The organism is Spirillospora sp. NPDC052269, from assembly GCF_040679435.1.
Classification (GTDB): domain Bacteria; phylum Actinomycetota; class Actinomycetes; order Streptosporangiales; family Streptosporangiaceae; genus Spirillospora.
In genome coordinates this window covers 114401-345086 of record NZ_JBFAUU010000010.1, presented here as the reverse complement: position 1 = coordinate 345086, position 230686 = coordinate 114401, and the positions used below count along the sequence as shown (strand labels likewise).

The following is a 230686-nucleotide window of genomic DNA, read 5'->3' as shown; positions in this document are numbered from 1 at the left end:
ATCGCCATGCACAGGCCGGAGAAGCCCGTCCCGATGATGACGACCTTGTACGCGCCGCCGGGGCCGGCCGCCGGCGTGACCGTCCGGTGCGGGGCGCCGGAGGTGTGCGTCCGGTGCTGGTCGCCGGGGGTGGGCTGGTCGATCGGCACGGTCAGGACGCCTTCGCGGCGCGGCGGGACGGCTGCTCGTCCGGCAGTGGACGGCGGTGGCCCGGCTCGTCCCAGATGCCGAACGCCTTCCAGATCAGCTTGTTCACCGGGGTGACGACGTTCAGCTCGGACATCAGGTCCCGGATCTTGCCGACCGAGTTGGAGATCTCCGCCTTCGCGATCGGGCTCTGGTACGCCTCGCGGACGACGTCCTTCGGGATGCCGAAGTGCCGCACCATCGGGCCGGGCGGGGACAGCATGATCCGCGCCATCACGCCCAGCACGATCGGGGTCGCGACGCCGAGGACGCGGCGGCGCGCCTTCGGCATCGACGGGATCCGGTGCTTGAGGTAGTGCCGGGCGAACGAGATGTGCCGGGCCTCCTCGGCGATGTGGATCCGCATGATCGTCTCTTCGAGCGGGTGCTTGATGTGCCCGCCCTTGAGCGACTTGCGCTGCACGTAGTCGATCGGGTCCTCGCCGCCGAGGACGAAGATGAAGAACATCTCGGTGCTGATCAGCGGGATCCAGGGCGCCGCCTGCGCGACGACCGTGAGCGACTTCGGCATGCCCTTGATCGGGAGCTTCGTCCGGTTCACGAACTCCTGGAACATCATCCCGTGATGACATTCCTCGGTCGTCTCGTGGTAGACGTACCGGAATTCCGGGCGGCCGTTCGGCAGCCAGTAGGCGAAGTTCAGCAGGCCGCGCTTCAGCAGGTTCTCGAACTGCAGGCCGATCTTCATCGCGGTCGCGACACGCCAGAGCCCGATCTGCGCCTGGATCTCCGGCGGCTGCGACCGGTACCACCCGGTCCGGCCGAGGCGGTCGAAGTCCGGCAGCACGAACCTCGGGTCGTTCCGGTCGAGTCGGAATTCCGGGTCGTCCCAGGGGATGTCCCGGTACGCCTCCCAGTGCTTGTCCACCGACGCCTTGTTCAGGCGGTCGATGACGCCCAGGTAGGACTTGCGGTCCTTGACCTGCTCGCGGACTTCCTCGGCCAGGTCGGTGGGGGCCTTGGTCATGGTCGTGCTCCCTCGGGGGTCAGGGGGTTTCGGCGGTTCCCGAGTCGTCGTCAGGCGCGGGTGGGACGTCCGCGGCGGACGGGGTGTTCGGTGGGAAGGGGGCGTCCGGTGCGGACGGGGCGCCGGGCGCGGGCGGGGCACTCGTGGGGGACGGGGCGGGGATGATCAGGCTGGCGACGCTCTTGACCTGCGCCAGGACGGCCTTCTGGTGGCCCTCGGCGTCGCCGTCCAGCGCGTGCTGGACGGACAGGCCGACGAACATGGCGAACACGGCGCGCAGCATGGTCGGGACGGCGTCGTCCGGCACGTTGGTCGTCGGGAAGAGGCGTCCGAACGTGTCCAGGATGACCTGCAGGATGCGCTCGTTCAGGTCTTGGCAGAGCGGGCGCAGCACGTCGTCGGTGCGCGCGGCGACCGAGAGTTCGAGTAGTGCCCGAGCGGGACGGCCGCGGAACACCTCCCAGAGCAGGTCGAGCGCGCCCTCCACGTTGCGCCGCTCGGGCGGCAGCACCGCGAACGCGGTCTCGTAGGCGAGTCGCTGCCGCTCCAGCAGATGCTCGAGCGCGGCCGCCACCAGGACCATCTTGGTCGGGTAGTGGTGCTGCTGGGCGCCCCGGGACACGCCCGCCCGGCGCGCCACCTCGGTCGTGGACGTGCCCGACCAGCCGAGGTCGGCCAGGCATTCCATGGTGGCGTCGAGCAGGCGCGCCTGCGTCCGGGAGCGCCGTTCCTCCTGGGTTCGACGATCTCCGGACCTGCGGCGGGAGCGATGTCGGCGACTGCTTACTGACACATCCTCGACGGTACGGACGCACTTACAAGCAATCAAGCCTGCTTGTATGTTGCCCGCATCACAATTGGACACCGTGTTCAATTGATCAACGTGCGCCCGTCCGGCGGCCAGGTGGCACAGGGGGCGCCTTCGAGCCACCATTGCCGCGAGGTCGTCGGGTTCGGCGCCTTCCCGGCCCCACTCGACGAGGTATGACGATGGGCATGGACCTGTGGAGTGTTCCCGTTCGGCTGGACTCGGAGCCGGTCCAGGTGATCCGCCGCGATGCGGCGGTGTGGGAGACCGCCTGGTGGCGGCCGCCCTTCACCACCGACGTCGACAACTACGGCGAGCCCTTGCCCGAGGTCAATCAGGCGATGCTGGCGGACCGTCCAAGCGCCCTCGACACGCTCGAGGGCCCCTGGCACTCGGGTGCGCGCGGTTATGAGAGAGCCGAGTATGCGCTCGACCCGGCCGCCTACCGCCGGTTGGACGGCCACGAAGAGCGGGAGCGTTCACTGCCGTATCGCATCATCCACGGTGACCGGCACTTCGCCGACCACACGGCCGACGGACAGGGCATGCCGTGGCGCTGCTCCACCCGGGTCTTCCTTGTCGAGGCCGCCGACGCGATCGAGGCTCTTGACGAGGCGGTCGTCCGCCGCGAGTTCTCGATCCAAGAGATGGTGGGCCTCGGCGTCTACAAGACGCGACCGGACGATGACGAGGACGAGACCTTCGCGCGCGCGATGGACGACCTGCGATGGCTCGCGCGCTACTACCGCGACGTCGCCGCCCACGGCCACGACCTGATCGTGATCCAGGACTGACCCGGCTCACGGCCTTGAGGAACTGACCGGTCGGGGGCAGGGGCTTTCAGATCACCCCCGCGCACAGCACAGTCCGCCGTGGTACGCGCACACGTACGCCCTGTGCGGTATGCGGACGCTCGGCCTGCTGCGTCGGGCGCACTCCGAAAGCCGCTCCCAGCCGGACGACGTGGGGACCGTCCGCGCGGAGCATCTACGCCATGACGAAAAGCAGAGAAAAGCATTTGGACGTGCCGGGTGGCGCGATGGCCGGTGAGCGTGGTGCGCGGACCGGCGAGGGCGGTGCGCGGACCGGTGAGGGCGGTGCGCGGACCGAGCGACTGACCAAGGTGTACGGGACGGGTTCGACCGCCGTCCGCGCGTTGGAGGACGTGAGTGTGACCCTGCCCGGCGGCCGGTTCACCGCGATCATGGGGCCGTCCGGCGCGGGCAAGTCCACCTTGATGCACTGCGTGGCGGGCCTGGACGCGCCCACGTCCGGCCGGGTGTTCGTCGCCGGTGTCGACCTCGGCGCGCTGTCGGACGCGAAGTTGACCCGGATGCGCCGGGAACGTGTCGGGTTCGTTTTCCAGGCGTTCAACCTGCTGCCGACGCTGACCGCGTGGGACAACATCCTGTTGCCGACCACGCTCGCCGGGACGCGGCCGGACAGCGAGTGGTTCGACACCGTCGTCCGGACGCTCGGCCTCGGCGAACGGCTCGGGCACCGGCCCGCGCAGTTGTCCGGCGGGCAGCAGCAGCGGGTCGCGCTGGCCCGCGCGCTGATCACCCGCCCGGAGATCGTGTTCGCCGACGAGCCGACCGGCAACCTCGACTCGCACACCGGCACGGAGGTCCTGACGCTGCTCCGCCGTTCCGTGGACGACCTGGGCCAGACCGTCGCGATGGTCACCCACGACCCGGCCGCCGCCGCGCACGCCGACTCGGTCATCTACCTCGCGGACGGCCGGATCGTGGACGTCATGGACGCCCCGACCACCGACCGCGTCCTGGACCGCATGCGCGACCTGGGCGGTGCGGCATGATCGGGATGGCCGTCCGGGAGCTGTGGGGACGGCGCCGCCGCCTCGCGTCGTCCCTGGTCGCGGTGTTCCTCGGCGTCGCGTTCCTCACCGGGACGCTCGCGCTCGGCGACACGCTCTCGCGTTCGATCGACCGGTACTTCGCGAACTCCTACGGCGACACCGACGTGATGGTCCGGAACGCGACGCAGGTCAGCAAGTCGCCGGGGCAGCTGCCGGGCGAGATCGACGGGTCGGTCCTGGCCCGGGTGAAGGGCGTGCCGGGCGCGGCGGACGCGCAGCCGGTGATCCAGGGGTCGGGGCAGACGCTCGGCCGGGACGGGAAGGTCATCGACGCGCGCGGGCCGCGCGTCGCCGGGAACTGGATCGAGGACCCGAAGCTCAACGCCTACCGGATCGCCCAGGGGCGTGCGCCGCGTGCGCCCGACGAGGTCGTGGTCAACAAGCTGGCCGCGGACGAGGGGCACCTGCGCGTCGGTGACCGGACCTTCGTCCTGACCCCCGAACGGGTGCCGGTGACCGTCGTCGGGATCAGCATGTTCGGCAAGGACCCCGGATTCGGCGAGGCCGAGTTCACCGGGTTCAGCCTGGAAGGCGCGCAGAAGTACGTGGCGCACGGCACCGGCCGCCTGACCGGGGTGGCCATGGGCGCGGCGCCCGGTGTCGGACAGGGCGAACTCGCGGCGCGCGTGTCCCGCGCGCTGCCCGCCGGGACCGAGGCGGTCACAGGGAAGGCACTGGTCAAGGAAGGGGTCGGGCAGGTCCGGGACGGCTTCCTGAGGATCTTCCAGTTGGCGCTCGGGGCGTTCGGCGCGGTCGCGCTGCTGGTCGCCGCGTTCTCCATCCACAACACGTTCGCGATCACGCTGGCCCAGCGGACGCGCGAGTCCGCGCTGCTGCGCGCGGTCGGCGCCAGCCGCCGCCAGCTCGCCGGGCTCGTCGGCGCGGAGGCCCTGGCCGTCGGCGTGCTCGCCACCGCCGCCGGGGTCGGAGGCGGCATCGGCTGCGCGGTCCTGCTGAAACTGCTGTTCAGCGGGTTCGGCATGGGACTGGACGCGCAGGGCGTCGTGGTCACCGCACGGACCCTGCTGATCGCCGCTCCGGTCGGGCTGGCCGCCACGCTGGTAGCGGTGCTCGGACCGGCCGTCCGCGCCGCGCGGATCCCGCCGATCGCCGCGATGCGGGAGTCGGCGGCCGAGCCCGCCGGAATGTCGGAGGCGCGTGTCATCGTGGGCGCGGTGGTGATGGCCGTCGGGATGGGGGCGGCGACCTTCGGTGCGGTCGTCGGGCGCGGGTCGTGGACCGGCGTCGGCGCGCTGATGACGCTGGTCGCGATGGTGGTGCTGGGGCCGGTCATGGCCCGTCCGGCCGCGGCTCTCATCGGCATGCCCGCGGCCAGGCTGCGCGGTGTGCCCGGACGGCTCGCCCGCGAGAACGCCGTCCGCTCCCCGCGCCGCACCGCGGGCGCAGCGACCGCGCTGATGATCGGTGTCGGTGTGGTGACGCTGCTCACCGTCTTCGCCGGGTCGCTCCGCGCGTCCCTGGAGGACGGTGTCGCGGGCTCCTTCCGCTCCGGGCTGGTCGTGAACGGCGGCACCAGCCCCACCAGCGGGTTCGAGCCGTCCTTGGCGACGCGTGCCGCGTCCCTGCCCCAGATCTCGGCCGCAGTGGGCCTCGGCAAGGGCGCCGCCCGCGTGGACGGCCATGCCACCACGGTCGGCGTCACCGATCCGGCCCGGCTCGCCCGCGTCCTGAGCCTGGACGTGACGTCGGGCACCCTCCCCTCCGATCCCGTGGCCGGAGGTGCGCCGGCCGCCGGTTCGGCGGGGACCGGGGCGTCCGGTAGCGGCGGCGCGTCCGGTAGCGGCGGCGCGTCGGGCAGCGGCGGGGCGTCGGGCAGCGGCGGCGCGTCCGGTTCTGGTTCGGCGGGCGGTGGTGCTTCCGGGCGCGGGCCGGCAGTGCTGGCGGTGGGGAAGAAGGTCGCCGACCAGCGGAAATGGCGGGTCGGATCGGTGGTGACGGTCACGTTCTCGGACGGGGCGCGCGTGCCGATGACGGTCGGCGCGATCTTCAAGCGGACCGACCTGGCCGGGGACTACATCGTCCCGCGGACGGTGTGGGCGCGGCACGACCGGCGTCCGCTGGACATCGCGGCATTCGCCACGCCGAAGCAGGGCGTGTCCGAGAAGGACGCGCGGGCGGCGCTCACCTCGCTCGCCCGGTCCTACGGCGCGCCGGATGTCCAGAACCGGTCGGAGTACGTCAAGGCCCAGACCAAGCAGATGAACGCGTTCCTCTCGATCGTGTACGTGATGCTGGCCCTCGCGATCGTGATCGCCCTGCTGGGGATCGCGAACACGCTCGCCCTGTCGGTCCACGAGCGGACGCGCGAGCTGGGACTGCTCCGCGCGGTCGGCGCGACCCGGCGGCAGGTGCGGGCGATGATCCGCTGGGAGTCGCTGATCGTGTCGCTGTTCGGCACGGTGGGCGGCGCTGGCCTCGGCCTCTTCCTCGGATGGGCCCTGGTCAGCGCGCTGTCGAACCCGTTCACCGTTCCGGCCGTCCCGCTGGTGGTGATCTTGCTGGTCGGTGGGGTCGCGGGTGTCCTGGCGGCGCTCCGTCCCGCGCGGCGCGCGGCCAAGCTGCCCGCGCTCACCGCTGTGGCCTCCGCCTGAGGCCGGCGGCGCCGGCCGCCCTGTAGATCGCCCAGGGCGGACGGCGCCAGGTCCTCGTGCGCGCAGGGGGAATGGCCCGCGCCGGAGGCGGCGGACCGCGTAAGGGGCCGGTGCAGCGTGGGATGCACGATTTGCCTGGATAGGCTGTTGCAATGCAGGTCAACCAGTCGGCCAAGCTCGCGAACGTCTGCTACGACATCCGGGGTCCCGTCCTGAAGCGCGCCAAGGAACTCGAGGCACAGGGGAACCGGATCCTCAAGCTGCACATCGGAAACCCCGCCCCGTTCGGCTTCGAGGCTCCGCCCGAGCTGTTGCAGGACATGATCCGCAACCTGCCGGAGGCGCACGGGTACAGCGACTCCAAGGGCATCCTGCCCGCGCGCCGCGCCGTGGTCCAGCGGTGCCAGGAGGCCGGCATCGAGGGCGTGGACGTCGAGGACGTCTACCTGGGCAACGGCGTCTCCGAGCTGATCGTGATGACGCTCCAGGCGCTGCTCGACGACGGCGACCAGGTGCTCATCCCCACCCCCGACTACCCGCTGTGGACGGCCGCGACGTCGCTGTCCGGCGGCGTCCCCGTGCACTACCGGTGCGACGAGGCGGCGGGCTGGGCGCCGGACCTGGCGGACATGGAAGCCAAGATCACCGACCGCACCCGCGCGATCGTGATCATCAACCCGAACAACCCGACCGGTGCGGTCTACCCGCGCGAGGTGCTGCTGGAGATCACCGAGCTGGCCCGGCGGCACGGCCTGCTGATCTTCGCCGACGAGATCTACGACCGGATCCTGTACGACGGCGCGAAGCACACCTCGATCGCCTCGCTGGCCCCCGACCTGCTGTGCCTGACCTTCGGCGGGCTGTCGAAGAACTACCGGGTGGCCGGGTTCCGGTGCGGCTGGCTGATCCTCTCCGGCCCGAAGGAGCACGCCGAGTCCTACATCGAGGGCCTGGACATCCTCGCGAACATGCGGCTGTGCCCGAACGTCCCGGCGCAGTACGCCGTGCAGGCGGCGCTTGGCGGGTACCAGAGCATCGACGAGCTCGTCCTGCCGACCGGCCGCCTCGGCGAGCAGCGCGAGCGCGCCGCCGGGATGCTGAACGAGATCCCGGGCGTGAGCTGCGTCCGGCCGGAGGGCGCGCTCTACGTGTTCCCGCGCCTCGACCCCGAGATGTACCCGATCAAGGACGACGTGCGGTTCGCGTTCGACCTGCTGGAGCAGCAGAACATCCTGGTCGTGCAGGGCACCGGCTTCAACTGGCCGACGACCGACCACTTCCGGATCGTCACGCTCCAGTACGCGGACGACCTGGAAGAGGCGATCGGACGGATCGGCGACTTCCTCACCACCTACCGTCCCTGACCTTCAGGCGCGACTTCCGTGGCGGGCGGGAGGCCGAGATCTCACTCGGCTTCCTGCCCGTTCTCCTTTGCCGCCCCTGCGGTCCCCGCGGCCTCGTCGAGGCGGCGGAGCGCGCCCCGGACGGTCTCCGGGTCGGTCGTGGCCCAGAACGGCGGCAGCGACGTCTTCAGGAAGCCGCCGTAGCGCGCGGTCGCGAGCCGCGGGTCGAGGACGGCCACGACGCCCCGGTCGTCCATCGCGCGCAGGAGGCGGCCCGCGCCCTGCGCCAGGAGCAGGGCGGCGTGCGTCGCCGCGACCGCCATGAAGCCGTTGCCCCCGCGCGCGGCGACCGCCCGCTGCCGGGCCGACGCCACCGGGTCGTCCGGGCGCGGGAACGGGATGCGGTCCATGATGACGAGCTGGAGGGACGGCCCGGGCACGTCCACGCCCTGCCAGAGCGACAGGGTGCCGAACAGGCAGGTCCGCTCGTCCTCGGCGAACTGCTTGACCAGCAGGGACGTCGAGTCCTCGCCCTGGCAGAGCAGCGGGTGCGACAGGTGGTCCTTCAGCTCGTCGGCGGCCTGGCGGGCGGCCCGCATCGACGAGAACAGCCCGAGCGTGCGGCCTCCGGCGGCCTCGATCAGCTCGGTGATCTCGGTCAGGTAGGCATCGGGGAGGCCGTCGCGTCCGGGCTGCGGCAGATGCCGCGCCACGTAGAGGATGCCCGAACGCGGGTGATCGAACGGCGACCCCACGTCGATGCCCGTCCAGGTCAGTTCCTGCTTGGGTTTCGCCTTGTCCTCGGCGGGCTGGGTCTTGTCCTCGGCCGGGTCGGCATCGGCATCGCGCGCGGCCGGGACCTCAAGCGGAGGCAGACCCCATTGGCGGGCCAGCGGTTCGAAGGATCCGCCAAGCGTGAGCGTCGCGGACGTGAGAACGGCCGTGCGCTGCTCGAAAAGCGTCGTGCGCAGGAGCCCGCCCACGCCGATCGGAGCCACATGCAACGTCGGGGGGCGCTTCGGACGTCCGTCCTGGACGAACGGCTTCTCCAGCCAGACGACCTCGTTCCGCGCGGCGATCTCGACCTGGTACGACTCCAACAGCCGGACGGACGTGTCGTGCAGATCCTCGAGCGCCGAACGGGCCGCTTTACGAGCGCCCGCGAGCGCGGGGTCCAGATCCTTCTTCTCTGGACCGATCGCGGTAAGGCACGCGTGCGCGGCGTCCCGGACGACGGCGAGCGCGTGGCCGAGGGACTCGGGCAGGACGTCCATGCGTCCGGCGGGGAGTTCCTCTAGGAGAAGGGTCAAGTCTTCGGCTGAACCCTTGAGGCGGTCGGCGACGCCTTCCTCGATGAGGCGTCCACAGCGGCGGGCGGCGGTGTCCACGGCGGTGGCCGAGATGTCGCCGGTCGCCACGGCGGTCACGCGGTCGACGAGTTCGTGCGCCTCGTCCACGATCACGACGTCATGCTCGGGGAGGACCTGGAACTCCTCCAGGGCGTCGATCGCGAGCAGCGCGTGGTTGGTGACGACGATGTGGGCCTCGCCCGCCTGCGCGCGCGCGAGCTCCGCGAAGCACTCGGTGCCCTGCGGGCAGCGCGTGGCCCCCAGGCACTCCTTCGCCGTGACCGCGACCTGCCGCCACGCCTGCTCGGTCACGCCGGGGACGAGCTCGTCGCGGTCGCCCGTCGTCGTCTCGTCCGCCCACTCGTTCAGGCGCTTGACCTGGCGGCCGAGCACCGAGAGCTGCTGCGGGTCGAAGAGGCTGTGGTCCTCTTCCTCGTCTTCCGGGAAGCCGGTCTGGACGCGGTTCAGGCACAGGTAGTTGCGGCGGCCCTTGAGGATCGCGTACTTCAGCTCGGTGCCGAGGTGCGGCCGCAGGGCCTCGGCGAGGCGCGGGAGGTCGCGGTCGACGAGCTGGCGCTGGAGCGCGATCGTCGCGGTCGAGACCACGACCGTCCGGCCCTTGGAGACCGCGTGCCGGATCGCCGGGATCAGGTACGCCAGCGACTTTCCGGTGCCCGTCCCCGCCTGCGCGGCCAGATGCTCGCCGGCGTCGAGCGCCTTCTCGACGGCCTCCGCCATGGTGACCTGGCCGGGCCGCTCGGCCCCGCCGATGGCCTGGACGGCGGTGGCGAGCAGCGTCGCCGTGTCGGGCACGCGTCCGGCCGAGGCGGGACGCTTTGAACCGGTGGCGGAACGCGCGGAACCGGCCGAATCCTGGGCGTCGGAGTCGGCGGAAGCGGAGAGGAGATCAGGGGCGGGCACGTCGGCCAACGCTACCCTTCCGCCCGACGTGCTCGCGGCCAAGCCGGCGGGCTTCGCCGCTCGTTCCGTATCCGTGACCTGGATCACTTTTTGCAGGGACGGGTCGTTGGCAGTTACCTGGATCACATGCTCCGAGTCGGTCGCGGGCGTGTCGGAGCCCACGCTGATGCGCGCTTCAGCCCATCCGGTGCCCCCTGGGACGGAGCGGTCCGGTGCGTCCGCGAAGATACTTCTGTGTCTGATGCTGAAAGAGAAGTCCTGACCTGGGAACTGTTCGGCACCGCCAGCCGTGACCTGGCCACCATGGTCGCCGAGAGCGGTTACCGGCCGGACCTGATCCTGTCGATCGCGCGCGGGGGCCTGTTCGTCGCCGGAGCCCTCGGTTACGCCCTGGACGTCAAGAACCTGCACGTCATGAACGTCGAGTTCTACACGGGCGTGGACCAGCGCCTCGACATGCCGGTCATGCTCCCGCCCGTCCCCGCCCCGGTGGACCTCTCGGGCGCGCGCGTGCTGGTGGCCGACGACGTCGCCGACACCGGCGCGACCCTCAAGCTCGTCCGGGACTTCTGCGCCGACCACGTCGCCGACGTCCGCTGCGCCGTCGTCTACGAGAAGCCCCACTCCACCGTGAAGTGCGAGTACGTGTGGCGGCACACCGACCGCTGGATCAACTTCCCCTGGTCCACGCTGCCTCCGGTCGTGCAACGGGACGATCAGGTCTTGGACGCCTGACGGCAAGGTCCGGCGCGGTCCGGAACGGTCCTTGGTTGGCTGGATCCCTCTGCTGGATCCGGCCCGCCAGGAGCGTCTTTGAAGTCCTTCCGCCCTTTGCTCGTCGTCCTGGCGTACGGCATCGCGGCCATCCCGGCCACGCTGGCCTCGACGACACCGCACGCGGGCACGAGCGCCGCAAGGGGCGACGCCGGGGGCAGCCTTGGGAAACGGCGTCCGAACATCATCCTGGTGCTCGCGGACGACCTGGCCACCGCGGACATGGGCAATTTCCCGAATCTCGGCAGGCTGGCCCGAGAAGGTCTCACCCTTCGCAACTTCATCGTTTCGGACTCCTGGTGCTGTCCATCCCGGGCGACGATTCTGCGTTCGCAGTACGTGCACAGTCACGACGTCCGTACCAACACCCCGCCGGACGGCGGCTACGGCCGTTTCCATACCGCGGGCGAGGACGCGGAGACGCTCGGCACCTGGATGCATGGCGCCGGCTACCGGACGTCCCTCATCGGCAAATACCTGAACGGCTATCCAGCCAGCGTGCCCACGGGCTATGTGCCTCCAGGCTGGGACGACTGGCACGTCCCGGTGCCGCACCACATGTACCAGCAGAGCGACTTCCACCTGGTCGAGAACGGACGCGTCAACGCGTACCCCCAAGGCCACTTGGACGACGTCCTAGCGGATAAGGGAACGTCCTTCATCAGGACGGCACCGCGCAACAAGCCGTTCTTCCTTTACCTGGCGCCTATCGCACCGCATCTGCCGGCCGCGTTCGCCGCACGCCACGCATCGGCCTTCCCAGATGCGAAGATCCCTCGCTCTGCGTCCTTCAACCGTGCCGGTAGCGGCCCCCAACCCCGGTGGCTACGTCAGATGGGCCCAATTGGCGCAGATGCGCTCAGCGGGAGCAATCGGATCAACCGCGACCGCCTCCGCTCCATGCTCTCTGTGGACGACATGGTCGGCGCCCTGTTGCGCACCCTCCGCGAGACCGGACGCCTGAACGACACCTACCTGTTCTTCACGTCCGACAATGGCTTCCACATGGGACAGCACCAGCTTTGGCCGGGTAAGACGACGCCCTATGAGGAAGACATCCGCGTGCCCACACTGGTTCGCGGCCCCGGGATCCGGCCCGGAACGAGCACGTCCGCCTTGGCCGGGACGGTCGACTTGGCCCCGACCTTCACGAACCTCGCCGGATCGCCGCTTCCCTCGTGCGCGGAGGGACGCTCACTATTCCCGATCCTCAAGGGACACCGCCCGGCCGACTGGCGAAAAGCGCTCCTGGTCGAGTTCTTCGCCGGACACCCCAGCACACACCCGGAAGGCCCGGACTGCGACAGTCGGCCGTCCCACGTCCGGACGTGCCCGCTCCCGCCCACCTACGCCGCCCTGCGCACCGAACGCAACACCTATGTCGAGTACAAGACGGGGGAGCGTCAGCTCTTCGACCTAGCGAAGGACCCGGACGAGCTCCACAACGCGATAGCTGACGCCAAACCGACCTTCGTCCACCAGATGTCGTCCTGGCTGACGCGTTTTCGGGCTTGCAGGGGTGCGACCTGCCGGCTCATGGACCGCGGCTAACGAACCCCACGAGTTATCCCCAGTTCGGCGGTGAGTGGAGAACCTCGGACCCGGTCGGCGAAGGTCGAACCATGACCAACGAAACGACCCGCCTGGTGATCCGGACCCCCGACGACGCCCTCGCCGCCGTCCCGTACCTGCTCGGCTTCCACCCGGCCGACAGCCTCGTCGTCCTGGGCTTCGACGGCCCTGAGAACACCTGCGCCGTCCGGGTCGACTTACCGCCGGACCCGTCCTGCGTCCCCCGGATGGCCGAGCAGATCACCATGGTGGTCGGCCGCAACGGCTTCCGCAGCGCCCTCATCGTCGGCTACGGCCCGTCCGCTCCGGTGACCGCCGCCGCGTCCGCCGTCTGGGAGGCACTGGTGTCCTCCGGCGTCCGCATTGTTGAGGCCATGCGCGTGTCGGACGGCCGCTGGTGGTCCCTCACCTGCCTGGAGGAGTGCTGCCCGCCCGAAGGTCGTACCTTCGACACGTCCAGCTCCCAGCTCGCCGCCACCGCCGCCTACGCCGGCCACACCGCCCTCCCCGCCCGCGAAGACCTGCGCGGCTCGGTCGCACCCCCGACCGGCAAGGCCCAGGCCGCCGTCCGCCGTGCCACCCTCCAGGCCGAGGCCCGCATCCATGGGTGGGCTCAGGAGGAGGCGAGCTCCGAAGCCCTGACCGCCCGCATGGCCACGGAGGCCGTCGAACTCCTGGAAGCCCTCCGCGCCTCCGAGAACCCGCCCACGACCGACGAGGCGGCCCTGCTGTCCGTCCTGCTGACCGATCTCCGCGTCCGCGACGAGATCTGGGTCCGCCTCACCCAGGACACCCCTCGTCAGGACCTTGAGCTCTGGAGCGCCGTCCTCCGCAACACCGACCCCCGCCACGCCGCCGCCCCGGCCTCCCTCCTGGCCTTCCTCGCCTACACCACCGGCGAGGGCGGCCTCGCCAACGTCGCCCTCGACCGAGCCGAAGAAGCCGACCCCCACTACTCCATGGCCGCCCTGATCCGCACGATCATCGCCCTCGGCGTCCCACCCAAGAAGGCCCGCCTCAAACTGACCCCCGAAGAGCTCGCCGCCCTCTACAAAGCCCGCACCCCGTCCCACCCGCCGCCCTCCGCCACATCCCCACCGACCCCCGACTCACCCCCGCGGCTCCCGCCTTCCCCCACCCGATCACCACCCCCATAACCCACCCGCCCGGCACGGCCACCACTCGGATGCACCTCCCACCCCGTCCAGCGGCAACCACCCCGCCCCCGCTCCCGAACCGCGAGAAGCCACGTCCAGCCCATGCCAGAGAGGACCAACCCCGGACCACCCACCACCGCATTGAGAACGAGCAGCCACCACACCCCGGGTGCCCCCTCAGTCGCCCACCCCACGGACCGCCTCCAGCGACGCGCCGGTCGATGGAATCCCGCCCAACAGAGCGTCCACCCGTGGCCGGACCCCCAGCAGGGCACCCATCCGCGGAGACCGCCCGTGGAGAGGGCACGCCTCTGGCGCTTGCGCCAGTAGAAGGGCGGTCACAGCGGATGGGCGAAGGGGCGAAGGGGCGGACGGGCGAGTGGGGCATTTGGGCATGAGTCCCCCGGAGGGCGGCGGGGCTGGTGTTACGGGAATGGCCGTACGTGGCCAGAACGCATCAAGGGATGGGGGTGCTGCCTCCTTTTCACGTCAGCGAATTCTTGTGGGAGGCAGACATGGGTGGACGCGACGTCCGGTGCGGCAGCAGTGGGGCTTCGGCGACGGCGGGGAACCTGGCGTTGGACGTGGCGGCGGCGCCGAGCCGGGTGCCGCTGCGGGTCCTGCCCGGCGGCGAGCCGTCCGGGGTCGGGGCACGGCAGGTGGCGGCCCAGGCCGTCCACCTGCTGCTGGACGCCCTGGCGGGGAAGGAGGTTCTCGGGCATCAGGAGGCGGCCGTCACGGGCCCGGTCGCGGTGCCGCAGGTCCTTTCGTGCTGGGTGCAGCAGCCGGGCGAGCGGGCCGCCGAGGGCGGTGCGGTGGTCCTGTTCCGGGGGCGGGTGCATGCCCTCGCCATCCGCATGGAGCTTCGGCACGGCCGTTGGAGATGCACCGAGCTTGAGACCACGGCGCTCGACCACAAGGCGGCCGCCACATCCACATCCGACCGACGGTCCAGCAGGCGCAAGCCGGCCAAGGCACGCGAGTATCGGAGGTAACCCCAAGACAGTCCAACAAGAGCAACCCCAAGGTGACCGCCTGGGCGGCCCCAGGACCGACGAGTGAAGCTGGCAATCGACCCCGCCCAGCTTTACCCACGGGACGTAGGCGGAGGACGCCCTGGCCTCGTTCCAACCACCCGCCAGCCGCGTCCCCAACCTCACGGGCCAGTGCACCTGGACGTCCGTTCTCAACCTCCCGTTCCCAGCCCCTCCCGGCGTCCGTCTCAAGGCCGTGGACGCAGGCGGCCGAAGGAACAAGGGGGCGCGACGTTTCCTGAGCCCGGTCGGTGGAGCGCGGGTGTGCTCAGATGTCCAACCTGTGCCGGCTGCTGGAGCCCCGGCGCGCGCCGCGCACGCTGGCCCGGCTGGCTCGCTCACTCACCCGTCCGCCGTGGACAACGCCGTCGACAACCGCGACGCACGATCCCTGCCCTGCTGCGGGCGACATGCGCAGCGCATCGAGGCTGGGGCGCTGGCATCCGTCGCCGAGCCGCGTCCCACGTGGCCCGCGTGACTCGCGCGCGGTGGGCTCCCGGTCCCGTATTCCCCGTACGTCGCAGATGTTCGCCGTTGCGTGATCTGTAGTGCTCACAGCGTCCGGGGAGAGCGGTGTCGGCGCGGTTGTCAGACGCGACGCTCACGTTCGGACTGCATCGGAGGCCATCGTGGCGTGTGTCGGCCAATGCTCACCGGGCCGACTCGACCGGCGGTGCCAGCTGACCTTCGCCGCGCCAACCTGGCCTTCACCTGGCACATCAAGAAGGTGGCCAGGTCGCGCCGTGCCGTCACGTGCACCGTTGTCTCACGCGCGCCGTGTGTCATGCGCGCCGTGTGTCATGCGCGCCGTGTGTCATGCGCGCCGTGTGGCACGCGTTCACGCGCCCCCGTGACTCAGGTGCCCCGTGCGTCGTGTGGCACGGGTTCATGTGCCCCGGTGACTCAGGTGCCCCGCGCGTTCGCGTGCTCCGTCGCCCGTGGCTCGCGTACCCATGTGGCCCAGATGTTCACGTGGCCTGTGGCTCGCGTGCCCACGTGGCTTGGACTTTCACGTGCCTTGTGCCCCCCATGCGTCCTGCGTGCCTCGCGCGCGGTGTGCTCACGTGCCCGCGCGTTCGTGTGCCCGTCCCTCCGTGGCTCGCGTGCCCCGGCGGTGATCTGGGTCGACGGCCGCTGGGCCGGGAGCGGCATGAACACCGGAGTGGGACGCGCGGTGTTGGTGCCGTCCCCGAGCTGCCCGGCGTTGTTGGTCCCCCAGCCAAGGACGCGGCCGTCGGTGGTCAGCGCGAGGCTTTTGCGTGCCCCTTGTGCTCATGCGCATTTGTGCGTTGCCTTCCACGTGGGTCTTGGTGTTGGGCGCTCATCGCTCTTTGCTCACGAGTTCATGACACTTGTGCTGCATGCGCGTGTGTGTTCGTGCGGATGTGGACCTCGGGGTCACGCGGGAGCTTGTGTTTGCGTGCGTTGTTCACGCCACGTGTTGCACGCTGCGGGTTGTGTGTTTTGTGGGTGTCATGTGCGCTTGTGGATCACGTGTTTGGGCGTGCTTCTGTGTCGCGGGTTTGCTCTGTCACGCGTGCTTTGTGGCGCGGGTTCGCTCTGTCATGCGTGCCTTGCGCAGCACTTGGACTTGGCCCTGGGGGCCTTCTGGGCGTTAGGCGTGTGGTGGTGGCGTGAAGGGGGGCTTGTCGGCTCGTGCTTATTCGCGCCCTGTGCGGCACTCTTGGGGTGAGGGATCGCGGTGTTTGCGGGTGGGGATCGGATGGGTCGCCAGGGGAGGTGGGCGGCTTTGGTGCGACCTTTTCCGGGGCGGAGTTGAGGGCGAGTGGGTTAGGGGCGGCGGACGGCTTCGCCGGGGGTGCCGGGGTCGATTCGGCGGGCGCGGTTGCGTTCGTTCCAGGCGCGCATGCGGGGCGGGTAGCCGACGATCTGGACGTCGTAGATGGGGAGGCCGAGGTCGCGGGCGACCTTGCCGATGACCTTGGGGGAGCCTACGCGGCGGCGGGTCCATTCGCCGTCGGTGGCGACGGCGACGGCGGTGGTGTCGGTGGCGAAGGTCTCGGGTTCCACAAAGAACTCGACGCCCAGGCGTGAGCGGGCGAAGGCGATCAATGCCTCGATGTCGCTGTCGGTGGCCTCGCGGTCCAGCTTGGCGACCGTTGTTCCGCGGTTCTTGCGGATTCCGAAACGATCTCGGAATCTCATCGTGTCCCGTCCGTTCCCTCTTGTGAGTGGTCGATTAAGGCGTCAACGATCGCCGGGGGGACAACGGTTCCCCGACATTCGGCGCGTCCCGGGCGGACGGCGTCAGGTGGGCCTAGACTGGCGGACTCCGATGATCAATGCAACGGGCACGCCGGGAGGCGTCATGATGGGGCAGGCGTTGGTCCGACGAGGAGCCGTGGCGATGACCGTCGCCGCGGCCTGCGGGTGGGTGACATTCGCGACCCCCGCGAACGCGGCCGGACACGCCGGTCTGGCCGCCACGCGGCAGACGGTGAACCAAGCGCAGCCGATGAGCGCGCGGCGGCCGGTGGCCGCACCCCCTCGGAAGATCGATTGTCGCAAGGTCAAGTGCATCGCGCTGACGTTCGACGACGGGCCGGTGTCAGGGACCGGCAAACTCTTGAAGTATCTGGCGGCCCGGCACGTCCGGGCGACGTTCTTCCTGGTGGGGCAGAACGTCAAGTCCCATCCGGAGATGGTGCGGAAGGAGCTCGCGGCCGGGCACGAGGTCGGCGACCACAGTTACACCCACGCCCAGCTGACGCGGCTGTCGAGCGCGGGGATCAAGAGCGAGATCACCAAGACGCAGAAGGCGATCCACGCGGCGAGCGGGTTCACGCCGAAGCTGATGCGTCCGCCCTACGGGGCGACCAACTCGCGGGTGGCGACGGTGACCAAGCGGCTCGGGATGCCGCAGATCATCTGGGCGGTCGACCCGCTGGACTGGCGTGACCGGAACAGCAAGACGGTCGAGAGCCGCGTGGTGAGCCACGCGCGGCCGGGATACATCGTGCTCATGCACGACATTCACCCGACGACGGTCGCCGCGGTTCCGAAGATCATCAGTCGGCTGGCGGCGAAGGGATACGTCTTCGTGACCGTTTCCGAGCTGTTCGCCAATCACCTCACCCCCGGGAAGACGTACGCGAGGCGGTAGTCCTCCGTCCGGTCTCTTGGCGGCCGCCCTCGGCTCGAAGTTTCGGGTCGGGGGCGGCCGTTTCTCGTCGGCCGGCCTTGAATCTCGAATTCCGGCTCCGGGACGAATCCACGTGGTCCATGTGGATGGGGGCGTCTCAGGGGCGGGTCAGGGACTTCCCTGATGGTGGGACGGGCGCGGGCGGGAGCACCATGGGGATATGGACAGCGGGTATGCGGACCTGAGGGTTTCGGACGCGGAGCGTGAGCAGGTCGTCGAGCGGCTTCAGAATGCCTACGCCGAGGGGCGCCTCGACCATGACGAGTTCGACATGCGGACGCATCTGGCGATGACGTCCAAGACGCGACGGGACCTGGACGCGGTCCTGATCGATCTTCAGCCGGTCCCGGCGGCGGCGGGGCGGACGCCGGTCGCGGTCGCGGGTCCGTCGACGTCCGAGGAGCGGATGCTGGCGGCGGTGTCGCACGGGCTCGGGTACTTCACCCTGTTCGTCGGGCCGCTGATCATGATGCTGACGGCGGGGAAGCGGTCGGCGTACGTGCGGCAGCACGCTGTGGAGGCGCTCAACTTCCAGCTGACCGTCCTGCTGGTGACGCTCGTGACGTTCGGGCTCGGGTCCATCCTCTACGCGGTGACGTGGCTCATCGCGGGGGTGGCGGCGGCGTTCGCGCTCACCGGGCAGTCGTTCCGCACGCCGTTCATCGCCCGCCTCGTCAAGTAGCGGCTCCGTGCGGCGAGGCGCGGCCGGAGGTCGTGTCGCCACCGTCACGCGCTGTCACGGATCGGGTCGCCCGGACGCGTTCGGGCGACCCTCCGGCTGGTCGGTGGCCTGTCCCGGCCACGAGTGAAACGATCGTCCCTGACGGCGGTGAGGGCCGTATCGCCTGCGGAAACGTGGGCGCATCAGGGGGCAGGATGGGGTGGTTTATTCCCGTCCGGGCCTGTGACGACCCTCTCGCCAATTTTGTATGGAACATACATGGGATGATCTGTTTACTGTGTGCGGGAGGGGCTAGATGACGGAGCTTGCGGTCAACGACGATCATCAGCGCGCGGTCGAGGCGCTGCGCCGGTCCTACGAGGCGATCCCCCAGGGGGCGCCGGTACGGCTGGCGAAGAGGACCTCGAACCTGTTCCGCTGGCGGGATCCGGCACAGGGGCCGGGCCTGGACGTCTCGGGCTTCGGCCGGGTGCTGAGCGTCGACCCGGAGAGCCGGACCGCGCAGGTCCAGGGCATGACCACCTACGAGGACCTGGTGGACGCGACCCTGCCGCACGGCCTGATGCCCACGGTCGTCCCGCAGCTCAAGACGATCACGCTCGGCGGCGCGGTGACCGGGCTCGGCGTCGAGTCGACGTCGTTCCGCCAGGGGCTGCCGCACGAGGGCGTCCGGGAGCTGGACATCCTCACCGGCGCCGGTGAGATCGTCACCGCGACCCGCGACAACGAGCACTCGGACCTGTTCTACGGGTTCCCGAACTCCTACGGGACGCTCGGCTACTCGCTCCGCATCGTGATCGACCTGATCCCGGTCAAGCGGTTCGTCCGGCTGCGGCACCTGCGGTTCGACACCGCCGAGGAGCTCGCCCGCGCGATGGGCGCGATCAGCGGCTCGGGCGAGCACGAGGGCGAGGCCGTCGACTTCATGGACGGCACGGTCTTCTCGGCGGCCGAGCAGTACATCACGCTCGGGTTCTTCACCGACGACGCGCCCTACACCTCCGACTACACGGGCCAGCGGATCTACTACCGCAGCATCCAGCAGCGGTCGGTCGACTTCCTGACCGTCCGCGACTACATCTGGCGCTGGGACACCGACTGGTTCTGGTGCTCGGGCGCGTTCGGCGTGCAGAACCCGACCGTCCGCCGGCTGTGGCCGGACAAGTACAAGCGGTCGGACGTGTACCGCAAGCTCGTCGCCTACGACCGCCGCTACCAGCTCGTCGCGCGCGCGGACCGGTGGAGCGGCAAGCGTCCGCGCGAGGACGTCATCCAGGACATCGAGGTGCCGGTCGAGAACCTCCCGGCGTTCCTCGACTTCTTCCACGAGAAGGTCGGGATGAAGCCGGTCTGGCTGTGCCCGATCAGGGCCCGCGAGAACTGGCCGCTGTACCCGCTGGAGGCGGGCCGCACCTACGTCAACGCCGGCTTCTGGGGGACGGTCCGGATCCCGCCGGGCCAGATCCCCGAGTACCACAACCGGCTGATCGAGCGGACGGTCGCGGGGCTTGACGGTCACAAGTCCCTCTATTCGACGGCTTTTTACAGCCGCGACGAGTTCTGGAAGCACTACGACGGGCAGACCTATCGGCGGTTGAAGGGGACCTACGACCCGGACGCCCGGCTTCTGGATCTCTACGACAAGTGCGTGCGCGGACGCTGATCGTCCGCGGCATCGGGGGGAGGCCCCGGGCCCGGGGCCGGTGGTGAGTGACACCGTCGTCCCGCGGGCGCGGGGCGAAGAGACAGGAGGGATCACATGACGCTGGCCAGGGTCTTCGAAGAACTCATCGGGCCTGACGCGCCAGTGGAGTTCGTCGCCTACGACGGGTCGCGCGCGGGGCGCCCCGGGTCCGACATCCGGATCGAGGTGACCTCGCCGTACGCGCTGTCGCACATGGTGCACGCGCCGGGGTCGCTGGGAATCGCCCGGGCCTATGTCAGCGGCTTTCTCGACGTGCACGGGGACATGTACGAGACGCTGTCGACGCTGCAGAGGGTCATGGGGGACCTGAGCGGGCGGGACAAGGCGGGGCTGATGCGCGCGGTGCTGCGGGATCCGCTGCTCCGCGCGGCCGTCTCGCGTCGTCTCGACCCGCCGCCGCAGGAGGCGCCGTTCAGCCGCGTCCCGTCGTGGTTGCGGCACTCCAAGAAGCGGGACGCCAAGGCCATCTCGCATCACTACGACGTGTCCAACACGTTCTACGAATGGGTGCTCGGCCCGTCCATGGCCTACACCTGCGCGTGCTACCCGACGGAGACGGCCTCTCTGGAGGAGGCGCAGTTCAACAAGCACGACCTGGTCGCGAAGAAGCTCGGGCTCCAGCCCGGGATGCGGCTGCTGGACGTGGGCTGCGGCTGGGGCGGCATGGTCATGCACGCGGCCAAGGAGTACGGCGTCAAGGCGCTCGGGGTGACGCTGTCCAAGGAGCAGGCCGAGTGGGCGCAGAAGGCGATCGCCGAGCGCGGCCTCTCCGACCTGGCCGAGGTCCGGCACATGGACTACCGGGACGTGACCGAGACCGGGTTCGACGCGGTGAGCTCGATCGGCCTGACCGAGCACATCGGCAAGGACAACCTGCCGTCGTACTTCGGCTTCCTGTACGGCAAGCTCAAGCCGTACGGCCGGATGCTGAACCACACCATCACCCGTCCGGACAACCTCGCGCCCGCGATGAGGCCCGGCGGGTTCATCAACCGCTACGTCTTCCCGGACGGTGAGCTGGAGGGCCCCGGCTTCATCCAGCAGCAGATGAACGACGCGGGCTTCGAGATCCGGCACCAGGAGAACCTGCGCGAGCACTACGCGCGGACCCTGATGGGCTGGGGCCGCAACCTCGACGCCCACTGGGACGAGGCCGTCGCCGAGGTCGGCGAGGGCACGGCCCGGGTGTGGCGCGTCTACATGGCGGGCTGCGTCGTCGGGTTCGAGCAGAACTGGATCCAGCTGCACCAGACGCTCGGCGTGAAGCTGGACGAGGCGGGCGCGGCGCACATGCCGCTGCGTCCGACCTGGGCCTCCTGACCAGGCAAGGCGTCCGAAACCGAATAACGGACACCTGACGATAAGGGACGAAGCCCGGCGCGCGGGTCGAACGCGCGCCGGGCTTCGTGCCGTTTCCAGGATGGCTCGGGTGCGGATGCGGATCCGAGGGCGGCTCAGGTGAAGCGGAGGGTGGACGCGATGGCGTCGGCCTCGCTCGGCATGTGGCCCTGGCGGGCGGTGACGGTGACGACGCAGAGCCGGTCGGACCCGATGACCTCGTACTGGCGGCCCTCCAGGTTGCCTGTGGCGGTGCGCAGCGTGTAGTCGGCGCGCACACCCGGCTGCCCGGCCATCGGCATGTCGGTGGTGGTCACCTTGGTCGCGCCACCGCGGCTGAGGGCGGAGCCGATGGCGGACTTGAGCGTGTCGGGGGTGATTCCGGTGACGGTCTGGCACAGGCCGTTGACGTTGGTGGCGTATCCGTCCACGACCGACTTGGTGTCGACGGCGTAGATCGCGTGCCGGTCCCGGAGGCCGGCGAGATTCTGCTTGAGCGAGGCCTTGTCGGCGTCCTTGAGGCCGAGGCGGTCGAGGCCGTCCTCCATGTCGCCGGGGGTGAGCGAGATCGACGCCCAGGTCGGCGGGACGGCCAGGGCGAGCTTGTTCTCGGGGCCGCCGATGGTCTTCCAGCCGTTCGGGGTCGGCGCGGACGCCGGGTCGGCGGTGTCGGAGACGGAGGACGTGCTGGGTGACGCGGTTCCCGGGGGGATCGGGTCCGACCCCGAGACGGACCCGGCGTCGCCGAGGCAGGCGGACAGGGTCAGGGCCGCTCCCAGGGCGACGGCTGCGGATGCGAGCGCGCGGCGGGCCATCGGCAGGATCCTCTCGCCGGAAAGTTCTGCTTTGTTCCAGACGTGATCGTGGTACGGACGGTTCGGAAGGTGCACTGTGGCGTGCGTCACAGCACCTCAATCGGTCAGACCGAAAAGTGGTTGTCTCCAATCAACAGACAGTGCTGGTGGTATCTCTAAGGGTGTGGAATACGACTACGTGATCGTCGGCGCGGGATCCGCCGGAGCGGCGCTGGCGGCCCGGTTGTCCGAGGACTCCTCGGCCCGGGTCGCGCTGCTGGAGGCCGGCGGACCGGACCGGAGGCAGGAGATCCGCGTCCCGGCCGCCTTCACCAGGCTGTTCAAGACCACGCTCGACTGGGACTTCCAGACCGCCCGGCAGCCGGGGCTGGACGACCGCGAGATCTACTGGCCGCGCGGCCGGATGCTCGGCGGGTCGTCCTCGATGAACGCCATGATGTGGGCCCGCGGCACCCGCGCCGACTACGACGGCTGGAACGTCCCGGGCTGGACCTACGACGACGTCCTGCCGTACTTCCGCCGCGCCGAGGGCCGTGTCGGCAGCAACGCCGGCGACGTCTACGGGACGGACGGCCCGGTCACGATCTCCGAGCAGCGCGATCCGAACATCACGACCCGCGCGTTCCTGCGGACCTGCGAGGCGGCCGGGCTGACCCGCCTGGCCGAGCTGAACGGTCCCGACAACGAGGGCTACTCGATCGTCCCGGTGAGCCAGCGGCGCGGCCGCCGCTGGTCGACCGCCGACGCGTACCTGCGTCCGGCCCGGCGGCGCCGGAACCTGCGCGTCCTGACGAACGCGCACGTCTCACGCGTCCTGGTCGAGGACGGACGGGCCGTCGGCGTCCGGCTCGCGCGCGGCGGGGTCGTCACCGCGCGGCGCGAGGTCGTGCTCAGCGCGGGCGCGGTCGGCTCCCCGCACCTGCTCCTGCTGTCCGGCATCGGCGACCCCGACCACCTGCGTGAACACGGCGTCGAGCCGCTCGTTGAGCGGCCCGAGGTGGGACGCCACCTGCAGGACCACTTAACGATCATGATGCTCCGGCACTGCCCGGAGCCGGTCACCCTGGTCGGCGCGGGCCGCGGCGACGTCGCCCGGTACCTGCTGCTGCGACGCGGGCCGTTCACCTCGAACGTCGGGGAGGGCGTGGTGTACGCCCGCAGCGGTCCGGAGCAGGCCGCGCCCGACCTGGAACTCGTCTTCGGGCCCGTCCCGCTCATCAGCGCGGGGCTCGTCGAGCCGACCGAGCACGGCGTGACGCTGGGGGTCGTCCTGCTGCGTCCCGAGTCGTCCGGGCGGATCGCGCTCGGCTCGGACGACCCGTTCGCCAAGCCGCTGATCGACCCGGGGTACCTGTCCGCGCCCGGCGACCTTCCGCGCCTGGTCAAGGGCCTGCGGATGGGGGAGGCGCTGCTCGACACCGAGCCCGTGTCCCGGTACGCGACGCGTCCGATGACGCCGCTGCGGGACGGCGACGACGACGCGGCGCTGGAGGCGTACGTCCGGGCGCACGCCGAGACGCTCTTCCACCCGACCGGGACGTGCCGGATGGGCGCCGACGAGGACTCCGTCGTGGACCCCGGCCTACGCGTTCGCGGCGTCGACGGGCTGCGGGTCGCGGACGCGTCGATCCTGCCGGAGATCATCCGCGGGCACACGCACGCGCCGTCCGTCATGATCGGCGAGCACGCGGCCGACCTCATCCGCCGCGCATAGGTGAGGCGGGGCCGCGCGGGCCCCGCCTTCACGTTCTTTCCCTACAGCTTCGTCCAGGCCTCCGTGAGGACGGACCGCAGGATCTGCTCCATCTCGTCGAACTGCGCCTGGTCGCAGATCAGCGGCGGCGCGAGCTGGACGACCGGGTCGCCGCGGTCGTCGGCGCGGCAGTACAGGCCGTTCTCGAACAGGGCCTTGTCGAGGAAGCCGCGCAGCAGCCGCTCGGACTCGTCGTCGCTGAAGGTCTCCCGGGTGGCCTTGTCCTTGACCAGTTCGATCCCGTAGAAGTAGCCGTCGCCGCGGACGTCGCCGACGATCGGCAGGTCGAGCAGCTTCTCCAGGGTGGCGCGGAACGCGGCCTCGTTGCGGGACACGTGGCCGAGCAGGTCCTCGCGCTCGAACAGGTCGAGGTTGGCGAGCGCGACGGCCGACGACACCGGGTGCCCGCCGAAGGTGTAGCCGTGCGCGAACATGTTCGTGCCCTGCGCGAACGGCTCGAACAGCCGGTCCGACACGAGCATGCCGCCGAGCGGGGAGTACCCGGAGGTCAGGCCCTTGGCGAAGGTGATGATGTCCGGCTGGAAGTCGAACTTCTGCGCGCCGAACATCGTGCCGAGCCGTCCGAACGCGCAGATCACCTCGTCCGAGACGAGCAGGACGTCGTGCTTGTCGCAGATCTCGCGGACGCGCTGGAAGTAGCCGGGCGGCGGCGGGAAGCAGCCGCCGGCGTTCTGCACCGGCTCGAGGAAGACGGCGGCGACGGTGTCGGCGCCCTCGAACTCGATGGCCTCCTCGATCCGGTCGGCGGCCCAGCGGCCGAACGCCTCGGGGTCGTCGGCGTGCGCGGACGCGCGGTAGATGTTGGTGTTCGGGACGCGGAACCCGGACGGCACGAGCGGCTCGTACGGGGCCTTGATCCCGGGCAGTCCGGTCAGCGACAGCGCGCCGTGCGGGGTGCCGTGGTAGGCGACCGCGCGGCTGATCACCTTGTGCTTGGTGGGCTTGCCGACCAGCTTGAAGTAGTGCTTGGCGAGCTTCCAGGCGCTCTCCACCGCCTCGCCGCCGCCGGTGGTGAAGAAGACGCGGTTGAGGTCGCCGGGGGCGAGGTCGGCGAGCCGCGCGGCGAGCTCGACGGCCTTCGGGTGGCCGTAGGACCAGATCGGGAAGAACGCCAGCTCGGCGGCCTGCTTGGCGGCGGCCTGGGCCAGCTCCTCGCGGCCGTGCCCGGCCTGCACGGTGAACAGCCCGGCGAGGCCGTCCAGGTAGCGGCGGCCCTGGTCGTCGAAGACGTACGCGCCCTCGCCCCGGACGATCATCGGGATCTCGGCCCCGGCCGCGACCGGGGAGTGCCGGGCGAAGTGCATCCACAGGTGGTCGCGGGCGGCCGACTGAAGCGACTCGGACGGGTGTGTCATCACTCTTCCTCGCAAAGCCGAAGAATCCTCGCTGTCTGCGAGCGATCCAGTTGTCTAGATGCTAGCTAAGTACGGATTCCGATGTAAACAGGGCGTTGGGGTAACGGGATTCGCACATCTCGTGAGTCATCTCACGGTTCGATAGGCTCGTGGTGCCGAACGAGCGCTTGGGAGGTTCCGTGACGGATTCCGTGATCGGGGCGGGTGCGGTCGAGGCGAACGGGATGGAGTTCGGGTACCTGACGTCCGGGCCCGCGTCCGGGCCGCTGGCGCTGTGCCTGCACGGCTTCCCCGACTCGGCGCACACATGGCGGCGCCTGATGCCCGAGCTGGCCGCCGCCGGGTATCGGGCGGTCGCGCCGTTCATGCGGGGGTACGCGCCCACCGCGATCCCGGAGGACGGCGCGTATCAGACGGGCGCGCTCGCCGCCGACGCGAATGCGCTGCACGAGGTGTTCGGCGGGGACGACGACGCCGTCCTGATCGGGCATGACTGGGGAGCGTCGGCCGCCTACGCGGCGGGGGCGTCCGCACCGGAACGGTGGCGTCGGGTCGTCACCCTGGCCGTCCCGCCGATGGGCGCGATCCTCCAGACCTTCTTCTCCTATGAGCAGCTCAAGCGTTCCTTCTATGTCTTTCTCATGCAGACACCGCTGGCGGCGATGGCGATGACCGAGGACTTCGTCGCCGGGCTCTGGCGCGACTGGTCGCCCGGCTATGTCGCGGCGGACGACGTCGCGCGCTTCATGCGCTGCATGGCCACGCCCGCGCACATGGAGGCCGCGATCGGTTACTACCGGGCGATGCTCGACTCGTCCTCGCACCTGCCGCGATATGCCACCGAGCAGGACGCGACGTCGCGTCCGGGGAAGAGGCCCACGCTCTACCTGCACGGCGCGTCCGACGGGTGCTTCGGCGCGGACGGCGTGTTCGGCGACCGTGCCGCGCTCATGGCCGCGCTTCCGCCGGACTCGCGCGCCGAACTCGTCCCGGACGCGGGTCACTTCCTCCATCTGGAACGTCCGGACGAGGTGAACCGCCACATCCTCGACTGGATCACTGCCCGCTGAAGCCGGGGGTTGACGCAAGCGCTTGCTTTGCCACGATGGAGGGACGTGCGCGAGAGGCGGTGACCATGTCCGGCCCGGACGACCTCCACCATCACACGAATCCCGACGGATCGAACATCGACCTGGCGGACGTCAACCCCGGGGAGCTGGCGTTCTGGGCGAAGTCCTGGGAGGACCGCATCGCGGCGTTCGCGGCGATGCGGCGGGCGGACCGTCCGGTGCTGTTCCCCGAACCCGAGATGCCGTGGATGGAGGCGTTCGGGTTCGAGCGCGGGAACGGGCACTACGCGCTGGTCAGGCACGCGGACGTGGTCGAGGCGAGCCGGCGTCCGGAGGTGTTCTGCTCCTCACGCGGCACGATCGCCGGGACGCTCGACCCGCCGCCGGAGTTCATGGAGTACTTCGGATCCATGATCACGATGGACGACCCGCGGCACGCCCGCCTGCGCCGGATCGTGTCGCGCGCCTTCACCGCCCGTGTGATCGCCCGCATCACGGGCGCGATCGACGCCGCGGCCGTCCGGGTCATCGAGGACTTCCGGCCCGAGGGCGGCGGCGACTTCGTCACCGAGGTCGCCGGACGGCTCCCACTAAAGATCATCTGTGACCTGATGGGCGTCCCGCCGGAGTGGCACGACCGCGTCTTCGAGCTGTCCAACATGATCATCGGGACGTTCGACCCCGAGTACATGCCCGACCTCGCCGAGTTCGGGCCGAACGTGATGGCGGCGGGCGAGGAGCTGCGGCAGATGGTCCACGCCATCGCCGCCGAGCGCGCGGACCGTCCCGAGGACGACCTGACCTCCGTCCTCACGCACGCGAACGTCGAGGGCGAGTCGCTCACGGACGCCGAGATCGGCTCGTTCTTCATCCTGCTGATCGTCGCGGGCAACGAGACGACGCGGAACGCGATCGCGCACGGCCTCGACCTCCTCACCCGGCATCCCGAGCAGCGCGCGCTCTGGACGTCCGACTTCGAACGGCTCGCGCCGACCGCCGTCGAGGAGATCGTCCGGTACGCGAGCCCGGTGAACCTCATGCGCCGGACGGTCACCCGCGACCACGAGCTGCGCGGACAGCGGTTCAAGGACGGCGACAAGGTCCTGATGTACTACTGCTCGGCCAACCGCGACGAGTCGGTGTTCGACGACCCCGACACGTTCGACATCACCCGCGCCCCGAACCCGCACCTCGGCTTCGGCGCCCCCGGCCCGCACTTCTGCCTCGGCGCGCACCTCGCCCGGCAGGAGATCACCGTGATGTTCCGCGAGCTGTTCCGCCGCCTGCCCGACATCCACACCACGGCGCCCCCCGAACGCCTCGAGTCCAACTTCATCAACGGCATCAAGCACCTGGAGTGCGCCTTCTGACCGTCACCCGGACAGCTCGGTAAGGAACTCCTCCGGCTTCACGAGCTCCTCCAGATGGGCGACGCCGTGCCGGAACGACGGCCCAGCCGCGCGATGGTCATCGCCGTCGAGTTCGCCCAGGCCGTCCAGCGTCCAGGTGAGGGCGGCGGGGCCGTGGTGGTCGCCCGAACCGAGGAGGACGCCGATCCGGATGTCCGCCGCGTCGGACGCGTGTTCGGCGACATGCCTGGCCAGCAGGTTCGAGACGCCGGGGACGCCCGTCCCGTCCCGACGCTGGAACGGGACTGGGTGCGCGCCGCCCTGGCCGAGGAGACCCTGCTGCGCGAGGACCTCTGGGCCGCGACCAGCCTGATGCGCATGCTCACCGACCTCTGACCGCCGGCGGCGTCACCAGGCGAGCGGCTCGGTTCCCGTGAAGAAGCCGCCGGACGGGCCGTCCTCGGGCAGCAGCGCGAGCGGCACGACGTAGCCCGCGCCCTGCTCGGTCGTCTGCCAGCCGGTGTGCCCGTTCAGGTCGGTGGCCGTGTAGCCGGGGTTGGCCGCGTTCACCTTGATGCCGGTGTCGGCCAGCTCCTTCGAGTACGCCAGGGTGATCCCGTTCAGGGCGGTCTTGGACGAGTTGTAGGCCAGCAGGTTGAAACCGTAGTAGCGGCTGTCCGGGTCGCTGAGCAGGGAGATCGAGCCCAGCTCGCTCGACACGTTCACGATGCGCGCGGCGTCCGCGCGGCGCAGCAGCGGCAGCATCGCGTTCGTGACGGCCACGACGCCGAACACGTTGGTCTCGTACGTCGTCCGCAGCGCCGCGACGGTCAGCTCGCTCGGCGAGACGCCCGCCTCGTCCGGAGCGATCGCGGCGTTGTTGATGAGGACGTCGAGCCGTCCGAACTCGGCCTCGATCCACTTCGCGGCGTCCTGGACGGTCTCGTCGTCGGTCACGTCCAGTCGGACGAACCGCGCGTCGAAACCCTCGCCGGTGAGTTCGGCCGCCGCCTTCTCGCCGCGCTCCCGCGACCTCGCCCCGATGAGGACGGTCATCCCCTCGCGGCCCAGCATCCGTGCGGTCTCGAACCCGATTCCCTTGTTGGCCCCGGTGATCAGGGCAATGCGCTTCTCGCTCATGCCGAACAGCTTGGCCGCAGCGGTCCGCGTGGAGGAGAGACTGTACGAAGCTGGGATCGGCGGTACCACCCTTGGAGTCTGAAACCCAGACAGAATGGACGGGTGGAGAAGGCCGAGCTCGCACAGTTCCTGCGCACCCGCCGCGCCCGCATCAGCCCGCGGGACGTGGGCCTGCCATCCGGTTCGCGACGCCGCACGCCCGGCCTGCGCCGCGAGGAGGTCGCGCGCCTGGCGGACATGTCGGTGGACTACTACATCCGGCTGGAGCAGGCGCGCGGGCCCAACCCGTCTAGGCAGATTCTCGCCGCGTTGGCGCGCGCCCTACGGCTCAGCGACGACGAGCGGACGCACCTGTTCCATCTGGCGGGCGAGCCGCCGGTCCCTGCCCAGGGGCCGCCGCAGGACGTCCCGCCCGGCATCGTCCACCTGCTGGAACGCCTGGACGACACGCCCGCGTACGTGCTGGACGCGGCGTACAACGTCCTGGCGTGGAACGCGATGGCGGCGGCGCTCCTCACCGACTTCTCGGAGAAGCCGCCCCGCGACCGCAATCCGCTCCGCTGGTTCTTCCTGGCCGCGGGGGCCGAGCGGATCGCCGTGGACGACGAGTACTACCAGTTCGCCCGCTCTTCCGCCGCCGACCTCCGCGCCGCCCGCGGTCGCTACCCGAACGACCCCGGCATCCGGGATCTGATAGCGGAGCTGACGGAGAACAGCGAACTGTTCCGTCGCGTATGGGCGGAGCACGAGGTGGACATCCAGCGGACCACCATGAAGACGACGGTTCACCCGGTGGTCGGTCCCATGCGGTTGCACTGCGATGTACTGGTCGTCCCAGAGAAGGACCAGAAGGTCATCCTCTACACGGCGACCCCGGGAACGGACTCACACGAGGCGATGAAGTTGCTCCGCGTCATCGGCACTCAGAAGTTCGCGACGGAGCAGTCTCAGCTCCCATGACGGATTCCCGTCCGTTCCCATAGGCGAGGGGCACGGACAGCGCCGCCCACACGATTTTGATCCCGCCGCACGTGAACCGGTGGCCGTACCGGTTGGCGAGGGCGCGCACCATGAAAAGGCCGCGTCCGGATTCGGCGAGAAGGTCGAGCTCCTGCGCGGGCGCGGGCCAGAGAGGCTCGTCCGGCGAATGGTCGTACACCTCGATGACGACCTGCTTCTGATCGAGGATGAGTCGCAGCCCGAAAAGCGTCCCCTGTGACTGGACGGCCGCCACGTTCGCGACGAACTCACCCACGATCGTCTCCGCGTCGTCCCGCAACTCAGGCAGCCCCCACTTGTCGAGAACCTGCCTGGTCAGAAGCCGTGCCGTGTCGGACGCGTCCGCGTTGACGAACAACGCCCGCCGAAACATCCCCCCGCCGTCCCCTACCTGATCGTCCACGCTGGCCACCCGCCTTCCGCTGAGAACTTGTGGTGCGAGTCACACAGTTCCCCTGACGCAACGTGATGTCGCGTGTACCGTCGGCATCCGGGAAACGTTGGGAAAGTGAGGTGCTGCATGGCCACACGTGAATCGTTGCTTCGGCTTCCGGACCCCAAGAGCAGCATGTGGAATCTCACCGCTCACTACCTGCGGCAGACGCGGAAACGGAAGGGTTTGTCCGGGGAGGCGCTTGGTCGGGCTCTCCAGATCAGCAAGTCGAAGGTCTCCCGCATCGAGCGAGGTGAGGAGCGTCTCGACCTCGACCTAGCCAAGAAGGCCGACAAAGCCTTGGGCACCGCTGACCTGTTCATGCTGCTGGTCTGGTATGCCAGCTTTGGGCATGACCCGGAGTGGTTCCCGCAGTACCGGAGGTTCGAGCAGCAGGCGACATGGCTTCGCCTCTATGAGGCGGAGGTCGTCTCCGGGCTCTTCCAGACCGAGGACTACGCGCGGGCCCTGTTGGTCTCGTCCATTGAGACCGACATCGAGGGCCTTGTGATGGAGAGGGTCCAGCGTCAGGAGGTGCTCGCGCGCGAGGGCGACCTCCCCAATGTCTCGATGATCCTCAGTCAGAATGCCCTGGAGTGGCCGGTCGGATCCCCGCGCATCATGCGCGAACAGCTCGGACGGCTGCTCGAGGTCGCCGAACTGCCGAACGTCATGGTCAGAGTGGTTCCCCGTACGTGGGAATGTGGTGCGCACGCCGGGCTTGTGGGCTCATTCCACCTCCTGACAGGAGACACGTGGGGAGAGGTCGCGTATACGGAGGCACCGGGCACGGGACGTTTGATCTCGTCACCGGCCGAGGTGCTGAAGTACGCTCTGAGGTACGAGCGGATCAGCGGATCGGCCCTGAGTGTGGAGCGCTCGATCGAGCTGATCCGGCGAGTTATGGAGGCGTTCCGTGACTGATCAGCCCGTATGGCGCAAGGCCAAGGCCAGTGGCCCCGAGCAAGGGGCCTGCATCGAACTCGCTGACCTGACGACTGCCGTCGGTCTTCGCGACAGCAAAGCTCCCGGCGTGGGACATTTGAGTCTGTCCCGCTCTGCACTCGCCGACTTGATCGGACGTGTGCGCGGGGCTTCCAATGAATGATCAAGCTGTCTGGCGAAAGTCGAGCCACAGCGGCACGGAACAGAGCACCTGCGTCGAGCTGGCCGACCTGTCCAGTGCCGTCGGCGTCCGCGACAGTGAGGCTCCGGAAATGGGTCGCCTGATCCTGACGCGTTCTACGCTCGCTGACCTCCTGGGACGAGTCAGGGATGCGTCCGATGAGTGACCCGGCCGGCCATCTGGCGCAAGTCGAGCCGTAGTGGGACGGAGCAGGGTGAGTGCGTCGAGCTGGCAAGCTTGGCCCACGGCATCGGCCTTCGTGACAGCAAGGCACCCGAAGCGGGCTACCTGAGCTTGTCTCGTTCGGGGCTGGCTGAGCTGCTCGGGCGTGTGAGTGAGGTGTCCCATGGGTGATCCGTCGGTGTGGCGTAAGTCGAGTCACAGCGGTACCGAGCAGAGTGAGTGCGTCGAGTTGGCTGATCTGGTCGGTGGTGTTGGCCTTCGGGACAGTAATGCTCCCGAGGCTGGTCATCTGACTCTCTCGCGTTCGGCGCTGGCTGAGCTGCTTGAGCGTGTGAGCGAGGTGTTCCATGAGTGATCGGGTGGTGTGGCGTAAGTCGAGCCACAGTGGCACTGAGCAGAGTCACTGCGTTGAGGTCGCTGACCTGGTCGATGTTGTTGGAGTTCGTGACAGCAAGGATCCAGGTGGCGGGCATCTGAGGGTGTCGCGCGCGGGGCTGGCCGAGTTGTTCGGGCGGATTGGGGTTGACAGCGACTGAGGCGCTGCGACTGTCGAAGGAGCGTGTCCCGATATGGGGCACGCTTCTTCGGTTTGTGGGGGCTTGGCCGGGAGGTTGTGTTGCGCTCGGGGCGGCTTTCGGCGGCGACGGCGGTTCTGCTTGCGGGGAGTCTCCTGACCGGATGCGGTGGTCAGAAGCACAGCACGCACGCCGACTTATCCGTGGACGCGCCGGACGCGCTCGTGGACCGGGCCGTCCACATCTCGGTCAGTGGGTTGCGTGCGGGCGATCGGGTCAGCGTGACCTCCGCCGCGTCCGATGCTCAGGGGAAGACCTGGCACGGGAACGCGACGTTCCGCGCGGACGCCCAGGGGCGCGTTGACCTGGTTCGCGATCGTCCGACGTCCGGCACCTACACGGGCGTGGACGGCATGGGGCTGTTCTGGTCGATGAACCCGCCTAGCGGCGACCCCGACGATCAGGGCTTCCGCGGGCCGGTGCCGTCCTTCCAGGTGACGATCGGTGTCACCGCGCACGGGAAGAGGTTGGCGCAGCGGACGCTGACGCGTCGATGGCTCGCGTCGGGAGTCACCCAGAAGACGTTCACTCCCGCCGCTGACAAGGTTTCGGGGGTTCTGTTCTCGCCTCCGCCCGGGACACCGCGCCGCCCGGCCGTCCTGGTGTTCGGCGGGTCCGAGGGCGGCAACTCCGGGGTGACGGACGTGGCTCTCCTCGCCTCGCACGGCTTTCCGGCTCTCAGCATCGCCTACTTCGCGGAACCAGGGCTGCCCAGGTACCTCAACAGCATCCCCATCGAGTACTTCGCGCGTGCCGCGCGTCTGTTGGCCGCTCAGCCGGGCGCCGATCCGGCCCATCTGATCGTCCAGGGGTACTCCCGGGGCAGCGAGGCGGCGCTTCTGGTCGCCCAGCTCTACCCCGGCGTCGTTCACGGCGTCATCGACTACGCGCCTTCGGCCACTGCCAACGGGGGCTTTCCCAATGGCCCCGCATGGACCAATGGAGGACAGCAGATCCCGCTGGCGCCGCTTGCGGTCGACCACATCAACGGGCCCGTCCTGGCCATCGCCGGAAGCGCGGACGCATTGTGGGGATCGGAGCCGGCGGCCCGGCAGATCATGAAGGAACTCGACCAGGCTCCCGACCGCTTCCAGCACCGGATGCTCGTGTACCCGGGGGCCGGGCACGGCGTCGGCACCTTTCCCTACATTCCCGGGGGCACGAAGATCCGGCATCCGGTCACCGGACAACTGTTCGACCTGGGCGGTAGCCGTCCGGCGAACGACCTCGCCCGGCGGCAGGGCTGGGATCAGGTCCTCGGCTGGCTGGCCGCCCTCGGCCACTGACGAGGACGTGCACGGCGGCGTTCGTGAGCGTTGAACGGGTGCGGGCTTCAGCCGAGGTGGAGGGGGAGTTTTGGCTGGCAGTCGGCCAGGATCGCCTTCTCCTCGTGGGTGGGGGCGCGGCGGCCGGTGGCGAGGAGAAGGGCGTCCTTGTCGGAGAGGGACGCGGGGAACGGGGCTCCGGCGATGCGTTCCAGGAGGGCTCGGGCGGCGGACGTCGACTCGGACGGAGGCTCGGGAGCGTCGGGGAAGTCCGCGATCAGGTCGAGGTGGTGCAGCGTCCATTCGAGGACGTAGGCGGACAGGTAGTCCGCGACCGTGAGGACCTTGTCCTGCGTGCTGACGTGGGCGGACGGGTCGGCGAGGGCGGCGGCGCGTCCGGCGGCGGTGCCGACGTCGTCGAGGTGGAACTTGAGCCAGCGGGGTTCGCCGTAGGCGGCGGCGAGGCGGGGGATCAGGGCGTCCAGGGGATCGTCGCCGGTCGGGGGCTCGTCCTGGACGTCCCAGTAGGTGGCCGCGTCGGCGGTCGGCTCGGTGTCGGCGGGCGTGACCAGCGTGATCAGGACGTCCTGCGCGTCGATGACCAGATGGCAGGCCAGATCGCGGACCGACCATCCGGCGCATCCGGACGGACGCTCGAAATCCTCGTCCGGAGTTTCCGCCACCGCTGCGAGCAACGCCGTCCAGGAGCGCGAGAAGTAGTCCACGCGCGGCACGCTAGCCGCGCCCCGCGGGACCTACAACCACATTCCCGCCCGCTCTGACATGAGTGTTCCGGCGGGACGGAACGTGTAGCTGCGCGGGATCAGGCGGTCAGGCCGAGGGACGTGACGAGGGCGCGCATCTCGTCGTGGTGAATGGTGGCCGGGTCGTGGATCAGCGGGCGGAGGTGGCCGTAGATCTCGAGGGCGACGAGGCCGTGCATGCGGCCCCAGACGCGCATGGTGAGGGCGAGCGCTTCCGGCGGCAGGTCGGGGAACTCCTCGCGGACGTGGGCGACGAGGTTGGAGTCGAACTCGTCCCACGTGTAGGCGCGGCCGTCCTTCTGGAGCGGCGCGGCGGTCGGCCAGGCGGCGGCGACGAGATCGGTCAGCGAGGTGCAGGCGCGCAGCTCGGCCGCCTTGCCGGGACCGTCGGGCGGCGCCTGGTAGCCGGGGACGGGGTCGCCGTAGATCAGCCGGAACCCGGCGGGCTCGTTGATCGCCCACTCGCGCATGGCCTGGGCCCAGGCCATGAGCCGGCCGCCCGGATCGGACGCGGGGACGGTGTCGCGGGCGGCCTGGGCGGCGTCCACGAGCTCCGAGTAGACGTCGCCGATCAGCGTCGTGACCAGGTCGTCCCGGGTGCGGAAGTAGCTGTAGATCGCGCCCGCCGTCATGCCCATCTCGCGGGCGATGGCACGCAGCGAGATCGCGTCCGGCCCGCCCTCGGACATGAGCCGCAGGGCGATGTCCTTGATCTCGCCGGTGGTCTGTTCCCGCAGGCGGGCTCGGCGGTTCGCTCTCGGCTTCGGCGTCGTGTCCTCGGTCACGCTTGACACTCTACAGCGTTGGGCTACTGTACGCCGTACCGCATTTTGAACGGCGTGTAGTAAATCTACGGCATGCAGGTGAAAGATGGATCAGCAACGACTACGGCTTGGGCTGCTGGCGTTGACGCAGCTCATCGTGGCTTTGGACTACAACATCGTGTACGTCGCGCTGCCCGACATCGGGAAGGCGCTCGGATTCGGGCCGTCGTCCGTCCAGTGGGTGGTCAGCGCCTACGCGGTCGGGCTCGGCGGGTTGCTGCTGTTCGGCGGACGCGCCGTGGACCGCATCGGCCCGCGCCGGATGTTCATGACCGGGCTCGCGCTGTACGGCATCGCGTCGCTCGCGGGCGGACTGGCCACGGGCGCCGGGACGCTCATCGTGGCCCGCGCCGTCCAGGGGGCGGGCGGCGCGCTGCTGACCCCGGCGACGCTCACACTGATCTTCCGGGGCTTCGCCGAAGGATCCGAGCGGAACAAGGCGCTCGGCGCGTGGGGCATGGCGGGTTGCGCCGGACTCGCCGCCGGCTCGCTGCTCGGCGGGGTGCTGACGAACTATCTGGGCTGGTCGTGGGTGTTCTACGTGAACGTCCCGCTGGCGCTCGTCAGTGCCCTGGCGGCGCCGAAGCTGCTGCCCGCCGACCCGGCCCGCACCTCCGGCTCGTTCGACGTGCCCGGCGCGGTGCTCGCCACCGCCGGTTCGGCGCTGCTGGTGTTCGGACTCGCCAGTGGCGCGGACACCGGATGGCTCACGCTGCGCGGGGCCGGATCCCTGGCGGTCGGCGCCGTCCTGCTCGTCGCGCTGCTCGTCCTGGAGTCCCGCACCCGGAACCCGCTGATCCCACTGCGGCTGGCCCGCAGCCGCGGCCTGGCCACCACCATGATCGTGATCGCGCTGTACCAGAGCACGCTCGGCGGCGGTTACTACATCCTCGTCTCCTACCTGCAGCCCGTGCGCGGCTACAGCTCGCTGGAGGCGGGGCTGACGTTCCTGCCGTTGACGCTGGTCAGCATGTACGGCGCGCTCAAGGCCGCCCCGATGGCGATGGGCCGCTGGGGCATCCGCACCACGCTCGCGCTCTCGATGGTCGGCACCGGTGCGGGCATCGCGGTGACGGCCGCGGGCGCCACGTCCGGCGGCGGGTTCTGGACGCTGCTGCCCGGGTCCGTGATCTGGGGCCTGTTCGGCGGCGTCGGCTTCGTCACCCTGTTCGCCTCCGCCGGGGCGGGGGTGGCGCCGGACGAGCAGGGCGTCGCGTCCGGCCTGACCAGCACGGCCAAGGAGGTCGGCGGCGCGATGGGCCTCGCGATCTTCGTCGCGATCGCCACCGGCACACGGAACCAGCTCGACGGGCTGCACGCCGCCGGGTGGACGGCCGCGATCGTCACCGTCGCCGGCGGACTGATCGCCCTCGTCCTCAAGTCCCCTCGTTCCCTTTCCGGTTCAGAGAAGTCAGAGCAGTCACCCACCCTTGAAGGAGTCACCCAGTGAACGCCAACGAACTGATCGCCCAGTACTTCGACCTCTGGAACGAGCGGGACGCCGCCGCCCGTGAGGTGCTGATGAAGTCCGTCGTCACCGAGGACTCGACCTACACCGACCACGACTACGCGGGCCTGCGCGGATACGACGAGCTGACGGAGGCGATCGGCGTCGCCCACGGCAAGTTCGGTGACCTGCGGTTCAGCGTCGGTTCGGTGATCGACGTCCACCACGACCGGGCGCTGTGCTCCTGGGAGCTGGGCACGGTCGCCACCGGCTACAACGTGGTCGAGTTCGAGGGCGACCGCATCCGGAGCGTCGTCGCGTTCATCGCCTGAGCCCGGAAGAACAGGGACGGCGTCCCGGTCTGCACATGGGCCGGGACGCCGTTTCGGGTTCGGTCAGCGGACGCCGTAGGCGCGAATCAGGGTCTGGTCGACGACGCCGTCGACCTGCGTGCGGAGCGAGACGTAACCCTGGGACGGGTTGCGGAAGACGGTCTTCCAGCCGGTGCCCTCCTGGACGACCCGGACGGACTCCCAGGTCGCGCCCTCATCCGCGGACGTCCAGACCTTCGGGGTGCTGGACGTGGTCAGGCCGTCCGGGACGAGCGAGACCGTCTGGAGCGAGCCCGCGACGGCGCGGTTCGAGGCGTCCAGGCCCGGGACCCTGGACCGGACGACGCCGAGCTTGAACGCGGCCTTCGGGTCGGTGACCTGGACGTTCCAGGCGATGTGCTGCCGGGACGAGAGGTCCGACCAGGACGCGGAGCGCTTGGCGTCGACGGCGAGGGTGTACCGGCCCGGCTTCGCCGGAGTCCAGCCGTCGAGGTGGCCGGGGACGCCGCTGTACGCCACGATCACGCCCGAGGCGTCGGTCAGTTTCGTCGTCCCCTGGGTGGACGCGCCGGGGCCGGGGACGGCATCGGCGTCCGCGCTGCTCAGCAAGGGCACCTCGACGAGGTTCTGGCCGTCGCTGTCCGGGGTGTAGGTGCCCTGGCCCGGCCCGAACGGAGCCTGGCCCCACGTGCGCGCGTACTTGCCGGGGCCCGCGAACCGCTCGTGCCGCATCAGGAAGTCGTGGTCGGTGAAGGCGCAGGTCGGGTCGCTGATCGCCTGCGTTTCGGACCAGTCCTCGCCGGGCGTGAAGTACTCGGTGCGCTCGGTGGGCAGCGCACCGAGCGGGCTGTAGGAGAAGAGCTCCACATCGGTCGTCCAGAGGGGCGAGGACTGCCGGGCGGAGCAGCCCCGTCCGCCCGAACTCACGTAACGGGTGCGGACCTCGGCGAGGTCGGCGGTGCGCACGCGCACGCTCGGGTCGTCCGGGATCCCCTTGAACGACGAGCTGATGTTGTAGACGTACGGGCTGCCCTCGGGCGCGCCGCCCCTGGTCAGCTGCCCGAGCACGTCGAGTTGCAGGTCGCCGCCGGGCGCGGCGGGCGTCGCGTAGAGCTCGTCGGCCCACATGATGGTGACCGACCGGTAGCGGTCGTCGACCCGCTGGGAGACGGACGCGGCGGTGAAGGCGGACGCGGCGTCCGCCCTGTCGGCCGTCGCCCGGATGGGACGGGCCTTGCGCCCGTCCAACGTCACGGTGGTGTCGGCCTTGACCTCGACCTTCGGGGCGTACAGCAGGACGGTGGAGGTCCGGCCGTCCGGCGCGGTGTCGTGGATCTTGGTGTCGACGATGAGGTCGCCGTCCGGGACGGGGCCCTCGGCGTGACCGTTCACCACGTCCAGGAAGACGGGCGTGTCCCCGTTCACCGGCCACACGTAGAGGGCGCGGGCGCGGTCGGTGGAGGGGGCCTTGCCATCGCGGTCCAGGACGTCCACCTTGAGGACGTGCTCACCCGCGGCCGCGACCTTGTGCGGACGGCGCGCCTTCGCCTCGGGGTCCGAGCCGGCCCTGATCGGGCCGCGCTGGTGGGCTCCCTTGGCCTTGGGCGGGATCGGTATCCAGGCCGGGTGTGTCGGAACCGTTCTCACGGGAACCGACTCCGCGGGGAACGCGTATGCGGGGAGCGCCATGCCCGCGCACATCGCCGCGGTTGAGACCGCCACCGCCGCCTTGAGCGCGCTTGCTGCCTTGAACGCCATGCGAATCCTCCCGTGGTGACGGCGGCGCTCGGTGCGCCGCCGTCACGAGAGGTTCGCCGGAACGTCCGGTCGCTTTCCCTAGCGGAGTTCGCGCTTGAGGATCTTGCCGGTCGCGGTCATCGGGAGCTCCTCGCGGAACTCGATGAGGCGCGGGTACTTGTAGTTGGCGAACTGCTCCTTGCCCCACGCGATCAGCTCGTCCTCGGTGAGGGACGATCCGGGCACGCGGATCACGTACGCCTTGATCTCCTCGCCGTGCGAGTCGTGCGGGACGCCGACGACGGCCACCAGCGACACGTCCGGGTGGCTCATCAGGACCTCTTCGAGCTCCCGCGGGTACACGTTGTACCCACCGCGGATGATCATGTCCTTGGAGCGGTCGACGATGTAGTAGTAGCCTTCGTCGTCGCGGCGGGCGATGTCGCCGGTGCGGAACCAGCCGTCCCGGATCGCGGCCTCGGTCGCCTCGGGGCGGCCGTGGTAGCCCTTCATGATGTTGTGCCCGCGGACGGCCACCTCGCCGGGGCCCTCGCCCTCGACGTCCTTCCAGTCGTCGGTGATGAGCTTCATCTCGACGCCCCAGATCGGCAGGCCGATCGAGCCCGGCTTGGTCGGACGGTCCGGACGGTTGAACGAGGCGACCGGCGAGGTCTCCGACAGCCCGTAGCCCTCGAGGATCTGGATGCCGAACTTCTCCCGGAAGCCGTTCAGCACCTCCATCGGGAGCGCCGCGCCGCCGGACACCGAGACCCTCAGGTTCTCCTTGATCGTCGCGATGTCCTCGGCGGACGTCTCGTGCGTCAGCAGGCCCCAGTACATCGTCGGGACGCCCGCGAAGAAGTTCACCTTCTGCTCGACCATCAGCCTGATCGCCTCGTCGGCGTCGAACCGCGCCTGCATGACCATCGTCGCGCGGCGGTAGAGGCTGACGTTCATCACGCAGCTCTGCCCGAAGATGTGGAAGAGCGGCAGCGTGACGAGGGTGGTGTCGTGCGCGGTCCGGACGAACAGCGTGTCGTCGACCATCGCGTTGGTCAGCAGGTTGCTGTGCGACAGCATGGCGCCCTTGGGCTGGCCGGTCGTCCCACTGGTGTAGATGATCACGGCGGTGTCGGTCGGCTCGGTCGCGACCGGCTCGAACTCGCCGGACTTGCCCGCGAGGGCCGCCCAGAACAGCTCGGCGCCCTCGATCGGGGACTCGGACGCGGCCGGGTTCGCGGGCAGGAGGAAGAAGTGCTCGCAGTTCTCGGCCCGCTCGAACCCGGCGAAGCCGGTCTCGCCGAGCGGCAGCTGCGGGGTGCCCTCGAAGCAGAAGAACGCCTTGGCGTCCGAGTCGGTGAGGTGGTAGGCGATCTCGCGCGGCTTGAGCAGCACGTTCAGCGGGACGACGACCGCGCCCGCCTTGAGCGCCCCGAAGTACACCATCGGGAAGTACGGCAGGTTCGGCGAGGAGAGCGCGATCTTGTCGCCCGGCCCGATCCCGCGTTCGCGCAGCAGGTTGGCGACCTGGTTCGCGACCGTGTTGAGGAACGCGTAGGACAGCCGTAGATCACCGAAGACCAGGGCGTCGCGGTCGGGGGTCTCGCGGGCGGCGTCCTCCAGCAGGACGGACAGGTTGTACATGGCACTCCTCGCACCGAAGTCACCAGGCGGTTATTACCGACGAGTTTATGTAGTTTTGCCCACATCCTGGACCATGGGTGCCCGAGCACGCCAGCCCCTGACGTGGGCTTTCTTGTTTCGAGGGATATGTGGTGGTTCGTCGCTACCATGGCGGCGACGCGTCCGACGGGCCGCGACAGAGGGGGACGCGCACGTGCTGATCATCTTCGGCTTCCGGGTCGTGTACTTCACGCTCGACCGGGGCGTGTTCCACTGCCCGGACTGCGGCGGCGACCGCGAGTACCGGCGCCGTCAGGGCCGCAACTTCTTCACCCTGTTCTTCATCCCGGTTCTCCCGCTGAACAAGACCGGGCCCGAGATCGTCCAGTGCGACACCTGCCGGGGGCGCTGGACGACCGGCGTCCTGGCCGTCCCGACCAGCGCCCAGCTCTCCACGATGCCGGGCACGCTGCTGCGGATGGCCGTCGTCCAGGTGCTCCGCTCCGGGGACGTCACCTTCCCCGGGGCCCGGGAGCGCGCGGTCGAGGTCGTCCGGCAGGCCGGCGGCGAGTACGACACCGCCGCCCTGGACGCCGACCTCGGACGCTCCTTCGACGACATCCGGGTCGAGATGGCCCGCTCCGCGGACACCCTCGCCCCCGAGGCCCGCGAGAACATCCTCCGCGCCGCCGCCGAGATCGCCCTCCTGGACGGCCCGCTCACCTTCTCCGAAGAGGAGACCCTGAACGCCGTCGGCGCCGACCTGGCCCTGACCCGCGTCCAGATCACCGGCGTCCTCTCCCTCGCCCGCGACTCGTCCGGCCACTGATCCGGTCCCTCGAACGGGAGGATCCGCCCGCCGTCCCTCCCAGGGGCGGCGGGCGGATCCGGTTGTGCGATGGTCAGCCGAAGTCGACGTCAGAACACTGGTAGAAGGCGTTGGCGGTGTCGGCGATGGTCCATACGGCGAGGATCATGTGGCGTCCGTGCTTGTTCGGCAGCGTCCCAGTGTGCGCGACGCTGTACGGCGGGATCCTGCCGCCGTAGTCGACCTCCAGGAACGGCGTCAGGTCGAGCTGGGCGCGGGTGAGCGGCTGCGTCGGGTCCCAGCCGTCCCTGGTGGCGAAGTAGCGGAACGAGGTCGTGGCGTGCGCGGCGGTCAGCGTCCAGGTGAAGGTGAAGGACGCGCCGGGCGTGAGGGACGCGGCGGGCCAGGCGCCGCCGCGCGGGTCGTCCAGCGGGGCCCAGCGGGAGTCCCCGGCGGCGCAGATCGTGCCGTCGGCGGGCCCTGCGGACGGGAATCCCTTGGGCCCCTCGGTGCTCTGCGGCTCCCACTGGATCGGGCCGCAGTTCTTGACGACGTTCTGATGGCAGAGCAGCGCCCGGCTGGGCGGCGCCGTGGTGTAGCCGTGCGCGAGGGCGGGCGCGGCGCTGAGCAGCGGCAGGCCGAGTCCCGCGACGGCGGCGAGCAGGAGCGTGGTCCTGCGGGGAGCGAACGAGCGCTTTCCGGGCATACGCGTCTCCTTGGCGGGGGAGCCCCTCGGGGACGGGGCTCCGGAGCGGTGCGTGGCCAGGGCCGGGAGTCGGCCCTTACTGACAAGAAACCTTCCTGTCGGATCCCCGTCAACCCCCTCCGCCCGGACGGCATGGAGCGTGTGGGGTCCGCCCCCGCCGCGGCGGGGGTTCGGGTATCGGGGAGGCCGGTGACCTTGCCTCTGCGCTACTCTTGGGGTATGCGAGCCAGGCTGCTCCTTGGACCGCCGTGTTGACGCGATAGAGACGCGTCGGCGCGGCGACCCCTCCTGTGCGAGGGGTCTTCGTATGTTCCGGGGCCCTTTTCGGTACGGGCCAGGGCACGGAACTCCACCCCAGAGCAGTCGGACCATCCCGTTTCAGAAGGACCGGAGTAGCGACCGTGAGCAGCGACGAGCAGTACGACCCCCGGGCGGTTCAGGACACGTGGCAGGCCCGGTGGGCCGAGCTCCTGCCGTTCGCCGCCGCCGAGGACGACGGCCGCGAGCGTCGCTACGCCCTGGACATGTTCGCCTACCCGTCCGGCGACCTGCACATGGGGCACGCCGAGGCGTTCGCCATCGGGGACGTCCCGGCGCGCTTCTGGTTCCAGCGGGGCTTCAACGTCCTGCATCCGGTCGGCTGGGACTCCTTCGGCCTGCCCGCCGAGAACGCCGCGATCAAGCGCGACGCGCACCCCGCCGAGTGGACCTACGCCAACATCGAGACCCAGGCCGGGTCGTTCCGCCGGTACGCGCCGTCCTTCGACTGGTCGCGCCGCCTGCACACCTCCGACCCCGAGTACTACCGCTGGACGCAGTGGCTGTTCCTGCGCCTGTTCGAGCGCGGCCTGGCCTACCGCAAGGGCGGCCAGGTCAACTGGTGCCCGAACGACCAGACCGTGCTGGCCAACGAGCAGGTCGTCGGCGGGCACTGCGAGCGCTGCGGCGCGCTGGTCGAGAAGCGCGTCCTGACCCAGTGGTACTTCAAGATCACCGACTACGCCGACCGGCTGCTGGACGACATGGACCAGCTGGAGGGCAACTGGCCCGAGCGCGTCCTGCTGATGCAGCGCAACTGGATCGGCCGCTCCACCGGCGCCGACGTCGACTTCGTCGTCGAGGGCCGGGACGAGCCGGTCACCGTCTACACCACCCGTCCGGACACGTTGTACGGCGCGACCTTCATGGTCGTCGCCGCCGACGCCGCGCTGGCCGAGGAGATCGTCGCCCCTGAGCAGCGCGCCGCGTTCGAGGCCTACCGCGACGAGGTCTCGCGGGAGAGCGAGATCGAGCGGCTGTCCACCGAGCGCGAGAAGACCGGCGTGTTCCTGGGCCGGCACGCGGTCAACCCGGTGAACGGCGAGCGCATCCCGGTGTGGGCCGCCGACTACGTCCTGGCCGACTACGGGCACGGCGCGATCATGGCCGTCCCGGCGCACGACCAGCGCGACCTGGACTTCGCGATGAAGTTCGACCTGCCCGTGCGCGTCGTGGTCGAGACCGGCGAGGCCGACCCGGCCGAGACCGGCGTCGCCACCTCGGGCGACGGCCGCATCGTCAACTCCGGCCCCATCGACGGGCTGGCCAAGGCCGACGGCATCGCCAAGATCATCGAAGTGCTGGCCGAGCGCGGCACCGGCAAGGCGTCGGTCAACTTCCGGCTGCGCGACTGGCTGGTGTCCCGGCAGCGGTTCTGGGGCTGCCCGATCCCGATCATCCACTGCGGGTCGTGCGGCGAGGTCCCCGTCCCGGACGACCAGCTGCCCGTCGTCCTGCCGGACAACCTGCGCGGCGCCGACCTGGCGCCCAAGGGCGAGTCCCCGCTGGCGTCCGCGCACGACTGGGTGAACGTGCCCTGCCCCAAGTGCGGCGGCGCGGCCCGGCGCGACACCGACACCATGGACACCTTCGTCGACTCGTCCTGGTACTACTTCCGCTACTGCTCGCCGCGCTACACCGAGGGCCCGTTCGACGTCGAGGCCGTCCGCAAGTGGATGCCGGTCGACCAGTACACCGGCGGCGTCGAGCACGCGATCCTGCACCTGCTGTACAGCCGGTTCTTCACCAAGGTCCTGTACGACATGGGCATGGTGGACTTCACCGAGCCGTTCCGCCGCCTGATGAACCAGGGCCAGGTCATCCTGAACGGCGCGGGCATGTCCAAGTCCACCGGGAACCTGGTCGACCTGGGCGAGCAGATCGACGAGTTCGGCGTGGACGTCGTCCGGCTGGCGATGCTGTTCTCCGGCCCGCCGGAGGACGACATCGACTGGGCGGACGTCTCCCAGCACGGCATGCTGAAGTTCCTGGGCCGTGTCCACCGGATCGCGTCCGAGGTCGCGTCCGAGCCGGGCGCCGACCCGGCCGAGGGCGACGCCGCGCTGCGCCGCGTCACCCACCGCACCATCGACGAGGTCACCTCGCTGGTCGAGTCGGGCCGGTTCAACGTCGCGATCGCGCGGATCATGGAGCTGGTGTCCGCCGCGCGGCGCGCCATCGACTCCGGTCCGGGCGCCGCCGACCCGGCCGTCCGGGAGGCCGCGGAGACGATCGCGATCGCGCTGTCGCTGTTCGCGCCCTACACCTCCGAGGAGGCGTGGTCGCTGCTGCGCCGCCAGGCCCCGGTGATCAAGGCGGGCTGGCCGTCGGCCGACCCGGCGCTGCTGGTCGAGGAGTCGGTGACCTGCGTCGTCCAGGTCGCGGGCAAGGTCCGCGACCGCCTGGACGTCCCGCCGGCCATCAGCGCCGATGACCTGGAGCGGCTGGCCCTGGCGTCCCCGAAGGTCCAGGACGCCCTGGCCGGCGCCGACATCGCCAAGGTCATCGTCCGCGCGCCGAAGATCGTCAACATCGTTCCGAAGCGCTGACCCCGTAGCGGGCGCAGCGGCCCGCACCGCCGCTCGAGCCGCCGGGACGCCCACGGGTGTTCCGGCGGCTCGAGCGTGCCCGCCGACTCCGGCGGGCGTAGCCGACGCACACGTGAAAGGGCCGTCCTGCTCGGGGAGCGGGACGGCCCTTTCAGCGCGCGCGGAACGCCGGAGGAGTGTGCGTCACATCTTGCGGAGGACGGCGACGACGCGCCCGAGGACGCTGGCCTCGTCGCCCGGGATGGGCTCGTAGGCGGCGTTGGCGGGCATCAGCCAGATGTGCCCGTCGCGGCGCTTGAAGGTCTTCACCGTGGCCTCGCCGTCGATCATGGCGGCCACGATGTCGCCCTGCTCGGCGACCGGCTGCTGCCGGACGACGACCCAGTCGCCGTCGGCGATCGCGGCCTCGATCATCGAGTCGCCGGAGACCTTGAGCAGGAAGTGCGTGCCCTCGCCGACGAGCTGCTTGGGCAGCGCGAAGACGTCCTCGACGGCCTCCTCGGCGAGGATCGGGCCACCGGCGGCGATCCGTCCGACCAGGGGGACGTAGGCGGGCGCGGTGCGGCCGTGGGAGTCGACGACGCCGTTCGGGGCCTCGAAGTTCTCGTCCTCGGTGCGGACCGGGGTGGCGCCCGGCACGCGGACCTCCACGGCGCGCGGGCGGTTCGGGTCGCGGCGCAGGTAGCCCTTGCGCTGCAGCGCGCGGAGCTGGTGCGAGACGCTGGAGGTGCTGGTCAGCCCGACCGCCTCGCCGATCTCGCGCATCGAGGGCGGATAGCCGCGCCTGGTCACCGAGTCGCGGATGACCTCCAGCACCATGCGCTGCCGCTGGGTCAGGCCGCTCTCGTCGCTGGGACCGTCGGGCAGCTCCCGGACCTTGCTGCTCATCGCTCGTTCGCCTCCCGGCGCGTCGCTCCGTCACTCCTCGTCACGGCACGATATCGCGGATCCGCTTAATGATCAAACAATTGTTCGAAGATGGTCCTCGATTTTCACCCTCGCGTGCGCTACAACATCGTACATGCGTTCGATCGAAAATGCTTTCGATCAAGAACGGCGGGCACGTGCGGTGAAGGGGGCCGACATGGCGGTGCAAATGCCCCGCGGGGGACGTGTGACGGTGGACGATCCGTCCGGCGGGCCTCGGCGACGACCGGAACTCCGTCGAGGCCACCTCCGTCTCGTCCCGCCGCTACAGGAGCCCGAAAAACCGGCTGAGCCGGGCGCTTCGGACGCCTATTCGCGCGGTGACGCGCCTAGCGACATGGCGCGTCCTGTACGTCCTGCAAAGCGTCGCCCGGCGCGTTCGGCGGTGTCCGCGCGTCCGCAGAGTCAAGGTTCGGCGCGTCCGGTGCGTCCGGCGGCGTCTGTGCGTCCGCAGGGCCAGAGTTCGTCGCGTCCGGTGCGTCCTGCAAGGCGTCGCCCAGTGCGTCCGGCGGCGTCTGTGCTTTCGCAGGGCCGGGGTTTGGCGCGTTCTGGCGAAGGGGTGTGGCGGCGCTCGGGTGGAGCACATTCGGGCGAGCAGGCGGTGCGGGGGCGGCCTCGCGCGGGCGCGCGGGGGAAGAGCGGTGTCGGCGGGGTTCGGCTGACGCGGCGAGGACGTGCCGCGGTGGTCGTGTTCGGGGCGATGGTCGCGCTGCTCGCGCTGTGGGGGGCGGGTGCGTTGTCGGCATCCGCGGGCGGACAAGATCATCGGGATCGTCCGCTGCCGGACGGCCTTAAGGTAGTCCGGGTCGTGGTGCGGCCGGGGGACACGCTGTGGGGGATCGCCGGGCGTGTCGAGCCCGGGGCGGACCCGCGACGCACGGTCACGAGGATCCTGGAGCTGAACGGGTTGCCGGACGACACGCTCGTCCAGCCCGAGCAGCGCCTGCGCGCGCCCGCTCACTGACACCCGGACGGGCGAGCCGCGGCCACGCGGAGCACTCTGGGGCACACGTCTCGCGACGCTGTCGAGGCGGCCGCCCCAGGGGTGTCCCGCGGCGGCTCGTGGGCGTCGGACGAGGCGCTGCGCGACGGCGTGGAGACTGCCCGCGAGGGACGTCCGGCGTCGCTGCGAAGCGTGTCGCGCCGTGACCTCGGCGGACTGGTGTTCGTGCAGGTCAAGGCGGGTTTTCTCGGTGACGGAAGGTGACCGGCCGGACGCGACACGCCGACGGTGACGCCGGGACGCTCGGTGTGACCAGGGTCTACGCGTGAGGCGTCCGATCCAGGTTGCGCAGCCGTCCGCCGCGCTCTACGGTTGACCACAACATCTAGTAGTTACACGGACGTCATTAACCACAAGTTGTGTCTTGTGCGGGCGGTTCCGTGGACATGGCTTGACCGTCGGGAGAGGGAGGGACGCGCGTGCACTGCCCGTTCTGCCGCAACCCCGACACCAAGGTGATCGACAGCCGTTCCACCGACGACGGGGGCGCCATCCGGCGTCGCCGGTCGTGCCCGGAGTGCGGCAAGCGGTTCACCACCCAGGAGAACGTCCTGCTCATGGTGGCCAAGCGCAGCGGGGTCACCGAGCCGTTCTCCCGTGACAAGATCGTCGCCGGGGTGCGCCGGGCCTGCCAGGGCCGCCCGGTCGACGAGGACGCGCTGGCCAAGCTCGGCCAGCGGGTCGAGGAGGCGCTGCGCGCGACCGGATCGGCCGAGATCCCCTCGCACGAGGTGGGCCTGGCGATCCTGGGGCCGCTCGGCGAGCTGGACGAGGTCGCCTACCTGCGATTCGCCTCGGTGTACCGGGGTTTCGAGTCGCTGGACGACTTCGCGCGCGAGATCGAGGTGCTGCGCCGGGTGGCCGGCGGGACGGAGACCGGCGAGGCCGGGCCGGATGGATCCGGCGGACCGGACGGGCCGGGCGGCGCCGCGGGGGGACGTTCCCCCGGTGGCGGAGCGGCGGCGGACGCGTCCGCCCCGCGTGACGTGGGGGCGCGACCTCCCACGGCCGCCGACGCGTCCCGATAGGACACGGCTCGGCGGGTTCCAGCGTTACGTTTCAGCAGTTCAAAAGACTTCCAGCAGTACTTTTTCAGCGCCCGGGGCGGGATGAGGCGGCCCCTGGGCGGGGTTTTACCTGGACAGGGCCCTTGCGGGAGGGCCCGGAGGGGGATGTGGTCATGACGGAGACGGTGAGCAGCGGCTCGGCGGCCCGGCGCGGCAAGGGGGGCCGCAAGGGGCTGAAGGTCGAGCGGATCTTCACCACGCCGGGCGTGCATCCGTACGACGAGATCACCTGGGAACGCCGCGACGTCGTCATGACCAACTGGCGCGACGGCTCGGTGAACTTCGAGCAGCGCGGCGTCGAGTTCCCCGACTTCTGGTCGGTGAACGCCGTCAACATCGTGACGTCCAAGTACTTCCGCGGCGCCGTCGGCACGCCGCAGCGCGAGAGCAGCCTGCGGCAGCTGATCGACCGGGTCGTCCGGATGTACGTGACGACCGGCGTCGAGAACGGCTACTTCGCGTCGGACGCCGACGCCGAGGTCTTCGAGCACGAGCTCACCTACGCGCTCGCGCACCAGATGTTCAGCTTCAACTCGCCGGTCTGGTTCAACGTCGGGACCAAGTCGCCGCAGCAGGTCTCGGCGTGCTTCATCCTCTCGGTGGACGACACGATGGAGTCCATCCTCGACTGGTACAAGGAAGAGGGGATCATCTTCAAGGGCGGTTCGGGCGCGGGCCTGAACCTGTCCCGGATCCGCTCGTCCAAGGAGCTGCTGTCGTCCGGCGGCACCGCGTCCGGCCCGGTGTCGTTCATGCGCGGCGCGGACGCGTCGGCGGGGACGATCAAGTCCGGCGGCGCGACCCGGCGGGCCGCCAAGATGGTCGTCCTCGACGTCGACCACCCGGACATCGCCGAGTTCATCGACACCAAGGCGCGCGAGGAGGACAAGATCCGCGCGCTGCGGGACGCCGGGTTCGACATGGACCTCGGCGGCAAGGACATCAACTCGGTCCAGTACCAGAACGCCAACAACTCGGTCCGCGTGTCGGACGAGTTCATGCGCGCGGTCGAGAGCGACGGCGAGTTCGGCCTGCGGGGCCGCCTGTCCGGCGAGGTCATCGAGACCATCAGGGCCAAGGACCTGTTCCGCCGGATGGCCAAGGCCGCCTGGGAGTGCGCCGACCCGGGCATCCAGTACGACGACATCATCAACGACTGGCACACCAACCCCGAGACCGGCCGGATCACCGCGTCCAACCCGTGCTCGGAGTACATGTCGCTGGACAACTCGTCCTGCAACCTGGCGTCCATCAACCTGCTGAAGTTCCTGCGCGCCGACGACTCGTTCGACGTCGAGAACTTCGTCAAGATGACCGAGCTGATCATCACCGCGATGGACATCTCGATCACCTTCGCCGACTTCCCGACCGAGAAGATCGGCGAGACCACCCGGGACTACCGCCAGCTCGGCATCGGCTACGCCAACCTCGGCGCGCTGCTGATGGCGACCGGCCACGCCTACGACTCCGAGGGCGGCCGCTCGCTCGCCGCGACCATCACCTCGCTGATGACCGGCGTCGCCTACCGCCGCTCGGCCGAGATGGCCGGGGTCGTCGGCCCGTACGCCGGGTACGCCCGCAACGCCGACGCGCACAAGCGCGTCATGCGCAAGCACGCCGCGGCGAACGACGAGATCCGCACCCTGGACGACATCGACAAGTCGATCCACACCGCCGCGACCAAGCAGTGGCAGGAGTGCCTCAAGGTCGGCGAGAGGAACGGGTACCGCAACGCGCAGGCGTCGCTGCTCGCGCCGACCGGCACCATCGGCCTGATGATGGACTGCGACACCACCGGCATCGAGCCGGACCTCGCGCTGATGAAGTTCAAGAAGCTCGTCGGCGGCGGGTCCATGCAGATCGTCAACCTGACGGTGCCGCGCGCCCTGACCCGGCTCGGCTACCAGCAGGAGCAGATCGAGGCGATCGTCGAGTACATCGCCGAGAACGGCCACGTCGTGGACGCGCCGGGCCTGCGCCCGGAGCACTACGAGGTGTTCGACTGCGCGATGGGCGAGCGCGCGATCTCCCCGATGGGGCACGTCCGGATGATGGCGGCCGTCCAGCCGTTCCTGTCCGGCGCGATCTCCAAGACGGTCAACATGCCCGAGCAGGCCGCCATCGAGGACATCGAGAAGGTGTACTTCGAGGGCTGGAAGCTCGGCCTGAAGGCCCTGGCGATCTACCGCGACAACTGCAAGGTCGGCCAGCCGCTGTCGGCGGCCGGCAAGAAGGAGGAGCCGAAGGCCGAGCCCGCCGCCGTCGCGGCGCCGGTCGAGGTGCGGCCCGTCCGCAAGCGGCTGCCGAAGCAGCGTCCGGCGATGGTCACCCGGTTCTCCGTCGCGGGCGCCGAGGGCTACATGACCGCCTCGTCCTACCCGGACGACGGTCTCGGCGAGGTCTTCCTCAAGCTCGGCAAGCAGGGTTCCACCCTGGCCGGCGTGATGGACGCCTTCTCCATGGCGATCTCCATCAGCCTCCAGTACGGCGTGCCGCTGGAGACCTGGGTGGAGAAGTTCACCAACATGCGGTTCGAGCCGGCGGGCATGACCGACGACCCGGACATTCGCATGGCGACCTCGGTGATGGACTACATCTTCCGTCGCCTGGCCCTGGACCACCTGGACTTCGAGACCCGCTCCGAGCTGGGCATCCTGTCCGCCGCCGAGCGCGCGATGCAGGCCAACGGCGAGGACCCGGCGTCCCTGCACTCCTCGGACGCCGAGACCGAGCGGGAGATCCTGGCCCAGTCCGCCGAGATCACCCGGACCCCGGCCCCGTCCGCCGCCGCGGACCCGGCCCCCGCGCCGGCTCCGGCCGCGCCGCACTCGTCGGTCGAGGTCATCGAGAGCCGCCAGGGCCGCACGGCCGACGCGCCGCTCTGCCTGACCTGCGGCACGAAGATGCGTCCGGCGGGCAGCTGCTACGTCTGCGAGGGCTGCGGCTCCACCAGCGGCTGCAGCTGACCGTCCGCGCCCATGCGGCGCTGAGGTACCGAACGGCGGGAGCCGGCGCGTTTCGCGCCGGCTCCCGCCGCCGTTTTCCCCGGCGGTCGGCCTGTGGACGGGCGGAGTCCGGCCCGCGTACGGCCGATGCCGGTCATGGGCTGATCTGCCGGAGCGGGGGTGCGCGCACCTAAGATCACCTTCTCTCGCCCCCGGCCCGCAGTGGAGTCGATCTTGCTCGCTGTCCGTTCCCTCGCGCTCGCGACCGCCACGTGCTCGGCACTGGGAGCGGCGGTCGCCGTTCCCGCCGCGGCGCGCGCTTCGACGGTGCCCTGGGGCGCCACGCGTGTGGTGTCCCTGAACATGCCGCGTTCCGGAGAGGTCCACTGGATGTCGGTGTCGGGCCACTTCCCGATCACCGGCATGGTCCAGCAGTGGGACGGCGCCCGGTGGACGCCGCTGCGGTCCGGGCATCTTCGGTTCGACTGGCGGATGAAGGGCTCGACCGTGTGGCACGACGACGGTCAGGACGTCTTCACCCGCGAGGACGGGACGATCCGGGCGTCGACGGGCGTGATCCCGGGGACGTGGTCGCTGCGGGTCCGCGTCCTGGCCGGCCCTTCCGGAACCCGCGCGAGCACGAGCGCCGCCGTGACCACCTCGCTCAAGGACAAGGTCCGGTTCTGGGAGGCCAGCGCGTGGCGCACACACGAGGGTCAGCCCACCCAGGTCACGGGTGAGATGACCGATTACTTCGGCGGTCGGCAGTTCGTCTCCCTCCGAGGCCGCAAGGTCAGGCTGTACTACCGCCGCAAGGGCACCAAGACCTGGCATCTCTACAAGACGACGACCTTGCGAGCGGCGACTCCGGTCTGGAACGAGCGGTTCGCCTTCAACAACCTGAAGCGCGGCAGGGGGTATTACTTCCGCGTCGTCTTCCCGGCTCAGGGCTTCTTCCTCAGTGCGACGTCCCGCACCTTGGCGCTCCCTTAGAGCCGAGGTCGTTCTGCGCTTCGAAGGCGTCTCGTCCGGACCGGCATGCTTCGAGATCGACCGGTCGGTGAGCTGCTTCGCGAGTGGCGGCCGCCCGAAACCGATGCGGAGGAGCGGTACGGCTTGGTTTACTGATCATCAGGTGTGTTGGGCGGCACAGTGTGGAACGAGGAGAAGATGGCGGAACCGACTGAGATGCCCTCCGCGCGGCCGGAGAAGTGGCGTCCGTCGGAGGTCGAGGAGCGGACGCCTTCGGTGGCCCGGATGTACGACTTCCTGCTCGGCGGGAAGGAGAACCTCGGGGTGGACCGGGAGCGCGCCCGGGAGGCGGTGAGCGTCGACCCGCTGTTCCCGCGGGTCGTCCGCGAGAACCGGGCCTTCCTGGGACGCGTCGCGCGGTTCCTCGCCGAGGAGTGCGGGATCGACCAGTTCCTCGACATCGGCACCGGGCTGCCGACGCAGGACAACGTGCACCAGATCGTCCAGCGGATCAACCCGGACGCGAGCGTGGTGTACGTCGACAACGACCCGGTGGTGCTCGCGCACGGGCGGGCCCTGCTCGCCGACAACAACCGGACCACGGTGATCCAGGCCGACTTCCGGGACCCGGGCGCGATCCTCGCGCATCCGGTGGTCCGGCGGCTCATCGAGCTGGACCGTCCGGTGGCGCTGCTGCTGCTGGCGATACTGCACTTCGTGCCGGACGCGGCGGAACCGCACGCCGTCCTCGCCGAACTCCGCGACGCCCTGCCGCGCGGCAGCTACCTCGCGATCACGCACGGGTCGCCCGACCTGCGCCCCGACGTGGTCCACCGCCTCGAGGAGATCTACTCCAGGACGGCCTCGCCCGCGCTGGCGCGCTCGCACGAGGACGTCCTCCGCTTCTTCGGCGACTTCGAGATGATCGACCCGGGCCTGGTCTGGGTCCCCTGGTGGCGTCCCGAGGAGGAGCCCGCCGACGACTCCGACCTCGTCTGGTTCCTGGGCGGTGTCGCCCGCAAGCCGTGACGACCGACGTCTGATGAAGGGCCGGGATGCGTCCCGGCCCTTTCTCATGCGCGCGGTGTGCCGCGTGTCTGTTATGCGCTGTTTGTCTACTGTGTGGCGTATGTCGGCGGCGCGTCTGTCTGCTGCGTGCCGCGTGCCCGCTGAGCGGCGCGTCCCGAGCGTGCCGATCCGTATGAGGCGGTGCGCGTCCTATCCGGGCGGTGCGTCCAGCAGGGCGATGATCATCACCCGCAGGGTGCCTTTCAGGCGCTCGGGTTCTTCGGTGGTGAGCTGGGCGAGCACGGGGTCGCTGTGCAGGGAGCCGAGCAGGACGTGCGCGACGGTGTCGGCGTCCAGGGTGGGCTTCTCGGCGTGCAGCAGCGTGCTGACGTGGCCGTGCCAGAACGTGTAGACGGCGTACGGGTTCTCCTGTTCCGCGTGGTACTCCTCGCTGGACGGCAGGGTGACGCCGGAGCGGGAGAGCTCGGCGAGCAGGCTCTTGTTGCGGCTGACGACGTCCACGATCGCGTCCACGAAGGCGAGCAGGCGATCACGGTCCGGAGTGCCCTCGCCCAGGGGTGGCGGGCCGGTTTGGACGGCCTCCTCCAGCGCGTGCGCGCGCTCGACCATGAGCGCCAGCATCAGGCCGGCGCGGTTCCCGAAGCGGTGGAACACCGTGCCCTTCGCGACGCCGGACTCGGCCGCGACCTGCTCCATCGAGACGTCCTGCGGACGGTGCGCGGCGAGCAGCCGCTCGGTGGCGGCCAGGATCGCGCGCCGGTTGCGGGCCGCGTCGGCACGTTCCTTCGGCATGTGGCGGACCTCCTCCAGTAGACAAGTTGACCGGTGGTCAATATGGTGAAACTTGACCGATGGTCCAGTTTATCGGGCGGCCCTGCGCGGCCGTCCGGAGGAGACATCATGCGACACGTGCGTTACCACGCCCACGGCGGCCCCGAGGTGCTGGCGGTGGAGGAGGCCGAGGTCCCCGAGCCCGGCCCCGGCCAGGTGCTCGTCCGCCCCGAGGTGATCGGCACGAACTACGTGGACGTCCAGCTCAGGCGGGAGACCGACCGCGCGTCGATCTGGTACCGGGACCTGCCGGGCACGCTGACCGGCGACGTCGTCGGGACGATCGAGCGGACGGGCCCGGACGTCGATCCCGCCCTGACCGGAACCCGCGTCGCCGCCCTGTCGGTGGACGCCTGGGCCGACCGCGTGCTCGCGGACGCCGAATGGCTCGTCCCGATTCCGGACGATCTGGATGCCGCGTCCGCCAGCCTGCTGCCCATGACCGGCGCGGTCGCGCTCGGCTGTCTCAACATCGGGCGGATCGCGGCGGGGGAGACCGTGCTGGTCACGGCCGGTGCGGGAACCATCGGGCACCTCGCCGTCCAGCTCGCGCGGCTGCGCGGGGCGGGGACGGTCATCGCGACGGCCGGATCGGACGCGAAGCGGAAACTGCTGTCCGAGCTGGGCGCGGACGTCGTGATCGACCACACCGCGCCGGACTGGGACGAGCAGGTCAGGGCCGCCGTGCCCGGGGGCGTCAACCTGGTCCTGGACGCGATCGGCGGGGACACGTTGCTCCGCTCGCTCGGGCTTCTCGCGCCGTTCGGACGGGCCGTCGTCTACGGCGCGTCCGCCGGTGACCTCACGAGTGTGCCCGTGACCAGCGTCTTCGGGCTGACCAGCCTCATCGGCTTCGCGATCATGGCGTACCGTTTCACCGCCCCCGAACAGGCGCGCGCCGACCTGGACGAACTCGCCGAGCTGATGCGTTCCGGGAAGCTGCGCGGCGTGATCGGTGAGCGGCTTCCCTTGGACGAACCCGTGCGCGCACACCAGCTGCTGGAGGACCGCGCCGTCCTGGGACGCCTGGTCCTGGAGCCGTAGCGGCCGTGGGGCCGGAGGGGCCGTAGCGAGGCGTCGGCCTGCGAGGAGGACCGAGGCCGTGCCTGCGCAGGCCGTATCGGGCTACGCGGGGCCTGGGTCCGCGATGAGAACTTGGGTCAGCGGGACGGCCAGGGCCTCTCCCGCGAGGCCGGCGCAGAAGGCGGTGACCTTCTCGACGAATCGGACATGGTCGGCCGTCGCCGCCTCGACCGCTCGGCGAAGCGTCGTCCGGTGGACGGTCAGGAGAGGTTCTGCCGGGCCTCGGCTGCTTTCGGTCGGTCCCGAAAGTGACAGCCGGTCGTCCGGTTCCGCGGCGACCAGCAGCCAGGGGTGCCCGATCCAGAGCATGGACGGGGTGGTCGAGCGGTGCCCGGCCGCCTCCCGCCAGTTCGACAGGACGTCCAGGTCGGAGCAGCACCCGGGCGGGACGAGGCGCCGGCCGTCCAGGTCGAGCGCGAACCCGGCGGAGAGCGCGGGGATCTCGTCCAGGACGTCCGGGCAGGGCGTCTGGCCGGGTTCGCCGCGCAGCCGGGGGAGGACGTCCGCGTCGTCCAGATGGGACCGGAGGTGCGCGGCGAGCGCGGCGTCGTCGAGTTCGTCCGCGTCCGTGTACTCCACGATGCCGGTCTCCAGCACCATCCGAAGCGCGACCAGGCCGTCCCTGCTGTCCACGCCGCCGGTCTGCTGCTTCGATCCCGTACCGCTCATCGGCCCTCCGCCTCCATTGAAACCCAGAACGCCCCCGGACGCGTCGTGTGCGACCCGTCCGGGGGCATTCGCCATTCGCCGTAGCCTGGCCGCGCCCGCCCTTCATGATCAACCCCATTTCGCTTGGTGGAGGCGGGTGGACTCAATCGCGGCTGAGCATGCCGACCATGAGCTCGACCCGCGATTCCGCGTGTTCCGGACGCAGTCGTTCTCCTTTGGTCAGCGTCGCGAGGCCGTGCATCCAGCTCCAGCCGAGCTCGGTGAACGTCTCCAGGTCGTGTTCTCCGGCGAACGGCTTGAACACGGACGCGAGCTCCTGGAAGGCGTCCCGCAGTGCCTGCGGTGACTCGCCCGTTCCGAACGTGACGTCGGTCGGCAGGACGAACATCGCGTCATAGGCGGCTGGATGCCGCGCCGCGAACTCCATGTACGCGCGGGCGAGGTTGCGCAGCGCGCCGACGTCGTCGGTCGCCTCCTCGCGCGCGGCGCGCATGGCGGCGGCGAGGTCGGCGATCCCCTCGACGGCCACCGCCGCCACGATCGCGGCCTTCCCCTTGAAGTGGCTGTACAGGACGGGCTGGCTGTACTGGACCAGCTCCGACAGTCGGCGGGTGGTGACGGCGTCCCACCCCTCGGCCTCGGCGAGATCCCGCGCCGTCTGGACGATCAGTCGGCGGCGGTCGGCTCGTTCGCGTTCACGACGCTGCTGTACGGACATGGGCGAATCCTAGCACTGCTAGACATTCGAGCATGGCTAGTGTTAGCGTCGCTCTCGTTCCTAGCAACGCTAGATCCCCTTCCGAAGGAGCCCCCCGTGAACGCCACCAAGACCGCTCCGTCCGCCTCCGCCTCCGCCACTGCCGCGACCGTTGCCCAGGCCCAGGCCCAGGCCCAGGCCCAGGCCCAGGCCCAGGCCCAGGCCCAGGCCCCTGTCCCCGCCGGACGCCTGCTGGCCCGCACCGCCACCGGCATCGCCATCGTGACCGGCTTGCTGGTCACCTACTTCGGGCTCAACTTCCTGTTCGACCCGCACGCCGCGGACGGCTTCGGCATCAAGCCCTGGCCGACGGGCCACGCCACCGGCTACTTCGACGTGAAGGGCGTCCGGGACCTGGCCACCGGCGGTGCCGTCTTCGCCCTCCTCGCCCTCCGCCAGCACCGCGCCCTGGCCTGGATCATGCTGTTCGACCTGCTCCTCCCTGTCGGCGACATGCTCACCGTCATGACCCACGGCGGCACCGTCGCCTACGCCCTCGCCGTCCACGGCTCCGCCGCCGCCCTCCTCGCCCTCGGCGTCGTCCTCCAGTTCATCCGCGTCTCCCGCGACACCCGAGCCGCCGCCCACACCGCCTGACACTCCCGCCCCCTTCGCCCGCGCCTCGCAATCCGCACGCCCCCACGTGCAAGTTGCGGGGCGCAGGCGCATCCCCAGACCTCGCGACCTGGGACGCGCTGCCTGGGACGCGCTGCCTGGGACGTACCGCCCGGGAGCGCTGGTCGGAGCGTGCTGAGGATTGGGCGGCGGACGAGCGTGTGGCGTGCCGGCGGGGGTGGGGATTAGGGGTGCTTGTGAACGTGTTCGGCCAGGTGGATGACAAGGTTGTCGGTAGGGAAAGGGGTACAGGTGAGTGATCTTCAGACGCGGCCGCAGGCCGTGGCGTGCGGGGGACGGGACGATGTGGCCGCCGGGCCGGTGCGGGAGCTGTTGAAGCCCCGGATCGTGTCGCTCGGCGAGGGGACCGAGGTGCGGCGGCTGCTGCCCACGCTCGGGCGGCGGATGGTCGGCGCGTGGTGCTTCGTGGACAACTACGGGCCGGACGACATCGCGAAGGCGCCGGGCATGCAGGTGCCGCCGCATCCGCACCTGGGGCTGCAGACCGTGAGCTGGCTGCATGCCGGGGAGGTGCTGCACCGCGACAGCCTGGGCAGCCTCCAGACCATCAGGCCGCGCCAACTCGGCCTGATGACCTCCGGACGGGCCATCTCCCACTCGGAGGAGTCGCCGCACGAGCACGGCCGGATGCTGCACGGAGCCCAGTTGTGGGTGGCGCTGCCGGACGCCGCGCGCCACACCGACCCGAGCTGGGAGTTCCACGCCGACCTGCCCGTGGCGACCGGCCCCGGGTTCAAGGCGACCGTGCTGATGGGCGACGTGGACGGCGCCGCGTCGCCGGGCCGCGCGTTCACCCCCATCGTCGGCGCGGACGTCGAGGTCGCGGACGGCGCGGACGTGCGCCTCCCGCTGGAGCCCGACTTCGAGTACGCCGTCCTCACCATGGCGGGACGCACCGTCGTGGACGGCGTGCCCCTCGACCCCGGGTCGATGCTCTACCTCGGCTGCGGCCGCCGCGAGCTGCCCATCCGCTCGGACGGCGGCGGCTCCCTGATGCTGCTCGGCGGCGAACCCTTCGAGGAGCGCCTGGTCATGTGGTGGAACTTCGTCGGGCGGACCAACGAGGAGATCCGCCAGGCGCGCGCCGACTGGGCGAACGGCGACCGCTTCGGCGTCGTCCACGGATACGACGGCGACCGCACCCCCGCACCGGCGCTGCCCGACCTCCCGCTCAAGCCCCGCGGCCGCACCCGCTGACGCTCAAGCCCCGCGGCCGGAGCCGCTGACCCCGTCGCCCGCATCGCGGTCCCTCGTCCCCGCCCGCCGGGGTCAGGCGAGGGACTGGCGGGCGCCGGTTTCGGCGGAGCGGCGGATGGCGTCGAGGAGTTTGTGCAGCTCCAGGGCGTCCTCGAAGGTCGGGACGCTTGCGGGGGAGTCGGCGAACGCCTGGTAGACGCCGGCCACGTTGGCGGCCTCGGTGCCCTTCAGGGACGCGGGAAGAGTGTTCAGGGCGTCCGGGATGTCGATGCGCTGGGGAGCCGCGCCGGGCTCGCGGTTGCCGAGGAGGGTGAGCTCGTTGATCTGGACGCCCCAGCCGCCATCGGTGAGCAGGGTGAGGTCGCCCTCGGTGCCGGCGATCTCGATGCGCGTGTGGGGCGAGGTGAGCTTGGCGTAGTGGATGTGCGCGGCAAGGGTCGCCCCGGACGCGAAGGCGCCGTTCAGCGCGACCTGGTCCGGGCTGTCGGCCGTCACGGGCTCGCCCGTCTCGGCGACCGTGTAGTGGACGCGCTGGACGGCCGTGGTCGCCGACAGCTCGGCGATCGGGCCGAAGAGGTGCTGGACGAGGTCGAGGTGGTGGCCGCCGGCGACCTCCAGGGTGCCCGCGGCGTTGTGCACGTCGGCGGTGTAGGACGACCAGCTCGGCATCGTGCCGTCCGCGCCCTTGGCCAGCGCGCCATGGACGTTCACCGAGGTCACGCGCCCGACGTAGCCGTCCGCGAGCAACCGGCGGGCGTGCAGGACGGCGGGGGCGAAGCGCGCCTGGAGGCCGGCCACCGTGCGTACCCCGGCGCCCGCCGCCAGCTTCACCACGGCCTCGGCCTCCTCGGTGGTGCGGGTGAGCGGCCACTCGGAGAAGACGTGCTTGCCCGCGTCCAGTGCGGCGCGGATCAGCGCGTCGTGCGCGGGGACCTTCACCGTGATCGCGACCAGGTCGACGTCCGGGTGGGCGGCGAGCGCGTGCGGATCGGTGAAGTGGTGGGGGACGCCGAACCGGCGGGCGGCCTCCCGGGCGCTCTCCTCGCGCCGGGTGCCGACGGCGGTGAGCTCGAAGCCGGGCAGCGCGCGAAGCGCGGGGATGTGGGCGCGGGACGCCCACCCCTGGTCGGGGTTGGCCCCGATGACGCCGACGCGGATCGCGGACATGATGATCTCCGATCGGGAAGCGGACGCACGCCGTCCGGATATCGAGGACTCTAGACCAAGCGGACGCGAGCTGTCCACTTAATCCGGACGCGTGTCGTCCGTTTGGTACGATCGGTGCCATGAAGACCGTGAGCGCCGTGGACCGCCTGCTGGACGACGGCTCCGGACGCGTCCCGCGCGCCGACGCCCGCCGCAACGTCGAGCGGCTGGTGGAGGCCACGCGGGAGGCCGCCGCCCAGGGCGGCGAGATCGCCGCGCACGACATCGCGCGGCGCGCGGGCGTGGGCGTGGGCACGTTCTACCGGCGTGTCGGCACGCTCGACCGGCTGCTCCAGGCCGTCCTGGAGGAGATCATCGGCGAGATCCTGGAGCGCGGTGACAAGGGCCTCGCCGACCCCGACCCGTGGACGGGCTTCCGCGATTTCGCGTCCTCCTACCTGCGGCTTCGCAACGAGCTGTGCGACGTGAACCAGGCGATCGGCGGTGTCCTCGATCATGAGCGCGCCGAGCTGCGCGACCGCGTCCGGCGGCTGGTCGAGCGCGCACAGGACGCCGGGGCGATGCGCGCCGACGTGTCCTGGACGGACGTGTCGTTCCTGCTGGTCGGAGTGTCCACGGGCGCCCACACCATGGGCATCCACGCCGGGCCGGCCCAGTGGGAGCGCAACCTCTCGATCGTCCTGGACGGCCTGCGCACGCCCGTCCCCACCCAGCCACCGGGCGACGCCCCCGAGGCCCCTGAGACCTCGGTCACCGCCTAGGGCGCGTGCGGCGGAATCCTCGGCGGGCGTGCGTCGTTGACTGCTGTGTGATGCATGGCGAATACAAGGTGCCCGGTGGAAAGCTCGTCGTGGCCGACGTGGACGTGGTCGACGGGCTGCTGCGTAACCCCCGGATCAGCGGTGACTTCTTCCTCGAGCCGGACGAGGCGCTCGACGCGATGAACCGCGCGCTCGACGGGCTGTCCGCCGGTCTGGAGGCGCGCGACCTCGCCGCGCGCGTGCAGGCGGAGCTGCCGAAGGGCACGGTGATGCTCGGGCTGACCGCGGAGGCGGTCGGGATCGCCGTGCGGCGGGCCGTCGCGCGCGCGTCCGAATGGCGCGACCACGACTGGCGGCTCGTCCACGAGGGGCCGCAGCCGCCCGCGCTGCACATGGCGATCGACCAGGTGCTCGCCGAGGAGGTCGGCGCGGGCCGCCGTCCGCCGACGCTGCGGATCTGGGAGTGGGGCGCGTCCGCCGTGGTCATCGGCAGTTTCCAGTCGCTGCGCAACGAGGTGGACGGGGACGCCGCGTCCGGCCTCGACGTCGAGGTCGTCCGCCGGATCAGCGGTGGCGGCGCGATGTTCGTCGAGCCTGGCAACACCATCACCTACTCGCTCTACGCGCCGGAGTCGCTGGTCGCGGGCATGTCGTTCGCCGAGAGCTACGCCTTCCTGGACGACTGGGTGCTCGGCGCCCTCGGCGAACTGGGCATCCGCGCCTGGTACCAGCCGCTGAACGACATCACCTCCGACCACGGCAAGATCGCGGGCGCCGCGCAGAAGCGCCTGGCGAACGGAGCCGTCCTGCACCACGTGACCATGTCGTACGACATCGACGTGGACAAGATGCTGCAGGTGCTGCGGATCGGCCGGGAGAAGCTGTCCGACAAGGGCACCACCAGCGCGAAGAAGCGCGTCGACCCCCTGCGCCGGCAGACCGGCCTGGCCCGCGACGAGATCATCGGCCGCATGGTCGGGCACTTCCGCACCCGCTACGGCCTCACCGCGGACACCCTCACCGACGAGGAGCGCGCCCTCGCCGACAAGTACGTCGCCGAGAAGTTCACCACCCCGGAGTGGACCGCCCGCGTTCCCTGACCGATTCGGCGCGTGGTTCTTGATCGTTCCGGGTGGCAGATGTTGCCGTTGTGGGCGGGCCGTGGCGCCGGTTAGAACGAGGGCATGAGCCAGTACACCTATCCGGTCGTGCCCGCGCCCAGGTTCGACGTGCCCGCCGGGGACGCCGTCGAGCGCGCGCGGGCGTTCGCCGACACCATGACGTTGCGCCGGACGGTCCGGGACTTCGCGTCCCGGCCGGTGCCGCCCGAGGTGGTCGAGCACGCCCTGCGCGCCGCGGCGACCGCGCCGAGCGGCGCGAACGTGCAGCCGTGGCGGTTCGTCGTCATCACCGATCCGGAGCGCAAGCGCAGGCTGCGCGAGGCGGCCGAGGAGGAGGAGCGCGAGTTCTACGAGCGCCGCGCGTCCCCGGAGTGGCTGGAGGCGCTGGCTCCGCTCGGCACCGACTGGCGCAAGCCGTTCCTCGAGGAGGCCCCGGCCGTCATCGTCGTGTTCGAGGTGCACAAGGGCCCGCACTCGCCGCGACCGTACTACGTGAAGGAGTCCGTCGGGATCGCCGTGGGCTTCCTGCTCGCGGGGCTCCACCAGGCCGGTCTCGCCACGCTCACGCACACGCCGAGCCCGATGAGGTTCCTCAACGAGGTCTGCGAACGTCCCAAGGAGGAACGGGCGTACGTGGTCATTCCGGTCGGCTACCCGGCGGACGACGCGATGGTTCCGGACATCACCAAAAAGCCCCTGGACGAGACCGTCATCCACCTCTGACGTTACGCGGAGAACCGGGCCGAAGTGCTGGAAAACGCGACTTCGGTATGGCTGAATGCGGCCGGGAAACGCGAGTTCGCCCCCGGCCGCATCCCGAAAACGGTCAGCCCTTCAGGACGGATTCGGCCAGCTTCTTGTCACGGGCGACGCGCACGAGCGCGGACGCGAAGCGAGCCAGGTCCTTGTCGGGCACCTCGTCCGCGAGGCGCTTCGCGTCGGCGGGGAGGCCGAGGCGTTCGGCGCCCTTGAGCGCCTGCGCGTCCATATACGGACGCAGCCACGGCCACATGTGCTGCGCCTCGCGGCAGAAGATGTCGACGCCCACCGGCCCGATGCCGGGGAATTCGCGCAGCAGCTCACCGGCGCGGACGGTGTCGCGCTCCGCCTCGATGGGCAGCCGCCGCAGGTCGCCGCCGTACTTCTCCTGGACGATGTCGGCCATGTCGCCGAGCCGCGTCGCCGTGCTCTCGTCGTAGCGGACGTAGTGGCCGCGCCCGAGCGCGTCCACCCGTTGCTGCCAGGTCATCCGCGCGAGTCCCCGCGCGGTGCCGCCGCTCGCCTCGAACACCTCGCGCGCCGCCGCCATCGCGATGTCCGAACCGATCCGGGCGCTGAGCAGGTTGGCCAGGACCAGAAGCCGGAACAGCGGACCCGGCTGGTCCTTGAGCGGGATGCCCACCTCCTCGGCATAGGTCTGGCCCGCCTCACGCAACAACCTCTTCACGACAGCGTCCATCAACGCACCTCCCGTCAATCGCGCTTTACCCACGCGCGCGCGATTGACGCCTGCCGGGCGCGAATCAGAGCAGGCTGAGCTGGCCCTCGCCGGCCAGCGGGTCGCGGTGGCGCTTCATGTGCCGCCAGCGGGGCAGGTCGTCCAGGTACGCCCAGGACATCCGGTGGTGAGGGGTCGGGCCGTGTTCCTCCAACGCCTTCTGGTGGACCGGCGACGGGTAACCGGCGGCGTCGGCGAACCCGTACCCGGGAAACCCGGCGTCAAGCGCGGCCATCAGGCCGTCCCGGTGGACCTTGGCCAGCACGGACGCGGCGGCGACCGTGATCGAGCGCTGGTCGGCCTTGACCTCGGAGCGGACGCGCCAGCGCGGGTCCCGGACGTAGTCGTTGTCGCCGTCCAGCAGGACCAGGTCGGGCGGTTCGGGCAGCGCCGCCAGGGCGCGGACGGCCGCGCACCGCAGCGCCGCCGTCATGCCGAGCTCGTCGATCTCCTCGGGGGACGCGGCGCCGATCGCGTGCCCCTCCAGCCAGTCCGGAAGGATCTCGGCGAACGCCTCGCGGTGCGCCTTCGTCAGCAGCTTCGAGTCGGTGAGCTTCACGGTCTTCCTGCCGCGTCCGGGGAGTTCCGGCGGGGCCGAAAGGTCGGTGACGGCCGCGCACACGACGACCGGTCCCGCCCAGGCGCCGCGTCCGACCTCGTCCACCCCGGCGATGCGCACCGGACGTCCGGTCAGCGTGCGCAGTTCGTCCTCGATCTCGTATCCGGCGACCCGGGACAGGCGCGTCCCGGACGCCCCGGACCCGTCGGTCTCGAACCCGGGCAAGGCGACATCGGCGGAGGTGGACTCGACAGCGGACAAGGGTTCTCCCGGACGTAGGAGGCGTGGCGGCGCTCCCGATCGTACGACCCCGCCGAGCCCCGATCGCGCGGACGCGCGGCGCGCTCTCCGTGGCACCGCCCACACACGCGGGTCGGGGCACCTGCCCTGGTCAGGAGCGCCTGGTCGGAGCCGGGCAGGTATCCGCCCCAGTCAGGGGCGCCTGGTCAGAGCTGGCGCAGGTATCCGCCCCGGTCAGGGGTGCCGGGTCAGAGCCAGCCGTTCTGGCGGGCCGCGCCCACGGCCTCGATGCGGTTGCGCGAGCCGGTCTTGCCGATCGCGGACGACAGGTAGTTGCGGACGGTGCTCTCCGACAGGTGCAGCCGTCCGGCGATGTCGGCCACGGTCGCGCCGTCGGCCGCGGCGGCCAGGACGTCCCGCTCCCGGTCGGTGAGCGGGTTCGGGCCGACGGAGAGGGCGGCGGTGGCGAGCGCCGGGTCCACGACCTGCTCACCGGCCAGGACGCGGCGGATCGCGGAGACGAGGTCCTCGATGGGGCCGTCCTTGACCAGGAAGCCGCGCGCGCCCGCCTCCACGGCCCGGCGCAGGTAACCGGGCCGCCCGAACGTCGTGACGATCAGGACGCGGCAGGACGGCAGGTCGCGGCGCAGGTCGGCGGCGACGTCCAGGCCGGTGCGGTTCGGCATCTCGATGTCGAGGACGGCGACGTCCGGCCGGGCCGCCAGGGCCGCGGGCAGCGCCTCGGCGCCGTCCGCGACCTGCGCGACGACCTCGATGTCGTCCTCGAGGTCGAGCAGCAGCGCGAGCGCGCCCCGCATCATGCCCTGGTCTTCGGCGAGCAGCACTCGGATCACCGGATCATTCTCCACCCGCCGGGACCGGCACCGTCGCTGCCAGGACGAACCCGGACGAGGACGGCGCCGTCCGGAGTGTCCCGCCCGCCGATCCGACCCGCTCCCCGAGTCCGGACAGCCCGTTCCCCGGGTTCGCCGCGTCGCCGGCCGCACGGCCGTCGTCGGCGATCTCCACGGACGCCTCGGACCCGTCGTTCCGGACGGTGATCACGCACCGTCCGGCGCCGCTGTGCCGGATGACGTTCGTGACGCCCTCCCGGACGACCCAGCCGAGCAGCGCGTCCGGGTCGGGCGGCAGCGGCCCGCCGGAGCGCCGCACGACGGCCTGGACGCCCGCGTCGCCGAGCGCGGTGCGGGCGTGGTCGAGTTCGGCGGTGAGGCCCCGGCCCCGGTATCCGCTGACGGCCTGCCGGATCTCGGTGAGCGCCTGCCGTCCGACCTGCTCGATGTCGGCGGCCTGCTCGGCGGCGCGGGCCGGGTCGCGTTCGGCGAGCCGCCGGACGGCCTGCGCCTTCACCACCATCAGCGACATCGTGTGCCCGAGCAGGTCGTGCAGGTCGCGGGAGAACCGCAGCCGCTCCTCGGCGACGGCGGCGTGCGCGAGTTCCTCGCGCGCCTCACGCAGCAGGGCGATCACCGAGAACAGCCGGATGACGATGGCGGTCACGGTGCCCGCCGAGACCGTCCCCCACCAGATGCTGTCAGCGCCGCCGCCCTTCATACCGCCGAGCCAGGTCGTCAACCCGGCGGCCGTTGAGACCCCGCCGACCAGCGCCAGCAGGCCCCATTCGGGACGCGGCGACTGGTTCGGCAGGTGTCCCGCGACCGTTCCGGCTGCGAGTCCGGCGAGCGGGAAGCACACATACCAGCGGGGGCCGAGTTCGCTGGACGCGAGGGCAGCGGTGCCGGTCAGCGCGACCACGCCGGCGATCGGGAGCCACAGCGGGACGCGGGCGTCGAACGCCGCCACGACCGTCCCGACGTATACGGCGAGGAACCCCGCCAGCAGGGGCACTGCCAGCCACAACGGGTGAGCCGTTCCTTGGAGGAGGTCCTGGATCGGCCACCAGGCGATGACGATCCAGAACACGAAGCCCCACGGCGTCGGGCCCTTCTCGTCCATCCGGTTCAGGTTCATGGCGGGACGCCGCGGAACATGGTCCTGGACGATCCGAGGGGGCCGGACCCTGACGAAACGCCGCATCAGCACATCACTCTTCGCACGTCGACACCGTAGGGCCTGCCTGCGCGGGCCGATCACACCGTCTGCGCCGAGCGGCGGTAGCCGACCACCGCGAACACCGTGAACGCCGTCGCCCAGGCGGCCAGCACGAGCGTGCCCACGAGCGTCGGCGCGTGCCCGCCCGCCACCTGCCACGACAACTCGCCGTACCGGTTGACGGGGGTGACGCGCGAGACGTCCGCGAGCCAGGACGGCATCTTGCTGATCGGGAACCACAGCCCGCCCAGCAACGACAGGCCCATGTAGACCGTGAGTCCGGCCATCTGCGCCTTCTGCGCGGTCAGCAGGTACCCGAACCCGACGCCGAGGACGGCCAGGGGTGCGATCCCCAGCCAGAGCAGCACGATCACCAGGATCCAGCGTTCCGGGGGCATCGAGACGTCGTTCACCAGGCCGCCCGCCAGGCAGATCGCGGCGATCGGGGGCACTGCCGCGGCCATCGCGCACAGGGCCCGTCCGACCACCACCTGGGACGGCGCGAGCGGCAGCAGCCGCAGCTGCCGGATCCAGCCGAGCGGCTTGTCCTCGGCGATCGAGACGCCGCTCGTCATCACCGCGCCGATCGCCCCGAACCCGGCCATCCCGACCATCGAGTACACGGCGCCGTCGGCACTCGTCCCGCCGCCGAGGTCCAGGTTGGTGAAGACCAGGTACATCGTCAGCGGCGACGCCAGGGTCATGATCAGGTAGCCGGGGTCGCGCAGCAGCCGCAGCAGTTCCAGCCGGACGTAGTGGACGAGCATCATCGGACGATCTCCTTGGCAGCGGCAGCGGCAGCGGCGGTGGGGGCGGCGGTCTCGGCGCCGGCGTGGGTGAGGGTCAGGAACGCCTGCTCGAGGCTCGCCCCGGTGACCTCCAGGTCCCGGACGGCCCCGGCGGCGGCGAGCGCGAGCACGGTCGCGTCCGCGTCGGTCGTGTGCAGCCGGACGCGCCGGCCGTCCACCTCGCTGCTCACCACCCCGGGCAGGCCCGAGGGATCCGGCAGGACGGACGCGTCGACGCTGACCGTGCGGCCGGGGACGCGGCGCTTGATCTCGTCGCTGGTGCCGTCCGCGGCGATCCGGCCGCGGTCGACCACCACGATCCGGTCGGCCTCGGCGTCCGCCTCCTCCAGGTAGTGCGTGGAGAACAGGACCGTCGCGCCGCGCTCGGCGCACGCCCGGATCGCGGCCCACAGCTCGCGCCGGGACTCGATGTCCAGCGCCGCGGTCGGCTCGTCCAGGACGATCAGGTCGGGCGCGCCCGCCACCGCCAGCGCGAACCGGACCCGCTGCGCCTGCCCGCCCGACAGCGCGTCCGCGCGGCGTCCGCCCAGGTCGGAGATGCGGGCGATGGCCATCAGCTCGTCCTGCGAGGGCATCGGCCCGCGCGTGACCGCCGCGTGCGCCCGCTGGACGAACCCGACCAGCTCCCGCACCGTCACCCCGCCGATCAGCCGCCCGGTCTGCGGCATCGCGCCGACCCGCCCGGCCCGGACGGCCCGCTCCGGGGTCTCGCCGAGCACCCGGACCGTCCCGGCGTCCGGGGTCCGCAGGCCGAGGATCATCGAGATCAGGGTCGACTTGCCCGCTCCGTTGGGGCCGAGCAGCGCGACCGTCCGTCCCTGCTCCAGGCGCAGGTCCAGGTCGCGCACCGCCCGGACGTCCCCGAAGCTCTTGCTCACGCCGCGTACTTCCACCGCATCCATGCGGAGAACACTAGAAATCGGCGGGGGTCGCGCAGCAGAGCCGGAGATCCGCGATCCAGCAGTACAAATGTCCCGGTTGACACAGAGTGAAGCGGCCATACCGGGTGAAGCTCCCTTGGGAGGGGTGCCGTATGGGCAGCTCCTGCGCTTTACTCGGGATTGATGACGTTGTTCGGTGGCTCCGGCTCCCGCCCGGCGGCAGGGACCGCGGCGCGGGACCTCTTCGAGCGTCTGCGCTGCTGGTACTTCCATGTGCTGCCAGGGCTCCGGTTCCTGGGCGGCATCGTGCTGCTGGCCGGCGCCGCCGCGATCGCGGCCGTGCTGGACCTTCCAGTGCCGACGACGGTGGCGTTCACGGCGATCCTGCTCGTGGTGGCGCATCTGACGCTGCGGTCCCCGGCGGGGATGGCGGTCGTCGCGGTGGTCGCCGCGTGGCTGGCGTCCTCGGTCGGCATCGGACGCCTGTACTCCGGCCATCCGCACCCGTTCCTGAGCCCGGGTCTGCTGCTGGCGCTGCTCGCGCTGCCGGTCGCGGTCGCGGCGCTGCGGCTGCGCGGATACGCGCCATGGCGGACGGCCCTGGTGGCGCTCGTGCCCGCCGGTGTCGTCGCTGTCGGCTCGGCGCTCTCGGTTCCTCACCTTTCCGCGGGTCCGGCGTGGGTGGCGGCGCTGGCCGTCCTGGCGTACCGGTGGGATCAGGCGCGGCGGACGTCCTCGGCGGAGGCCTACGAGACCGGCTGGGTACAGGAGCAGTCCGGCGATCGTGCGGACCCCAGGGGCGGGAACGCGAAGGCCGGGAACACCAAGAGCGGAAACAGCAAGGGCGGAAACGGCAAGGGGCCGCGGGAGCCCAGACCGTCCGACGCGAAGCCCCCGGCCGAGCCGAGGAAACCCCCCGAAACCGACGATGAGGCCGAGAACGCCGGAGTCCCGGAGGCGACACGGACGGCCTACGACGAACGGGCGGCGGCGGAGACGCGCCCATCGGACGAACCGGGCGCCCCCACGGCCGGTGAAGCACTCGCCGAGCTCGAGGCGATGATCGGCCTCGAGCCGGTGAAACGGCAGGTCAGGTCCATAGCGGCGTCCATCGAGGCGGCGCATCTGCGGGCCGCGGCCGGGGTGCCGACCGAGAAGCCGATGCGGCACCTGGTGTTCGTCGGGCCGTCCGGGACGGGCAAGACGACGGTCGCCCGCGTCCTCGCGCGGATCTTCCACGCGTTCGGGCTGCTGCCGTCCGCGACCGTCGTGGAGGCGACCCGCGCGGACCTGGTCGGCGAGTACCTGGGCTCGACGGCGATCAAGACGAACGCGCTGGTCGACTCGGCGCTCGGCGGCGTCCTGTTCGTGGACGAGGCGTACTCCCTGGCCAACGCGTCCGAGGGGCAGCCGGACCGGTTCGGGGACGAGGCCGTCCAGGCCCTCCTCAAACGGGCCGAGGACGACCGCGACAACCTCGTCGTGATCCTCGCCGGATACGAGGACCGCATGGGCGCGTTCCTCGACTCCAACCCCGGCCTGGCCTCACGCTTCGGCACCCGCGTCCACTTCCCGTCCTACGCCCCCGGCGAGCTGCTGCAGATCGCCGAGCTGCACGCGGGCCGCCGCGACGACCGCTTCGACGAAGCCGCGCGCACCCGCCTCCACGACAGGTTCGTCGAAGTCCACAGGCGCGGCATCGTGGACGAGCTCGGAAACGGCCGTTTCGTCCGGTCGCTGACCGAGGCCGCCGCGCGCGCACGAGACGTCCGGGTCGTCGCCACCGGCCGGGACCGCGACCACGCGCCGACCGCCGACGAACTCGTCACCCTCACCGCGCGCGACGTGGACGCCGCGTTCACCGAGCTGACCGAGCGGTACCGCGGCTACGCCGAGACCCCGACGCTGGAGGAGGCCCTCGGCGACCTGGACGCGATGATCGGCCTGGCCCCGGTGAAACGGCAGGTCCACCAGATCGCCGCGCAGCTGAAGGTGGCCCGGATGCGGCAGGAGCAGGGCCTGGTCACCCGCCCGCCGACCAGGCATTTCGTGTTCACCGGCCCGCCCGGCACCGGCAAGACGACGGTGGCGCGCGTGCTCGGCCGGATCTTCGCCGCGCTCGGCCTGCTCACCCGCCCGGACGTCGTGGAGGTGCAGCGCGCGGACCTGGTCGGCGAGCACCTCGGCGCGACCGCGCTCAAGACCAACCGCGTGGTCGACTCGGCGCTCGGCGGCGTCCTGTTCGTGGACGAGGCGTACTCTCTGGTCAACCCCGGTTACTCGGGCGGCGACGCGTTCGGGGACGAGGCCGTCCAGACCCTCCTCAAACGGGCCGAGGACGACCGTGACCGCCTGGTCGTCATCCTCGCCGGATACCCCGCCGACATGGACCGCCTCCTGTCGTCCAACCCGGGCCTGGCCTCCCGGTTCGGTGAGCGCGTGGACTTCCCGTCCTACGGCCCGGACGAGCTGCTCCGGATCGCGCAGCTCATCGCCCGCCAGGGCGGCGACGCGTGGGCCGAGACCGCCCTGGACGACCTGGCCGCCGTCTTCCAGCGCGCCGTCGGCCTCGGCCGCGTCGACGAACTCGGCAACGGGCGTTTCGCCCGCACCCTCTACGAGAAGGCGTGCGCCGTCCGCGCCCTGCGCGCCGCCGCGCTCGGCGATTCCGCGACCCCGGCCGACCTCACCACCCTCACCGCGGACGACGTCCACGACGCGCTCTCCGAGCTGACCCACCGGTTGTCCCGAACGTGGTGAGATCTCCTGTATGGAGACCGTGACCTGGGCGCAGGCCCTCGCCTGGCGCATGCGCCGCCAGCACATCGAGACCGTGGCGGACGCGTCCGCCACCGAGATCGCCCGCCGGCTGGCGGGCGTCCAGGCCCAGGTCATGTCGGCCGCCGACCTCGCCGTCCGGATCCGCCAGGGATCCCCGCAGGGCGTCGCCGCCGCGCTCGCCGACGGTTCCCTGGTCAAGACCTGGGCCATGCGCGGCACCCTGCACCTCCTGCCCGCCGACGAGGCCCCCGCCTACCTCGCCCTCTGCGCCGCGGCCCGCACCTGGGAGAAGAAGAGCTGGCAGAAGAACTTCGGCGCGACCCCGGACGACGTCGAGGCGCTCGCCGAGGCCGCCCGGACGGCCCTCGCCGGCGGCACGCCCCTCACCCGCGAGGAACTCACCACCGCGATCGTCGAGGAGACCGGCTCCACCCACCTCGCCGACCTCCTCGGCTCGGGCTGGGGCATGCTGCTCAAGCCGCTCGCCTGGCAGGGCGTCCTGTGCCACGGCCCGTCCCAGGGGAACCGCGTCACCTTCGTCCGGCCGCCCTGGACGTCCCTCCCGCCCGTCGAGGACGCCGCGCGGACCGTCCTCCGCGCCTTCCTCGGCGCCCACGGCCCCGCCACCCCCGACACCTTCGACGCCTGGCTCCTCCGCAAGGCCAGCCGCAAGAAGGACGTCCGCGCCTGGTTCGAAGCCGCCGACCTCGCCCAGGTCGACGTCGAGGGCACCCCGATGTCCGTCCTCCCCGAACACCTGGACGACCTCCTCGCCACCCCGCCGTCCACGTCCGTCCGGCTGCTCGGCCCCTTCGACCAGTACATCCTCGCCGGCGGCACCGGCTCCCCTCATCTCGTCCCGCCCGCCCACCGCCAAGCCGTCAGCCGCACCGCGGGCTGGATCTCCCCGGTCGTCCTCTACCAAGGCCGCGCAGCCGGAACCTGGGATCCCGCGGCCCCCGACCCCACCCTCTTCGAACCCGTCCCGCCCCAAGCCCTCGAAACCGAACTCGCCCGCGTCCGCGCACTGCTCAGCTGAGGCGGAAGCGGACTTCGTCGCCTGGGCGTAGTTGGGCGGCCGCGGGGAGGTCCTGGTGGCGGACGACGGCTATGACCGGGTAGCCGCCTGTTGTGGGGTGGTCGGCGAGGAACAGGATCGGGTTGCCGTTCGGAGGGACTTGGAGGGCACCGGTGACCATGCCCTCGCTCGCCAGTTCGCCTTCTCGCGCGCGCACGAGGGCGGGGCCTTCCAGGCGGACGCCGACGCGGTTTCCGGCCGGTGTGACCGTGTACAGGGCCGAGGTGAGGGCGGTCAGGGCCTCCGGGACGAACCAGTCGTCGCGCGGGCCCGGGACGACACGGAGGATCGGGGCGTCCGGAAGGGGAGGGACGGGCGCGGAATCCACGGTCATCGGGGTATCGACGCGTCCGAACGGGAGGCGTGCACCGGACGCGAGCGGGGCCGGGCCCAGGTGGGAGAGCAGGTCGGTGGACCGGCTGCCGAGGGTCTTCTCACAGGTCAGGCCCCCTCGGACGGCCAGGTAGCTGCGCAGCCCGCGAGGCGGGACGCCCAGCAGCAGAGTGCCGCCCTCCGGGACATGAACGGGGGTGTTCATGCCCTGGGGACGGTCGTCCAGACGGACGTCCAGGGGAGCGCCCGTGACGGAGATCCAGGCGGGGGAGTGGAACAGCAGGGCCGCGCCGCCCAGCGTGAACTCGACGCCCGCCGCGTTCTCGGGGTTGCCGACGAGGCGGTTCGCCAGGCGCAGCGACGGCGCGTCGGCGGCGCCCGAGCGCGGGACGCCGAGGTGCGCGTATCCGGGACGGCCCAGGTCCTGGACGGTCGCCAGAGGCCCCGGACGGACGACCTCGATCACCGCGTCCGCTCCGGGACGAACCGGACGCGCAGCCCCGGACGCAGCAACGACGGCGGATCGCGCCGGACGTCCCACATCGTGAGATCCGTGTGTCCGAGCAAGCGCCACCCGCCCGGCGACGGCGACGGATACACCGCCGTGTACGGACCGGCGATCGCCACCGACCCCGTAGGGACGGACGTCCGAGGCGACGCCCGCCGCGAAACCCGCAGCGCGTCGTCCAGACCGGTCAGATAGCCGAACCCGGGGGAGAAGCCCAGGTAGGCCACCGAATACTCGGCGGCGGAGTGCCGCTCGACCACCTCCCGGACGGACAACCCGGTCAGCTCCGCGACCTCGCCCAGATCCTCCCCGTCGTATCGCACCGGGATCTCGACCGGCGGCGCGTCCTCGGCCTCGGCCGCGCCCGCCTCCAGCGTCGCGACGCGCGCGGCGAGCCGGTCCAGGTCGCAGACGTCCGGCTCGGCGACCAGCAGAACCGTCCGCTCACCAGGGACGATGTCCGTGACGCCGGGGATCGCCGCGTCCCGCAGCGCCCGGTGCAGCCGGTGCGCGTCCTCCAGGCCGGCCGTCTCGACGAGCAACCCGCCGTCCCCGGCCCTCCTGACCGCCCTCACACGCCCACCCCGCCCCTCACGCGAACGGCCCCAGCCGCACCCCGGCGTCCTCCAGTGCGCCCCGGACGGCCCGCGCCAGCTCAACAGCGCCGGGCGTGTCACCGTGCACGCACATCGAGCGCGGTGCGAGGGACACGTCCGACCCGTCCACGGCCGTGACCCGCCCCTCCGTCGCCATCCGGACGGCCCGCTCGGCCACTCGGGCCGGATCGTGCACGACCGCGCCCGGCTCCCGCCGCGACACGAGCCGTCCCTCGGGCGTGTACGCGCGGTCGGCGAAACACTCCTCGACGACCGTCAGACCGTCCGCGACCTCGTACAACGCCGAACCCGGCAGTGTGAGGACCGGCAGCGTCGTGTCGTACGCGCGCACCGCGTCGGCGACCGCGCGCGCCTGGACGGGATCGCGGGCCAGCCGGTTGTAGAGCGCGCCGTGCGGCTTCACGTACACGACCCGTCCGCCCTCGGCGCGCGCGATCCCATCCAGGGCGGCGACCTGGTACAGCACCTCGGCGGTCAGCTCGTCGGACGCCACGTCCATCTCGCGCCGCCCGAACCCGGCGAGGTCGCGGTACGACACCTGCGCGCCGATCGCCACCCCGCGGCGGATCGCCGCCGCGCACACCCGCCGCATGATCAGCGGATCGCCCGCGTGGAACCCGCAGGCCACGTTGGCGCTCGTGATCACGTCCAGCAGGGCCAGGTCGTCGCCCAGCTCCCAGACGCCGAACCCCTCGCCGAGGTCGGCGTTGATGTCCATCACCGGCATGCCAGAGATGTACCACCCCGAGGCGCGGTTCAGACCGCCTTCTCGGCGAGCCCGGTCACCTCGCCGCGCGGCGCCCACGCCTGGTAGACGCCCCGGTCGAAGAACTCCAGCCCGAGCCGCTCCGCGACGGCCGCGCGCCCTCCGGCGTACTCCACCCGCAACCAGCCGTCGTGCTCGCCCAGCACCACGAACGGCTCCCCGCGCCAGGTGCAGTGGGTGCTCACGTACGCGAGCCGGGTCACCTCGTCCGCCGGCACGACCCGGACATACCGGTCCGACGTGATCTCCTCGAACCCGTCGGCCGGACGCGCCCGGTACAACCGGACGTCGTCCCCGTCCGGACTCGCCTCGTACTCCTCGCCGCGCCAGTCAGCGACGTATCCGTGCCGGACGCTCATTCCCAACCCCCACCACGCGCGTGCCGTCCCCGAGGCGCATCGGGCCGAGTGTCGGACGGCCTTGTCTCGGGCTCCGGAGGCCTCCCCAGAGCCGCCGCCCGGCCACCCGGATCGGGCATCGTGACCCCGGCCCCCGCCCCGGCCCCGGATTCGGTCGGCCCGGACGACGCAGGCCCGCGCGCAGGCTCGGCCGGGCCGCCCGAGGCCGTCGGCCCGGACGCCGCCGCGAGCCGGCCCGCCGTGCCGGACGAGGCGTCCGGGGGAGCGGTAGGGCCCGCGAACATCGTCGTCGGCGTCCGGCTCTTCCGCGCGGACGAGGTGCCGGCGCGGCGCGCGGTCCGGGGCGTGCGCGGCTTGTCGGCGCCCCGCGCGGTCGCCAGCCGGATACGCCATCGCCGCAGGTCGGCGTCATAGACGGCGACGAGCGTCGGACGGCCCTCACGCGCGAGCCGGTGCATCTCGGCACCGTGCGGCAGCCGCTGGCTGTCCACCTTGAACTCGGGGACGGACGAACCCTCACCCGGCGCGCCCTCGCCGGACGCCCCGGCACGCCCGGCCTGCTCCTCCCCGCCGACCGGACTCCGGAACAGCGCGGGCTTCACGGCAGGCCAGCGGATCACGTGCACCGCTTCCATGCCCGGCTCGAACGGCGACCCGGGACGTTCCAGCCCGAGGGCCCGGACGAGCCGCTCCGGCCGGGTCAGGTCCGCCACGTCGTCCAGCTTGTGCACGTACCCGGCGACCAGGTCGTACCCGCCGTCCAGGTAGTGGGTGACGTGTTCGGGGCGCAGCACCTTCTGCACAACGAACACGGCGTGCGCCGCGACGGCGGGATCGGACGGCGCCACCTGCGGACCGGGGTCCGGACGCGCGGGCTGCGGAAGCCGCTCGACCCGTGTCACCTGCGGCGCGGACGTGGTCGTGCGGGACCGTCCGGCCACATGCCTGTCGGACGGATCGGGCGGCATCACCCCACCGGGCGGCATCACCCCACCGGGCGGCATCACCCCACCGGGCGGCATCGCCCCGCCGGGCGGGACCTGCTTGCCCGGCGCCGCGAGCGGCGCGGTCGGCACCGGCGTCTTCGGAAGCATGTGCGTGTCCAGGTAGGACGCGCTGGGCAGGCCGGGATTGACGGCGAGCCGCCAGTCGGGATGCGGCCAGTCCCGCACCAGGTCGCCCACGGTCGACGTCTGGTGGTGGACGGCCTGACCGCGCAGCGAGCGGTCCATCGCCTCGGGGGAGGTGAAGGCCAGCACGAACGTCCCGCCGCCGAACTGCGCGGTCGCGAAGTGCCGTCCGCCCTCGCCGTCCGAGCCGGGCGTGGGCAGGTACAGGGGCGCGCGGGCCAGCAGGTCGAGATATCCCTGCTGGTCACCGCGCTCGCGGGCGACCGTCAGGGCACGCTCGATCTCGGCCTCGCCGCTCAGCGCGCCCGTCGCCGGGACGGCCTCGGCGTCCGGCGCGGTGGACGGGATCCCGAGCGCGGGCAGCGCCAGCGGCGTCCCGCCGTCCGGCCCCGTCATCCCGGCCTGGTACACCAGCCCGCCCGGGGACCGCACACCGTATGCCTCCCGCAGCGCCCCGGTCATCCGCTTCGCGAGATCGGCGCACGGACGCGGACGCGTCGCCTCCGGCGCCTCCACCTGGATCCACCAGTTGAGCCGCTCATCGTCGTCGGGCTCGTTCCAGCCGTGCCCGGACAGCTTGCGCTCCTGCCGCGCCGTCAACGGCACGGGCAGGAAGGCGTCACCGACCGCCTCCGCGTGCAGAGCACGGTCCGCGCGCAGAACCTGCGTGTAGGGCAGCCCTGTCGGCCCCTGCACGATCAGGAACGCGCGGTCCGGCAGCCGCAGAAGCTCGGCGGCCAGCCGGTCGGCGAAGTCGCTCCAGTCCACTCGGTCCAGCCTTCACGTCCGCGGGTCGGGGAGACGACCGTAGCGCCCCCTCCCCACCAGTACCTATTCGCCCCGCTGCCCCGGCAGCGCGTCCGCCCGCACCGGAGCCCACACGTTCCCGATGGCGTCGTAGACCGCGACGGGCGTCCCGTCCCCGGTCCCGTCCGTCTCCCAGAGCGCCGTCCCGTGCGGAACCCGCAGAACGGGCGCTTCCACGGCCCGCGGCGCGGGCGCGTACGCGCCGTCCGGCACCGGAGCCGCCGCCGGCATCGCGGCCGTCCCGTGCGCCTCGAGCCCCGGCAGAACCGGCATTCCGGACGTGTCGAACTCCCGGAGCCCTCCCGCCGCGGCAGCGGAATCCCGCCGTCCGGCCCCGGCCCCGGCGAACGCGTCCCGCAGGTCCGACACCCTCGACCGCATGTACGCCCGCTGCTCCGCATCCACGGAGGCCACGATCGCGTCACCATGCTCGGGGACCCCCGCCGCGCCGAGCGGATCCTGCTGCTCGGGCACACCGCCCGCCGAGAGCGCATCGCCCTGCGCCGGAACGCCCGTGGCGTCCGGCGCACCGAGCGAGTCCTGCGTTCCAGAGAAACCCGGCACATCCGGCGCGCCGAACGAGTCCTGCGGCCCAGGGACACCCAGCACATCCGGCGCGCCGAGCGAGTCCTGCGACCCAGAGAGGCCCGGCACATCCGGCGCGCCGAGCGAGTTCTCCTGCGCAGAAGCATCCGGCGCCGCGAACGCGTGGTCCTGCGCGGGAACGCCCAGAGCGTCCAGCGTGCCCGGCCCAGAGTCACCGGGTGCAGCGTGCGCGTGAAGGCCCGGCACGTCCGGCATGGGGAACGAGTCAGCCTGCCCAGGCACGCCGGACGCGTCGCCCGACGCGCCCGCGCCAGGCATGGAGAGCTCGTCGCGCCGAATGTTCGGGTCCGGATGCCCGCCGGCCATCCCGGGCGCGCCGTTCTGCGCCGGGAGGCCCGCCGCATCCTGCGTGCCGAACGGCATGGGCTGCCCCGGGACGCCAGGGGACGCGAAGACGTCGCCCTGCACGGGGAAGCCCGCCGTGTCGGATGCGCCATAAGAATGCTGCTGGTTCGGAAGGCCCTGCGCCGCAAGTGTGTCGCCGTGGTCGGCCGTGCCGAGCCCGCCCGGCATCGCGTCTGAGGGCGCGTCCCACTGCGTCATTTCCAGCGGAGAGGACGCGGACTCCAGCGCTTCACCCGAGCCGACCCCGAACGCGTCACGCGGTGCGGGCACGCCGGGCACGCCGGGCACGCCGGGCACGCCGGGTACGACGTGTTCATCGTGCTGCGGGGGCGGGTTCCCGAAGGGCGCAGCCCCCGGCTGCCCGTCAGGCAAGCCAGGAGCCCCGAACTGGTCGTGCCGCACAGGCAGTCCCGGCATCTGCGGTGTAGCGGACGGGTCCTGCCCTCCGTGCGCCGCCGGCAAGCCGGGCGCGCCGAACTCCTCATGCTGCGCCGGGATGCCCAGCGCGTCCTGACCGGCACCCGACGCCGCGAATCGATCGGGGGACGGCTGCCCCTGGGGCTCGATCGCCTTGAGGTCGTGCCGGGTGTGCGCGTCGTCCGCGTCCGGCAGCACCGGCGCGGCCGGGGACGTGCCCAGCGGCGGAGGGACGCTCACACCGCCGGACGGCGGCGGCACCGGCGTGCTGGACCCGGGCCGGACGGCGCCCAGCCGGGCGACGGCCGTGATGTCCAGGTGGATCTCGCTCGCGAGGCCGGGGTTGATGGCGAGCTGCCAGGCCGGGTCGGGCCAGTGGGCCGACAGGTCCGCGAACGACGTCCGCTGGAACTGCGGCGGCTTGGCCGACACGCGGGCGAGCGCGCCCGGAGAGGTGAAGACCGTGATGTACGTGCCCGTCCCGAGGCGGATGGTCGGCGGCCCGGTCTCGCCGGGCGAGGCGGGGAAGACCAGTTCGGCGGTGGGAAGCAGGTCGAAGTAGGTCGTGTGGTCGCCGCGCTCCTTGGCCTCGGCGAGCCGCGGTTCGATCTCGTCCGCCGCAGTCCCGGCCACCGGAGCCGAAGGCGAAGGCGCGGCCCCCGCGCCGGACAACATGTCCTGTATGGACGGCTCGCCGTCCGGAAGACCGTTCCCCGGCGGCACCTGCCCCCCGGAGACCTGCGGCTGCACCGGGTTGCCCGGGAACCCGTTCGGAACCGGCCCGCTCAGCCCATTCGCGTCGGGAAGCGCGGGCGGCAGCGCACCCGGGGCACCCGGCTCGGCCGCAAGGACGTTCGGCTCCGGAAAGGCCCCCTGGCCGGTTCCGGCCAAGGCGTCGGCGGTGCGCGTCCGGGTGATGCGGGACGGGTCGGCGCAGTCGAGTCCGAGGTCCGGGAGCCCGACCAGGCCGGTGCCGTGCCGGTGGAACGACTCGTACACCAGGTCGGACGGCCGCCGGACGGCCTGGACGTCCCGCAGCGCCGTGACCATGACCTCGGCGAGCCGCGCGTAGTCGGCCGCGGTCGCGAACGCGGGCAGCTCCGTCCACCAGTTGCGCGGCCCGGCCATGCCGGGCTCCGCCGGGGGACGCCAGCCCGACTCGCTCATGACCTCTTCGTCCGCGAGGGTGAGAAGTAGGGGACCTTCGAGAAAGTTGTTGCTGACCGCCTCGGCGTAGAGCCGGTCCGGCTCCCGCATCGCCTGGACGTAGTGGCGGCTCTCCTCACGCTCCCGGACGATCAGGATCGTGTCCCGTTCCAGGGCCGTCAGCTCACGCCCCAGGCGCCGAGCGAACTCCGACCACTCCAACAAGATCACTCCCTACGGCCCGGGGGCGCGCCCCCGGTTCCCCCCGTCGATCACTGCCCGGTTCGATGATTGTCGGCCGGGACGCTTTCTGGCAAACCGGGGCGCTCCCCCTATTCGCCGTCGCGCCCGCCGGGCCTCTTCCCATCCGCGGCACGCCCCGCCACGCCTGACCCTTCCGGACGGCGGCACGGCCCCACTCTGCACCGGCCCGGCCCACCTCAGCGCCTCATTCAGCCCAAGCTCCGACCACGACACCACCGCTCCGGACACACTGGGCTCGCAGCTCAGGACAGGCTCGGGTCGCACCCCGGACACACCCGGCTCGCGCCCGGCAGGGGGCGCTCTCACCCCGGTGGCGGCTCATGCCGCAGCACACGCAGCGACGCCCGCAGCGCCCGCGGATCGTGCCCGCTCCGGTCCATCACCGCGATGAGCCGGTGCAGCACCTCATGGCGCTCGTATCCCACGTCCAGCAGCGCCTGCGCGGTCTCCCACAGCTGCGGCGGGTCGCCGCGCCACAGCCGCTCGGCGAGCCGCTCGTGCGCCTCGAGATGCTCCTCCGGCGCGCCCGGATGCTCCAGCTCCAGCAGGACGCGCCGGTCCGCCGGATCGGACGGGTCGAGCACCGACAGGTCGATCGTGCCGTGCCGCCCCGACACCCGGTGCCGTCCGGACAGGAACGGCAGCGCGAACGCGCGCCGCGGCAGCGCCTCGAGATCGCCGTCCGGGAGCAGCCGGTCCACGATGTCGCGGTCGAGCCCGAACGAGGACGGGTCGCGGTAGGCGTCGGCGAACTTCACGGTCGCGTCCCACACCGCGTCCAGCGTCGCGCGGACCGCCCCCTCCGGCAGCCCGGTGCGGCGCCCCGCCCACCGCACCCACGCGGCCAGCACGTGCGGGACGGCCTCCTGCTCGGCCTGCGACAGCAGCACCTTGCGCGGCAGCCAGTCCAGCAGGAACATCTCGCACTTGACCGGGCTCACCCGCAGCGGACGGCCGAAGTCGTGCGTGCAGCCGTAGTCGATGATCCGGTCCACGCAGCGGCTCGCGGCGGCCGTGTCGGACAGCTCCCCGGCCTCGTCCGACGCCAGGAACCGGACGGCCAGGTCGGCGCGCCGGTCCGCGCCGTGCACGGCGGGCTGCGGGACCCGCCCGCCGGTCGGCAGCGCCCGCACCCGGTGCCGGACGAACGCGTGGTAGGACCCGAAGTTCTCGTCGACCGTCGCGTCCGGCTCCTCGTTGGTGTGGTCGAGGCAGCGCTGGAGCAGCGCCCGCGCGTCCCGGGGCTCGATCTCCTCGAACCGCATCAGCGGGTTCGTGGCGGCCTCGTTCCGGCAGTGGTCGAGCAGCCGGTCGATCCGGGACGACACCCACGCGTCCCGGACGGTCCCGCACGCGGGCGGACGCTCGCCCGGCAGCCGCGGCCCGACCAGGCCCGGCTTCGTCCGGTCCACGAGCACCACGAGCGCGTGCCGGTCGGACGCGCCGCCGTCGCCGCCCGGATACTCGAAGACGCAGATCACCGACTCCTGGTCGCCGTACACGTCCCGGGACACGTAGCACTCGCGCGGCTCGACCATCCCGACCCGGTCGGACCAGATCGGACGCGCGACGCCCAGGTCCATCAGCTCGAGCGCGGCCCGCTCGGCCCGCGCCGCCTGCCCCCGCGTGCCGAGGCAGGTCACCCCGGTGAGCAGGGCGAGCGCCGCCGGGCTGCCGACGCGTGCGGCGTGGGCGACGAGGGCCTCGCCGACGACCTCCTCGACGTCTCCGTCCGCGGCGCGCTGGCCCCACCACGATCCGAGGATCTCGCTCACGATCAGTTCGGCGTCCAGCGGGCTGCGCACGGCCAGCAGCTCGCGCGCGTGCCGCAGCATCCCATCGAAGATCGCGGCGATCTCGCCGCCCGGCATCGGCGGCTCGGCCGCGGGCTCCCCGGCGGACGGAAGGCTGCTACGGGGACTCACGCCCCCTAGCTTCTCAGATCCCGCCACCCAGAACGCTGCACTTCTCCACCCGGCGGGCCCGGAACCCCGTCCCAGCCAGGTGAACTCCAGCACACCGACCCCCTCGTCCGGCCCCGGTGACCGGACGCCCGAGGAGGCTCCGGGGGTCAGCCTTCGCAGGCCCACGGGGTGACGCTGCCGGACGGCGGGGCCGACTTGACCCGGCAGGTGAGCTGCTCGCGCGCCATGCGCTCGACCAGATCGGGAGTGGGGGACAGTCCCAGATGGGTCATGCGCGCCTGGACGTCGGCGACGCACCGCGCCACGTCCGCCACGTCGAAGATCACGAACTCGGCGGCCAGCCGGCTCGTGAGCAGGTCGCGGGTCTCGCTCCGGTGATCGGCAAGTGCAGGCATCGCACGCCTCCGCGCCCGAGGGACCGGCGGACGGGGGTGAACCGCCGGATGGAGGCGCGGCCGGACGCGCACCGCCCGGCAGGCCGCCGCAACCCCGCCTCGATGTCTCATTTCAGCGCGTTCCCGCCGCCTGTCAAGACCTCCGCGGGCCCCGACCCTCCGCCGCCGCCCACGCCCCCATCGCGACTCACACCAGCCCCGGCACCCGCTCAACCAGGCGGTTCGGCACCCCGGGAGCCGGACGCCACATCGGCCCCACCGGACCCGCCGGGCGCCTCGGCCGACGCCCCGGCCGACGCCCCGGCCGACGCCTCGGACCAGGCGGCGTGATGGCGCGCGGCCCAGTCACCGGTGACCCGCCCGGTGGCCATCCCGCGAAGGGCGCCGGGATCGCGGAGCGCCTCCCACAGATGGCCCAGGGTGACGACCGCGATGGCCAGGAACAGCCAGTCGTGGACGAAGGTCGCGCCGGTCCGCCACCGGTCGGGCCAGGGATCCGGCCAGGTCAGCATCGCGCCGGTGCCGAGCATGACCAGCGCCGCTCCCGCGGTGAACGCGGCGTTGAGCTTCTGCCCGGCGTTGAACTTCCCGACGGGGACGACGCCGCGCCCGTTCACGACCGCGCGCCGCCGCCCGCTCCGCAGCCAGTGCCCGTCGTGCGGCCCGAACCGGTTCAGCCTGCCCAGATCGCGCCGGAACGCGCGCGAAGCCAGCCCCAGCAGCGTCGGCACCGGCAGCAGCAGCCCGCAGTAGATGTGGACGGGCTTGACGATCTCGCGGTGCCCGACCATCGTCGCGAACGCCGGTATGTACAGCATGAACGCCGTGACCAGGCAGATCAGCATCAGCAGCGCCGTCAGGTGATGCACCCAGCGCTCCGCCAGGCTGAATCGCACCAGCAGGGCGCGTCCGTCAGGTCGGCGCATCGTCGCGTCCGTTCGATCGGCCCACCCAGGCGTCCACGTCGTAGCCCCGGTCCTCCCAGTAGCCGGGGTGGACGGTCTCGGTCACCTCGATGCGCCCCAGCCACTTGAGCGACTTGTAGCCGTACATCGGCGCGACGAACAGCCGGACCGGCCCGCCGTGGTCGTGGCTGACCGGCTTGCCCTGCATCGAGGTCGCGACCAGGACGTCCCGGCGGCGTGCCTGCTCCAGCGTCAGCGACTCGGTGTACGCGCCGTCGAACGAGTGGAACCGCACCGCACGCGCACGAGGCGACACGCCCGCCGCGTCCAGCAGGTCGGGCAGCGCCACGCCCGACCACTCCACGTGCGGCACCCGCCATCCCGTCACGCACTGGAAATCGCGCCGCACCCGCGTCTGCCGCAGCGCCGCGAGCTCCGCCGGCGAGTACCCGCGCGGATGGTCCACCAGGCCGTCCACCCGGACCCGCAGGTCACGCGGCGTGCGCACCGTCCCCACCACCGAGTAGAACCGGAATCCGCCGACCGCGGGCAGGACGTTGCCGAGGCCGCTCACCGGCGAGAAGGCCCGCGTCACCTCCCGCTGGACGGACGCGCCGACGGCGACCCCGGCCGCGCCGAGACCCAGCATCCCCAGCACGATCCGGCGGCCGACAGGTGCGCCGCGTCGCTCGTCCACGCCTTCATTCGACCACCGCCTCGCCGCCTCCGCCACGGTGCGCGGCGGCCCGTAAGACTTCCGCAAGAATTGGCCGGACGCACCGCCGCCGGGAGGAACGACATGCCGATCACGCTGCCGATCGAGGACGCGGCGAACGACCTGCTCAACCGGGACCCGTTCGCGCTCCTGACCGCCATGCTGCTGGACCAGCAGGTCCCGCTGGAGCGCGCCTTCGCCGCCCCGGCGGAGCTGGCCGAGCGCCTCGGCCACGACCCGGACCCCGAGGAGATCGCCGCCCACGACCCGGACGCGCTGGTCGAGATCTTCAGCCGCAAGCCCGCCCTGCACCGCTACCCGAAGGCGATGGCGGCCCGCGTCCAGTCCCTGGCCCGCGCGATCGTCGACGACCACGGCGGCGACGCCACCCGCATCTGGAAGGACGCCGCGACCGGCGAGGACCTCTACAAGCGCGTCGCCGCCCTCCCCGGCTACGGCGAGCAGAAGGCGAAGATCTTCGTCGCCCTCCTCGGCAAGCGCCTGGACGTCCGCCCGGACGGCTGGCGCGAGGCCGCCGGCTCCTACGGTGACGAGGGCTCGTTCCGCTCCGTCGCCGACATCGTGGACGAGGAGTCCCTCGGCAAGGTCCGCTCCTTCAAGCAGGAGATGAAGGCCGCCGCCAAGGCCGCCAAGATCGGGACGGCCAAGCCCCGCAAGTAGCGGACCGCCGCTTCACCCCGCCGAGGGTGTCCGAAACCGGCCTCGCGAGCGCTGTCCCAACGGTCTCAACAGCCTCCCCCTAATAAAGAGGACAACCCTCTACAGCGATGTACAAGGTCACGCCCTGGTTTCAGGCGCCCACAGGCGGGTCGTCCGCCCCACGCGCCACCCCATCGTCTTTACCTTCTTTTTGCTTGTTGACAGGGCGGCAGGTCAGCGTCGTTTCGGTGCGTCCGGAAAGAAGGCCGGGCCGGACGGATGGCACGTCCGCCCGGCGCCGCGTGCTCGATCCGGCGTACCATCGGCCACTCGCCGTCCGGAAGAGCACCATTCCGGCGGGTGTCCTCCTGTGCGCGTGATCCACCGTCCGACCCGCGCGCCGGGTGCCGTGTCCGTCATATGCGGATCGGTGACAAGGACTTCCGCCGGGGGCAAAGCGTCGAGATGATGAGAACCTGACTTCGACGGGTGTTGTGATGGAGGTGGGAGCGTTAGCCTGCTCCCATTCACACATAGTGATGAGAACTTGCCGCGCGGTACGGGACCCCCTGGGGCGGAGGTGTTGCCTGTGAGCACCGAGACGTCCGTTCCGCGTCCCCGGCTCTCCCGGCTGAAGGGTCAGCCTATGGATGCGTCCGATGCAGCCCTGTACGCCACCCTGCTGAAGGAGGCCCCCGCCGGGATCGCGCTCTTCGACACCGGGCTGAAGTGCCGGCGCGTCAACGACGCGCTCGCGGCCATGCTCGGCGTGTCGGCGGCCGACCTGACCGGGCGCCGCCCGGGCGAGGTGCTGGCCGAGGAGACCGCCGCCGCCTTCGCGGCCGCGCTCGGCGCCGTCCTCGCCGACGACCGGCCGATCACCGACGCCGAGCTCGCCGTTGGCGGCCGGATCCTGTCGTGCAGCTGGATCCCGGCGCGCGGCGGGGCCCAGCAGGACGCCAAGGGCGCCACCGCCAAGGACGCCAAGGGCAAGGGCAAGGCGCGCCCGCCCAAGCAGGCCGCCTGGGAGGACAAGCCGGTCGGCGTCGTCCTCACCGCCCTGGACGTCACCGAGCGGCGCCGCGCCGAGGAGGTCATCCGGCGCAAGGAGCAGCGCTACCGCTCCCTGGTCGAGGCCAGCTCCCAGGTCGTGTGGGTGGCCGCGGCGGACGGCGCCGCCATCGACGACGCGCCCGAGTGGCGCGAGATCACCGGCCAGACCCCGGACGACTACGCGGGCGGCGGCTGGCTGGCCGTCGTCCACCCCGAGGACCGGCCGCGGATCGAGGAGATCTGGAGCGAGGCCGTCGCGGGCGACCGGGTCTTCGAGACCGGCTACCGGATCCGCACCCGCAGCGGCGCCTACCGGCACTTCGACGTGCGGGCGGTGCCGATCTGGCAGGGCGACCGGGTGATCGAGTGGGTCGGCGCCAACACCGACGTCACCGGCCAGAAGGAGGCCGAGGAGATGCGCGGCCGCCTCACCGAGCAGCTCTCGGCGGCGGCGCTGCGCACGGCCCGGCTCCAGCAGGCCACCTCGATGCTGGCCGAGGCGCTGACCGTCGCCCAGGTCGTCCAGGTGATCACCGAGGTCGGCCGGTCGGCGATCGGCGCGGACTACTCGGCCGTCGCGCTGCTGGACGACGACAAGCTGCGGCTGTCGATCGTCACCCCGGCCCCGCCCGGCGGCGGCGAGCCCGCGGCCGACCAGGCCCGTCCGGTCCGGGACGACATCCGGGTCAGCGACCAGACGGTCATGTCGGTGGCCGTCCGGGAGGGCCGCCCGTTCCTGGCCCAGAGCCCCACCGACCTGCGGCTCCAGCTCGGCGGGGACGAGGCGGAGCTGTTCACCCAGCACGCCGAGGAGCGGGCCTGGGTCGGCCTGCCGCTGCTCGCCGCGGGCGCGCCGATCGGGGCCCTGCGGTTCTCGTTCAAGCGCCCCCGGGAGATCACCGAGGAGGAGAAGGTCTTCCTCGAGGCCCTCGCCGGCCAGTGCGCCCTGGCCGTCGAGCGGGCGCTGCTGTTCGAGCGGGAGCACAAGACCGCCGAGGAGCTCCAGCTCAGCCTGCTGCCGAGCGACCTGCCGCAGCTGCCGGGCATGGTGCTGGCCGCCCGGTACAACCCGGCCACCCGGCACGTCCAGGTCGGCGGCGACTGGTACGACGTGTTCCGGCTGCCGGACGACCGGCTCGCCGTGGCCGTCGGGGACGTCATGGGCAAGGGCGTCCGGGCCGCCGCCGGGATGGGCCGCGTCCGCAACGCGCTGCGGGCCCTCGCCCTGAACGACCCGCGCCCGGCCGCGGTCCTGTCCGGCCTGGACCGGCTGTTCTCGGCCACCGAGGACGAGGAGCAGTTCACCACCGTCGCCTACGCGGTGATCGACCCCGAGACCGGGCGCGGCGCCTTCAGCAACGCCGGCCACCCGCCGCCCCTCCTGATCTCCCCGGACGCCGACGCCCGGGTCTCCACCCGGGAGCCCGGCACCCCGCTCGGCTGGCCCTCCCAGCGGCAGCAGACAAGTTTTTCCATCGAAACCGGCAACACTGTGGTCTTCTATTCCGATGGACTTGTGGAGAACCGTAGGCGTGGGGTGGACGCCGGGCTCGAGGAACTGGCCACGGTCGCGACGGACGCCCCACCTGAAGTGGTAGGAGACCCAGAGAGACTCGTCGACTTTCTGGTCGATCGGATGCTTGCCGGGTATGAGCAGGTGGACGATGTGACCGTACTTGCCCTGCATGTCCCGCCGAAGTCCCCGTGATGCCCGTGTAGAAGTTCCGCCGAAGGCGGCGAGAAGACGGCGTAGTACGTACGAAGGACCGCCGTGCGCCCTCTAAGGTGGTGTGTTACCGGGCAGCACACCCAAGCGGAATGCGCAGCCGTGCCAGAGTGCTTGACCCTAGTAAGAGCGGGTACGCTGCGGTCCCGCACAGGGTGCCCGTCCCGGTGCACGTGGTCCCACTCCTAGTGAGGCCCGTCCCGTCAGGGCGCTTGGGTCAGCCAACCCACACGTTCGTTCGAGAGGTATTTGTGTCGCCTGCTAGCTCGACCTCGAAGGCATCAGACCTGCACGAGACCGTCATCGCGCAGCTGATCGAGCGTGGGAAGTCCCAGGGCAATCACCTCGACGCCGACGACCTCCGCCGTACGTTCGAGGAGGCCGAGATCCCCATGTCGATGGCCCCCAAGATTCTGCGTGCCCTGAGCAAGGAGGGTGTGATCGTCGTCGTGAGCGCCGCCGACTCAGCGGCGCCGAAGCGGACGCGTAAGCGTGCGGCCGCGCCGGCGCGCAAGCCCAAGACCGCCGCTGCCGCCAAGGAGCAGCAGCCCGACACCGTGACCGCCGTCGTCGGCGACGACGAGAGCGAGGCCGCTCCGGCCCCGGCGGCGAAGGCCTCGGCCAAGAAGGCCGCGCCTGCCAAGCCCAAGAAGGCCGCCGCCAAGAAGGCCGCGCCGAAGAAGGGCGAGACCGGCCCCACCGCGAAGGCGAAGAAGGTCGGCGACGACCCCGAGATGGACGACGACGTCGACGTCGAGGACCTCGACGAGGACCTGAGCGACCTCGAGGCCGACCTGGGCGACGACTCCGGGGCGGAGACGTCCGACCAGGCCGAGCAGGACGGCGACGACGAGGAGGAGCGCGCCCCCGCGGCCGCTGCCACCGCCAAGCCCGGCGCCGCCCCGGCCAAGTCCGAGGAGGAGTCGTTCACCCTCGGTGACGACGACGAGGACGCCCCGGCCCAGCAGATCGCCGCCGCCGGCGCGACCGCCGACCCGGTCAAGGACTACCTCAAGCAGATCGGCAAGGTCCCCCTGCTGAACGCCGAGCAGGAGGTCGAGCTCGCCAAGCGGATCGAGGCCGGCCTGTTCGCCGAGGAGCGGCTCGCCACCGAGGTGGGCACCCTCTCCGAGGAGGACCAGGAAGACCTCGAGTGGATCGCCGAGGACGGCCGCCGCGCCAAGAACCACCTGCTGGAGGCCAACCTCCGCCTGGTGGTCTCGCTGGCCAAGCGGTACACCGGCCGCGGCATGCTGTTCCTGGACCTGATCCAGGAGGGCAACCTCGGTCTGATCCGCGCGGTCGAGAAGTTCGACTACACCAAGGGCTACAAGTTCTCCACGTACGCCACCTGGTGGATCCGGCAGGCGATCACCCGCGCGATGGCCGACCAGGCCCGCACCATCCGCATCCCGGTGCACATGGTCGAGGTCATCAACAAGCTCGCCCGCGTCCAGCGCCAGATGCTCCAGGACCTCGGCCGCGAGCCGACCCCGGAGGAGCTGGCCAAGGAACTCGACATGACCCCGGAGAAGGTCGTCGAGGTGCAGAAGTACGGCCGCGAGCCGATCTCCCTGCACACCCCGCTGGGCGAGGACGGCGACAGCGAGTTCGGCGACCTGATCGAGGACTCCGAGGCCATCGTCCCGGCGGACGCGGTCAGCTTCACGCTCCTCCAGGAGCAGCTGCACTCCGTCCTGGACACCCTGTCCGAGCGTGAGGCGGGCGTGGTCTCCATGCGGTTCGGCCTGACCGACGGTCAGCCGAAGACCCTGGACGAGATCGGCAAGGTCTACGGCGTGACGCGCGAGCGCATCCGCCAGATCGAGTCCAAGACCATGTCCAAGCTGCGCCACCCGTCCCGCAGCCAGGTCCTGCGCGACTACCTGGACTGATCGGATCGTGAGAAACGCCCCCGCCGCGCGGCGGGGGCGTTCTTGCTGTCCAGGGACGTGCACTCTGTGTGCGTGGGCGTGCACGCAGAGCCCGCATGGCTCGTGGATGCGGGCTCCGCGTCAGGGGTGGCGGATCACGCCTGTGCCAGGGGGGATCACGCCTGGAGGATGACGTCCAGGTTGGGGCCGTTGAGCTCGGCGGCGTGGCCGAGGTCGGTGACGGCCTTGAGGAGCTCCTCGGGGGTGGCCGGGTCGGCGCCGGCCTGGAGCAGGTCGTGGGCGATCTTGCCGCGGGTGGCCTTCGCCATGTGGCTGACGACCGTCCGCTTCGGGACGCCGCCGAGGAAGAACTCGCGGAAGACGCGGACGGCGACGGCGGGTTGCCGGGCCTTCCAGGCGGCCGCGTACGGGCCGGAGCGCATGTCCACGACGAGACCGTCGGGGAGATCGGCGAGGGCCTCGGCCATGGCGGGGCGCCAGAGCGCCGCCAGCCGTCCCTCCGGCGGGAGGGAAACGCCCATGGCGAGCCGGTATGGGGGGATGCGGTCGGTGAGCCGCAGCGCGCCCCACAGGCCCGAGAAGATGATGATCTGCTCGGCGGCGGAGTCCGCCGGTAGCTCGTCCAGGGCGAGGTTGTCGTACAGGACGCCCTGGTAGAGCTCGGCGACCTGCAGCGTCGGGGCCTCGAGCAGCGCCCGGTTGCGGGCCAGCGCCTCGTCGGTCTGCCCGGTTGGAAGGCCGAGCACGTCCGCGGCGTCCTCGCGCCGGCACGTCTCGCCGAGCGCGCCCAGGACCCGCTCGCGGACGGGGTTCAGGGCGGGGAAGCTGAGGGACGCGAGATCCAGCGGCGGGCCGTCCCCGGTGCGGGCCTTCTTCTCGGACGGCGGCAGCAGGATCAGCACGGTTCCCCCCGATGGTGCGACTTACGTTTCGTTCCCGTCGTTCTGGGCGGTTCCCGGACACAATGATCCCAGGGCTCCGGACGGCGGTGCCTCCAGGATATGAGCCCTTCGGGGGTTTGTGCAGGTCGCGGCTTGGGGAATGGACGGAGTGTGAGCAAACGAACACAATGGGTGTCCTGTTCGTCACAGCAGAACGGCGGCCATCGACGTGCGATGACCGCCGGACGGCGATTCACTTATTTCGAGGGCTAACGCTCGTCCTCCGGAGCGGTTGCCGGGGTCGTCAGCCTGTCTGTCTCATCCTGAATGTCGGCCCCGTTCGAGCGGAGCGCCTCTGCGTACTTGCGCCCGTGGTGGGCGCAGAACAGAAGGTCGCCGCCGCCTACAAGGACCGCACGGACGTAGGCCTGAGCGCCACAGCGGTCGCACCGGTCGGCGGCCGTCAGCGGCTTGGTCGGGGCAAGGGCTCCAGTCACGGCACCTTCCTCATGAAGTCGGGGTCGGTACTTAGGACAACATCTAACCCGACGCTGACGTTCCCAACCTGCTTCTCAGTACGCCCACAGCAGAATGGCCGCTTAAGTGACCGAGGTCACACCGGTTCGATCATGTGGCGTCCCAGCGGAACAGGCGCGCCGCGATGCCGCCGGCCACCACCGCGATACCCAGCAGGATCGCCATCTGCGGAAGCGCGGACGCGGGGCCGAGGCCGCGCGCCATCACGTTCAGCATCCCCTCGTTCAGATACCGCAGCGGGAAGATGTACGAGAGGACCTGCATCCACTTCGGCGCGTAGTCCAGCGGGAAGAACGACCCGCCGAGGAACGCCATCGGCAGGACGATCAGCTGCGTCACCGTCTGCGCGGTCTCCTGGGTCTTGGCCCAGGCCCCGACCAGCATCCCGAGCGACAGGAACGTCAGCACGCCGCAGATCACCAGCGGGATCGACATCCACCACGCGTGCTGCAGCTTCAGCCCGAAGAACGGCAGCTGCGCCACGAGCAGGAACACCGCGAGCTGGCCGAGCGCGATGCCGAGGCTCACCACGATCCGCGCGCCGAACACCGTCGGGATCGGCACCGGAGCCAGCCGCAGCCGGCGCAGCAGGCCCTTGGTCCGCCACAGCACGAGCGTCTGCGACGCGCCGAACATGCCGGCGGACGCGAGCGCCCAGCCCAGCAGGGACGGCGTGAAGAAGTTGATGCCCTTGATCGAGTCGTCCTCGACCCGCTGCCCGGCGACCGTGTACGTCGGCGGACGGCCGGTCGCGGCGAGGTTCGCCGAGTTCGCGACCTGCTGCACGATCGACTGGACCACGCCGGACTTCACCTGGTCGGCGCCGGAGTAGTGGACGACGATCCTCCCGCCGCTCTGCTCCACCGCCGCGTCCGCGTCGCCCTTGCCGACCTTCTTCAGCGCGGCCGCGCGGTCGTCGTTCCGGCTGATCTTCACGGTCTTGCCCAGGTCGCCGGACGGGTCGTGCGCCACGGCCTGGTCGAGCACCGGCACCGCGCCGATCTCGACCACCTTGACCTTGCCGGTCGACTGCTTGCCGAACACCCCGCCGAAGATCACCAGGAACAGCAGGGGGAACAGGATCGTGAAGAACAGCGCCCCGCGGTCCCGCCGGAAGCCGAAGAACAGCGCCCGCGACAGCGACTTGAAACTGTCGAAATTGCTCACGCTGTGCCCCCCGCATGCCTCCGGTGCGCCCGAAGGCGGCGCCTTCCCTCGCTCGTTCCTCGCTCAGTCCAGGCGCCGCCGCGCCCCTCCGGCATGCTCATGCCCTGTACTCCCGTCCAGTGAGATCCAGGAAGACGTCCTCGAGCGTGGCGCCGCGGATCTGGACGCCGTCCAGGGCGTCCTTGGCGGAGAGCTCCGCGACGACCGAGGACGGGTCGCGGGTCTCGACGATCAGGGAGACGCCGTCGTCGGCCACCTCGTCCACGCCGGTCAGGCGGCGGGCGTCCTCGGCGGACAGGACGCCGCTGGCCACGCTGATGCGGGTCGGCGCGTCCAGGCCGCGGACGAGCGCGGCGGGCGGGCCGAGCTTGAGGATCTGGCCGCGGTCCATGATCGCGACGCGGTCGCAGAGCACCTCGGCCTCGTCCATGTAGTGCGTGGTCAGCACGATCGTGCGGCCGTCGGTGTTGATCGCGCGCAGCACGTCCCACAGGTTGCGCCGGGCCTGCGGGTCCAGAGCGGCGGTCGGCTCGTCCAGGAAGACCAGCTCGGGGTCGTGGACGAGCGCGCACGCGATGGACAGGCGCTGCGCCTGGCCGCCGGAGAGCTTCTCGACGCGTTCGTCGGCCTTCTCGGTGAGCCCGACGGTCTCGAGCATCTCGTCGGCCTTGCGCGCGGACACGCCGTACAGCGAACCGAACGTGCGCAGCTGCTCGCGCGCGGTGAGTCGCTCGAAGAAGGACGTCGCCTGGAGCTGGACGCCGATCCGGGGCAGCAGCTTGGGGTTGCGCGGCCACGGCTTCAGGCCGAGCAGTTCGACCTCACCCTCGTCGGCCTCCCGCAGCCCCTCGACGATCTCCAGGGTGGTCGTCTTCCCGGCGCCGTTCGGGCCGAGGATGCCGAAGAACTCGCCATCCCCGACCTCGAAGGAGACCCCGTCCACGGCTTGCACGTCTCCATAACGTTTGCGCAGGCCGTGCACGCTGATGGTGTTTGTCATAGAAAGACCCTAGAACGCTGTGACCTGCGCCTCCAATCATCCTGGGGGTGGATTCCACCGTCTCCACCCCTGGTCCCGGAATGTGTGGAGCGGCGTGCCTGTCGGTGGAGTGTCGGTCCCCGGGGGTACCCTCATGCCGACCGTCCATCCCCCGAGGAGCACAGCAGTTGACCGCCGTCACAGCCGAAGCGACCGCAGACGACCAGCAGGGCTACTCCGCCCGGCACCTCTCGGTGCTGGAAGGGCTGGAGGCCGTCCGCAAGCGACCCGGCATGTACATCGGGTCCACCGACTCCCGGGGCCTTGCGCACTGCCTCTGGGAGATCGTCGACAACTGCGTCGACGAGGCCCTGGCCGGGTACTGCACGCACATCAACGTCGTGCTGCGCGCCGACGGCTCGTTCGAGGTCGGTGACGACGGCCGCGGCATCCCCGTCGACATCGAGCCGAAGACCGGCCTGCCGGGCATCGAGCTGGTGATGACGCGGCTGCACGCGGGCGGCAAGTTCGGCGGTGTCTCCTACACCGCGTCCGGCGGTCTGCACGGCGTCGGCGCGTCGGTCGTGAACGCCCTGTCGGCCCGGCTCGACGTCGAGGTCGACCGCTACGGCGAGACCCACGCGATCAGCTTCCGCCGCGGCCTGCCGGGCGAGTTCGCCGACGAGGGGCGGCCCAACGCCCGGTTCAAGAAGAAGTCCGGGCTGCGCCAGATCGGCAAGGTCGCCAAGAAGGCCACCGGCACCCGTGTCCGGTTCTGGCCGGACATGCAGATCTTCCTCAAGGGCGCGACGGTCGACACCCAGCTCGTCCTCGACCGGATGCGGCAGACCGCCTTCCTCATCCCCGGCCTGACCATCGACGTCCGGGACGAGCGCGGTGAGGAGGTCGTCGCCGAGACCTTCCGGTTCGACGGCGGCATCTCCGAGTTCTGCACCTACATGGCCAAGGACCAGCCGCTCGTCGACGTGCTGCGGCTGCAGGGGCGCGGCCACTTCACCGAGACCGTCCCGGTGCTGGACGACCAGGGCCACCTGGTCCCGACCGAGGTCGAGCGCGACCTCGAGGTGGACGTCGCGCTGCGCTGGGGCTCCGGCTACGACACGATCACCCGCTCGTTCGTCAACGTCATCGCCACCCCCAAGCACGGCACCCACGTGCGCGGCTTCGACCGCGCCCTGCTCAAGGTGCTCAACGAGCAGCTGCGCGCGACCAAGCTGCTGAAGGTCAACGACGACGACGTCATCAAGGACGACGTGCTCGAGGGCCTCACCGCCGTCATCACCGTCCGGCTGCCCGAGCCGCAGTTCGAGGGGCAGACCAAGGAGGTCCTCGGCACCTCGGCCGCCACCCGGATCGTGTCGCAGGTGGTGAGCCGGGAGCTCAAGGCGATCTTCGAGAACCCGGGGCGCGGCATGAAGCTGCCGCTGCGCACCGTCCTGGAGAAGGTCGCGGGCGCGGCCAAGACCCGCATCGCGGCCCGTACCCAGCGCGACAACCAGCGCCGCAAGAACGCGCTGGAGAGCTCGGCGCTCCCCGCCAAGCTGGTCGACTGCCGCACCGCCGACGACCGCAGCGAGCTGTTCATCGTCGAGGGCGACTCGGCCCTCGGCACCGCCAAGCTCGCCCGCGACTCGGAGTTCCAGGCGCTGCTGCCGATCCGCGGCAAGATCCTGAACGTGCAGAAGGCGTCGGTCGCCGACGTGCTGAAGAACACCGAGTGCGCCGCGATCATCCAGGTGATCGGGGCCGGTTCGGGCCGCTCGTTCGACCTGGAGAACGCCCGCTACGGCCGCGCGATCCTGATGGCCGACGCGGACGTCGACGGCAGCCACATCCGCACCCTGCTGCTGACCCTCTTCTACCGCTACATGCGGCCGATGCTCGAGGCCGGACGCGTCTTCGCCGCCGTCCCGCCGCTGCACCGGATCGAGCTGATCAAGCCGAAGAAGGGCCAGGACAAGTACATCTACACCTACACCGACGCGGAACTGCGGCAGCGCCTGCTGGAGCTGGAGCGCAAGGGCCAGCGCTGGAAGGAGCCCATCCAGCGCTACAAGGGCCTCGGTGAGATGGACGCCGACCAGCTGGCCGAGACCACGATGGACCCGCGGCACCGGATGCTGCGCCGCATCCGCGTCGAGGACGCCGAGGCGGCCGCGAAGGTGTTCGAGCTGCTCATGGGCAGCGAGGTCGCCCCGCGCCGCGAGTTCATCATCGGCGGCGCGGCCGAGCTGGACATGAACCGCATCGACACCTGATCGGATCGATGACGACGAAGGCCGCGTCCCCGGGTTCCGGGGGGCGCGGCCTTCGCGTGTTCCGCGTTCGTCGCGGGGTGGCGCTTCAGGCGGCGGCGGATGCTGCTCGTCGCGCTGGGCGCGCTCGTCGCGCGGTACACCGATGGGTATCGGCCGGTGTTCTGGGTGATCGCGGGGCTGGCGGCCGTCGCGACGGCTGTCGTCGCGCTCGTCGTGCGCGACGGCGAGCCGCCCGCGCCGGGACGGCTCGACCTGCCGGGTGCGGCGCTGCTCGCCGGGGTGCTGGTCAGTCTGCTCCTGGGGATCGGTCAGGGGCGTGCCTGGGGCTGGACGTCCGGGCGCGTCCTGGGGCCGTTCGCCGCGACGGTGGTGCTGGGCGTGCTCTGGGTCGTGGTGGAGCGGCGGGCGGCCGAGCCGCTCGTGGACATCGGGATGCTCACCCATCGCGGCACGGTCGGCGCGAGCGTCGCGTCGATGCTGCTCGGGTTCGCGCTGTACGGGGGGTTCACGCTGATCCCCAACTTCGTGCAGACGCCGGCGCGGGCGGGGTACGGGTTCGGGGCGTCCGTGCTGGCGGCCGGGTTGTTCCTGCTGCCGACGACGTTGCTGATGCTCGTGGTGTCCACGCAGGCGGGACGGTTGATGCGGCGGATGCCGGCGGCCGTTCTCGTCGCCGCGGGGTCGGTGCTGACGGCGCTCGCGGTCGGGTGGCCCGCGGTCTCGCATGCTCACCGGTGGGACGTGTACGGCGCGACGGTCCTGCTGGGGATCGGGGTCGGGCTGGCGTTCGCGGCGCTCGGGACGATGGCGGTCGAGCACGTCCGGCCGGAGCAGACGGCCGTGGCCAGTGCCGTGAACAGCCTGGTCAGGCTCTCCGGCGCGGCGTGGCCGGGGCGGTCACCACGGCGTTGCCGGCCCGGGACACACTGCCGCACACGACCGTCCCGACCGAGCACGCCTACACGACCGGGTTCGCGCTCGGCGGCGGTGTCGCGTTGCCGGCCGCCGTCGCGGCGCTGGTCTTCCATGCGCTCACGCGGGATCAAGGCTGATCGGCACAGTGTGACGGGCGGTCCGGAGTGTGGCGGGGATCTTGTCGGTGGCGCGGGCGATGATCATCGAGACGGAGCCGTATCGGTCGCGCCATCGTCCGATTCGTGTGGAATCGGTCAAGTGCTCAGGGTCCCCGTCGTCGCGTCGGCCGGGGCGTGGCGGGATTGTCCTAGGTGGTGCTTATTCTGCCGCCATGTCGTCCGGACTCCATCAGGTCGCCGTGCTCGCGGTTCCGCCGCAGTCGCCGTTCGAGCTGGCCAGCGTCGCGCAGGTCTTCGGTGTCGCGCACCCGGGCGTCCCGGCGCGCTACGCGTTCGCGGTGTGCGCCGAGACGCCGGGCGCCGTGCCCGCCCTGGGGGGCTGCCCGCTGTCGGTCGAGCACGGCCTCGACCTGCTGGACGGCGCCGACACCGTGATCGTCGCCGGGTGGCCCGACCACGCGGCCCGTCCGTCCGATGGGCTGGTCGCGGCTCTGCGCGGCGCGCACGCACGGGGTGCGCGTGTCGTCGGGCTCTGCTCGGGGGCGTTCGCGCTGGCGGCGACTGGACTGCTCGACGGACGGTCGGCCACGACGCACTGGCGCATGGCCGACGAGCTGGCCGACCGGTATCCGGACGTGACCGTCTGCCCGGACGAGTTCTACATCGACCACGGAGACGTCGCGACCAGCGCCGGGCCGGGCGCCGCCGTCGATCTGGCGCTGGCGCTCGTCCGGCGGGACCACGGCGCGGCGTACGCCGCCGAGATCGCCCGGCACATGGTGGTGCCGCCGCACCGGGACGGCGGTCAGCGGCAGTACTCGCGGCTCGCACCGCGGCCCGGCCGGGCGGCCGAGGAGACCCTGGCGGCGGTGGTGGCGTGGGCGGAGGCGAACCTGCACCGGCCGATCGGCGTCGCGGAGCTGGCGGCGCACGGCGCGGTCTCGCCCCGGACGCTGGCCCGGCTGTTCGAGCGGGAGCTCGGCGTCGCGCCCGGCCGGTGGCTGCTGCGGCGGCGCATCGAGACGGCCCGTACCCTGCTGGAACGCACCGACGCGACCGTCGAGGCCGTCGCCGCGGCCTGCGGTTTCGTCGACCTGTCCAACTTCCGGCGCCGGTTCGCCGCCGAGACCGGCACGACCCCCGGGCGGTACCGGCGGGTGTTCTCCACTCCGGAGGATGCTCCACCTCGGGGTGGAGCGGCCGAACTCGGGCCCAGCTCCGATGTCCCGGAGGGCGCCGCTCCGTAGCTTCGAGGTATGAGCACTCCCGTGAACGTCCTGATCGTCCTCCTCGTCCTGGGCCTGGTCCTGCTGCGGCAGCTCACGCCCCGCCGGATCAAGGAGGCGAAGATGTACACGCTTCCGGTGATCCTCGTGGTCATGGGCGTGGTGCAGGGAGGGCTGGTCGACCGTGCGCACGAGGCCCTCAGCATCGGGCTGCTGGCGGTGGAGGCGGTCGTCGGGCTGCTGCTCGGCGCGATGCGGGCCACCACGATGCGGCTCTGGCGCGAGCCCGACGGCTCGCTCTGGCAGCGCGGCGGCGGCCTGACGATCGTCGCGTGGATCGCGTCGATCGCCGTCCGGATCGGGCTGATCGGCATCGCCTACGCTGTCGGCGTGCATACCGGATCGGGAAACCTGATCGCCTTCCTCGGCCTGTCCCTGCTCGCCCAGTACGCGATCCTGGCCATGCGGTCCCGTTCCCTGCCCACGCGGCGCACCGGTGCCGGCGCCGCCGCATGAGCGAACGTCCGGTGGCGCGCCCGCCCCGCGGCTCCTCCACGGGCGCGCCTCCCGAATCCTCCGGCTCGGCCGGAGCCCCGGCTTCGGTCATCGAAGCCGATCGCCCGTCCCGTCCGGCGAGGCAGGGGCCGCTGCAGTGGATGGGGCGGTATGTGGCGTTCCAGGGGTGGTGGAGCGCGTGTGAAGCGGAGCGGTCGCCCGGCCGGAACGGAGCGTCCGTCGACCGGATGGAACGGCTCGTCGCGCGAAGCGGCCTGCTGATCTGGGGGTTCGGCTTCTACACGCTGGCGGCGTTGAAGTCCGGTCCGCACCCGGCCGCCGCTTGGGCGGGGTTGGTCGTCCTGAGCCTGCTGGCCGCCGCCGGGCTGGCCTGGGGCCTGGCGGGCTTCGCTCGCGACGACGCGTCCCGGTGGCTGCTGCTGCCGCTCGGGATCACCGTCCTGTCCGGGTTCGGCGTGAACCTGATCGACCCGCACGTCGGGGCGCTCACGTTCGCCTACGTCGCGTCCGGGATCGCCGTGGCCCGCCGTCCGGGACTGGACGGGGCGCTGTTCATGGCCGGGACCGCCGGCACGCTCGCGGGCATCCAGCTCGTCACCGAGCAGTCGGTGGCCTTCTGGTCGCTCATGTCCTTCTTCGGCGTCTACGCGGTCGCGCTCGCGCTGCGGGAGCGGCGCCAGCGGCGGCGGTCGGAGGCCAACGAGGCGACGCTCGCCGAGCGGTCCCGGATGGCGCGGGAGATCCACGACATCCTGGCGCACTCGCTGTCGGCGCAGATCGTCCACCTGGAGGGCGCGCGGCTGCTGCTGACCCGGGACGACGACCGCGAGCGGGCGCTCGAGCGGGTCGAGCGGGCGCAGCGGCTCGCCCGGACGGGCCTGGAGGAGACCCGGCGGGCCCTGGCCGCACTGCGGGGCGAGGCGCCGGAGCTGGACGAGGCGCTGGCCGAACTCGCCGACGAGTTCCACGCGGCGACGGGCCGTCCGGCCGATCTGGAGATCACCGGGACGCAGCACGACCTGACCTCGGCCAGGGCCTTGGCGCTGGTCCGGACGGCGCAGGAGGCGCTGACGAACGTCCGCAAGCACGCGCCCGGCGCGTCCGTGCGGATCCGCCTGGACCACCTGCCGGACGCCGTCCAGCTCACCGTCACCGACACCGGCGGCACCGAGGAGCCCGTCATCGCGACCGCGGGCGGGTACGGGCTGGTGGGCATGCGGGAGCGCGCGGAGCTGGTAGGTGGGACCCTGGAGGCCGGACCGGACGGCAAGGGCTTCCGGGTGGCGCTTCGGATACGGGTGTGACGGGCGAACGAGTGACGCGGGTCGTCGTGGTGGACGACCAGACGGTGGTGCGCGAGGGGCTCGTCCTGCTGCTGGAACTGCTGCCGGGACTGGAGGTCGCGGGCTCGGCGGGCGACGGCGAGCAGGCGCTGGAGGTGGTCGCGCGGGTCGCGCCCGACGTGGTCCTCATGGACCTGCGGATGCCCCGCATGGACGGGGTGGAGGCGACCGCGAGGATGCGCGAGCTCCACCCGGAGGTCGAGGTGGTCGTCCTGACCACCTACGCCGACGACGAGTCGATCTTCGCGGCGCTGCGCGCGGGCGCCCGCGGCTACCTCACCAAGGACGCCGGGGCGGACGAGATCGCGCGCGCGATCGAGGCCGTGCGGGGCGGGCACGCGCAACTCGACCCGGCCGTCCAGCGCCGCCTGGTGGAGGCGGTCACGGCGGGGGAGCAGCGGCCGAGGTCGCGCGGCACCGGCCTCCCGGACGGCCTGACCCGCCGGGAGGTCGAGGTGCTGACGCTGATCGCGCGTGGGCGGTCCAACGCCGAGATCGCGCGCGAGCTGTTCATCAGCGAGGCCACGGTCAAGACCCACATCAACAACCTGTTCGCGAAGGCGAACCTCCGCGACCGGGCCCAGGCCGTCACGTACGCGTTCCGCAACGGCCTGGTCGGCGAGGACGACTGAGGCCTTCCGCGGCGCCGGGGCCGTCAGATGCCGCGGCGCCGGATCTGGTGGACGGCGAAGGCCAACAGGACGAGGGCGAGCCCGGCGAATATCGAGAATTCGATGAGCTGGAACGTCCAGAACCGGTCGGCGGGCTGGTACACGGTCTTGAGGTGCATGCCGAGGCCGCGCAGGTAGGCGTCGGAGTCGTGCATCGTCCGCACCTGGTCGTCCAGGCGCGCCTGTTCGGCGGACGTGAGGGCGTGCCCGGACGAGTTCACCAGCTGATAGTCGAGCGTCCAGCCGGGCTTGCCGGGGACGGTGGGCACCGCCGACGGGCCGAAGGTGTGGTGGAGCGTCGGCGCGGAGAGCCTGGTCGCGGGGGTCTGGAAGCGCTGCCGGAGCCAGAACTCGACCGGCATGCGGACGGCCATGAAGCCCGCGAACGCCACCACGATCGCCGGGACCGTCCGCCGCATGAGCAGCCCGGCCAGCACTCCCAGCGCGAACGCGAACAGCGTGTACCCGGTGAGCGACAGCCCTTCGAGGTCGAACGCGCCGGGCGCGAACCGTCCCGTCACGTCGTCCATGGGTGAGCGGAACCAGGTGAAGACCAGGGAGAGCGTCAGGCAGATCGCGGCGATTCCGGCGCTGACCAGCAGGATCCGCTGCGTGAGCCACCGCCCGCGCGGGACGGACTGCGTCCACGCCAGCCGCCACGTGCCCTGCTCGTACTCGCGTCCGAGCACCCCCGCGCCGACGATGGCGCCGATCAGTCCCGGGAGCGGGCTGAACCACGTGGACAGGTGGTTCGCGATCCCGTTGTACTGCTGCACGAACGCGATCATCGCCGTCTGGCAGGGGTCGCCGCCGGTGTCGTGCGCCAGGCACGCCCCGACCCCGTGCGAGGAGAACGACCCGCGCACCGCCTGGCCGTACGGCAGGAAGATCGCCGCGACCAGCGCGATCAGCGCCAGCCCCGCGTACACCTGCGTCCGGTGCAGCCGCCACGTGAACCAGATCACCGCGTCACCGCCGGCTGCTCGAGGTAGGCGAGGATCAGTTCTTCCAGCCCCACGTGGTGCTCCTGCCAGATCGGATGCAACTCCGCCTCCACTCCCGTCCTGACGAGCAGGTCGCTGTGCCGCTCGCTGTGCACGGCCCTGACCACGCCCGGCATGTCGGCGGCCGCCTCGCGCGGACCGCTGATCATCCGGTGCGCCGCGAGCACGTCCTCGATCGCCCCGTCCAGCCGGACGGTTCCGTTGTTGAGCAGGACGAGCCGGTCGCAGACCGCCTCCAGGTCCGCGATGACGTGCGACGACAGCAGCACGGTCACGTTGTCCTCGGCGACGGCCGACATGAGCGTCCGCGTGAAGTCCCGCCGCGCCACCGGGTCGAGGTTCGCGAGCGGCTCGTCCAGGACCAGCAGCATCGGACGCTTCGCCAGCGCGAGCGCCAGCGACACCTGCGCCTGCTGCCCGCCCGACAGCGCCCCCGCCCGCCGGTCGAGCGGGATCCCCAGCCCGTCGAGACGCATCTCGGCGAGCTTCCGGTCGAACCGCGGGTTGAGGGCCTGTCCCATCCGCAGCAGCTCCGCGACCGTCATCCTCCGGTACAGCGGATGCTCCTGCGCCACGAAGCCGACCCGTGCCAGCGCCTCGGCCGACCCGCTGTCCGCCTCCTCGCCGAAGATCCGCACGCGCCCTTCGGACGGACGCAGCAATCCGCACGCCAGGTGCATCAGCGTCGTCTTCCCGGCCCCGTTCGGCCCCACCAGCGCGATGACCGACCCGGCGGGCAGGCTCACCGAGCAGTCCCGCAGCGCCCAGGACCGTCCGAACCGCATCCCGAGCCGCTCGGCCTCGAGGGCCGGCGCCGATGCCGTCTGCTCCGCCGTCATGCCACGCCCTCCGCCCGGACGTCGTTCCACACCGTCGTGATCAGCGCCGTGACCGTCTCCTCGTCCAGCCCGGCTCCGCGCGCGTCCCGCACCCAGCGCTCCAGCGACCGCCGCAGCCGCGCGTAGTCCGCCGGCGCCACCGCCTCCACCTCCGCCGTGACGAACGTCCCCTGCCCGGGCTTCGCCGCGACGATCCCCTCGTTCTCCAGCTGCCGGTACGCCTTCACGACCGTGTTCGGGTTGATCGTCAGCCCCCCGACCACCTCCTTCACGGTCGGCAGCTGATCCCCGTGCCGCAGATAGCCGAGCAGCAGCGCCTGCCGGACCTGCTGCACCAGCTGCAGATACGGCGGCACCCCGCTCCGCCCGTCCAACCGGAACCGAATCACCCCGAAACTCCGTTCTACTATGATGTTAGTAAAACGGTAGATCGCCACCTCGGGCCCCGTCAACCCGGCACTTGGGCGTGACCGGTCAGAGGGAGGCCATGAGGCGGGTCCGGTGGGTGGCGGGGGAGCCCCAGGCGGTGTGGAGGGCTCGGGCCTTGCGGATCCAGAGGGACGGGTCGTACTCGGCGGTGTAGCCGATGGCGCCGTGGACCTGGAGGGCGGTCTTCGCGGTGGTGTAGGCGGCCTCGGCGGCGGCGATCTTGGCGGCGGAGGTATCGCGGGGGAAGTCGGGGGTGCCGTGGGAGAGGGCGGCGGCGTGGATCAGCGGACGGGCGAACTCGAGGCCGACGAGGGCGTTCGCCAGGTGGTGCTTGACGGCCTGGTACTCGCCGATGGGGTGGCCGTACTGGCTTCTGGTCCTCGCGTAGTCGACGGAGACGTCCAGGAGGCGGCGGCCCAGGCCCAGGTGCTGGGCGGCGCAGGTGAGGGTGGCGAGGTCGAGGGCCGTATCGTCGGCTTCGCCGAGTTCGCGGGTCGGCGCGACCTCGAAGAGGCGGCGGGACGGGTCGATCGACGGGCGGAGCGCCCTCGTCGGCCGGGCCTCGTGGAGGGCGCCGTCCCTGACGGTGAGGACGAGGTCGGCGACGTCGGCGTCGAGGGCGTACGGCGCGGCCACCGAGACCATGGCCTGGCCTGCGGCGATGCGGGGGAGCCAGTGGGTGTCGCCGGTCGCGGCCAGGAGGGCCGCGGCGGCGACGGTCTCGACCAAGGGGCCCGGGACGGCGTGGCGTCCCAGTTCGTGAATGGCGGTGACGAGCTCGACGGGGAGCAGGCCCATGCCGTCGTGCTCCTCGGGGACGGCCAGCGCGAACACGCCCGCCTCGGCCAGGGCCGTCCAGACGCGGCGTCCGGGGGCGTGGTCGCCGGACGACCAGGCGCGGATCGCGGACGGCGTGCCGGCCTGGTCGAGGAGTTTGTCCAGGCTGCCGGCGAAGAGGCGGTGCTCCTCGGACAGGACGAACCTCATCGCGCCCCCCTGGGCAGGCCGAGCACGCGCTCGGCGATCACGTTCCGCTGGACCTCGTTGGTGCCCGCGTAGATCGGGCCCGCGAGGGAGAACACGTAGCCCTCCAGCCAGTCGCCGTCCAGCTCGCCGTCCGGGCCGAGGATGTCGAGGGCGGTCTCGTGCAGGGCGATGTCGAACTCGGACCAGAACACCTTGTTCAGGCTCGACTCCGCGCCGATGTCGTCGGTGCGGGAGATCGTCTCGAAGCCCTTGAGGCGGTAGGCGCGGGCCTTGAGCCAGGCGTCCGCCACCCGGTCGCGCAGGGCCGTGTCGGACGGGTCGCCGCGTTCGCGCCAGAGGGCGAGGAGGCGGTCGGCGGCGGCGGTGTACCGGCCGGGGGAGCGCAGCGTGAGGCCGCGCTCGTTCCCCGCGGTGCTCATCGCGACCTTCCAGCCGTTGCCGGGGTCGCCGATGACGTCCTCGTCCGGGACGAACACGTCGTCCAGGAAGAGCTCGGCGAACGCGGGCTTGCCGTCGAGGCGTCCGATCGGGCGGATCGTCACCCCGGACGCGTCCAGCGGGAACATCAGGTACGTCAGGCCGCGGTGGCGTTCCGACCCGGGATCGGACCGGAACAGCCCGAACGCCTGATCGGCGAAGGCGGCGCGCGAGCTCCAGGTCTTCTGCCCGTTCAGCAGCCAGCCGTTGTCCAGGCGCGTGGCGGTGGAGCGCAGCGCCGCCAGGTCGCTGCCCGCGCCGGGCTCCGACCACGCCTGCGCCCAGACCACCTCGCCGCGCGCCATCGGCGGCAGGACGCGCCGGAGCTGCTCGGGCGTCCCGTGCTCGAACAGCGTCGGGGCGAGGAGGTTCACGCCGTTCTGCGAGACCCGGCCGGGCGCGCCCGCCGCGTAGTACTCCTCCTCGAAGATCAGCCATTCGAGCGGGGTGGCGTCGCGTCCGCCGAACGCCGCGGGCCAGTTGACCGTCGCGTAGCGGTCCGCGCCGAGCGTCCGCTCCCACGCGCGGTGGGCGGCGAAGCCCTCGGCGGTCTCCAGCGACGGCAGCGGCTCGGCGGGGACGTGGGCGCGCAGCCAGTCGCGGGCCTCCGCGCGGAACGCCTCGTGGGCGGGGGAGAAGTCGAGATCCATCAGCGGCGGCCTTCACCTTCCGGGGTCCATGCCGACGATTCATCTAACAACTGTTTGGTAGATTAAAGCATGACGGTCGTGGGCCGCCGTTCCGCCGTCGCATACGACGGTGGCCGGCCGTCCGGAAAGAGTGTGCGGACCAAGGCTCGGCAACGATCGAGTCAAGTCGTCCAGTCCGGCCTGACCTGCGGCGCAGCATGGGAGCGGCTTCCTGTGCCCGCGCGACCGAGAGGACGGTCAGGTGCCGAAGAGCTGGATGATCGCCGACTTCCTGCGCCCGTACGCGCAGTGGCGGATCGAACGGGCCGAGGAGCGCGACGACGGGCGCAACGCCCGTGCCGCGATCGGCCTGATCGACGCCGCCGCGTACGCGATGCAGATGGACGACAGCGACCGGCTCATCGACCGGATGGCGGCCGCGGGCTGCTTCGCCTTCGGCCGCTTCAACCCGGGAGCGGAAGGTGAACGCCTCATCCGCCGCTGGCACTACGACGACACCGAGGGCGCCCCGCGCGACCTGTTCGCCGCCCTCGCCGACGCCGCCGAACGCGGAGTCGGCCCGTCCCCCGCGCCCCCGACGTCCCGCGCGGCCAGCCGCTGGCGCAATCTCGACCGCGGCGCCCGCCCCAGGACGCCGCCGTCCGGCGCTTCCGCCGAAGGCCGCACCACCCGGACCTCGGGCGGCACGTCCTCCTTGGATCCGTCGGCCGTCGAACCGCCCGACGCCGCGCCCTCGTTGCGAATGCCCGGCTCTCGCCGGGGTGAGAGCTTCCCGGCCTGAACAAGCGGGCGCTAGGTAAGCTGGCGCGGCGGGGGTGACCGTTCCGAGGAGAGGATGCCCATGTCCGACGCGAAGCACGCGACCGACGCGAAGCTCATGCCCGACGTCGCGCACATGAAGACGCGGTCTGCCGGCGCGTTCGGGGGGTGTTCAAAACAGCCCAAACGAAGATCCACGAATGCGGGCATTTTCGAGCCGGACGGGCTATGCTACAAATGTCTCGAAGGTCACCTTATTGCGAGTGAGCTGACCTACGCGCAGAGCACCGGCCACCCATCTGCGGGGTGGCCGGTGTTTCGCATTCTGGACGGTTCGGGCGATTCCCGGAGCCGTTTCCCCCATCGTCGCCACGGGTAGATCGCCTTCGAGTCGTCCCCCCGGAACGGTACGAATCCGGGGGTGAGTTGTGCGGGACGTTGGGGACGACTGGGACGCCCGGGGCATTGAGGCCAGGGCGCGGGCGCTCACTCCGGACCTCGTCGGCGAACTGGAACGACTCGCGGCCATCCCGTCGATCGCGTTCCCTGGATTCCCTCCCAACGAGGTCACCCGGGCGCACGACCATGTCGTCCGGATGCTGACGGAAGCGGGCGTTCAGGACATCGGCGCGATTCGGCTGCCGGATACGCCGCCGGTCATCGCGGGCGCCATTCCCGCACCCGAGGGCGCGCCGACCGTTCTTCTGTACGCGCACTATGACGTTCAGCCACCAGGGGACGAATCGCTGTGGACGTCGCCGCCGTTCACGCCGACGCCGTTCGACGACGAGAGGGGTGGCGGGAAGGCGATCAGGGCGCGCGGCATCGCCGACGATAAATCCAACATCCTTGCTCATGTTGGGGCAATTCGGGCGTGGAATGGGCGCCCGCCGGTGGGGATCAAGATCGTCTTCGAAGGCGCGGAGGAGTGGGGAAGTCCGCTTGACGCGTACCCGGTCAGGCATCCGGACGAGTTCCGGTGCGACGCCATGGCCATCGCGGACATGGGGAACCCCCATGCCGGACAGCCGACTCTGACGGTCGCGCTACGCGGCGTCGCCGATGTCATCGTCGAGGTGCGGACGCTCGAAGGGGCCAAGCACAGCGGCAACTTCGGTGGCCCGGCCCCGGACGCGATGCTCGCGCTCGTCCGCGCCCTGACCAGTCTGCACGACGACAACGGGGACGTCGCGGTCGAGGGACTGCGGCGCGAGCCGTGGACCGGCGCGACCTACACCGACGTGGAGTTCAGCGAGGCCGCCGGGGTCGAGCCGGGGATGCCGCTGCTCGGCACCGGCACGCTGGGCGAACGCCTCTGGTCGGGGCCCGCGATCACCGTCACCGGCATCGACGCGATCCCGGTGGACAAGGCGGCCGGCGCCTGCGTCCCGTTCGCGCGGGCCAAGATCAACCTGCGGATCCATCCCGAGCAGTCCGCCCAGGAGGCGCGGGCCGCGCTGATCCGGCACCTGGAGGCGCAGCGGCCATTCGGGATCGCGCTGACCGTGTCACTCGCGGGTGAGGCCGGGGACGGATACCGGGCCGAAACGGACGGCCCGGCTGTGGAGGCCATGAGCGCGGCGATGCGCGCCGCCTACGGGACCGATCCGGTGCAGATGGCGGCGGGCGGCGCGATTCCGCTGGTCAGCGCGCTTCACAGGGCCGTCCCAAGTGCCGAGATGCTGCTCTTCGGCGCGCAGGACGGCAGGTGCAACCTGCATGCGCCCAACGAACGCGTCCTGGTGTCCGAGCTGGAGAACACGGTCGTCACGGAGGCCCTGTTCTTCGCCGAGTTCGCCGCCCGCTGGGGGAAGTGACGTGTTCGCGGTGGATGAGTCCGTTTCGGGCGCGACTGTTTCGGGGGTGGTGTCATGAGTCGGGGGCCGGTCGCGTCCGCGCTGGTGCTCTACGGGATCACCGGGGATCTGGCGCGGAAGTCCCTGCTGCCCGCGCTGTACCGGCTGGCCGAGCGCGGCCGGCTGCACGTCCCGGTGATCGGGGTGACGCGCCGGTCCTGGACGGACGAGGATCTGCGCGCCCATGCCCGCGCCGCGATCGGGGACGAGCTGGACGAGTCGGTCTTCGACCAGTTCGCGTCCCGGCTGCGGATCGTGGACGGCGACCTCACCGACCCGGAGACCTTCCGCCGCATCTGCGACGCCGTCGCGGACGCGCCGTTCGTCACGCACTACATGGCGACCCCGCCGACGCAGTTCATGATCATCGCCGAGCAGATCGCCAAGGCCGGGCTCAACCGCGACGCCCGGCTCGTCGTCGAGAAGCCGTACGGGCACGACCAGGCGTCGGCCCGCACCCTGGACGAGGACCTGCGCCGCACGTTCGGCGACGAGGACCTGTACCGCGTCGACCACTACCTCGGGTCCGAGGCCGTCCGGGGCGTGCCCGTCGCGCGGTTCGCGAATCCGATGGTCGAGACGGTGATGAATCGCGATCACGTGGCGTCGATCCAGATCACGATGGCCGAGGACTTCGACGTCGCCGACCGGGGCGCGTTCTACGACCCGACCGGCGCGGTCCGCGACGTGGTGCAGAACCACCTGCTGCAGATCCTCGCGCTGCTCACCATGGACCCGCCGTCCTGCCGGGACGCGCTGGCCGAGAACGTCGCGAAGTGGGAGCTGCTGCGCGCCGTGCGGACGATCGAGCCGTCCGACGCGGTGCGCGGGCAGTATGACGGCTACCTGCATGTTCCCGGTGTCCATCCCGATTCGACGACCGAGACGTTCGTCGCCGCCGGCGTCTGGATCGACAACTGGCGCTGGAAGGACGTCCCGATCCACATCCGCGCCGGGAAGTGCCTGCCGCTGAGGGCCTCCGAGGTGATCGTCCAGCTCAAGGACCCGCCGGTGTCCCTTTACGGACACCCGGAACCCAACCTGCTCCGGCTGCACCTGCACAAGCGGCACGGCCTCGAGCTGAACCTCTCCGTGAACCGCGCCGAGGGACAGCCGGTGCAGGCCGCCGCCGTGCCCGTCCACGTCCCGCCCGTGGGGATCGCCGAACCGCCGTACGAGTACGTCTTGGAGGCGGCGATCGTCGGGGACGCGGCCGCCTTCGCGTCGTTCCCGTTCATCGAGGAGTCGTGGCGGGTCGTCTCGAAGATCATCGATGTCGAGGACGCCCCGCTCCACTACATCCCGGGGACCTGGGGGCCGGGACCGTCCGAGGTCCTCCCCGGCCCGTCCGGCTGGCACCGCGTCGCCGGCGAATGACCGGCATTACCTCTCACGTCATGGCCGCCGTGCGGCCTCGTCCGCCAAGATCGTTTCGTTCGCCGAAACACTCTTGGGGGCACCTGATGACGACCACGCGCACCACCGTCGAGACCCTGTTCGCACGCGTCGCCGAGGGCGATCCGGAGCGTATCGCCGCGATGTTCGCCGATGCGTGCGACTGGAAGCTGAACTGGCCGGACGCCGAACACGGACGGGCCGAAACCCCCTGGATCCGGCACCGCTCCACCCCGGCCGAGTACGCGGCCCACTTCGCGGAGATCGCGGCCCACCACGTCCCGGAGAAGAACGACACCCGGATCGACCGCATCCTCGTGGACGGCGACGACGCCTTCGCCCTGGGCGTGATCCGCCAGACGGCGCGCACCACCGGCCGTCCGTACGAGTCCCGCCTCGCGCTGCACCTCACCGTCCAGGACGGCCTGATCACCCGCTACCACGTCTATGAGGACAGCCTCGCCGTCGCGCAGGCGTTCGCCACGGACGAGTGATCGCTCGCGTGCCTGTTCCCGGACGCTTCGTCCGCCTAGTGTTCTCCGAGTGAAGGAGATCGTGACGTACGTCGAAATGACGTCCCGTGAGCAGCTCGCCCCGGCGGCTTCCGTTCCCGGCCTGGCCCTGGAAACACTGGCCCTGGAGTCGCCCCTGTTGGTCGACCTGCACACCCGGGTCGGCACCGCCTACGGGTGGGGCAGCGCGACCCGCACCCAGGAGGAATGGGCGGCGAAGTTCCCGTCCCGGAGGTTCTTTTTCCTGGCTTTCGAGGATGAGCCCGCCGGGGTGGTCACCTACGACCTCCACCCCGGCGACGACGTGGAGATCGCGAGCTTCGGACTGCTCCCGGAGTTCATCGGCAAGCGCATCGGCGGGTACGCGTTGACGCTCGGCATCCGACAGGGCTGGGAAATCGCCCCCGAAGTGTCCAGGGTCTGGTTGCACACGTCGACGCTCGACCATCCCCATGCGCTCCCGAACTACCATCGCCGCGGCTTCCGCACCTTCAAGACAGAGGAACGCGAGCGCCCGTGACGTTCTCCGGCAATCGGCTCTGAGCCAGGCAGGCGGGAATCGTGGATGCCGGCGTGCGCACTCGTGTCTCGGCCTACGGCATCGCGCTGGCGGACGGCCGGATGCTTCTGGTCCGTCTGGCGGACACCTCGCCGATTTTCGAACCAGGACTATGGCACCTGCCAGGTGGGGGGATCGATCCGGGCGAACAGCCCGTGGAAGCCCTGGCCCGCGAGTTCAGGGAGGAGACGGGACTCGAACTCGCCGCCGCTCGCCTCCTCGACGCCCGGACTTACGGGGTCCAGCGCGGCGGGATGAACTGGAACCTGACCGCCCTGTTCTACGCCGTCACCCTCAAGGCCGCTGAACCGCCAGTGGCCGAGCTGGACGGGACGACCGACGCGGCGGTCTGGATTCCGGTGGCCGACCTGCAGAGCTCGAAGCTGTCCCCTGCCGCCGCCGACGCCCTGACCATCGCGATGCCACACGGGGACCGGCCAGCCGTCAGCGTGCGAACTTCTCGATGGCCGCCGGGGTGACGGGGGTGAAGAAGTTGACGAGGTTGCCGTCGGGGTCGCGGAACAGGAGCGACCGGTTGCCCCAGGGCATCGTGGTGGGCTCGGTGACGACGTCGCTGACGAAACCGGTCAGGTTCTGGTGGACGCGGTCCACGTCGTCGACGAGGAACTCGATGATCACGCTGTGGTTGTCCGCGGGGCGGGCGGAGCCCGGGGCGAACAGCGGGACGGTGCGGGTGCCGGCGATCGCGAGGGTGGCGTTGGGCGTCCTGAGTTCGGCGAAGTCCTCGGTGGCCCAGGCCGCCCGCACGCCTGTGGCCCGCTCGTAGAACTCGACGAGACGCGCGACGTCGCCGGTGATGATGCGGACAGAGACGAAGTCCATGGTGATCTCCTTGGGGTGCTGGAATCGCTGCGATCCGCAGACTAGGTGAAATAGTGGACAGAATCCGTCCTGTATTCGCCTAGGCTGGGAAGATGTCCCGACCCACCGGCCGCGTCCTGACACTCCTGGAGCTTCTGCAGTCGGGCGGCACTCGGACCGTGGCCGAACTCGCCGACCGGCTCGGCGTCGAAGGACGCACCGTGCGGCGGTACGTGGACCAGCTGATCGACCTCGACGTGCCCGTGGAGTCGGTGCGCGGCCGCTACGGCGGGTACCGGCTCGCTCCCGGGTACCGGCTGCCTCCGCTCATGCTCAGCGACGACGAGGCGTTGGCCGTGCTCCTCGGCCTGGTGGCAGGTCGCCGAGCGGGACTGACGACGGAGCACACGGCGAGCGAGACGGCATCGGCCAAGATCCGGCGCGTCCTGCCCAAGCACATCGCCCGGCGGCTCGACGCACTTCTGGAGTCCCTCGCCTTCACGGAGGAGCCCGGTGAGTTCGCCACCCCGGACGCCGGGGTCCTGCTCACCGTCACCGACGCGGTGCGCCACCGCCGACCGGTCGCGATCCGCTACACCGACCGCGACGGACGGCGCAGCGAACGCACACTGCACGCGTACGGAATCGTCGCCCATGAGGGCCGGTGGTACGTCACGGGCAAGGACGTCCGAATCGGCGAGGACCGAACCTTCCGGCTCGACCGCATCGCCGACGCACGAACCTTGCCCGGTTCATTCGAGGCGCCCGGAGGCCCCGGGCCGGCGGAACGCGTTGTGTCGGGATTCGCCACGGCTGATTATTGGTATGAGGTGACCCTGCGGATCCACGCGACGGTGGAGCAGATCCGCGCCCATCTTCCTGCCAGCGTCGCAGCTCTGGAGGAGTACGAGCCGACGGCGGATCGGACAATCGAGCGTTGGCTGCGCGTCGAGCTACGAGCGGAGCGGCTCGACTGGCTGCCTCCGGCGCTCGCCGCGATCGACCGGCCGTTCGTCATCGAACGTCCCGATGAACTGCGCGACCTCGTCATCGCGCTCGCCGATCGCCTCACATCCTCCGCCCGCCGAAACCACGAGCAAGCCAGGACGCAAGACAACGCGACCAGCCGTCCGCAGAACTCCGAGCCGCCCCCGCCCGACGCTTGATCGCCCAGCTCAGCGTCGGAGCCCGCCGATATCGACAACGCAACTCCGTGATGGCCGCCGGGCCGGCGGCGCCGTTCAACGTGTCGAGCAGCCCATTAGCCCGCGCACACGCAGCTCGCCACACATTTTCGCCACTCCGTGCAGGTCAGAGGTCATAAACGCTGCGCTTGACCCGTCCGACGAACTCGCGCCAGCTGGACGCGTCGACGGCCAAGACCGGCCCGTCCGCGTCCTTGGAATCACGCAGAGCGCAGCGATCTCCGACGGCGGCGGCTTCAACGCAGTCGGAGCCGCCGCCCTGCGAATGGGTGCTTCTGCGCCAGGCCGTGTGGTGCGACTGGGGTGCTGGCATCCTGCCTCCCTGCGGGGCGAGGCCGCTGCGCTTGACCCATCCGATGAACTCGCGCCAGCTGGACGCGTCGACGGCCAAGACCGGCCCGTCCGCGTCCTTGGAGTCGCGCAGGACACAAGACACTCCCAGCGAGCTGACTTCTACGCAGTCCGCGCCGCCACCTTGGGAGTGGGTGCTCTTGCGCCAGGCAAGGTGATGCGAGTGGAGCGGTGGCATTCACCCTCCTACAGGTCGAGGTCGCCTCGCTTGACGTGTTCGAGGAGGCGGCGCCACGTGGTGCTGTCGAGGGTGATGATGGGGCCGGACGTGTCTTTGGAGTCGCGGACGGCCCGTCCGTGGTTCGTGGCGGCGACCTCCACGCAGTCCGTGCCGCCTCCCTGGGAGTGGCTGCTCTTCCGCCAAGCGAGAGAAGAACTCATTTCGCTCCTTCGAACTCGTGGAGGAGGTAGGCCCGCGTGGCCTCGACGGACGTTGCTGCGGTGCACAGCTCGTCGAATCTCGAACGGTAGCGCTTCAACTCGTCCTTCTCTTCGAGAAAGCGATCATCGAGTCGGGTCTCCAAGAAGACGATGTCACGTTCGGCCGGATCGGAGAAGCCCAGATAGGTGAAGGCCTCACCGGCTCCCTGGTAGAGGCCGACTGACGTCGGGATGATCTGGAGAGCGACATTGTCGTGTTCGAGCATTGTGATCATGTGCTGGAGCTGGGGGCGCTGAACGGGACTGGAATTGAGGCGCAGCACGACGTTCTCGTCCATCACGGCATGGAAGCGCGCGGGGGAATCGAGGCGAAGCAGAAGCTCCTTGCGTTCAAGGCGCGCGGTGACATGCCGCTCGATCTCGGCGGGGTCGTCGATCCCGCCGAACCGCGTGGCCTCGGTGATGTACTCGGCGCACTGCAGGAGGCCGGGGACGAAGGTGTTCTGAAACGTGAGGACGCTGCTGGCCGCCGTCTCGAATCCCGGAAACTCGTTGTGGAAGACGTCGTTGTAGCGCGTCCACCACCCGCGCTGGCGTCCGTCGCGCGCCAGCTTGATCAACGCCTCCTGTTCTTCGCCCTCGACGCCGTAGACCTCGCAGAGGTCGGCCACCGCGTCGCTGTTGGGCTCGACCCACTTGCCCTTCTCGATGTAGTTGAGCTTGGCCTGACTCCAGTTCAGCAACTTGCATACTTCGGTCGTGGTCATGCCGGCCGTCCTCCTCGCAGTGAGGAGCTTTCGGCTCAGGGCGCGCTTCTTGACTGTCGGGCTGTACCCCGCAGGGTGGATGTGCGACATGTAGCGACGTTCTCACGCTCTGCAATGATCATTCTCGGGAATGAAGAACTCCAGTTTCATTTCGAGAATCGACTGTACGGTTCTCGACATCCTGTCACCCTGGATCGCGAAACGAACACGTTCAGCAACGATGTCGACGTCAGCGGGGTGGTGATCGAGGTGGGGAATTCTCCTGGTTCGGTGGATTCGGTCCTTGGGGCGGTGCGGGTGTTGGCGGGGGAGTGCGTGACTTGGGCGTTGCCGCCGGACGAGTCGTGTGCCGCTGTCGCTCGGCGTTACCTGCGGGGTGTCATGGCGGAGCTCGGCGTGGCCGACGAACTCGTCTATGACGCGTCCACGATGGTCTCGGAGTTGGCCGGCAACGTGTTCCTGCACGCGTTGGGCGGAGTGCCTCGTGCGCCTGCGTTGGGGGCCCCTGCCGGAGCTCTCGGTGTACCGGCGCGGTGAGAAAGCGCAGCTTGTCGCGCAGGTCTTCGACGTGGCGCCCTGGAAGGGGGCGTCTCCGTGGACGGCTTCCCGGGCGCCGCTCGACAGTGAGGGCGGACGGGGGCTGGAGGTCGTGGACGCGCTCGCCGCTGAGCATGGCGGGGAGTGGGGCGTCCATCGGAGTCGGTCGCGGCTCGGGGGCCTACCCGCGTCCGGGAAGGTCGCCTACTTCGCGTTGCCCGTTGGGGCCGCCTGGCCGTTTCCACTGGTGGACGTGGGGCCCGCGCTGCGGCGGCTGGAGGCCGCTCTGGTCGCGCGAGGGCTTGGGTCCATGCATCGGAGTGAGGGCTGGAACATGGGCGTTCTCTCCGTGCGGGCCGAGATCACGGTGTGGGCTCGGCCGCACGGATTTCACCTCACCACGCCCAGCGTCGGAACGACACGGCACGCGCTGGGCGAGATCACCGAACTTGCCGAGCTCATCGTCCGCTGCAATGAGGACCTCGACGCCCGGGGCTGATGGCCGTCGGCGTCCGCTGAGCCCTGGGCGTTCGTGGGATCAGGTTTTGAGGTCCTCCAGGCCGTCCGCGACGAGGAGCGGGGTGAACTCCACGACGCTGTGCTCGGCGACGCCGTTGAGGACGTAGGGATCGGTGGCGAGGAGCTGGGTGAGGTCGTCCGCGGACATCTCGGACGTGAGGTAGACACCGCCGACCAATGGCACCTGGCGTCCGGCCACCAGGAGCAGCCGCCGGGCGATGAGCTCCTTCAGCCACTCGCCGTGGGCGGGCCGCCACTGATCCACGTCCTTCAGAGGCACCGTGTAGGTCACCGTGACAACGAACATGCGCGGATCATGGCGGACGAGGCATGAGGGGCGCCACCGAATTTTGATCTTGGGGGCGCTGAGGGGACGCACGGCAATTCTCCACAGTGATGCCTGGGTCTCCGGGGCAGGGGTATCGGTGGGGGCTTGTGGGAGCAGTCTTCCGACGAGATCGGACGGTTTCAGTCGACCGGGCCGCCCGCGACGTAGACGACCTGGCCCGAGACGAAGCCCGCGCGCGGGCTGACCAGGTAGGACGCGGTGTGGGCGATGTCCTCCGGCCGGCCCACTCGTCCTACCGGGATGGACTCGGCCGCCCGGCGGGCGAACTCCTCGAACTCCAGGCCGAGGCGGCGGGCCGAGGCCCGGGTCATGTCGCTGACGACGAAGCCGGGGGCGATGGCGTTGGCGGTGATGCCGTGACGGCCGAGTTGGAGGGCCAGGGATTTCGTGAAGCCGATCAGTCCGGCTTTCGCGCTGCCGTAGTCGACGCGGGCGGCGTCCCCGGTGGCGGAGATGCTCGACATCGTGACGACGCGTCCCCAGCCCGCCTCGATCATGTGTGGGACGACGGCGCGGGTGACCAGGAACGGGCCGCGCAGGTTGATGCCGAGGACCGTGTCCCACTGCTCGGTCGTCATGTCCACGAGTTCGGCGCGCGGGCCCACCCCGGCGTTGTTGACCAGGATCGTCGGCGGTCCCAGCTCGGCGGCCGTGCGCGCGACGGCCTCGGTGACCTGCTCCTCGGAGGCGATGTCGGCCGCGATCGCCACGGCCCTGCCGCCCGCGCGGGTGATGGCCTCGACGGTGTCGGCGCAGTCGGCTTCGTCCAGGTCGATGACCGCGACTACCAAGCCGTCCTGGGCCAGTTGGCGGGCCACGGCGGCTCCGATGCCTCGGGCCGCGCCGGTCACGATCGCTACAGAAGTGTCGGGCTTCATGCGGACGAGTTCACGGCATTTGGGGGTGGAGGCCAAGAGAGTTAGGGCCTGGCTTAATCCGCCAGTAGAGCTTTGATCGCGGTCTCCCAGGAGTGCAGGTAGGCGGGGTAGGACGACGCGAACTGCTCCAAGGTGGGGACGGCCTCCGGGCGCAGGGCGGTGAGGTCGTACGTCACCTGGACGCGGCTGCCGCCTTCCGTCGCGGACAGCTCGACGGTGACGGTTCCGGCGCGGTCGTCCGGGGTCGTGCGCGCATACGTGATGGACGACGGGACGCGCCGGGCCACCACGATCCACACCGTCCGACGGCCGTGCGCGGACGTCTCGAAGACGATGCCCGGCTCGGTGTCCTCGCCGGACGCGCCGTCCGGCCGCGACACGGAGCCGCCGGTCGCGCCGTCCGGTGACGACACCGAACCGTCGAACGCGCCGTCCGGGAAGACCGGGGCCCAGCCGTCCGCCCATGCGCGTTCGCCGAGCGGCGTGAACAGGGGAAACGCCTCGCCGGGCGGCAGCGGGACGTCGATGTGCCCGGTGAGGCGGACGCGGGTTCCGGCCGCATCCCGCGGATGGGGGTCCGCTGCGGTCACCTCTCCTCCAGGAGGTGGGAGTCGGCGGCGGTCAGGTCCAGCCCATAGACGGCGCGGAGCTGCTCGATCTTCTCCAGAGTGTCCGGCGCGAACGGCGTCCGGCCTTCGAAGGAGTGCAGGACGATGCCCTCGACGAGGTCGCCGAGGGAGAGGTCCAGGTATTCGGCCAGGCCCTTGAGGACCTTCAGGGTGTTCCGCTCGATCCGGAACCCGGTCTGCACGCGATCAATGGTTACCACGGTAACAAGGTAACAAATCCGCCGTTGTCTGGATATGCCTCGGCCGGGCGCCCCGAGGGGAGCCCGGCCGAAAGTACGAACCGTGTCAGGCCGAGGTCAGTCGACCTCGCCGCCTTGTTCGCCCGCGAGTTCAGCGGCCGCGGCGTCGGAGTCGGCCGGGTCCTCCGGCAGCGGGCCGAGCGGGCCGCCGAACGCGGCGATCGGCGTGGACAGCGGGGTGCCCGATCCGTCGCGGCGGCCGAGCTCCTCGTCGATCGTGATCGGCTTGCCGTTCCCGGTGCTCGCCCGCAGCGGGACCACGCCCGCCCACGCCTGGATCAGGGTGTCCTCGCCCTTCAGGAACCGGTGCGACCGGACGCCGCCGGTCGCGCGTCCCTTGGACGGGAAGTCGGCGAAATCGGCGATCTTGATCGCGCCGTTCTGGGTGCCGGGCAGCGCCGTGGACGACCCGGACACCGTCACGACCATCGCCTCCCAGTCGGGGGAGAACGCCCCGAACCAGATGACCTTCGCGTCGGCGGCGAGCTTGATGCCGGCCATGCCGCCCGCCGGACGGCCCTGCGGCCGGACCAGCGAGGCGCTGAAGTGCAGCAGCTGCGCGTCGTTCGTCATGAAGACCAGGTGCTGGTCTTCGGACAGCAGCTGGATGGCGCCGACCACGCGGTCGCCGTCCTTCAGGCCGATGACCTCGAACTCGTCGCGGTTCGCCGGGTAGTCGGGCGCGACGCGCTTGACCACGCCCTGCTCGGTGCCGAGCGCGAGACCGCCGCCCGAGTCGTCGAGCGCGGCCAGGCCGACGACCTTCTCGTCCGGATCGAGGTCGACGTACTCGGCGATCGGCGCTCCGCCCGCCAGGGACGGCGGCGCGGACGTCGGCGGCAGCGTCGGCAGGTCGAGCACCTCGACCTTGATGAGGCGGCCGGCGGAGGTGACCGCGCCGATCTCGGCGCGCGCGGTCGTCCGGACGACGGAGAGCAGCACGTCGTGCTGGGACCGGGCGCCGCCGGTGGGCAGCGGCTCGGCCGAGGAGGTGCGGGCGAGCAGCCCGGTCGACGACATCAGCACCAGCACCGGGTCGTCGGCGATCTCCAGCGGGACCGCGGAGGCCTCGACCACGCCGGACGACTCGAGCAGGACGGTGCGGCGCGGCGTGGCGAACTCGGCGGCGACCTCGCCCAGCTCCTTCGAGACCACCCCGCGCAGCTTCCTCTCCGACTCCAGGATCGCGGTGAGCGCGGCGATCTCCTTGGTGAGCTGCTCCTTCTCCTTCTCCAGCTCGAGCCGGTCGTAGCGGGTGAGGCGGCGCAGCGGGGTGTCGAGGATGTACTGGGCCTGGATCTCCGACAGCTCGAAGATCTGCATCAGCTTCTGCTTGGCCTGCGAGGAGTCGTCCGACTGGCGGATGACCTGGATGACCTCGTCGATGTTCAGCAGCGCGACCATCAGGCCGTCGACCAGGTGCAGGCGGTCCTCGCGCTTCTTGCGGCGGAACTGCGAGCGGCGCCGGACGACCTCGATGCGGTGGTCGACGTACACCTGGAGCAGCTCGCGCAGCCCGAGCGTGCGGGGCTGGCCGTCGACCAGGCAGACGTTGTTGATGCCGAAGGTCTCCTCCATCGGCGTCAGCCGGTAGAGGTCGGCGAGCACGGCCTCGGGGTTGAAGCCGTTCTTGATCTCGATGACCAGGCGGAGCCCGACGTTGCGGTCGGTGAGGTCCTTCAGGTCGGCGATGCCGTTGAGCTTCTTCGCCTGGACGAGTTCCTTGATCTTCGCCTTGACCCGCTCCGGGCCGACCGCGTACGGCAGCTCGGTGACGATGATGCCCTTGCGCCGGGTCGTGACGCTGTCGATCTGGACGGTGGCGCGGGTCTTGAAGGTGCCGCGCCCCTTGGCGTAGGCGTCGCGGATGCCGGTGAGGTCGGTGATGCGGCCGCCGGTCGGCAGGTCGGGGCCGGGGACGAACCGCATCAGGTCCTCGAGCGTGGCGTCCGGGTGGGCCAGCAGGTGCCGGGCGGCCGCGACGACCTCGCCGAGGTTGTGCGGGGCCATGTTGGTGGCCATCCCGACCGCGATCCCGGCCGCGCCGTTGACCAGCAGGTTCGGGAACGCCGAGGGCAGCACCTCGGGCTCGGTCTCCTGGCCGTCGTAGTTCGGCTTGAAGTCGACGGTGTCCTCGTCGATGGAGGCGACCATCGCCATGGCGGCCTTCGACAGCCGCGCCTCGGTGTACCGCATGGCGGCGGGCATGTCGTCGCCGCCGAGCGAACCGAAGTTGCCGTGCCCGTCCACCAGCGGGATGCGCATCGCCCACGGCTGCGCCAGGCGGACCATCGCGTCGTAGATCGCGCTGTCGCCGTGCGGGTGCAGCTTGCCCATCACCTCGCCGACGACGCGGGCGCACTTGACGTGCCCGCGGTCGGGGCGCAGGCCCATCTCGTTCATCGAGTACAGGATGCGGCGCTGCACGGGCTTGAGCCCGTCGCGCGCGTCCGGAAGCGCCCGCTGGTAGATCACCGAGTAGGCGTACTCGAGGTACGAGCCGCGCATCTCCTCGGAGACGTCGACGTCGACGATGTTCTCCTCGAAGTCGGGCGGCGGGGGAGGGGCTTGGGATCCACGACGTGCCATGTGAAACATTGTGGACGGTCCCAGGGACAGATTCGCCCGCGACGCGTCAGGACGCGCCGGATCGAGGAGGTTTCCGCTTGAGTCAGCTCGCCGACTTCCAGAACGAGATCTACCTGAACGGCCTGGCTGACGTGCTGCCCGGCCTCCCCACCGATCTCACGAAACTCGCCGCACTGGCGGAGGCGAAACTGTCGGCCACGTCCTATGGGTACCTGGCGGGGTCGGCCGGGAGCGAGGCGACCGCGCGGGCCAACCGGGACACCTTCGACCGCTGGCGGATCGTCCCGCGGATGCTGCGTGACGTCGCCGAACGCGACCTGTCGGTGACCGTCCTCGGCACGCCGATGCCCGCTCCGGTGCTGCTCGCGCCGATCGGCGTCCAGTCGATCCTGCATCCGGACGGCGAGCTGGCGACGGCTCGGGCCGCAGCCGCGACCGGGCTGACCATGATCCTGAGCACGGCCGCGTCCTGCGCGATGGAGGACGTCGCGAAGGCCTCCGGTGAAGGGCCCGGGGCGCGTTGGTACCAGCTGTACTGGCCGAAGGACCGGGACCTCGCCGTCAGCTTCCTCGAACGCGCCAAGGCCTCCGGGTACACGGCGCTCGTGGTGACGGTCGACACGTTCACGCTGGCGTGGCGCCCCCGCGACCTGGACAAGGCGTACCTGCCGTTCCTGCGCGGGATCGGGGTGGCCAACTACTTCAGCGACCCGGTCTTCCAGCGGGCCGTGGGCGGGCCGATCACCGGCGAGAACCGGCAGGCCGCGCTGCTGCACTGGGTCGGCCAGTTCGGCAACCCGTCCCTGACCTGGGACGATCTGGCGTTCCTGCGCGAGCACTGGGACGGGCCGATCGCGCTCAAGGGCATCCAGCACCCGGACGACGCCCGGCGCGCCGTGGACACCGGGATGGACGGCGTGATCGTTTCCAACCACGGCGGACGCCAGGTGGACGGCGCCGTCGCCTCGCTCGACGCCCTGCCCGCGGTGGCCGACGCGGTGGGCGGGCAGATCAGCGTCCTGTTCGACAGCGGGGTCCGGACGGGCGCGGACGTGGCGAAGGCGCTGGCACTGGGAGCCGAGGCGGTTCTGCTGGGACGTCCGTACGCGTTCGGGCTGGCGCTGGACGGTGAGGTGGGGGTGCGGCACGTGCTGCGCTGCGTCCTGGCCGAACTGGAGCTGACCCTGGCGCTGTCGGGGCATCGGTCTGTTTCCGAGCTCACCCAGGACCTGCTCGTGCGCGCCTGACATTTGTCATGGGCGGCCACTGAGAACCTCATGGGCCGTTGCTGACGGCTGTGACTGCCTTGTCGGCGTCGCGGTGCGCAGCATGGACGGCATGGGGACGTCGGTTGTCGAGATTCGCAATCTTCAGATTCCGGCCGGCCGGGATGGTCGTCGGTGGGGTTCGGTTTCGCTGAGTGTCGGGCGGGGCGAGGTGCACGCCGTCCTCGGGGGGCAGGGGGCGGGCAAGACGACCCTGCTGGAGACCGTGGCCGGGCAGCGGCGGGCCGTCTCGGGGTCGGTCCAGGTCAGCGGGGGTGGGCCCGGGGTCGTGTGGCGTGAGGGCGGGCTGTTCCCCGGCCTCACGGTCGCGGAGGTCGTGGACGCCTGGCGCCGTTGGACCCTCGATCCCCTCACCCGCGCGGAGGCCCTCCGGCTGACCGGGCTGGCCGGGCTCTCCTCGGTCACGTTCGAGCGTCTGGACGCCGCCGAACGCCGCCTCCTGGACCTGGCGCTGGCCCTGGTCGGACGCTCGGACATCCTGCTGCTGGACGAGCCGTTCGCCGGTCTGGACGCGCCCGACGCGTCCCGGGTCCGGGGTGTGCTGCGCTCGCTGGGCGGTCACGGGGTCGCCGTCCTGTTCACCACGGGTGACGCGGACGAAGCTCGCCGGGCCGACCACGTGACCGTTCTGGACGGCGGCTCTTCGTTTCTCGGGATCTCCTTTCCCGCAGGGCGTGCTGCCTGAGGGAGAGGCACGTGCGACGGGCGGCGGCATGGGGCGGACGCCAGGTCGGAAAGGCAGCTGCATGGGGTGATGGGCGCCGGACCGACGAAGCGCCGGGACGGGGCGGGCGCCGGTCGCCAGGGAGGCGGCATGGGGTGGGGGGCCGTACGCTGAGCGCGTGGTGCAGCCGCGGATCCCTCGTGCGCCGGTCATCGCCGCGATCATCGTGGCGCTGACCTCGGTGTCGCTCGCCGGGCTGCTGCTTCCGGCGCTGTGGGACGAGGCGTTCGGGCGCCGCGATCTCGTGCGGTTCGTCCCGGCGCTCGGGGCGGTGGCCGGGGTGTGCGGGCTCTACGTGCGGCTCCTCTGGCTGAACCTGATCCGCCGCAGCGGGCCCGTCCACCGGGTCGGGCTCGTCGTGATCATGGCTGTGAGCTGGGCCCTGCCCGCGCTGCTCGGGGTGAGCACCGGGTGGGGGAACGCGCTGCTCGTCCCGGCGGGGCTGATCGCGGTCGTGTTCCCGGCGCGGCGGGCGGTGGCCGTCGCGGCGGCGGGGACGGTCGCGGGGGCGGCCTACGGGTTCGCGCTCGGGATGCGGCCCCTCGCCGTCCTGTACCAGCTCGTGGCGTTTCCCATGGTCACGTTCTCCGGGTTCATCACGGTCTGGCTGTTCCACGTCGTCCAGGAGCTCCGGGAGGCGCGGGCCGAGTTGGCCCGGTCGGCGGTGGGCGAGGAGCGGCTGCGCTTCGCGCGCGATCTGCACGACGTGCTCGGGCACAGCCTGCAGGCCGTCGCGCTGCGGGCCGAGGTCGCCGAGCGGTTCGCCGACCGCGACTCCGCGCGGGTGCGTAAGGAGCTGACCGAAATCCAGACGATGGCGCGGGACGCGGTCCGGGACGTCCGGGAGGTGGTCCGGGGCTACCGGGCCACGTCGCTCAGGACGGAACTGGACGGCATGTCCGCGGTCCTGCGTGCGGCGGGGATCGCCTGCGACCGTCCGGAGGTGCCCGCCGGACTGCCCGCCGACGTGCACGAACCGCTCGGGTGGGTCGTCCGCGAGGCGGCCACGAACATCCTCCGGCACTCGTCGGCCACGTGGTGCCGTATCGAGGTGACCGCAGCGGACGCGTCGGGCGCGTCGGGCGCGTCGGACGCGGTCGGCGGGACGCGGGTGCGGCTGGAGATCGTCAACGACGGCGCGTCGCGGCGGGCGGGGGTCTCCGGCGGAACGTCCGGGCATGGGCCCGCGGGCGACGGGACGGCCGGACGCGGACCCGCGGGCGACGGGACGGCCGGGAGCGGGCTGGCCGGGCTGGCGGAGCGGCTCGCGGCCGCGGGCGGGGAGTTCACCGCCGGGACCACCGGGGACGGGACGTTCCGGCTGGTCGCGGCGCTTCCGACGGGAGGATCATGATCCGGGTGCTGCTGGCGGACGACCATCTCCTCATCCGGGAGGCGCTCGTCCTGCTGCTGTCGACCGAGGACGGGATCGAGGTCGTCGCGGACGTCGGACGAGGCGACGACGCGGTCGCGCGGGCCCTCGCGCTGAAGCCGGACGTGGCCGTCCTCGACATCGACATGCCCGGGATGTCCGGGCTGGACGCGGCCGAGCGGCTGGCCCGCGACCTGCCGTCCTGCCGCCTGGTGATCGTCACCGCGCACGGGCGGCCCGGCAACCTGCGCCGCGCGATGGCCGCCGGGGTCCGCGGTTTCCTCGGCAAGGACGCGCCGGGCGCGCGGCTCGCCGAGGTCGTCCGGCAGGTCGCCGGGGGAGCCCGCTACATCGATCCGCAGCTCGCCGCCGACGCCCTCGCCGCCGAGGAGTGCCCGCTCACCCCGCGCGAGCTCGACGCCCTCCGCGCCGCCGCCGGGGGCGAGCCCGTCTCGCGCATCGCCCGCGGCCTCGGCCTGTCGGAAGGGACCGTCCGAAACTACCTGTCGGCCGCCGTCACCAAGCTCGGCGTCGACAACCGCCACGCCGCCGTCCAGGTCGCCCGCGACCGCGGCTGGGTCTGACCCCGCGGCACCGGTCCGACCGCGGATCGCCGGTCCGCCCGCAGGTCGTCGTGACGGCGCGGGTCGCCGGTCCGCCCGCAGGTCGTCGTGATGGCGCGGGTTGCCGGGTTGAGCGCGGGTCGTCGTGATGGCGCGGGTCGCCGGGTCGAGCGCGGGTCGTCGTGATGGCGCGGGTCGCTGGGGCGAGCGCGGGTCGTCGGGACGGGGGCGGGTCAGTCGAGCATGACGCCCATGAACAGGGCGAGCAGCGCGGAGAGGCCGCCGAGGGCGCCGGTGACGGCGAGCATCGGGCGGGACTTGGTCAGCGCGTGCCAGGCGGCGGTGACGCCGGACAGGGCGACGAAGCCGAGCTTCACGTACAGGGTGGTCTTGTAGGAGCTGCTGGTGTCGCTCCCGACGGCGGCGATGTTCCAGCCGCCGGTGGCGATGAGCACCGCGAACGCGACCCAGGCGACCTTGTTGAAGGCTCGGGCCGCCTGCTTGGGGACGTCCCCGCCCGCCTTCCGGAGCACCGGGAGCAGGGCGGTCAGGGTGAGCTGGCCACCGACCCACACCGTCGCCGCGAGGACGTGCAGGAAGATCCGGATGGTGTCGCTGGTGACGGGGAGCATCGGTCCTCCGGTCGGGATCAGAGCGGTGACCCGATTCTCCCAGTGGGCTCCGAAACGGCCGATTCGGGGCGTCCTTTTCGCGTGACCGCCACGGCCGCCGCGGTCGCGGCGACCAGGAACAGGACGCACGTCCAGGCGAACCAGTCGCCGAAGCGCGCGTACAGCCCGGGCCACCACGCGCACGGCGCCCGCCAGCGTCCCGCCGGATGTCCTTCAGCAGGAACCCGCCCGCCCCGGCGCGGAGCGCGTCGTACATGTGCTCGTCCAGGTCGAACATCGTCAGGACGAGGACGTGGACGCTGGGCAGCTCGGCGCGGATCCGTCGGGTCGCGACCACGCCGTCCACCCTGCTCACGCCCAGTCTCGCCACCTGACGAGTATGGGCGGCGGGTCTCCCTCCCGGAATCCGCCGGGAGGATGACCCGGCACGTCATCCCCGCGAGGGGATCAGGCGGTGACGCCGCCGTCGATGACCATGTCGTGGCCGACGACGAAGCCCGCCTCGTCGGACGCCAGCCAGAGGACGGCGGCGGCGATCTCGTCGGCCTCGCCCATGCGTCCGGCGGGGATGACACCGGACAGCCGGGCGCGCCGGTCCTCGTCCGACTCGCCGGGCAGGTAGGACATCGGGCCGTCGGACGCGCCGGGGCTCACGGCGTTGATCCGGACGCCGTCGCCGATGTGGTCGAGCGCGGCGGCCCTGGTCAGGGCGCTGACGGCGGCCTTGGCGACCGTGTACCCGGCGAGCCCGGGACGGCGGCCGTGGACGCCGATGTTGGACGCCATGTTCACGATCGCGCCGCCGCCGTTCGCGCGCATGTGGGCGATCTCGTGCTTCATGGACAGGAAGGTGCCGGTCGCGTTGGCGGTCAGGCCGGCCGTCCAGGCATCCTCGTCCAGGTCGGCGACCGGGGAGAACGGGACGGACGCGCCCGCGTTGTTGAACGCCACGTGCAGCCCGCCGAACCGCTCGACGGTCTCGGCGACCATGCGCGCGGTGTCCGCGGAGTCGGACACGTCCGCGACCACGTGGGCGGCGTTCCCGCCGTCGGCCTCGATCAGCCGGACGGTCTCCTTCAGCGACTCCTCGGTGCGTCCGGCCACCATGACGGACGCGTCCTCGCGGGCGAAGGCGAGCGCGGTGGCGCGGCCGAGGCCGGTTCCGCCGCCGGTGACGAGGACGACGCGGTCACTGAAACGCATGGGGGGCTCCTTTAATAAGAATGATCGGTCTTGAATTAACGCAAAGAAGAGGGCCGGAACCGCCCGGTGCGGACGGATCAGGCGAGCAAGGTCAGGTGAGAAGGGTCAGGGCTTGGTCGGCGGCGTCGCGCAGGCGCTCCTCGCCGCCGGCCGCCCGGCCGAGGACCCGCATGCCCTGGAACAGCACCAGCAGGAGCCGGGCCAGCGCCCGTGGATCACGGTCCGGAGTGAGTTCGCCCTGCGCCCGGGCGCGGATGAGCGCCGAGGTCAGGGCGGTTTCGAGCTCGGTCCAGCTCGCCTCGACCTGGCGTGCGACGGCCGCGTCGTGGCCCGCCATCTCGACGGCCGCGTTCACCACCATGCACCCCCTCAGGGACGCGTCGCACGACTCGGTCGCGTACCGCTCGACGAGCGCGCGGAGTGCTGGCAGGGCCGGGCCCGGCTGGGACAGCGCCTCGACGATCGACGGGGTGCTCCGTGTGTACAGGTCCAGGGCCTTGGTGTACAGGTCGTGCTTGCCGCCGAACGTCGAGTAGAGGCTGGCCCGCGCCACGCCGGTGCGCTCCACCAGGTCGGCCATGGACGTGCCCTCGTAGCCGCGCTCCCAGAACAGCTCCAGGGCGCGGCGCAGCGCGGCGTCGGGGTCGAACTCCTTGGTGCGGGCCATGGCTGAACGCTACGTCTTTCGAGAACGATCAGTCAAGTTAGAAGGGATCGCGGAGTCCGTCAGGCAGGCGCGGGGACGGTCCGGGGCTCGAGGTCGAGCACGCCCTTGACGCCGCCCTCGGCGTCCAGCGCCTCCAGGACGGGCGCGCGGCGGCTGCCCCAGACGATCGCGACGTGCCCGTGCTCCGGCACGCCCAGCAGCCGGGACCCGATCCGGATCGACGCGACCCCGTCGGCGGCTCGCAGCCGCGCCTGGTTCACCCACTTGGCGCCCCACGGCAGCAGCCGGTCGGCGTTGCGGACCGTCCGGCCGGAGGCGTACACGCGCAGCGCGCCGCCCAGCTCGTCCTCGGTGCGCCGGTCGAGCGGACGGTCCGGGGCCGACCCGGAGCCGCCGCCGAGCTCCATCCACTCGCCGCCGCGGAACTGGAACGTCAGGCCCTCGATCATGACCTCGTCCGCCCGGAGCACGCCGCCTCCGTGCCGCAGCACGCTCACCACCGCGATGTCGCCGTCGACGTCATGGGACAGCAGGGCGTCGCCGTCGGCGTCGAGGAAGGGAGCGGGCCCGCCGGGCGCCGCCGCTCCCGGGTCCACCGCGGCGCCGGGAGCGGCGGGGATGGCGGGGGACTCGGACGAGCCGTCGCGCAGGAGGCGGAGGCACTGCTCGCGCACTTCGCGGTCGTTCATGATGCGGACCTCAGATCGTGCCTTCAGGGCAAAGGGCCGAGCCCTCGGGAGCGGGGGACCGGCCCTGCGTTCCCGCCATGCTAGAGGCCCGAACGGGATGTCATCACCGATCTTGCGCGAATGTGGTGAACGAGTCGTTTCCTCGCAGGTGGGGGCCCTGAAACCGCTCTCGGCGGCCAGGGCCGCCGGGGCTCAGGCGCGGTCGGCGGAGGGCTTCGGGAAGGCGCGGTAGGCCGCGACGGCGCACACCACCGCGAGCGGGAGCTCGATGCCCGCCGCGAGCACCATGGAGAGGGCTCGCTCGGCCCCCGGCGCGGACGTCAGGACGTCGAACCAGGCGTCCATGAACAGCAGCGCGGACGTCCCGACGGCGGGCAGCGCCATCCGGGGGTCGCGGCGCACCGCCAGCAGGCCCGTGCCGATCAGGCCGATCGCGAGCATCGCGTCCAGCCCGATCCAGGCCGCCGACCAGTTCGTCACGTGCGCCTCGGTCGGCATCCGGTAGGCGAGGAACGCCATCCAGGGCAGCAGCGCCAGCCCGGCCGCCGCCAGCAGGTGCCCCGGGCGCACCCGCTGCAGCGCCCCCAGGCGGGGGACGGGGAAGGTGGGAACGGCGGGGGCGGCGGGAAGAGCGGGAACGGCGCCCTGACGCGGAGAGGGAACCGAGACCGGGCGCGGGGCGGGAACGGAGACCGGTCGCGAGGTGAAGACGGTCCGACGGCCACGCGGACGGGCGATCGGGCTGACAGTGGCGACCATGCTGGGTTCCTCCTTGAAACGGCGGTCTTCTCGACCTGCTTCCAGCCTGGTCGAACGGCCTTCGAAGATCAGTAACGGCGTCATCCGAACCGGGGTGCACTTAACACCACCCCCATCCGGCAAACCGCTGCATGGCGGGCGGAACGTCGCGGGCCCTACCGTCTGGGGCATGGTGTCCAGTTCCTCAGCACGGCGCGCCCTCACCCACGCGCCGTGGTCTCGGGCGACATGGCGGGATTCCGTCTTCGTCGCCTCCGGGGTGCCCCTTCAGCTCGCCGGCTGGGCGGCGGTGGCGCTGCCCTGGCTCTTGTGGGCGGCGACCGACGTGGTGGCCATCCTGTTCTGGCTGGCCCTCCCGCTGATCGGCGTGGTGCTGCTGGCGCGGCCCCTGGCGTCCGCGCACCGCGAGCGCTGCTGGGCGGTGCTCGGCGTGGACATCCCCCCGCTGCCGCGCGAGCCGGACGCCTCCCCGTGGGACGCCCTCCGCGACCTGCGCTCACGGGAGCTGTGGCGGCTCGTCCGCTACCACCTGGTGGTCGGTCCGCTGATCGCGATGGCCGGCCTCGCGACGGTCGCGTGCTGGCTCGGTGGTTTCGCGCTGACGACCGTGGGCGCCTACGCCTGGGCGCTTCCCCCCGACAGCCCGCTGTCGCTGTCCGGGCACGCCATCCGCGTCGGGGCGATCACCGCGGGCGGGGTGTTCGTGCTGTTCACGACGCCGTACCTCACGACCGGTGTGGCGCGCTGGGACGTCGGGGCCGTCCGGTCCCTGCTCGGCCCGGACGTGACCCAGGAGCTGCTCAAGCGCGTCGAGGACCTGGCCGAGAAGCGCGCCGAGGTCGTGGACGCGGCCGACATCGAACGCCGCCGCATCGAGCGCGACCTGCACGACGGCGTCCAGCAGCGGCTCGTCTCGCTCGCGATGAACCTCGGCCTGGCCCGGGAGACCCTCAAGGACCTGTCGCCCGAGGTGCTGCAGGTGCTCGTCGAGGCGCACGAGGAGTCCAAGGAGATCCTCACCGACCTGCGGAACTTCATCCGCGGCCTGCACCCCGCGGTCCTGGAGGACCGGGGCCTGGACGCGGCGCTGTCCGGCATCGCGGCCCGCGTCCCGCTCCCGGTCCGGCTCGAGGTGGACGTGGCGCGCCGCGCGTCCTCCACGGTCGAGGCCGTCGCGTACTTCGTGGTGTCCGAGGCGCTCACGAACGTCGTCAAGCACGCGGGCGCGACGTCGGTGGACGTGGCGGTGGTGCGCCGCGGCGACGTCCTCCACGTGACGATCGCCGACGACGGGAGGGGCGGCGCGTCCTTCGACGCCGGGACCGGACTGCGCGGGCTGGCCCGCCGCGTGAACTCGGTGGACGGTACCTTCCGCTTCACCAGCCCCGAAGGGGGCCCCACCACCATCACCGTGGAGTTGCCGTGCGCATTGTGATCGCCGAGGACTCGGTCCTGCTGCGAGCCGGGCTGATCAAGCTGCTGGAGACCTCGGGCTTCGAGGTCGCGGCCGCGGTCGGCGAGGCGGAGGGCCTGCTGGCCGCCGTCGCCCAGCACCGCCCGGACGCCGCGATCGTGGACGTCCGGATGCCGCCCGGCTTCACCGACGAGGGCGTCCGCGCCGCGCTCGTGCTCCGCAGGGAGTACCCGGAGGTGTCGGTCCTGCTGCTGTCCCAGTACGTCGAGGAGCGGTACGCGGCCGACCTGCTCGCCACCAACACCAGCGGCGTCGGCTACCTGCTGAAGGACCGGGTCGCGGACGTGTCGGCCTTCCTGGACGCGCTGCGCCGGGTCGCCGGCGGCGGCACCGCCCTGGACCCCGAGGTCGTCTCCCAGCTCCTGCTGCGCCGCAACAGCGACCCGCTCGAACGGCTCACCCCGCGCGAACGCGAAGTGCTCGCGCTGATGGCGGAGGGCCGCTCCAACGGCGGCATCGCGGCCGCCCTGGTCGTGAGCGAGAGCGCGGTCGCCAAGCACATCAACAGCATCTTCGCCAAGCTCGACCTCCCGCACGCCGAGGGCGACCACCGCCGGGTGCTCGCCGTCCTGCGCTTCCTGGACGGAGACTCCACGTGACCATCACCGACGACCCGCGGACCGAGACGCCGGACGCCCCGGACCCCCGGGCGCGTCCGCGCAGGCGGGGACCCTGGCTCGCGCTGGCCGCGCTCACCGCGCTGTCCGTCGCCGTCCCGACCGTGCTGGAGGTCGCCGGGGTGCAGTTGCAACGCGCCTCGGAGACCTCCGAAACGCTGGTGTCGCACCGGCTCCGGGCGGTCGAGGTCGACGCGACGTCCGCGGCCGTGACCGTCCGGGCGGGGGCGTCCGGACCGGCCCGGCTCGACAAGGACCTGCACTGGATCACGTCGAAGCCGCGCATCAGGACCACGTGGGACGGCGACACGCTGATGCTCAAGGTGATCTGCGGGGACGGCGGCCTCACCATGCTGGACCTCTGCGACGCGAACGTGACGCTCAGCGTCCCGAGCGGCGTCGACGTCCGCGGCCGGATGACCTCCGGCACCCTCGCCGTGCGCGGCATGACGGGCTCGGTGGACGTCAAGAACAACTCCGGGACGCTGGATTTCGCCGACCTTTCCGGGCCCCTGCACGCGGTGGTGTCCAGCGGTTCGGTCATCGGCGACCGCCTGACCGCCGGAACGGTGGACGTCGCGTCCGGCTCCGGTTCGATCGATCTGACCTTCACCAAGGCCCCGACCCGGGTCGTCGCGCGGACCGGCTCCGGCACGGTCCTGGTCGGCGTCCCGGCCGGATCGCAGTACCGGATCGCCGGCGCCAGCGGCTCGGGGTCCCGCCAGTTCGCGGACGGCATCCGGAACGAGTCCGCCCCGAACCTGCTCGACGTGTCGGCCGGCTCGGGCTCCGTCAGCGTCCACTACTGACGGCCGCGAACCCCGCCCGGCGGCGTCCGACAGCGTGTCGACACCGCCGGACGGAGCGGCGCCGCCAGGCCTGTCCACACGCGCCCGTGGCCGTTCCGGCGGCGTCCGCCCTGGTGGTGATCGTGTGACCTGGCGCACGTTTGCGCAGGTCGCCGGGGTATTCCGATTTGCGTCGCGGGCGTCCGGCGGGTTTACTACCGGGCTATGACCGCCGTACACCCGAGCCAGCCGCGCCGCCTGCAGATCATGCGGGCCATGGGGTGTATGCGCATGTGTCGAATGTGTGACCGCTGAGGGCCCCCGCCGACCCCTGTCTCGCGCCCCGAAGCGAGCGACCTCCGATGATCTTCATGACCGGAAGCCGCATCTGCACATGATCTTCCAACGGCATCTGCTGACCCACGCGCCGTACCCGCCCGGACTCGCCTGAGCCGCCGCACGGCGTCCTCAGCGGAAAGCGTCTCCCGGCGTCCCGCCTCCACAGGCGGCGGCCCCGGCACCGCGACATCGCACCGGCACCGCGAGACCCGCACCCGCCACCGCGACATCGCATCGCCACCGCGATGACCCACCAGCCACCGCGAAACCGCACAGCGCGGTATCGCACCCGCCACACCGTGGAACCGCATCGCCACCGCGAGACGCACCCGGTTCCGCGAAACCGCACCCCGCCACCGTGAATGCACCCGCGTAGTCGCAGCCGCGCCCGCGCTCCGCATCCCGAACGTCCCTGTCCCGTTCCGCCGACGCCCTGTCCGGGCGCGGTCGCCTGCACGGATGATTCCTATGATCCAGATCGAGAAACTTCGAAAAACCTACCGGTCCCGAGGCCGCGAGCTCTCCGCCGTCGACGGCGTCGACCTCAGCGTCCGCGAGGGCGAGATCTTCGGCGTCCTCGGCCGCTCCGGCGCGGGCAAGAGCACCCTGCTGCGCTGCGTCAACCTGCTGGAACGTCCCGACTCGGGACGGATCGAGGTGGACGGACGCGACCTGCTCACGCTGCCGCGCGGCGAACTGCGCGCGGCCCGGCAGGGCATCGGGATGATCCACCAGCACTTCGGCCTGCTGTCCAGCCGGACGGTGGCCGGGAACGTCGCGTTCCCGCTGGAGGTCATGGGCGTGCCGCGCGCCGAGCGGGCCGCCCGGGTGGACGAGCTGCTCGACCTCGTCGGCCTCACCGACCACGCGAAGGCCTACCCCGCGCAGATCTCCGGCGGGCAGAAGCAGCGCGTCGGGATCGCCCGCGCCCTCGCGGGCCGTCCCAAGGTGCTGCTGTCGGACGAGGCGACCTCCGCGCTCGACCCCGAGACGACCGCGTCGATCCTCGCGCTGCTGCGCGACCTGCGCGACCGGCTCGGGCTGACCGTCCTGCTCATCACGCACGAGATGGACGTGGTGAAGCGGATCTGTGACTCGGCCGCGATCATGCGCGACGGCCGTGTGGTGGAGTCCGGGACGCTCCGCGACCTGCTGCTGCGACCCGGCTCCGAGCTGGCCCGGGACCTGTTCCCGCTGCCCGCCGCCGACGTCCGTCCGGGGACCACCGTCGTGGACGTGACGTTCGAGGGCGACGCGGCCGACCGGCCGTTCGTGTCGTCCCTGGCCCGCACCTACGCGATCGACGTGAACATCCTCGGCGGCGCGGTCGAGGAGGTCGGCGGCACCCGGATCGGACGGCTGCGCATCGAGCTGCCCGGCGACCCCGACCTCAACGCCGCCCAGCTCGCGCACCTGCGCGACTCGGGCCTGACCGTCGAGGTCCACCGGGCGTCCGGCACGGAGGTGGCGGCATGACCTGGGACGAGATCTGGCCGCTGCTGCGGCAGGGCACCGTCGAGACGCTCCAGATGACGGTCTGGGCCACCGTGATCACCGCCGTGGCCGGGGTGCTGCTCGGCCTCGCGCTGGTCGTCACCGACCGGCGCGGGCTGGCCCCGGTCCCGGCCGTCCACCACCTGCTCGGGCTGGTCGTGAACGTCGGACGGTCCATCCCGTTCATCATCCTGCTGGTGGCGCTGCTGCCGCTCACCCGGGCGCTGGTCGGCACCACCATCGGCACCACCGCCGCGATCGTCCCGCTCGCGGTCTCGGCCATCCCGTTCTACGCCCGGCTCGTGGAGACCTCGCTGCGCGAGGTGGACCCGGGCGTCGTCGACGCCGCCCGCGCGATGGGCGCCTCCCGCGTCCAGATCGCCGGGAAGGTGCTGCTCCGCGAGGCCCGTCCGGGCCTGCTTGCGGGCCTCACCGTCACCTTCGTCGCGCTGATCGGCTACTCGGCGATGGCCGGGGCGATCGGCGGCGGCGGCCTCGGCGACATCGCCATCCGCTACGGCTACCAGCGCTTCGAGAACACGGTGATGATCGCGGTCGTCGCGGTGATCGTCGTGCTGGTGCAGGTCGTCCAGCTGCTCGGCGACCGGCTCGTCCGGCGCCTGTCCCACCGCTAGTTCACACCGCTAGTTCAACCGTTGGTTCACCGGGCCGGCCCACAGCGCCGGTTCACACCAGAAGGGGGCACTCTTCGTGCTTCGTAAGATCACCGCCACCGTGGCCGCCGCAGGACTGCTGATCGGCCTCGCCGCCTGCGGCTCCAGCAAGGACAAGGACACCCTCGTCGTCGGCGCGACCTCCGTGCCGCACGCCGAGATCCTCGGCTACGTCAAGAAGAACCTGGCCGACAAGGCGGGCCTCAAGCTCGAGGTCAAGGAGTTCAGCAACTACGAGCAGCTGAACCCCGCCGTGAAGGACGGCCAGATCGACGCCAACTACTTCCAGCACAAGCCGTACCTGGACGAGTCGAACCAGAAGCTCGGCGCCAAGCTGGTGTTCGTCGCGGGCGTCCACCTCGAGCCGCTCGCGGTCTACTCCAAGAAGGTCAAGCAGCTCTCCGAGCTGAAGCAGGGCGCGACCGTCAGCGTGCCGTCCGACCCGTCCAACGAGGCGCGGGCGCTGAAGCTGCTGGCCGCCAACCAGCTCATCACGCTGAAGCCCGGCACCGAGGAGAAGGCCACCCCGCGGGACATCGCGTCCAACCCGAAGGGCCTGAAGTTCAAGGAGGCCGACGCCGCCACGCTGCCGCGCCAGCTCGGTGACGTGGACGCCTCGGTGATCAACGGCAACTACGCGCTCGAGGCCAAGCTCGACCCGTCCAAGGACGCGCTCGCGACCGAGGCCTCGCAGGGCAACCCGTACGTGAACGGCCTGGTGACCACCCCCGAGAAGAAGGACGACGAGAAGATCAAGAAGCTCGTCGAGCTGCTCCGCGGCCCGGAGGTCAAGAAGTTCATCCAGGACGAGTACCACGGCTCGGTGCTCCCCGCCTGACGCGTGACCCCTTCGCAGGTGGCCCCCGGACGATCCCGTCCGGGGGCCACCGCCTTTTCCGGCGTCGATGTCGACCTGAGTGACCAGCGGGAACACGAGGGCGAGGACGAGTTGCCGAAGTTCTACGCGGACGAGTGCGAATGACACGGTCGGACGGAGGTTTCCCCAAGCCGCCCATGTCCGTCACATGGTGTTGGTAGGACGGGGTTTCCGACCTTGACCAGGAGGAACACATGGGCGTCTCTCAGCATCTGACCGAGTTCGCCGGACTTCCGGTTGCGGAGTTCGGCGCGTCCGGTGACCCGTCCAAGGAGGCCCTGGCGTCGCCGTCGTCGTACGCGTGGGCCGTCCGCTCCGGGCACGACGAGGAGTCCTTCACCGACCTCTGGCCGCGGTTCCTGAAGACCGTCGACACCAGCGGGATCACGGCGCTGGTCGTCGGCTACTGGGGCATCTACGACGAGAAGGCCGACGTCCCCGCACTGCTCTCCGGCTCGGCGTCCGCCCTCCCGGCGCTGCGGTCCCTGTTCCTCGGCGACATCGTCGCCGAGGAGGCCGAGATCTCCTGGATCCAGCACAGCGACACGACGTCGGTCTTCACGGCGTTCCCGGCACTGGAACGGGTCGAGGTCCGGGGCGTGGAGGGCCTGTCGTTCGAGCCGGTCAAGAGCGAGGCGCTGAAGGTGCTGCGGTTCGAGTCCGGCGGCCTGCCCGCCGAGATCGTCCGGACCGTCGGGCAGAGCACGCTGCCCAACCTGACGCATCTCGACCTGTGGCTCGGCGCGTCCGAGTACCTCGGCGACGCGACGGTCCAGGACCTCGAGCCCTTCCTGTCCGGCACGGCCCTGCCCAAACTGAGCCACCTGGGCCTCGAGGACGCGGAGATCCAGGACGAGGTCGCCGCGGCCGTCGCGGGCGCTCCGGTCGTGGCCCGGCTGGAGTCGTTGAGCCTGGCCATGGGCATGCTGACCGACACCGGCGCGGAGGCGCTGCTGTCCGGGCAGCCGCTGTCCCATCTGAAGAAGCTCGACCTGCACTACCACTTCCTCTCGGAGGCGATGGCCGAGCGCGTCCGCGCCGCCCTCCCCGGCGTCGAGGTGAACCTGGACGACCGGCAGGAGCGCGACGATGACGACGGCTTCTACGTCGAAGTGTCGGAGTGATGGAACCTCCGGACGTTTCGCCTGAGCGGACGGCATTTGTCGGGCGCCCCTGGTAGGACATGTCCCGACAGTGATCCGGAAAGGGACCCGATGACCATCCACCAGAACCTCACCGAGTACGCCGGCCTGCCCGTGGCGACGTTCGGCCCGAACGAAGAAGTCCCGGACGACGAACTCCTGGACGACGAGGTCACCGACGGCGAACCTGCGGACGGTGAACTTCCCGCCGGAGCGCTCACCTCGCCGGCGTCCTACGCCTGGGCCGTCCGCACCCAGTTCGACGAGGAGCCCTTCGAGGACGTCTGGGCCCGGTTCCGCGAGCAGGTGGACACCAGTGGGATCACGGCGCTGATCATCGGGTACTGGGGTGCGTCCTACGGCGACGGCGCCGCCGACGTGGGCACACTCCTCGCCGAGGCCGCGCCCGCGTTCCCGGCGCTGCGCTCGCTGTTCGTCGGCGACGTCGTGATGGAGGAGGCGGAGATCTCCTGGATCGAGCACGGGGACATCACCCCCGTGCTCGACGCGTTCCCGGAGCTGGAGCGGTTCGAGGTCCGCGGCTCGCAGGGGCTCGTCCTCAACCCGTTCGAGCACTCCGGCCTGCGGACGCTCCGGTTCGAGTCCGGCGGGCTGCCCGCCGAGGTCGTCCGGGCGGTCGGGGCCAGCGACCTGCCGAACCTCGAACACCTGGACCTCTGGCTCGGCACTCCGAACTACGGCGGCGACGCGACCACGGACGACCTCGCGCCCCTGCTGTCCGGCGAGCGCTTTCCCGCCCTGCGCCGCCTCGGCCTGGAGAACTCCGAGATCGAGGACCAGGTCGCCGCCGCCGTCGCGGGCGCGGCGGTCGTCGCCCAGCTGGAGACGCTCTCCCTCGGCATGGGCATCCTCACCGACACGGGCGCGGAGTCCCTGCTGGCCGGGCAGCCGCTGACCCACCTGAAGAAGCTCGACCTGGAACACCACTTCCTCTCGGACTCCATGATCGAGCGCGTCCGCGCCGCTCTTCCCGGCGTCGAGGTGCTGCTGGACGGCCAGATGACGCCGCACGGCGGCGACTGGTTCTTCATCGAGATCTCGGAGTGACGCGATGACCGTCATCGAGCACCTCGAGGAGTACGCCGGCCTGCCCGTCCACGAGTTCGAGGCGTCCGCCGAGCGGCTGCCCGATCCGGAGACGGTCGCGTGGCGGATCGGGGAGGGCCGCCAGGGCACGTGGCGCGACGCGCTCATCGCCCTCCTGGACTCCGTCGACGCCGGCCGTATCGAGGCGATCGTCGTCGGCCGGTACGGGAACGGCGACAGCGACGACCACCCGGGGAAGGTCCTGGCCGAGGTCGCGGACCGCCTCCCCGCGCTGCGCTCGCTGTTCCTCGGCGAGATGACGATGGAGGAGTCGGAGATCTCCTGGATCGTCCATGGCGACATCACTCCGTTGCTGAAGGCCTTCCCGAAGCTTGAACGGCTGGACGTCCGGGGCAGCGACAGCCTGGTGTTCGAGCCCTTCGCGAGCGAGTCGCTCCGGACGCTGCGCTTCGAGTCCGGCGGTCTGCCCGTCGGGATCGTCCGGGCCGTCATCGCGAGCGACCTGCCGAACCTCGAACACCTGGACCTCTGGCTCGGCGAGGAGGAGTACGGCGGCGACGTGCGCGGCGACGACCTCATCGGTCTCCTCTCCGGCGAACGCCTCCCCGCCCTCCGCCATCTCGGCCTGGAGAACTCGGAGATCCAGGACGAGATCGCCGCCGAGGTGGCCGAAGCCCCGGTCGTCGTGCGCCTCGAGTCCCTGAGCCTGGCCATGGGCGTCCTGACCGACGCGGGCGGCGAGGCGCTCCTGTTCGGCCAGACGCTCACCCACCTGAAGTCGCTCGACCTGCACCGCACCTTCCTGTCGGACGAGATGGCGGCCTCGTTCCGCAGGCGCCTGCCAGGCGTCGAGATCAACCTGGACGACCGCAAGGACGCCGAGGCCCACGGCCTGTACGTCGCCGTGTCGGAGTGAGAATGTCCTTCGTCGTCATCGGGTACCCGGGGGACCGGCGGGTCACGCTGTTCGCGGACGCCTGCCGGGCCGCCGGGCTCGCGGAACCGCAGGTCATCGGCTGGCCGGACGTGTTGCGCGGCTCGTTCACGCTGCCTGCCGGGGTCCCGGTCCGAATCGACTCGCCCGGCGAGGACCCAGAGGCGGACGCCCTGCTCCGCGGCGACGTCGCCCCGACCCGGACCGGAGGTGGGGCCCGCTGGTACGAGGGGTTCGTCGCCGGGCTGGGCCGGATCGCGGACGCCGCGCGCGACGCGGACGCGCCGCTCCTGAACGACCCGGACGAGATCGCCGTCATGTTCGACAAGCGGCTCTGCCACGCCCGGCTGTCCGCCGCCGGAGTGCCGGTGCCGCCCGTGCTGACCGGCGTCGACGGCTACGCGGCGCTGCGCGCCCGCATGGCGGAGGCGAACGAGCACCGCGTCTTCGTCAAGCCCGCGCACGGTTCGTCCGCGTCCGGCGTCATCGCCCTCGAGGTCGCGCCGGGCGGGACCGGGGATCGGATCAAGGCGGTGACGTCGGCGGTGCGGCGCGCGGACGGGTTCCACAACTCGCTGCGCGTCCGGACGTACCGGACGGAGGAGGAGGTCGCCGCGCTGGTCGACGCCCTCGCCCCGGACGGTCTGCACGTCGAACGCTGGATGCCGAAGGCGGCGCTGGACGGGCGCGTCCTCGACCTACGGGTCGTGGTGGTCGGGGGAGTCCCGACGCACGCGGTCGTCCGCACCAGCACCGTCCCGATGACGAACCTGCACCTGGGCGGGCAGCGCGGGGACCTCGGCGCCGTCCGGGCCGCGCTCGGCGAGGACGGCTGGCGAAAGGCGATGGACGTGTGCGCGCGGGCCGCGGCGTGCTTCCCGCGCAGTCTCATGGTCGGCGTCGACCTGCTCCTCGGCATCGGCTGGCGGCGGTACGCGATCGGCGAGGTGAACGCGTTCGGCGACCTGCTGCCGAACCTCCCCGGTCTCCCGGACGGACCGGCGGCCGGCGTCGACGCCTACACTGCCCAGGTCAGAGCCGCATTGTCTGCCTTGTCGGGATCCCATGCGTGACATGAACGAGGTCGTCGGCACCCACGACGTGGTGCTGGTGACCCTCGACACCCTCCGCTTCGACGTCGCCGAAGAGCTGCTCGACGCGGGGGAGACGCCGAACCTCGCCGCCGTTCTGCCCGGGGGGCGGTGGGAGCGGCGGCACACGCCCGGCAGTTTCACCTACGCCGCGCACGCCGCGATGCTCGCAGGATTCCTGCCGACGCCCGCCGCGCCCGGCCCGCACCCCCGGCTGTTCGCCGCCGCCTTCCCCGGCAGCGAGACCACGGCCCCGGGAACGTGGACGTTCGACGCCGCCGACCTCCCGACCGGCCTCGCGCGGGCCGGGTACCACACGGTCTGCGTGGGCGGCGTCGGCTTCTTCAGTAAGACGACGGCCCTCGGCTCGGCGCTGCCGTCGCTGTTCGCCGAGAGCCACTGGGAGCGGTCCTTCGGCGTCACCGACCCGGCCGGCCTGGACCACCAGATCGCCCGCATCGAGACGTCGATCGGCGCCCTCGACGCGGAGAGGCGGCTGTTCCTGCTGCTCAACGTGTCCGCGCTGCATCAGCCCAACTGGTTCTACCTGGACGGCGCGACCCGCGAGTCCGGCGACACCCGGGCCAGCCACGCCGCCGCGCTGCGGTACGTGGACGCCCGCCTGCCCCGCCTGCTCGCCGCGCTCCGCCGCCCCTCCCTCGTGATCATCTGCTCCGACCACGGCACCGCCTACGGCGAGGACGGCCACGTCGGGCACCGCATCGGCCACGAGGTCGTGTGGACCGTCCCTTATGGAGAGTTCGTCCTTTGATGACCAGCCCCTATCAGGGTTACGTGTACGCCTACCCGCACAAGACCGCGTACCGGCCGCTCGACCCCGCGCCGTCGCTGCGGTCGGTATGGGAGGAGGAGGACAAGAGCGCCCTCTTCCTCTACCTGCACATCCCGTTCTGCGAGATGCGCTGCGGCTTCTGCAACCTCTTCACACGGACGGGCGCGTCCGAGGACCTGACGGACGCCTACCTCTCGGCCCTCGAACGCCAGGCGTCCGCCGCATTGGACGCCCTGGGCGACGAGGCGGCCTTCGCGACGGCCGCGTTCGGCGGCGGCACCCCGACCTACCTGACCGCCGCCGAGCTCGACCGGCTCTGCGACATCGCGTCCCGGTTCGCCCCACTCGGATTCGTGCCGCTGGGCGTCGAGACGTCCCCGGCGACCGCGACCCCCGACCGGCTGCGCGTCCTGCGCGACCGCGGGACGACCCGGATCTCGATCGGCGTGCAGAGCTTCGTCGACGCCGAGGCGCGCGCCGCCGTCCGGCCGCAGAAGCGCGTCGAGGTCGACGCCGCCCTCGACGCGATCCGGGACGCCGAGATCCCCGTCCTGAACATCGACCTGATCTACGGGATCGCAGGTCAGACGGCCGAAAGCTGGCGCTACTCGCTCGACACCGCGCTGAGCTGGAAGCCCGAGGAGATCTACCTCTACCCGCTGTACAAGCGGCCGCTGACCGGGTTGTTCCGGCTCGGCCGCGACTGGGACGACCACCGCCTCGCGCTCTACCGGCAGGGCCGCGACCACCTGCTCGCCGCCGGATACGAGCAGGTCTCCATGCGCATGTTCCGCCTCCCTGACATCGCCGCCGCGGGCACCGGAGCCGGGGGCACCGAGTACTGCTGCCAGACCGACGGCATGGTCGGCCTCGGCTGCGGAGCCCGCTCCTACACCTCCGACCTGCACTACTCGTTCGAGTACGCGGTCGGCGCGACCGAGGTCCGCGCGATCATCGACGACTACGTCCGCGCGGACTCCTTCGGGACGGCCCGCGTCGGCTTCCGCCTGGACGACGCCGAACGGCGGCGCCGGCACCTCGTCCAGTCGCTGCTCCAGGCGTCCGGGCTCGACCGCTCCGACTACCGTGCCCGCTTCGGGACCGACGCGATGGACGACTTCGCGGGCGACCTCAAGGGCTTCGCCGACCAGGACTGGCTGGACGTCCGCCCCGACCTGCTGCGGCTCACCCCCGAAGGCCTCGCCCACTCGGACGCGGTCGGCCCCGCCCTGTTCTCCGGCGACGTCCGCACCCTCATGGACGCCTACGAGGCCCGCTGATGCCCGCCGTCTTCCTCCCCGATCCGGTCGTCCCGGCGGAGCCCGCGCCCGGCGCCCACCTGACGATCCTCTACCGCGGTCCCCTCGCGAGCTGCGACTACGACTGCCCCTACTGCCCGTTCGCCAAGCGCCGCGACAGCGTTGAGCAACTCCGCGCCGACCGGACGGCGTTGGAACGCTTCACCGCGTGGGTCGCGGCACAGCGGCATCCGGTGTCCGTGCTGTTCACGCCGTGGGGCGAGGGCGTCGTCCGGTCCTGGTACCGGCGGGCGCTGGTCGAGCTGAGCCACCTTCCGCACGTCCGGCGCGTGGCGATCCAGACGAACCTCAGCCACCGGACGAGCTGGACGTCCGACGCCGACCCGTCCCGGCTGGCGCTCTGGGCCACCTTCCACCCCGGCCAGGTGCCCTACGAGCGGTTCCTCGACAAGGCCCGTGACCTGGCGGAACGCGGCATCCGATACTCGGTCGGCATCGTCGGCCAGCCCGAGCACCTCGCGGACGCCCGCCGCCTGCGCGCCGACCTGCCCGGACACGTCTACCTGTGGGTGAACGCCGCCGAAGGACTCACCTACACCGACGCCGAGGCCGCAGACTGGACGGCGATCGACCCCCTGTTCGGCCACAGCCGCGACCCTCACCCCAGCCTCGGCCGCGCCTGTCGAACCGGTGACGACGTCATATCCGTGGACGGCGACGGGACCGTCCGGCGCTGCCACTTCGTCCCGGCCGTCCTGGGCAACCTCTACGACGGGACGTTCCGTGCCGGCCTCCGCCCGCGTCCCTGCCCACTGGACGTCTGCGACTGCCACATCGGCTACGTCCACCTGGAGCCGCTCGGCCTCTATGACGTCTTCGCCGGAGGCATCCTGGAACGCATCCCCGCCCTGGCGTGAACCCGTTCGGCCGGTCGTGGCAAGACACTCCCGGAAATGATCGTTTTCTGGGAGGACCCATGACCGTCCTGCGCACGCTCGCCGTGGTCTCCATCGCCGGCGCGGCGCTCACGGTGTCCGGGAGCCTGGGCGCGTACGGCTACTACTACGACCTGCAGTCGAGCATCCATCATGAGGATCCCGACGCGGCACTCGGCAAAGACCGGCCGAAGAAGCTGAACAAGTCGGTCAACGTGCTGCTCATCGGCTCGGATTCGCGCGCGGGCGCCAACGCCAAGTTCGGCCGCAGCCACCAGAACGAGGCGCCGAAGGCGGACACCGTGATCCTGGTGCATCTGGCGGCGGGCGGCGGACACGCCTACGGTGTCAGCCTTCCGCGCGACCTGATGGTGCCGATTCCGTCCTGCCCGACGAAGAGCGGCCGGACGCCGCCGCTCAGCCTCGCGATGTTCAACTCGGCGTTCGGCCGAGGCGGCCCGACCTGCACGATCACGACGGTCGAGAAGTTCACCGGCGTCCATGTCGACCACTTCATCGAGGTGAACTTCACCGGCTTCGAGGGCCTCACCGAGGCCGTCGGCGGCGTCCCGATCTGCCTGTCCAAGCCCGTCCACGACCGCCGTTCCGGCCTGAACCTGCCCAAGGGGAGGAGCGTCGTGAAGGGAGGGACGGCCCTGGCCTTCGTCCGCGCCCGCTACACGCTCGGGGACGGCACCGACACCCAGCGCATGAAGCGGCAGCAGCAGTTCATGGCCTCGTTCGCGCACCAGGCCATGACGGCGGGCGTGCTGACCAGCCCGTCCCGGCTGAACAAGCTGCTGACCTCGGGCGCCCGGTCGATGACGACCGACCGCGCCCTCAGCTTGTCGGAGATGCTGCGGCTCGCCCAGGGGATGCGCGGCATGTCGGCGGGCTCCCTGAAGTTCGCCACGCTGCCCTCGGCGCCCTGGGTCCGGAACCGGAACCGGGTCGCCATGACCCCGGCCGCCGCGCCCTTCCTCGCCGCCGTCCGCGAGGACCGCGATCCCATGGAGACGCTCAAGACCCGCCCGTCGGCACACCGTACGGCGCGTCCGGGCAAGGGGGCCGGGGCCGGGGCTCAGCAGCCTCCGCAGGGTGACGAGATCCGCGCGAGCGACGACATCTGCCGCAAGACCTGGGGCTGACCCGCGGACCGTCCGCGCGGGTCAGGTCTGCTTGAGGGGGTTGTAGTCGGCGGCGTCGACGCCGAACGTCCAGGCGACGCCCTCGCGCGCGGTACGCGTGGACGGCGGGACGCGCAGGTAGTACTGGCGGTAGGTGCCGTCCGGCTCGGGCGTCGAGTTGATCACCTCGACCATCACGATGTCCTCGTCGTTCCACAGGTCGATGCGCCAGAGCACACCCGTCTCGTCCTTGTGGACGGGCTTGGCGCCGGTCTCGGCGAGGTACCGGTCGTAGCCGAAGATCTCCAGCATGACCCGCCGAAGCTCGGCGTTCTCCTCCTGGCCGATGCGCTCGACGGTCAGGCCGGTCAGCGACGCGACGAAGTCGGATGGGATCGGCATGCCGCGCCAGGCGTGCAGCGCGAGGCCATCGGGGAAGGCCAGCGCCGGGCCGTCGCCCCGGTGCAGGCGGCCCGGCTCGTCCCGGTGCAGCTCGGACGGCCGCGCGGAGATGATCACGAGCCGCTCGTACGGCCACCACCAGCCCGCGTTCCGCGCCACGTCGGCGAGCCCGGGCGGCAGCGTGCCGAGCGCGTCGAACTGGGCCAGCCACGCCGCGTCGTGCTGGCCGAGGCCCGCGTCGAGGGTGGCCGCCCGCAGCACCGACTCGGCCCGCGAGCCCTCCTCACCGGCGAGGTCGCCGATCGCCTGGCGGATCCGGATCACCAGCTGCTGCACCCGGTCCCACAGCGGCGCGGCCGTGCGCGCCCAGGACCGTGCCCACTCCTGGGGCCCGAGCCGCTCGTACGCGGTGGTGCGCGCCGTCTCCCACGGACGCGTCCGGACGGTCTCGCGCACGCTCGCGCCCGCGTCTTCCAGCACGTTCGGCACGTCCAGCCCGGCTTCGCGCAGCACGTCGGCGTGCCCGGCGAGGACGGCGGCGACGAGCGCGCCCTGTGCGGGGGAGTCCACCCACAGGAACCGCTCCGGCGCGTCCAGACCGGCGGCGGTGTAGGCGGCGGTGACGCCCGCCTCGGCCTGCGCGCGGTCGCCCGGGCCGGTGGCGAACGCCGTCGCCTCCCAGGACAGCATCAGGTTCGCGTGGTCCAACTCGTTCACGGTCGGTTCTCCAAACAAGGGGGGTGGGAGGAAACAGGACGCGCAGAGGCGCGGGAACACGCCAAGAAAGCGCCAAGCCAAGAAAGCGCCAAGAAGAACGTGCGGAACGCGCCGTGGGACGCGCGGCGGGGTCCGAGCCAGGGCGAACGAGCCGCGGACGCGCGTGTCAGGAGGAAGCTGATCCAGCGCCAGTCACGCGAGCGGACCTCCGCCGCGGAGCGCATGTCAAGAGGGAAGCACGCGGGACCGGGACGGAACCGTCAGTCGGCGAGTCAGCCCCGGGCGGGGAGGTGCTCAACAACATCATCGCTGTTAGTCGGCGACGACGCGGACGGCGCCCGGCACGTACTCGCGCTGCCGGATCACGCGGTACCAGCCCTTGGGCAGCGAGATCGCCGCGTGCTCCTCGTGCCCGAGGCGGCCGCCACTCGGTAGGTGCAGGAAGTCCGGCGCGAGCGGGTTCGGATCGCGCAGCAGCTTCCCCTCGCAGGTCAGAGCATGCGCGTGGCCGGTGGCCTCGCCGAGCGCGAGGACCATGCGGCCCCGCCCGTCACGCGGTGCGGGCGGCAGCTCCCGGAGGGCCTGGGGCACCGCGTCCTCGGCCACCGGGACGATGAGGATGTCTCCCTGTCGGTACATGTCAACGACGCTAGACCGGCCCTCCGACATTTTCGCCGCACCCCATCTGACCAGCAAGAACGCCGCACATCAGGGCGTCGGGCCGACGGTCAGAAACCGCGGGTCCGGCGCGCCGCCGGACGGGCCCAGCGCCCCGACGCGCTCAGCCCGACGCTCTGGAACGCCCGGACGAGCTCGCCGCCGAGGTTGACGCCCGCGCCGAGCGCGAGCGCGACCGACAGGGCCGCGACCAGGCTCATCGCGCCCGGCTGCGGCGATCCCGTGTTCAGCTCGACCATCCCCCGGTACAGGAGCGTTCCGGGCAGCAGCGGCGAGATCGCCGGAACGATGTACGGCAGCGACGGGGCGTTCCGCCTGCGCGCGATCAGGCTCCCCAGCGAGCCGATGACGACGGCGGAGACCGCCGACGCGAGCACGGGCGTGACCTTCCAGCTCAGCAGCAGCACGTACAGGACCCAGATCAGCCCGCCACCCATCGCCGCCGGGATCAGCACGTTGCGCGGGACGGCGAGGAAGACCGCGAAAGTGAGCGCGACGACGGCCGCCGCGATGATCGGGATGGGCTTCATCAGGGCCGGCGCGGCCGTCATGTGCGCGACGTTGATGTTCACGTTCATCCGGACGGCCACATACACCACGACGCCGAGCCCGGCGACGATCGCGGCGATGATGAAGAACACCTCCAGCAACCGCGCGCCCGCGCTGACCAGGTCGCCGGTGATGCCGTCCTGGATGGACGCGACGAGCGGGCGGCCCGGCAGCAGCGCCAGGATCGACCCGGTCACGATCGTGGACGCGTGCGCCTCGTGGCCCGCCGCGATGACCAGCGCGGCGGCCGTCGCGGCGATTCCGGCGGCCACGGTCAGCTGGAAGAACTCGGCGATCCCCCGGCGCGCGAGCGCGGCGGCGGTGCGGTCGCTGATCAGCGTCGCCACGAACGCGGTCGCGGCGACCAGCGGCCCGCCGCCGACCAGCATCGACGCGGCCGCCGCGATCAGCCCGAGGGACACGACCATCAGCCATGCCGGGTAGGGCGCGCGGCCGCGCTTGATCTCGTTGAGCCGCGTGCGCGCGTCGTCCAGCTCCAGCATCCCGATGGACGCCTCCTGGACGAGCTTGTGCAGGGCGTCCAGCCGCCAGTAGGCCGGCGTCCGGCGCCGGATGGCGCGCGAGCCGGTCACGGGGGGCCCGCTGCCGGGGTGCGCCGACACCAGGATGGCGGTGAAGGTGACCTGGACCTCGGCGCGGGGCACCTCGTAGGCGACCGCGAGGCTCAGCGTCGCCTCGTTCACGCGTTCGGTGGACTCGCCGCTGGCCAGCATCAGCTCGCCGACCCGCAACGCAAGCTCGATCGCCCTGGGGTCGAAGGTCTCGCCGGGTTCGTCCTCAGGTGGTTCGGGAGGGTTCCCGTCCATCAGGACCAGCCAGCTCCGCCGCAAGCGTTCTACGGTCCGACCCATGCCCGAACAAACCCTCCCGCCCGGTTTTCACAATCTTGCTCGCAGGCTACCCATGCCTCACGAGTGCTATACCGTCCCGCCCCCATCGACCCCCATGCGTAGAACGTCGATCATGTCCTCGCTACGCTGGGTGATCAAGATCGCGTAGGGCCGTCCGCGGACGGCCCCGCGCGCCCACGGGACCGGAGGTGATCCGAACGTGCGCGTCGCGCTGTTCGTGACCTGCGTTAACGACACGCTCTTCCCGGGGACGGGACGGGCGACCGTGCGGCTGCTGGAGCGGCTCGGCTGCCGGGTCGAGTTCCCGGAGGCCCAGACCTGCTGTGGCCAAATGCACTTCAACACCGGCTATCGCGAGGACGCCGTTCCGCTCGCGTTGCGGGTCGGGGAGGTCTTCTCCGGCTACGACGCGGTGGTCATGCCGTCCGGCTCGTGCGCGGCCATGGTCCGCGAGTGGTACCCGACGCTGGGCGTGGACCCGCCCTCGGGCGTGTACGAGCTGTCGGAGTTCCTCGTGGACGTCATGAAGGTGGACGACGTCGGGGCCTATTTCCCGCACTCGGTCACCTACCACCCGACCTGTCATTCGCTGCGCTCCCTGCGCGTGGGAGACCGTCCCCATACGCTGCTCTCCGCCGTACGCGGCCTGACGCTGCTGCCCCTGGGCGGAGCCGACGAATGCTGCGGATTCGGCGGGACGTTCTCGCTGAAGAACCCCGCCGTGTCCGCGGCCATGGGTACCGACAAGGTCCGCCACGTGCTGGACACCGGCGCTGAGGTCCTGTGCGCCGCCGACAACTCCTGCCTGATGCACATCGGCGGGACGATCCGTCGCGAACGCGCGGGCGTACGAGTGATGCATCTGGCGCAGATCCTCGCCTCTACAGAGGAGGACCCGGCATGAGTTCGACCTTCGTCGGAATGCCGCCGTTCCCGAAGGCGGCGTCCAGGGCCGTGGGGAACGCCCAGCTGCGGCACAACCTGCACAAGGCCACGCACACGATCCGCGACAAACGCGCGGCCGTGGTGGCCGAACAGCCCGACTGGGCCGAACTGCGCGCCGCGGGCGCCGCCCTGAAGACCCGGGTCCTGCGCCACCTGGACCTGTACCTCGAGCAGTTGGAGGAGGCCGTCGAACGGGCGGGCGGACACGTCCACTGGGCCGCCGACGCCGCTGAGGCCAACCGCATCGTCCTCGGCCTCGTGCGCGCGACGGGGGAGACCGAGGTCGTCAAGGTCAAGTCCATGGCCACCCAGGAGATCGGCCTGAACGAGGCCCTGGCGGAGGAGGGGATCACCGCCTACGAGACCGATCTGGCCGAGCTGATCGTCCAGCTGGGGGACGACAGGCCCTCGCACATCCTCGTCCCGGCCATCCACCGCAACCGGGCGGAGATCCGGGAGATCTTCCAGCGCGCGATGGCGTCGTGGGGCCGTCCGGCTCCGGCCGACCTGAAGGACGACCCGCGCGCCCTGGCCGAGGCCGCGCGCCTGCACCTGCGCGAGCGGTTCCTGTCGGCGAAGGTCGGCATCTCCGGCGCCAACTTCGCGATCGCCGAGACCGGCACGCTCGTGGTGCTGGAGTCCGAGGGCAACGGCCGCATGTGCCTGACCCTCCCGGAAACCCTGATCTCGGTCGTCGGCATCGAGAAGCTCGTGCCCACGTGGCAGGACCTCGAAGTGTTCATGCAACTGCTCCCGCGTTCCTCCACGGGCGAGCGCATGAACCCCTACACGTCCATGTGGACCGGGGCCGCCGAAGGCCAGGAGTTCCATCTGATCCTCCTGGACAACGGCCGGACGAAGGTGCTGGCCGACGCCGTCGGACGCCAGGCGCTGCGCTGCATCCGCTGCTCGGCCTGCCTGAACGTGTGTCCCGTGTACGAGCGCGCAGGAGGCCACGCCTACGGCTCGGTCTACCCCGGGCCGATCGGCGCGATCCTGACGCCCCAGCTACGCGGCTTCAGCTCCGAGCTGGACGAGTCGCTTCCCTACGCGTCCACGCTCTGCGGAGCCTGCTACGACGTCTGCCCAGTGGCGATCAACATCCCGGAAGTGCTCCTCCACCTGCGCGCGAAGGTCGGCGCGTCGGGCGTGCACAGGGCCGAGAAACTGGCCATGGGCGCGGCCCGGCGGGTGCTCTCGTCCCCTGCGCTCCTGGCCGCCTCCCAACGAACGGCGGGACGCTTCCGAAGACTCACCCCGCGCCGTCTCCCGGGCCCCTTGGCGGCCTGGACGGACACCAGGGACATTCCAGCGCCCCCACCGCAGTCGTTCCGTGACTGGTGGGCTTCACGGGAGGAGGGACGGTAATGGGTTCACGAGAGACGATCCTCGTGCGCGTGCGTTCGGCGCTCGCCGACGTCCCCTTGGCCGAGACACCGGACAGCGTGCAGGTCCCGCGCGACTACCAGAGGACCAGATCCGGCCCCGACCTGATCGAACTGCTGCTGGACCGGCTCATGGACTACCGGGCCGCCGTCCACCTCGACACCCCGGTCGCCGACCTCGCGCGCGAGCGGGGACGCCTCATGGTCCCCTCCGGCGTCCCGGGGGAGTGGCTGTCCGGTGTGGACGTCGCCCGCGACGACCCGCCGCTCTCGCCCACCGAGCTCGATCGACTGGACGGCGTCCTCACAGGCTGCGCCGTGGCCATCGCCGAAACCGGCACGATCGTGCTCGACGGCGGCGCGGCCCAGGGCCGCCGGGCCCTGACCCTCGTCCCCGACTACCACCTGTGCGTGGTCCGCCGGGAACAGATCGTCCGAACCGTCCCGGAGGCCCTGGAACGCCTGGACCCGATGCTCCCGCTCACCTGGATCAGCGGCCCGTCCGCCACCAGCGACATCGAACTCGACCGCGTCGAGGGCGTCCACGGACCGCGCACCCTGGAGGTCGTCATCCTCTGACACATCCCCCGAGGCCAGGAGGCCGAACAAGTTTTCCACAGAACGCAGTTCTATTAGGGGGACGTCGGCGGCGGCTGGTACCAAGGAGGCATGACTGACGCGACGACGACCGACGCCCTCCGCGACGACGCGGAGCGCTGCCTGCGCGGCCTGGCCGGGCCGGGCGCCCGGCTCCGCGACGACCAGTGGACCGCCATCCGCGCCCTGGTCGTCGAACGCCGCCGCGCCCTGGTCGTCCAGCGCACCGGCTGGGGCAAGTCCGCGGTCTACTTCGTCGCCACCCGGCTGCTCCGCGACCGCGGCGCCGGCCCCACCGTGATCGTCTCCCCGCTGCTCGCCCTGATGCGCAACCAGATCGAGGCCGCCGAGCGCGCCGGCATCAGCGCCCGCACCGTCAACTCCGCCAACACCGACGCCTGGGACGCGGTCTTCGCCGAGGTCGAGGCGGGCGAGGTCGACGTCCTGCTGGTCAGCCCCGAACGCCTCAACAACCCCGACTTCCGCGACCAGGTCCTCCCCAAGCTCGCCGCCGGGGCCGGCCTCGTCGTGGTCGACGAGGCGCACTGCATCTCCGACTGGGGCCACGACTTCCGCCCCGACTACCGCCGCCTCCGCACCCTCCTCGCCGATCTCCCGCCCGGCATCCCCGTCCTCGCCACCACCGCCACCGCCAACGCCCGCGTCACCCAGGACGTCGCCGAGCAACTCGCCGGAGTCCGCCCCACCACCCCGTCCGACCCCCTGCCCGGCGAGAACGCCGCCGTCACGCCCCCGGCCCACGCCCCTTCGTCCGGGGCCGACGCGGCGGTGTCGGCCCTGGCCTCCGACGGAGCCCTGGTCCTGCGCGGATCACTCCAGCGCGACTCACTGCACCTGTCCGTGGTGGAGCTGCCCTCGGCCGACCAGCGGGTCGCCTGGCTCGGCGAGCAGCTCGACGCGCTGCCCGGCTCCGGCATCGTCTACACCCTCACCGTCGCCGCCGCCCATGAGATCGCCGGGTACCTGCGCGACCGCGGCTACGCCGTCGCCGCCTACTCCGGCCAGACCGACCCCGACGAGCGCCTCCAGGCCGAACGCGACCTGCTCGACAACAAGCTCAAGGCCCTGATCGCCACCAGCGCCCTCGGCATGGGCTTCGACAAGCCCGACCTCGGCTTCATCGTGCACGTCGGCGCGCCCCAGTCGCCGGTCGCCTACTACCAGCAGATCGGCCGCGCCGGCCGTGGCGTCGACCGCGCCGAGGTGATCCTCCTCCCCGGCCGGGAGGACCGAGACATCTGGGCCTACTTCGCCGGCCTCGCCTTCCCGCCCGAGCCGACCGTCCGCACCACGCTGGACGTGCTGTCCGCCGCGGGCAGGCCGCTGTCCACCTCCGCGCTCGAGCCGATGGTCGACCTCGGCCGCTCCCGCCTGGAGATGATGCTCAAGGTCCTGGACGTGGACGGCGCCGTCCACCGGGTCAAGGGCGGCTGGGAGGCCACCGGCCGCCCCTGGGCCTACGACCGCGCCCGGTACCAGCGCGTCGCCGCCGAGCGCGAGCGCGAGCAGCGCGCGATGCTCGACTACATCGCCTCCACCGGCTGCCGCGAGGAGTTCCTCCGCCGCCAGCTCGACGACCCGTCCGCCGTCCCCTGCGGCCGCTGCGACAACTGCACCGGCGTCCACCGCCCCGCCGAGGTCTCCGCCGAGGGCGCCGCGAGCGCCCGCGACCGCCTGCACCGCCCCGGCGTGGACGTCCAGCCCCGCCGCATGTGGCCCACCGGCGTCAAGGACGACCTGGGCGTCTCCGGCCGCATCCCCGCCACCGACCAGGCCGAGGAGGGCCGTGTCCTGGGGCGGCTCACCGACATCGGCTGGGGCAACCGCCTGCGCGCCCTGTTCGCCGACCAGGCCCCCGACACCGACGTCCCGCCGGACATGTTCGACGCCATGGTGAAGGTCCTCGCCGCCTGGGGCTGGAGCGCCCGCCCCGCCGCCGTCGTTTCCGTGGGCTCCCGCAGCCACCCCCGCCTCGTCACCAGTCTCGCCACCCGGCTCTCCGAGATCGGCCGCCTGCCCTACCTCGGCGAACTCACCCCTGTGGGCGACCCCACCCCGAGACGCCACAACAGCGCCCAACGCCTCCGCTCCGTCTGGTCCGACCTCACCCTCTCCGACGACCTCGCCGCCGCCGTGGCCCAGGCCGAAGGCCCCATCCTCCTGGTGGACGACCGCATCGACACCGGCTGGACCATGACCGTCGCCACCCGCCTCCTCCGCCGAGCCGGAGCCCCAGCCGTCCTCCCCCTCGCCCTGGCCGTCCCCTCCTGACCAGCCCACCGACGGAGGAGCCCTCGCCAGACCCTTCGGCGCGACCAGAAGGTCTTCATCAGGTCCTTCGAGCCCCGGGGCCTGCACCTCCGGTGTCGGCGAAGACCTCCGTGCACACCGGCCTCCTCAAAGCGGCCTGCCGACCGCGCTGAGCGGGGCCCTCCGGCCAGGCCTCGTCTCGAGGCGGGCCATGCCACGCGAGGCGGGCCATGCCACGCGAGGCGGGCCATGCCACGCGAGGCGGGCCATGCCACGCGAGGCGAGGCCATGCCACGCGAGGCAAGGCTCGGTCCGGCAAGGCTCGGTCCGGCAAGGCCTGGTCCGGCCTGGTCCGGCAAGGCCCGGCAAGGCCCGGCAAGGCCCGGCAAGGCCCGGCAAGGCCCGGCAAGGCCCGGCAAGGCCCGGCAAGGCCCGGCAAGGCCCGGCGAGGCCCGGCCCGGCCCAGCAAGGCCAGGCCAGGCAGGTCGGGTCGGGCCGGGCAAGCGTGACGGGCCTGCTGGCCCGCTCGGCGTTCAAGCCGGGCGACTCGACCGATTCCAGGCGGGAGAGGGTGTGATCGAATAGATTTTCGACCATGATTCCGGGGCTGCTGTGCACCCATGACTGGCTGGACGAGGACGGCCGGCGGCGGTTGATGGCGGACATCGATGCCGCGGCCTGGTCGTCACCACTCCGGCGGCGCGTCCAGCACTATGGGCACCACTACGACTACGGACGTCGGGGTGTGGACGACACCCCGGCGCCGCCGCTGCCCCCATGGGCGGCGGCCCTGGCCGGTCGGCTGCACGAGGACGGCCACTTCGACCGCACGCCCGACCAGGTGATCGTGAACGAGTACCTGCCTGGCCAGGGCATCAGCGCCCACGTCGACCACGTCCCGACCTTCGGTCCGGTCGTCGCGTCGATCAGCCTGCTGTCGAGCTGCGTCATGGACTTCGTCCACCCAGAGGACGAGACGCGCGTCCCGGTGCGGCTCGCCCCGGGCACCCTGTGCGTCATGTCCGGCCCGGCGCGTTTCACCTGGCGGCACGCTATCGCCGCCCGCAAGACCGACCCCGCCCCCACCGGACGAGTGCCCCGCGGCCGACGAGTATCTGTGACCTTCCGGACGGTCCTCTGACCGCTTGGCCGGACGATCCGCGAATTCGCCACGACGGGGACGGCCCCGGCCCAGACGCTCCGCCGGCCGCACCCGAGGAGCGAGAAGCCCCAGTCGGTCGCAAGGCGGTCGGCCGCAGAGCAGCCGGCGGCTCGCGGCGACGCCGGGGAGGTCGGCGTCGATGGGGAATCGCGGGTGACTGTAGCTTGCCGCTGTGGCAAATGATGTTGAACTGGTGATTTTCGACTGCGACGGCGTTCTGGTGGACAGTGAGCCCATCGCGGTGCGGGTGCATTCGGCGGTGCTGACCGAGCTGGGCTGGCCGGTGAGCCGGCAGGAGGTCATGGAGCGGTTCGTGGGGCGTTCCACCGCGTCCATCAACGAGATGATCGAGGCGGAGCTCGGGCCCGAGCTGACCGCCGAGGCGGAGCGCCGGTTCAAGCGGCTCCACGCCGAGGCGGTGGACACCGAGCTCGTCACCGTCCAGGGCATCGAGGAGGCCCTGGACGGCATCGGGCTCCCGTTCTGCGTGGCGTCCAGCGGCAGCCACGACAAGATGCGGCACACGCTGGGCCGCACCGGCCTGTACTCGCGTTTCGAGGGACGGATCTTCAGCGCGACGCAGGTCGCGCGGGGCAAGCCGGAACCCGACCTGTTCCTTTTCGCCGCCGCGCAGATGGGCGTGAAGCCGGAGGCGTGCGTGGTGGTCGAGGACAGCAGGTTCGGAGTCCAGGCCGCGCGTGCCGCCGGGATGCGCTCGTTCGGCTTCGCGGGCGGCCTCACCCCCGCCGACTGGCTCGAGGGCCCCGGGACGGTCGTCTTCGAGGACATGCGAAAGCTGCCGGAACTCATCGTCCAGCTGCCCCTGGCAACCTGACGTTCCCCGGCCCCGGCAACCTGACGTTCCCGTCTACGGCGGATTGACGCTCCGCCCTCGGCGGGCTGACGTCTCCGCCCTTGGCGGGCTGACGTCTCCGCCCTCGGCGGGCTCACGTCTCCGGCCCTGGGCTGGCCTTCTCATCCAGGTGGTCAGCCCGGAGCTACGCCCTCACCAGCGCCCCACACCCTCCCGTCCCACAACCTGTCGTCACGCATCTGCGGGAGTGCGCTCGCAGGACGTCGGATCAGAGGGCTGGGGTGGTGAGGAGTTCGGCCAGGTGGTCGACGGCGGCGATGATCGCGTCGAGGTCGGGGCCGGTGCGGGCGACGGTGAAGCCGTGACGGCGGGCCCAGAAGGCGGCCTGGACGGCGTGGAGCTGGGCCCAGCGCTGGACGCGGTCGCGGTCCAGCTCAGCGGACTCGGCGAAGACGTCCAGGGCGCGGTCGAAGGCCCGGACGTGGTCGTCCGCCTGGAGGAGTGAAAGCGCCCGCGACTTGAGCAGCGCGCCGACGTCGTAGGCGGGGTCTCCCGCGAGACCCTTGGGATCGATGGCCAGCCAGGGTTCGCGGTCGGCCCGCAGGATGTTCCTGGCGTGCAGGTCGCCGTGCACCAGGGTGTCCGGCTGGGTTCCGCCCAGGCCTTCCGCGGTCGCGATCGCGACGTCCACGATGCGGTCCGGCAGGTTGTGAGGCAGTTGCTCGGCGTCCTTGCGCAGCTGGTCGGCCCAGGCGGGAGCCTGGTCCCGCAGCCGGGGGAGGTGCGGGGGAGCCGGGACGGCGAGGCGGCGCCCGATCCGGCCCGCGATCCGGATGATCTGCTCGTCGTCCTCGAGAGAGGCCAACGTGGACGAAGAGGCACGTTCCAGGAGAAGTCCGAATCGGGCATCGTCGCGCTCGTGGAGCCGGACGGCCCCGCGGCCGGCCCAAGCGGCGAAGGCATCCGGTTCGTGCACGTTTCCGGGATGAGGGAACGACACCTTCAGGACGGCCGGCCCGTCCGGCGCGAGCACCGGGACGATCACCGCCACGGCCCCGTGCGTGACCTCGCCGTCCGGGACGCAGTCCCAACGGGCGAGCAGCTCGTCCACGATCAGGGGCAGTTCGGCGAGCCAGCGGGATCCCGGCTCGCCCTCGCGCGCGACGGTGCCGTCCGCGAGCGCCTGGGGTACTTCGATCATCTGAGCACCCTATGCACAGACGGCCGCGACGGTCAGCGGATCGGGTTGTCCTGGACGTCCAGCGAGGGACGGGCGCCGAGGTGCTGAAGGGCCTGGGCGGCCAGGCGGTTGCCCGCCGACAGGGCCTCGGCCGGGGGCTTGCCGTCCAGCCAGGCGGGGAGGAAGCCGGCGACGAAGGCGTCACCCGCGCCGGTGCCGTCCACGATCTTCTCGACCGGGTCGGCGGCGACGGTGATCGCGTCCGGACGGCCGTTGGTGTACCAGAGCGAGCCCTCGGCGCCGTTCTTGATCACGACCTGGGGGTACCAGGCGGTCAGCACCTTGGCGGCGGCCTCGGGGTTGTCGCGGCCGGTGAGGACCTCGGCCTCGGCGGCGTTGAGGACCAGCAGGCGCGCGCCCTGCGTCCACTCCAGGAACGGCTCGGCGCCCATCCGCTTGAGCGGCGAGGACGACGCGCCGTCCACCGACACCGACATCTGCGCCTGGCGGGCGAGGTCGAGCGCGTGGATCGCGGCCTTCCGGGAGCCCTCGTTGATCAGCGAGTAGCCGGACAGGTGGAGGTGCACGCCCTGGACGAACAGGTCCTTGCAGCGCTCGACGTCCTCGGGGAGCAGCGCGCTGTTGGCCCCGGGGTCGGACAGCATGGTGCGGTCGCCCTTGTGCGTGACCAGGACGACGCAGGTGCCGGTCGCGCGCTCGGAGTCCATCACGAGGCGGGCGTCGACGCCCGAGCCCATCAGCTCCATGTCGCGGTTGCGTCCCGCGATGTCGGATCCGCGGCGGCCGACGAACGCGACCTCGGCGCCTTCCATCGCGAGCCAGGCGGCGACGTTGGCGCCGGACCCGCCACCATGGCTGGTGACGGCCGCGGGTGTGTCGCTGCCCTTGGCGAGGGGGAAGGCGGCACGTGCCACGGTGTCGGTCATCAGGTCGCCAACCACGACTACCCGGGTCATGGGGTCATCACCTCGATCAACACGGCCCGCAGCGCGGCGGAGTGGGCGTATGCAGGGCGTAGGGCGGAGTTCGCACGGGCAGGGTAGGCACGACCGTAACAGCTCTTGACCTCCGATGAGGTCTCGAACGCGCTGCGATGCCCAGGGCGCGTGGCTTCACACCACCCGGACCGGTGCATTCACGGTCGAGGCGGACGCGTGTCACACGGACCCGTGGCCTAGTCTCGGGGGCGTGAGCGGGGAGAGCAAGCGGGAGCATCCGGACCAGCGGGATCTTCCTGACGGCCGGGACTATCCCGACCATTGGGAGGCCGATGTCGTCCTCACCGACGGCGGGACGGCGCATTTGCGGCCGATCCGTCCGGAGGACGCCGATCTGCTCCGGTCCTTCTATGCGCGGCTGTCGGCCGAGACGATCTACTACCGCTTCTTCTCGCCCCGTCCTCATCTGTCCGACCGTGAGATCCGGCACTTCACCACCGTCGACCATGATCGCCGGGTCGGGCTGATCGCCACGATCGGCGGCGACATGGTGGCGGTCGTCCGGTACGACCGGCTCAATGACCGTCCCGGGACGGCCGAGGTCGCCTTCCTGGTCGAGGACGCGCACCAGGGCCGCGGTCTCGGGGCCGTCCTGCTGGAGCACATCGCCGCCGCCGCCCGCGAGCGCGGCGTGCACCGGTTCGTGGCCAGCGTGCTGCCCGACAACCGGCGGATGACCCGGGTCTTCCGCGAGGCCGGCTACCGGGCCGAGCAGAGCTTCGAGGACGGGGTGATCGAGCTCGTCCTCGACCTGGAGCCCACGGAGACCTCGGTGGAGGTCACGTCCGCGCGCGAGCACCGGGCCGAGGCTCGGTCCATCCAGCGGCTCATGACACCTCGTTCGGTGGCCGTCGTGGGCGCCAGCCGGGCTGAGCACAGTGTGGGGCAGACCGTCCTGCGGAACCTGCTGGGCGGGGACTTCAGCGGGCCCATCTACCCGGTGCACCCGACCGCCAAGGCCGTCGCGGGCGTGCGCGCGTACGAGTCGGTCCTGGACATCCCGGACGAGGTCGACCTTGCTGTTGTGGCCGTCCGGGCCAATGCCGTGCACGAGGTTGTCGAACAGTGTGCGAACAAGGGCGTCCACGGGCTGGTCGTGGTTTCGTCGGGATTCGGCGAGGCGGGTCCTGAAGGACGAGCGCGGCAGGAGGAACTCGTCCGGCTGGCTCGTGCCTGGGGGATGCGTGTAGTCGGGCCCAACTGCCTTGGCATCGCCAACACCGATCCTGAGTTCCGCCTTAACGCGACCCTCGCGCCGACCCTGCCAGGGCGCGGCCCAGTCGGGTTCTTCTCGCAATCTGGTGCGCTGGGTACGGCCATCCTCCAGCGGACGGCCGAACGTGGTCTCGGCCTGTCCTCGTTCGTTTCTGCCGGAAACCGGGCGGATGTCTCCGGCAACGACCTCATGCAGTACTGGGAAGAGGATCCGGCCACCAAGGCCGTCCTGCTCTACCTGGAGTCCCTGGGAAACCCGCGCAAGTTCGCGCGTCTGGCCAGGCGGCTGTCCCGGCGTAAGCCGATCGTCGCAGTCAAGAGCGGACGCGGTACGCAGGGCGTCCCGCTGGGGCACGCCGCGCGCGCGTTGAGCCTGCCCGACCACGCGGTGAGCGCGCTGTTCGCGCAGGCGGGCGTGATCCGGGTCGAGGACCTTTCCGAGCTGTTCGACGTCGCGCAGCTGCTGGCCTATCAGCCGCTCCCCGCCGGGGACCGCATCGCCATCATCGACAACAGCGACTCGCTGGGACTGCTCGCACAGGACGCGGCCGTCGCCCTCGGCCTGCGCGTCCGCCCTCCGGTCGACCTGGGGCCCCTCGCCGACGCGGACGCGTACGAGGCGGCCCTCGCGGCCGCGCTGCGCGACGAGAACGTGGACGCCGTCGTCGCGCTGTTCACCCCGCCCACGATCGGCGGCTACGACCTCCGGGTCCCCCAGAAGATCCTCAGGCTCGCCGCCGGATCGTCCAAGCCGATCGTGGCGACCTACCTGGGGTCCAAGGGCATGCCCTCCGACCTGCGGATCAACGCTCCGGACGGGAGCGCGGCCGCCGGGTCGGTCCCGTCCTATCCGGCCCCGGAGGACGCCGTCCGGGCGCTGGCCTACGTGATCCGGTACGCGCAGTGGCGGCAGCGCCCGCACGGCCGGGTCTCCGACCTGGTCACCGCGGAGGACCGCCGCCGTGCCCGCGCGCTCGTCGGAAGCTGGCTGGATGACCTGCCCGGCGACGCCGCCCCGCTCAGGGCCACGCGCGCGCAGGCGGCCGAGCTCCTGGCCTGCTACGGCGTCCAACTGGCGGATCTGGACGTGGCCGCCGCTCCCCGGCGGCTGGACGACGCCGAGGAGGGCCCTCGCGGGGCTGAGGTGGACCGTGACGGCCCGGGAGTGCCCGTCCGGATCGTGACCTCGGAGGACTCGTCGTTCGGCGCCGTGGTGTCGTTCGGGCTCGCGGACGAGACCGCCGCGCTGCTGGACGACCGCGCCTACCGGCTCGCGCCGCTCACCGACGCCGAGTCCGCCGAGATGATCCGCGCCATCCGGACGGCGCCCCTGCTGCTCGGCCACCGGGGCGCGGAGCCGGTGGCCGTCCCGGCCCTGGAGGACCTGCTGCAGCGGGTCTCCAGGCTCGGCGACGACCTGCCGGAGGTCGCCCGGCTGGAGCTGAACCCGGTGATCGCGGACGCCTCCGGAGTGTCGGTGCAAGGCGTCCGCTTGCTGCTGCAACGACCCATGGGACCGCGCCCCGAACTCGGTCCACGCCGCCTGGGCTAGGGCGTGTTTCAAAGCCACCTGGCCGCCGCTCGCCACGGGCGCCGACCTTGAGACACGCCCCAGGCCCTCCCGGGCCCGGGCGTCAGGACGGCGGCCCCGGCGCCGGGCCGGGGTCCGGCGGGACCGGATCCGGCGGCGGGCCGGGTGGGATCGGGTCCGGCGCGGGCCCGGGCGGGACGGGGCCGGGGGACGGTGGGGGCGGCCCTGGGGCCGGCTCGGGAGGCGGGACGGGCGGGGGCGGCATGGGGGCCGGCTCGGGACCGGGCCGCGGGATCGGCTGCGGTGAAGGAAGTGGATCTCTGTCGGTCATGTCCCCATCCGTACCCAGGACGGGGGCTGAGGACCCTGCCGGGCCGTCCGCCAGGCCGGGGACAAGGGCGTTCGGGCGTCGCCCGGATGCCGGACGGGCAGAGAAACGGGGCCGCGGGTCGGGCCGTCCGGGCCCGGAGAGCCCGAACGGCGGGGTTTCCCGGGCGCGATACGCGCCCGCGCGTGTGCGGGCACCGGCCCGGACAGGGCAGGATGGATACATGAGGGAAACCCGAGCGACGGATCACGGGTTGCGCACCGCCATCGAGCGCAGTGGCTACTACCCGGGCCTGGTCGCGGATGCGGTCGAGTCCGCCATCGGCGACGAGCACGTCAGTGCGTACGTGGTCCATCACGAGGCGGCGTTCGACCCCGCCATGGAGGTCCGGCGGCACGTCACCGTGCTGGCGCTGACCGCGAACCGCCTACTGCTCTGCCACACCGACGAGCACCCGCCCGGCGACGGGATGACCCGTCCGCACGCGTCCACCACGACCGAGGCCGTCAAGCTGGACCGGGTCCAGTCGGTCGCGCTCACCCGGGTCGTGCCCGACCCGGAGACCTACGTGCCGGGCATGCCGCCCAGCGAGGTCGTGCTGACCATCGGCTGGGGCGCGATCGCCCACATCGACCTGGAGCCCGCCACCTGCGGGGACGAGAACTGCGAAGCCGACCACGGCTACACCGGCAGCGTCACCGCGGACGACCTCTCGCTGCGCGTGAGCGAGGCCGCCGACGGCGGGGACGCCGTCACCCAGGTCCTGGCCTTCGCCGAGGCCCTGTCAGCGGCCACGGCCCGGTGACCCGCGCGCCCGCCCCGCGGCCCGGCGCCACGCCGGTGCCGCCCGCGCCGCGGTACGGGTCGGGAGCACTGGCGGACCTCACGGCGTCCGTTCTGGGGACGCTCGGGGTTCCGGGGGCGACCAACCCTCTCGGGCTCGCCCAGGTTCCGCGCGTGTGCGTGTTGGTCATCGACGGTCTGGGCTGGGACCTCCTGCGCGCGCATCCGGCAGAGGCCCCTTTCCTGAACTCCATGGCAGACCGGCCGCTCACTGCGGGCCTGCCCGCGACGACCGCCACGAGCCTCGGGTCGCTCTCCACAGGGTTGCCACCGGGAGGGCACGGTCTCCTCGGTTTCCAGGTCGCCGTGCCCGGTACCGGGCGCCTGCTGAACTGTCTCAGATGGCAGGACGACCTGGCGGAGCCCAGCGAATTCCAGCCCGCGCCCACTGTTTACGAGCGGGCGGCCACGGATGGCGTCGCCACGTCCTACGTCGCACTCGGCCTGTACAAGGACACCGGCCTCAGCCGAGCCACCACGCGTGGCGCGACCTATGTCCCCGCGAACGGCTTGGGACAGCTCGTCGCACAGGCCGAACACGCCCTGCGGCAAGGGGACCGCGCCTATGTGACCGTCTATCACGCTGACCTGGATTCGACCGGCCACCAGTTCGGCTGTGCTTCACCCCATTGGCGGCACCAACTCCGCTTCATGGATCTGCTCGCCGAGCGGATCGCTGAGGTTCTGCCGTCCGGGGCGGCGCTGTACGTGACGGGCGACCACGGCATGACCGATCCGATGGACCGGGTGGACGTCGACACCGTCCCGGATCTGGCCGCAGGGATCGCGTTGCTGGGCGGTGACGCCCGCTGCCGCTACGTCTATGCCGAGCCCGGTGCGGAGGCCGACGTGCTGGCCGCCTGGCGCGCGACGGTCGGCGACAGGGCATGGGTCGCGTCCCGCGAGGAGGCGGTCGAGGCGGGCTGGTTCGGGCCGGTCCTCCCGGCGCTGCTGCCGCGCATCGGCGACGTCGTGGCCGTCCCGTTCACCGACCTCGCGATCGTCGCGAGCACCCGCGAACCCTGGCTCGACCGCATCATCGGCATGCACGGGTCGCTGGTCTCGGCCGAGCAACTCGTCCCCCTGGTCGCCGCCGTCCGCGAGTAGCTCGCAGGCACAGGCGGACGGGCTCATGCGCGCGTGCAGGGCTTCCCGGCGATGCTGGATGCTGCTCAATAGACTCGACGGTGTGACGAACCTGCCTTCGACCCTCCCTAATTCGGGCAATCGCGGTCAGACTGGCGATGTGCGCCCTCTCATCGACGTGTCCATGGCGGAACGGCTGCTGAAGCGCGACGGCCACGGGCCCGTCCTGCTCGATGTGCGCTGGCATTTGAACGGCCCGCCCGGCGTCGAGTCCTATCGGAAGGGACATCTGCCCGGCGCGGTCTTCGTGGACCTGGACCGGGACGTCGCTGGTCCGCCCGGTCCGGAAGGCCGTCACCCACTGCCGGAACCGGCCGCGTTCCAGGCCGCGATGCGGCGCGCGGGCGTTTCCGACGATCGTCCGGTGGTCGTGTACGACGACGCCGATTCGACGGCCGCGGCACGCCTCTGGTGGACGTTGCGGTACTTCGGCCATGAGAGCGTCCGCGTCCTGGACGGCGGCTACCACGCCTGGACGATTGCAGGCCACCCCGTTGAGACCGATTGGACGGCCGGCCAAGAGAGCGTGGCGGCCCAGCCGGGCGACTACAGGGTGCGCCCTGGGAGCCTCCCTGTGCTGGACGCCGAAGGAGCCGCGGCCCTGGCGAAGGCGGGTGTTCTCCTCGACGCGCGCGCGTCTGAGCGCTACCGGGGCGAGGTCGAGCCGATCGATCCGGTGGCCGGACACATTCCGGGTGCCGTGAACGCGCCGACCGTCGGGAATGTGGGCGTGGACGGCCGGTTCCTGCCGTCCGAGCTGTTGCGCGAGCGGTTCGCCGAACTCGGCGCGACGGACGCGGTGGACGTCGGTGCGTACTGCGGCTCGGGGGTCACCGCCGCCCACGAGATTCTGGCCCTGCATATGGCGGGCATTCCGGCCGCCCTATATGTGGGGTCCTGGTCGGCGTGGGTTGCGGACCCGACCCATCCGGTCGCCACCGGCGAAGTCTGATCCAGCCGCTGATCATCCGGCGCCGTAGCAGGTGAGGCCGAGAAGCCCAGGGGAGCGCGGCAGTTCTGCCAAGGCCCTGGCCGGGCTCACCCCGGAGGCCATGCGGGCGTGCAGATCGGCCATGAACCGCGGGGACGCGGCGTCGCGCACGGGCGCGGCGCTGGCCACGACCGCTCGGGTGCCGAGCGCCAGCAGCACGCCGACCATGCCGATCACCGCGTCGCCCGCTCCGGCGCGTCCGACGTCACACGCGGAGAGGACGACCGTGCTGGGCGGCGCGGCCAGGTCCTCCAGGTCGTGCACGGTGAGTGGGCCGTCCGCGAGGAGGAGACGCGAGAACATGGGGTTGTCGGCCCGGAATTCGCCGTGAGTGGCCATGTGGACGAGCCCTGCTCCATCCATGGCACGCTGCACGGCTTCGGCGCCCGCTTCGGAGCCCTCCAACGCGAGGGCGCTTGGATGGACGCGACGCAGCATCCGCGTCTCGCGTTCCGCATGATCGAGGCCGGGGCCCGCGACAAGAACCACGCGCGAAGAACTGTGCTCGGGGATCGTGCGCGCGCGTAGCCAAGCCGTCGCCGATGGCACCACCGTGTGGGGACGTCCATGCAACGACGGAAGGACGTGCCAGGGCAGAGCGTGAAGTCTGCCCGTTGGCGCGATGACCAGTTCGGGTACGTCGATGCCAAGCGGCGCTATGAGCTGGTCGTTGAGGGCCCTGGCCGCCTGGGAGAGCATTCCGAGGGCATCCGGGTTCTGCTCGTTCTCGATGAGGTTGCGAAGCGCCGCATGGACGAGCACGACCTGGCGGGATGCGTGCGCGTACGAGCCGAGCTCATGTCGCAGTGGACGGCCGTCCACAAGCGTCACGGCCCACAACGCATCGTCGATGCGGACGAACTGGAGCAGCCCGCGTTCCCCGAGGGCGTTGCTCAGCTCGGATGTGCCAGGAGGGCTCGCCACGGTGTTTCGAACGGATGGTGAGAGGCTGTGCGTGCCCGCGCGTATGGACGACTCCAGCTCAGCCATGCGCTCGGTCAACGCGCCGGCCGGCTCCCCACGGGAGGTCGCGTGCGCATGAGCGCCGCTGAGCATCCGAAGCTCAGAAAGAGCAGCGGCTCGCCGTGGGTCTCTGGGCGGACGCACGGCGACAGGGCGGCGAGCCAACCCGCGGCGGCGTTCGTCGCCCTGCAATAGCTCCCGTGCAGAGCGGGACAGCCGCAGCGCCAGGCAGGTGAGGTCTTCCCCAACACGCGCGGCTCGAGCCCGCAGATCGTGTGCCGCGAACGTGTCGGTGTGATCCGCCAGGACGGAGAGGCCTGACCAGACGGCGGCCAGCGCGCCTCTGAGATCGCCGCGTGACTGCCGCTCCAAAGCCGTGGCATGCCAGGCGACGACACGAAGTGCCGCCGGGCCATGTGCGCGCGTACGAGCCAGCGGCACCAGCAGATGCTCAGCCGGGCGTCCTAGCTGAAGCGCCAGGCGAGCGGCAATGATGCGGGCTTCTGCTGACGCCTCGGACCATCCCGAATTCGCGAGCCGATCAGCCGTGGACGTGGCCGTGCTGAGCAGCATGGCCGACCGCTCGCCTGCTTCCCATCGCGCGCGCAGGAGCAGATGGTCGGTGAGGGGCAACCAGCCGACGCGTTCCTGTCGCATGAACACGTCGGCGGCTTCTCCAGCCCTGATGACGGCCGTCTCCGCGTTGTTGCATGCCAGCTCCGCGTGCGCCAAGAGGAGCAGGCCATCGCCCAGGTCACATTTGTAGTCGTTGGCCCTGGTCTCGCTCACCACTGCTTTGAGCAGCTTGCGGGCTTCACGGGGGAGCCCGGCCTGGATGAGCGTTTCGGCGCGGTCGAATCGGCACTGGGCTGCCCGTTCACCGGTCAGGCCAGGCTCGGCCTTCTCGTACAAGCGCAGGGCTTTCGGGATGTCCCCACGCCGGGACGCCACGAACGCGAGATTCGCCTGCGCCATCGCCGTCTGCTGCCCGAGCCGGTGCTTCTCGCTCGTCTCCTTGGCTTCACCAAGGAGACGCTCGGCCTCGTTCAGTTCCCCGCGCAGGGCCCTGGCGAGGCCGAGATTGGAGAGCATCCCGACCAGAGGAACCGGATCGATCCCACCGCGCAGGTCGGGAAGGGCAGATGCGGCCAGCGTGTCCGCGTCGGTGATCCTCCCTGCGCGCGCGAGGGCGCAGACCGTGTTGGCGGCGAGCCTGTGGGCGTCCGCCCCGTTCAGGATTCCCTGGGCTTGTCCTGCCTCGGCGAGCGCGCGACTGGTGTCGCCACGTGCCGCGAGCAGCCCGACAAGGTTCATCCGGACTTGCGCCACGGCGTACTCGGACGGCCCGGCCAGCGCCAGAGCTCGCTCCAGGCAGGCGATGCCGTCCTCGAGGTCTCCGAGCTCCTTGGAGGCCAGCCCGGCGGCCCTGAGGGCCACCACGAGGTCGGCCGTGTCACCCGACCTCTCGGCTTGCGTGACACGCTCAGCCGCCTTGCGATGGGCCGTGGCCGGATCGGTCGTCGCCAGTCGCAGCAACTCCGGCCCCCCAACGTCATCGGAGAGATCCCGGGGCATGCGGCTCCGTTTCAAGGCGTCGATGGGTTCGGAGGGGCTCAGGGCCTAGAGGCGGATCCAGCTCGTGACCACGCAGGAGGCGTCCGGCAGGTCGAAGACCAGGCTGACCAGTCCCTCCGGGACGGAGGTCAGCGCGAAGCGCCCGGTCTCGTCCGCCCGCGTGGACTGCCCGGAAGCGTTCGGGTGACGGAGTCGGACCTCCGCCACGGTCGCGGGGGCGAGCCTTCCGATCAGGGCCAGATCCTGTCCGGCGCCGGAGACCTCGACCTCGACCGTGTGGCCGGGCGCGTGGAACGTGAGGAGCCGTATGCCGCTCGTGCTGCGCGCCCCCACAAGCTCTCGGTCCTTCTCACCCGTGAGCTCGGCCAGGTCGGCGTTCGGCTCATGCCAGGAGAGCGCGGACCGCCCGGCCGCCAGCACCTCCTCCGGAACCGGATCGAGGTGCTCGAAGGCGGCGCGCAGCTCGTCCAGGAAAGGCTCCTCTTTCATGTGGCGAGCCTCCGACGCAGGTGGGCGAGGCAACGGGTCCGAGCGGATCCGATGCTCCCGACCGGGATGTCTAGGGCGGCGGCCAGTTCGCTGTAGCTGTGAGCAAGCGCGAGCATCCGCAAGAGGTCCTGGCAACGGCGAGGAAGCGTGCGGATCGCATCTCCGACCCGCCCGATCTGCTCGCGCGCGAGCGCGGTGTCCTCCGGCCCGGAAACGAGTTCGTGAACACCCGAGGAGCCGTTTCCTATGGCAGGACGCCGCGACCGCGGCCTGGGGACGTCCGTGAAGCACAGCGGATCCGCCGGAGCCTCGCGCCCACGACGCCTTGCCAACGACACCGCCTCGCGGCGTGCGGTAACGGCCAGCCAATGCGGAACGGCCTGAGGATCACGGACGGCATCGATTCGCTCGACCAGCCTCAACCACGTTGTCTGGACGACGTCACCACAGTCGGCATCGTCCAGACCGCACGAACGCGCGATCGCCCACAGGAGCGGCGCATGGCGACCCACCAGGAATCCCCAGGCGGCCCTGTCGCCGAGCCGTGCCCGCACCACAAGCTCGCCTGACTCGGCCTCCGCCGCATCGGAGACAGGCGGAAGGCGGACATCCCCGGGTGTCGCATGCCCTGCCTCGTCCGCGCGCGGTCGCGGTATCACTTCCTTCTGCGGCTCGCCCGTCATCACCCCAGGAAGAACACGTCCCCTTCCCACCCTTCCGGACAGCGCAGGACGATCATTCAGGGTCACCAGCACTCCTCCAAGAGCCCCCCGGCTGAGCGACGACACTAGAACCGCGCGACGACACGCAGAGTGAACAGAGTGTCACGGTTATCGCATCGCCGCCGTGCTGTGCTCAAGCCCTGATGATTACCCCGAGGTCCGGACGGGTACGGGACGCCGCCGGATCGAGGACGTGATCGGCGGCCGCCACGGCGGGCAGATCCTCGGCCGCCGCCAAGGCCGCGATCTGTCCTGCCACAGCGGGCGCCGCGAACGACGTTCCGCTCCACGTCGCATAGCCGTTGAACTGATCCGGGTCGATTCCGTTGACACGCCCACGCGGCCCGTCGAACCGGACGAAACAGCTCGCCACGTCTACGCCCGGCGCGCTGGCGTCCACCCACCACCCATAGTTGGAGAACCAGGCCCGATCCTCCGCGTGCGCGTCGAGGGCCGCCACGCCGATCACGGACTTGAGCGCGGCCGGCCAGAACGGCCGATCGCCCGCCGCATTCCCCGCGCATCCGACCACGACCGTCCGCCTGCCCAGCATGGCCAACGCGCGCGACAGGACCGGCGACGGCCGATCGTCGAACGTGTGGCAGCCGAGCGACAGGTTGACCACGTCCGCGCCACCCCACGCCGCCAGCCAGTACAGGGCGCGGATCACCCCCAGCTCGTCCCCGACGCCGTCGCCGCCGATGACCCGCCGCGCCCGGATCCGGGCGGACGGCGCGTACCGCAGGACGATCCCGGCGACGAACGTGCCATGCCCGGCCTGCGCGTCCAGCTCGAAATCCAGATCGGCGTCCAGGACCTCCGCGACCTCGGCCCGCTGGTCGGCGAACCACTCCGTCCCCTCGAACCAGGGATGCGGATCCAGTCCGGTGTCCAGAATGGCGACCGTCACCCTGCGCCGGGTCTCGGCCGGCTCGGGCATGGGCACGGCCGCCGTCGCACGCGGCAGATCGGCGGGCCCGCTCCACCACAAGGGCTGGCCATGGACCAGATGGTTGGGGGAGACGCTCAGCTTGCGGTGCCGCCCGTCCCCGGAGAGCTGGGCGGCCAGCTCGCAGACGTCCACTTTCGCGGGCGCGCGCAGCCGAAGCCGTGTGACGCCGTGCTCGTCCTGGCGGGAGTCGTACCAGCGCCGCACCAGATCCTCGGCGGCCGCCGCGTCGTCCCCGGCCACGAGCACCTGGTCGCGCCGCACCAGCGCGGGACGTCCAGCGACCGGCTCCACCACCACGGCGTCCCGATGCCGCGCGAGCAGCCGCTCCAGGCGCGCCTGCTGATCGAACATCCACCCTCACTTCCGTCGACCCGTCAATCCCCGCGCTCATCGTGCCTGATTGGTAGCTCTGGGTAGTCGTTGTTCCAGTTATCCACAAGCGAGCCCCGAGTTGGTGAAGTCCGGATCCCGGATGCCTTACTGGAGATGTGAACGAGAAGACTCCACCGCTTCAGCGGCACAATCCGGGCAACCCGGCCTCAGGGCCGGTGATCCCGGCCGACCGCCGCCTCAGACCGTCCCCATGCCGTGAACGCTCCCCGTCCCTGAAGGCCGGCCCGCACCCCTGCTCCGCGCCCCACCAGTGGACGATCTCTCGCGTCCCGACGCCCGGGGGAGGGCCCTGATGAGCGCCTCCGCCTGGCGGGCCCGCGCCGCCGCTCTGGCCGCCGGCGCGTTCCCCATCCTCGCCTTCCCAAAGGTCGACCTGGGGTGGCTGGCCTGGATGGCTCTTGTCCCGGGGATGCTGCTGCTCGCGAGAGCCCGCACCACTCGTGAGGCCGCCCTCCGGGGCTGGGCCTTCGGCGCGGGCTACCTCATGGCGGCCCTCTACTGGACGCTGCCCTACATCGGCCCGGCCCTCCCCCTGATCGCCCTGGTCTTCGGCGCGCTGTGGGCCCCTTGGGGAGCGGCGGCCCGAGCCCTCATCCCGCGCCATCCGGCCTACGCCCTCCTTGTCCTGCCCAGTGCCTGGCTGACCATCGAACTCGCCCGTTCCCGCCCCTCCCTCGGTGGCCCCTGGGCCGTCTACGGCGCCACCCAGTGGCACCATCCGACAGAGCTCTCCCTCGCCGCCCTCGGAGGCATCTGGCTCATCTCGTTCGCCCTGGTCGCCGCCAACACAGCCCTGACTCTCGCCCTGACCGCTCTCCTTCGTCCCGTCCCCAGCCCCTCACCTCACCCGGCGCCCCACCCCGAGCCGATTGCCAGCGCTCCACCCGAGCCGGAAGGGGTCATCACCCCACCCACTCCCACCCCACTGCTCTCTTCCGACACCCCTGCACAACCCACCCGCCCCCCATCTCCACACACCGAAGCCGCACATCCAGGCAGACCAGAGGCCGTCACCAGCGCCACTGCGGAAGATCGAGCCGAAGCCGAAGCCGAAGCCGAAGCCGAAGCCGAAGCCGAAGCCGACGCCGAAGCCGACGCCGACGCCGAAGCCGACGCTGACGCTGACGCCGACGCCGACGCTGACGCCGACGCCGACGCCGACGCCGACGCCGGGGCCGCTGGTCGAGGACCCGGCACGTGGCGGGGAGCGGTGGGCGGCAGCGGGCGCCGAGGGTTCCTGGCCGGGATGGTCGCGCTGACCCTGGCGATCGCCGCCGTCGGGCCGTTGCTCTTCGCGATGGGTCATGAGCCGGGAACGGCGCGGACGATGCGGGTGAACCTCGTCCAGGCCGGAGTCGAGGACGGCGTCCAGTCGCGGCTGGCGGTGGCGTTCCGGATGACCACATCGGCCCCTCGCGCCGACCTCACCGTGTGGGGTGAGAGCAGTGTCGGCGTCGACCTCGCCCGTGATCCGGCACTCGTCCGACGGCTACGAGAACTCTCCGCCGCGAGCGGTCCCCTCCTGATCAACGAGGACGCCGCGGACGCGCGCGGACGCATCAGCAAGTCGGCCGTCCTGGCGGAGCCGGAGGGGCTTCGAGGCCGGTACATCAAGACACGGCTCGTGCCCTTCGGCGAGTACATCCCCTTCCGGACCGTCTTCGGCTGGATCAGCGCGGTCAGCAAGGCCGCAGGACAAGACCGCATCCCAGGGACGGGGCCGAAGGTCATGACGGCGAGCGGCACGCGCTTCGGCCCGCTGATCTGCTTCGAGTCGGCCTTCCCCGATCTCGCCCGCACCCTCACCCGCCGCGGCGCGGGGGTGATCGTCTACCAGTCGGCGACATCCAGCTTCCAGAACACCTGGGCGCCGGCGCAGCACGCCTCGCTCGCCGCCGTCCGGGCCGCGGAGACCGGGCGCCCCACCGTCCAGGCGGCGCTGACCGGGGTGTCGGCGGCGTTCGACGCGCGAGGCCGGCGGATCGCCTGGTTCGACACCGACCGCCGGGGCGTCGTCACGGTGTCCCTGGACATCCCGCCCACGGCGAGCCGGACGCCGTACGACCGCGTCGGCGACGTCGTCCCGCTCGTCTGCCTGCTCGTCACCGCCGGAGCGATCACCGTCGCGGTGTGGAAGCGCCGTGAGGAGGTGAGAGGGGCCGGAGCGACCAAACGGCGGTGACACAAATCGTCATCCGCATCGGATCGCGGCCGCACTTGAGGTTGGGTTGGAGTGGAGCGTCGCCGGGTGATGGCGGCGACGACGCCCTGGGACGGGAGTTGTGTTGGGTAGCTGCGAGGCGCACGAAAGTGACGGGACCGCCGATGGTCAAGTGACAGACAAACAATGGTCGCGTGGTGGTGCGTCGGGTGTCCATGATGCAGAATGAGGGACGCGGAATCCGTCTCGGGAACGTGCGAGGCCGTAGGGGAAGACGAGCCTCGGTACAGATCCAGGAGGTCCGGTGACCGCACGTGGCGTTTTCTACGTCCACTCCGCGCCACCTGCGCTGAGCCCGCACATCGAGTGGGCCGCCGCAGGTGTTGTCGGCGTACCCGTTTCACTCGAGTGGGCCGACCAGCCCGCCGCGCCGGGCACGCTCCGTGCCGAGCTCCATTGGGAGGGCAGGCCCGGAACCGCCGCGGGGATCACGTCCGCCCTGCGGAACTGGAAGCTGCTGCGCTTCGAGGTCACCGAAGACCCGACCCCGGGCTGCGACGGTGTGCGCTACAGCTTCACGCCGTCCCTCGGTGTCTTCACGGGCATCATCGGGGCCAACGGCGACATCATGGTCCCCGAAGACCGGCTGCGCACCGTCATGGCCAACGCCGCCGTCGGCAAGACCACCCTCGAGCACGAACTCGACCGCCTCCTGGGCACCCCCTGGGACAACGAGCTCGAGCCCTTCCGCCGCGCCGGTGACGGAGCCCCCGTCCGATGGCTCCACGCCGCCGTCTGACCCCCGCCCGAAAACCAAATCCCAGCACCCCGCCCCACGAACGCCCCCCCGCGTCCCGTGGTCACCTCCCCATGCCCCACCACCCGCGCCCCCTCTGCGACCCCCGCCCTAACCCGCCGCGCGCCCCGCGACGTTCCACCCGCGCCCCGCGCCCCGCGACCCGACACCGGCGACGTGCGACGCACCAGCCGCGCCTGTGGCCGGCGCGCCTGCGATTCGCGACGCCCGCCTTGACCCGCCGCGTGGTCCGCGACGTCCACCCGCGACCCGTGACCCGCGGCCCCGCGGCCCGACACCTGCGACGCACCAGCCGCGCCTTGCGGCTGGCGTGCCGTGCGGCTCGCGACGTTCCACCCGTGCCCCGCGACTTTCCACCTGCGACGTGCGACGCACCAGCCGCGCCTTGCGGTCGGCGCGCCTGCGACCCGCGACGCGCGCCCTGATCCGCCATGCGGCCCGCGACGTTCCACCCGCGCCCGCGACTTTCCACCTGCGACGTGCGACGCGCCAGCCGCGCCTCGCGACCCGCGTGTCCCGCGACCCGCGACGCGCGCCCTGATCCGCCGCGTGGCCCGCGACGTCCACCCGTGACCCGCGACGTGCCAGCCATACCCTGCGACGCGCGTGTCCTGCGACGCGCGATGCGCGCCCTGACCTGCGACGCGCCAGCCGTGACCCACGACGCGCCGATTGCGATGCGCGATGCGACGCGCCAGCCGCGGCCAGCCATGCGCCGCCGCGACGCCACGTGCCACCTGCGCCGCGCCAGCCGTGACGCGTCAGCCGCGGCCAGCCATGCGCCGCCGTGCCGTGCCAGCCGTGCCGTGTCGGCCGTGCCAGATGCGTCGTGCGAGCTGCGATGCGCGACGCGTATTGCCTGTGGCCGCTTGGCTTCGCGCGGCCCTGCACGGATGCTCCGGTCGAGAGTGATGGCGCCGCGGTGGCGCTGGTTGTGACGACGTCTCTGTCCGCACACGCCGTTCGGCGGGACATGGCTCCGGCGGTCACCCCGCCGATCGTGGTGAGGGTCCGTCACGCGGCTGCGCTGTGGGAGCGCACGGAGGAGTGGGAGGGCGCTTCGGTGGTGGGCGGAGGCCGATTCGGTCGCCGAGTGTTTCCCTGCGCCTGCGCCTGCGCTGACGTCGACGCGTTTGCCGGTCACGGTGCGTAGGACGTTGCAGATCGCGGGGTGACCGTACATGTTCCGTTCGGGCACGGAGGAGTGGGAGGGCGAAGCGGTGGTGGGCGGGGGCTGATTCGGTTGCCGAGTGTTTCTCTGCGCCTGCGCTGACGTCGACGGCTTCGTCGGTCACGGTGCGCGGGACGGTGCAGAGTGCGGGGTGATCGTGAATGTTCTGCTCGGGTACCTGGGGGGGGTCTGCCGAGTTCGCCACTCGAGGGGCGTCCCGAGGGGACGGCGCTATGGGAGTGGGGGGACTTGTGGCTGGGGTGTCGGAGGGTTTGGGAGGGTGGGGGCGGGAGGCTTCCTGCGTATGTGGGTGTCTGATGGTCTGGAGGAGTCGATGTCCGTTCGTCGGGTCGTGCCGAACTTCCACTCGGGGAGCCTGGAGGCGAGCCGGGAGTTCTATGGGCTGCTGGGCCTCGAAGAGGTCATGAACCACGGGTGGATCATGACGGTCGCCTCGCAGTCCGTCCCGACCACGCAGGTCAGCCTGTACGTGGGGGAGGACAGGACGGCGCCGGTTCCGCCCGATGTGAGTGTCGAGGTGGACGACGTGGACGCGGTCTACGCGGCCGTGCGGGACAGCGGGGCGGAGATCGTGCATCCGTTGCAGGACGAGGAGTGGGGCGTGCGGCGGTTCTTCGTCCGCGATCCCGACGGGCGAGTGATCAACGTGCTCTCCCACCGCTGAGGCCGCGCGTCCCGGGGCCTGTGGCTCTGCCGCGAACTGGCTCGAGAGGCCGGGAGTCCGTAAAGCTGGCAGATGGGTGGGCTCGGGAGGCTGGGAAATCCGCCAGGTGGTGGCGGACGGATGGGGCGGGAACGCGTCGGCCCGGCTCGTCCGGGTTGGGACGGGCCGGGCCGATGACGTGGTGTCAGATCACAGCGCTCGCTTGAAGGCGACGGAGACGTTGTGGCCGCCGAAGCCGAAGGAGTTGTTGAGGGCGGCGGCGGGGCCGTCCGGGATCTTGCGGGGCTCGCCGTGGACGATGTCCAGGTCGACCTCGTCGTCGAGGTCCTCCAGGTTGGCGGTGGGCGGGACGATGCCCTCCCGCAGGGTCAGGATGGTGATCACCGACTCCAGGGCGCCCGCTCCGCCGAGGATGTGGCCGGTCATCGACTTGGTGCCGGTGACGGTGATGTTCTGGGCCGCGTCGCCCAGCGCCACCTTGATGGAGTTGAGCTCGGCGACGTCGCCGGACGGCGTGGACGTGGCGTGCGCGTTGACGTGCACGATGTCCTCGGGCTTCAGGTCGGCGTTGTCCAGGGCCCGGCGCATCGCCTTGGCCTGGCCGGAGCCGCTCGGGTCCGGCAGGACGATGTCGTAGGCGTCGCCGGAGTAGCCGCAGCCGGCGGCGATCGCGTGGATCGTCGCGCCGCGCTTGCGCGCGTGCTCCTCCGACTCCAGGATCATCACGGCCGCGCCCTCGCCGAGGACGAAGCCGTCGCGGTTCTTGTCGTAGGGACGGGACGCCCGCTCGGGCTCGTCGTTGCGGGTGGACATCGCCCGCATCACGCCGAACGAGGCCATCTGGAGCGGGTGGATGCACGCCTCCGTGCCGCCGCAGATCACCATGTCGGCGCGGCCCGTCCGGATCATGTCGATCGCGTACCCGACCGCCTCGGCGGACGAGGCGCACGCGCTGACCAGGGCGTGCGAGCCCGCGGTCGCGCCGTACTCGATGCCGACGTGGCCCGACGCGCCGTTCGGCATCAGCATCGGGACGGTGAAGGGCGAGACCCGCGTCCAGCCCTTCTCCACGTACGTGGCGTAGCTGCTGAGGGCCGAGTGCAGGCCGCCGATGCCGGTCGAGAGCACGACGCCGAGACGCTCGCCGTCCATCTCGAAGCCCTCGGCCTCCGCCTCGTAGCCCTTCTTGGTGCGGTTCTTCAGGCCCGCGTGCAGCCAGGCCTCCTTCGCCGCGATCAGTGCGATGGCCTGGCAGCGGTCGAGCCGCCGTAGCGCCTGCTTCGGCATGACCTCGGACGGCTCGACGGCGAGCTGCGCGGCGAACCGCACGGGCAGGTCCTCGACACCCTCCCAGTCAAGCTTCCGCACCCCGGACTGACCGGCGAGCAGCGCGGACCAGGTCGACGGCACGTCTCCGCCGAGCGGGGTCGTGGCACCGAGGCCGGTCACGACGACGGTGGTCTTGTTGCTCATGGTGTGAGTGCTCCTTGCGTTACTGGGGGGTGGCGACGGCGCGCCGACGGAACCTCGCGGTCCGTCCGGGGTGTCGGCGCGCCGTGGCCGTGCGGCGACGGCTGGCCGTCATCGCGAGGACGACGGGTCGCCCCGCCCGCGAGGCGATCGGATCGCGCCGCGGGCTGGGCGGAACCGGTCGTCCCCATGGGCGGGACGGCTGGTCGCCCGGCGGACGGGTCAGACGCTGAGCTTCTGGACGAAGTCGATGACGTCCTGCACGGTCTTCAGGTTGCGCAGCTCGTCGTCCGGGATCTCGACCTCGAACTTGTCCTGGGCGGCCACCGCGATCTCTACCATCGACAGGGAGTCGATGTCGAGGTCGTCGATGAAGTTCTTCTCCGGGGTGACCTCCGCCTTGTCGATGCCGACGATCTCGTCGATGATCTCGGCGATACCGGCCAGAATCTCCTGCTCAGTGGCAACTGCCATGATTTCGGTGTCTCCTTTTGTGGGTTGTCCAGAACGCGGGCGGGCGCCCGCGGCTACGGAATCTGGATGACTTGGGCAGCGTAGGACAGTCCGGCGCCGAACCCGATGAGCAGGGCCGGAGCGCCGGACGGCACGTCGCCGCGCTCGATCATGTGGGCGAGGGCCAGCGGGATCGAGGCCCCCGAGGTGTTTCCGGAGTGCGTGACGTCGTCGGCCACGACCGCATTGGACGCCTTGATCCGGCGCGCGATCAGGTCGATGATACGAAGGTTGGCCTGGTGGGGGATGATCGCGGCCAGGTCGTCCGGGACGAGCCCGGCCCGCTCGATCGCCTCGAGCGCGGTCGGCGCGATGGCGGTGGTGGCCCAGCGGAACACCGCCTGCCCCTCCTGTGAGATGTACGCCTTGCGGTTCTCGATCTGGATCCGCTCCGGCTGGCTGCCGTCGCTGCCCCACACGACCGGGCCGATGCCGGGCGTGTCGGACGGTCCGACGACGGCGGCGCCCGCGCCGTCCGCGAAGATGATCGCGGTCGACCGGTCCGTCCAGTCGAGCCACTGGGACATCTTCTCCGCGCCGATGACCAGCACGTTCCTGGCGGCGCCGGTGCGGACGGCGGCGTCGGCGGCGGCGAGCGCGTAGCAGAAGCCGGAGCAGGCCGAGTTCAGGTCGTAGGCGCCGGGCGCCTCGATGCCGAGGCGGTGCGCGACGGACGGCGCGTGGCTCGGCATCGGCGCCTCGGCCGAGCAGGTCGCCACGATGACCAGGTCGATCTCGGAGGGCGCCAGCCCGCTCGCGGCCAGGGCCTTGCCGCCCGCCTGGACGGCCATGTCGACGATCGTCTCGTCGTCCTCGGCGATCCGGCGCTCGACGATGCCGACGCGGCTGCGGATCCACTCGTCGCTGGTGTCCATGACGGCGGCGAGGTCGTGGTTGGTGACGATCTTCGCGGGCTGGTGGTCGCCGAACGCCAGCACCCGGGAACCGGGGCGGATCGGCTCGGCGCGCAACGTGACGCCGGTCATGAGGTGTGGGCCTTGATCAGCTCGCGGGCCTTGTCCAGGTCGTCCGGGGACTTCAGGGCGAGCAGCTCGACGCCCTTCAGCTCGCGCCGGGCGAGGCCGGTCAGGGTGCCCGCGGGCGGGAGTTCGATGATCGCGGTGACGCCCAGCTCGCGCATCGTCGCCATGCACGCGTCCCAGCGGACGGGCGCGCTGACCTGCGCGACCAGCCGGTCAAGGTACTCGCGTCCGGACGCCACGACCGCGCCGTCCCGGTTGGACAGCAGCGTCGACTCCGGGTCCCGGACGGACGCGCCGGGCGCGAGCCGGGCGAGGGTCTCGACGGCGGGTGCCATGTGCTCGGTGTGGAACGCGCCGGCGACCGCGAGCGGACGCAGCCGCGCCTTGGCGGGCGGCTCGTCCGCGAGGGCCTCGAGCTGCGGCATCGTTCCGGCGGCGACGACCTGCCCGGCGCCGTTGACGTTCGCGGGGGTGAGGCCGTGCTTGTCGATCACGGTGAGCACCTCGTCGGCGTCACCGCCGAGCAGCGCGGTCATGCCGGTCTCGGTGACGGCCGCGGCCTCGGCCATGGCCCGGCCGCGCTCGCGGACCAGCACCAGCGCGGTCTCGGGGCTCAGCACGCCGGAGATCGCGGCGGCGGCCAGCTCGCCCACGCTGTGCCCGGCGACGGCGTCAGGCCGTCCGCCCTCGGGGAACAGCTGCTCGTAGGCGGCCAGCGCGGCGGCGACCAGCAGCGGCTGCGCCACCGCGGTGTCGCGGATCTCCTCGGCGTCCGCGGTCGTCCCGAAGCGCACCAGGTCGAGCCCGGTGACCGCGGACCACCAGGCCAGCCGGTCCGCGACGCCGGGCACCTCCAGCCACGGCTCTAGGAAACCGGGGGTCTGGGCGCCCTGCCCGGGCGAAGCGAGGAGAATCACGCGATCCAGCGTGCCGGGTGCGCCACCCCCCTGCCGATGCGGAAGCACACGAACTTTGGTCCGGACGCTTTGTACGACCCCTACAACCCCGAACCCGGACACACCGCCCGGAGGGCGGTCGTCCGGTCAGGAACGGGCGGGGCGGCGGGAGAATCGGCCGAGGGCGAGGGCGATGCGGAGGGTGAAGGCGTTGCGTCCGTCGGTCGGCGCCAGGCCGGTCAGCTCGGTGACGCGGCGCAGCCGGTACCGGACGGTGTTGGGGTGGACGAACAGGAGCCGTGCGGTCGCCTCCAGCGACGAGCCCTGCTCCAGATAGGTCGTCAGGGTGTCCAGGAGGGGCGCGCCCGCGTCGCACATCGGGTCGTAGACGTGGTCGACGAGGTGGAGGCGGGCGACCTCGTCGCCGTCGAGGGCGCGCTCGGCGAGCAGCTCGTCCGACGGGACGGGGCGGGGCGCGTCCGGCCAGCCGGCGGCGGCGCGCAGCCCCGCCAGCGCGGACCGGGCGGACAGCGGGGAGTCGTAGAGATCGCCGACGGTCGGGCCGACGACGACCGGGCCGGGACCGCACTTGGCGGCGATGTGCCGGGCCGCGCCCAGCGCGTCCTCGGTGCCGCCGATGACCACGACCACCCGGCTGCCCTGGACGCCGGCGAGCGCGTCCACCCGGGCGCGGCGCGCGGCCAGCTGCATCTGGTCGATGGTGACCTCGGGCTCCTCGTCCTCCGGGGTGATGCCCGCGATCACCGTGACCGGCTTGGCCGTCCAGCCGAGGGCGGCGGCCCACGAGTGCATCCCGTCGTCCACCTCGCCGCGCAGGACGGCGTTGACGACCAGGGCCTCGAGGCGGGCGTCCCACGCGGCGCGCGTCTCGGCGGCCTGCGCGTACACCTGCGCCGCGCCGAACGCCACGTCCCGGGTGTAGCGCAGGATCGCCTCGCGGAGCTGCGCCTCCCCGCCGGGCGCGGCCAGCTCCTCCAGCCGGGTCTCCACCACGTCGATGATCACCCGGACCATGTCGATGGTGTGCCGCAGCTTGATCGACCGCATCAGCTCCCGCGGCGCCGTCCCGAACACCTCCGCGGCGATGGCGGGCTTGGCCGACTCGCCGCTGCCGAACCACTCCACGAACGCCGCGATCCCGGCCTGCGCGACCAGCCCGATCCACGACCGCTGGTCGGCCGGCATCCGCCGGAACCAGGGAAGCTGCTCCTCCATACTGGCGAGCGCCGCCGTGCCGAACGTCCCCATCGCCTTCTCCAGGCGCTTGGTGGTCTGCTCGCGGAGCGCCGCGTCGCTGGTGCTGTCCACCCGTCCAGAGTGCCACCTCGAACGTGATGAATCGGCCCCGCCACCCCACCCGAACTCCCCGGCAACCCCCGTACCGGTGAGTAACCCCCAAGGTCGGCCCCCGCCCGGCCGTCCGCCTACCAGCCCTCTCCAGCCCCCCGGCCAGCCCGACGCTCTTCACGCCGAGAGCCAGGCCCCACCCACCCAGCCCTCCACAAGATCGCCTGCTCGACCGCCGCGCAGACCTGCCCCGGCCCATCGGTGTCGTCCGTGCGCCCAGCTCTTCCGCGTCGTCCGGACTTGCCCCGGCATGTTTGCGTGGTCTGGACCCGCTCTAGTCCATCTGCATTGTCTGTGCCCCCAGCTCATCCGCGTGGTTGGGATCTGCCCCAGTCCATCCGCGCCATCCGTGCGCCCAGTTCATCCGCTCGGTCCGGCATATTCGCGTTGGCCTGGACTCGCCCCAGTTCATCCACGTTGTCCGTGCCCTCGGCTTGTCCACGTTGTCCGTGACCTCGGCTCGTCCGCGTGGTCCGGACTTGCCCCGGCTCGTCCGCGTGGTCCGGGCCTGTTCCGGCTCATTCGTGTCGTCCGGGCCTGCCCTGGATCGTCCGCGTCGTCCGGAACTGCACCAGCTCATCCGCGTGGTTCGGACTCCGGCCCAGGTGGGGGTTGTGGGTCAGGCTTGGGCGACGTCGGTGGGGCGGCCCAGGGCGATGTAGGTCAGGTTGCGCAGGGACGGGGAGTTCGGGGCCAGGTAGTCGCTGTGGCCGACGCGTCCGGCCTGGAAGACGCGGGCGCCGAAGTCGCGGGAGACCGGGTCGGGGCCGAGGCCGAGGCCGAAGATGCGGACGTGGGGGACGTCCTCCATCCAGTCGGTGGCGCCGCGTCCGGCCCAGACGCGGGCCGTGGTGCCGAGGGAGGCGGCGGTCCAGGCCGTGGTGCCGGGGCTGCCGAACAGGGCGATGTCGGAGACCTTCCGCCAGGCGGGGCCGCCGGGGCCCTTGCCCTCCATGGCGGCGCGGCCGCAGACGACCGAGCCGTAGCTGTGGCAGAGCAGGCCCACCTGGGCGGACGGGTTGGCCCGGTGCATGCCGACGAGGAACTGCCGTAGTTCGCGCGCGCCGCTCTCGGCGCGGGTGTCGGTGAGGACGTCGCTGCTGAACGTCCGCGGGGCGGCGTAGCCGAGCCAGGCGACGACCGCGAGGTCGCTGCCGGGGGAGAGCCGGCGGGCCTCGTCGTAGACGGCGCGGGCGCCGCCGCCGGGGGACGCCCAGGTGCGTCCGGCGCGGGTGTCGAAGCCCGCGATCGTGGAGTCGGCGCCGGGGACCAGGACCGCGACGCGGCGGGCGTGCGCGAGATCGCCGACGACCTCGACGGCCTGGCCGCGACCGCGCGGGTCGACCGACAGGAAGTGCCGGTCGGGGCGGAGGAAGGCCGTGAGGGCGCGGGCCCGGTCGGTGTCGCCCACGTCGCGGGCGGTCTTCAGCGCCTTCTCGATCGTCAGCCGCTCGGCCGCGTAGCGGGCGTCGAGCGTGCCCGGCGACAGCATCGGCGCGGGGCCCGGCTTGGCGTAGGGGTCGGCGTGTCCGGTTCCGGCCGTGGTGAGCAGCACGCCGCCCGCGAGGACGGCGCAGGCGGCCAGCCGCCGCAGGGGATGCCTGCGGCGGTGGGGGCGTCCGGCCGTGGTGCCGTCGGCGGACTGCTCGTGAGAAGACTGCGGCGTCTCGGAAGACTGCGGCATGGGGCCCTTCTTACCGGACGCCGCTCAGTGCTCGGTGCATCCGGTGCTCGTCCTGCGTGTTCCGGACGCCCCTTCCGGGGCGCCCGCTCTCTTGGTGAGATGTACCGGACGGCTCATCGGTTGGGTTCGGATGTGCCGCTCGAGCCGATGCGCCAGGGACCACAGGCCCGCCAGGGCGGCGGCGAACACGGGGATCCAGACCAGCCGGTGGACGACCCACCCGGGATGATCAGGCGCGTCGAGCAACCCTGGGACCGTGCCGGTGATCCTGGTCACAAGAGCTGAAACGGCCAGCAGCGCGGATTGGTGCCAGAGGAAGACGGTCATCGCCGAGAGATTCACCATGGCGACCCCCGCCCACAGCACCGGACGGCGCATCAGGCGGGTCAGCGGCCCGCGCAGAAGGAACGCCGCGCCACATTGCGCCAGCCCGAACGCGACGGAGGTGAGCGTCGGCGGTGACAGGTTCGAGACCGCCTGCCCCGGTACCCCGACCATGCTCGCCGGGTACCCGCCGAACACCACGAGTGCGACCGCCGCCGCGCCGCCGCCGATCAGCAACCCCAACGCCGCACGATGCCCACGAAGCCACCCCGACCACGCCGATAGCGCCTGCCCACGCCCGGGTATGCGGGTTCGGAGTGTGTGGGTTCTGCGTGTGAGGGGCTCGGGTGTGAGGGGCTCGCGTGTGGGGGGCTCGGATTGGGATGGCTGGGGTGTGGATTGGGATGGGTGGGTTGCGGGGTGGTGGCGAGGGTGGGGAACGCGCGCAGCCGCCAGGGAGGAACCGTCGCGGTGGGTGGCGAAGGAGCCTTGTGCCCAGGCCGCTCCCAGTGTGAAGGGGACGAGCCACGCGGACGCGACGGTGATCCAGCCGATCCACTGCGGCGCGCCCAGGCCGAACCGGGCCAGATCGACCGACGCTGTGATCGCCACCGGAACCGCCGCGCTCCAGGCGCCCCAGCGGCGGACGGCCTTGACCACGACCGGAGTGAGGGCGGTGAGCCCGAGGAACACCAGCAGGAACCACAGCGGATCCAGGACCAGATTGATCAGGGTGACGATCGTCCCGTTCGGGTACCCGGCCAGGATCATCACCGGAACGGCCGCGGCCCACACCGCCAGCAGCGCGGAAACCGGCGTCACCAGCCGAACGAGCCGCCGGCCGAACCATGCCCGATAGGAGCCGCCGGGTGATGGACAGCCGCGGGCGGCGGTGTAGCCGCCCACGAGGAAGAAGATCGCGAGGGTCTGGAAGAGCCAGCTGATCGGGTCGAGGGCGGGCATGGAGGCCAGGGGGCTGGCGGTGTGCAGGACGCCGCCGGTGTCGACCAGGGCGGTGACCAGCCAGTGGCCGAGGACGACGCCGAGGATGGCCAGGGCGCGGAGGGCGTCCACGGCCCGGTCGCGGGTCTCGGGGGTGGTCGCCTCGATCACCGTGACCAGGCTCGGCCTGTCCTCGGACAGGCGGCGGTAGCGCTCGGCGTGCCAGGCGGGGAGCGCGGGTTGCTCAGCCATGGGTCACCTCCGCCTCCTCGCGCAGGGCGATGCGGGTGAGGTTGGCCAGCGGGGTCGACCCCGGCTTGAGGTAGGCGCTGTGCGGGCCGCCCCCGGCGGCGAAGCGGCGGGCGCCGAACGCGGACGACAGGGGGTCGCGGCCGAAACCGATCCCGAGCAGCCGGACGTGGGGGACGAACTGCATCCAGTCGCCGGACGACCGGCCCGCCCACACCTGCGCGGACGGGAAGATCTGCCGCGCCGAGCTCGCCGTGGTGCCGGGGCTGCCGAACAGCGCGACCTCGTCCACCGGCAGCGGCCCGGCCTTGCCCGCCCGGCCGCAGACGACCGAGCCGTAGCTGTGGCAGAGCAGGGCGATCCCGGCGCGTCCGTTGAGGCGGCGGACGTCCGTGACCAGCGCGCGCAGCGCGGTGGCGGCGGTGCGGGCGCCGTCGTCGGTGAGGACGGCGGTGCTGAGCGTGGACGGTGAGGCGTAGCCGAGCCAGGCGATCACCGCGAGCCGGGCGCCGGGCGCCTCGCGGCGGGCCTGTCCGGCGATGGACCGCGCGCCGCCGCCCGCCCACTTCCAGGAGTCGAAGTTGGTGAGCCGCCCGTCCGCCCCGGGCACGACGACCGCCACCCGGTCGGCGTGCGCCAGGTCGCCGGTCACCTCGACCGCCCGGCCCGAACCCCGCGCGTCGAAGGACAGGAAGGTGCGGCCGGGCGCCAGGAAGCCCGCCAGCGCCCGCGCGCGGCCCCCGTCATGCGCGCGCTCGGCGGTGGCGTGGGCGGCCTCGATCTGGGCGTGGACGGCCGCGTACCGCGCGGGCAGCGTTCCGGCGCCGGTCAGGCCCGGCAGCGGACCGGGCGCGGCGTACGGATCGGGGACGTGTCCGGCCGCCGCGGTCGAACCGGCCACGGCCAGCACGGCGACGGCCGCGGCGCTCCGGCGTCCGATGATCCGCATTCTCGAGATCCCTTCCTGAACAGTGCTTCACCACTGATCAGGAAGGTAGGAACCGGCGTCTGTAACGGGGATCAACCGGCGGTGCCGTCTTCCCACGTAGCACCGGGGTACTACGCGTCCTACACGGCCGACCGAAACCCAGGCGCGGAACGGACGAGCCGAGTCGCGTAGAACCGAACTGAGCCGGAACGGACAAGCCGAGCCGGGTCGGCCGGGTGGGGTCGAGCCGGAACGGACGAACCGAGCCGAGCCGAGCCGGAGCGAGCCGGGGCGAATCGAGCCGGTGTGCGGCTGAGAGCGTGTCCGGTGCGTTGGCGCCGGTCAGCCGGGGGTGTGGATCATTCGCCTGGGCGGACGAGGCCGACCTCGTAGGCGTAGACGATCGCCTGGGCGCGGTCGCGTAGACCGAGTTTGGCGAGGATGCGGCCGAAGTGGGTCTTCACGGTCTGCTCGGCGACGACCAGTTCGGCGGCGATCTCGGCGTTGGACAGGCCGCGGGCGACCAGGGCCAGCACCTCGGTCTCCCGCTCGGTCAGCTCGTCCAGGCGGGATCTGGACGGGCCGCGCGGGGCGCCGAGCCGGGCGAACTCCGAGATCAGCCGCTTGGTGATGGACGGGGACAGCAGCGCGTCGCCCGCCGCGACGACCCGGACCGCCTCGGCCAGTTCGTTCGCCGAGGCGTCCTTCAGCAGGAAGCCGGAGGCGCCGGCGCGCAGCGCCTCGTAGACGTAGTCGTCCAGGTCGAAGGTGGTGAGCATGAGCACCTTCGGTGCGGCGTCCGGGCCGGACGCCAGCATCCTGCGGGTCGCCTCCAGGCCGTCCATCACTGGCATCCGGACGTCCATCAACACCACGTCGGGACGGAGCGAATCGGCCACCGCCAGGGCCCGCTCACCATTCTCGGCCTCGCCGACGACCTCGATGTCGGGCTGGGCGTTGAGCAGCACGCCGAAACCGGTCCGCACCATGCCCTGGTCGTCGGCGATCATCACCCGGATCGTCATGAGGCGGACGTCTCCGGTCGCGCATCGCCCGACGGGCGCCCGTCCGGCGGCGAGACGCGCGCGGACGGGGCGGACGGGGCGTCCGGTGGTGCGGTCTCGGGCAACGTGGCGGTCACGGCGAATCCTCCCTCGGCGACGGTCACGGCGGACAGTTCGCCGCCGAGCATCGCCACCCGCTCGCGCATGCCGACCAGACCGTGTCCCGCGCCCGGCGGCGAGGGCGTGGGGGACTGGCCGGGGGCGGCCGGGCCGTTGACGACGCTCAGCCGTAGTATCCCGCCCGCACGGGCGACCTCGACCCCGACCGCCGACCCGGGCGCGTGCCGCATCGCGTTGCTCAGCGCCTCCTGGACGATCCGGTAGGCGGTCAGGCCCACGCCGGGCGGCAGACCGGAGACGTCGCCGATGACCTTCGACGACACCTCCAGCCCCGTGCCGCGTGCGCCCGCGAGCAGCTCGTCCAGGCGTTCGAGGCTCGGCTGCGGAGCGGTCACCGCGCCGTCCTCCTGGCGCAACACCCCCAGGATGCGGCGCATCTCCCGCAGCGCGTCGAGCGCGGTCGCGCGGATCTCGGCCAGGTCTTGGCGGGTCTCCTCCGGGACGTTCTGGGCCTTGTAGGGGGCGGCCTCCGCCTGAATGGCGATCATCGACATGTGGTGGGCGACCACGTCGTGTAGCTCGCGTGCGATGCGCTGCCGCTCGAGCAGGACGGCCTCGGCGTCGCGGTGCCGCCGCTCCTGCTGCTCCAGCTCGCGCCGGGACGTCCGTCGCATGCGCACGAGGAAGCCCACCAGCAGCGGCACCGCGATCAGGACCGCCCCGCCCGCCGCCGTGGGCGGCTGCAGCAGGGCCGCCCCGAGGACGGTCACCAGCGTGACTCCGATGGTGACCTCGCGCGAGCATCGCGACGCGACTGCGTAGAGCACGAACAGCAGCGCGAACACACCGGGCGGGGCGAAGCGGCCGTCCGCGTTCGAGAACATGGCCGTGACCAGCATTCCCGTGGCGCCCAGCCGCCAGGCCCCCAGGGGATGTCTCCGGCGCAGCGCGAGCGGCGCGGCGAGCCAGATCGCGAGGAGGATGACCAGGAAGGCCGGAGCGGGCGGGGTGTGCACCGGCCTGTCGTCGATCAGTGCGGGCGTGGGATGCGGCGATAGCCGCTCCGACAGCACCGAGAGGCCGCTGAACAGCAGGATCACGGCGACGAACAGGTCGAACCCCTGCGCGACCAGGCGGAAGGGCAGCCGTCCGATCCCGATGAAACGCGTCCAGCGCAGCATGAAAGGCCAGGGCGGGTCCGGATCGGGCGGCTCGGCCTGGCCTCGCCACAGTGCTGCGGCGAGCGGACGCCCCAACAGCCGGACGGTCGCCGCCGGCCCGGCCCCCTCGCGCTCCCCTTCGCCGTTCACGCCCCTAGGTTAGAGAAGCCCAGGCCACGCCCGGATGCCACCGAGGTGCCAGCCGCCCGTCATACCCAGGTTCTACGCCCAAAATCGACCCTGGTCCTGCGCCCCTCGCCCGCCCCCGTCTCCACCGCTCAGGTTCGCGTTCGCGCCACGGGCCCTACGGCCGGGCGTCTCGTGCCCAGGGCCGTGCGGTCCCTGCTTGTGGATGCGGTGGGGTTCGGGCGCTCGGGTGGGGCAAGATTCCAGATATGGAGCCTGCTGAGGCATTGCGGCGGATCGCCTTCCTGCTGGAGCGTGCGCAGGAGCCGACGTTCCGGGTGCGTGCCTTCCGCAAGGCCGCGGAACTGGTGGACCGCATCCCGCCGGACGAGCTGGAACAACGCGCTGAGCAGGGAACCCTTGGTGAGCTGCCCGGTATCGGCAAGGTGACGGCTCTGGTGATCGGCGAGGCGCTGCGTGGTGAGACCCCGGTCTACCTGCGGCGGCTCGAGGCGACCGAGGGCGAGCCCGTGGACGAGGCCGCCGGACGGCTGCGGGCCGCGCTGAAGGGCGATCTGCATCTGCATTCGGACTGGTCGGACGGTGGTTCGCCGATCCGCGAGATGGCCGAGGCCGCGATCTCGATCGGGCACGAGTACATGGCGCTCACCGACCACTCGCCCCGGCTGAGCGTCGCGAACGGCCTGTCGGCGGAGCGGCTGCGCCGCCAGCTCGACGTGGTCGCGGAACTGAACGCCGAGCTCGCGCCGTTCCGGATCCTCACCGGGATCGAGGTGGACATCCTGGACGACGGCTCCCTCGACCAGGAGCCGGATCTGCTCGAACGGCTGGACGTGGTGGTCGCCAGCGTTCACTCCAAGCTGCGCATGGAGCGCGTCGCGATGACGGAGCGCATGGTCAAGGCCATCGCGAATCCGCGGGTCAACGTCCTCGGTCACGCCACCGGACGGATCGTCAAGGCGGGCGGACGGCGCGGCGGCCTGCGTCCGGAGTCCGAGTTCGACGCGGGGCTGGTCTTCGACGCCTGCGTCGCCTACGACGTCGCGGTGGAGATCAACTCCCGCCCGGAGCGCCTCGACCCGCCCAAACGGCTCCTCCGCCTCGCGGTCGAGGCGGGCTGCATGTTCTCGATCGACTCCGACGCCCACGCCCCCGGACAGCTCGACTGGCTGCCCAACGGCTGCGACCGCGCCGCCCGCTGCGGCGTCCCCGCCGACCGCGTCGTCAACACCCTCCCCGCCGCGGACGTCCTGGCCTGGACCCGCGCCAAGCGCTGACCCGAAGCCGTTTTGTCGGAGAGGTTGCGTACGGTCGGAGGGGTGAACCGCACTGACCGGTTGTATGCACTGGTGGAGGAACTGCGGGCGAGCGCGCCGCGCCGCCGTAGCGCACGGGAGCTGGCCGAGCTCTACGAGGTGAGCGTCCGGACGATCGAGCGTGACATCGGTGCGTTGCAGCAGGCGGGGGTGCCGATCTACGCGGACGTCGGGCGCGGCGGCGGGTACACGCTCGACAAGGAGCGGACGCTGCCGCCGGTCAACTTCACCGCGAGTGAGGCCGTGGCGCTGGCGATCTGCCTCGGGCGGGCGGGGGACAGCCTCTACGCGCGGGCGGCGCGGACGGCACTGAACAAGATCCTTTCGGTGATGCCCGAGGCGGACAACTTCGCCGCCCGCGATCTGGCGTCGCGCATCCGGTTCCACGTCCCGAAGGAGGAGACCGCGGTCGCGCGGCCCGCGCGGGACGCGGTGCTGGAGGAGGCGATGCTCGCGCGGCGCGTCGTCCGGATCACCTACGTCGACCGCCACGGCGCCGAGACCGAGCGGGACGTCGAGCCGCAGGCGTTCACGGTGGCCGCTCGCGGCTGGTACCTGCTGGCCTGGTGCCGGTTGCGCGGCGAATGCCGGGTGTTCCGCCTCGACCGGCTCCTGCGCGCCGTCCCGCTGGACGAGATCGCGCCCGAGCGGTCGTGGGACTCGCTCGGTGAACCGCCGCGGGAGATCCGCACGAGGGCGCTCGAACTCGCCTGAAAACACCGACAGGGGGTTGTCGCCCGTCCACGCGAACCTCTCTTCGACGCACGGAAGAGCGAAGGAGAGAGACTCATGGCCGGTGTGCCGTTCAACTCTGTGGGCTGGTTCGAGATCGGTACGGAGCGGCCGGACGAGACCAAGCGCTTCTACGGGGAGCTGTTCGACTGGTCCTTCAAGATCGACGACTCCGGTGAGATGACGTACCACGAGGTCACCGCGCCGGGCACGGAACGTCCGTCCGGCGGGATCCTGGAGTCGGACGGCCACTTCCCCGACTACGCGATCTTCTACGTGGTGGTGCGGGACGTGGCCGAGACGGTCGCCCGCGCGGAGGAGCTCGGCGGCCAGGTGGTCGTCCCGCCGAGGAAGACCGAGGCCGGGCTGACCATCGCCCAGCTCCAGGACAGCGCCGGCCACCACTTCGGCGTGTTCTCCCCGCCGTCCGCCTGACCCCCGCTCCGCCTGACACCGGCGGACGGCCTTCCGGGCGCCGCCGAAACCGCCCGAACCGCCGAAACCGCTGAAACGCCGCGCCGCTGACCGCCGGCGGTCGTCCCGCCTCGCCACGTCGTCCCTGGACGGACGTGCCGTGCCGGGCCGTCCGGCTGGCGACGCGGAAAGGCCCCGGGACCGCGATCCACACCTTCGCGGCCCCGGGGCCTCCCCATGTCAGGGCGTCAGGCGTCGCCACCGGTGTTGCTCTCGGCGGTCTGGACACCGCCCGCGAACGCCTCGTCCACCGGGGAGCTCAGCCGGTAGTGCTCGATCGCCCGCTGCAGCACCTCGTGCTTGACCTCGCCCGCGCGCGCGAGCCGGGTCAGGACGGCGAGGGCGATGGACGCCGCGTCCACGTGGAACACGCGGCGCGCCGCCGCGCGCGTGTCGGAGAAGCCGAAGCCGTCGGTGCCGAGCGAGGTGAAGTCGCCGGGCGCCCACGGGGCGATCTGGTCCGGGACGGCGCGCATGAAGTCCGACACCGCCACGGACGGCCCGGACGTCTCGCCGAGCCGCCGCGTGACGTACGGGACGCGCTGCTCCTCGTCCGGGTGCAGCATGTTCCACTCGTCGCACGCGGCCGCCTCGCGGGCCAGCTCGTTCCACGAGGTCGCCGACCAGACGTCCGCCGCGACGTTCCACTTCTCGGCCAGCTGGCGCTGCGCCTCCAGGGCCCAGCGCCCCGCGACGCCGGACGCGAGGATCCGCGCCTTCGGGGCCTCCCCGCCCAGCTCGGACGGCCGCTGCAGGTAGAGCCCCTTGAGCAGGCCCGCGACATCGAGGTCCGCGGGGGCGGCGGGCTGCTGGTAGGGCTCGTTGTAGATGGTCAGGTAGTAGAAGACGTCCTCGCCGTGCGGGTGCTGCTCGGACGGCCCGTACATGCGGCGCAGCGCGTCCTGCACGATGTAGGACATCTCGTACGCCCACGCGGGGTCGTAGTGGACGCAGGCGGGATTGGTCGCGGCGAGCAGCGGCGAGTGCCCGTCGGCGTGCTGGAGGCCCTCACCGGTCAGCGTGGTGCGCCCCGCGGTCGCGCCGAGCAGGAAGCCGCGGCCCATCTGGTCGCCGAACGCCCACGCCTGGTCGCCGGTCCGCTGGAACCCGAACATCGAGTAGAAGATGTAGACGGGGATCATGAACTCGCCGTGCGTGGCGTAGGACGTCCCGGCAGCGATCGTGGACGCCATCGAGCCCGCCTCGCTGATGCCCTCGTGCAGCATCTGGCCCTGCTCGGACTCCTTGTAGGACAGCAGCAGCCTCCGGTCGACCGCCTCGTAGGTCTGCCCGTGCGGCGAGTAGATCTTGGACGTCGGGAACAGCGAGTCCATGCCGAACGTCCGGTACTCGTCCGGGGCGATCGGGACGAACCGGGCGCCGATGTCCTCGTCCTTGATCAGGTCCTTCAACAGCCGGACGAACGCCATCGTGGTCGCGACGTTCTGCTTGCCCGACCCCTTGCGCAGCTCGCCGTACACCGGGTCGCCGGGCAGTTTCAGCGCCTTCGACCGGACGACCCGCTTCGGCAGGAAACCGCCGAGCGCGGCGCGCCGCTCCCGCATGTACTCGATCTCGTCGGAGTTCTCGCCCGGGTGGTAGTAGGGCGGCAGCTCGCCCGCAAGGGCCGAGTCGGGGATCTCCAGGTAGAGCCGGTCGCGGAACTCCTTCAGCTCGGCCTTGGTGAGCTTCTTCATCTGGTGGGTGGCGTTGCGGGCCTCGAAGTCGGGCCCGAGCGTCCAGCCCTTGATGGTGTGCGCGAGGATCACGGTCGGCTGGCCGACGTGCTCGCGGGCGGCCTTGAACGCCGCGTAGACCTTGCGGTAGTCGTGCCCGCCGCGGGACAGCCTGCGCAGGTCGTCGTCGGTGAGGTCCTCGACCATCCGGCGCAGCCGCGGGTCGTCGCCGAAGAAGTGGTCGCGGATGTAGCCGCCGGACTCGACGGTGTAGGTCTGGAACTGGCCGTCCGGGGTGGTGTTCATCTTGTTGACCAGCACGCCGTCGACGTCCTGGGCGAGCAGCGGGTCCCAGTCGCGGCCCCAGATGACCTTCAGGACGTTCCAGCCCGCGCCGCGGAAGAACGACTCCAGCTCCTGGATGATCTTGCCGTTGCCGCGCACCGGGCCGTCCAGCTGCTGCAGGTTGCAGTTGACGACGAAGGTGAGGTTGTCCAGCTCCTCGCGCGCGGCCAGGCCGATCGCGCCGAGCGACTCGGGCTCGCCCATCTCGCCGTCGCCGAGGAACGCCCAGACGTGCGAGCGCGAGGTGTCCTTGATCTTGCGGTTGTACAGGTAGCGGTTGAACCGGGCCTGGTAGACCGCGTCGATCGCGGTGAGTCCCATCGAGACCGTGGGGAACTCCCAGAAGTCCGGCATCAGGCGCGGGTGCGGGTAGGACGGCAGCCCGCCGCCGGGGTGGCTGAACTCCTGCCGGAAACCGTCCAGCTTGTCCTGCGGGAGGCGGCCCTCGAGATAGGCGCGCGCGTAAATGCCGGGCGCGGCGTGCCCCTGAATGAACACCTGGTCGCCCGACTCGCCGTGGTCCTTGCCCCGGAAGAAGTGGTTGAAACCGACTTCGTACAACGAGGCCGCCGAGGCGTAGGTGGCGATATGGCCGCCGACTCCGAGTCCGGGGCGATTGGCGCGGGAAACCATGATCGCCGCATTCCAGCGGATGTAGGCGCGGATGCGGCGCTCTATGTGCTCGTCCCCGGGGAACCAGGGTTCGATCTCCGGCGGGATCGAGTTGATGAAGTCGGTGCTGCGCAGGCCGGGGACCCCGACCTGCAGCTCCCTGGCGCGCTCCAGCAGGCGCAGCATCACGTACCGCGCCCTGCCCCGGCCCTCGGTCTTGATGACCGTGTCCAGCGATTCCAGCCACTCCCGGGTCTCGTCCGGGTCGATGTCGGGCAGCTGGCTCGGCAGGCCGTCACTGATGATCGAGAATTGCCGTCCGGAAGCCACGGGGTCCCCTCTGTGTTCGGCGTCTGTCCACTTCAGGACGGGGTGAACGGCGTGCTCGACGACGTTCCGCCGCCCCGGGTCGTCGATCCATCGTCGCCGTTCCGCGCGACCAACGCATCTCTACCGGCCGGTAATCATTCTGGCCGCCGGAACGCGCTTCGTAACCTCTGAGAATCGTCTTTTCCACGCTTTTTGGTCTACGCAATGGCCGCTGATCGTAAAACACCGCGAAGTGGACGCCCCGACCCCTTGGCGGCGGGCCCGTCGCGTACCAGGGTGGGAGGGGGACGCCGAAGCACTCCGGGGAGACGAGGGAACTCCCGGGGGACGTCGAGGAACCCTGGCGTCAGTCCGGAGGTACCGATGAAGGCCATGGTCGGAGACCGCCTGCACATCCACCGCAACGCCGTCGGCGTGACCGACACCGAGGCGGAGATCATCGAAGTGCGCGGCGACGACGGCGCCCCGCCGTACGTCTGCCGCTTCCCCGACGGCCATGTCGCCACGGTCTTTCCGGGCCCCGACGCCGTCGTCGAGCACCCCGTCCCGCACTGAGACGCCCCGTCCCGCGCGTGTCCCGCGCCCCGCCCCCTACGGACGGCGATCACCCCTGGCGCGCCGGGGGTGATTGATCGGTCGCGGATCCTGGTAGACAGGGGCTATGGAGAGCACCGTGGTCCAGGTGACCACAGGGAGCGGCGAGGTGGTGCGGGACATCACGCCGGAGTGCGCGCGGTTCGTCGCCGAACAAGGCGGGGACGGGCTTCTGAACGTCTTCGTGCCGCACGCGACGGCCGGTGTGGCCATCCTCGAACTGGGCGCGGGCAGCGATGACGACCTGCTCGCCGCGCTTGCCGATCTTCTGCCCGCCGACGACCGCTGGAGGCACGCGCACGGATCGCGCGGGCACGGGCGGTCGCACGTGATGCCGGCGCTGGTCCCGCCCTATGCGACGCTGCCCGTCCTGGGCGGATGGCTGCAACTGGGCACCTGGCAGTCGGTGGCACTCGTCGACCTCAACCTGGACAACCCGGACCGGCAGGTACGGTTGTCCTTCCTTGCGGGATGAGCGTGGGTTGTTACGCTCGGTGGGTGTTCCGTCACGACGTCCGGCGCGAATCGGCCAATGAGGCCACCAAATGCCGGGAAGACACTTGCGCGAGGGGCCTCCACTTGTGTGGACTGTCCCGCAAAACCCGCGCGGGGCGGGAACGGACCGCCACGGGGGCGGCCCGGACCGTCCGGTACGGACTATCGACCATGGGAGGACTTTCGTGAGCGCGACCGCAGGTCAGGCGCAGTCTGAGCGCAGCCTGGCCGAACGGCTCGGATTCAAGCCGGACCAGGTGGTGCAGGAGATCGGCTACGACGACGACGTCGACGAGGGGCTCCGCGCGAGCATCGAGTCCGTCACCGGGGCCGAACTCGTCGATGAGGACTACGAGGAAGTGGCCGACGCCGTCCTGCTGTGGTGGCGCGAAGAGGACGGCGAGCTGTTCGACGCCCTCTCCGACACCCTGGTCTCGCTGACCGACGGCGGCGTGGTGTGGCTGCTCACCCCCAAGGCGGGGCGGGACGGCCACGTCGAGCCGAGTGACATCGACGAAGCCGCCTCCTCCGCCGGGATGTCGCAGTCCAAGAGCATCTCGGCGGCGGGCGACTGGTCCGGCACCAAGCTCACCCCCTCGAAGGGCCGCTGACGCCTTTGATCCTGTGATCCTGCCTCGCACGTGACGGGCCCGTGTCCGCCTCCGGTCCCCTCGGGACCGGGTGGCGGGACGGGCCCGTGGCAGACTGTCCCGGGACGGGTCCCCGCACGCGCGGGGACGAGTATCCCGCCCCCGGGCGGGTCGATCCTCGGGAGAGGCATTGGCGGTCGAGGTAGGCGGCGTCGCACCGGACTTCGAGCTGAAGGACCAGCACGGCACCCCGGTGAAGCTGTCGGACTTCCGCGGTGAGAAGAACGTCGTCCTGGTGTTCTTCCCGCTGGCCTTCAGCGGCGTGTGCACGGGCGAGCTGTGCGCCATCCGGGACGAGCTGCCCACCCTCGTCGGGGACGACGAGACGCAGGTCGTCGCGGTCTCGGTCGACTCGATGTTCGCCCAGCGCGCCTGGTCCGAGCAGGAGGGCTACAAGTTCCCCCTCCTCGCGGACTTCTGGCCGCACGGCGGCGTCGCGCAGGCCTACGGGGTGTTCGACGAGGAACGCGGCCTCGCCCGGCGCGGCACGTTCGTCATCGACAAGGAGGGCGTCGTCCGCTGGACGGTCGTCAACGCCATCCCCGACGCCCGCGACCTCGACGACTACCGCAAGGCGCTGTCGGCTTTGTGATCCCGGCTCCGCCGGGCTCGCCTCGCGGCTCGCCCAGCGGACCGGTCTCACTGCGAGCGCGACATTGCTTCGCGATCTGCCGCCGAGGGCCTCGCCTTCGGCGTCGGCCCCCGGCGGCAGGTAGCGCGCTCGCGCCGGTTGCGGCGGCCGCGTGGTTCTCCGCAGACTTGACGCATCGGCCGGGCATCCGCCCGGCTCCGCACCCGTTGGAGGTGTGATGCCCTGCTTCCGTTGCGGGGCGCGGCAGACCGATCCCGCGCGGGGCGCGAGCCCTTGGCGGCGGGGGGTCCTCGCCGACCACCAGATTCTCGTCTGCCCGGCCTGCCAGGCCGGGGACGGGTGGTCAGACGCCCTCGACCACTGCTCGTCCTGCGGCTCGGCCGCGCTCGTCTGCCGCCTCGGGGACGTGGAGTGCCGCGAGTGCGGTCACACTCGCGAGGCCGACCGTGACGATCCGGATCAGGCGTCCGAGCCCGCGGCCGCTTCGCCGGGCGTCGACCTTTCGCAGGAGGTCGCCGCGGCTCTCGGCCGCGTTCTCGGACGTCCGCTGACCTAGGGGACCGGGGGCGTCAGGACGTTTCCAGGACGCGGAAGGTCAGGCCGGCCTTGACGAGGCGCTCGATGAGGGCGTTGCCCATGGCCTGCGCGGTGGTGACCTGGCCGGAGGTGTCCGGGAGGTCGTCCTGGGCGAGGCAGAGCGCGGACTCGGCGAGCATCTTGGAGGTCTCGCCGTAGCCGGGGTCGCCGCCCGAGACCTCGGTCACGACACGCCGTCCGCCGCCCTCGCCGACGAACGTGAGGCTGAACCAGTGCCCGGCGCGCTGCTCGGCGGACGGCCCCTCGCCCGGCGTGCCGAGCTTCAGCAGCAGGGCGCGGGTCGGCGGGAGCTGCGCGGCGGCGAGCACGCCGACGGAGCCGAGGGCCAGCCCGACGGCGCTGGGCAGGCGCTTCACGGCGAGGAAGTGGCCGAAGGTGAAGTCCGGGCCGTAGCGGTCGAGCGCGGTGGCCGAGCGGGCGACGATCTGGGAGTCGATGACCGGAAGTGGCAACGTCCATCCGGCGCGGGCGTGCGGGACGGGGCCGCGTTCGAGGCGGACCTTCCGTCCGGACACGGGGGCGGGCTCGGCGCGGCGGCGGTCGCGTTCGGCGCGGAGCATGCCGGGGAAGTCCGCGAAGATGCCGACGGACGAGTGCAGCGTCCCGCCCGAGAACTTGGCGTTGACGCGCAGGAACGCCTCGACGCGGAGCGGCACGTCCTCGGGCAGCTGCTGGACGGTGTAGTACGCGCCGAGGTCGGACGGGATGGAGTCGAACCCGCACGCGTGCACGAGCCGCGCCCCGGACCGGACGGCCTGCTCGTGGTGCTTCACGTACATACGGTCGACGAAGGTCGGCTCGCCGGTGAGGTCGACGTAGTCGGTGCCGAGGCGGGCGCACGCCGCGACGAGCGGCTCGCCGAGCCGGACGTACGGCCCGACCGTGGAGATCACGACCCGGGCGGACCCGGCGACGCGCTCGATCGACGCCGCGTCGGCGGTGTCGGCCTGGAGGAGCGGCAGTTCGACGAGCGTGGGGTCGATCGCGGCGAGCCGGTCGCGGACGTCCTCGAGCCTGGCGGTGTCCCGCCCGGCGAGGGCCCAGCGGACGCCGGGTTCGGCGCGTCTGGCCAGGTATTCGGCGGTCAGGCCTCCGGTGAAGCCGGTCGCGCCGAACAGCACGAGGTCGTACGGACGGTCGGTCATGGCTGCGGTCATGGCTTCGTCCCTCCACGGGTTCGGCTCCGATTGTGTCGGATGCGGCGAACCGGCGTGCGGGCGGGAGGCCCTTGGGGGAGGGCGAAGCGGAAGGCGAACGAAGCGGGATCGGCCGGGCGTGTCCGGTGGGATTCGGACGGACACGCCCGGCCGTTCACGAACTGTCGTCCCGACTTTCGTGACAGTTGATACGAATGTTCCTTATGTGGGGATTGATCCGATCGAAAGATCGTCATCCCCCCACAGGAGGTGGGCCCATGCGGGCTCGGCTCGCCGGCGCGCTGTGCGCCGTGCTGCTCGTGGTGACCGGGACGACCGCGGCCGGGGTGTCCGGCCACGGTCGGCTCAGGTTCGCCGTCACCCTCTCCCCGTCCGTCGCCAAGGCCGTGGTGGACGGCCGCGCCTATGTGATCGTCTCCCGGAACGGGGACTCCGAGCCCCGCGACCAGATCGACATCACCGGCGGCGTCCCGTTCTGGGGACGCGACGCCGACGGCGTCCGGCCGGGTAAGAGCGTCGTCCTTTCCGCGGGCGGCGGGACGTACGGCTACCCGCTCAAGAACATCGCGTCGCTGCCCGCCGGCCGGTACTCGGTGCAGGCGTTCTTCAACACCTACGACACGTTCAGGCGCGGCGACGGCTCGACGGTCAAGATGCACATGCCCTGCGGGGACGGCATGGACCTGTTCAACTCGCCCGGCAACTTCTACAGCGCTCCGCGCTGGGTCGACATCGACCCGGAGCACGGCGGGACGGTCGACCTGACCCTCGACCACCTGATCACGCCGTCCCAGCCGGTCCCGGCGGGCGGCACCTGCCAGCAGGGCAATCCGGCCGACTCGGCGCACGTGAAGCACGTGAAGATCCAGAGCCCGGCGCTGTCGAGGTTCTGGGGACGGCCCATCTACATCGGCGCGAACATCCTGCTCCCGGCCGGATACGACCCGAACGGGTCCGTCCGCTACCCGGTCGAGTACCACTTCGGGCACTTCACCACGAACGCCCCGCGCGGCTTCCGTGAGGACGGCGGCAACGCGTTCTCGAAGTGGTGGCTGTCGGACGCGGCGCAGCGCTTCATCGTCGTGGAGGTCCGCGAAGAGAACCCGTTCTACGACACGTCCTACGTCGTGGATACCCCGAACCTCGGCCCCTATGGGCAGGCCACGACGCAGGAGCTGATCCCGGCGATCGACGCCCAGTTCCACACGATCGCCGAGCCGTACGGACGCGTCACGAGCGGCGGTTCGACCGGTGGCTGGATGGCGCTGGCGAGCCAGGTCTTCTACCCGGACGTCTACGGCGGCACGTTCGCGGGCTATCCCGACCCCGTCGACCTGCGCCGCGAGCAGATCGTCAACGTGTACAGCGACGGGAACGCCTACGACACCGTCCGCGAATGGGACCGGACGCCGCGTCCGGACAGCCGGAACGTCGCGGGTGACACCAACTACGTCAACGCCCAGGAGAACCTCTGGGAGCTGGCCCGCGGCGGCAAGGACCGCTCGGGCGGTTCGTGGGCCATGTGGGAGGCGCTGTTCAGCCCGCGGGGCAAGGACGGCTATCCGGCTCTGGCCTGGGACAAGGCGTCCGGGACGATCGACCACTCGGTGAGCGCCGGATGGAAGGCGATGGACCTGTCCGCCAAGGTCGCCGCCGAATGGCCGACGCTCGGACCCAAGCTTCAGGGCAAGGTCTATGTGTACGTCGGGGACACCGACACCTACTTCCTGAACACGGCCGTCGAGCTGTTCCAGCAGCGCACGGACGCCCTGACGAGCCCGTCGTCCGGGTTCACCTTCGTGTACGGACGCGCCAAGCAGCACGGCTGGTCGCCCTACACGGCGCAGGAGTGGTTCCAGATCTACGCCGACTACGTCGCCGGGCACGCGCCGAAGGGCACCGACGTCTCGGCGTGGCGCGGCCCGCGCGCCACGCCGCGCCTGAGCGCCTCGGGAGGTGAGATCGTCCCGCCGGAGAAGCACGTCGGCCTGCCCCGCTGAGCCGTGAACCGCCACTGATGATCACCGTTCGCCGCGTCGGACGGACCGCCCGGCCGAGGAGCCGGTCCGTTCGGCGCGGTGAATCGTCCGTTCGCCGCAGGACACTGTCGGCGGCGTAACGCTCCCGTGCGGAGATGCGACGACGATCACATCGCGCGCCGGGATGGGAGCTCCCATGTCCTAGTGTTGGGACGACCGACAGGAAGATGTGGGGGAGACGTTGCTGAACCCTGAGGACCTGTACGAGCTGGACGCGGACCTGCCCGAGATGACCGGGCCGGTACTGCTGCACAGCCTCGACGGCTTCGTGGACGCCGGACAGGCAGGACAGCTCGTCCGCGAGCACCTCCTCGACTCCCTCGACGGCCGGATCGTCGCCCGGTTCGACGTGGACGCGCTGCTCGACTACCGGGCCCGCCGCCCGCTGATGACCTTCGACCGCGACCACTGGTCCGGCTACGAGGCCCCCGAACTGGTCGTCCGGCTGCTGCACGACGAGGTGGGCACGCCGTTCCTGATGCTCACCGGCCCCGAGCCGGACCGGCAGTGGGAGGGCTTCGCCGGGGCCGTCCGGTCGCTGGTGGAGCGGCTCGGCGTCGCGCTGACCGTGGGCTTCCAGGGCATCCCGATGGGCGTGCCGCACACCCGCCCGGTCGGGCTGACCGCGCACGCGACCCGGCCCGAACTGATCACCAGGACGTCCTGGTTCGACAAGGTGCAGGTCCCGGGCAGCGCCGCCGCGCTGCTGGAGTACCGGCTCGGCGAGCACGGCCACGACGCGGTCGGGTTCGCCGTCCACGTCCCGCACTACCTGGCCCAGTCCGGCTATCCGGCGGCGGCCGTCGCCGCGTTGGAGGCCGTCGTCGCGGCCACCGGCCTGGTGCTGCCGGGAGGCGGGCTGCGCGAGTCCGCGGCCCACACCGACGCCGAGATCGCCGAGCAGGTCGCGGGCAACGCCGAGGTCGAGAAGGTGGTGACCGCGCTGGAGCAGCAGTACGACGCGTTCGCGGGCGCCGTCGAGCGCGAGTCGCTGCTCGCCGAGCGCCAGGACATGCCGACCGCGGACGAGCTGGGCGCCCAGTTCGAGCGCTTCCTCGCCGAGCAGGACGGCCCCGAGACGCCGTAGCCGTCCGGGGCCGGGCTCGGACGGTCAGCGCTCGCGCGGTGTGACGTCGTGCCAGCCGTCCGGGCCGGGGAGCGTGGCGGCGGCCTCGGGGCCCCACGAGCCCGGCTCGTACGGCAGGGGCACGTCGGTGGCGTTGAGGACGGGCTCGACGATCCGCCAGCACTCCTCCACGACGGGCAGGGACGCGAAGTACGTCCGGTCGCCGGTGATCGCGCCCTCGATGATGTTCTCGTAGGGCATCTCGACGCGTCCGTGGACGTCGGCGAAGTCCACGCGCAGCGGCACCGGCTCGGACGGACGGCCGCTCTCGGGCTGTTTGACCACCATCTCCATCGTCATGGCCGCCTCGGGGACGATGTGGAACCTGATCAGGTTCGGCGCGGGCCTCCCCTCGCGGTCCGGGTAGAGCGTGACGGGCGGCGTCCTCAGCTCCACGACCACCTCGGTCGAGGTCGTCCGGAGCGACTTGCCGCTCCGCAGCAGGAACGGGACGCCCTGCCAGCGCCAGTTGTCCACCCACGCCCGGGTCGCGAAGTAGGTCTCGGTCCGGGAGTCGGGCTTCACGCCCTCGACGTCCAGGTAGCCGCGGTACTGGCCGCGCACGGTGTCGGCGGGGTCCATCGAACGCGTCGCCTGGAGCGCCCGGTGCGTCTCCTGCTGCTCGGCCTCGGGGTCCGGCGAGGCGGGCGGCTCCATCGTCAGGAACATGAGCATCTGGAGCATGTGGTTCTGGACGACGTCCTTCAGGCAGCCGACCGCGTCGTAGAACGAGCCGCGGCCCGCGACGTCGAAGTCCTCGAGCAGGTCGATCTGGACGCTCGCGATGTGGTCCCGGTTCCACAGCGGGGCGAGCAGCCCGTTGGCGAACCGGGACGCCTTCATGCCCATGACCGCGACGTCCCCGAGGAAGTGGTCGACGCGCAGCAGGTGGTCCTCGTCGAAGAAGCGGGTCAGGGCGTCGTCCAGGGCTCGGGCGCTGGCCAGGTCGTGGCCGAACGGCTTCTCGACGACCAGTCGCGCGTCCCGGTTCAGGCCCTCGACGGCCAGCGACTCGGCGACCCGGGTGAACAGTGACGGCGGGACGGCGAGGTAGTGGCTCACGAATCCGCCGCCGCCGGTCGCCTCCCCTAGGCGGTCGCGCAGCCGGGAGAACGTCGCGCCGTCCTTGAAGTCGCCGGTGACCAGGCTCAGCCGCTCCGCCAGCCTCGCGAAGACCCGCTCGTCGAAGTCCGGGACGGCGGCCTTGACCCAGTTCCGGGCGTGGGCGCGCAGCGTCTGGTCGTCCCAGTCGGAGTAGGCGGCGCCGACGACCGGGACGTCCAGAAGACCGCGCTCGGTCAGCCGGTACAGCGCCGGGAGGATCATCTTCTGGGCCAGGTCGCCGGTGATGCCGAACAGGGCGAGCGCGTCCGCGCGCTTCGGGGTCTCCATGGCGGTGCGTCCTCCTTCTCCTCTGCCGCGGCCGCGGTCAGCCCGCCAGGATGCCCCACGAGCCGGTGTGCGTCGCGCCGGGCTCCAGCCGGATGACGTCGACGCCGCTCACGAACGCGTTCGGCGGGCAGGTCATCGGCTCGACGCCGAGGCCCTTCCGTCGCAGCCCGGGCGGCACGCCGTCGGCGGTGTAGACCTCCACCCAGGGATGCGTCCGGTCGAGCCAGAACGAGACTCGGCGGTTCACGCCGGACAGGTGCACCCAGGCACGTCCGGTGTCGTCGCGGTGCAGGTCGGTGAAGGCGCGGTCGACCTCCAGCGGGCCCAGCCTCCGCCCTCCGCGCAGGTCGTACCCCGTCCCCTCGACCGGACGCGGCGGACCGGGCGGGATCATCCGGTCGTTCACCGGCAGGTACCGGTCGCCCGGGATCTGGACGGCGCAGTCGTCGATCCGCTCGCCCACCGACAGGTACGGGTGCGCGCCGTGCCCGTACGGCGCGGCGACGCGGCCGTGGTTCCCGGCGGTCAGCGTGACCGTCAGGCCGTGCGCCTCATGCAGGACGTACTCGGCGGTGACGTCCAGGCGGAACGGGTAGCCGGGGGAGCCGAGCAGCCGGGTCCCGAGCGAGACCCGGTCGGGCGCGCGCTCGACCTCACGCCACGTGGACCAGCGGACGAGGCCGTGGATGGCGCAGTCGAGCTCCGGCTCGTTGATGGGAAGGACGTGCTCCGTGCCGTCCCAGATGTAGCGGCCCTGGTCGATCCGGTTCGGCCAGGGGATCAGCAGCTGGCCGAACGCGGCGGGCGCGACCTCGTCCTCGCCGTGGGTCAGCACGAGCGGCTCGCCGTCGTGGTCGAGCACGCGCAGGGCCGCGCCCACCTCGGTCACCACCGCCCGGTAGGGCCCGGCGTTGATCGTGTACTGCTCTCCGGTCGTGGCCAGCCCGGTCCGGCGGGCCTCCGGTACCGAATCGCTCATCGCGGGACGTTCCTCCTCTGGCGGGAGAGGGACGCGCGGGCGCCCGTGGACGTCGGGAATCCTCCGGGCGGAGGTGAATCCGATGGATCGCCCTCTTGATGACGATCTTCCCCTTCGGGGCCTGTCCGGACGCCCCAGGGCCGGTCAAGGAATCCCCGCGAGAGCCTCGCCAGGGCGCCCCGGAGCCCGCCCTGGGCTGGGGGAAACCGTTTCGCGTTAGTCCCCGCGAACCGGGTACGCTTGCCCGGTCGCCAGGGCGTTCGCCCTCGGCCCGGGGCGCGTAGCTCAGGGGTAGAGCACCCGCCTTACAAGCGGGTGGCCGCAGGTTCGAAACCTGCCGCGCCCACCTCCACACCGAAGGCCCCGTCCTCCCCGGAGGACGGGGCCTTCGGCGTCGCGCACGGGTATTCGGGTGCCCCGAATGAGGGCATTGAGTGTCCTGGAAGAGGCCTTCGACAGAGATGTGACCGGGCTCTCAGGAATGTTTCCGCAGGTCAGATGCGGGTTAACATGCCGTTCACAAACGGGCAACAGGCCCGAAATGCCCTGTTGCGAGGCTCTTTCTCGTCCGGACGAACCGGGCCGGCGGATGGAGGAGACGTTGAGCTACAAGGCCGAATACATCTGGGTCGACGGCACCGAGCCCACTGCGAGGCTCCGGTCCAAGACCCGGATCCTCGCCGACGGCGCCGAGCTCCCGGACTGGGGCTTCGACGGCTCCAGCACCAACCAGGCCCCCGGCGACAACTCCGACTGCGTGCTCAAGCCCGTCCTGTGCGTGCCCGACCCGATCCGCGGCGGCGACCACAAGCTGGTGCTGTGCGAGGTGTACCTCGTGGACGGCACCCCGCACCCGACCAACAACCGGGCCAAGCTCCGTCCGGTCGCCGAGAAGTACGCGGCACAGGACTCCTGGTTCGGCATCGAGCAGGAGTACACCTTCTTCCAGGCGGGCCGTCCGCTCGGCTTCCCCGAGACCGGCTTCCCCGCCCCGCAGGGCCCGTACTACTGCGGCGTCGGCGCGGACGAGGTGTTCGGCCGCGACATCGTCGAGGCCCACCTGGACGCCTGCCTCGAGGCCGGGATCAAGGTCTCCGGCATCAACGCCGAGGTCATGCCCGGCCAGTGGGAGTTCCAGATCGGCCCGGCCGGCCCGCTGGAGGTCTCCGACCACCTGTGGCTCGCCCGCTGGCTGCTGTACCGCATCGCCGAGGACTTCGACGTCGCCGCGACCCTCGACCCCAAGCCCGCCAAGGGCGACTGGAACGGCGCCGGCGCGCACACCAACTTCTCCACCAAGGCGATGCGCGAGTCCTACGACGCGATCATCACCGCCTGCGAGTCGATGGGCGCCGAGGGCAAGATCGAGGAGCACATCGCGGGCTACGGCCCGGGCATCCAGGAGCGGCTGACCGGCCAGCACGAGACCGCCCCCTGGAACGTCTACACCTACGGCGTCTCCGACCGCGGCTCGTCCGTCCGGATCCCGTGGCAGGTCCAGGTGGACAAGAAGGGCTACATCGAGGACCGGCGCCCGAACGCCAACATCGACCCCTACAACGTCACCCGCCTGATGGTGAACACGTGCTGCGAGGCGTTGGAGAAGGCCGGCCAGGTCTGATCCGGCAGCTCTGATCTCCTTCAGATCCTCCCGTCCGAGGGCCCCCGCGATCCGTCGCGCGGGGCCCTCGGACGTTCCTCATGCCCGTCCCCGGGCACGTCGGCCCAGGGTTGCCAAATGACCGCAAAGTGTTACTCAGTGGGGAGTTCGCGCAGGTCGCCCCGGGTAGCACTCAAGCATCCGCGGCCGGGGGGAGGGGACATGGCGGAGACGCCCAGCGGGCCGCCCTCCGCGGGCGGCGGACGGCCGCGACGCCACGGAGCCCGGCGCGGGGGCCGTCCCCAGACGTCGGCGTGGCAGCGGGCCTTCCGGTGCCGGGACGCGCTTCCCGTCAGGAAGCCGCCCGCCCGGTACGCCGACTTCGTCGCGCTGCACGACTCCTTCGACGACGCGGACGCCGCGACCCGCAGGCTCTGGCTGGTCGGGCTCGGCTCGGCTCTGGTCACCGGGATCCTGGCGTTCGGCTCGGCCTACGTGATCCGGATGATGTCCGGCGTGCCCGTCCCGTCCTTCGTGGACCGGACGCTCGGCCCGGGCGGCGCGGGCACCGCCTACGCCATCTGCTCCGCCGCCGTGACGCTGCAGCTCACCGCGCTCGTGCAGATCCTGCTCGCGACCGCGCGGAGACCCGTCCGCGCCTTCCTCTGGACGGGCGGCCTGCTGGTGCTGGCGGTCACGGCCCTGCCGCCGCTGGTCGGCGGCCCCGTCCAGGCGACCGCGGCGACCGGGCTGCTCGACCTGTGCGGCGGCGTCGCCGTCGTCGCGGTGATCGGCGCGGCGGCGTCCACGATCGGCCCGCCGCCGTCGCTCTTCGAACCCTGACCGGACGGCCTCGGACCGGTGGCCCGGTGGTCAGCGGCCGACGGTGATCACGAGGGGGGCGGGGGCGAGGGTCGTCGACACCCGGGTCGGGACGAACCGCCGCCGGACCTGGTGCTGAAACGGCTCGGCCGGGGCCAGCACCCGGAACTCGCGGTGCAGCCCGGACATGCCCATCACCAGGTGGACGTCCCAGCGTCCGCGCGGCAGCGGGTCGTCGATGAACGAGCGGGTCAGCGGGACGGCGGCGGTGTAGGTGAGCAGGCCGTCCACATGGACGATCCGGACGAACGCGTCGTACTCGCGGCTGGTGTGCGGATCGCGCAGCGACATCCACGCCGTCACCAGGGCCCCGGAGTCCGGCAGGACGAGGCGGCCGCCGATCATCAGCTCCTCGTCCCGGTCGTTCCAGGTCAGCGTGTCGGCCTGGCAGTCCCCGGCGGTGCGGGGCTCGCCGCCGACGTCCAGGGCGAGCTGGCCGTGCCGGTCGAAGTACACCGTGACCGGCGTGGAGCCGGGCAGGAACCGGCGCTTCGGGACGCCGTCCAGCGGGGTCGCCGCGGCAGCGCGCAGCGGGGTGACGCGCGCGCCGTCGGGGGACTCGACGACGAGGTCCAGGTCCCACACCCCGTGGGGGAGCGTCGCGCCGGACAGAGCGGTGGCCAGGTCGACGTCCGCGTCGAACGCCGTCCCGTCGTCGTCGTGCGCGGCGACGACGGAGATCGGCAGCACCCGCTCACCGTCCCGCTCGCGGACCAGGACCACCAGGTCGGGGGCGGCGACCCGGACGCCGGGCACCCGCCCGCGCAGACGCAGCACGCCGTTCGTCCAGTCCACCTCGGTCAGGTACGGCTCGTCCATCCCGTCCCCCCGCGTCCGCTCCACCACTCGGAGATCATCTACCCGGAGGAACGGCGGCGCGCACTCGGGGTCGTCCTCGCTCACGGACCGTCGCCGTTCATGAGACGTGGCCGTTCGTGAGACGTGGCCGTTCACGGAACGCCGCCCGTTCATGGGACGCCGCCCCGTTCGTGAGACGCCGCCCGTTCATGGGACGACCGTCACAGGCCAGCGCCCGGCGCGGACCAGCCGCACCGCGACCGACCCGACCAGCCGGTGGCCCGCCTGAGCGGACGCGCCGACCACCACGGCGTCCGCGCGCTCCTCGTCGGCGATCCTGGTCAGGACCGAGGCGGGGTCGCCGGGCTCCCTGCGGAGCTCGTAGGCCACGGGCGCCCGCTCGGACGCCTTCTCCAGTTCGGCCCGCAGCTCGTCGGCGACCTGCTCGGACGCCTCGCGCATCACCGCCGCGCCACCGGGCGTCAGCGTGCACATCGCGACGGTCTGCACCACGTACACCAGCACCAGGCGGCCGCCCGACCTGCGGGCGAGGCCCCACGCGTACGCGGCCGCGTGCAGGGACGGGTCGGAGCCGTCCACGCCGCACACGATGACTTTCGGCCCGTCGGTGGCCAGTTCGAACACGCTTACCAGGCTATCGGGGGATCAGGCGTGCCAGAAGCTCCGGGAGGTGGAGGGAACCGGCGTCCAAGGCGGCATACATCTCTTCCAGCTCCGCATAGCCCAGGTCGCGGGCGACGGCGAGGGCGTCGCCGCGCGCCTCGGCGGCGAGCAGGTCGACGCGCCGCCCGGCCAGGGCCTCGGCGAGGCGCCGCCGGCCTGTGTCGGCGGACCGTTCGGCGTGGTGCCGGGCGAGCCATTCGGAGATCCCCACGCGCGCGTGGGCGGTCACCGCGAAGTCCAGCCAGTCGGCGGACGGCGCGGCGCCAGGGCCGGTCAGCACCTCGACAACGTTCCCGTTGCGGAGTTCGACGGACAGGGGCGCCAGACGGCCGTTGACCAGCGCGCCGATGGAACGTTCCCCCGACCCGCCGTCCAGGGCGTAGGCGAAGTCCAGGGCGGTCGCGCCCTCGGGCAGGGTGACCATCCGGCCGTCCGAGGTGAACGCGGCGACCGTGCCGGCCGCGAGGTCGGCGCGCAGGCCGTCCAGGAACCGGTCGGACGGCGCGGCGGACTGCCAGGCCAGCAGCCGGCTCAGCCAGACCAGGTCGCGGCGGCCCGCCACCTCCCGCCCGGCCGCGTGGTCGCCCGCCTCCCGGACGCTCGCGACGATCCCGTACTCGGCGAGCGGGTGCATCGCCCGGTTCCGGATGATCACTTCGAGGGGGTCGCCGTCCGGGCTGACCACGCGGGTGTGCAGCGACCGGTACAGGTTGTCCTTCGGCATCGCGATGTGGTCGCGGAGCCTCCCGGGGATCGGGTGCAGGACGGAGTGGACCGCCCCGAGCGCGACGTAGCAGTCGGTGTCCGGGCCGTCCACGAGGATCAGGAGCCGGGCCGCCTCGCCCGGCCGCAGCCCGTCGACGTCCCCGCCGCGCGCCTTGTGCACCGCGTACAGGTGCCGCGGGCGGACGCACGTCTCCCCGGTCACCTGGTGGCCGCGCAGCGCGGGTCCGATCCGTCCGATCGCCGGGCCGAACACGGCCGGGCCGCGCGCGAGCGCCGCGGCGACCGCGTGGGCCGCGGCGGCGTGCCCGTCGGGGTCGCGGGCGGCGAACGCCAGGTCGTCCATCTCCCGCTGCAGCACCCGGATGCCGAGGCGCTCGGCGAACGGGACGAGCAGCTCGTGCGAGGCCGTGGCGATCCGGATCCGCTTCTCCGGCGGCTGGAAGCCGAGCGTGCGCAGGTTGTGCAGCCGGTCGGCCAGCTTGATCACCAGGACCCGCAGGTCCGCCGCGGCGGCCAGCACGATCTTGCGGAACGTCTCGGCCTCGGCCCGCGCGCCCCAGCGCTCGCCGTCCAGCTTGGTCACCCCGTCCACCAGGACGGCCACCTCGTCGCCGAAGTCGGCGCGCAGCTCGCCCAGCGTGTACGGGGTGTCCTCGACGGTGTCGTGCAGCAGGGCCGCGACGAGCGTCGCGGTGTCCATGCCCATCCCGGCGAGGATGGTCGCGACCGCGAGCGGATGGGTGATGTAGGGCGCGCCCGACTTGCGCAGCTGCCCCCGGTGCAGCCGTTCGGCGACGCCGTAGCCCCGAACGATCTCGCGCTCGTCCCGTCCGGGGCAGACCGACCGGTACTGCGCCAGCAGCGGCGCGAGGGCCGGGTCGCGGGGACCGCCGGTGGTCCGGCCCCCGGGCGCGTGCGGTCCCGCGGCGCGCGGCGGACGTCGGCGCGCGCCGTACGTGTGCTGGTGGGGCGTGCGTTCCCGCACGCCGCGGACTCTCATCGTCCACCCGCCTGACACCGGCCCGTGGCGTGGATGCTACGGGGTGTAACTGGCATTATGCGCGAAGTGTCAGCCCGCGCGCGAGAGGCCCCGGGGCGGGAGCCTCCGCGGCGTGCCGGGGACGGGCCGTGCCGGCGCGCGGAGGTCATTCGATCGTCCCTGATCGTCAATCATTGTCGAATGGACGCGCGCCGCCAGGAATGATTCACGCGATCTCGCGATGATGGGCCGCCGGGTTCGTGATCGTCCGGTGTCGGCGACCTTGCTGGTGGTGGAGTTGTTGGTCAATATGTTCCCGTTCGCCAGTCTTTGGCGGACAAGGGTTCCGCGCTCGCGGAGTCGGGGACGGGGTGCTGCTCGCCGGACCGTCCGGCCGCCGGACGCGGGCCCGTCGGGTGATCGGTGTCGGCGGACGTGTGGTCCGTCCGTGGCGGCGCCTCGCGAATCCGGACGGTCGTGAATTCCTGACCGATGGCAATTGATAGGCCCGATGTAAACCTTTCCGCCATGTGTCGCCCGCGCTGAATGCCGGGAGGTCGTCGAGAAGTGGTGCATGGATCGGGGGAGACGTCCGGAAGGGGATTGGCGGACAGGGAAGGATGCCCGCTTCCGGCCACGGCGGACGTGGCGTCGAGCATGCGTTCGCTCCCTGGCGGTCCAGGTCTGGTTTCCGTCAAGGGACGGTCCAGAGACCCTCCGGAGTGGGCGTGGGGGCATGAGCGAGGCGTGTCGCCCTCGGTGGTCATGAGTTCACCGACCGTAGTCTTGCGACTCATCGCGGTCCCCTCCTGCGGAAGGGCGCGCCGCGGTGCGCAACGTACGAGGGCCAGGGTTGTTCGAGCCGTGCCGGCCTCCAGGGTCGGGCCGGGCACGGAACGGCGGGGGGCAGTGCATGACGGCTGAGGTGGATCCGGGCGGCGTGTTCGGGCGAGGGCCGGGAGACCGGCCCCGCCGGCCGGACGTGGAGGTCGTCGGGGTCGGGCCGTTCGGCCGGCCCGCGCCCCACCTGGCCGCCGCGGTCTGCAGGGCGGGCGGCCTCGGCGTCCTCGACCTGGGCACCGACCGGGCCGCCGCGCTGGCCGCCCTCGCCGACCTCAGCCGCTGGTGGCGGGGCGATTTCGGGGTGCGGGTCCCGGCCGGGTGCGGGGTGCGCCCGGACGAGCTGCCCCAGCACGTCCGGACCGTCCTGCTGGACGCGGTGTCCCTCGACGACACCATCGCCTACGCGCGCGGGCGCAGGCTCCTCGTGGAGGTCGTGGACGCCGCCGAGGCGCACGCCGCGCGCGCGAGCGCGGGCGCCGACGGCCTCATCGCGCGCGGCTGCGAGGCGGGCGGACGGGTCGGCGACCTCACCACGTTCGTCCTGCTCCAGCACCTGCTGGGAGATCCCGAGGTCACCGTCCCGGTGCTCGCGGCGGGCGGCATCGGCCCGCACACCGCCGCGGCCGCCGTCGCAGGCGGCGCGGCGGGCGTCGTCCTGGACGTCCAGCTCGCCCTGGTCCGCGAGTGCGAGCTGCCGCGCGACGTCGCGGACGCCCTGCGCGCCATGGACGGCAGCGAGACGCGCGTGACCGGCGGCCACCGGATCTTCACCCGGCCGGACCTGCCCGACTTCGACCTGTCCGGGCTCTCCCCGGCCGAGGCGAACGCGCGGCTCGGCGCGTCCGGGCTGCACGTCAAGGCGCTGCCGGTCGGCCAGGACGGGTTCCTCGCCGCCGCGCTCGGTGACCGGCACCGGACCGCGGGCGGCGTGGTCCAGGCCGTCCGGGAGCAGGTCGGGGAGCATCTGCGCGCCGCGCTCACGGCCCGTCCGCTCGCGCCCCGCGACAACCCGCCGGGCACGGCGATCAGCCGCGACTACCCGGTCGTGCAGGGGCCGATGACGCGGGTCAGCGACCGGTCCGCGTTCGCCGCCGCCATCGCCCAGGACGGCGGCCTGCCGTTCCTCGCGCTCGCGCTGATGGGCGGGGACGAGGTGCGCGACCTGCTGGCCGACACCGCCGACCGGCTCGGCGGGCGGCCGTGGGGCGTCGGCGTCCTCGGGTTCGCGCCGCCGGAGGTGCGCGAGGCGCAGATCGAGGCCGTCCTCGCCGCGCGGCCGCCGTACGCGCTGATCGCGGGCGGACGCCCGGCCCAGGCGGCGCCGCTGGAGGACGCCGGGATCTCCACCTACCTGCACGTCCCGTCGCCCGGCCTGCTGGAGCGGTTCCTCGGCGAGGGCGCCCGCAAGTTCGTGTTCGAGGGCCTGGAGTGCGGCGGGCACGTCGGCCCGCGCGCGAGCTTCCCGCTGTGGGAGGCGCAGGTCCAGCGGCTCGTCGAGTTCGCCGACCGGACGCCGGGCGCGGCGGACGAGATGTCGGTGCTGTTCGCGGGAGGGATCCACGACGAGCGGTCCGGCGCGATGGTCGCCGCCCTCGCCGGCCCGCTCGCCGAGCGCGGCGCGGACGTCCGCGTCCTCATGGGCACCGCGTACCTGTTCACCTACGAGGCCGTCGCGGCCGGCGCGATCATGCCCGGCTTCCAGAAGACCGCCGTCGAGTGCGCCGGGACGACCCTCCTGGAGACCTCGCCGGGCCACGCCACGCGCTGCGCCCGCACCCCCTACGTCGAAGCGTTCGAGCAGGCCAGGCAGGGTCTGGAGGACGCCGGGACGACCCGCAGGCGGATGTGGGAGCAGCTGGAGGAGCTGAACCTCGGCCGGCTCCGGATCGCGGCCAAGGGCCTGCGCCGCGGGCAGGGCGGCGGCGCCCTGGAGACCGTCGGCGGCGCCGAGCAGGCCCGCGAGGGCATGTACATGATCGGCCAGGTCGCTGCGCTGCGGTCGGCGACCACGAGCATCACCGGACTGCACGAGCAGGTCACCTCGGGCGCGCTGCGGTTCCTGGAGTCCCGTGCCGCCGCGCTCGGGGTGACCACCCCCGGCGAGGACGCGTCCGGGACCGGCGCCGCGCCGCTGGACGTCGCGATCGTCGGCATCGGCTGCGTGTTCCCCGGGGCCCCGGAAGCCGCCGACTACTGGGCGAACATCGTGCGCGGCGTGGACGCCGTCACCGAGGTCCCGGCCGACCGCTGGGACCCGGAGGTCTTCTTCGACCCGGCGAGCCGGGACGGCGAGAAGAGCCCGTCCAAGTGGGGCGGGTTCGTGCCGGACGTCCCGTTCGACGCGTTCGCCTACGGCATCCCGCCGAACTCCCTGGGCAGCGTCGAGCCCGTGCAGCTGCTCGCCCTGGAGGTCGCGTCGCGCGCGCTGCGCGACGCGGGCTACGACGAGCGCCCGTTCGACCGGTCGCGCACCTCGGTGGTGTTCGGCGCGGAGGCCGGGACGGAACTCGGCACCGCCTACTCGGCCCGCGCGATCCTGCCGAAGTTCTACGGCCAGGTGCCGCCGGGCGTGGACGAGCAGCTCCCGAGGCTCACCGAGGACTCGGTGCCCGGCGTCCTCACCAACGTGATCGCCGGGCGGATCGCCAACCGGCTCGACCTCGGCGGCGCGAACTACACCGTGGACGCCGCGTGCGCCGCGTCCCTCGCCGCGCTCGACGCCGCCTGCAAGGAGCTGGTGTCCGGGGCGGCCGACATGGTGCTGTGCGGTGGCGCCGACCTGCACAACGGCATCAACAACTACCTGCTGTTCTCGTCGGTCCACGCGCTCTCCCGGAAGGGCCGCTGCGCCACGTTCGACGCGTCCGCCGACGGGATCGCGCTCGGCGAGGGCGTCGCGTGCGTGGTGCTGAAGCGGCTCGCGGACGCAGAGCGCGACGGCGACCGGATCTACGCGGTGGTCAAGTCCGTGGCCGGGTCGTCCGACGGGCGCTCGCTCGGCCTCACCGCGCCGCGCGTCCAGGGGCAGCGGCTCGCGCTGGACCGCGCCTACGGGCGCGCCGGGATCGCCCCCTCGCGGGTCGGGCTGCTCGAGGCGCACGGCACCGGCACCGAGGTCGGCGACCGGACGGAGCTGACCACCCTCACCGAGACGTTCACCGAGGCCGGGGCCGTGCCGGGCGGCATCACGCTCGGCTCGGTCAAGTCCCAGATCGGGCACACCAAGTGCGCCGCCGGGCTCGCCGGGCTGATCAAGACGGCGTACGCGCTGCACTCCGGCGTGCTGCCCGGCACCCTGCACCTCACCGAGCCGAACCGGGCGTGGGGCGGGCCGTCCAGCCCGTTCGCGTTCGGCCGGACGACCCGTCCGTGGGCCGCCGCGCCGGGCGAGCGGTTCGCGGGCCTGTCCGGGTTCGGGTTCGGCGGGTCCAACTTCCACGCCGTCCTCGCCGGGTACGACGGCGCGCCCGAACCGGTCTCCGGCGTGGCCGCCTGGCCCGCCGAGCTCCTGCTCGTCCGGGGCGCGGACCGGGACGCCGCGCGCGCCGAGATCGACCGGCTCGCCGCCCTGGCGGACGTGCCGGGCGCCCGCCTGCGCGACCTGGCCCGGACGTTCGCCGAGCCGAACCCGGCCCGCGTGCAGGTCGCGATCGTCGCGTCCGGCCTTCCCGACCTGCGCGCCAAGCTCGAGGCGGCGCGCGGGTTCCGGGCCGTTCCGGGCGTGGCCGTCGCGCCCGCGAAGGCGGGGGAGACCGGCAAGGTCGCGTTCCTCTACCCGGGCCAGGGCAGCCAGCGGCCGAACATGCTCGCCGACCTGTTCGTCGCGTTCCCGCGGCTCCAGCGCCTGCTCCGGCTCGCGGACGGACGGCACGCGCGGGCGATGTTCCCGCCCGCCGCGTTCACCGAGGACGACGAGCGCGCCCAGTTCGAGGCGATCACCGACACCCGTGCCGCGCAGCCCGCGCTCGGCATCGCGGGCCTCGCCGCGCACCGGCTGCTGACCGAGCTGGGCGTCCGGCCCGACCTCGCCGCCGGGCACAGCTACGGCGAGCTCGTCGCGCTGGCCGCCGCGGGCGTCTTCGGCGAGGACGACCTGGTCGAGCTGTCGGAGGCCCGCGCCGAGGCGATCCTCGACGCCGCCACCACGCACGGCGACGACCCCGGCTCGATGGTCGCCTGCGCCGGGACCCTGGACGAGGTCCGGGCGGCGATGGCGGGCATCTCCGAGCTGGTCATCGCCAACCACAACGCGCCCCGGCAGGTCGTCATCTCCGGGTCGACGCCCGCGCTCGAACAGGCCCTGCAGGCCCTGTCCGCGCGCCGGATCGCGGCGCGGCGGATCCCGGTCGCGGCGGCCTTCCACAGCCCGCTCGTCGGCGGCGCCGCGGCGACGCTGCGCTCCGAGCTGTCCGGCCGGGACCTGCGCTCGCCCGCGTTCCCGGTCTGGTCCAACACCACCGCCGAGCCCTACGAGTCCGAGCCCGCCGAGCTGCGCGCGACGCTCGCCGGGCAGGTCTCGGCGCCGGTCCGGTTCGTCGAGCAGATCGAGGCGATGTACGAGGCGGGCGCGCGGGTGTTCGTCGAGGCCGGTCCGGGCCGGGTGCTGACCCACCTGGTCGGCGAGATCCTCGGCGACCGCCCGCACACCGCCGTGGCCTGCGACGCGCCCGGCGAGGACGGCGTCGTGCGGCTGCTGCACGCGCTCGCCGACCTGGCCGTCGCGGGCGTCCCGGTGGACGCCGGGGCGCTGTTCGCCGGTCGCGACGCCCGCGTCCTGTCGGCCGCGCACCCGCCCGCGGTGCCCGGCTGGATCGTCAACGGCCACCTCGTCCGGACCGCCGACGGCGCCCATCTGACGAACTCGCTGCGTCCCGCCGAGCGGGTCACGCTCCCCTCTTCGGGAGGTCCCATGCCCACCGCCGGCCATCCGGAGGCCGCGAGCGCCGCCCACTCCGCCGCAGGCGCTGCCCATTCCGCCGCGGGCGCCGCCCACTCGGCCGCCGCGGGCGCTCCGGTTCAGGATCCGCTCCACACGGCCGTCCTCGCGTACCTGCGCAACAGCCGCGAGCTGATCGCCGCGCAGCGGGACGTGGTCCTCGGCCTGATCAACAGGAACGCGTCGCCCCCCGCGCGCTCCGGCGGGCCGACCGTGCCGCCGCCCCGGCCCGTGGTCTCCGGTGACGCGGTGGTTTCCGGGAGTGACGCGGTGGTCCCCGGGGATGCGGCAGTCTCCGGGCATGTCGTTCCGCAGCCGCTGTCCGCGACGCCGCCCGTTCCGGCTCCGGGGGCGGTTCCGCTCGTCCGGACGCCTCCGGACGAGCGGCCTGCCGCGCCTGGGGCGTCCGTGCCCGGCCCGGAGGAGATCCACGCGACCGTGCTGTCGGTGATCGGCGGCCGGACGGGCTACCCCGAGGCGATGCTCGGCTCCGATCTCGACCTCGAGGCGGACCTGTCGATCGACTCCATCAAGCGCACCGAGATCATCGGTGAGCTGGCGGACCGGGTCGGGCTCGCCGCGGCGGGCGCGCGCCTGGACGAGGCGGTCGTCGAGCAGCTCGCCGGGATCAAGACCATCGGCGAGATCGTCGCGTGGATCGGCGCCCGGCTCACCCCGTCCGTGAACGGGTCGGCTCCGAAGGCGGCCGTCGCGGCCGCCGAGACGGCCGCGGACACCGCGCCGCCGTCCCCGGAGCCCGCCGGAGAGGCGGTGGTGCCGCCCGTGCGGCAGGTCGTCCGGCTGGAGGGGCTGCCCGCGCTGCCCACGCCCGAGGTCGTGCCCGGACGGTTCGACGGGCGCGTGTTCGCGATCGTGGACGACGGCTGCGGCATCGCGCTGGAGCTCGCCGACCTGCTCGAACAGCAGGGCGCGCAGGTGCGGACGTCGCTGGAGGCGGGCGAGGCGTGCGACGGTCTGATCCACCTCGCCGCGCTGCGGCCGGGCGGCGGGCCGGTGCTGCCGGGCGCGTACGCCGGGATCCGGGAGACGCTGCTGACCGGGCCGAGCTGGCTGATCCTCGGCACCGGGGCGGGCGGCGCGTTCGGGCGCGGCTTCGACGGCGGCGTCGGCGACCCGACGCCGGGCGCGGGGCTGCGCGGCCTCGCCCGGACGCTCGCCAAAGAGTTCCCCGAGACGCTCGTCCGGGCCGTGGACGTGGACACCAAGGAGAGCCCGCGCACGATCGCGCTGCGCCTGCTGGCCGAGCTGCTCGCGCCCGGACGCCCGGTCGAGGTCGGGTACGAGGGCGACGTCCGGCAGACGCTGGTGCTCGTCCGGGAGGAGCTGCCGTCCGTACCGGGGGCGGCCGGGCCGGAGCTCGGGCCGGACGGCGTCGTCCTGCTGACCGGCGGCGCGCGGGGCATCACCGCGCGGGTCGCGCTGGAGCTGGCGCGGACGACCGGCTGCCGGATCGAGCTGCTGGGCCGGACGCCGGAGCCGGGCGCCGAGGATCCCGAACTGGCGGACGCGCCGGACGAGGCCGCGCTGCGCCGCGCCCTGGTCGCGCGGGGCGGCCGCACACCGGCGGAGATCGAGGCGCGGATCCGGAGCGTCCTCGCGGCGCGGGAGATCCGCGCGAACCTCGCGGCGCTGCGCGAGCACGCGGCCGAGGTGCGGTACCACCCGGTGGACGTGCGGGACGCGCAGGCCGTCCGGGCCGTCGTCGAGGACGCCTACCGCCGCTATGGACGGCTCGACGGCGTCGTCCACGGCGCGGGCCTGGTCGAGGACCGGCTCGTCCGCGACAAGACGCCCGAGTCGTTCGGCGCGGTGTACGGGACGAAGCTCTCCGGCGCGTCCGCGCTCGTCTCCGCCGTCCGGTCCGACCTGCGGTTCTTCGTCGTGTTCGGCAGCGTCTCGGGCGTGTACGGGAACCGCGGGCAGGCCGACTACGCGGCCGCGAACGACGCCTGCGACACCCTCGCGCGCGTCTGGCGGACGCGGCTGCGCGGCCGGGTCCTGGTCGCCGACTGGGGGCCGTGGGCCGGGGGCGGCATGGTGTCGCCGGAGATCGCCCGCGAGTACGCCCGGCGCGGCGTCGCGCTCGTCGACCCGGACGCCGCCGTCGCCGCGCTCCTGCGCGAGATCGCCTCCGGGGACGAGTCGCAGGTCGTGCTCGCCGGCACCGTCGCGGACCCTGCGGGAGCCGCCGGGGCGAACGGCTCGTCCGGCGGCGGTGACGCCGGGCGCGGCCGCGTCCACGAGCGCGACGCCGGGGCGACCTCGTGACGAGCGGCGGCGAGCCGATCGCCGTCGTCGGGCTCGGGGCGGTCTACCCCGGCGCGGGCTCCGCGGCGGAACTGTGGGCGAACGTCCGGGCGGGTGTGGACGCGATCACCGACGTCCCGCCGCACCGCTGGGACCCCGCGCTCTACCACGACCCGTCCGCCTACGACGGGCCCGCGCGCGCCGACCGGTTCTACTGCCGCCGCGGCGGCTTCGTGGACGACCTCGCCACCGCCGACCCGGCGCGGTTCGGGATCAGGCCCGCCGCGGTGCCCGGGATCGAGCCGGACCAGCTGCTCGCGCTGCGCACCGCCGCCGAGGCCATCGCGGACGCGGGCGGCGACGAGCGGCTGCGCGACCGGGCGCGGGTGGGCGTGGTGCTCGGCCGGGGCGGCCACATCGGCCCCGGGCTGGCCCGCCTGGACCAGCGGGTCACGGCGTTCCACCAGGTCGCGGCCATTCTCACCGAGCTGCTGCCGGACCTGCCCGCGGGTCGGCTCGAGCAGATCCGGGAGGCGTTCCACACCCGGCTCGGCCCCGAGGCCCCGGACGCCTCGGACGGCGTCGTCCCGAACCCCGTGGCGTCGCGCGTTGCGAACCGGTTCGACCTGCGAGGCCCGGCCTACACGGTCGACGCGGCGTGCGCGTCCTCGCTGATCGCGGTCGAGCACGCGGTGCGGGCGCTGCGCTCGGGGCAGTGCGACGCGATGCTCGCCGGGGCCGTCCACCACTCCCACCACGCCACGCTCTGGAGCGTGTTCAGCCGGCTCAGGGCGCTGTCGCCGACCGGGATGATCCGCCCGCTGGACCGGGCCGCCGACGGGACGCTGCTGTCCGAGGGCACCGGCATGGCGCTGCTGAAACGGCTGCCGGACGCGCTGCGCGCCGGCGACAAGATCTACGCGGTGATCCGCGGTGCCGGGTCGTCCAGCGACGGCCGGGCGTCCGGCGTGCTGAACCCGCAGGTGGACGGCCAGGTCCTCGCCCTCGAACGCGCCTGGGCGGACGCCGGGCTCGACCCGTCCGCGCCGGACGCGGCCGGGCTGGTCGAGGCGCACGGCACCGGCGCCCCGGCCGGGGACGCGGCGGAGCTGGCGGCGCTGCTCCGCGTGTTCGGCGAGCGGGGAGGCCCGCTGCACGTCGGCACGGTCAAGTCGATGATCGGGCACGCGATGCCCGCCGCCGGGATGGCCGGGATGATCAAGGCCGCGTGCGCGCTGCGCGACGCCGTCCTGCCGCCGACGCTGCACGTCACCGAGCCGCACCAGGCCATGTCCGGGACGCGGCTGACGCCCGTCCTCTCGGCCGCCGGGTGGGAGCGTCCCGCGCACGGTCCGCGCCGCGCGGTCGTCAACGCCTTCGGGTTCGGAGGGACGAACGCCCACCTCGTCCTGGAGGAGGCCCCGGAGGTCGCGAAGGCGCACCTCGGGCCGCTGCGGGTGCGCAGCGGCGGCGGGGACGGCGAGCGGGTCCTGCGCCTGGCGGCCCGCACGCCCGCCGAACTCGCCGACCTGCTGCGCGCCCCGAACGACGAGCTGCTCGAGCGCTGCGACCAGGAGCCCGCCGACCTGCCCTGCCGCCTCGCGATCGTCGCCCCGGACACCCGCAGGCTCACGCTCGCCCGCGCCGTCGCCGACCGCGGCACCCCCTGGCGCGGACGCGGCGACATCTGGTTCACCCCGAGGCCGCTGCTCGCCTCCGGCGGACGCCTGGTGTTCCTGTTCCCCGGCTTCGAGGCGTCCTTCGCGCCGCGCGTGGACGACGTCGCCGACCACTTCGGCCTAGGACGCCCCGACCTGACCGGACGCACCGACATGCTCGGCCACGCCGCCGACGTGATGGCGGTCGGGCGGCTGCTGGCCGCCGCGCTCGCCGAGACCGGCGTCCGCCCCGACGTCGTCGCGGGCCACAGCCTCGGCGAGTGGACCGCGATGCTCGTCTCCGGGATGTACACCCCGGACGTCATGGAGACCTTCCTCGGCGCGCTCGACCCGGGCGGCCTGCGCGTCCCGGACCTCCTCTACGGCGCGCTCGGCTGCGGCGCCGACCGCGTCCTGGAGGTCCTCGGCACCCGCGCGGACGTGGTGGTCAGCCACGACAACTGCCCGCACCAGTCGGTCGTCTGCGGCGATCCCGACGCCGTCCGGGAGATCCTGCGGCGGTTCGGGTCCGAGGGCGTGCTGGGCCAGGAGCTGCCGTTCCGCACCGGCTTCCACACGCCGATGGCCGCGTCCCTGCTGGAGCAGCTGGGCACCGCGTTCCAGGCGCTCTCCATCCACCCGCCGGACATCCCGATCTGGTCGGCGACGACCGTCGCGCCGTTCCCGGAGGACGAGGCGGACGTCCGCGACCTGGTCCGGCGGCACCTGCTGGAACCGGTCCGGTTCAGCGAGCTCGTGGAGGAGCTGTACGGCGCGGGCGTGCGCGCGTTCGTGCAGGTCGGACCGGGCAGCATCAGCGGGTTCGTGGGCGACCGGCTCGGCGACCGCGAGCACCTGGCGATGGCCGTGAACGTGCCGCAGCGGTCCGGCCTGGCGCAGCTCCGCCGCGTCGCCGCCGCGCTGTGGGCCGAGGGGCACGGCGCGGGCCCGGCCGCCGCGCCGCCGGTCGTCCCGTCCGGGCCGGGCGCGGTGAGGCTCGACCTCGGCGTCCCGGTCGTCCGGCTGGACGGCCTCGTCGCGCCGCTGACGCCGCCCGCGCCCGCGCGTCCGGGGGAGTGGCCGTCGCTGCCCCACACCGACCCGGTCACGGCCGAGCTGGACGCGTTCCTGCGCGAGGCCGTCGACAGCGCCACCGACGTCATGGACGCGCTCCAGAACACCGCGCGGACGCCGTCACCGGCCGTCCCGCAGGCGCCGGCGCCCCCGGCCCCACCCCTGGTTCCGGCGCAGCCGAGGCCGACCGAGCTGACCGTCCGGCGGGTGTTCTCGCTGGACACCATGCCGTACGTCCGCGACCACTGCCTGTTCCGGCAGCCGGTCGACTGGCCCGAGGCGTCCGACGGATTCCCCGTCGTGCCGCTGACGACCCTGCTGGAGACCATGGCGGACGCGGCGCGCGAGCTGTTCCCGGACCTGGTCTGCGTCGGGCTGGAGCAGGTCCGGGCGCTGCGCTGGGTCACCGCCGACCCGCCGACCGGGACCGAGGTCTCGGCGCGGCTGCTGGAGACCGGCGCCGGCGGCCTGCACCGGGTCGAGATCGTCGTCAAGGGGCACACCGACGGGATCGTCCTGCTCGCACCCCGGTACCCGAGCCCGCCCGAGCCGGACCGGACGCCCCTCACCGGCGAGGCTCCGCCGCCCGTCCCCGCCGACCGGTTCTACGCCGAGCGCTGGATGTTCCACGGGCCGCTCTACCAGGGCGTCCGCGAGATCGCCGCGCTCGCCTCGGACGGCGTCCGGGGCGTCCTGACCTCCCTGCCGACGCCCGGCGCGCTGATGGACAACCTCGGCCAGCTCGCCGGCCACTGGATCCAGGTGCACGGCGAGAAGGACCAGACGGTGTTCCCGACCGGCATCGACCGGGTCACCTGGTACGGGCCGCGGCCGCCGGCCGGCGCGCTGCTCCCCGCGACCGTCCGGACCCGCGGCCTCACCTCGACCACACTGCGGAGCGACGGCGAGCTGACCGGCCCGGACGGCCGGGTCTGGTGCCGCGTCGAGGGCTGGACGACACACCGCTTCTACACCGACGAGGAGACCTGGCGGATGAAGTTCACCCCCGAGGTGTCCGGCACCGCCGAACCGCAGCCCGAGGGCTGGGTCCTGGCCCGGGAGCACTGGAACAACGGGTCCTCGCGCGAGCTGCTCATGCGGCAGTACCTCAACGCCGCCGAGCGCCCCGGCTACGAGGCCCTCACCCCGCGCGAGCAGGGCCCCTGGCTGCTGGGCCGGATCGCCGCCAAGGACGCCGTCCGGCACTGGCTTTGGGAGCACGGCCACGGCCCGCTGTTCCCCGCCGAGGTCACCATCAACGACGACGCGTCCGGACGGCCCCGCGCGACCGGCGCGTTCGGCTCCTCGCCCGCGCTGTCGGTCGCGCAGACCGACGAACTGGCCGTCGCGCTCGTCCGTCCGGCCGGGCGGACCTGCCACATCGAGATCACCCGCGCCGACGCGCGCCCCGCGGACCCCGTGGCGGATCACGCGGGTTCCGCGGGGACGGGCTCGCGCGAGATCGAGGGCCACGTCGTGACCTGGACGCTCCCGGAGCCCGGCGCGGGCGACGACCGGGACGGCAACCACACCAAGGGAGAGAACAGCACATGACCAGCGGAAACGATGTCCTGGACGAGGTCGTGGCCATGCTGGCCGAGGTCGTCGGCGAGGACTTCCTGCTCGAGCAGACGGTCGGCCCGGACACCACCTTCAACGCCGACCTCGCGCTGGAGAGCATCGAGTTCGTCGCGCTCGCCGAGAGGCTGCAGCGGCACTACGGCGCGCGGATCGAGTTCGCCGCGTTCATCGCCGGGCTGAACCTCGACCAGATCATGGCCATGACGGTCGGCGACCTCACCTCCTACATCGAGGGGCGCCTCGCCGCGTCCCCGGAGGACGCCGCCGACACCTCCGCGGCGTTCGCCTAGGGGCCGGGCACCGTGGCCTATGTCCGCGCCCGGGGCGTTCGGTTCCACGTGGTGGACCTCGGGCGGGACACGGGCCGGTCACCGGTGGTGATGCTGCACGGGCTGTTCACCGGCTCGGCCGCATCCTGGTTCTTCACCGCCGCGCCCGCGCTCGCCCGCACCCGCCGCGTCCGGCTGCCGGACTGGCGCGGGCACGGCCTGACCGAGCGCACCCCGACCGGGTACGACACCGCGACGATGGTCGACGACCTGGCCGCGCTCACCGCCGACCTGCCCCCGTTCGCGATCGCCGGGCACAGCTACGGCGCGACCGTCGCGGTCCGGTTCGCCCGCGCCCATCCCGGCCGCGTGACGGCCCTCGCGCTGGTCGACCCGCCGTTCGTCCAGATCGACGCGCGCTGGTACGCCGCCCAGGGCGAGAACGCCCAAGGAGAGGACGCGGTCCGAGGTGAGGACGCCGTCCGGAGCAGGATCGCCGACCTGCTGGCCCGGACCTCGCTGCGGGACGACCTCGCCGCCGATCCGCCGGTCACCGCCGCGGAGCTGGCCGAGCTCGCCGGGCTCCCGATGCTCGCCGTCGTCGGGTCCGGGTCGCCGTTCCGGCCCGCCGCCGACCTGGTCGGACGGGCCCTGCCCGCCGCCCGGCGGCACGTCCTGGCCGGGGGCCACGACCTGCACATCACCGCGCGGGCGCGGCTCACCCCGCTGCTCGGCGCGTTCCTGGAGGAGTCCCATGCCTGAGATCACCGCACGCGGCGTCCGGTTCCACGTCCAGACCCTCGACCCGGTGGGGGGCACGCCCGGGACCGCGGGGCCGGACGCGCCGGTGGTGGTGTTCGTCCACGGCCTGGTCATGGACAACCTGTCGAGCTTCTACTACCGGCTGGCCGGGCCGGTCGCGGCGGCCGGGGCCCGGTCCGTCCTGTACGACCAGCGCGGGCACGGCCTGTCCGAGCGGCCCCCGACCGGCTACGGCGTGGACGACGCGGTCGACGACCTGTTCGGCGTCCTGGACGGCCTGGACATCGGCCGCCCGGTGCACCTGGTGTCCAACAGCTTCGGCGGGGCGGTGGCGCTGAACGCCGCGCTCGCCCGTCCCGACCGGGTCGCCGGGCTGGTCATGGTCGAGTCCTACGGGCCCGCCGAGCGCCCCGGCGCGTGGGTCGAGGACATGCTCAACACGCTCTCCCGGTCCGCGCTCTTCCTGGAGTACGAGGAGCGGCTCGCGGTCCAGGCCGCCGCGGTCACCGGGCGGCGGCGCGGCCGCCAGACGGCCGTCGCCGCGGCGCTCATCAACGACACCAGCCTGCTGACGGACGTCGCCGCCGCCGAACCCGTCCTTCCCGAACGCCTCGCCACCCTGCGCTGCCCGGTGCTGGCCGTCTACGGCGAGCACTCCGACGTCCTCGCCGCCGGACGGCTCCTCGCCGCGCACGCCCCGGACTGCGAACTGCACGTCCTGCCCGGCCACGCGCACACCGTGCTCAGCGACGGCCACGCCGACCTGCTCGCCCTCATGCTCCCCTGGCTCGCCCGCCGAACCCCCGAGGAGACCTCTGACTCCGGTCCGCGCGCCGAGACGCGCGGGACGGACCCCGAGGCCGGTTCGCGCGCGCGGACGCGCGAGGCGGAACCCGATCCCGGCTCGCGTGCGGGCGCGCGCGAGCCGATCTTCACCGGAGGTGCGTGATGAGCCCGAGAACGTCCCGAGGCCGCCGGGTCGCCGTCCCGTCGCTGCTCGGGAACGCCGTCCCGCCCGACCGCCCCGCCGAGCGCGACCGCCGCCGGTTCCTGTTCGCGGTGCCGCCGCTGACCGGCCACATCAACCCGACGATCGCGGTGGCCGCCGAGCTGGCCGAGCGAGGGCACAAGGTCGCCTGGGCGGGCCGCCGGAGCCATGTGGAGCCGCTGCTGCCGTCCGGCGCGCGCGTGTACGCCGCCGAGGAGCCCGCGTTCACCGCCGAGATCGAGGCCGCCCGCGACACGTGGATGTCGCTGCGCGGCCCGGCGGCGCTGAAGTTCCTCTGGGAGGAGTTCATCGTCCCGCTCGGGCACGCGATGATGCCCGGCGTCGAGCGCGCCATGGACCGGTTCCGCCCGGACGTCGTGGTCTCCGACCAGCAGGTCCTCGCCGCGCCGGTCGCGGCGCGGCTGCAGGGGGTGCCATGGGCGACGTCCGCGACCACCTCCGCCGAGTTCACCCGGCCACTCGCCGGGATGCCGCTGGTGGAGGAGTGGGTCCGCGAGCAGATGGGCGCGTTCCAGACCGGGCACGGCATCGAGGACCTGATCGACCTGCGCTTCTCCGACCACCTGACGCTCGTGTTCTCCACCGGCGCGCTCGTCGGGGACGTGTCGTTCTTCCCCGACCACATCGCGTTCGTCGGCCCGGCCCTCGGCGGACGGCCCGAGCGCGACGCCTTCCCGTTCGAGTGGCTCGACCCGGAGGGCGAGGACGCCCGTCCGGCGGTCCTGGTGTCGCTCGGCACCGTCTCCGGCCCGGCCGGGGCGCGGTTCTTCCGCGTCGCCGCCGAGGCCGTCGCGCGGCTGGACGTCCAGGCGGTGTTCGTCATGCCGTCCGGGACGGGGGAGGACGCCGGGTTCACCGTCCCGGACAACGTGCTCGTCCAGGAGAGCGTCCCGCAGCTCGCGCTGCTGCCGCGGATGTCTGCAGTGGTCACGCACGGCGGGCACAACACCGTCTGCGAGGCGCTGGCGCACGGCCTGCCCCTGGTCGTCGCCCCGATCCGGGACGACCAGCCGGTCATCGCACGCCAGGTGGAGGCGTCCGGCGCGGGCCGCGTCGTCCGGTTCGCCCGGGCCGGCGCGGACGAGCTGCGCGAGGCGCTGACCGGCGTGCTCACCGACCCGTCGCACCGCGAGGCCGCCGCCCGGATCCGCGGCTCCTTCGACGCCGCCGGAGGCGCCGCCCGTGCGGCCGACCTCCTGGAGAAGCTCACGTGATCACCCTCGCCGCCGCGTTCCCGGCAGCATCCGCCACAGTGCCAGTGGCCGCCGCGGTGCCGTGGGCCGCGGCGGACCCGGGGGCGCCCACGCCCTCCGACGCGTTCTTCACGATCGTCGCGGGGCTTCCGGCGGCCGTGTCCGCTCTGGTCGCGGCGCTTCCGGCCGCGGTGCCCGCGCTCGCGGCCGTGCTGGTCGCGGGCGTGGTCACGGGGCGTGCGCTGGCGCTGCGGCGGCGTGTGCTTCCACTGGCTCCGCTGCCCGGGGCCGGGCCCGGACCCGCGACCGGCGGGAGCTCGGCGTCCGCCTTGTCCGAGATGGTCGCCGACTCCGGGTACGAGTTCGTGACGGGCGAGCGGGCCATGCTGCCCGGGCCCATCCGGCGGGCGGCGGTCGCGCACGCGCGGGAGCATCGGCTGGACGTCCTCGACCTGGTGCCCGTCGACCTGCCGTTCGAGCGCGCCTTCGACCTCGTCCGCTCCCTCGACCCGTGGCGGTACCGGACCGACCCGCTCGCGGTCGGGCGCGGCGCCGGGTTCGCCACCGTCGTCTCCGGAGACCTGCTGGCACGCGCCGGGCACGTCCGCGCCTCCCTGGACCCCGGCGCGTTCGGCGCCGTGACCGCCCGGCTGCGGCAGTTCACGACGTCGGCCGACCTGGCCGTCGTGCCGTCCGCGTGTCCGCGCGGGCCGATCGGGCGGGGACGCCGCGCCTGGCTGACCGGGCTCGGCATCCCGGTGTCCCGGATGGTCGCGACGTCCGTCCTCGGCTACCTCGCGGTGCTGTCCGCGCTGGTCATCGCCCCGATGTGGGGGCTGCTGGCGGTCATCGCGTACTGCGCCGTCCCGTACCTGGTCTTCGGCGGGACGGCCCTCGCCCCCTGCGACCTGCACGCGGCGGTGCTGCTCCGGCTCGTCCGGGAGCCGTACGGCTGGTGGCGGACGCTGACCGAAGCGCCGACCGTGTGGGAGCGCGACCGCGCCGACCGTGCGGACGCCGCCCGCCCCTACTACCGTGCCGAGATCGAGCGCGGCGTCGAGCGGTTCCTGGCCCCGCGCCGCGAGGACTGCCCGTGGTGCGCGTCGCCGTCGCTGGCCGTCCGCGTCCGGACGGGCGACATGGTCCACGGCAAACCAGGACGCTTCACCCTGGAGCGCTGCCGCGACTGCGGGTACGTCTTCCAGAACCCGCGCCTCGGCGACGAGGGCCGCGCCTTCTACGACCGCGACCACCAGGACCGGCCGAGCCCCGCGGTCCTGGAGCTGCAGGTGAAGGACGACGTCTTGCGCGCCCGCGCCCGGTTCGCCGCCGCGCACGTCGGCGCTCCGCGCGCCTGGCTGGACGTCGGGACCGGCCACGGTCACTTCTGCCGCGCCGCCGCCGCGCTGTTCCCCGGCACCGCGTTCGACGGGCTCGACACGGACGCGGGCGTCGAGGAGGGCGTCCTGCGCGGCTGGCTGCGGGCCGCGCACCGCTGCGCCCTCCGCGACCTGCCCGGGGAGCTCGCCGGACGGTACGACGTGATCAGCATGTACCACTACCTGGAGCACAGCGGCGACCCGGCCCGCGAGCTGGACGCGGCCGTGAAGGCGCTACCCGCCGGGGGACACCTGCTGATCGAGCAGCCCGATCCCGAATGCAGGTTCGGCCGCCTGGGCCGTGTCGGGATCCCCTGGCTGCAACCCCGGCACCTCGACCTGGTCACGGCCGACAACCTCGTGCGGGCGCTCGGCGCGCGCGGGATGCGGGTCCTGGCCGTCCAGCGGCGCGCGGCGCACCACCGCCACGACGCGAGGGCGGCCGTCCACCTCGGGCTGACCGCGTTCGCGCCCGACCCGTCCCGGCCGTGGGCGCCGGGCCCGCCGACCCGCGCGGGCCGGTTCCGCCGCGCCGCCGCCCAGGCCGCGACGCCGCCGCTGCTGGCCGCCGCCGCGCTGGCGGACCGGCTCGTCCTGCCGCTGGTCCCCGGGCCCGGCAACGCCTACCGGATCCTGGCCCGCAAGGACGAGGGGTGACCGAGAACGTGACGACCGCAAGCCGGACGGCGACGCCGACCGCGACCACGAAGGACGCCTTGGTGGGACTCGCCGACGACCCGGAGATCCGGATCACCGCGCACATGTACGAGCGCGTGTTCGGCGTCCCTCCCGCCACCCTGCGCCGGGCGCCGGGCGGCCTCACCCTCCTCGGCGGCCCCCCGCCACCCCCACCCCCATCCGCGGACGCGCCGCCGACCACCGCCGCCCACACCCCGCCGTCCGCTCCGGCGCTGGCCGTCGCGCTCGCCTGGGGGGCGATCGTCGCCGCCGGGCCGAACCCGGACGGCGGCGTGGACCTCTACTCGATGAACCGGCACACCGAACGGTGCACCTCGCTCGACGACGTCCCGGAGTGGGCGGTGCACGTGGTCGAGGCGCTGCGCGCGCACGCCGACCCGCCGCCCCCGGCCCGGATGGTCGTGGACCGCGAACTGCCCGCCGAGACCGGCCTGCTGTCCGGCACGGAGGTGGTGTGCGCGGCGGCGATGGCGCTCGGCGACCTGCACGGCCCGCCCGCCGCGTCCGTCCCGTCCGCCGTGGCGCCCGAGTACCTCGCCGCGCTGCACTCGCGCGCGGGACACGCCCTGCTGATCACCGAGGCGGGTCCGGAGCAGATCCCGTTCGACCTGGCCGCCGCCGGACTGCGCCTGCTGATCATCGACGTGGGCGTGGCGGAGGAGGCACCGGCAGCGACGACGCCGGCACGGGGGACGCCTGCGGGCGGGACGCTGGCAGGCGGGACGGTCAAGGCGTCCGACCTGGGCCAGGACATCGTGGAGAGCGCCGCCGAGGCGCTCCGCGCGGGCTACCCGGCGGGCCTCGGACCGTTGCTGACCGAGGCGCACATGCCCGGCCGCCCGACCCTCGACCTGGCCCTGACGGCCGCTCGTGACGCGGGCGCGCTGGGAGGACGGAGCCTCGGACGCTGCGCCGTCGCGCTCGTCCCGCTGGCGGTGGTCCCGCGCGTCCGCGCCGAGGTCGTCGCCCGGCTGGAGGGGCACGTCGCCCGTCCGCCGCGCTTCCTCACGGCCGTGGCCTCAGGCCGTCCCTAGGAGCTCGCGGGACGCGTCGCCGCGTGGCGCTCGCGGAGCGCCTGTTCGACCAGGGCGACGGCGTGGACGAGCTGGACGAGCCGGGCGCCCTCGCGGCGGTAGGTGTCCAGGACGGCCTCGATGCCGTGCGGCGGGACGGCCCCGGCGAGCTCGACGCGCGCGGAGCGGAAGCCCTCACGCGCGGCCTCGACGGCGGCGGTGACGTGGTGCCGGGCCATCCGGGCGAGCGCGACCGGGTAGCGGCGCAGCACGCCGTAGCGGCGGTACTCGGGCGGGACGAGGTCCAGCAGCCAGGCGAGCGCGGTCTCCTCGAACCGGTCGGTTCCCGGCGGATGCACCTGCGGTGGCCAGCCGGGCGGGACGAAGCTGCTCACCTGCCCAGAATACCCCAAGTTCGAAACTCTGTTCGATCGAGCGTCCGCTGTCCGAACTTTGCCGGACGGGCGCCCGCCAAGAGGAGGCGCCCTGGTCAGACCCTGCTCGGGCGCTTTACTCCTGCGGGGCGGGGGTGCCGCCCTGGCCGGAGCGGCGGATGCGGATGCGGCCCGACTCCAGGTCGGCCCGGCCGGAGTCGCCGGCCTGGAGCATGTCGTCGTGCTTCATCGTGCGCTGCCGCTCCTGCTCCTCCTGCTTGACCTTCTTGGAGCCCTCGAAGGCCGAGGCCAGGTCCTCGAACAGGCCGCCGCCCATGCCCGCGCCGGACTCGCCGTCCCCGCGGATGGCGTTCATCAGCGAGGACTTGCCGGTGCCCTCCTGAGGCCACTCGATGACCTCGGGCTCGGCCTGCTTCCCCGTCGTGCCCATGGGACGGCCCTTGACGCGCTTACGGCGACGGAACGGTGACTTCACACTCAACTCCAACGCGACGAGCTTCCAGAATGATCCACGCCGTCCGGCCGATGGCGTCGGCCGTCCGCGGGGGAGGGAGTCGGTGTGCCTCCCATCCTCCGGATACCTGCCCACCGTGATCGTCCGGCTACCGTCCGGATGGGCTGGTCCGGGATCAGCACACGATAGCCGTTCGGAGGCGTGGCCCGGCGACCCCCGCAGGGCGTCGATGGCTCGGTTGAGGGCTTCCGGGACGGTAGCCTGCGGGGCGTGCGTCTCTCCCAAGCCATCTCCGTCCTGGACGATCTGTATCCGCCCGCGTGGGCCGAGTCCTGGGACGCCGTCGGGCTCGTCTGCGGCGACCCCGATCAGGAGGTCCGCCGCGTCCTGTTCGCGGTCGACCCGGTGGCCGCCGTCGTGGACGAGGCCCTGGAGTGGGACGCCGACCTGATCGTCACCCATCATCCGCTGCTGCTGCGCGGGGTGCACGGCGTCGGGGCGGACACGCCCAAGGGCCGCCTGGTGCACCGCCTGATCAAGAACGACGTCGCGCTGTTCACCGCGCACACCAACGCCGACGTCGCCGTCCCGGGCGTGTCGGACGCGCTCGCCCGCGCCGTCGGCGTGACCGGGGAGCTGCGCCCGATCGTCCCGTCCGCGGGCGACCCGCGCCGCGGCCTCGGCCGCATCGGCGACCTGCCGGAGACCCTCACCCTCGAGGAGTTCACCGCCAGGGTCGCCGCCGGACTGCCCGCCACCGTCTGGGGCGTCCGCGCCGCCGGGGACCCCGGACGTCCCGTCCGCACCGTCGCGGTCTGCGGCGGGGCGGGCGACTCGCTGCTGACCGACGTCCGCGCGGCGGACGTCGACGTGTACCTCACCGCCGACCTGCGGCACCATCCCGCGTCGGAGTTCGTCGAAGCCGGAGGACCGGCGCTGCTGGACGCGGCGCACTGGGCCACCGAGCACCCGTGGCTGGCCGGCGCCGCCGCGGCGCTGGCCCGCGAACTCGGCGTGACGACCCGCGTGTCCACGGCGGTCACCGACGCTTGGCGCCTGCACGGTGCCAACAACGAAGGAGAGAAGTGAAAGCCGCACCGCACGCCCAGCAGCGCCTGATCGACCTGCAGGAGCTCGACAGCTCGCTCGACCGGCTGGCGCACCGCCGCCGCACGCTGCCGGAGCTCGCCGAGATCGAGCGGCTGGACGGCCGCCGCGGCGAGCTGCGCGACCAGATCGTCTCCGCCGAGACCGAGCTCGGCGACCTGGAGCGCGAGCAGAGGAAGGCCGAGCAGGACGTCGACCAGGTCCGCACCCGCGCCGACCGCGACCAGAAGCGCCTCGACTCGGGCATGGTCACCTCCGCGAAGGACCTGGCGTCCCTCCAGGCCGAGATCGAGTCCCTGGGCCGCCGCCAAGGGGACCTCGAGGAGGTCGTCCTGGAGATCATGGAGCGCCGCGAGGCGGCCGAGGGCAAGGTCAACGACCTGCGCGCCGAGGCCGAGAAGTCGGCGTCCGACCTGACCGGGCTGAACGAGAGCCTCGGCGCCGAGCAGGCCAAGATCGACGAGGAGTCCGGGCTCACCACCACCGCCCGCGCGGGCGTCGCCAAGGACGTCCCGGACGAGCTGGTCGCCCTCTACGAGAAGCTGCGCGGCCAGTTCGGCGGCGTCGGCGCGGCCGTCCTGTACCGGGGCTCCTGCCAGGGCTGCCACCTCGCGCTCAACACCGTCGACCTGAACCGGATCCGCGCGGCCGCCGCCGACGACGTGCTGCGCTGCGAGGAGTGCCGCCGCATCCTCGTCCGGACCGCCGAGTCCGGCCTGTAGTGCGGCGACGGGGGAGGAGCGCGCGGTGACGGCCGGACGCAGGCTCGTCGTCGAGGCGGACGGCGGGTCGCGGGGCAACCCGGGGCCCGCCGGGTACGGCGCCGTCGTGAAGGACGCCCTGACCGGCGAGGTGCTCGCCGAGGCCGCCGAGTCCATCGGCCTGGCCACCAACAACGTCGCCGAGTACCGCGGCCTGATCGCCGGGCTCACCGCCGCCGCGGGCCTCGACCCGGACGCGCGGGTCGAGGTCCGGATGGACTCCAAGCTGGTCGTCGAGCAGATGTCCGGGCGCTGGAAGATCAAGCACCCGGACATGCGCCCGCTGGCCGAACGCGCCCGCGAGGTCGCGTCCGGCCTCGGCTCGGTCTTCTACGAGTGGATCCCCCGCGCCCGGAACTCCCACGCCGACCGCCTCGCGAACGAGGCGATGGACGCCGCCGCCCGCGGCGAGGTGTGGCAGCCTCAGGCCGAGGCGGAGCCGGCGCCGGCGGCCGCCCCGGGCTGGTCGCCCGCCACGACCACCCCCACCGGCACCCTCCTGCTCCGGCACGGCGAGACGCCGCTGTCCATCGACAAGCGCTTCGCCGGGGTCACCGACGTCCCGCTGACCGAGCACGGCCTCGCGCAGGCCCGCGCCGCCGCCCGGGCCGTGAAGGACGTCGAGGCGATCGTGACCTCCCCCCTCGACCGCTGCCGCGCCACGGCCGCCGAGGTCGCCGCCGTCACCGGCCTTGCGATCCGGGTCGAGGACGGCTTCCGCGAGACCGACTTCGGCGCGTGGGAGGGCCTCACCTTCCGCGAGGCCTCCGAGCGCGATCCGGACGCCCTCGCCGCCTGGCTGGCCGACCCGTCCGTCGCCCCGCCCGGCGGGGAGAGCTTCGAGGCCGTCGCCCGGCGCGTCCGGACGGCCCTGGACAAGCTGAAGGTCCGCCACCGGCACCAGCGCGTCCTGGTCGTCTCGCACGTCACCCCGATCAAGCTGCTCGTCGCGGACGCCCTGGGCGCCCCGCTCTCGTCCCTGTACCGCATGCACCTGGACACCGCGTCCCTGAGCGGCGTCGACTGGTACGACGACGGCCCGGCGACCCTGCGCGCCTTCAACGACGTCCACCACCTGGACGCCTGACGTCGCCGGCGCGCTGAGACGCCTTCCGAAACCGGTACGCTTGACCCACGGCGGACGAGCCGGCCGGACGGCCGCGTCGGGGCATCGCCCCGTCGAGGAAAGTCCGGGCTCCACAGGGCAGGGTGGTCGGTAACACCGACCCGGGGCGACCCGCGGGACAGTGCCACAGAAAGCAGACCGCCACCGCGAGGTGGTAAGGGTGAAACGGTGAGGTAAGAGCTCACCGGCGCCCACGGTGACGTGGGCGGCCAGGTAAACCCCACCCGGAGCAAGGTCAAGAAGGGAAGCGACGCTTCCCGCGCAGGCGTTCGAGGGCGGCCCGCCCGATGCCTGCGGGTAGACCGCTGGAGGCCGCCGGCAACGGCGGTCCGAGATGGATGGCCGTCACCGCCCCGCAAGGGACGGCACAGAACCCGGCTTACAGGCCGACTCGTCCGCCCCACACTCCTCTGACCTGCGGCGTCATGGCCGCGATTTCGGCGATCTTTGCGCATTGATTGTTGTGCGCCTACCAAGATCGTGTTACTTACAGTAGTGATCAAACTGCTTACAGTGACCGCGATTCGGGTGGGGCTCCTTCAATGACCAAACGATGGCTTGTCTGTCTTCTGGCGGGGGCGCTCTGCGGCGTGGTCCCGGTGCTGGCGAACGCGTCCCCGGCCGCCGCGGCGACCGTCATCAACGTCGCGCCCGGCGGAGCCGACGTCGGGGGGTGCGGCTCGACCGCCTCGCCGTGCGCGTCGATCCCGTACGCCTACAACCTGGCCGTCGCCGGGGACACCATCAGGGTGCAGGCGGGCACGTACGTCCTGACCAACCCTCTATTCATCCAGAAGGACAACCTGCATTTCGAGGGCGCCCAGGTCGGTGTGGACGCACGCACCCGTACCCCCGGCGACCCGGGCGAGACGGTCATCACGACCCTGCCCGGCGTCCCGCTCCTGTATGACCTGTTCGACGCGCGGGCCAACGGGGTGTCGATCGACGGGTTCACCTTCGCCGACAACGGCAACGGTGCGGGAGTGATCACCAGGGAGACCTTCAGCGGCTTCACGGTCGACAACAACATCTTCTCGAACAACCTCAAGGGGCTCGCCCCGTCCTCCAACGGCGTGACGCCTTCGTACTTCCGGCAGAACCTGTTCCTCTCCAACAACAACACGGCGTTCGATCCCGGACAGGAGGGAAACGGGGTCTTCACCTATCGGCCGCTGGCGAACGCGACGTTCTCGAACAACACGTTCCAGGGCAACGACAACGCGTCGATCAACATCTCCGGAGGCGAGGCGGCTTTCGGGACGACGAACAACATCACCATCTCCGACAACGACATGGACGGTGAGTACCCCGTCCAGCTGGTCGCCCTCACGGACGTCGTCGTCACCCGGAACAGCATGGTCGGGGGCTGGAGCGGTGTTCAGCTGTCCGGCGCCGTCCAGCGCGCCTCGATCACGCAGAACACCATCACCGACAAGACCCGGGGCGGCGTCCTGCTGTACACCGGGATCGCCCCGTTCCCGAACGTCGACATCGACATCTCCGACAACGTCATCGAGCGGACCGCGACACTCACCGGCCGCTACGGCGTGGAGATCTCCAACTCCGCCACCAATGTCAACGTGCAGAACAACCTCATCACCGACTCCGGCTTCGGTGCGATCGGGTTCACGCCGCGCGGGTCGACGACGCCCAGTACCAACGTCACGATCACGCAGAACACCATCACCGGATCCGGCGACTCGGGCATCTCCGTCGCGGACGGCACCTACACGGGGCCGATGACGGTCAACTACAACCGGATCGTCGACAACGGCGCCAACGCGGGCCTGGTCAACAACGCCGCCGCCGCGACCATCGACGCGCGGCTCAACTGGTGGGGCTGCAACGACATGCCGGACGGCTCGGGCTGCGACCACCCGATCGGGACGGCGGCCGGGCAGATCGACTTCCAGCCCTGGCTGATCCTGACCATCAGTTCCGTGCCCGCCGACATCGCGGCCGGCCAGCAGGCGCAGATCACCGCCAGCCTGCAGAACGACTCCAACGGGGGCACTCCGCCCGGCCCGTTCTTCCAGGCGGTGACGACCACCTTCGCCGCCGATCCGGGCAGCGTCGATCCCAGCCAGGTGCTCACCGACGCGCTGCTGCACGCCATCACCACCTGGCCCGCCGGCCAGCCCCGTCCCGAGTCGATCTGCGCCACGATCGACCACCAGACCGTCTGCCTGACGTTCGAGGAGGCGGGCTCGCTCTCCCTGCACAAGCGCGTCGACACGCCCGGTCCGTACAGGATCGGGCAGGACGTGCGGTACTCCTACACCGTCACCAACACCGGCAACCTCGTGCTGAACGACGTGCAGGTCACGGACGATCACGTCACCGACGTCACCTGTGCCGAGACCACGCTGGCGCCCGGGGCCGAGACCACCTGCCAGGGCACGTACCGGATCACCCAGGCCGGGGTGATCACCAACGTGGCCGTGGCGTCGGGAACCGACACGCAGGGCCGCCAGGTCGTCAGCGGTTCCGGCAGCGTCACCATTCACGTCGGCAAGCCGCCGCACCCGAAGCCGCCGCACCCGAGGCCCCCGCACCCGAGGCCGCACAAGTGCCCGCCGTGCAAGTGGTGGCGTCACCACAAGTGGGCCTCGCACAAGCGGGCCCCGCACAAGGACCCTTCGCACAGGGAGGCGATCCATGAAGCGGCCTACCGCGAGGAGGCGTCCGGCGGCCGGGGGTAGTCCCGGCGCCGGGCGGGACTCCCGACGGCCGGGAACACCCCGGCCACAGGTGGAACCCCGCTCGTAGACCGCTCGCCTCGCGCCCCGCTCCGAACGTCCGGAGCGGGGCGCGAGGCGTCGCGGGGGACGGAGGCGAGGGCGCTGGAAGGGAAGGGCCTCATCGCCGCCCGTGTACATAAGGGCTGGTCACAGGCATGGGCCACGGGGATCTCGAGGACGTCGGTGGTGCCGGCGGTAGGCCCGTGCGGAGGTGTTGGAAAGGGGCGTTCCGGGTGGGTTCCGTGACTCAAGAGGATCGGGTCATGGGACACAGAGCGGGACGGAGAGGGCGCTTACCGTCCGAAGTACGCAGCCGGATCTGTTGGGAGATCGGCGAGGCGGCGGGGCCCGGCGGACGGGACCCGCGGAGAGGGGCGCTGGTGATCATCGTTCTGGTGGCCTTGGTCGCGCTTTTCCCGCTGCTGATGGCGCTCTACCTGGTGGAGTTCGCCCGCGAGAGCCGGCGGGACGCGCTGTTCGGCCCGGCGGACAGCCGGAGCGCCCGGCGGGCCCGCCGGGTGACCGGAATGTACGTCCGGGGCGCCGTGGACCCGCACGCCCAGGAGTCCGGGGATCCGTACGCCCGTGGCGGCGATGAGGAGTTGGTGGGTCGCTGACCGACGGGGGGCCGGGGCCGCCCCTTTCGCCCGGGGGCGGCCCCACGGCCCGTCAGACGGACGTGCGTTCGTCGCCGCGGACCGGGCCGAACGTCCCGGACGCGCGGTCCAGGACGTGGACGTCCGCCGTCTCGAGGTCGAGGTAGAGGCCGACCAGGGTGAGCTCGCCCGAGTCGACCAGGTCCCGGAGCCAGGGGTAGCTCTCCAGGTTCTCCAGCTGCTGGACGACGTTGAGCTGGCAGAGCCGGGTCATCGGGGACTGGTCCGGGACGGGCTCGGACGCCACGAACCGGGCGAGGCTGGGCTTGGCGTGCTGGATCCACCGGGTGAGGGAGGGCAGGTGCTCGACCTCCTTGCCGCCGGCCAGCAGCGCCGCCATCGCGCCGCAGTTGGAGTGGCCGCAGACCGTGATCGTCCGGATGCCGAGGACGTTCAGCGCGTACTCGACGGTCGCGGCGACCGAGTCGTCCGGGGGGACGGCCCCGTGCCGGGGCACCATGTTGCCGACGTTGCGGTTGATGAACAGGTCGCCCGGACCGGACGCGGTGATGATGTTGGGCACCACCCGCGAGTCGACGCAGGTGATGAACAGGTGTTCGGGTTTCTGCTCGAAGGCGAGCTCGGACATGATCGGACGGACCAGCCGGGCCGTTCGCCCCTGGTACTCGCGGATCCCCGACAGCAGGAGGTCGCTGGGCGTGGCGCCGGACGCGCCCGGGGTGCTCCCCGGACGCCGGCGGCGGTTCGCCCAGGGGGCCCACCAGCGGGCGCCCGGGGGAGACTTGCGCTGACCAGACAAATCACCTGTCACGGCTCTTTCATACCAAGACTCATGAATCTCGTCGATGTCGACCCTGCCGCCGAGCCGTTCGTGCGCCATCCGCCAGTGGTGCACGGTCTCGAACGCCGCATGGTCCATGAAGTCCACGTTCAGGTCCAGGTCGACCCCCGCGCCGGGCGGGACGGCGGCCAGCGCGCGGGACAGTCTCGGCACCCCGAGGAACGTGAGTGTCCCCTCCACGACCACGTGCCAGGTGGGCTCGCCGGGCCGGTCGCCCGCGCTCGGCACCGCCTCCTCGACCCGGACGGCCAGCCGGGTGAGCCGCCGCAGCGCCAGCACCCCCGCCACCGCCATCCCGGTCAGGACGCCCTCGCCCAGCCCCAGCAGCACCACGCCCGCCGCCGTCGCCACGTGGACGGGGACCTCCCCGTGGCCCCGCAGGTCCTGCAGCCGGGTCCGGTCCACCAGCCGGAACCCGAGCACCACCAGCAGCCCGGCCAGCGCCGACAGCGGGATCCGCTCGATCAGCGCCGCGCAGGTCACCGCCCCGGCCAGGATCCAGACCCCCTGCAGGACGGTCGCCGTCCGCGTCCGCGCGCCCGCCTCGGCGTTGAGGACGCTCCGGCCGATCACCCCGGTGACCGGAAGCCCGCCGAGCAGCCCCGACACCGTGTTCGCCGCGCCCTGCCCGAGCAGCTCCCGGTCCAGGTCGGCGCGCGGCGCGCCGTCGGGCCGCCGCCGGTCCATCGCGATCGCGCACAGCAGTGACTCGACGGACGCGACCATCGCGACGGCCGCGACCGCGCCGACGATCTCGTGCACCGGCGCGTCCGGCAGGACCGGCGGACGCCACCCCCCGAACAGCCGCCCCGGCATGTCCACGTGCGGAACGCTCCATCCGAACGCCCACGTCCCCGCCGAGGCGAGCACCACCGCCGGTACCGCCGCCGGCACCCGCAGCACCACCCCGGACACCCGCCGACCCACCTCGGATTCTCCTCGCCCCACCCCAGACGCCCGCAGGATCACCCCAGACGCCCACCGGACCATCCCAGACGCCCACCGGACCATCCCAGACGCCCACCGGACCACCGCAGGCGGCAGCCATCGGACCGCCGTGGGTAGCGGCCACCGGACCTCCTCGGGCGTCTGTGGGGCCGCCTCGGGCGCTCGCGGCGCAGGCACCCGCTGGGCCGCCTTGGGCGATCTCGCGCCTGCCTCCGGCGGCTGTGGGGCCGTCCTGGGCGCCTGCGGGGCTGCCGCGGCCTGCTGCTCCCTCCCAGCCGCTCCGTGGTGGTGGCGGCGACCCGCGTACGTCCAGAGGAGCAGGATCGCGATCGTGCCCAGCGCGACAGCCGTCGAGGGGCCGTGCGCGCGTGCGAGCTGTCCGGGCAGCTCGATCAGGTTCTCGGTCGCCGACCCCTGCGGCCGTCCGCCGAGCATGACGTGCAGCTGCGACAGGACGAGCGTCAGCCCGACCCCCGCGAGCATCCCGTGGACGACCGCGGGGGAGACGGCCAGCGCCGCGCGCGCGACCCGGGCCGCGCCCAGCGCGATCTGGAGCAGGCCCGCGAGCAGGGTGACCCCGCAGGCCGCGCGCCACCCGTACACGTGGGCGGTCTCGGAGACGATCACGGCGAGTCCGGCGGCGGGGCCGCTGACCCGCAGCGGCGACCCGCCGGCCAGCCCGCCGACGACGCCGCCGACGACCGCGGCGACCAGGCCCGCCGCCACCGGCGCCCCGGACGCCACCGCGATCCCCAGCGACAGCGGGACGGCGACCAGGAACACCGCGAACGAGGCCGCCACGTCATGACGGAGAACGGAAACGGCATGTGAGGAATCAGTCACGCTCTGCATTCAAACAGGCGGGATTCCGTCACGCTCCGAATTCCGTGAACCGTCCGGAAGTCGCCCGGACGCCGAAGAGGCCGTCCCCGGACTCCGGGGACGGCCTCTTCGGCGGATCGGGTCAGCGACGGTAGTCGCGGTGGTTCTGCCAGTCGTCCTGCTGCTTGGGCGGGTTCTGCTCCTGGTTGTCGCCGCCGTAGGACGGGTTGTTGTAGGAGCCGTTGCCGCCGGACTCGTTGCCGGGGAAGTAGCCCGCTCCGTACGCCTGGGTGGCGTTCGCGTCGAAGGACCCGGCCGGACGCGGCCCGGTGTCCTGCGACGAGATCGGGTCGCTGCCGCCGTAGCCGTTGCCGCCGAAGTCGCCGTACCGGCCCGGCTCGCCGGTCGAGCCGGTCGCGGACTGGCCTCCCGGCGCGCCCAGGCCGCCGAACGAGTCGCGGCTCGAGGCCAGCGGGTCGTCGTAGCGCGGGGACGAGTCGTTGTACGTCGGCGCGGCCTGGTAGCCACCGGTCGAGTGACCGCCCGACGAGTGACCGCCCGACGGCTGACCGCCCGTGGGGCCGTTGAACGGCGGCGCGCCGAGCGGGTCGCTCAGCGGGTCGCCCAGCGAGTTGCCGAACGGCTTGTCCGCGCCGATCCCGGACCCGGACGGCGCCGGGTCGGTCGTGCGCTGCCGGTCGCTCTGGATGCGCTGGAGCAGCTCGTCCACGGTCGGGAGCTTGCCCTCGCCGGTGTCGCCGCCGGACGGGCCCGCGGCGGCGGGCTGCTGCGGGGCGGCGGGCGGCGGGGGAGCGGCCGGGGCGTCCCAGCCGCCGGTGCCGGTGCCGGAGTCGGCCGCGGGCGACCGGTACCCGGACGTGTCGCCGCCGAGGCCGCCGCCGAGCGGAAGGCCGAGCGGGTCCGCGCCGGACGCGGCCGCGGGACGGTCGTAGCCGTCGCCGGACGATCCACCGCGCGTGTTCAGCGGGTCGTTCCCGTACGGCTCGTTCGAGTACGACGGCGAGGGGTGCTCGCCGGTGCTGCCGTACGCGGGCTGCTGGGGCTCGGCGGGCGCTCCGTACGACGGGTCGCCGGACGAGCCGAACTGCCCGAAACCGGAGCCGTCGTTCTGCCCGAAACCGCCGCCGTCGCCTTGTCCGAAACCGGAGCCGTCACCGAAACCGGATCCGGACGGCGAGCCCTCGCCGTAGACGTGCTGGTCGGACGGCATGGACCCGCCGGAGCCGAACGCGGCGTGCTCGCCCGTCGGCCCGTACGGGGACTGCGGGCCGCCCTGGTCCATCACCGGCAGCGGGTCGTGCGCCGTGGCGGACGGGTCGGCGCCGAACGCGCCGGGCGGCTGGTCGTTCGACGGCGCGTTGCCGCCCTGGTCGAACGGCGACGGGATCCCCTGCGGGCCGCCGGCCGGGCCGCCGCCGAAACCGGCGTCCCCGCCGAGCGCGGCGGTCATCGCCGGATCGCCGCCCATGCCGGGGTCGCCGAACTGCGGGTCACCGAACTGGTCCCCGGGGCCGCCGGGGCCGCCCGGCGCGCCGCCGGGGTGCTGGCCGCCGGTGGCGTGCAGCGGGTCGGGGCCGGACGGGTCGGAGCCGTCCTTGTCGTGCTGCCAGGGGAACTTGGGCTTGTCGAAGGTGATGGTCGCCCAGTAGTCGTCGTCGCCCATCTCGTCGCCGTGCCCGGACGGCGGGGGAGGGGGCGGGGAGGGCACGGCCACCGGCTGCGGCGGCGGGGCCTGCTGCGTCTGCGAGGCGGGACCGCCGAGCCCGCCCGGCGCGCCGGCGCCGGCGAACGGGTCGCCAGG

The 230686-nt window shown here is 71.9% G+C and carries 203 protein-coding genes, 1 tRNA gene, 1 other RNA gene and 4 pseudogenes (2 of these 209 cut by a window edge); 119 read left to right on the top strand and 90 right to left on the bottom strand.

The window, feature by feature from the left end; genetic code table 11:
* The 3 genes from AB0L06_RS23460 to AB0L06_RS23450 all read right to left on the bottom strand — a co-directional run.
* Positions 1-38 carry the beginning of a flavin-containing monooxygenase gene (locus AB0L06_RS23460; RefSeq protein WP_500233222.1) on the bottom strand. It extends 1459 nt beyond the left edge of the window, so only the first 38 of its 1497 coding nucleotides appear in the window; it begins with the start codon at positions 36-38; the stop codon falls past the left edge of the window.
* Positions 39-151: 113 nt separating this feature from the next.
* Positions 152-1174, bottom strand: coding sequence for an AurF N-oxygenase family protein (locus tag AB0L06_RS23455; protein WP_500233198.1), 1023 nt, complete (start codon positions 1172-1174; stop codon positions 152-154).
* A gap of 19 nt (positions 1175-1193) precedes the next feature.
* On the bottom strand, positions 1194-1967 hold the full coding sequence (locus AB0L06_RS23450; protein ID WP_500233197.1) for a TetR/AcrR family transcriptional regulator: 774 nt from the start codon (positions 1965-1967) through the stop codon (positions 1194-1196).
* 203 nt (positions 1968-2170) lie between these two features.
* Here AB0L06_RS23450 and AB0L06_RS23445 point away from each other — a divergent pair, with 203 nt between their 5' ends.
* The 4 genes from AB0L06_RS23445 to AB0L06_RS23430 all read left to right on the top strand — a co-directional run bounded on the left by AB0L06_RS23445 (position 2171) and on the right by AB0L06_RS23430 (position 7837).
* Positions 2171-2776, top strand: coding sequence for a DUF1877 family protein (locus AB0L06_RS23445; RefSeq protein WP_500233196.1), 606 nt, complete (start codon positions 2171-2173; stop codon positions 2774-2776).
* A gap of 245 nt (positions 2777-3021) precedes the next feature.
* Positions 3022-3801 carry an ABC transporter ATP-binding protein gene (locus AB0L06_RS23440; RefSeq protein ID WP_500233221.1) on the top strand — a complete coding sequence of 260 codons (780 nt, stop codon included), beginning with the start codon at positions 3022-3024 and terminating at the stop codon, positions 3799-3801.
* Complete coding sequence (locus tag AB0L06_RS23435; protein ID WP_500233195.1) at positions 3798-6473, top strand: ABC transporter permease; 2676 nt, start codon at positions 3798-3800, stop codon at positions 6471-6473. Before AB0L06_RS23440 ends, AB0L06_RS23435 begins: the two co-directional genes overlap by 4 nt.
* A 152-nt stretch (positions 6474-6625) precedes the next feature.
* Complete coding sequence (locus AB0L06_RS23430; protein ID WP_500233194.1) at positions 6626-7837, top strand: pyridoxal phosphate-dependent aminotransferase; 1212 nt, start codon at positions 6626-6628, stop codon at positions 7835-7837.
* 41 nt (positions 7838-7878) lie between these two features.
* Here AB0L06_RS23430 and AB0L06_RS23425 read toward each other — a convergent pair whose 3' ends face one another.
* On the bottom strand, positions 7879-10086 hold the full coding sequence (locus tag AB0L06_RS23425) for an ATP-dependent DNA helicase (RefSeq protein WP_500233193.1): 2208 nt from the start codon (positions 10084-10086) through the stop codon (positions 7879-7881).
* A 234-nt stretch (positions 10087-10320) separates the two neighbouring features.
* On the opposite strand from AB0L06_RS23425, the gene AB0L06_RS23420 reads away from it, so the two are divergent.
* From AB0L06_RS23420 to AB0L06_RS23405, 4 genes are all read left to right on the top strand, one after another.
* Entirely contained in the window at positions 10321-10821 is a 501-nt protein-coding gene (locus AB0L06_RS23420; RefSeq protein WP_500233192.1) for a phosphoribosyltransferase, read from the top strand.
* A 78-nt stretch (positions 10822-10899) separates the two neighbouring features.
* Positions 10900-12411, top strand: a complete 1512-nt coding sequence (locus AB0L06_RS23415) for a sulfatase family protein (protein ID WP_500233191.1) — start codon at positions 10900-10902, stop codon at positions 12409-12411.
* Positions 12412-12482: 71 nt separating this feature from the next.
* Positions 12483-13589, top strand: coding sequence for a DUF4192 domain-containing protein (locus AB0L06_RS23410; RefSeq protein ID WP_500233190.1), 1107 nt, complete (start codon positions 12483-12485; stop codon positions 13587-13589).
* Between the two features lie 515 nt (positions 13590-14104).
* On the top strand, positions 14105-14584 hold the full coding sequence (locus AB0L06_RS23405; RefSeq protein ID WP_500233189.1) for an Rv3235 family protein: 480 nt from the start codon (positions 14105-14107) through the stop codon (positions 14582-14584).
* Positions 14585-15526: 942 nt separating this feature from the next.
* Here AB0L06_RS23405 and AB0L06_RS23400 read toward each other — a convergent pair.
* Positions 15527-15874 (bottom strand): annotated as a pseudogene (locus tag AB0L06_RS23400) (RCC1-like domain-containing protein); the annotation flags it as partial.
* 540 nt (positions 15875-16414) lie between these two features.
* Positions 16415-16789: a hypothetical protein gene (locus tag AB0L06_RS23395; protein ID WP_500233188.1), complete on the bottom strand. Its 375-nt coding sequence runs from the start codon at positions 16787-16789 to the stop codon at positions 16415-16417.
* Between the two features lie 202 nt (positions 16790-16991).
* Here AB0L06_RS23395 and AB0L06_RS23390 point away from each other — a divergent pair, with 202 nt between their 5' ends.
* The 4 genes from AB0L06_RS23390 (at position 16992) to AB0L06_RS23375 (ending at position 21493) form a co-directional block, all read left to right on the top strand.
* A complete protein-coding gene (locus AB0L06_RS23390; RefSeq protein ID WP_500233187.1) occupies positions 16992-17747 on the top strand; it encodes a polysaccharide deacetylase family protein in 756 nt (251 codons plus the stop codon).
* A 199-nt stretch (positions 17748-17946) separates the two neighbouring features.
* Positions 17947-18468, top strand: coding sequence for a DUF1707 and DUF4870 domain-containing protein (locus tag AB0L06_RS23385; RefSeq protein ID WP_500233186.1), 522 nt, complete (start codon positions 17947-17949; stop codon positions 18466-18468).
* Between the two features lie 295 nt (positions 18469-18763).
* On the top strand, positions 18764-20131 hold the full coding sequence (locus AB0L06_RS23380; RefSeq protein ID WP_500233185.1) for an FAD-binding oxidoreductase: 1368 nt from the start codon (positions 18764-18766) through the stop codon (positions 20129-20131).
* A gap of 96 nt (positions 20132-20227) precedes the next feature.
* A complete protein-coding gene (locus tag AB0L06_RS23375; RefSeq protein WP_500233184.1) occupies positions 20228-21493 on the top strand; it encodes a class I SAM-dependent methyltransferase in 1266 nt (421 codons plus the stop codon).
* Between the two features lie 134 nt (positions 21494-21627).
* Here the strand turns inward: AB0L06_RS23375 and AB0L06_RS23370 are convergent, their stop codons facing one another.
* The gene (locus AB0L06_RS23370; protein ID WP_500233183.1) at positions 21628-22416 is read right to left on the bottom strand and encodes a hypothetical protein; all 789 of its coding nucleotides are present in this window, start codon (positions 22414-22416) and stop codon (positions 21628-21630) included.
* A gap of 73 nt (positions 22417-22489) precedes the next feature.
* On the opposite strand from AB0L06_RS23370, the gene AB0L06_RS23365 reads away from it, so the two are divergent.
* Entirely contained in the window at positions 22490-24040 is a 1551-nt protein-coding gene (locus tag AB0L06_RS23365) for a GMC family oxidoreductase (protein WP_500233182.1), read from the top strand.
* Positions 24041-24081: 41 nt separating this feature from the next.
* Here the strand turns inward: AB0L06_RS23365 and AB0L06_RS23360 are convergent, their stop codons facing one another.
* Positions 24082-25455 (bottom strand): aspartate aminotransferase family protein, encoded by a 1374-nt coding sequence (locus tag AB0L06_RS23360; protein ID WP_500233181.1) that lies wholly within the window; start codon positions 25453-25455, stop codon positions 24082-24084.
* A gap of 179 nt (positions 25456-25634) precedes the next feature.
* Between AB0L06_RS23360 and AB0L06_RS23355 the strand changes: the two genes are divergently transcribed.
* The 3 genes from AB0L06_RS23355 (at position 25635) to AB0L06_RS23345 (ending at position 28270) form a co-directional block, all read left to right on the top strand.
* Positions 25635-26525 (top strand): alpha/beta fold hydrolase, encoded by an 891-nt coding sequence (locus tag AB0L06_RS23355; protein WP_500233180.1) that lies wholly within the window; start codon positions 25635-25637, stop codon positions 26523-26525.
* A gap of 65 nt (positions 26526-26590) precedes the next feature.
* Positions 26591-27895, top strand: a complete 1305-nt coding sequence (locus tag AB0L06_RS23350; RefSeq protein ID WP_500233220.1) for a cytochrome P450 — start codon at positions 26591-26593, stop codon at positions 27893-27895.
* A gap of 54 nt (positions 27896-27949) precedes the next feature.
* Positions 27950-28270 (top strand): hypothetical protein, encoded by a 321-nt coding sequence (locus tag AB0L06_RS23345; RefSeq protein ID WP_500233179.1) that lies wholly within the window; start codon positions 27950-27952, stop codon positions 28268-28270.
* Between the two features lie 12 nt (positions 28271-28282).
* Here the strand turns inward: AB0L06_RS23345 and AB0L06_RS23340 are convergent, their stop codons facing one another.
* Positions 28283-29014, bottom strand: coding sequence for an SDR family oxidoreductase (locus AB0L06_RS23340; RefSeq protein ID WP_500233178.1), 732 nt, complete (start codon positions 29012-29014; stop codon positions 28283-28285).
* Between the two features lie 102 nt (positions 29015-29116).
* Here AB0L06_RS23340 and AB0L06_RS23335 point away from each other — a divergent pair, with 102 nt between their 5' ends.
* Complete coding sequence (locus AB0L06_RS23335; protein WP_500233177.1) at positions 29117-29974, top strand: helix-turn-helix transcriptional regulator; 858 nt, start codon at positions 29117-29119, stop codon at positions 29972-29974.
* On the opposite strand, the gene AB0L06_RS23330 is transcribed toward AB0L06_RS23335, so the two are convergent.
* Positions 29928-30416, bottom strand: a complete 489-nt coding sequence (locus AB0L06_RS23330) for an ATP-binding protein (RefSeq protein ID WP_500233176.1) — start codon at positions 30414-30416, stop codon at positions 29928-29930. The two genes, AB0L06_RS23335 and AB0L06_RS23330, sit on opposite strands and share 47 nt — an antisense overlap.
* A gap of 117 nt (positions 30417-30533) precedes the next feature.
* Here AB0L06_RS23330 and AB0L06_RS23325 point away from each other — a divergent pair, with 117 nt between their 5' ends.
* The 7 genes from AB0L06_RS23325 to AB0L06_RS23295 are packed head-to-tail and all read left to right on the top strand — an operon-like array spanning position 30534 to position 33616.
* Positions 30534-31370 (top strand): helix-turn-helix domain-containing protein, encoded by an 837-nt coding sequence (locus AB0L06_RS23325; protein ID WP_500233175.1) that lies wholly within the window; start codon positions 30534-30536, stop codon positions 31368-31370.
* Entirely contained in the window at positions 31363-31554 is a 192-nt protein-coding gene (locus AB0L06_RS23320) for a DUF397 domain-containing protein (RefSeq protein WP_500233174.1), read from the top strand. The genes AB0L06_RS23325 and AB0L06_RS23320 overlap by 8 nt, the downstream gene beginning before the upstream one ends.
* Positions 31547-31738, top strand: a complete 192-nt coding sequence (locus AB0L06_RS23315; protein WP_500233173.1) for a DUF397 domain-containing protein — start codon at positions 31547-31549, stop codon at positions 31736-31738. Before AB0L06_RS23320 ends, AB0L06_RS23315 begins: the two co-directional genes overlap by 8 nt.
* Complete coding sequence (locus AB0L06_RS23310) at positions 31735-31926, top strand: DUF397 domain-containing protein (RefSeq protein ID WP_500233172.1); 192 nt, start codon at positions 31735-31737, stop codon at positions 31924-31926. Before AB0L06_RS23315 ends, AB0L06_RS23310 begins: the two co-directional genes overlap by 4 nt.
* On the top strand, positions 31919-32110 hold the full coding sequence (locus tag AB0L06_RS23305; RefSeq protein ID WP_500233171.1) for a DUF397 domain-containing protein: 192 nt from the start codon (positions 31919-31921) through the stop codon (positions 32108-32110). Before AB0L06_RS23310 ends, AB0L06_RS23305 begins: the two co-directional genes overlap by 8 nt.
* A complete protein-coding gene (locus AB0L06_RS23300; protein ID WP_500233170.1) occupies positions 32103-32291 on the top strand; it encodes a DUF397 domain-containing protein in 189 nt (62 codons plus the stop codon). Before AB0L06_RS23305 ends, AB0L06_RS23300 begins: the two co-directional genes overlap by 8 nt.
* A 23-nt stretch (positions 32292-32314) precedes the next feature.
* Positions 32315-33616, top strand: coding sequence for an acyl-CoA thioesterase/BAAT N-terminal domain-containing protein (locus tag AB0L06_RS23295; RefSeq protein WP_500233169.1), 1302 nt, complete (start codon positions 32315-32317; stop codon positions 33614-33616).
* Between the two features lie 47 nt (positions 33617-33663).
* On the opposite strand, the gene AB0L06_RS23290 is transcribed toward AB0L06_RS23295, so the two are convergent.
* Positions 33664-34320: a maleylpyruvate isomerase N-terminal domain-containing protein gene (locus AB0L06_RS23290; RefSeq protein WP_500233168.1), complete on the bottom strand. Its 657-nt coding sequence runs from the start codon at positions 34318-34320 to the stop codon at positions 33664-33666.
* Positions 34321-34418: 98 nt separating this feature from the next.
* The gene (locus tag AB0L06_RS23285) at positions 34419-35144 is read right to left on the bottom strand and encodes a TetR/AcrR family transcriptional regulator (RefSeq protein WP_500233167.1); all 726 of its coding nucleotides are present in this window, start codon (positions 35142-35144) and stop codon (positions 34419-34421) included.
* Between the two features lie 85 nt (positions 35145-35229).
* Here AB0L06_RS23285 and AB0L06_RS23280 point away from each other — a divergent pair, with 85 nt between their 5' ends.
* Complete coding sequence (locus tag AB0L06_RS23280) at positions 35230-36633, top strand: MFS transporter (RefSeq protein ID WP_500233166.1); 1404 nt, start codon at positions 35230-35232, stop codon at positions 36631-36633.
* Entirely contained in the window at positions 36630-36962 is a 333-nt protein-coding gene (locus AB0L06_RS23275) for a nuclear transport factor 2 family protein (RefSeq protein ID WP_500233165.1), read from the top strand. The genes AB0L06_RS23280 and AB0L06_RS23275 overlap by 4 nt, the downstream gene beginning before the upstream one ends.
* Before the next feature lie 63 nt (positions 36963-37025).
* Here AB0L06_RS23275 and AB0L06_RS23270 read toward each other — a convergent pair whose 3' ends face one another.
* Together AB0L06_RS23270 and AB0L06_RS23265 are read right to left on the bottom strand one after the other, a co-directional pair.
* On the bottom strand, positions 37026-38720 hold the full coding sequence (locus AB0L06_RS23270) for a hypothetical protein (RefSeq protein WP_500233164.1): 1695 nt from the start codon (positions 38718-38720) through the stop codon (positions 37026-37028).
* Between the two features lie 78 nt (positions 38721-38798).
* Complete coding sequence (locus tag AB0L06_RS23265; RefSeq protein ID WP_500233163.1) at positions 38799-40343, bottom strand: long-chain-fatty-acid--CoA ligase; 1545 nt, start codon at positions 40341-40343, stop codon at positions 38799-38801.
* A 193-nt stretch (positions 40344-40536) separates the two neighbouring features.
* Between AB0L06_RS23265 and AB0L06_RS23260 the strand changes: the two genes are divergently transcribed.
* A complete protein-coding gene (locus AB0L06_RS23260) occupies positions 40537-41151 on the top strand; it encodes a hypothetical protein (RefSeq protein WP_500233162.1) in 615 nt (204 codons plus the stop codon).
* Between the two features lie 73 nt (positions 41152-41224).
* Here the strand turns inward: AB0L06_RS23260 and AB0L06_RS23255 are convergent, their stop codons facing one another.
* Entirely contained in the window at positions 41225-41836 is a 612-nt protein-coding gene (locus AB0L06_RS23255) for a lytic polysaccharide monooxygenase auxiliary activity family 9 protein (RefSeq protein WP_500233161.1), read from the bottom strand.
* Between the two features lie 401 nt (positions 41837-42237).
* On the opposite strand from AB0L06_RS23255, the gene leuS reads away from it, so the two are divergent.
* Positions 42238-44703 carry a leucine--tRNA ligase gene (leuS, locus tag AB0L06_RS23250; protein WP_500233160.1) on the top strand — a complete coding sequence of 822 codons (2466 nt, stop codon included), beginning with the start codon at positions 42238-42240 and terminating at the stop codon, positions 44701-44703.
* Positions 44704-44886: 183 nt separating this feature from the next.
* On the opposite strand, the gene lexA is transcribed toward leuS, so the two are convergent.
* On the bottom strand, positions 44887-45591 hold the full coding sequence (gene lexA / locus AB0L06_RS23245; RefSeq protein ID WP_500233159.1) for a transcriptional repressor LexA: 705 nt from the start codon (positions 45589-45591) through the stop codon (positions 44887-44889).
* 721 nt (positions 45592-46312) lie between these two features.
* Between lexA and AB0L06_RS23240 the strand changes: the two genes are divergently transcribed.
* From AB0L06_RS23240 to AB0L06_RS23220, 5 genes and pseudogenes are all read left to right on the top strand, one after another.
* The gene (locus AB0L06_RS23240; RefSeq protein WP_500233158.1) at positions 46313-46594 is read left to right on the top strand and encodes a LysM peptidoglycan-binding domain-containing protein; all 282 of its coding nucleotides are present in this window, start codon (positions 46313-46315) and stop codon (positions 46592-46594) included.
* Between the two features lie 458 nt (positions 46595-47052).
* Positions 47053-47502: pseudogene (gene nrdR / locus AB0L06_RS23235) on the top strand (transcriptional regulator NrdR); the annotation flags it as partial.
* A 311-nt stretch (positions 47503-47813) separates the two neighbouring features.
* Positions 47814-50666, top strand: coding sequence for a vitamin B12-dependent ribonucleotide reductase (locus tag AB0L06_RS23230; RefSeq protein ID WP_500233157.1), 2853 nt, complete (start codon positions 47814-47816; stop codon positions 50664-50666).
* Positions 50667-50879: 213 nt separating this feature from the next.
* The gene (locus AB0L06_RS23225; protein ID WP_500233156.1) at positions 50880-51638 is read left to right on the top strand and encodes a hypothetical protein; all 759 of its coding nucleotides are present in this window, start codon (positions 50880-50882) and stop codon (positions 51636-51638) included.
* A 177-nt stretch (positions 51639-51815) separates the two neighbouring features.
* Positions 51816-52646, top strand: coding sequence for an SAM-dependent methyltransferase (locus AB0L06_RS23220; RefSeq protein WP_500233155.1), 831 nt, complete (start codon positions 51816-51818; stop codon positions 52644-52646).
* A gap of 189 nt (positions 52647-52835) precedes the next feature.
* Here the strand turns inward: AB0L06_RS23220 and AB0L06_RS23215 are convergent, their stop codons facing one another.
* The gene (locus AB0L06_RS23215) at positions 52836-53438 is read right to left on the bottom strand and encodes a TetR/AcrR family transcriptional regulator (protein WP_500233154.1); all 603 of its coding nucleotides are present in this window, start codon (positions 53436-53438) and stop codon (positions 52836-52838) included.
* Between the two features lie 108 nt (positions 53439-53546).
* On the opposite strand from AB0L06_RS23215, the gene AB0L06_RS23210 reads away from it, so the two are divergent.
* Positions 53547-54521: a quinone oxidoreductase family protein gene (locus AB0L06_RS23210; protein ID WP_500233153.1), complete on the top strand. Its 975-nt coding sequence runs from the start codon at positions 53547-53549 to the stop codon at positions 54519-54521.
* An 81-nt stretch (positions 54522-54602) separates the two neighbouring features.
* Here the strand turns inward: AB0L06_RS23210 and AB0L06_RS23205 are convergent, their stop codons facing one another.
* Entirely contained in the window at positions 54603-55229 is a 627-nt protein-coding gene (locus AB0L06_RS23205) for a hypothetical protein (RefSeq protein WP_500233152.1), read from the bottom strand.
* A 142-nt stretch (positions 55230-55371) separates the two neighbouring features.
* On the bottom strand, positions 55372-55947 hold the full coding sequence (locus AB0L06_RS23200; protein ID WP_500233151.1) for a TetR-like C-terminal domain-containing protein: 576 nt from the start codon (positions 55945-55947) through the stop codon (positions 55372-55374).
* Between the two features lie 96 nt (positions 55948-56043).
* On the opposite strand from AB0L06_RS23200, the gene AB0L06_RS23195 reads away from it, so the two are divergent.
* Both AB0L06_RS23195 and AB0L06_RS23190 read left to right on the top strand, forming a co-directional pair.
* Complete coding sequence (locus tag AB0L06_RS23195; RefSeq protein ID WP_500233150.1) at positions 56044-56583, top strand: DUF4267 domain-containing protein; 540 nt, start codon at positions 56044-56046, stop codon at positions 56581-56583.
* 270 nt (positions 56584-56853) lie between these two features.
* Entirely contained in the window at positions 56854-57819 is a 966-nt protein-coding gene (locus tag AB0L06_RS23190) for a pirin family protein (protein ID WP_500233149.1), read from the top strand.
* A 72-nt stretch (positions 57820-57891) separates the two neighbouring features.
* Here AB0L06_RS23190 and AB0L06_RS23185 read toward each other — a convergent pair whose 3' ends face one another.
* Positions 57892-58986: a Gfo/Idh/MocA family protein gene (locus tag AB0L06_RS23185; RefSeq protein ID WP_500233148.1), complete on the bottom strand. Its 1095-nt coding sequence runs from the start codon at positions 58984-58986 to the stop codon at positions 57892-57894.
* A 119-nt stretch (positions 58987-59105) separates the two neighbouring features.
* On the opposite strand from AB0L06_RS23185, the gene AB0L06_RS23180 reads away from it, so the two are divergent.
* The 3 genes from AB0L06_RS23180 (at position 59106) to AB0L06_RS23170 (ending at position 61591) form a co-directional block, all read left to right on the top strand.
* On the top strand, positions 59106-59747 hold the full coding sequence (locus tag AB0L06_RS23180; protein WP_500233147.1) for a TetR/AcrR family transcriptional regulator: 642 nt from the start codon (positions 59106-59108) through the stop codon (positions 59745-59747).
* Between the two features lie 50 nt (positions 59748-59797).
* Positions 59798-60847: a lipoate-protein ligase LplAB gene (lplAB, locus tag AB0L06_RS23175; protein WP_500233146.1), complete on the top strand. Its 1050-nt coding sequence runs from the start codon at positions 59798-59800 to the stop codon at positions 60845-60847.
* 84 nt (positions 60848-60931) lie between these two features.
* Positions 60932-61591, top strand: a complete 660-nt coding sequence (locus AB0L06_RS23170) for a nitroreductase family protein (protein WP_500233145.1) — start codon at positions 60932-60934, stop codon at positions 61589-61591.
* Positions 61592-61694: 103 nt separating this feature from the next.
* On the opposite strand, the gene AB0L06_RS23165 is transcribed toward AB0L06_RS23170, so the two are convergent.
* From AB0L06_RS23165 to AB0L06_RS23140, 6 genes are all read right to left on the bottom strand, one after another.
* Positions 61695-62327 carry an HhH-GDP family DNA glycosylase gene (locus AB0L06_RS23165; protein ID WP_500233144.1) on the bottom strand — a complete coding sequence of 211 codons (633 nt, stop codon included), beginning with the start codon at positions 62325-62327 and terminating at the stop codon, positions 61695-61697.
* A gap of 64 nt (positions 62328-62391) precedes the next feature.
* Positions 62392-63105 (bottom strand): ribonuclease HII, encoded by a 714-nt coding sequence (gene rnhB, locus AB0L06_RS23160; protein ID WP_500233219.1) that lies wholly within the window; start codon positions 63103-63105, stop codon positions 62392-62394.
* A 308-nt stretch (positions 63106-63413) separates the two neighbouring features.
* Positions 63414-64019 (bottom strand): response regulator, encoded by a 606-nt coding sequence (locus tag AB0L06_RS23155; protein WP_500233143.1) that lies wholly within the window; start codon positions 64017-64019, stop codon positions 63414-63416.
* 4 nt (positions 64020-64023) lie between these two features.
* A complete protein-coding gene (locus AB0L06_RS23150) occupies positions 64024-65223 on the bottom strand; it encodes a sensor histidine kinase (protein WP_500233142.1) in 1200 nt (399 codons plus the stop codon).
* A 53-nt stretch (positions 65224-65276) separates the two neighbouring features.
* Entirely contained in the window at positions 65277-66008 is a 732-nt protein-coding gene (locus AB0L06_RS23145; RefSeq protein WP_500233141.1) for an ABC transporter permease, read from the bottom strand.
* Positions 66005-66949, bottom strand: coding sequence for an ABC transporter ATP-binding protein (locus AB0L06_RS23140; RefSeq protein WP_500233140.1), 945 nt, complete (start codon positions 66947-66949; stop codon positions 66005-66007). Before AB0L06_RS23140 ends, AB0L06_RS23145 begins: the two co-directional genes overlap by 4 nt.
* 162 nt (positions 66950-67111) lie before the next feature.
* On the opposite strand from AB0L06_RS23140, the gene AB0L06_RS23135 reads away from it, so the two are divergent.
* Both AB0L06_RS23135 and AB0L06_RS23130 read left to right on the top strand, forming a co-directional pair.
* The gene (locus AB0L06_RS23135) at positions 67112-69688 is read left to right on the top strand and encodes an AAA family ATPase (RefSeq protein ID WP_500233139.1); all 2577 of its coding nucleotides are present in this window, start codon (positions 67112-67114) and stop codon (positions 69686-69688) included.
* 10 nt (positions 69689-69698) lie between these two features.
* Positions 69699-70748: a winged helix DNA-binding domain-containing protein gene (locus AB0L06_RS23130; RefSeq protein WP_500233138.1), complete on the top strand. Its 1050-nt coding sequence runs from the start codon at positions 69699-69701 to the stop codon at positions 70746-70748.
* Here AB0L06_RS23130 and AB0L06_RS23125 read toward each other — a convergent pair.
* The 10 genes from AB0L06_RS23125 to AB0L06_RS23080 form a co-directional block, all read right to left on the bottom strand.
* Positions 70741-71586 (bottom strand): 5-oxoprolinase subunit C family protein, encoded by an 846-nt coding sequence (locus tag AB0L06_RS23125; protein WP_500233137.1) that lies wholly within the window; start codon positions 71584-71586, stop codon positions 70741-70743. The two genes, AB0L06_RS23130 and AB0L06_RS23125, sit on opposite strands and share 8 nt — an antisense overlap.
* Positions 71583-72203, bottom strand: a complete 621-nt coding sequence (gene pxpB, locus AB0L06_RS23120) for a 5-oxoprolinase subunit PxpB (protein ID WP_500233136.1) — start codon at positions 72201-72203, stop codon at positions 71583-71585. The genes AB0L06_RS23125 and pxpB overlap by 4 nt, the downstream gene beginning before the upstream one ends.
* A gap of 16 nt (positions 72204-72219) precedes the next feature.
* A complete protein-coding gene (locus AB0L06_RS23115; RefSeq protein ID WP_500233135.1) occupies positions 72220-72972 on the bottom strand; it encodes a LamB/YcsF family protein in 753 nt (250 codons plus the stop codon).
* A 29-nt stretch (positions 72973-73001) separates the two neighbouring features.
* A complete protein-coding gene (locus tag AB0L06_RS23110; RefSeq protein ID WP_500233134.1) occupies positions 73002-73370 on the bottom strand; it encodes a UCP033725 family protein in 369 nt (122 codons plus the stop codon).
* Complete coding sequence (locus AB0L06_RS23105; RefSeq protein WP_500233133.1) at positions 73367-75268, bottom strand: SseB family protein; 1902 nt, start codon at positions 75266-75268, stop codon at positions 73367-73369. Before AB0L06_RS23105 ends, AB0L06_RS23110 begins: the two co-directional genes overlap by 4 nt.
* A 63-nt stretch (positions 75269-75331) precedes the next feature.
* The gene (locus AB0L06_RS23100; RefSeq protein ID WP_500233132.1) at positions 75332-78046 is read right to left on the bottom strand and encodes a TY-Chap domain-containing protein; all 2715 of its coding nucleotides are present in this window, start codon (positions 78044-78046) and stop codon (positions 75332-75334) included.
* Between the two features lie 341 nt (positions 78047-78387).
* Complete coding sequence (locus AB0L06_RS23095) at positions 78388-79956, bottom strand: hypothetical protein (RefSeq protein WP_500233218.1); 1569 nt, start codon at positions 79954-79956, stop codon at positions 78388-78390.
* A gap of 200 nt (positions 79957-80156) precedes the next feature.
* Positions 80157-80405, bottom strand: a complete 249-nt coding sequence (locus AB0L06_RS23090) for a hypothetical protein (RefSeq protein ID WP_500233131.1) — start codon at positions 80403-80405, stop codon at positions 80157-80159.
* Positions 80406-80614: 209 nt separating this feature from the next.
* Positions 80615-81331 carry a cytochrome b/b6 domain-containing protein gene (locus AB0L06_RS23085; protein WP_500233130.1) on the bottom strand — a complete coding sequence of 239 codons (717 nt, stop codon included), beginning with the start codon at positions 81329-81331 and terminating at the stop codon, positions 80615-80617.
* Positions 81318-82007, bottom strand: coding sequence for a molybdopterin-dependent oxidoreductase (locus AB0L06_RS23080; RefSeq protein ID WP_500233129.1), 690 nt, complete (start codon positions 82005-82007; stop codon positions 81318-81320). Before AB0L06_RS23080 ends, AB0L06_RS23085 begins: the two co-directional genes overlap by 14 nt.
* Before the next feature lie 102 nt (positions 82008-82109).
* Here AB0L06_RS23080 and AB0L06_RS23075 point away from each other — a divergent pair, with 102 nt between their 5' ends.
* The 3 genes from AB0L06_RS23075 to AB0L06_RS23065 all read left to right on the top strand — a co-directional run bounded on the left by AB0L06_RS23075 (position 82110) and on the right by AB0L06_RS23065 (position 87359).
* Positions 82110-82706, top strand: coding sequence for an HhH-GPD-type base excision DNA repair protein (locus AB0L06_RS23075; RefSeq protein WP_500233128.1), 597 nt, complete (start codon positions 82110-82112; stop codon positions 82704-82706).
* Between the two features lie 625 nt (positions 82707-83331).
* A complete protein-coding gene (locus AB0L06_RS23070) occupies positions 83332-85446 on the top strand; it encodes a SpoIIE family protein phosphatase (RefSeq protein ID WP_500233127.1) in 2115 nt (704 codons plus the stop codon).
* 269 nt (positions 85447-85715) lie between these two features.
* On the top strand, positions 85716-87359 hold the full coding sequence (locus AB0L06_RS23065; protein ID WP_500233126.1) for an RNA polymerase sigma factor: 1644 nt from the start codon (positions 85716-85718) through the stop codon (positions 87357-87359).
* 155 nt (positions 87360-87514) lie between these two features.
* Here AB0L06_RS23065 and AB0L06_RS23060 read toward each other — a convergent pair whose 3' ends face one another.
* From AB0L06_RS23060 to AB0L06_RS23045, 4 genes are all read right to left on the bottom strand, one after another.
* Positions 87515-88261 carry a YaaA family protein gene (locus AB0L06_RS23060; RefSeq protein ID WP_500233125.1) on the bottom strand — a complete coding sequence of 249 codons (747 nt, stop codon included), beginning with the start codon at positions 88259-88261 and terminating at the stop codon, positions 87515-87517.
* Between the two features lie 248 nt (positions 88262-88509).
* Complete coding sequence (locus tag AB0L06_RS23055; RefSeq protein WP_500233124.1) at positions 88510-88737, bottom strand: DUF7455 domain-containing protein; 228 nt, start codon at positions 88735-88737, stop codon at positions 88510-88512.
* Between the two features lie 130 nt (positions 88738-88867).
* Positions 88868-89944, bottom strand: a complete 1077-nt coding sequence (locus AB0L06_RS23050; RefSeq protein ID WP_500233123.1) for an ABC transporter permease — start codon at positions 89942-89944, stop codon at positions 88868-88870.
* Between the two features lie 97 nt (positions 89945-90041).
* Positions 90042-90944, bottom strand: a complete 903-nt coding sequence (locus AB0L06_RS23045; protein ID WP_500233122.1) for an ABC transporter ATP-binding protein — start codon at positions 90942-90944, stop codon at positions 90042-90044.
* Positions 90945-91111: 167 nt separating this feature from the next.
* On the opposite strand from AB0L06_RS23045, the gene AB0L06_RS23040 reads away from it, so the two are divergent.
* The 7 genes and pseudogenes from AB0L06_RS23040 to AB0L06_RS23010 all read left to right on the top strand — a co-directional run bounded on the left by AB0L06_RS23040 (position 91112) and on the right by AB0L06_RS23010 (position 97953).
* A complete protein-coding gene (locus AB0L06_RS23040; protein ID WP_500233121.1) occupies positions 91112-93202 on the top strand; it encodes a DNA gyrase/topoisomerase IV subunit B in 2091 nt (696 codons plus the stop codon).
* A gap of 99 nt (positions 93203-93301) precedes the next feature.
* Positions 93302-94027: pseudogene (locus tag AB0L06_RS23035) on the top strand (MFS transporter); the annotation flags it as partial.
* A 59-nt stretch (positions 94028-94086) separates the two neighbouring features.
* Complete coding sequence (locus AB0L06_RS23030) at positions 94087-94254, top strand: hypothetical protein (RefSeq protein ID WP_500233120.1); 168 nt, start codon at positions 94087-94089, stop codon at positions 94252-94254.
* 194 nt (positions 94255-94448) lie between these two features.
* A complete protein-coding gene (locus AB0L06_RS23025; protein ID WP_500233119.1) occupies positions 94449-95483 on the top strand; it encodes a GlxA family transcriptional regulator in 1035 nt (344 codons plus the stop codon).
* A gap of 9 nt (positions 95484-95492) precedes the next feature.
* Entirely contained in the window at positions 95493-95978 is a 486-nt protein-coding gene (locus AB0L06_RS23020; protein WP_500233118.1) for a hypothetical protein, read from the top strand.
* A gap of 227 nt (positions 95979-96205) precedes the next feature.
* Positions 96206-97282, top strand: coding sequence for a sensor histidine kinase (locus AB0L06_RS23015; protein WP_500233217.1), 1077 nt, complete (start codon positions 96206-96208; stop codon positions 97280-97282).
* Entirely contained in the window at positions 97279-97953 is a 675-nt protein-coding gene (locus AB0L06_RS23010) for a response regulator (RefSeq protein WP_500233117.1), read from the top strand. Before AB0L06_RS23015 ends, AB0L06_RS23010 begins: the two co-directional genes overlap by 4 nt.
* Before the next feature lie 23 nt (positions 97954-97976).
* On the opposite strand, the gene AB0L06_RS23005 is transcribed toward AB0L06_RS23010, so the two are convergent.
* The 5 genes from AB0L06_RS23005 to AB0L06_RS22985 all read right to left on the bottom strand — a co-directional run bounded on the left by AB0L06_RS23005 (position 97977) and on the right by AB0L06_RS22985 (position 102378).
* The gene (locus AB0L06_RS23005) at positions 97977-98957 is read right to left on the bottom strand and encodes an ABC-2 membrane transporter-related protein (protein WP_500233116.1); all 981 of its coding nucleotides are present in this window, start codon (positions 98955-98957) and stop codon (positions 97977-97979) included.
* A complete protein-coding gene (locus AB0L06_RS23000) occupies positions 98954-99835 on the bottom strand; it encodes an ABC transporter ATP-binding protein (RefSeq protein ID WP_500233115.1) in 882 nt (293 codons plus the stop codon). The genes AB0L06_RS23005 and AB0L06_RS23000 overlap by 4 nt, the downstream gene beginning before the upstream one ends.
* Entirely contained in the window at positions 99832-100191 is a 360-nt protein-coding gene (locus AB0L06_RS22995) for a GntR family transcriptional regulator (protein WP_500233114.1), read from the bottom strand. Before AB0L06_RS22995 ends, AB0L06_RS23000 begins: the two co-directional genes overlap by 4 nt.
* A 118-nt stretch (positions 100192-100309) precedes the next feature.
* On the bottom strand, positions 100310-101251 hold the full coding sequence (locus AB0L06_RS22990; RefSeq protein WP_500233113.1) for an acyl-CoA dehydrogenase family protein: 942 nt from the start codon (positions 101249-101251) through the stop codon (positions 100310-100312).
* The gene (locus AB0L06_RS22985) at positions 101248-102378 is read right to left on the bottom strand and encodes an acyl-CoA dehydrogenase family protein (protein WP_500233112.1); all 1131 of its coding nucleotides are present in this window, start codon (positions 102376-102378) and stop codon (positions 101248-101250) included. Before AB0L06_RS22985 ends, AB0L06_RS22990 begins: the two co-directional genes overlap by 4 nt.
* Positions 102379-102619: 241 nt before the next feature.
* Between AB0L06_RS22985 and AB0L06_RS22980 the strand changes: the two genes are divergently transcribed.
* The 6 genes from AB0L06_RS22980 (at position 102620) to AB0L06_RS22955 (ending at position 107938) form a co-directional block, all read left to right on the top strand.
* Positions 102620-103159 (top strand): hypothetical protein, encoded by a 540-nt coding sequence (locus AB0L06_RS22980; RefSeq protein WP_500233111.1) that lies wholly within the window; start codon positions 102620-102622, stop codon positions 103157-103159.
* 406 nt (positions 103160-103565) lie between these two features.
* Complete coding sequence (locus AB0L06_RS22975; RefSeq protein WP_500233110.1) at positions 103566-104954, top strand: M20/M25/M40 family metallo-hydrolase; 1389 nt, start codon at positions 103566-103568, stop codon at positions 104952-104954.
* Positions 104955-105008: 54 nt separating this feature from the next.
* Entirely contained in the window at positions 105009-106370 is a 1362-nt protein-coding gene (locus tag AB0L06_RS22970; RefSeq protein WP_500233109.1) for a glucose-6-phosphate dehydrogenase, read from the top strand.
* Positions 106371-106456: 86 nt separating this feature from the next.
* Positions 106457-106882: a nuclear transport factor 2 family protein gene (locus AB0L06_RS22965; protein WP_500233108.1), complete on the top strand. Its 426-nt coding sequence runs from the start codon at positions 106457-106459 to the stop codon at positions 106880-106882.
* 49 nt (positions 106883-106931) lie between these two features.
* A complete protein-coding gene (locus AB0L06_RS22960; RefSeq protein ID WP_500233107.1) occupies positions 106932-107420 on the top strand; it encodes a GNAT family N-acetyltransferase in 489 nt (162 codons plus the stop codon).
* 41 nt (positions 107421-107461) lie between these two features.
* Positions 107462-107938, top strand: coding sequence for an NUDIX hydrolase (locus tag AB0L06_RS22955; RefSeq protein WP_500233106.1), 477 nt, complete (start codon positions 107462-107464; stop codon positions 107936-107938).
* Here the strand turns inward: AB0L06_RS22955 and AB0L06_RS22950 are convergent.
* Positions 107904-108302, bottom strand: a complete 399-nt coding sequence (locus AB0L06_RS22950) for a VOC family protein (protein WP_500233105.1) — start codon at positions 108300-108302, stop codon at positions 107904-107906. The two genes, AB0L06_RS22955 and AB0L06_RS22950, sit on opposite strands and share 35 nt — an antisense overlap.
* Before the next feature lie 92 nt (positions 108303-108394).
* Here AB0L06_RS22950 and AB0L06_RS22945 point away from each other — a divergent pair, with 92 nt between their 5' ends.
* A complete protein-coding gene (locus AB0L06_RS22945; protein ID WP_500233104.1) occupies positions 108395-109447 on the top strand; it encodes a helix-turn-helix transcriptional regulator in 1053 nt (350 codons plus the stop codon).
* Positions 109448-109592: 145 nt separating this feature from the next.
* On the opposite strand, the gene AB0L06_RS22940 is transcribed toward AB0L06_RS22945, so the two are convergent.
* Genes AB0L06_RS22940 through AB0L06_RS22930 form a run of 3 tightly spaced genes read right to left on the bottom strand, consistent with a single transcriptional unit; the run spans position 109593 to position 111075 of the window.
* A complete protein-coding gene (locus AB0L06_RS22940) occupies positions 109593-110015 on the bottom strand; it encodes a DUF397 domain-containing protein (RefSeq protein ID WP_500233103.1) in 423 nt (140 codons plus the stop codon).
* Between the two features lie 8 nt (positions 110016-110023).
* Positions 110024-110218, bottom strand: a complete 195-nt coding sequence (locus tag AB0L06_RS22935; RefSeq protein WP_500233102.1) for a DUF397 domain-containing protein — start codon at positions 110216-110218, stop codon at positions 110024-110026.
* Positions 110215-111075 (bottom strand): helix-turn-helix domain-containing protein, encoded by an 861-nt coding sequence (locus AB0L06_RS22930; protein ID WP_500233101.1) that lies wholly within the window; start codon positions 111073-111075, stop codon positions 110215-110217. Before AB0L06_RS22930 ends, AB0L06_RS22935 begins: the two co-directional genes overlap by 4 nt.
* A gap of 24 nt (positions 111076-111099) precedes the next feature.
* On the opposite strand from AB0L06_RS22930, the gene AB0L06_RS22925 reads away from it, so the two are divergent.
* Both AB0L06_RS22925 and AB0L06_RS22920 read left to right on the top strand, forming a co-directional pair.
* Positions 111100-111522: an ATP-binding protein gene (locus AB0L06_RS22925; RefSeq protein ID WP_500233100.1), complete on the top strand. Its 423-nt coding sequence runs from the start codon at positions 111100-111102 to the stop codon at positions 111520-111522.
* Positions 111470-112021, top strand: a complete 552-nt coding sequence (locus AB0L06_RS22920) for a hypothetical protein (RefSeq protein ID WP_500233099.1) — start codon at positions 111470-111472, stop codon at positions 112019-112021. The genes AB0L06_RS22925 and AB0L06_RS22920 overlap by 53 nt, the downstream gene beginning before the upstream one ends.
* A gap of 39 nt (positions 112022-112060) precedes the next feature.
* Here the strand turns inward: AB0L06_RS22920 and AB0L06_RS22915 are convergent, their stop codons facing one another.
* From AB0L06_RS22915 to AB0L06_RS22895, 5 genes are all read right to left on the bottom strand, one after another.
* Positions 112061-112348, bottom strand: a complete 288-nt coding sequence (locus tag AB0L06_RS22915) for a YciI family protein (RefSeq protein ID WP_500233098.1) — start codon at positions 112346-112348, stop codon at positions 112061-112063.
* A gap of 161 nt (positions 112349-112509) precedes the next feature.
* Positions 112510-113268: an SDR family NAD(P)-dependent oxidoreductase gene (locus AB0L06_RS22910; protein WP_500233097.1), complete on the bottom strand. Its 759-nt coding sequence runs from the start codon at positions 113266-113268 to the stop codon at positions 112510-112512.
* A 53-nt stretch (positions 113269-113321) separates the two neighbouring features.
* Positions 113322-113858, bottom strand: a complete 537-nt coding sequence (locus AB0L06_RS22905; RefSeq protein WP_500233096.1) for a hypothetical protein — start codon at positions 113856-113858, stop codon at positions 113322-113324.
* The gene (locus tag AB0L06_RS22900; protein ID WP_500233095.1) at positions 113855-114097 is read right to left on the bottom strand and encodes a hypothetical protein; all 243 of its coding nucleotides are present in this window, start codon (positions 114095-114097) and stop codon (positions 113855-113857) included. The genes AB0L06_RS22905 and AB0L06_RS22900 overlap by 4 nt, the downstream gene beginning before the upstream one ends.
* A gap of 96 nt (positions 114098-114193) precedes the next feature.
* On the bottom strand, positions 114194-116725 hold the full coding sequence (locus AB0L06_RS22895) for a DNA gyrase/topoisomerase IV subunit A (protein ID WP_500233094.1): 2532 nt from the start codon (positions 116723-116725) through the stop codon (positions 114194-114196).
* A gap of 77 nt (positions 116726-116802) precedes the next feature.
* Between AB0L06_RS22895 and AB0L06_RS22890 the strand changes: the two genes are divergently transcribed.
* From AB0L06_RS22890 to AB0L06_RS22875, 4 genes are all read left to right on the top strand, one after another.
* Positions 116803-117972: a lactate 2-monooxygenase gene (locus AB0L06_RS22890; RefSeq protein ID WP_500233093.1), complete on the top strand. Its 1170-nt coding sequence runs from the start codon at positions 116803-116805 to the stop codon at positions 117970-117972.
* A gap of 82 nt (positions 117973-118054) precedes the next feature.
* On the top strand, positions 118055-118696 hold the full coding sequence (locus tag AB0L06_RS22885; RefSeq protein ID WP_500233092.1) for an ATP-binding cassette domain-containing protein: 642 nt from the start codon (positions 118055-118057) through the stop codon (positions 118694-118696).
* Between the two features lie 157 nt (positions 118697-118853).
* On the top strand, positions 118854-120089 hold the full coding sequence (locus AB0L06_RS22880; protein ID WP_500233091.1) for a sensor histidine kinase: 1236 nt from the start codon (positions 118854-118856) through the stop codon (positions 120087-120089).
* The gene (locus AB0L06_RS22875) at positions 120086-120691 is read left to right on the top strand and encodes a response regulator (RefSeq protein WP_500233090.1); all 606 of its coding nucleotides are present in this window, start codon (positions 120086-120088) and stop codon (positions 120689-120691) included. The genes AB0L06_RS22880 and AB0L06_RS22875 overlap by 4 nt, the downstream gene beginning before the upstream one ends.
* Before the next feature lie 212 nt (positions 120692-120903).
* Here AB0L06_RS22875 and AB0L06_RS22870 read toward each other — a convergent pair whose 3' ends face one another.
* The gene (locus AB0L06_RS22870; protein WP_500233089.1) at positions 120904-121302 is read right to left on the bottom strand and encodes a hypothetical protein; all 399 of its coding nucleotides are present in this window, start codon (positions 121300-121302) and stop codon (positions 120904-120906) included.
* A 206-nt stretch (positions 121303-121508) separates the two neighbouring features.
* Here AB0L06_RS22870 and AB0L06_RS22865 point away from each other — a divergent pair, with 206 nt between their 5' ends.
* Positions 121509-121676, top strand: a complete 168-nt coding sequence (locus AB0L06_RS22865; protein WP_500233088.1) for a hypothetical protein — start codon at positions 121509-121511, stop codon at positions 121674-121676.
* Between the two features lie 73 nt (positions 121677-121749).
* Here AB0L06_RS22865 and AB0L06_RS22860 read toward each other — a convergent pair whose 3' ends face one another.
* The 4 genes from AB0L06_RS22860 to AB0L06_RS22845 all read right to left on the bottom strand — a co-directional run bounded on the left by AB0L06_RS22860 (position 121750) and on the right by AB0L06_RS22845 (position 124620).
* Positions 121750-122505 (bottom strand): SDR family NAD(P)-dependent oxidoreductase, encoded by a 756-nt coding sequence (locus AB0L06_RS22860; protein ID WP_500233087.1) that lies wholly within the window; start codon positions 122503-122505, stop codon positions 121750-121752.
* Between the two features lie 91 nt (positions 122506-122596).
* Complete coding sequence (locus AB0L06_RS22855; RefSeq protein ID WP_500233086.1) at positions 122597-123172, bottom strand: TetR/AcrR family transcriptional regulator; 576 nt, start codon at positions 123170-123172, stop codon at positions 122597-122599.
* 59 nt (positions 123173-123231) lie between these two features.
* Positions 123232-123861, bottom strand: a complete 630-nt coding sequence (locus AB0L06_RS22850) for a hypothetical protein (RefSeq protein WP_500233085.1) — start codon at positions 123859-123861, stop codon at positions 123232-123234.
* Between the two features lie 192 nt (positions 123862-124053).
* Positions 124054-124620, bottom strand: a complete 567-nt coding sequence (locus AB0L06_RS22845; RefSeq protein WP_500233084.1) for a hypothetical protein — start codon at positions 124618-124620, stop codon at positions 124054-124056.
* 169 nt (positions 124621-124789) lie between these two features.
* Here AB0L06_RS22845 and AB0L06_RS22840 point away from each other — a divergent pair, with 169 nt between their 5' ends.
* The 14 genes from AB0L06_RS22840 (at position 124790) to AB0L06_RS22775 (ending at position 139253) form a co-directional block, all read left to right on the top strand.
* Positions 124790-126055 (top strand): sensor histidine kinase, encoded by a 1266-nt coding sequence (locus AB0L06_RS22840; RefSeq protein WP_500233083.1) that lies wholly within the window; start codon positions 124790-124792, stop codon positions 126053-126055.
* Entirely contained in the window at positions 126043-126693 is a 651-nt protein-coding gene (locus tag AB0L06_RS22835) for a response regulator (protein ID WP_500233082.1), read from the top strand. The genes AB0L06_RS22840 and AB0L06_RS22835 overlap by 13 nt, the downstream gene beginning before the upstream one ends.
* Positions 126690-127520 carry a DUF4097 family beta strand repeat-containing protein gene (locus AB0L06_RS22830; protein ID WP_500233081.1) on the top strand — a complete coding sequence of 277 codons (831 nt, stop codon included), beginning with the start codon at positions 126690-126692 and terminating at the stop codon, positions 127518-127520. The genes AB0L06_RS22835 and AB0L06_RS22830 overlap by 4 nt, the downstream gene beginning before the upstream one ends.
* Before the next feature lie 786 nt (positions 127521-128306).
* Positions 128307-129314, top strand: coding sequence for a methionine ABC transporter ATP-binding protein (locus AB0L06_RS22825; RefSeq protein WP_500233080.1), 1008 nt, complete (start codon positions 128307-128309; stop codon positions 129312-129314).
* Entirely contained in the window at positions 129311-129967 is a 657-nt protein-coding gene (locus AB0L06_RS22820; RefSeq protein ID WP_500233079.1) for a methionine ABC transporter permease, read from the top strand. Before AB0L06_RS22825 ends, AB0L06_RS22820 begins: the two co-directional genes overlap by 4 nt.
* Positions 129968-130043: 76 nt before the next feature.
* Complete coding sequence (locus AB0L06_RS22815) at positions 130044-130844, top strand: MetQ/NlpA family ABC transporter substrate-binding protein (protein WP_500233078.1); 801 nt, start codon at positions 130044-130046, stop codon at positions 130842-130844.
* A 233-nt stretch (positions 130845-131077) separates the two neighbouring features.
* Positions 131078-132007: an STM4015 family protein gene (locus AB0L06_RS22810; protein ID WP_500233077.1), complete on the top strand. Its 930-nt coding sequence runs from the start codon at positions 131078-131080 to the stop codon at positions 132005-132007.
* 90 nt (positions 132008-132097) lie between these two features.
* A complete protein-coding gene (locus tag AB0L06_RS22805) occupies positions 132098-133093 on the top strand; it encodes an STM4015 family protein (protein WP_500233076.1) in 996 nt (331 codons plus the stop codon).
* Between the two features lie 4 nt (positions 133094-133097).
* Positions 133098-134009 carry an STM4015 family protein gene (locus AB0L06_RS22800; RefSeq protein WP_500233075.1) on the top strand — a complete coding sequence of 304 codons (912 nt, stop codon included), beginning with the start codon at positions 133098-133100 and terminating at the stop codon, positions 134007-134009.
* A 2-nt stretch (positions 134010-134011) separates the two neighbouring features.
* Positions 134012-135100, top strand: a complete 1089-nt coding sequence (locus AB0L06_RS22795; RefSeq protein ID WP_500233074.1) for an STM4014 family protein — start codon at positions 134012-134014, stop codon at positions 135098-135100.
* Entirely contained in the window at positions 135093-135890 is a 798-nt protein-coding gene (locus AB0L06_RS22790; protein ID WP_500233073.1) for an STM4013/SEN3800 family hydrolase, read from the top strand. Before AB0L06_RS22795 ends, AB0L06_RS22790 begins: the two co-directional genes overlap by 8 nt.
* On the top strand, positions 135890-137191 hold the full coding sequence (locus tag AB0L06_RS22785) for an STM4012 family radical SAM protein (RefSeq protein ID WP_500233072.1): 1302 nt from the start codon (positions 135890-135892) through the stop codon (positions 137189-137191). Before AB0L06_RS22790 ends, AB0L06_RS22785 begins: the two co-directional genes overlap by 1 nt.
* Positions 137191-138087 (top strand): STM4011 family radical SAM protein, encoded by an 897-nt coding sequence (locus AB0L06_RS22780; RefSeq protein ID WP_500233071.1) that lies wholly within the window; start codon positions 137191-137193, stop codon positions 138085-138087. The genes AB0L06_RS22785 and AB0L06_RS22780 overlap by 1 nt, the downstream gene beginning before the upstream one ends.
* Positions 138088-138146: 59 nt before the next feature.
* Positions 138147-139253 carry an LCP family protein gene (locus tag AB0L06_RS22775; protein ID WP_500233070.1) on the top strand — a complete coding sequence of 369 codons (1107 nt, stop codon included), beginning with the start codon at positions 138147-138149 and terminating at the stop codon, positions 139251-139253.
* Positions 139254-139274: 21 nt separating this feature from the next.
* Here the strand turns inward: AB0L06_RS22775 and AB0L06_RS22770 are convergent, their stop codons facing one another.
* The 3 genes from AB0L06_RS22770 to AB0L06_RS22760 all read right to left on the bottom strand — a co-directional run bounded on the left by AB0L06_RS22770 (position 139275) and on the right by AB0L06_RS22760 (position 142429).
* A complete protein-coding gene (locus AB0L06_RS22770; protein ID WP_500233069.1) occupies positions 139275-140351 on the bottom strand; it encodes a DUF6745 domain-containing protein in 1077 nt (358 codons plus the stop codon).
* Positions 140352-140663: 312 nt separating this feature from the next.
* Positions 140664-140990, bottom strand: a complete 327-nt coding sequence (locus tag AB0L06_RS22765) for a DUF8820 family protein (protein WP_500233068.1) — start codon at positions 140988-140990, stop codon at positions 140664-140666.
* Positions 140991-141079: 89 nt separating this feature from the next.
* Positions 141080-142429 (bottom strand): threonine/serine exporter family protein, encoded by a 1350-nt coding sequence (locus tag AB0L06_RS22760; RefSeq protein WP_500233067.1) that lies wholly within the window; start codon positions 142427-142429, stop codon positions 141080-141082.
* A 220-nt stretch (positions 142430-142649) separates the two neighbouring features.
* Between AB0L06_RS22760 and AB0L06_RS22755 the strand changes: the two genes are divergently transcribed.
* The 6 genes from AB0L06_RS22755 (at position 142650) to AB0L06_RS22730 (ending at position 149645) form a co-directional block, all read left to right on the top strand.
* Positions 142650-143354 carry a (Fe-S)-binding protein gene (locus AB0L06_RS22755; RefSeq protein WP_500233066.1) on the top strand — a complete coding sequence of 235 codons (705 nt, stop codon included), beginning with the start codon at positions 142650-142652 and terminating at the stop codon, positions 143352-143354.
* Positions 143351-144763, top strand: a complete 1413-nt coding sequence (locus AB0L06_RS22750) for a LutB/LldF family L-lactate oxidation iron-sulfur protein (protein WP_500233065.1) — start codon at positions 143351-143353, stop codon at positions 144761-144763. The genes AB0L06_RS22755 and AB0L06_RS22750 overlap by 4 nt, the downstream gene beginning before the upstream one ends.
* Entirely contained in the window at positions 144763-145359 is a 597-nt protein-coding gene (locus tag AB0L06_RS22745) for a LutC/YkgG family protein (protein ID WP_500233064.1), read from the top strand. Before AB0L06_RS22750 ends, AB0L06_RS22745 begins: the two co-directional genes overlap by 1 nt.
* A gap of 90 nt (positions 145360-145449) precedes the next feature.
* A complete protein-coding gene (locus AB0L06_RS22740; RefSeq protein ID WP_500233063.1) occupies positions 145450-147669 on the top strand; it encodes a RecQ family ATP-dependent DNA helicase in 2220 nt (739 codons plus the stop codon).
* A gap of 574 nt (positions 147670-148243) precedes the next feature.
* Positions 148244-148789, top strand: a complete 546-nt coding sequence (locus tag AB0L06_RS22735; RefSeq protein WP_500233062.1) for an alpha-ketoglutarate-dependent dioxygenase AlkB — start codon at positions 148244-148246, stop codon at positions 148787-148789.
* A gap of 193 nt (positions 148790-148982) precedes the next feature.
* Entirely contained in the window at positions 148983-149645 is a 663-nt protein-coding gene (locus tag AB0L06_RS22730) for an HAD family hydrolase (protein WP_500233061.1), read from the top strand.
* A 247-nt stretch (positions 149646-149892) separates the two neighbouring features.
* On the opposite strand, the gene AB0L06_RS22725 is transcribed toward AB0L06_RS22730, so the two are convergent.
* Together AB0L06_RS22725 and AB0L06_RS22720 are read right to left on the bottom strand one after the other, a co-directional pair.
* Complete coding sequence (locus AB0L06_RS22725) at positions 149893-150825, bottom strand: aminoglycoside phosphotransferase family protein (RefSeq protein WP_500233060.1); 933 nt, start codon at positions 150823-150825, stop codon at positions 149893-149895.
* Between the two features lie 32 nt (positions 150826-150857).
* Complete coding sequence (locus tag AB0L06_RS22720) at positions 150858-151781, bottom strand: carbohydrate kinase family protein (protein WP_500233059.1); 924 nt, start codon at positions 151779-151781, stop codon at positions 150858-150860.
* A 232-nt stretch (positions 151782-152013) separates the two neighbouring features.
* Here AB0L06_RS22720 and AB0L06_RS22715 point away from each other — a divergent pair, with 232 nt between their 5' ends.
* The 4 genes from AB0L06_RS22715 (at position 152014) to AB0L06_RS22700 (ending at position 157838) form a co-directional block, all read left to right on the top strand.
* Positions 152014-154590, top strand: a complete 2577-nt coding sequence (locus tag AB0L06_RS22715) for a bifunctional acetate--CoA ligase family protein/GNAT family N-acetyltransferase (protein ID WP_500233058.1) — start codon at positions 152014-152016, stop codon at positions 154588-154590.
* A 530-nt stretch (positions 154591-155120) separates the two neighbouring features.
* A complete protein-coding gene (locus tag AB0L06_RS22710; protein WP_500233057.1) occupies positions 155121-155702 on the top strand; it encodes a DUF5998 family protein in 582 nt (193 codons plus the stop codon).
* Positions 155699-156847, top strand: coding sequence for an alkaline phosphatase family protein (locus AB0L06_RS22705; RefSeq protein WP_500233056.1), 1149 nt, complete (start codon positions 155699-155701; stop codon positions 156845-156847). The genes AB0L06_RS22710 and AB0L06_RS22705 overlap by 4 nt, the downstream gene beginning before the upstream one ends.
* Before the next feature lie 139 nt (positions 156848-156986).
* Entirely contained in the window at positions 156987-157838 is an 852-nt protein-coding gene (locus tag AB0L06_RS22700) for a sulfurtransferase (RefSeq protein WP_500233055.1), read from the top strand.
* Between the two features lie 12 nt (positions 157839-157850).
* On the opposite strand, the gene AB0L06_RS22695 is transcribed toward AB0L06_RS22700, so the two are convergent.
* The 4 genes from AB0L06_RS22695 to AB0L06_RS22680 all read right to left on the bottom strand — a co-directional run bounded on the left by AB0L06_RS22695 (position 157851) and on the right by AB0L06_RS22680 (position 162929).
* Positions 157851-160415, bottom strand: a complete 2565-nt coding sequence (locus AB0L06_RS22695; RefSeq protein ID WP_500233054.1) for a CHAT domain-containing protein — start codon at positions 160413-160415, stop codon at positions 157851-157853.
* 45 nt (positions 160416-160460) lie between these two features.
* Positions 160461-160904 (bottom strand): hypothetical protein, encoded by a 444-nt coding sequence (locus AB0L06_RS22690; protein ID WP_500233053.1) that lies wholly within the window; start codon positions 160902-160904, stop codon positions 160461-160463.
* On the bottom strand, positions 160901-161653 hold the full coding sequence (locus tag AB0L06_RS22685) for an RNA polymerase sigma factor (RefSeq protein ID WP_500233052.1): 753 nt from the start codon (positions 161651-161653) through the stop codon (positions 160901-160903). Before AB0L06_RS22685 ends, AB0L06_RS22690 begins: the two co-directional genes overlap by 4 nt.
* Positions 161654-161759: 106 nt before the next feature.
* Positions 161760-162929 (bottom strand): S8 family peptidase, encoded by a 1170-nt coding sequence (locus AB0L06_RS22680; protein WP_500233051.1) that lies wholly within the window; start codon positions 162927-162929, stop codon positions 161760-161762.
* A gap of 334 nt (positions 162930-163263) precedes the next feature.
* Between AB0L06_RS22680 and lnt the strand changes: the two genes are divergently transcribed.
* The 3 genes from lnt (at position 163264) to AB0L06_RS22665 (ending at position 167805) form a co-directional block, all read left to right on the top strand.
* Positions 163264-165153, top strand: coding sequence for an apolipoprotein N-acyltransferase (gene lnt, locus AB0L06_RS22675; protein ID WP_500233050.1), 1890 nt, complete (start codon positions 163264-163266; stop codon positions 165151-165153).
* Between the two features lie 283 nt (positions 165154-165436).
* Positions 165437-165931 (top strand): DUF3145 domain-containing protein, encoded by a 495-nt coding sequence (locus tag AB0L06_RS22670; protein WP_122193557.1) that lies wholly within the window; start codon positions 165437-165439, stop codon positions 165929-165931.
* Positions 165932-167454: 1523 nt separating this feature from the next.
* The gene (locus AB0L06_RS22665) at positions 167455-167805 is read left to right on the top strand and encodes a VOC family protein (RefSeq protein ID WP_500233049.1); all 351 of its coding nucleotides are present in this window, start codon (positions 167455-167457) and stop codon (positions 167803-167805) included.
* A 189-nt stretch (positions 167806-167994) separates the two neighbouring features.
* Here the strand turns inward: AB0L06_RS22665 and fabF are convergent, their stop codons facing one another.
* From fabF to AB0L06_RS22615, 10 genes are all read right to left on the bottom strand, one after another.
* On the bottom strand, positions 167995-169278 hold the full coding sequence (gene fabF, locus AB0L06_RS22660) for a beta-ketoacyl-ACP synthase II (protein ID WP_500233048.1): 1284 nt from the start codon (positions 169276-169278) through the stop codon (positions 167995-167997).
* A 219-nt stretch (positions 169279-169497) separates the two neighbouring features.
* Positions 169498-169749, bottom strand: a complete 252-nt coding sequence (locus tag AB0L06_RS22655) for an acyl carrier protein (protein WP_500233047.1) — start codon at positions 169747-169749, stop codon at positions 169498-169500.
* A 53-nt stretch (positions 169750-169802) separates the two neighbouring features.
* Complete coding sequence (locus tag AB0L06_RS22650; RefSeq protein ID WP_500233046.1) at positions 169803-170774, bottom strand: beta-ketoacyl-ACP synthase III; 972 nt, start codon at positions 170772-170774, stop codon at positions 169803-169805.
* Positions 170771-171688 carry an ACP S-malonyltransferase gene (locus AB0L06_RS22645; RefSeq protein WP_500233045.1) on the bottom strand — a complete coding sequence of 306 codons (918 nt, stop codon included), beginning with the start codon at positions 171686-171688 and terminating at the stop codon, positions 170771-170773. The genes AB0L06_RS22650 and AB0L06_RS22645 overlap by 4 nt, the downstream gene beginning before the upstream one ends.
* A gap of 126 nt (positions 171689-171814) precedes the next feature.
* Positions 171815-172996, bottom strand: a complete 1182-nt coding sequence (locus tag AB0L06_RS22640) for a PucR family transcriptional regulator (RefSeq protein ID WP_500233044.1) — start codon at positions 172994-172996, stop codon at positions 171815-171817.
* A 658-nt stretch (positions 172997-173654) separates the two neighbouring features.
* Positions 173655-174719: an alpha/beta hydrolase gene (locus AB0L06_RS22635; protein WP_500233043.1), complete on the bottom strand. Its 1065-nt coding sequence runs from the start codon at positions 174717-174719 to the stop codon at positions 173655-173657.
* Between the two features lie 24 nt (positions 174720-174743).
* Entirely contained in the window at positions 174744-176237 is a 1494-nt protein-coding gene (locus AB0L06_RS22630; RefSeq protein ID WP_500233042.1) for an acyltransferase family protein, read from the bottom strand.
* Complete coding sequence (locus AB0L06_RS22625) at positions 176230-177183, bottom strand: alpha/beta hydrolase (protein ID WP_500233041.1); 954 nt, start codon at positions 177181-177183, stop codon at positions 176230-176232. The genes AB0L06_RS22630 and AB0L06_RS22625 overlap by 8 nt, the downstream gene beginning before the upstream one ends.
* A gap of 338 nt (positions 177184-177521) precedes the next feature.
* Complete coding sequence (locus tag AB0L06_RS22620; RefSeq protein WP_500233040.1) at positions 177522-178187, bottom strand: response regulator; 666 nt, start codon at positions 178185-178187, stop codon at positions 177522-177524.
* A complete protein-coding gene (locus AB0L06_RS22615; RefSeq protein ID WP_500233039.1) occupies positions 178184-179596 on the bottom strand; it encodes a sensor histidine kinase in 1413 nt (470 codons plus the stop codon). The genes AB0L06_RS22620 and AB0L06_RS22615 overlap by 4 nt, the downstream gene beginning before the upstream one ends.
* A gap of 245 nt (positions 179597-179841) precedes the next feature.
* On the opposite strand from AB0L06_RS22615, the gene AB0L06_RS22610 reads away from it, so the two are divergent.
* The 3 genes from AB0L06_RS22610 to AB0L06_RS22600 all read left to right on the top strand — a co-directional run bounded on the left by AB0L06_RS22610 (position 179842) and on the right by AB0L06_RS22600 (position 182076).
* The gene (locus AB0L06_RS22610; protein ID WP_500233038.1) at positions 179842-180870 is read left to right on the top strand and encodes a PHP domain-containing protein; all 1029 of its coding nucleotides are present in this window, start codon (positions 179842-179844) and stop codon (positions 180868-180870) included.
* Positions 180871-180912: 42 nt separating this feature from the next.
* Positions 180913-181623 carry a helix-turn-helix transcriptional regulator gene (locus AB0L06_RS22605; protein ID WP_500233037.1) on the top strand — a complete coding sequence of 237 codons (711 nt, stop codon included), beginning with the start codon at positions 180913-180915 and terminating at the stop codon, positions 181621-181623.
* A 75-nt stretch (positions 181624-181698) separates the two neighbouring features.
* A complete protein-coding gene (locus tag AB0L06_RS22600; RefSeq protein ID WP_500233036.1) occupies positions 181699-182076 on the top strand; it encodes a VOC family protein in 378 nt (125 codons plus the stop codon).
* A 227-nt stretch (positions 182077-182303) separates the two neighbouring features.
* Here AB0L06_RS22600 and aceE read toward each other — a convergent pair whose 3' ends face one another.
* On the bottom strand, positions 182304-185078 hold the full coding sequence (gene aceE / locus AB0L06_RS22595) for a pyruvate dehydrogenase (acetyl-transferring), homodimeric type (protein WP_500233035.1): 2775 nt from the start codon (positions 185076-185078) through the stop codon (positions 182304-182306).
* Between the two features lie 363 nt (positions 185079-185441).
* On the opposite strand from aceE, the gene AB0L06_RS22590 reads away from it, so the two are divergent.
* From AB0L06_RS22590 to AB0L06_RS22570, 5 genes are all read left to right on the top strand, one after another.
* Positions 185442-185633: a DUF1918 domain-containing protein gene (locus AB0L06_RS22590; RefSeq protein WP_500233034.1), complete on the top strand. Its 192-nt coding sequence runs from the start codon at positions 185442-185444 to the stop codon at positions 185631-185633.
* A 106-nt stretch (positions 185634-185739) separates the two neighbouring features.
* Complete coding sequence (locus tag AB0L06_RS22585; RefSeq protein WP_500233033.1) at positions 185740-186147, top strand: YjbQ family protein; 408 nt, start codon at positions 185740-185742, stop codon at positions 186145-186147.
* Between the two features lie 205 nt (positions 186148-186352).
* On the top strand, positions 186353-186778 hold the full coding sequence (locus AB0L06_RS22580) for a DUF3052 domain-containing protein (protein ID WP_500233032.1): 426 nt from the start codon (positions 186353-186355) through the stop codon (positions 186776-186778).
* 169 nt (positions 186779-186947) lie between these two features.
* Positions 186948-187409: a peroxiredoxin gene (locus AB0L06_RS22575; RefSeq protein ID WP_500233031.1), complete on the top strand. Its 462-nt coding sequence runs from the start codon at positions 186948-186950 to the stop codon at positions 187407-187409.
* Positions 187410-187626: 217 nt separating this feature from the next.
* Positions 187627-187965 carry a hypothetical protein gene (locus AB0L06_RS22570; protein ID WP_500233030.1) on the top strand — a complete coding sequence of 113 codons (339 nt, stop codon included), beginning with the start codon at positions 187627-187629 and terminating at the stop codon, positions 187963-187965.
* Positions 187966-187978: 13 nt separating this feature from the next.
* Here AB0L06_RS22570 and AB0L06_RS22565 read toward each other — a convergent pair whose 3' ends face one another.
* Positions 187979-189163 (bottom strand): saccharopine dehydrogenase family protein, encoded by a 1185-nt coding sequence (locus tag AB0L06_RS22565; RefSeq protein ID WP_500233029.1) that lies wholly within the window; start codon positions 189161-189163, stop codon positions 187979-187981.
* A gap of 257 nt (positions 189164-189420) precedes the next feature.
* Between AB0L06_RS22565 and AB0L06_RS22560 the strand changes: the two genes are divergently transcribed.
* Together AB0L06_RS22560 and AB0L06_RS22555 are read left to right on the top strand one after the other, a co-directional pair.
* The gene (locus AB0L06_RS22560) at positions 189421-191163 is read left to right on the top strand and encodes an alpha/beta hydrolase-fold protein (RefSeq protein WP_500233028.1); all 1743 of its coding nucleotides are present in this window, start codon (positions 189421-189423) and stop codon (positions 191161-191163) included.
* Positions 191164-191383: 220 nt separating this feature from the next.
* On the top strand, positions 191384-192289 hold the full coding sequence (locus tag AB0L06_RS22555) for a proteasome assembly chaperone family protein (RefSeq protein ID WP_500233027.1): 906 nt from the start codon (positions 191384-191386) through the stop codon (positions 192287-192289).
* A gap of 24 nt (positions 192290-192313) precedes the next feature.
* On the opposite strand, the gene zwf is transcribed toward AB0L06_RS22555, so the two are convergent.
* Together zwf and AB0L06_RS22545 are read right to left on the bottom strand one after the other, a co-directional pair.
* Positions 192314-193720, bottom strand: a complete 1407-nt coding sequence (gene zwf / locus AB0L06_RS22550; RefSeq protein ID WP_500233026.1) for a glucose-6-phosphate dehydrogenase — start codon at positions 193718-193720, stop codon at positions 192314-192316.
* 37 nt (positions 193721-193757) lie between these two features.
* Positions 193758-194699, bottom strand: coding sequence for an aldose 1-epimerase family protein (locus AB0L06_RS22545; RefSeq protein ID WP_500233025.1), 942 nt, complete (start codon positions 194697-194699; stop codon positions 193758-193760).
* Between the two features lie 274 nt (positions 194700-194973).
* On the opposite strand from AB0L06_RS22545, the gene AB0L06_RS22540 reads away from it, so the two are divergent.
* The 3 genes from AB0L06_RS22540 (at position 194974) to AB0L06_RS22530 (ending at position 197142) form a co-directional block, all read left to right on the top strand.
* A tRNA-Val gene (locus tag AB0L06_RS22540) sits at positions 194974-195045 on the top strand.
* A 255-nt stretch (positions 195046-195300) separates the two neighbouring features.
* Complete coding sequence (glnII, locus tag AB0L06_RS22535; protein WP_500233024.1) at positions 195301-196320, top strand: glutamine synthetase; 1020 nt, start codon at positions 195301-195303, stop codon at positions 196318-196320.
* Positions 196321-196521: 201 nt separating this feature from the next.
* On the top strand, positions 196522-197142 hold the full coding sequence (locus AB0L06_RS22530) for a hypothetical protein (protein WP_500233023.1): 621 nt from the start codon (positions 196522-196524) through the stop codon (positions 197140-197142).
* 30 nt (positions 197143-197172) lie between these two features.
* Here the strand turns inward: AB0L06_RS22530 and AB0L06_RS22525 are convergent, their stop codons facing one another.
* The 3 genes from AB0L06_RS22525 to AB0L06_RS22515 all read right to left on the bottom strand — a co-directional run bounded on the left by AB0L06_RS22525 (position 197173) and on the right by AB0L06_RS22515 (position 200374).
* A complete protein-coding gene (locus AB0L06_RS22525) occupies positions 197173-198024 on the bottom strand; it encodes a hypothetical protein (RefSeq protein WP_500233022.1) in 852 nt (283 codons plus the stop codon).
* Between the two features lie 162 nt (positions 198025-198186).
* Positions 198187-198624 carry a universal stress protein gene (locus AB0L06_RS22520; RefSeq protein ID WP_500233021.1) on the bottom strand — a complete coding sequence of 146 codons (438 nt, stop codon included), beginning with the start codon at positions 198622-198624 and terminating at the stop codon, positions 198187-198189.
* Positions 198625-198634: 10 nt separating this feature from the next.
* Positions 198635-200374 carry a RelA/SpoT family protein gene (locus AB0L06_RS22515; protein ID WP_500233020.1) on the bottom strand — a complete coding sequence of 580 codons (1740 nt, stop codon included), beginning with the start codon at positions 200372-200374 and terminating at the stop codon, positions 198635-198637.
* A 907-nt stretch (positions 200375-201281) separates the two neighbouring features.
* On the opposite strand from AB0L06_RS22515, the gene AB0L06_RS22510 reads away from it, so the two are divergent.
* The 8 genes from AB0L06_RS22510 to AB0L06_RS22475 are packed head-to-tail and all read left to right on the top strand — an operon-like array spanning position 201282 to position 219073.
* Complete coding sequence (locus AB0L06_RS22510) at positions 201282-208436, top strand: SDR family NAD(P)-dependent oxidoreductase (RefSeq protein WP_500233019.1); 7155 nt, start codon at positions 201282-201284, stop codon at positions 208434-208436.
* Positions 208433-212701, top strand: a complete 4269-nt coding sequence (locus AB0L06_RS22505; protein ID WP_500233018.1) for a beta-ketoacyl synthase N-terminal-like domain-containing protein — start codon at positions 208433-208435, stop codon at positions 212699-212701. Before AB0L06_RS22510 ends, AB0L06_RS22505 begins: the two co-directional genes overlap by 4 nt.
* On the top strand, positions 212698-213018 hold the full coding sequence (locus AB0L06_RS22500; RefSeq protein ID WP_500233017.1) for an acyl carrier protein: 321 nt from the start codon (positions 212698-212700) through the stop codon (positions 213016-213018). Before AB0L06_RS22505 ends, AB0L06_RS22500 begins: the two co-directional genes overlap by 4 nt.
* 51 nt (positions 213019-213069) lie before the next feature.
* Positions 213070-213759 (top strand): alpha/beta fold hydrolase, encoded by a 690-nt coding sequence (locus AB0L06_RS22495; RefSeq protein WP_500233016.1) that lies wholly within the window; start codon positions 213070-213072, stop codon positions 213757-213759.
* The gene (locus AB0L06_RS22490; protein ID WP_500233015.1) at positions 213752-214708 is read left to right on the top strand and encodes an alpha/beta fold hydrolase; all 957 of its coding nucleotides are present in this window, start codon (positions 213752-213754) and stop codon (positions 214706-214708) included. The genes AB0L06_RS22495 and AB0L06_RS22490 overlap by 8 nt, the downstream gene beginning before the upstream one ends.
* The gene (locus AB0L06_RS22485; protein ID WP_500233014.1) at positions 214708-215982 is read left to right on the top strand and encodes a glycosyltransferase; all 1275 of its coding nucleotides are present in this window, start codon (positions 214708-214710) and stop codon (positions 215980-215982) included. Before AB0L06_RS22490 ends, AB0L06_RS22485 begins: the two co-directional genes overlap by 1 nt.
* On the top strand, positions 215979-217997 hold the full coding sequence (locus AB0L06_RS22480; protein WP_500233013.1) for a class I SAM-dependent methyltransferase: 2019 nt from the start codon (positions 215979-215981) through the stop codon (positions 217995-217997). The genes AB0L06_RS22485 and AB0L06_RS22480 overlap by 4 nt, the downstream gene beginning before the upstream one ends.
* Positions 217994-219073: a hypothetical protein gene (locus AB0L06_RS22475; RefSeq protein WP_500233012.1), complete on the top strand. Its 1080-nt coding sequence runs from the start codon at positions 217994-217996 to the stop codon at positions 219071-219073. The genes AB0L06_RS22480 and AB0L06_RS22475 overlap by 4 nt, the downstream gene beginning before the upstream one ends.
* Here AB0L06_RS22475 and AB0L06_RS22470 read toward each other — a convergent pair.
* Positions 219070-219447, bottom strand: a complete 378-nt coding sequence (locus AB0L06_RS22470; RefSeq protein WP_500233011.1) for a hypothetical protein — start codon at positions 219445-219447, stop codon at positions 219070-219072. The genes AB0L06_RS22475 and AB0L06_RS22470 overlap by 4 nt on opposite strands.
* A 115-nt stretch (positions 219448-219562) precedes the next feature.
* A complete protein-coding gene (locus tag AB0L06_RS22465; RefSeq protein ID WP_500233010.1) occupies positions 219563-219877 on the bottom strand; it encodes a DUF6191 domain-containing protein in 315 nt (104 codons plus the stop codon).
* Between the two features lie 294 nt (positions 219878-220171).
* Between AB0L06_RS22465 and AB0L06_RS22460 the strand changes: the two genes are divergently transcribed.
* The 6 genes from AB0L06_RS22460 (at position 220172) to AB0L06_RS22435 (ending at position 226253) form a co-directional block, all read left to right on the top strand.
* On the top strand, positions 220172-220990 hold the full coding sequence (locus AB0L06_RS22460) for a Nif3-like dinuclear metal center hexameric protein (RefSeq protein ID WP_500233009.1): 819 nt from the start codon (positions 220172-220174) through the stop codon (positions 220988-220990).
* Positions 220987-221730: a zinc ribbon domain-containing protein gene (locus AB0L06_RS22455; RefSeq protein WP_500233008.1), complete on the top strand. Its 744-nt coding sequence runs from the start codon at positions 220987-220989 to the stop codon at positions 221728-221730. The genes AB0L06_RS22460 and AB0L06_RS22455 overlap by 4 nt, the downstream gene beginning before the upstream one ends.
* 25 nt (positions 221731-221755) lie before the next feature.
* A complete protein-coding gene (locus AB0L06_RS22450; RefSeq protein ID WP_500233007.1) occupies positions 221756-222856 on the top strand; it encodes a bifunctional RNase H/acid phosphatase in 1101 nt (366 codons plus the stop codon).
* A 55-nt stretch (positions 222857-222911) separates the two neighbouring features.
* An RNA gene (rnpB, locus tag AB0L06_RS22445) (RNase P RNA component class A) lies at positions 222912-223293 on the top strand.
* 144 nt (positions 223294-223437) lie between these two features.
* A complete protein-coding gene (locus tag AB0L06_RS22440; protein ID WP_500233006.1) occupies positions 223438-225597 on the top strand; it encodes a CLIPPER-2 domain-containing protein in 2160 nt (719 codons plus the stop codon).
* A 419-nt stretch (positions 225598-226016) separates the two neighbouring features.
* Positions 226017-226253 (top strand): hypothetical protein, encoded by a 237-nt coding sequence (locus tag AB0L06_RS22435; RefSeq protein ID WP_500233005.1) that lies wholly within the window; start codon positions 226017-226019, stop codon positions 226251-226253.
* Between the two features lie 52 nt (positions 226254-226305).
* Here AB0L06_RS22435 and AB0L06_RS22430 read toward each other — a convergent pair whose 3' ends face one another.
* From AB0L06_RS22430 to AB0L06_RS22420, 3 genes and pseudogenes are all read right to left on the bottom strand, one after another.
* A complete protein-coding gene (locus AB0L06_RS22430) occupies positions 226306-228363 on the bottom strand; it encodes a carbonic anhydrase (RefSeq protein WP_500233216.1) in 2058 nt (685 codons plus the stop codon).
* A pseudogene (locus tag AB0L06_RS22425) lies at positions 228352-228894 on the bottom strand (SulP family inorganic anion transporter); the annotation flags it as partial. The pseudogene AB0L06_RS22425 and the gene AB0L06_RS22430, both read right to left, overlap by 12 nt.
* 112 nt (positions 228895-229006) lie before the next feature.
* On the bottom strand, positions 229007-230686 hold the 3' portion of the coding sequence (locus AB0L06_RS22420) for a hypothetical protein (protein ID WP_500233004.1). It continues 573 nt past the right edge of the window; the window shows 1680 of its 2253 coding nt (coding positions 574-2253); its start codon lies off the right edge, out of view — the gene reads right to left on this strand; its stop codon occupies positions 229007-229009.

Bases quoted from the DNA above. Each gene is read 5' to 3' on its own strand.
- AB0L06_RS23340 (WP_500233178.1), bottom strand. From the start codon at position 29,014: ATGAGCGAGAAGCGCATTGCCCTGATCACCGGGGCCAACAAGGGAATC.
- AB0L06_RS22490 (WP_500233015.1), top strand. From the start codon at position 213,752: ATGCCTGAGATCACCGCACGCGGCGTCCGGTTCCACGTCCAGACCCTC.
- AB0L06_RS22885 (WP_500233092.1), top strand. From the start codon at position 118,055: ATGGACGGCATGGGGACGTCGGTTGTCGAGATTCGCAATCTTCAGATT.
- AB0L06_RS22655 (WP_500233047.1), bottom strand. From the start codon at position 169,749: ATGGCAGTTGCCACTGAGCAGGAGATTCTGGCCGGTATCGCCGAGATC.
- AB0L06_RS22985 (WP_500233112.1), bottom strand. From the start codon at position 102,378: ATGGATCTCGACTTCTCCCCCGCCCACGAGGCGTTCCGCGCGGAGGCC.
- AB0L06_RS23375 (WP_500233184.1), top strand. From the start codon at position 20,228: ATGACGCTGGCCAGGGTCTTCGAAGAACTCATCGGGCCTGACGCGCCA.
- AB0L06_RS22795 (WP_500233074.1), top strand. From the start codon at position 134,012: ATGTCCTTCGTCGTCATCGGGTACCCGGGGGACCGGCGGGTCACGCTG.
- AB0L06_RS23000 (WP_500233115.1), bottom strand. From the start codon at position 99,835: ATGACGGCGGAGCAGACGGCATCGGCGCCGGCCCTCGAGGCCGAGCGG.
- AB0L06_RS23180 (WP_500233147.1), top strand. From the start codon at position 59,106: ATGAAGACCGTGAGCGCCGTGGACCGCCTGCTGGACGACGGCTCCGGA.
- AB0L06_RS23385 (WP_500233186.1), top strand. From the start codon at position 17,947: ATGGACAGCGGGTATGCGGACCTGAGGGTTTCGGACGCGGAGCGTGAG.
- AB0L06_RS22875 (WP_500233090.1), top strand. From the start codon at position 120,086: ATGATCCGGGTGCTGCTGGCGGACGACCATCTCCTCATCCGGGAGGCG.
- AB0L06_RS22910 (WP_500233097.1), bottom strand. From the start codon at position 113,268: ATGAAGCCCGACACTTCTGTAGCGATCGTGACCGGCGCGGCCCGAGGC.
- AB0L06_RS22485 (WP_500233014.1), top strand. From the start codon at position 214,708: ATGAGCCCGAGAACGTCCCGAGGCCGCCGGGTCGCCGTCCCGTCGCTG.
- AB0L06_RS22735 (WP_500233062.1), top strand. From the start codon at position 148,244: ATGATTCCGGGGCTGCTGTGCACCCATGACTGGCTGGACGAGGACGGC.
- AB0L06_RS22780 (WP_500233071.1), top strand. From the start codon at position 137,191: ATGCCCGCCGTCTTCCTCCCCGATCCGGTCGTCCCGGCGGAGCCCGCG.
- AB0L06_RS22630 (WP_500233042.1), bottom strand. From the start codon at position 176,237: ATGGCTGAGCAACCCGCGCTCCCCGCCTGGCACGCCGAGCGCTACCGC.
- AB0L06_RS22765 (WP_500233068.1), bottom strand. From the start codon at position 140,990: ATGTACCGACAGGGAGACATCCTCATCGTCCCGGTGGCCGAGGACGCG.
- AB0L06_RS23135 (WP_500233139.1), top strand. From the start codon at position 67,112: ATGACGTTGTTCGGTGGCTCCGGCTCCCGCCCGGCGGCAGGGACCGCG.
- AB0L06_RS23140 (WP_500233140.1), bottom strand. From the start codon at position 66,949: ATGGATGCGGTGGAAGTACGCGGCGTGAGCAAGAGCTTCGGGGACGTC.
- AB0L06_RS23045 (WP_500233122.1), bottom strand. From the start codon at position 90,944: ATGACAAACACCATCAGCGTGCACGGCCTGCGCAAACGTTATGGAGAC.
- AB0L06_RS23130 (WP_500233138.1), top strand. From the start codon at position 69,699: ATGGAGACCGTGACCTGGGCGCAGGCCCTCGCCTGGCGCATGCGCCGC.
- AB0L06_RS23300 (WP_500233170.1), top strand. From the start codon at position 32,103: ATGAGTGATCGGGTGGTGTGGCGTAAGTCGAGCCACAGTGGCACTGAG.
- AB0L06_RS23455 (WP_500233198.1), bottom strand. From the start codon at position 1,174: ATGACCAAGGCCCCCACCGACCTGGCCGAGGAAGTCCGCGAGCAGGTC.
- AB0L06_RS22710 (WP_500233057.1), top strand. From the start codon at position 155,121: ATGAGGGAAACCCGAGCGACGGATCACGGGTTGCGCACCGCCATCGAG.
- AB0L06_RS23170 (WP_500233145.1), top strand. From the start codon at position 60,932: ATGAGCCAGTACACCTATCCGGTCGTGCCCGCGCCCAGGTTCGACGTG.
- AB0L06_RS22930 (WP_500233101.1), bottom strand. From the start codon at position 111,075: ATGTCGCACATCCACCCTGCGGGGTACAGCCCGACAGTCAAGAAGCGC.
- AB0L06_RS22570 (WP_500233030.1), top strand. From the start codon at position 187,627: ATGCCCTGCTTCCGTTGCGGGGCGCGGCAGACCGATCCCGCGCGGGGC.
- AB0L06_RS22620 (WP_500233040.1), bottom strand. From the start codon at position 178,187: ATGACGATCCGGGTGATGATCGCCGACGACCAGGGCATGGTGCGGACC.
- AB0L06_RS22745 (WP_500233064.1), top strand. From the start codon at position 144,763: ATGGGTTCACGAGAGACGATCCTCGTGCGCGTGCGTTCGGCGCTCGCC.
- AB0L06_RS22850 (WP_500233085.1), bottom strand. From the start codon at position 123,861: ATGAACGACCGCGAAGTGCGCGAGCAGTGCCTCCGCCTCCTGCGCGAC.
- AB0L06_RS23015 (WP_500233217.1), top strand. From the start codon at position 96,206: ATGGAACGGCTCGTCGCGCGAAGCGGCCTGCTGATCTGGGGGTTCGGC.
- AB0L06_RS23210 (WP_500233153.1), top strand. From the start codon at position 53,547: ATGCGACACGTGCGTTACCACGCCCACGGCGGCCCCGAGGTGCTGGCG.
- AB0L06_RS22725 (WP_500233060.1), bottom strand. From the start codon at position 150,825: ATGATCGAAGTACCCCAGGCGCTCGCGGACGGCACCGTCGCGCGCGAG.
- AB0L06_RS22750 (WP_500233065.1), top strand. From the start codon at position 143,351: ATGAGTTCGACCTTCGTCGGAATGCCGCCGTTCCCGAAGGCGGCGTCC.
- AB0L06_RS22510 (WP_500233019.1), top strand. From the start codon at position 201,282: ATGACGGCTGAGGTGGATCCGGGCGGCGTGTTCGGGCGAGGGCCGGGA.
- AB0L06_RS23145 (WP_500233141.1), bottom strand. From the start codon at position 66,008: ATGATGCTCGTCCACTACGTCCGGCTGGAACTGCTGCGGCTGCTGCGC.
- AB0L06_RS22865 (WP_500233088.1), top strand. From the start codon at position 121,509: ATGTCCTTCAGCAGGAACCCGCCCGCCCCGGCGCGGAGCGCGTCGTAC.
- AB0L06_RS23315 (WP_500233173.1), top strand. From the start codon at position 31,547: ATGAATGATCAAGCTGTCTGGCGAAAGTCGAGCCACAGCGGCACGGAA.
- AB0L06_RS22915 (WP_500233098.1), bottom strand. From the start codon at position 112,348: ATGTTCGTTGTCACGGTGACCTACACGGTGCCTCTGAAGGACGTGGAT.
- AB0L06_RS22970 (WP_500233109.1), top strand. From the start codon at position 105,009: ATGAGTCGGGGGCCGGTCGCGTCCGCGCTGGTGCTCTACGGGATCACC.
- AB0L06_RS22840 (WP_500233083.1), top strand. From the start codon at position 124,790: ATGGTGTCCAGTTCCTCAGCACGGCGCGCCCTCACCCACGCGCCGTGG.
- AB0L06_RS23380 (WP_500233185.1), top strand. From the start codon at position 18,764: ATGACGGAGCTTGCGGTCAACGACGATCATCAGCGCGCGGTCGAGGCG.
- AB0L06_RS23445 (WP_500233196.1), top strand. From the start codon at position 2,171: ATGGACCTGTGGAGTGTTCCCGTTCGGCTGGACTCGGAGCCGGTCCAG.
- lplAB (WP_500233146.1), top strand. From the start codon at position 59,798: ATGCATGGCGAATACAAGGTGCCCGGTGGAAAGCTCGTCGTGGCCGAC.
- AB0L06_RS23230 (WP_500233157.1), top strand. From the start codon at position 47,814: ATGACGGAGACGGTGAGCAGCGGCTCGGCGGCCCGGCGCGGCAAGGGG.
- AB0L06_RS22465 (WP_500233010.1), bottom strand. From the start codon at position 219,877: ATGGGCACGACGGGGAAGCAGGCCGAGCCCGAGGTCATCGAGTGGCCT.
- AB0L06_RS22935 (WP_500233102.1), bottom strand. From the start codon at position 110,218: ATGAGTTCTTCTCTCGCTTGGCGGAAGAGCAGCCACTCCCAGGGAGGC.
- AB0L06_RS23440 (WP_500233221.1), top strand. From the start codon at position 3,022: ATGGCCGGTGAGCGTGGTGCGCGGACCGGCGAGGGCGGTGCGCGGACC.
- AB0L06_RS22775 (WP_500233070.1), top strand. From the start codon at position 138,147: ATGACCGTCCTGCGCACGCTCGCCGTGGTCTCCATCGCCGGCGCGGCG.
- AB0L06_RS23435 (WP_500233195.1), top strand. From the start codon at position 3,798: ATGATCGGGATGGCCGTCCGGGAGCTGTGGGGACGGCGCCGCCGCCTC.
- AB0L06_RS22680 (WP_500233051.1), bottom strand. From the start codon at position 162,929: ATGTTCGATCAGCAGGCGCGCCTGGAGCGGCTGCTCGCGCGGCATCGG.
- AB0L06_RS23025 (WP_500233119.1), top strand. From the start codon at position 94,449: ATGTCGTCCGGACTCCATCAGGTCGCCGTGCTCGCGGTTCCGCCGCAG.
- AB0L06_RS23270 (WP_500233164.1), bottom strand. From the start codon at position 38,720: ATGGCGTTCAAGGCAGCAAGCGCGCTCAAGGCGGCGGTGGCGGTCTCA.
- AB0L06_RS23090 (WP_500233131.1), bottom strand. From the start codon at position 80,405: ATGCCTGCACTTGCCGATCACCGGAGCGAGACCCGCGACCTGCTCACG.
- AB0L06_RS22800 (WP_500233075.1), top strand. From the start codon at position 133,098: ATGACCGTCATCGAGCACCTCGAGGAGTACGCCGGCCTGCCCGTCCAC.
- AB0L06_RS23410 (WP_500233190.1), top strand. From the start codon at position 12,483: ATGACCAACGAAACGACCCGCCTGGTGATCCGGACCCCCGACGACGCC.
- AB0L06_RS22600 (WP_500233036.1), top strand. From the start codon at position 181,699: ATGGCCGGTGTGCCGTTCAACTCTGTGGGCTGGTTCGAGATCGGTACG.
- lnt (WP_500233050.1), top strand. From the start codon at position 163,264: ATGAGCGCCTCCGCCTGGCGGGCCCGCGCCGCCGCTCTGGCCGCCGGC.
- AB0L06_RS22440 (WP_500233006.1), top strand. From the start codon at position 223,438: ATGACCAAACGATGGCTTGTCTGTCTTCTGGCGGGGGCGCTCTGCGGC.
- AB0L06_RS23085 (WP_500233130.1), bottom strand. From the start codon at position 81,331: ATGCGCCGACCTGACGGACGCGCCCTGCTGGTGCGATTCAGCCTGGCG.
- fabF (WP_500233048.1), bottom strand. From the start codon at position 169,278: ATGAGCAACAAGACCACCGTCGTCGTGACCGGCCTCGGTGCCACGACC.
- AB0L06_RS22625 (WP_500233041.1), bottom strand. From the start codon at position 177,183: ATGCGGATCATCGGACGCCGGAGCGCCGCGGCCGTCGCCGTGCTGGCC.
- AB0L06_RS22870 (WP_500233089.1), bottom strand. From the start codon at position 121,302: ATGCTCCCCGTCACCAGCGACACCATCCGGATCTTCCTGCACGTCCTC.
- AB0L06_RS23395 (WP_500233188.1), bottom strand. From the start codon at position 16,789: ATGAGATTCCGAGATCGTTTCGGAATCCGCAAGAACCGCGGAACAACG.
- AB0L06_RS22740 (WP_500233063.1), top strand. From the start codon at position 145,450: ATGACTGACGCGACGACGACCGACGCCCTCCGCGACGACGCGGAGCGC.
- AB0L06_RS23220 (WP_500233155.1), top strand. From the start codon at position 51,816: ATGGCGGAACCGACTGAGATGCCCTCCGCGCGGCCGGAGAAGTGGCGT.
- AB0L06_RS22690 (WP_500233053.1), bottom strand. From the start codon at position 160,904: ATGAAAGAGGAGCCTTTCCTGGACGAGCTGCGCGCCGCCTTCGAGCAC.
- AB0L06_RS23200 (WP_500233151.1), bottom strand. From the start codon at position 55,947: ATGTCCGTACAGCAGCGTCGTGAACGCGAACGAGCCGACCGCCGCCGA.
- AB0L06_RS23255 (WP_500233161.1), bottom strand. From the start codon at position 41,836: ATGCCCGGAAAGCGCTCGTTCGCTCCCCGCAGGACCACGCTCCTGCTC.
- AB0L06_RS22965 (WP_500233108.1), top strand. From the start codon at position 106,457: ATGACGACCACGCGCACCACCGTCGAGACCCTGTTCGCACGCGTCGCC.
- AB0L06_RS22810 (WP_500233077.1), top strand. From the start codon at position 131,078: ATGGGCGTCTCTCAGCATCTGACCGAGTTCGCCGGACTTCCGGTTGCG.
- AB0L06_RS22925 (WP_500233100.1), top strand. From the start codon at position 111,100: ATGATCATTCTCGGGAATGAAGAACTCCAGTTTCATTTCGAGAATCGA.
- AB0L06_RS22500 (WP_500233017.1), top strand. From the start codon at position 212,698: ATGACCAGCGGAAACGATGTCCTGGACGAGGTCGTGGCCATGCTGGCC.
- AB0L06_RS23350 (WP_500233220.1), top strand. From the start codon at position 26,591: ATGTCCGGCCCGGACGACCTCCACCATCACACGAATCCCGACGGATCG.
- AB0L06_RS22585 (WP_500233033.1), top strand. From the start codon at position 185,740: ATGGAGAGCACCGTGGTCCAGGTGACCACAGGGAGCGGCGAGGTGGTG.
- AB0L06_RS23345 (WP_500233179.1), top strand. From the start codon at position 27,950: ATGGGCGACGCCGTGCCGGAACGACGGCCCAGCCGCGCGATGGTCATC.
- AB0L06_RS22860 (WP_500233087.1), bottom strand. From the start codon at position 122,505: ATGCGTTTCAGTGACCGCGTCGTCCTCGTCACCGGCGGCGGAACCGGC.
- AB0L06_RS22805 (WP_500233076.1), top strand. From the start codon at position 132,098: ATGACCATCCACCAGAACCTCACCGAGTACGCCGGCCTGCCCGTGGCG.
- AB0L06_RS23430 (WP_500233194.1), top strand. From the start codon at position 6,626: ATGCAGGTCAACCAGTCGGCCAAGCTCGCGAACGTCTGCTACGACATC.
- AB0L06_RS22545 (WP_500233025.1), bottom strand. From the start codon at position 194,699: ATGAGCGATTCGGTACCGGAGGCCCGCCGGACCGGGCTGGCCACGACC.
- AB0L06_RS23110 (WP_500233134.1), bottom strand. From the start codon at position 73,370: ATGAGCGTCCGGCACGGATACGTCGCTGACTGGCGCGGCGAGGAGTAC.
- AB0L06_RS23075 (WP_500233128.1), top strand. From the start codon at position 82,110: ATGCCGATCACGCTGCCGATCGAGGACGCGGCGAACGACCTGCTCAAC.
- AB0L06_RS22565 (WP_500233029.1), bottom strand. From the start codon at position 189,163: ATGACCGCAGCCATGACCGACCGTCCGTACGACCTCGTGCTGTTCGGC.
- AB0L06_RS22665 (WP_500233049.1), top strand. From the start codon at position 167,455: ATGTCCGTTCGTCGGGTCGTGCCGAACTTCCACTCGGGGAGCCTGGAG.
- AB0L06_RS22845 (WP_500233084.1), bottom strand. From the start codon at position 124,620: ATGGTCGCCACTGTCAGCCCGATCGCCCGTCCGCGTGGCCGTCGGACC.
- AB0L06_RS22790 (WP_500233073.1), top strand. From the start codon at position 135,093: ATGCGTGACATGAACGAGGTCGTCGGCACCCACGACGTGGTGCTGGTG.
- AB0L06_RS22895 (WP_500233094.1), bottom strand. From the start codon at position 116,725: ATGGCACGTCGTGGATCCCAAGCCCCTCCCCCGCCGCCCGACTTCGAG.
- AB0L06_RS22610 (WP_500233038.1), top strand. From the start codon at position 179,842: ATGGAGCCTGCTGAGGCATTGCGGCGGATCGCCTTCCTGCTGGAGCGT.
- AB0L06_RS23280 (WP_500233166.1), top strand. From the start codon at position 35,230: ATGGATCAGCAACGACTACGGCTTGGGCTGCTGGCGTTGACGCAGCTC.
- AB0L06_RS22560 (WP_500233028.1), top strand. From the start codon at position 189,421: ATGCGGGCTCGGCTCGCCGGCGCGCTGTGCGCCGTGCTGCTCGTGGTG.
- AB0L06_RS22785 (WP_500233072.1), top strand. From the start codon at position 135,890: ATGACCAGCCCCTATCAGGGTTACGTGTACGCCTACCCGCACAAGACC.
- AB0L06_RS22635 (WP_500233043.1), bottom strand. From the start codon at position 174,719: ATGCCGCAGTCTTCCGAGACGCCGCAGTCTTCTCACGAGCAGTCCGCC.
- AB0L06_RS22820 (WP_500233079.1), top strand. From the start codon at position 129,311: ATGACCTGGGACGAGATCTGGCCGCTGCTGCGGCAGGGCACCGTCGAG.
- AB0L06_RS22530 (WP_500233023.1), top strand. From the start codon at position 196,522: ATGGCGGAGACGCCCAGCGGGCCGCCCTCCGCGGGCGGCGGACGGCCG.
- AB0L06_RS22950 (WP_500233105.1), bottom strand. From the start codon at position 108,302: ATGGACTTCGTCTCTGTCCGCATCATCACCGGCGACGTCGCGCGTCTC.
- AB0L06_RS23360 (WP_500233181.1), bottom strand. From the start codon at position 25,455: ATGACACACCCGTCCGAGTCGCTTCAGTCGGCCGCCCGCGACCACCTG.
- AB0L06_RS22720 (WP_500233059.1), bottom strand. From the start codon at position 151,781: ATGACCCGGGTAGTCGTGGTTGGCGACCTGATGACCGACACCGTGGCA.
- AB0L06_RS23215 (WP_500233154.1), bottom strand. From the start codon at position 53,438: ATGCCGAAGGAACGTGCCGACGCGGCCCGCAACCGGCGCGCGATCCTG.
- AB0L06_RS22825 (WP_500233080.1), top strand. From the start codon at position 128,307: ATGATCCAGATCGAGAAACTTCGAAAAACCTACCGGTCCCGAGGCCGC.
- AB0L06_RS23390 (WP_500233187.1), top strand. From the start codon at position 16,992: ATGACCGTCGCCGCGGCCTGCGGGTGGGTGACATTCGCGACCCCCGCG.
- AB0L06_RS22695 (WP_500233054.1), bottom strand. From the start codon at position 160,415: ATGCCCCGGGATCTCTCCGATGACGTTGGGGGGCCGGAGTTGCTGCGA.
- AB0L06_RS23265 (WP_500233163.1), bottom strand. From the start codon at position 40,343: ATGTACAACCTGTCCGTCCTGCTGGAGGACGCCGCCCGCGAGACCCCC.
- AB0L06_RS23325 (WP_500233175.1), top strand. From the start codon at position 30,534: ATGGCCACACGTGAATCGTTGCTTCGGCTTCCGGACCCCAAGAGCAGC.
- AB0L06_RS22990 (WP_500233113.1), bottom strand. From the start codon at position 101,251: ATGAGGTTCGTCCTGTCCGAGGAGCACCGCCTCTTCGCCGGCAGCCTG.
- AB0L06_RS22590 (WP_500233034.1), top strand. From the start codon at position 185,442: ATGAAGGCCATGGTCGGAGACCGCCTGCACATCCACCGCAACGCCGTC.
- AB0L06_RS22650 (WP_500233046.1), bottom strand. From the start codon at position 170,774: ATGACCGGCGTCACGTTGCGCGCCGAGCCGATCCGCCCCGGTTCCCGG.
- AB0L06_RS23165 (WP_500233144.1), bottom strand. From the start codon at position 62,327: ATGGACGCTGTCGTGAAGAGGTTGTTGCGTGAGGCGGGCCAGACCTAT.
- AB0L06_RS23115 (WP_500233135.1), bottom strand. From the start codon at position 72,972: ATGCCGGTGATGGACATCAACGCCGACCTCGGCGAGGGGTTCGGCGTC.
- AB0L06_RS23305 (WP_500233171.1), top strand. From the start codon at position 31,919: ATGGGTGATCCGTCGGTGTGGCGTAAGTCGAGTCACAGCGGTACCGAG.
- AB0L06_RS22855 (WP_500233086.1), bottom strand. From the start codon at position 123,172: ATGGCCCGCACCAAGGAGTTCGACCCCGACGCCGCGCTGCGCCGCGCC.
- lexA (WP_500233159.1), bottom strand. From the start codon at position 45,591: ATGAGCAGCAAGGTCCGGGAGCTGCCCGACGGTCCCAGCGACGAGAGC.
- AB0L06_RS23185 (WP_500233148.1), bottom strand. From the start codon at position 58,986: ATGTCCGCGATCCGCGTCGGCGTCATCGGGGCCAACCCCGACCAGGGG.
- AB0L06_RS23070 (WP_500233127.1), top strand. From the start codon at position 83,332: ATGGATGCGTCCGATGCAGCCCTGTACGCCACCCTGCTGAAGGAGGCC.
- AB0L06_RS23405 (WP_500233189.1), top strand. From the start codon at position 14,105: ATGGGTGGACGCGACGTCCGGTGCGGCAGCAGTGGGGCTTCGGCGACG.
- AB0L06_RS23020 (WP_500233118.1), top strand. From the start codon at position 95,493: ATGAGCACTCCCGTGAACGTCCTGATCGTCCTCCTCGTCCTGGGCCTG.
- AB0L06_RS23205 (WP_500233152.1), bottom strand. From the start codon at position 55,229: ATGAGCGGTACGGGATCGAAGCAGCAGACCGGCGGCGTGGACAGCAGG.
- AB0L06_RS23150 (WP_500233142.1), bottom strand. From the start codon at position 65,223: ATGCGGCGTTTCGTCAGGGTCCGGCCCCCTCGGATCGTCCAGGACCAT.
- AB0L06_RS22945 (WP_500233104.1), top strand. From the start codon at position 108,395: ATGTCCCGACCCACCGGCCGCGTCCTGACACTCCTGGAGCTTCTGCAG.
- zwf (WP_500233026.1), bottom strand. From the start codon at position 193,720: ATGGAGACCCCGAAGCGCGCGGACGCGCTCGCCCTGTTCGGCATCACC.
- AB0L06_RS22940 (WP_500233103.1), bottom strand. From the start codon at position 110,015: ATGCCACCGCTCCACTCGCATCACCTTGCCTGGCGCAAGAGCACCCAC.
- AB0L06_RS23095 (WP_500233218.1), bottom strand. From the start codon at position 79,956: ATGCCGGGCGGCGAGATCGCCGCGATCTTCGATGGGATGCTGCGGCAC.